Source organism: Polynucleobacter sp. AP-Kaivos-20-H2 (genome assembly GCF_018882215.1).
Classification (GTDB): Bacteria; Pseudomonadota; Gammaproteobacteria; order Burkholderiales; family Burkholderiaceae; genus Polynucleobacter.
On sequence record NZ_JACVOX010000001.1, the window covers coordinates 600,642 to 831,327 of the forward strand.

223 protein-coding genes, 4 tRNA genes, 1 other RNA gene, 2 pseudogenes and 1 riboswitch (2 of these 231 only partly in view) are annotated in these 230,686 nt (G+C 45.6%); of the genes and pseudogenes, 93 read left to right on the plus strand and 137 right to left on the minus strand.

Annotated features, from left to right (window positions below):
- The 5 genes from nadB to ICE89_RS03085 form a co-directional block, all read right to left on the minus strand.
- A protein-coding gene (gene nadB / locus ICE89_RS03065) for an L-aspartate oxidase (protein WP_216264809.1) crosses the window boundary here: on the minus strand, window positions 1-337 show its 5' end (the start). It extends 1,322 nt beyond the left edge of the window; the window shows 337 of its 1,659 coding nt (coding positions 1-337); its start codon is at window positions 335-337; its stop codon lies beyond the left edge, outside the window.
- A gap of 92 nt (window positions 338-429) precedes the next feature.
- Window positions 430-3,324, minus strand: a complete 2,895-nt coding sequence (gene fdhF, locus ICE89_RS03070) for a formate dehydrogenase subunit alpha (protein ID WP_216264810.1) — start codon at window positions 3,322-3,324, stop codon at window positions 430-432.
- A 52-nt stretch (window positions 3,325-3,376) separates the two neighbouring features.
- Window positions 3,377-5,179 (minus strand): NADH-ubiquinone oxidoreductase-F iron-sulfur binding region domain-containing protein, encoded by a 1,803-nt coding sequence (locus ICE89_RS03075; RefSeq protein ID WP_216264811.1) that lies wholly within the window; start codon window positions 5,177-5,179, stop codon window positions 3,377-3,379.
- Window positions 5,180-5,382: 203 nt separating this feature from the next.
- Complete coding sequence (locus tag ICE89_RS03080) at window positions 5,383-5,607, minus strand: hypothetical protein (RefSeq protein ID WP_216264812.1); 225 nt, start codon at window positions 5,605-5,607, stop codon at window positions 5,383-5,385.
- 10 nt (window positions 5,608-5,617) lie between these two features.
- Window positions 5,618-8,038 (minus strand): DUF748 domain-containing protein, encoded by a 2,421-nt coding sequence (locus ICE89_RS03085; protein ID WP_216264813.1) that lies wholly within the window; start codon window positions 8,036-8,038, stop codon window positions 5,618-5,620.
- A gap of 77 nt (window positions 8,039-8,115) precedes the next feature.
- On the opposite strand from ICE89_RS03085, the gene ICE89_RS03090 reads away from it, so the two are divergent.
- On the plus strand, window positions 8,116-8,709 hold the full coding sequence (locus ICE89_RS03090; RefSeq protein ID WP_216264814.1) for a DUF1080 domain-containing protein: 594 nt from the start codon (window positions 8,116-8,118) through the stop codon (window positions 8,707-8,709).
- A gap of 1 nt (window position 8,710) precedes the next feature.
- Here ICE89_RS03090 and ICE89_RS03095 read toward each other — a convergent pair whose 3' ends face one another.
- The 5 genes from ICE89_RS03095 to acs form a co-directional block, all read right to left on the minus strand.
- Window positions 8,711-9,061: a winged helix DNA-binding protein gene (locus ICE89_RS03095; protein ID WP_216261985.1), complete on the minus strand. Its 351-nt coding sequence runs from the start codon at window positions 9,059-9,061 to the stop codon at window positions 8,711-8,713.
- Window positions 9,058-9,414 (minus strand): DUF6516 family protein, encoded by a 357-nt coding sequence (locus tag ICE89_RS03100; protein ID WP_216261986.1) that lies wholly within the window; start codon window positions 9,412-9,414, stop codon window positions 9,058-9,060. Before ICE89_RS03100 ends, ICE89_RS03095 begins: the two co-directional genes overlap by 4 nt.
- Before the next feature lie 60 nt (window positions 9,415-9,474).
- Complete coding sequence (locus ICE89_RS03105) at window positions 9,475-9,780, minus strand: YciI family protein (protein ID WP_216264815.1); 306 nt, start codon at window positions 9,778-9,780, stop codon at window positions 9,475-9,477.
- 103 nt (window positions 9,781-9,883) lie between these two features.
- Window positions 9,884-9,974: transfer RNA gene (locus tag ICE89_RS03110), tRNA-Ser, on the minus strand.
- Between the two features lie 57 nt (window positions 9,975-10,031).
- Window positions 10,032-12,005, minus strand: a complete 1,974-nt coding sequence (gene acs, locus ICE89_RS03115) for an acetate--CoA ligase (RefSeq protein WP_215361189.1) — start codon at window positions 12,003-12,005, stop codon at window positions 10,032-10,034.
- A 187-nt stretch (window positions 12,006-12,192) separates the two neighbouring features.
- Between acs and ICE89_RS03120 the strand changes: the two genes are divergently transcribed.
- Genes ICE89_RS03120 through ICE89_RS03140 form a run of 5 tightly spaced genes read left to right on the plus strand, consistent with a single transcriptional unit; the run spans window position 12,193 to window position 16,359 of the window.
- The gene (locus tag ICE89_RS03120; RefSeq protein WP_216264816.1) at window positions 12,193-13,716 is read left to right on the plus strand and encodes a fumarate hydratase; all 1,524 of its coding nucleotides are present in this window, start codon (window positions 12,193-12,195) and stop codon (window positions 13,714-13,716) included.
- Window positions 13,717-13,755: 39 nt separating this feature from the next.
- Window positions 13,756-14,562: a glutamate racemase gene (gene murI / locus ICE89_RS03125; RefSeq protein ID WP_216264817.1), complete on the plus strand. Its 807-nt coding sequence runs from the start codon at window positions 13,756-13,758 to the stop codon at window positions 14,560-14,562.
- Complete coding sequence (locus ICE89_RS03130) at window positions 14,559-15,245, plus strand: energy transducer TonB (protein WP_216261996.1); 687 nt, start codon at window positions 14,559-14,561, stop codon at window positions 15,243-15,245. Before murI ends, ICE89_RS03130 begins: the two co-directional genes overlap by 4 nt.
- Window positions 15,246-15,250: 5 nt before the next feature.
- Window positions 15,251-15,943, plus strand: a complete 693-nt coding sequence (locus ICE89_RS03135; protein WP_216261998.1) for a MotA/TolQ/ExbB proton channel family protein — start codon at window positions 15,251-15,253, stop codon at window positions 15,941-15,943.
- A 2-nt stretch (window positions 15,944-15,945) separates the two neighbouring features.
- Complete coding sequence (locus tag ICE89_RS03140) at window positions 15,946-16,359, plus strand: biopolymer transporter ExbD (protein WP_215361198.1); 414 nt, start codon at window positions 15,946-15,948, stop codon at window positions 16,357-16,359.
- Window position 16,360: 1 nt separating this feature from the next.
- Here the strand turns inward: ICE89_RS03140 and ICE89_RS03145 are convergent, their stop codons facing one another.
- Complete coding sequence (locus ICE89_RS03145; protein WP_255558640.1) at window positions 16,361-16,825, minus strand: hypothetical protein; 465 nt, start codon at window positions 16,823-16,825, stop codon at window positions 16,361-16,363.
- Window positions 16,826-17,163: 338 nt separating this feature from the next.
- On the opposite strand from ICE89_RS03145, the gene ICE89_RS03150 reads away from it, so the two are divergent.
- The 3 genes from ICE89_RS03150 to ICE89_RS03160 are packed head-to-tail and all read left to right on the plus strand — an operon-like array spanning window position 17,164 to window position 19,072.
- Window positions 17,164-17,541, plus strand: a complete 378-nt coding sequence (locus tag ICE89_RS03150) for a hypothetical protein (RefSeq protein WP_216264818.1) — start codon at window positions 17,164-17,166, stop codon at window positions 17,539-17,541.
- A gap of 5 nt (window positions 17,542-17,546) precedes the next feature.
- Window positions 17,547-18,299 (plus strand): hypothetical protein, encoded by a 753-nt coding sequence (locus ICE89_RS03155; RefSeq protein WP_216264819.1) that lies wholly within the window; start codon window positions 17,547-17,549, stop codon window positions 18,297-18,299.
- A gap of 23 nt (window positions 18,300-18,322) precedes the next feature.
- Window positions 18,323-19,072, plus strand: a complete 750-nt coding sequence (locus ICE89_RS03160) for a hypothetical protein (RefSeq protein WP_216264820.1) — start codon at window positions 18,323-18,325, stop codon at window positions 19,070-19,072.
- 64 nt (window positions 19,073-19,136) lie between these two features.
- Here the strand turns inward: ICE89_RS03160 and ICE89_RS03165 are convergent, their stop codons facing one another.
- Entirely contained in the window at window positions 19,137-19,712 is a 576-nt protein-coding gene (locus tag ICE89_RS03165) for a site-specific integrase (RefSeq protein ID WP_216264821.1), read from the minus strand.
- 386 nt (window positions 19,713-20,098) lie between these two features.
- A complete protein-coding gene (locus tag ICE89_RS03170) occupies window positions 20,099-20,620 on the minus strand; it encodes a hypothetical protein (protein ID WP_216264822.1) in 522 nt (173 codons plus the stop codon).
- A 153-nt stretch (window positions 20,621-20,773) separates the two neighbouring features.
- On the opposite strand from ICE89_RS03170, the gene ICE89_RS03175 reads away from it, so the two are divergent.
- Both ICE89_RS03175 and ICE89_RS03180 read left to right on the plus strand, forming a co-directional pair.
- The gene (locus tag ICE89_RS03175) at window positions 20,774-21,220 is read left to right on the plus strand and encodes a DUF6641 family protein (RefSeq protein ID WP_216264823.1); all 447 of its coding nucleotides are present in this window, start codon (window positions 20,774-20,776) and stop codon (window positions 21,218-21,220) included.
- 4 nt (window positions 21,221-21,224) lie between these two features.
- Entirely contained in the window at window positions 21,225-21,563 is a 339-nt protein-coding gene (locus ICE89_RS03180) for a hypothetical protein (protein WP_216265025.1), read from the plus strand.
- 168 nt (window positions 21,564-21,731) lie between these two features.
- Here the strand turns inward: ICE89_RS03180 and ICE89_RS03185 are convergent, their stop codons facing one another.
- Both ICE89_RS03185 and ICE89_RS03190 read right to left on the minus strand, forming a co-directional pair.
- Window positions 21,732-23,015: a tyrosine-type recombinase/integrase gene (locus ICE89_RS03185; RefSeq protein WP_216264824.1), complete on the minus strand. Its 1,284-nt coding sequence runs from the start codon at window positions 23,013-23,015 to the stop codon at window positions 21,732-21,734.
- Between the two features lie 141 nt (window positions 23,016-23,156).
- Window positions 23,157-23,245: transfer RNA gene (locus ICE89_RS03190), tRNA-Leu, on the minus strand.
- 135 nt (window positions 23,246-23,380) lie between these two features.
- On the opposite strand from ICE89_RS03190, the gene ICE89_RS03195 reads away from it, so the two are divergent.
- The 4 genes from ICE89_RS03195 (at window position 23,381) to purU (ending at window position 27,620) form a co-directional block, all read left to right on the plus strand.
- Window positions 23,381-25,840 carry a penicillin acylase family protein gene (locus ICE89_RS03195; protein ID WP_216264825.1) on the plus strand — a complete coding sequence of 820 codons (2,460 nt, stop codon included), beginning with the start codon at window positions 23,381-23,383 and terminating at the stop codon, window positions 25,838-25,840.
- An 84-nt stretch (window positions 25,841-25,924) separates the two neighbouring features.
- The gene (locus ICE89_RS03200; protein ID WP_216264826.1) at window positions 25,925-26,329 is read left to right on the plus strand and encodes a surface-adhesin E family protein; all 405 of its coding nucleotides are present in this window, start codon (window positions 25,925-25,927) and stop codon (window positions 26,327-26,329) included.
- A 61-nt stretch (window positions 26,330-26,390) separates the two neighbouring features.
- Window positions 26,391-26,690 (plus strand): hypothetical protein, encoded by a 300-nt coding sequence (locus ICE89_RS03205; protein ID WP_216264827.1) that lies wholly within the window; start codon window positions 26,391-26,393, stop codon window positions 26,688-26,690.
- A gap of 75 nt (window positions 26,691-26,765) precedes the next feature.
- Window positions 26,766-27,620, plus strand: coding sequence for a formyltetrahydrofolate deformylase (gene purU, locus ICE89_RS03210; protein WP_216264828.1), 855 nt, complete (start codon window positions 26,766-26,768; stop codon window positions 27,618-27,620).
- Between the two features lie 17 nt (window positions 27,621-27,637).
- Here the strand turns inward: purU and soxA are convergent, their stop codons facing one another.
- The 6 genes from soxA to ICE89_RS03240 are packed head-to-tail and all read right to left on the minus strand — an operon-like array spanning window position 27,638 to window position 32,372.
- On the minus strand, window positions 27,638-28,420 hold the full coding sequence (gene soxA, locus ICE89_RS03215) for a sulfur oxidation c-type cytochrome SoxA (protein ID WP_370624845.1): 783 nt from the start codon (window positions 28,418-28,420) through the stop codon (window positions 27,638-27,640).
- Window positions 28,417-28,746, minus strand: coding sequence for a thiosulfate oxidation carrier complex protein SoxZ (locus ICE89_RS03220; RefSeq protein WP_216262008.1), 330 nt, complete (start codon window positions 28,744-28,746; stop codon window positions 28,417-28,419). The genes soxA and ICE89_RS03220 overlap by 4 nt, the downstream gene beginning before the upstream one ends.
- Window positions 28,743-29,216: a SoxY-related AACIE arm protein gene (locus tag ICE89_RS03225; RefSeq protein ID WP_216262009.1), complete on the minus strand. Its 474-nt coding sequence runs from the start codon at window positions 29,214-29,216 to the stop codon at window positions 28,743-28,745. Before ICE89_RS03225 ends, ICE89_RS03220 begins: the two co-directional genes overlap by 4 nt.
- An 11-nt stretch (window positions 29,217-29,227) precedes the next feature.
- Window positions 29,228-29,668: a sulfur oxidation c-type cytochrome SoxX gene (soxX, locus tag ICE89_RS03230; RefSeq protein WP_216262011.1), complete on the minus strand. Its 441-nt coding sequence runs from the start codon at window positions 29,666-29,668 to the stop codon at window positions 29,228-29,230.
- Window positions 29,669-29,695: 27 nt separating this feature from the next.
- Window positions 29,696-31,912 (minus strand): molybdopterin cofactor-binding domain-containing protein, encoded by a 2,217-nt coding sequence (locus ICE89_RS03235; RefSeq protein WP_216264829.1) that lies wholly within the window; start codon window positions 31,910-31,912, stop codon window positions 29,696-29,698.
- 10 nt (window positions 31,913-31,922) lie between these two features.
- Window positions 31,923-32,372, minus strand: a complete 450-nt coding sequence (locus tag ICE89_RS03240) for a (2Fe-2S)-binding protein (protein ID WP_216264830.1) — start codon at window positions 32,370-32,372, stop codon at window positions 31,923-31,925.
- A 139-nt stretch (window positions 32,373-32,511) separates the two neighbouring features.
- On the opposite strand from ICE89_RS03240, the gene ICE89_RS03245 reads away from it, so the two are divergent.
- From ICE89_RS03245 to ICE89_RS03275, 7 genes are read left to right on the plus strand one after another with little or no spacing between them, the layout of a single operon-like run.
- Entirely contained in the window at window positions 32,512-32,859 is a 348-nt protein-coding gene (locus ICE89_RS03245; RefSeq protein ID WP_216264831.1) for a CidA/LrgA family protein, read from the plus strand.
- Window positions 32,852-33,580: an LrgB family protein gene (locus ICE89_RS03250; protein ID WP_216264832.1), complete on the plus strand. Its 729-nt coding sequence runs from the start codon at window positions 32,852-32,854 to the stop codon at window positions 33,578-33,580. The genes ICE89_RS03245 and ICE89_RS03250 overlap by 8 nt, the downstream gene beginning before the upstream one ends.
- A gap of 36 nt (window positions 33,581-33,616) precedes the next feature.
- The gene (locus ICE89_RS03255; protein WP_216264833.1) at window positions 33,617-34,780 is read left to right on the plus strand and encodes a M20 family metallopeptidase; all 1,164 of its coding nucleotides are present in this window, start codon (window positions 33,617-33,619) and stop codon (window positions 34,778-34,780) included.
- Complete coding sequence (locus tag ICE89_RS03260; protein ID WP_223146585.1) at window positions 34,777-36,138, plus strand: aspartate aminotransferase family protein; 1,362 nt, start codon at window positions 34,777-34,779, stop codon at window positions 36,136-36,138. Before ICE89_RS03255 ends, ICE89_RS03260 begins: the two co-directional genes overlap by 4 nt.
- A 2-nt stretch (window positions 36,139-36,140) precedes the next feature.
- Window positions 36,141-37,421 (plus strand): allantoate amidohydrolase, encoded by a 1,281-nt coding sequence (locus tag ICE89_RS03265; RefSeq protein WP_216264834.1) that lies wholly within the window; start codon window positions 36,141-36,143, stop codon window positions 37,419-37,421.
- A 16-nt stretch (window positions 37,422-37,437) separates the two neighbouring features.
- Window positions 37,438-38,958, plus strand: a complete 1,521-nt coding sequence (locus tag ICE89_RS03270; protein WP_216264835.1) for a M81 family metallopeptidase — start codon at window positions 37,438-37,440, stop codon at window positions 38,956-38,958.
- Window positions 38,959-38,975: 17 nt separating this feature from the next.
- Window positions 38,976-39,602: a LysE family translocator gene (locus tag ICE89_RS03275; protein ID WP_216264836.1), complete on the plus strand. Its 627-nt coding sequence runs from the start codon at window positions 38,976-38,978 to the stop codon at window positions 39,600-39,602.
- Between the two features lie 2 nt (window positions 39,603-39,604).
- Here the strand turns inward: ICE89_RS03275 and ICE89_RS03280 are convergent, their stop codons facing one another.
- The 6 genes from ICE89_RS03280 to ICE89_RS03305 all read right to left on the minus strand — a co-directional run bounded on the left by ICE89_RS03280 (window position 39,605) and on the right by ICE89_RS03305 (window position 46,554).
- Window positions 39,605-40,588 (minus strand): ABC transporter ATP-binding protein, encoded by a 984-nt coding sequence (locus ICE89_RS03280; protein ID WP_216264837.1) that lies wholly within the window; start codon window positions 40,586-40,588, stop codon window positions 39,605-39,607.
- The gene (locus tag ICE89_RS03285) at window positions 40,581-41,588 is read right to left on the minus strand and encodes an ABC transporter ATP-binding protein (RefSeq protein WP_216264838.1); all 1,008 of its coding nucleotides are present in this window, start codon (window positions 41,586-41,588) and stop codon (window positions 40,581-40,583) included. Before ICE89_RS03285 ends, ICE89_RS03280 begins: the two co-directional genes overlap by 8 nt.
- A gap of 3 nt (window positions 41,589-41,591) precedes the next feature.
- The gene (locus ICE89_RS03290; RefSeq protein WP_255558641.1) at window positions 41,592-42,494 is read right to left on the minus strand and encodes an ABC transporter permease; all 903 of its coding nucleotides are present in this window, start codon (window positions 42,492-42,494) and stop codon (window positions 41,592-41,594) included.
- 5 nt (window positions 42,495-42,499) lie between these two features.
- Window positions 42,500-43,441: an ABC transporter permease gene (locus ICE89_RS03295; protein WP_216264839.1), complete on the minus strand. Its 942-nt coding sequence runs from the start codon at window positions 43,439-43,441 to the stop codon at window positions 42,500-42,502.
- Window positions 43,442-43,475: 34 nt separating this feature from the next.
- A complete protein-coding gene (locus ICE89_RS03300) occupies window positions 43,476-45,077 on the minus strand; it encodes an ABC transporter substrate-binding protein (protein ID WP_216264840.1) in 1,602 nt (533 codons plus the stop codon).
- 115 nt (window positions 45,078-45,192) lie between these two features.
- Window positions 45,193-46,554, minus strand: coding sequence for an amidase (locus ICE89_RS03305; protein WP_216264841.1), 1,362 nt, complete (start codon window positions 46,552-46,554; stop codon window positions 45,193-45,195).
- A gap of 183 nt (window positions 46,555-46,737) precedes the next feature.
- On the opposite strand from ICE89_RS03305, the gene ICE89_RS03310 reads away from it, so the two are divergent.
- The 4 genes from ICE89_RS03310 to ICE89_RS03325 are packed head-to-tail and all read left to right on the plus strand — an operon-like array spanning window position 46,738 to window position 51,235.
- Window positions 46,738-47,136, plus strand: a complete 399-nt coding sequence (locus ICE89_RS03310; protein WP_216264842.1) for a nuclear transport factor 2 family protein — start codon at window positions 46,738-46,740, stop codon at window positions 47,134-47,136.
- 26 nt (window positions 47,137-47,162) lie between these two features.
- Window positions 47,163-48,560, plus strand: a complete 1,398-nt coding sequence (locus ICE89_RS03315) for an FAD-binding oxidoreductase (RefSeq protein ID WP_216264843.1) — start codon at window positions 47,163-47,165, stop codon at window positions 48,558-48,560.
- 60 nt (window positions 48,561-48,620) lie between these two features.
- Window positions 48,621-49,613 (plus strand): tripartite tricarboxylate transporter substrate binding protein, encoded by a 993-nt coding sequence (locus ICE89_RS03320; protein WP_216264844.1) that lies wholly within the window; start codon window positions 48,621-48,623, stop codon window positions 49,611-49,613.
- Between the two features lie 35 nt (window positions 49,614-49,648).
- Entirely contained in the window at window positions 49,649-51,235 is a 1,587-nt protein-coding gene (locus ICE89_RS03325; RefSeq protein WP_216264845.1) for a gamma-glutamyltransferase family protein, read from the plus strand.
- A 5-nt stretch (window positions 51,236-51,240) separates the two neighbouring features.
- Here the strand turns inward: ICE89_RS03325 and ICE89_RS03330 are convergent, their stop codons facing one another.
- The 8 genes from ICE89_RS03330 to ICE89_RS03365 all read right to left on the minus strand — a co-directional run bounded on the left by ICE89_RS03330 (window position 51,241) and on the right by ICE89_RS03365 (window position 56,169).
- Window positions 51,241-51,561: a type II toxin-antitoxin system PemK/MazF family toxin gene (locus ICE89_RS03330; RefSeq protein ID WP_216265015.1), complete on the minus strand. Its 321-nt coding sequence runs from the start codon at window positions 51,559-51,561 to the stop codon at window positions 51,241-51,243.
- A gap of 5 nt (window positions 51,562-51,566) precedes the next feature.
- Window positions 51,567-51,857, minus strand: a complete 291-nt coding sequence (locus ICE89_RS03335) for an AbrB/MazE/SpoVT family DNA-binding domain-containing protein (RefSeq protein WP_216264846.1) — start codon at window positions 51,855-51,857, stop codon at window positions 51,567-51,569.
- A 55-nt stretch (window positions 51,858-51,912) separates the two neighbouring features.
- Entirely contained in the window at window positions 51,913-53,241 is a 1,329-nt protein-coding gene (locus ICE89_RS11750; protein WP_216264847.1) for an ATP-dependent RecD-like DNA helicase, read from the minus strand.
- A gap of 3 nt (window positions 53,242-53,244) precedes the next feature.
- Window positions 53,245-54,054, minus strand: coding sequence for an SUMF1/EgtB/PvdO family nonheme iron enzyme (locus tag ICE89_RS03345; protein WP_216264848.1), 810 nt, complete (start codon window positions 54,052-54,054; stop codon window positions 53,245-53,247).
- A 139-nt stretch (window positions 54,055-54,193) separates the two neighbouring features.
- Window positions 54,194-54,269 (minus strand) — tRNA-His (locus ICE89_RS03350).
- A 66-nt stretch (window positions 54,270-54,335) separates the two neighbouring features.
- The gene (gene dusA / locus ICE89_RS03355) at window positions 54,336-55,418 is read right to left on the minus strand and encodes a tRNA dihydrouridine(20/20a) synthase DusA (protein ID WP_216264849.1); all 1,083 of its coding nucleotides are present in this window, start codon (window positions 55,416-55,418) and stop codon (window positions 54,336-54,338) included.
- Window positions 55,419-55,507: 89 nt separating this feature from the next.
- Window positions 55,508-55,762: a hypothetical protein gene (locus ICE89_RS03360; RefSeq protein ID WP_215320082.1), complete on the minus strand. Its 255-nt coding sequence runs from the start codon at window positions 55,760-55,762 to the stop codon at window positions 55,508-55,510.
- 23 nt (window positions 55,763-55,785) lie between these two features.
- Window positions 55,786-56,169 (minus strand): translational machinery protein, encoded by a 384-nt coding sequence (locus ICE89_RS03365; RefSeq protein ID WP_216264850.1) that lies wholly within the window; start codon window positions 56,167-56,169, stop codon window positions 55,786-55,788.
- A gap of 139 nt (window positions 56,170-56,308) precedes the next feature.
- On the opposite strand from ICE89_RS03365, the gene ICE89_RS03370 reads away from it, so the two are divergent.
- Complete coding sequence (locus tag ICE89_RS03370) at window positions 56,309-57,949, plus strand: FMN-binding glutamate synthase family protein (protein WP_216264851.1); 1,641 nt, start codon at window positions 56,309-56,311, stop codon at window positions 57,947-57,949.
- On the opposite strand, the gene ICE89_RS03375 is transcribed toward ICE89_RS03370, so the two are convergent.
- From ICE89_RS03375 to ICE89_RS03385, 3 genes are read right to left on the minus strand one after another with little or no spacing between them, the layout of a single operon-like run.
- The gene (locus ICE89_RS03375) at window positions 57,938-58,834 is read right to left on the minus strand and encodes a pseudouridine synthase (protein ID WP_216264852.1); all 897 of its coding nucleotides are present in this window, start codon (window positions 58,832-58,834) and stop codon (window positions 57,938-57,940) included. The genes ICE89_RS03370 and ICE89_RS03375 overlap by 12 nt on opposite strands.
- A gap of 40 nt (window positions 58,835-58,874) precedes the next feature.
- Window positions 58,875-59,663 carry a methylmalonyl-CoA decarboxylase gene (gene scpB, locus ICE89_RS03380; RefSeq protein ID WP_216264853.1) on the minus strand — a complete coding sequence of 263 codons (789 nt, stop codon included), beginning with the start codon at window positions 59,661-59,663 and terminating at the stop codon, window positions 58,875-58,877.
- A 32-nt stretch (window positions 59,664-59,695) separates the two neighbouring features.
- Complete coding sequence (locus ICE89_RS03385; protein ID WP_216264854.1) at window positions 59,696-59,911, minus strand: hypothetical protein; 216 nt, start codon at window positions 59,909-59,911, stop codon at window positions 59,696-59,698.
- Window positions 59,912-60,105: 194 nt separating this feature from the next.
- On the opposite strand from ICE89_RS03385, the gene ICE89_RS03390 reads away from it, so the two are divergent.
- Genes ICE89_RS03390 through ICE89_RS03400 form a run of 3 tightly spaced genes read left to right on the plus strand, consistent with a single transcriptional unit; the run spans window position 60,106 to window position 67,056 of the window.
- Window positions 60,106-63,501: a DUF2126 domain-containing protein gene (locus ICE89_RS03390; RefSeq protein WP_216264855.1), complete on the plus strand. Its 3,396-nt coding sequence runs from the start codon at window positions 60,106-60,108 to the stop codon at window positions 63,499-63,501.
- Window positions 63,502-63,536: 35 nt separating this feature from the next.
- Window positions 63,537-66,125 carry a circularly permuted type 2 ATP-grasp protein gene (locus ICE89_RS03395; protein ID WP_216861939.1) on the plus strand — a complete coding sequence of 863 codons (2,589 nt, stop codon included), beginning with the start codon at window positions 63,537-63,539 and terminating at the stop codon, window positions 66,123-66,125.
- Window positions 66,103-67,056 carry a transglutaminase family protein gene (locus tag ICE89_RS03400; RefSeq protein ID WP_255558645.1) on the plus strand — a complete coding sequence of 318 codons (954 nt, stop codon included), beginning with the start codon at window positions 66,103-66,105 and terminating at the stop codon, window positions 67,054-67,056. The genes ICE89_RS03395 and ICE89_RS03400 overlap by 23 nt, the downstream gene beginning before the upstream one ends.
- A 49-nt stretch (window positions 67,057-67,105) precedes the next feature.
- On the opposite strand, the gene ICE89_RS03405 is transcribed toward ICE89_RS03400, so the two are convergent.
- The 9 genes from ICE89_RS03405 to scpB (ICE89_RS03445) all read right to left on the minus strand — a co-directional run bounded on the left by ICE89_RS03405 (window position 67,106) and on the right by scpB (ICE89_RS03445) (window position 80,189).
- On the minus strand, window positions 67,106-69,469 hold the full coding sequence (locus ICE89_RS03405) for a Tex family protein (protein ID WP_216264857.1): 2,364 nt from the start codon (window positions 69,467-69,469) through the stop codon (window positions 67,106-67,108).
- Between the two features lie 111 nt (window positions 69,470-69,580).
- Entirely contained in the window at window positions 69,581-71,398 is a 1,818-nt protein-coding gene (gene typA / locus ICE89_RS03410) for a translational GTPase TypA (RefSeq protein WP_072583488.1), read from the minus strand.
- A gap of 51 nt (window positions 71,399-71,449) precedes the next feature.
- The gene (gene truB, locus ICE89_RS03415; protein ID WP_216262074.1) at window positions 71,450-72,361 is read right to left on the minus strand and encodes a tRNA pseudouridine(55) synthase TruB; all 912 of its coding nucleotides are present in this window, start codon (window positions 72,359-72,361) and stop codon (window positions 71,450-71,452) included.
- A 3-nt stretch (window positions 72,362-72,364) separates the two neighbouring features.
- Window positions 72,365-72,745 carry a 30S ribosome-binding factor RbfA gene (gene rbfA / locus ICE89_RS03420; RefSeq protein ID WP_216262076.1) on the minus strand — a complete coding sequence of 127 codons (381 nt, stop codon included), beginning with the start codon at window positions 72,743-72,745 and terminating at the stop codon, window positions 72,365-72,367.
- Between the two features lie 5 nt (window positions 72,746-72,750).
- Window positions 72,751-75,510 (minus strand): translation initiation factor IF-2, encoded by a 2,760-nt coding sequence (gene infB, locus ICE89_RS03425; RefSeq protein ID WP_216264858.1) that lies wholly within the window; start codon window positions 75,508-75,510, stop codon window positions 72,751-72,753.
- Window positions 75,511-75,523: 13 nt separating this feature from the next.
- Complete coding sequence (nusA, locus tag ICE89_RS03430; protein ID WP_215320118.1) at window positions 75,524-77,005, minus strand: transcription termination factor NusA; 1,482 nt, start codon at window positions 77,003-77,005, stop codon at window positions 75,524-75,526.
- Complete coding sequence (gene rimP / locus ICE89_RS03435; protein ID WP_072583483.1) at window positions 77,002-77,493, minus strand: ribosome maturation factor RimP; 492 nt, start codon at window positions 77,491-77,493, stop codon at window positions 77,002-77,004. The genes nusA and rimP overlap by 4 nt, the downstream gene beginning before the upstream one ends.
- Window positions 77,494-77,666: 173 nt before the next feature.
- Entirely contained in the window at window positions 77,667-79,454 is a 1,788-nt protein-coding gene (locus ICE89_RS03440) for a pseudouridine synthase (RefSeq protein WP_216264859.1), read from the minus strand.
- 6 nt (window positions 79,455-79,460) lie between these two features.
- On the minus strand, window positions 79,461-80,189 hold the full coding sequence (gene scpB, locus ICE89_RS03445; RefSeq protein WP_216264860.1) for an SMC-Scp complex subunit ScpB: 729 nt from the start codon (window positions 80,187-80,189) through the stop codon (window positions 79,461-79,463).
- A 224-nt stretch (window positions 80,190-80,413) separates the two neighbouring features.
- Here scpB (ICE89_RS03445) and ICE89_RS03450 point away from each other — a divergent pair, with 224 nt between their 5' ends.
- Window positions 80,414-81,298, plus strand: a complete 885-nt coding sequence (locus ICE89_RS03450; RefSeq protein WP_370625319.1) for a patatin-like phospholipase family protein — start codon at window positions 80,414-80,416, stop codon at window positions 81,296-81,298.
- Window positions 81,299-81,341: 43 nt separating this feature from the next.
- Window positions 81,342-81,503 carry a hypothetical protein gene (locus tag ICE89_RS03455; protein ID WP_216264861.1) on the plus strand — a complete coding sequence of 54 codons (162 nt, stop codon included), beginning with the start codon at window positions 81,342-81,344 and terminating at the stop codon, window positions 81,501-81,503.
- Here the strand turns inward: ICE89_RS03455 and ICE89_RS03460 are convergent, their stop codons facing one another.
- The 5 genes from ICE89_RS03460 to ICE89_RS03480 form a co-directional block, all read right to left on the minus strand.
- Complete coding sequence (locus tag ICE89_RS03460; protein ID WP_216264862.1) at window positions 81,504-82,151, minus strand: C40 family peptidase; 648 nt, start codon at window positions 82,149-82,151, stop codon at window positions 81,504-81,506. It lies immediately after the preceding gene.
- Window positions 82,152-82,288: 137 nt separating this feature from the next.
- Window positions 82,289-83,926, minus strand: a complete 1,638-nt coding sequence (locus ICE89_RS03465) for an ABC transporter ATP-binding protein (RefSeq protein WP_216262086.1) — start codon at window positions 83,924-83,926, stop codon at window positions 82,289-82,291.
- A complete protein-coding gene (locus ICE89_RS03470; protein WP_072583477.1) occupies window positions 83,923-84,948 on the minus strand; it encodes an ABC transporter permease in 1,026 nt (341 codons plus the stop codon). Before ICE89_RS03470 ends, ICE89_RS03465 begins: the two co-directional genes overlap by 4 nt.
- Window positions 84,945-86,009, minus strand: a complete 1,065-nt coding sequence (locus tag ICE89_RS03475; protein ID WP_216262638.1) for a microcin C ABC transporter permease YejB — start codon at window positions 86,007-86,009, stop codon at window positions 84,945-84,947. The genes ICE89_RS03470 and ICE89_RS03475 overlap by 4 nt, the downstream gene beginning before the upstream one ends.
- An 11-nt stretch (window positions 86,010-86,020) precedes the next feature.
- Window positions 86,021-87,889 (minus strand): extracellular solute-binding protein, encoded by a 1,869-nt coding sequence (locus tag ICE89_RS03480; RefSeq protein ID WP_216264863.1) that lies wholly within the window; start codon window positions 87,887-87,889, stop codon window positions 86,021-86,023.
- Window positions 87,890-87,939: 50 nt separating this feature from the next.
- Between ICE89_RS03480 and fabI the strand changes: the two genes are divergently transcribed.
- The 6 genes from fabI (at window position 87,940) to ICE89_RS03510 (ending at window position 94,320) form a co-directional block, all read left to right on the plus strand.
- Window positions 87,940-88,725, plus strand: coding sequence for an enoyl-ACP reductase FabI (fabI, locus tag ICE89_RS03485; RefSeq protein ID WP_216264864.1), 786 nt, complete (start codon window positions 87,940-87,942; stop codon window positions 88,723-88,725).
- Window positions 88,722-90,050 carry a chromate efflux transporter gene (gene chrA, locus ICE89_RS03490; RefSeq protein ID WP_216264865.1) on the plus strand — a complete coding sequence of 443 codons (1,329 nt, stop codon included), beginning with the start codon at window positions 88,722-88,724 and terminating at the stop codon, window positions 90,048-90,050. Before fabI ends, chrA begins: the two co-directional genes overlap by 4 nt.
- A 22-nt stretch (window positions 90,051-90,072) precedes the next feature.
- Complete coding sequence (locus ICE89_RS03495; protein ID WP_216264866.1) at window positions 90,073-90,957, plus strand: MaoC family dehydratase N-terminal domain-containing protein; 885 nt, start codon at window positions 90,073-90,075, stop codon at window positions 90,955-90,957.
- Between the two features lie 18 nt (window positions 90,958-90,975).
- On the plus strand, window positions 90,976-92,352 hold the full coding sequence (locus ICE89_RS03500; protein ID WP_216264867.1) for an MmgE/PrpD family protein: 1,377 nt from the start codon (window positions 90,976-90,978) through the stop codon (window positions 92,350-92,352).
- Between the two features lie 38 nt (window positions 92,353-92,390).
- Window positions 92,391-93,236 (plus strand): CoA ester lyase, encoded by an 846-nt coding sequence (locus ICE89_RS03505; RefSeq protein WP_216264868.1) that lies wholly within the window; start codon window positions 92,391-92,393, stop codon window positions 93,234-93,236.
- A 94-nt stretch (window positions 93,237-93,330) separates the two neighbouring features.
- Entirely contained in the window at window positions 93,331-94,320 is a 990-nt protein-coding gene (locus ICE89_RS03510) for a tripartite tricarboxylate transporter substrate binding protein BugD (protein ID WP_216264869.1), read from the plus strand.
- Window positions 94,321-94,406: 86 nt separating this feature from the next.
- Here the strand turns inward: ICE89_RS03510 and ICE89_RS03515 are convergent, their stop codons facing one another.
- Genes ICE89_RS03515 through ICE89_RS03525 form a run of 3 tightly spaced genes read right to left on the minus strand, consistent with a single transcriptional unit; the run spans window position 94,407 to window position 97,974 of the window.
- Window positions 94,407-95,021 carry a hypothetical protein gene (locus ICE89_RS03515; protein ID WP_216264870.1) on the minus strand — a complete coding sequence of 205 codons (615 nt, stop codon included), beginning with the start codon at window positions 95,019-95,021 and terminating at the stop codon, window positions 94,407-94,409.
- Window positions 95,018-96,256, minus strand: a complete 1,239-nt coding sequence (locus tag ICE89_RS03520) for an exo-alpha-sialidase (RefSeq protein ID WP_216262108.1) — start codon at window positions 96,254-96,256, stop codon at window positions 95,018-95,020. The genes ICE89_RS03515 and ICE89_RS03520 overlap by 4 nt, the downstream gene beginning before the upstream one ends.
- The gene (locus ICE89_RS03525; protein WP_216264871.1) at window positions 96,253-97,974 is read right to left on the minus strand and encodes a glycosyltransferase family 39 protein; all 1,722 of its coding nucleotides are present in this window, start codon (window positions 97,972-97,974) and stop codon (window positions 96,253-96,255) included. The genes ICE89_RS03520 and ICE89_RS03525 overlap by 4 nt, the downstream gene beginning before the upstream one ends.
- A gap of 182 nt (window positions 97,975-98,156) precedes the next feature.
- Here ICE89_RS03525 and ICE89_RS03530 point away from each other — a divergent pair, with 182 nt between their 5' ends.
- From ICE89_RS03530 to ICE89_RS03540, 3 genes are all read left to right on the plus strand, one after another.
- The gene (locus ICE89_RS03530) at window positions 98,157-98,492 is read left to right on the plus strand and encodes a c-type cytochrome (RefSeq protein ID WP_216262112.1); all 336 of its coding nucleotides are present in this window, start codon (window positions 98,157-98,159) and stop codon (window positions 98,490-98,492) included.
- A gap of 11 nt (window positions 98,493-98,503) precedes the next feature.
- On the plus strand, window positions 98,504-99,778 hold the full coding sequence (locus tag ICE89_RS03535; RefSeq protein WP_216264872.1) for an NAD(P)/FAD-dependent oxidoreductase: 1,275 nt from the start codon (window positions 98,504-98,506) through the stop codon (window positions 99,776-99,778).
- Between the two features lie 105 nt (window positions 99,779-99,883).
- Entirely contained in the window at window positions 99,884-100,342 is a 459-nt protein-coding gene (locus ICE89_RS03540) for a phosphate-starvation-inducible protein PsiE (RefSeq protein ID WP_216262116.1), read from the plus strand.
- Between the two features lie 4 nt (window positions 100,343-100,346).
- Here ICE89_RS03540 and ICE89_RS03545 read toward each other — a convergent pair whose 3' ends face one another.
- Window positions 100,347-101,768, minus strand: coding sequence for a TAXI family TRAP transporter solute-binding subunit (locus ICE89_RS03545; RefSeq protein ID WP_216264873.1), 1,422 nt, complete (start codon window positions 101,766-101,768; stop codon window positions 100,347-100,349).
- An 86-nt stretch (window positions 101,769-101,854) separates the two neighbouring features.
- On the opposite strand from ICE89_RS03545, the gene ICE89_RS03550 reads away from it, so the two are divergent.
- Window positions 101,855-102,556 carry a pirin family protein gene (locus tag ICE89_RS03550; protein WP_216264874.1) on the plus strand — a complete coding sequence of 234 codons (702 nt, stop codon included), beginning with the start codon at window positions 101,855-101,857 and terminating at the stop codon, window positions 102,554-102,556.
- Window positions 102,557-102,577: 21 nt separating this feature from the next.
- On the opposite strand, the gene ICE89_RS03555 is transcribed toward ICE89_RS03550, so the two are convergent.
- The 4 genes from ICE89_RS03555 to ICE89_RS03570 are packed head-to-tail and all read right to left on the minus strand — an operon-like array spanning window position 102,578 to window position 106,314.
- Complete coding sequence (locus ICE89_RS03555; protein ID WP_216264875.1) at window positions 102,578-103,561, minus strand: tripartite tricarboxylate transporter substrate binding protein; 984 nt, start codon at window positions 103,559-103,561, stop codon at window positions 102,578-102,580.
- Window positions 103,562-103,589: 28 nt separating this feature from the next.
- On the minus strand, window positions 103,590-104,639 hold the full coding sequence (locus tag ICE89_RS03560) for an Ldh family oxidoreductase (protein WP_216264876.1): 1,050 nt from the start codon (window positions 104,637-104,639) through the stop codon (window positions 103,590-103,592).
- 6 nt (window positions 104,640-104,645) lie between these two features.
- A complete protein-coding gene (locus tag ICE89_RS03565) occupies window positions 104,646-105,380 on the minus strand; it encodes a GntR family transcriptional regulator (RefSeq protein WP_216264877.1) in 735 nt (244 codons plus the stop codon).
- A 1-nt stretch (window position 105,381) separates the two neighbouring features.
- Entirely contained in the window at window positions 105,382-106,314 is a 933-nt protein-coding gene (locus ICE89_RS03570; RefSeq protein WP_255558648.1) for an SMP-30/gluconolactonase/LRE family protein, read from the minus strand.
- 141 nt (window positions 106,315-106,455) lie between these two features.
- On the opposite strand from ICE89_RS03570, the gene ICE89_RS03575 reads away from it, so the two are divergent.
- Entirely contained in the window at window positions 106,456-107,391 is a 936-nt protein-coding gene (locus ICE89_RS03575) for a 3-hydroxyacyl-CoA dehydrogenase family protein (protein WP_216262125.1), read from the plus strand.
- Here ICE89_RS03575 and ICE89_RS03580 read toward each other — a convergent pair.
- Entirely contained in the window at window positions 107,378-108,523 is a 1,146-nt protein-coding gene (locus ICE89_RS03580; protein ID WP_216262126.1) for a mandelate racemase/muconate lactonizing enzyme family protein, read from the minus strand. The two genes, ICE89_RS03575 and ICE89_RS03580, sit on opposite strands and share 14 nt — an antisense overlap.
- Before the next feature lie 54 nt (window positions 108,524-108,577).
- Between ICE89_RS03580 and ICE89_RS03585 the strand changes: the two genes are divergently transcribed.
- The 4 genes from ICE89_RS03585 to ICE89_RS03600 all read left to right on the plus strand — a co-directional run bounded on the left by ICE89_RS03585 (window position 108,578) and on the right by ICE89_RS03600 (window position 112,470).
- Window positions 108,578-109,540, plus strand: coding sequence for a tripartite tricarboxylate transporter substrate binding protein (locus ICE89_RS03585; protein ID WP_216264878.1), 963 nt, complete (start codon window positions 108,578-108,580; stop codon window positions 109,538-109,540).
- A 26-nt stretch (window positions 109,541-109,566) separates the two neighbouring features.
- Window positions 109,567-111,114, plus strand: a complete 1,548-nt coding sequence (locus ICE89_RS03590) for a UxaA family hydrolase (protein ID WP_216265019.1) — start codon at window positions 109,567-109,569, stop codon at window positions 111,112-111,114.
- A 61-nt stretch (window positions 111,115-111,175) separates the two neighbouring features.
- Window positions 111,176-112,156, plus strand: a complete 981-nt coding sequence (locus ICE89_RS03595) for a DnaJ C-terminal domain-containing protein (RefSeq protein ID WP_216264879.1) — start codon at window positions 111,176-111,178, stop codon at window positions 112,154-112,156.
- 5 nt (window positions 112,157-112,161) lie between these two features.
- Window positions 112,162-112,470, plus strand: a complete 309-nt coding sequence (locus ICE89_RS03600) for a chaperone modulator CbpM (protein WP_216262641.1) — start codon at window positions 112,162-112,164, stop codon at window positions 112,468-112,470.
- Between the two features lie 9 nt (window positions 112,471-112,479).
- Here the strand turns inward: ICE89_RS03600 and ICE89_RS03605 are convergent, their stop codons facing one another.
- The 4 genes from ICE89_RS03605 to ICE89_RS03620 all read right to left on the minus strand — a co-directional run bounded on the left by ICE89_RS03605 (window position 112,480) and on the right by ICE89_RS03620 (window position 118,435).
- Window positions 112,480-114,426 carry an ATP-binding cassette domain-containing protein gene (locus ICE89_RS03605; RefSeq protein ID WP_216264880.1) on the minus strand — a complete coding sequence of 649 codons (1,947 nt, stop codon included), beginning with the start codon at window positions 114,424-114,426 and terminating at the stop codon, window positions 112,480-112,482.
- A gap of 156 nt (window positions 114,427-114,582) precedes the next feature.
- On the minus strand, window positions 114,583-115,218 hold the full coding sequence (locus ICE89_RS03610) for an OmpW family protein (RefSeq protein WP_216264881.1): 636 nt from the start codon (window positions 115,216-115,218) through the stop codon (window positions 114,583-114,585).
- Between the two features lie 169 nt (window positions 115,219-115,387).
- Window positions 115,388-116,803, minus strand: coding sequence for an oxygen-independent coproporphyrinogen III oxidase (hemN, locus tag ICE89_RS03615; RefSeq protein WP_216264882.1), 1,416 nt, complete (start codon window positions 116,801-116,803; stop codon window positions 115,388-115,390).
- 18 nt (window positions 116,804-116,821) lie between these two features.
- The gene (locus ICE89_RS03620; RefSeq protein WP_216264883.1) at window positions 116,822-118,435 is read right to left on the minus strand and encodes an NAD(P)/FAD-dependent oxidoreductase; all 1,614 of its coding nucleotides are present in this window, start codon (window positions 118,433-118,435) and stop codon (window positions 116,822-116,824) included.
- A gap of 120 nt (window positions 118,436-118,555) precedes the next feature.
- Between ICE89_RS03620 and ICE89_RS03625 the strand changes: the two genes are divergently transcribed.
- Window positions 118,556-119,101, plus strand: coding sequence for a YaeQ family protein (locus ICE89_RS03625; protein ID WP_216262139.1), 546 nt, complete (start codon window positions 118,556-118,558; stop codon window positions 119,099-119,101).
- 9 nt (window positions 119,102-119,110) lie between these two features.
- Entirely contained in the window at window positions 119,111-119,527 is a 417-nt protein-coding gene (locus ICE89_RS03630) for a putative toxin-antitoxin system toxin component, PIN family (RefSeq protein ID WP_216262141.1), read from the plus strand.
- On the opposite strand, the gene ICE89_RS03635 is transcribed toward ICE89_RS03630, so the two are convergent.
- Window positions 119,522-120,520, minus strand: coding sequence for an LLM class flavin-dependent oxidoreductase (locus ICE89_RS03635; protein ID WP_216262143.1), 999 nt, complete (start codon window positions 120,518-120,520; stop codon window positions 119,522-119,524). The genes ICE89_RS03630 and ICE89_RS03635 overlap by 6 nt on opposite strands.
- A gap of 33 nt (window positions 120,521-120,553) precedes the next feature.
- On the opposite strand from ICE89_RS03635, the gene ICE89_RS03640 reads away from it, so the two are divergent.
- Genes ICE89_RS03640 through ICE89_RS03650 form a run of 3 tightly spaced genes read left to right on the plus strand, consistent with a single transcriptional unit; the run spans window position 120,554 to window position 121,390 of the window.
- Window positions 120,554-120,775 (plus strand): hypothetical protein, encoded by a 222-nt coding sequence (locus ICE89_RS03640; protein ID WP_216262145.1) that lies wholly within the window; start codon window positions 120,554-120,556, stop codon window positions 120,773-120,775.
- A gap of 10 nt (window positions 120,776-120,785) precedes the next feature.
- Window positions 120,786-120,983: a SlyX family protein gene (locus tag ICE89_RS03645; RefSeq protein ID WP_216262147.1), complete on the plus strand. Its 198-nt coding sequence runs from the start codon at window positions 120,786-120,788 to the stop codon at window positions 120,981-120,983.
- Window positions 120,984-121,042: 59 nt separating this feature from the next.
- Window positions 121,043-121,390, plus strand: coding sequence for a phage holin family protein (locus ICE89_RS03650; RefSeq protein ID WP_216262149.1), 348 nt, complete (start codon window positions 121,043-121,045; stop codon window positions 121,388-121,390).
- A gap of 27 nt (window positions 121,391-121,417) precedes the next feature.
- On the opposite strand, the gene ICE89_RS03655 is transcribed toward ICE89_RS03650, so the two are convergent.
- Entirely contained in the window at window positions 121,418-123,217 is a 1,800-nt protein-coding gene (locus ICE89_RS03655; protein WP_216262151.1) for an AsmA family protein, read from the minus strand.
- Between the two features lie 66 nt (window positions 123,218-123,283).
- On the opposite strand from ICE89_RS03655, the gene ICE89_RS03660 reads away from it, so the two are divergent.
- Complete coding sequence (locus ICE89_RS03660; RefSeq protein WP_216262152.1) at window positions 123,284-123,628, plus strand: zinc ribbon domain-containing protein YjdM; 345 nt, start codon at window positions 123,284-123,286, stop codon at window positions 123,626-123,628.
- Between the two features lie 63 nt (window positions 123,629-123,691).
- Here the strand turns inward: ICE89_RS03660 and ICE89_RS03665 are convergent, their stop codons facing one another.
- Entirely contained in the window at window positions 123,692-123,907 is a 216-nt protein-coding gene (locus ICE89_RS03665) for a YdcH family protein (protein WP_215320203.1), read from the minus strand.
- 217 nt (window positions 123,908-124,124) lie between these two features.
- On the opposite strand from ICE89_RS03665, the gene ICE89_RS03670 reads away from it, so the two are divergent.
- Entirely contained in the window at window positions 124,125-125,003 is an 879-nt protein-coding gene (locus tag ICE89_RS03670; RefSeq protein WP_216262154.1) for a hypothetical protein, read from the plus strand.
- 32 nt (window positions 125,004-125,035) lie between these two features.
- Here the strand turns inward: ICE89_RS03670 and ICE89_RS03675 are convergent, their stop codons facing one another.
- The 5 genes from ICE89_RS03675 to ICE89_RS03695 are packed head-to-tail and all read right to left on the minus strand — an operon-like array spanning window position 125,036 to window position 127,596.
- On the minus strand, window positions 125,036-125,293 hold the full coding sequence (locus tag ICE89_RS03675; RefSeq protein WP_255537315.1) for a hypothetical protein: 258 nt from the start codon (window positions 125,291-125,293) through the stop codon (window positions 125,036-125,038).
- A gap of 56 nt (window positions 125,294-125,349) precedes the next feature.
- Window positions 125,350-125,742, minus strand: a complete 393-nt coding sequence (locus ICE89_RS03680; RefSeq protein ID WP_216264884.1) for a hypothetical protein — start codon at window positions 125,740-125,742, stop codon at window positions 125,350-125,352.
- Window positions 125,743-125,750: 8 nt separating this feature from the next.
- Window positions 125,751-126,794 (minus strand): ACR3 family arsenite efflux transporter, encoded by a 1,044-nt coding sequence (gene arsB, locus ICE89_RS03685; RefSeq protein ID WP_216264885.1) that lies wholly within the window; start codon window positions 126,792-126,794, stop codon window positions 125,751-125,753.
- Window positions 126,791-127,270 (minus strand): arsenate reductase ArsC, encoded by a 480-nt coding sequence (locus ICE89_RS03690; RefSeq protein ID WP_216264886.1) that lies wholly within the window; start codon window positions 127,268-127,270, stop codon window positions 126,791-126,793. Before ICE89_RS03690 ends, arsB begins: the two co-directional genes overlap by 4 nt.
- A complete protein-coding gene (locus ICE89_RS03695; protein WP_216264887.1) occupies window positions 127,267-127,596 on the minus strand; it encodes a helix-turn-helix transcriptional regulator in 330 nt (109 codons plus the stop codon). Before ICE89_RS03695 ends, ICE89_RS03690 begins: the two co-directional genes overlap by 4 nt.
- A 158-nt stretch (window positions 127,597-127,754) precedes the next feature.
- Here ICE89_RS03695 and ICE89_RS03700 point away from each other — a divergent pair, with 158 nt between their 5' ends.
- On the plus strand, window positions 127,755-128,045 hold the full coding sequence (locus ICE89_RS03700) for a serine/threonine protein kinase (protein ID WP_216264888.1): 291 nt from the start codon (window positions 127,755-127,757) through the stop codon (window positions 128,043-128,045).
- Complete coding sequence (ppk2, locus tag ICE89_RS03705) at window positions 128,045-128,818, plus strand: polyphosphate kinase 2 (RefSeq protein WP_216264889.1); 774 nt, start codon at window positions 128,045-128,047, stop codon at window positions 128,816-128,818. The genes ICE89_RS03700 and ppk2 (ICE89_RS03705) overlap by 1 nt, the downstream gene beginning before the upstream one ends.
- Before the next feature lie 4 nt (window positions 128,819-128,822).
- On the opposite strand, the gene ppk2 (ICE89_RS03710) is transcribed toward ppk2 (ICE89_RS03705), so the two are convergent.
- Both ppk2 (ICE89_RS03710) and ICE89_RS03715 read right to left on the minus strand, forming a co-directional pair.
- Complete coding sequence (gene ppk2, locus ICE89_RS03710; protein WP_216264890.1) at window positions 128,823-129,728, minus strand: polyphosphate kinase 2; 906 nt, start codon at window positions 129,726-129,728, stop codon at window positions 128,823-128,825.
- Between the two features lie 50 nt (window positions 129,729-129,778).
- Window positions 129,779-130,573, minus strand: a complete 795-nt coding sequence (locus tag ICE89_RS03715) for a 1-acyl-sn-glycerol-3-phosphate acyltransferase (protein ID WP_216264891.1) — start codon at window positions 130,571-130,573, stop codon at window positions 129,779-129,781.
- Between the two features lie 103 nt (window positions 130,574-130,676).
- Between ICE89_RS03715 and ICE89_RS03720 the strand changes: the two genes are divergently transcribed.
- The 4 genes from ICE89_RS03720 (at window position 130,677) to ICE89_RS03735 (ending at window position 133,871) form a co-directional block, all read left to right on the plus strand.
- A complete protein-coding gene (locus tag ICE89_RS03720; RefSeq protein ID WP_370624847.1) occupies window positions 130,677-131,486 on the plus strand; it encodes a UDP-2,3-diacylglucosamine diphosphatase in 810 nt (269 codons plus the stop codon).
- Window positions 131,483-132,511 carry a glycosyltransferase family 1 protein gene (locus tag ICE89_RS03725; protein ID WP_216262175.1) on the plus strand — a complete coding sequence of 343 codons (1,029 nt, stop codon included), beginning with the start codon at window positions 131,483-131,485 and terminating at the stop codon, window positions 132,509-132,511. The genes ICE89_RS03720 and ICE89_RS03725 overlap by 4 nt, the downstream gene beginning before the upstream one ends.
- Window positions 132,512-132,523: 12 nt before the next feature.
- Window positions 132,524-132,928, plus strand: coding sequence for a diacylglycerol kinase (locus ICE89_RS03730; RefSeq protein ID WP_216262176.1), 405 nt, complete (start codon window positions 132,524-132,526; stop codon window positions 132,926-132,928).
- A gap of 187 nt (window positions 132,929-133,115) precedes the next feature.
- Window positions 133,116-133,871 (plus strand): GNAT family N-acetyltransferase, encoded by a 756-nt coding sequence (locus tag ICE89_RS03735; RefSeq protein ID WP_255537358.1) that lies wholly within the window; start codon window positions 133,116-133,118, stop codon window positions 133,869-133,871.
- A 71-nt stretch (window positions 133,872-133,942) separates the two neighbouring features.
- On the opposite strand, the gene ppx is transcribed toward ICE89_RS03735, so the two are convergent.
- From ppx to ICE89_RS03770, 9 genes are all read right to left on the minus strand, one after another.
- Window positions 133,943-135,505, minus strand: coding sequence for an exopolyphosphatase (gene ppx, locus ICE89_RS03740; RefSeq protein ID WP_255537316.1), 1,563 nt, complete (start codon window positions 135,503-135,505; stop codon window positions 133,943-133,945).
- A 111-nt stretch (window positions 135,506-135,616) separates the two neighbouring features.
- On the minus strand, window positions 135,617-135,829 hold the full coding sequence (locus ICE89_RS11765) for a GDCCVxC domain-containing (seleno)protein (protein ID WP_370625320.1): 213 nt from the start codon (window positions 135,827-135,829) through the stop codon (window positions 135,617-135,619).
- A gap of 52 nt (window positions 135,830-135,881) precedes the next feature.
- A complete protein-coding gene (locus tag ICE89_RS03745; RefSeq protein ID WP_216264892.1) occupies window positions 135,882-136,598 on the minus strand; it encodes an MgtC/SapB family protein in 717 nt (238 codons plus the stop codon).
- Window positions 136,599-136,609: 11 nt separating this feature from the next.
- Window positions 136,610-138,355: an alkaline phosphatase gene (locus tag ICE89_RS03750; RefSeq protein WP_216264893.1), complete on the minus strand. Its 1,746-nt coding sequence runs from the start codon at window positions 138,353-138,355 to the stop codon at window positions 136,610-136,612.
- A gap of 93 nt (window positions 138,356-138,448) precedes the next feature.
- Window positions 138,449-139,795 carry a DUF2252 domain-containing protein gene (locus ICE89_RS03755; protein ID WP_216264894.1) on the minus strand — a complete coding sequence of 449 codons (1,347 nt, stop codon included), beginning with the start codon at window positions 139,793-139,795 and terminating at the stop codon, window positions 138,449-138,451.
- A gap of 279 nt (window positions 139,796-140,074) precedes the next feature.
- Window positions 140,075-140,380: a tautomerase family protein gene (locus ICE89_RS03760; RefSeq protein ID WP_216264895.1), complete on the minus strand. Its 306-nt coding sequence runs from the start codon at window positions 140,378-140,380 to the stop codon at window positions 140,075-140,077.
- A gap of 23 nt (window positions 140,381-140,403) precedes the next feature.
- Window positions 140,404-140,733, minus strand: coding sequence for a hypothetical protein (locus ICE89_RS03765; protein WP_370625321.1), 330 nt, complete (start codon window positions 140,731-140,733; stop codon window positions 140,404-140,406).
- Between the two features lie 48 nt (window positions 140,734-140,781).
- Complete coding sequence (locus ICE89_RS11770; RefSeq protein WP_370625322.1) at window positions 140,782-140,901, minus strand: hypothetical protein; 120 nt, start codon at window positions 140,899-140,901, stop codon at window positions 140,782-140,784.
- Between the two features lie 38 nt (window positions 140,902-140,939).
- Window positions 140,940-141,116 (minus strand): hypothetical protein, encoded by a 177-nt coding sequence (locus ICE89_RS03770; RefSeq protein ID WP_216262185.1) that lies wholly within the window; start codon window positions 141,114-141,116, stop codon window positions 140,940-140,942.
- Between the two features lie 473 nt (window positions 141,117-141,589).
- On the opposite strand from ICE89_RS03770, the gene ICE89_RS03775 reads away from it, so the two are divergent.
- The gene (locus ICE89_RS03775; RefSeq protein ID WP_216262188.1) at window positions 141,590-142,066 is read left to right on the plus strand and encodes an MgtC/SapB family protein; all 477 of its coding nucleotides are present in this window, start codon (window positions 141,590-141,592) and stop codon (window positions 142,064-142,066) included.
- Between the two features lie 83 nt (window positions 142,067-142,149).
- Window positions 142,150-142,350, plus strand: coding sequence for a hypothetical protein (locus tag ICE89_RS03780; RefSeq protein ID WP_216262190.1), 201 nt, complete (start codon window positions 142,150-142,152; stop codon window positions 142,348-142,350).
- A 2-nt stretch (window positions 142,351-142,352) separates the two neighbouring features.
- On the opposite strand, the gene phoR is transcribed toward ICE89_RS03780, so the two are convergent.
- The 8 genes from phoR to ICE89_RS03820 form a co-directional block, all read right to left on the minus strand.
- Complete coding sequence (phoR, locus tag ICE89_RS03785; protein ID WP_216264896.1) at window positions 142,353-143,651, minus strand: phosphate regulon sensor histidine kinase PhoR; 1,299 nt, start codon at window positions 143,649-143,651, stop codon at window positions 142,353-142,355.
- Window positions 143,652-143,715: 64 nt separating this feature from the next.
- Window positions 143,716-144,429, minus strand: a complete 714-nt coding sequence (gene phoB / locus ICE89_RS03790) for a phosphate regulon transcriptional regulator PhoB (protein ID WP_216262194.1) — start codon at window positions 144,427-144,429, stop codon at window positions 143,716-143,718.
- A gap of 14 nt (window positions 144,430-144,443) precedes the next feature.
- Window positions 144,444-145,151 (minus strand): phosphate signaling complex protein PhoU, encoded by a 708-nt coding sequence (gene phoU, locus ICE89_RS03795; RefSeq protein ID WP_216262196.1) that lies wholly within the window; start codon window positions 145,149-145,151, stop codon window positions 144,444-144,446.
- A 13-nt stretch (window positions 145,152-145,164) separates the two neighbouring features.
- Window positions 145,165-146,001: a phosphate ABC transporter ATP-binding protein PstB gene (gene pstB, locus ICE89_RS03800; RefSeq protein WP_223146586.1), complete on the minus strand. Its 837-nt coding sequence runs from the start codon at window positions 145,999-146,001 to the stop codon at window positions 145,165-145,167.
- Window positions 146,002-146,009: 8 nt separating this feature from the next.
- Window positions 146,010-146,876 (minus strand): phosphate ABC transporter permease PstA, encoded by an 867-nt coding sequence (gene pstA / locus ICE89_RS03805; protein WP_216264897.1) that lies wholly within the window; start codon window positions 146,874-146,876, stop codon window positions 146,010-146,012.
- Window positions 146,873-147,859, minus strand: a complete 987-nt coding sequence (pstC, locus tag ICE89_RS03810; RefSeq protein ID WP_216264898.1) for a phosphate ABC transporter permease subunit PstC — start codon at window positions 147,857-147,859, stop codon at window positions 146,873-146,875. The genes pstA and pstC overlap by 4 nt, the downstream gene beginning before the upstream one ends.
- Before the next feature lie 87 nt (window positions 147,860-147,946).
- On the minus strand, window positions 147,947-148,969 hold the full coding sequence (gene pstS / locus ICE89_RS03815; protein ID WP_216264899.1) for a phosphate ABC transporter substrate-binding protein PstS: 1,023 nt from the start codon (window positions 148,967-148,969) through the stop codon (window positions 147,947-147,949).
- A gap of 183 nt (window positions 148,970-149,152) precedes the next feature.
- The gene (locus tag ICE89_RS03820; protein ID WP_216264900.1) at window positions 149,153-150,166 is read right to left on the minus strand and encodes a CorA family divalent cation transporter; all 1,014 of its coding nucleotides are present in this window, start codon (window positions 150,164-150,166) and stop codon (window positions 149,153-149,155) included.
- A gap of 112 nt (window positions 150,167-150,278) precedes the next feature.
- Here ICE89_RS03820 and ICE89_RS03825 point away from each other — a divergent pair, with 112 nt between their 5' ends.
- The 4 genes from ICE89_RS03825 (at window position 150,279) to ICE89_RS03840 (ending at window position 152,957) form a co-directional block, all read left to right on the plus strand.
- Window positions 150,279-151,109, plus strand: a complete 831-nt coding sequence (locus ICE89_RS03825) for a hypothetical protein (protein ID WP_216264901.1) — start codon at window positions 150,279-150,281, stop codon at window positions 151,107-151,109.
- A gap of 85 nt (window positions 151,110-151,194) precedes the next feature.
- Window positions 151,195-151,614 (plus strand): hypothetical protein, encoded by a 420-nt coding sequence (locus ICE89_RS03830; protein WP_216264902.1) that lies wholly within the window; start codon window positions 151,195-151,197, stop codon window positions 151,612-151,614.
- Between the two features lie 104 nt (window positions 151,615-151,718).
- Complete coding sequence (locus tag ICE89_RS03835) at window positions 151,719-152,591, plus strand: hypothetical protein (RefSeq protein ID WP_216264903.1); 873 nt, start codon at window positions 151,719-151,721, stop codon at window positions 152,589-152,591.
- A gap of 198 nt (window positions 152,592-152,789) precedes the next feature.
- Window positions 152,790-152,957 carry a hypothetical protein gene (locus ICE89_RS03840; RefSeq protein ID WP_216264904.1) on the plus strand — a complete coding sequence of 56 codons (168 nt, stop codon included), beginning with the start codon at window positions 152,790-152,792 and terminating at the stop codon, window positions 152,955-152,957.
- 41 nt (window positions 152,958-152,998) lie between these two features.
- On the opposite strand, the gene recQ is transcribed toward ICE89_RS03840, so the two are convergent.
- Window positions 152,999-154,837, minus strand: coding sequence for a DNA helicase RecQ (recQ, locus tag ICE89_RS03845; protein ID WP_216264905.1), 1,839 nt, complete (start codon window positions 154,835-154,837; stop codon window positions 152,999-153,001).
- A gap of 120 nt (window positions 154,838-154,957) precedes the next feature.
- Window positions 154,958-155,047 (minus strand) — tRNA-Ser (locus tag ICE89_RS03850).
- Between the two features lie 135 nt (window positions 155,048-155,182).
- Between ICE89_RS03850 and ICE89_RS03855 the strand changes: the two genes are divergently transcribed.
- Window positions 155,183-155,428: an AbrB/MazE/SpoVT family DNA-binding domain-containing protein gene (locus tag ICE89_RS03855; protein ID WP_072583827.1), complete on the plus strand. Its 246-nt coding sequence runs from the start codon at window positions 155,183-155,185 to the stop codon at window positions 155,426-155,428.
- On the plus strand, window positions 155,428-155,850 hold the full coding sequence (locus ICE89_RS03860; RefSeq protein WP_216264906.1) for a type II toxin-antitoxin system VapC family toxin: 423 nt from the start codon (window positions 155,428-155,430) through the stop codon (window positions 155,848-155,850). The genes ICE89_RS03855 and ICE89_RS03860 overlap by 1 nt, the downstream gene beginning before the upstream one ends.
- On the opposite strand, the gene serS is transcribed toward ICE89_RS03860, so the two are convergent.
- Genes serS through ICE89_RS03875 form a run of 3 tightly spaced genes read right to left on the minus strand, consistent with a single transcriptional unit; the run spans window position 155,847 to window position 160,215 of the window.
- A complete protein-coding gene (gene serS / locus ICE89_RS03865) occupies window positions 155,847-157,157 on the minus strand; it encodes a serine--tRNA ligase (protein ID WP_216264907.1) in 1,311 nt (436 codons plus the stop codon). The two genes, ICE89_RS03860 and serS, sit on opposite strands and share 4 nt — an antisense overlap.
- Window positions 157,158-157,212: 55 nt before the next feature.
- Window positions 157,213-157,893: an outer membrane lipoprotein carrier protein LolA gene (locus ICE89_RS03870; protein WP_216264908.1), complete on the minus strand. Its 681-nt coding sequence runs from the start codon at window positions 157,891-157,893 to the stop codon at window positions 157,213-157,215.
- 9 nt (window positions 157,894-157,902) lie between these two features.
- The gene (locus ICE89_RS03875) at window positions 157,903-160,215 is read right to left on the minus strand and encodes a DNA translocase FtsK (RefSeq protein WP_216264909.1); all 2,313 of its coding nucleotides are present in this window, start codon (window positions 160,213-160,215) and stop codon (window positions 157,903-157,905) included.
- Window positions 160,216-160,254: 39 nt separating this feature from the next.
- Between ICE89_RS03875 and trxB the strand changes: the two genes are divergently transcribed.
- Window positions 160,255-161,211 carry a thioredoxin-disulfide reductase gene (trxB, locus tag ICE89_RS03880; protein ID WP_216264910.1) on the plus strand — a complete coding sequence of 319 codons (957 nt, stop codon included), beginning with the start codon at window positions 160,255-160,257 and terminating at the stop codon, window positions 161,209-161,211.
- Window positions 161,212-161,251: 40 nt separating this feature from the next.
- Here trxB and ICE89_RS03885 read toward each other — a convergent pair whose 3' ends face one another.
- Together ICE89_RS03885 and ICE89_RS03890 are read right to left on the minus strand one after the other, a co-directional pair.
- Complete coding sequence (locus tag ICE89_RS03885; protein WP_216264911.1) at window positions 161,252-161,509, minus strand: hypothetical protein; 258 nt, start codon at window positions 161,507-161,509, stop codon at window positions 161,252-161,254.
- A 140-nt stretch (window positions 161,510-161,649) separates the two neighbouring features.
- Window positions 161,650-163,710 (minus strand): sodium-translocating pyrophosphatase, encoded by a 2,061-nt coding sequence (locus ICE89_RS03890; protein ID WP_216264912.1) that lies wholly within the window; start codon window positions 163,708-163,710, stop codon window positions 161,650-161,652.
- Window positions 163,711-163,892: 182 nt separating this feature from the next.
- Here ICE89_RS03890 and ppa point away from each other — a divergent pair, with 182 nt between their 5' ends.
- The 3 genes from ppa (at window position 163,893) to ICE89_RS03905 (ending at window position 166,489) form a co-directional block, all read left to right on the plus strand.
- The gene (ppa, locus tag ICE89_RS03895) at window positions 163,893-164,429 is read left to right on the plus strand and encodes an inorganic diphosphatase (protein WP_216264913.1); all 537 of its coding nucleotides are present in this window, start codon (window positions 163,893-163,895) and stop codon (window positions 164,427-164,429) included.
- Window positions 164,430-164,460: 31 nt separating this feature from the next.
- On the plus strand, window positions 164,461-166,080 hold the full coding sequence (locus ICE89_RS03900; protein ID WP_216264914.1) for an NAD+ synthase: 1,620 nt from the start codon (window positions 164,461-164,463) through the stop codon (window positions 166,078-166,080).
- 70 nt (window positions 166,081-166,150) lie between these two features.
- Complete coding sequence (locus tag ICE89_RS03905; protein WP_072583818.1) at window positions 166,151-166,489, plus strand: P-II family nitrogen regulator; 339 nt, start codon at window positions 166,151-166,153, stop codon at window positions 166,487-166,489.
- Window positions 166,490-166,523: 34 nt separating this feature from the next.
- Here the strand turns inward: ICE89_RS03905 and ICE89_RS03910 are convergent, their stop codons facing one another.
- Window positions 166,524-167,546: a helix-turn-helix domain-containing protein gene (locus ICE89_RS03910; protein ID WP_216264915.1), complete on the minus strand. Its 1,023-nt coding sequence runs from the start codon at window positions 167,544-167,546 to the stop codon at window positions 166,524-166,526.
- Window positions 167,547-167,623: 77 nt separating this feature from the next.
- Window positions 167,624-168,253, minus strand: a complete 630-nt coding sequence (locus ICE89_RS03915) for a response regulator transcription factor (RefSeq protein WP_216264916.1) — start codon at window positions 168,251-168,253, stop codon at window positions 167,624-167,626.
- A gap of 229 nt (window positions 168,254-168,482) precedes the next feature.
- Between ICE89_RS03915 and ilvD the strand changes: the two genes are divergently transcribed.
- Complete coding sequence (ilvD, locus tag ICE89_RS03920; RefSeq protein WP_215320294.1) at window positions 168,483-170,174, plus strand: dihydroxy-acid dehydratase; 1,692 nt, start codon at window positions 168,483-168,485, stop codon at window positions 170,172-170,174.
- A gap of 86 nt (window positions 170,175-170,260) precedes the next feature.
- On the opposite strand, the gene ICE89_RS03925 is transcribed toward ilvD, so the two are convergent.
- From ICE89_RS03925 to ICE89_RS03960, 8 genes are all read right to left on the minus strand, one after another.
- Window positions 170,261-170,737 carry a copper chaperone PCu(A)C gene (locus ICE89_RS03925; protein WP_216264917.1) on the minus strand — a complete coding sequence of 159 codons (477 nt, stop codon included), beginning with the start codon at window positions 170,735-170,737 and terminating at the stop codon, window positions 170,261-170,263.
- 39 nt (window positions 170,738-170,776) lie between these two features.
- Window positions 170,777-171,253: a thioredoxin-like domain-containing protein gene (locus ICE89_RS03930; RefSeq protein WP_216264918.1), complete on the minus strand. Its 477-nt coding sequence runs from the start codon at window positions 171,251-171,253 to the stop codon at window positions 170,777-170,779.
- The gene (locus tag ICE89_RS03935) at window positions 171,250-172,497 is read right to left on the minus strand and encodes a sialidase family protein (RefSeq protein WP_216264919.1); all 1,248 of its coding nucleotides are present in this window, start codon (window positions 172,495-172,497) and stop codon (window positions 171,250-171,252) included. Before ICE89_RS03935 ends, ICE89_RS03930 begins: the two co-directional genes overlap by 4 nt.
- Window positions 172,498-172,499: 2 nt before the next feature.
- A complete protein-coding gene (locus tag ICE89_RS03940) occupies window positions 172,500-174,692 on the minus strand; it encodes a TonB-dependent receptor (RefSeq protein ID WP_216264920.1) in 2,193 nt (730 codons plus the stop codon).
- A gap of 79 nt (window positions 174,693-174,771) precedes the next feature.
- Complete coding sequence (locus ICE89_RS03945) at window positions 174,772-175,143, minus strand: DUF2946 domain-containing protein (protein ID WP_216264921.1); 372 nt, start codon at window positions 175,141-175,143, stop codon at window positions 174,772-174,774.
- A 115-nt stretch (window positions 175,144-175,258) separates the two neighbouring features.
- Window positions 175,259-176,458 (minus strand): oxalate/formate MFS antiporter, encoded by a 1,200-nt coding sequence (gene oxlT, locus ICE89_RS03950; protein ID WP_237767790.1) that lies wholly within the window; start codon window positions 176,456-176,458, stop codon window positions 175,259-175,261.
- 589 nt (window positions 176,459-177,047) lie between these two features.
- Window positions 177,048-177,515, minus strand: a complete 468-nt coding sequence (locus ICE89_RS03955; protein ID WP_216264922.1) for a DUF1854 domain-containing protein — start codon at window positions 177,513-177,515, stop codon at window positions 177,048-177,050.
- Entirely contained in the window at window positions 177,512-179,845 is a 2,334-nt protein-coding gene (locus tag ICE89_RS03960; protein WP_216264923.1) for an ABC transporter ATP-binding protein, read from the minus strand. Before ICE89_RS03960 ends, ICE89_RS03955 begins: the two co-directional genes overlap by 4 nt.
- Window positions 179,846-180,049: 204 nt before the next feature.
- Between ICE89_RS03960 and cphA (ICE89_RS03965) the strand changes: the two are divergent.
- A pseudogene (gene cphA / locus ICE89_RS03965) lies at window positions 180,050-182,230 on the plus strand (cyanophycin synthetase); the annotation flags it as partial.
- 12 nt (window positions 182,231-182,242) lie between these two features.
- On the plus strand, window positions 182,243-184,813 hold the full coding sequence (gene cphA / locus ICE89_RS03970) for a cyanophycin synthetase (protein ID WP_216264925.1): 2,571 nt from the start codon (window positions 182,243-182,245) through the stop codon (window positions 184,811-184,813).
- Between the two features lie 70 nt (window positions 184,814-184,883).
- Here the strand turns inward: cphA (ICE89_RS03970) and ICE89_RS03975 are convergent, their stop codons facing one another.
- Window positions 184,884-185,882 (minus strand): class 1 fructose-bisphosphatase, encoded by a 999-nt coding sequence (locus tag ICE89_RS03975; protein ID WP_255558660.1) that lies wholly within the window; start codon window positions 185,880-185,882, stop codon window positions 184,884-184,886.
- A 69-nt stretch (window positions 185,883-185,951) separates the two neighbouring features.
- Here ICE89_RS03975 and ICE89_RS03980 point away from each other — a divergent pair, with 69 nt between their 5' ends.
- Window positions 185,952-186,176 (plus strand): type II toxin-antitoxin system VapB family antitoxin, encoded by a 225-nt coding sequence (locus ICE89_RS03980; protein ID WP_216264926.1) that lies wholly within the window; start codon window positions 185,952-185,954, stop codon window positions 186,174-186,176.
- 2 nt (window positions 186,177-186,178) lie between these two features.
- On the opposite strand, the gene pepN is transcribed toward ICE89_RS03980, so the two are convergent.
- The 5 genes from pepN to ICE89_RS04005 all read right to left on the minus strand — a co-directional run bounded on the left by pepN (window position 186,179) and on the right by ICE89_RS04005 (window position 193,005).
- Window positions 186,179-188,788, minus strand: a complete 2,610-nt coding sequence (gene pepN, locus ICE89_RS03985; RefSeq protein ID WP_216264927.1) for an aminopeptidase N — start codon at window positions 188,786-188,788, stop codon at window positions 186,179-186,181.
- A 45-nt stretch (window positions 188,789-188,833) separates the two neighbouring features.
- A complete protein-coding gene (locus ICE89_RS03990) occupies window positions 188,834-189,409 on the minus strand; it encodes a TMEM165/GDT1 family protein (protein WP_215361463.1) in 576 nt (191 codons plus the stop codon).
- An 87-nt stretch (window positions 189,410-189,496) separates the two neighbouring features.
- The gene (gene ald, locus ICE89_RS03995; RefSeq protein ID WP_216264928.1) at window positions 189,497-190,615 is read right to left on the minus strand and encodes an alanine dehydrogenase; all 1,119 of its coding nucleotides are present in this window, start codon (window positions 190,613-190,615) and stop codon (window positions 189,497-189,499) included.
- Between the two features lie 12 nt (window positions 190,616-190,627).
- A complete protein-coding gene (locus ICE89_RS04000; protein WP_216264929.1) occupies window positions 190,628-192,010 on the minus strand; it encodes an amino acid permease in 1,383 nt (460 codons plus the stop codon).
- 245 nt (window positions 192,011-192,255) lie between these two features.
- The gene (locus ICE89_RS04005; protein WP_216264930.1) at window positions 192,256-193,005 is read right to left on the minus strand and encodes a ThiF family adenylyltransferase; all 750 of its coding nucleotides are present in this window, start codon (window positions 193,003-193,005) and stop codon (window positions 192,256-192,258) included.
- A gap of 22 nt (window positions 193,006-193,027) precedes the next feature.
- On the opposite strand from ICE89_RS04005, the gene pdxH reads away from it, so the two are divergent.
- Window positions 193,028-193,663: a pyridoxamine 5'-phosphate oxidase gene (pdxH, locus tag ICE89_RS04010; RefSeq protein ID WP_216264931.1), complete on the plus strand. Its 636-nt coding sequence runs from the start codon at window positions 193,028-193,030 to the stop codon at window positions 193,661-193,663.
- 13 nt (window positions 193,664-193,676) lie between these two features.
- Here the strand turns inward: pdxH and msrA are convergent, their stop codons facing one another.
- Window positions 193,677-194,249 (minus strand): peptide-methionine (S)-S-oxide reductase MsrA, encoded by a 573-nt coding sequence (gene msrA, locus ICE89_RS04015; RefSeq protein WP_216262283.1) that lies wholly within the window; start codon window positions 194,247-194,249, stop codon window positions 193,677-193,679.
- Window positions 194,250-194,298: 49 nt separating this feature from the next.
- Here msrA and ICE89_RS04020 point away from each other — a divergent pair, with 49 nt between their 5' ends.
- From ICE89_RS04020 to ICE89_RS04030, 3 genes are all read left to right on the plus strand, one after another.
- Window positions 194,299-195,696 carry a coniferyl aldehyde dehydrogenase gene (locus ICE89_RS04020; RefSeq protein ID WP_216262284.1) on the plus strand — a complete coding sequence of 466 codons (1,398 nt, stop codon included), beginning with the start codon at window positions 194,299-194,301 and terminating at the stop codon, window positions 195,694-195,696.
- 305 nt (window positions 195,697-196,001) lie between these two features.
- Complete coding sequence (locus ICE89_RS04025) at window positions 196,002-197,540, plus strand: DEAD/DEAH box helicase (RefSeq protein WP_216264932.1); 1,539 nt, start codon at window positions 196,002-196,004, stop codon at window positions 197,538-197,540.
- A gap of 2 nt (window positions 197,541-197,542) precedes the next feature.
- Window positions 197,543-198,115, plus strand: coding sequence for a chorismate lyase (locus tag ICE89_RS04030; protein ID WP_216264933.1), 573 nt, complete (start codon window positions 197,543-197,545; stop codon window positions 198,113-198,115).
- 16 nt (window positions 198,116-198,131) lie between these two features.
- Here ICE89_RS04030 and ICE89_RS04035 read toward each other — a convergent pair whose 3' ends face one another.
- Both ICE89_RS04035 and hemC read right to left on the minus strand, forming a co-directional pair.
- Window positions 198,132-198,956: a uroporphyrinogen-III synthase gene (locus ICE89_RS04035; RefSeq protein ID WP_216264934.1), complete on the minus strand. Its 825-nt coding sequence runs from the start codon at window positions 198,954-198,956 to the stop codon at window positions 198,132-198,134.
- A gap of 33 nt (window positions 198,957-198,989) precedes the next feature.
- Entirely contained in the window at window positions 198,990-199,967 is a 978-nt protein-coding gene (gene hemC, locus ICE89_RS04040; RefSeq protein WP_216264935.1) for a hydroxymethylbilane synthase, read from the minus strand.
- 43 nt (window positions 199,968-200,010) lie between these two features.
- Here hemC and argH point away from each other — a divergent pair, with 43 nt between their 5' ends.
- The 4 genes from argH to ICE89_RS04060 all read left to right on the plus strand — a co-directional run bounded on the left by argH (window position 200,011) and on the right by ICE89_RS04060 (window position 204,876).
- Window positions 200,011-201,429, plus strand: a complete 1,419-nt coding sequence (argH, locus tag ICE89_RS04045; protein WP_216264936.1) for an argininosuccinate lyase — start codon at window positions 200,011-200,013, stop codon at window positions 201,427-201,429.
- A gap of 5 nt (window positions 201,430-201,434) precedes the next feature.
- A complete protein-coding gene (locus tag ICE89_RS04050; RefSeq protein ID WP_216262291.1) occupies window positions 201,435-201,986 on the plus strand; it encodes a TRAP transporter small permease subunit in 552 nt (183 codons plus the stop codon).
- Window positions 201,983-203,515: a TRAP transporter large permease subunit gene (locus ICE89_RS04055; protein WP_216262293.1), complete on the plus strand. Its 1,533-nt coding sequence runs from the start codon at window positions 201,983-201,985 to the stop codon at window positions 203,513-203,515. The genes ICE89_RS04050 and ICE89_RS04055 overlap by 4 nt, the downstream gene beginning before the upstream one ends.
- Window positions 203,516-203,619: 104 nt before the next feature.
- Entirely contained in the window at window positions 203,620-204,876 is a 1,257-nt protein-coding gene (locus tag ICE89_RS04060; protein WP_216264937.1) for a hypothetical protein, read from the plus strand.
- Between the two features lie 61 nt (window positions 204,877-204,937).
- Here ICE89_RS04060 and ICE89_RS04065 read toward each other — a convergent pair whose 3' ends face one another.
- From ICE89_RS04065 to ICE89_RS04090, 6 genes are all read right to left on the minus strand, one after another.
- The gene (locus ICE89_RS04065) at window positions 204,938-205,201 is read right to left on the minus strand and encodes a Txe/YoeB family addiction module toxin (RefSeq protein ID WP_216262297.1); all 264 of its coding nucleotides are present in this window, start codon (window positions 205,199-205,201) and stop codon (window positions 204,938-204,940) included.
- The gene (locus tag ICE89_RS04070; RefSeq protein WP_216262299.1) at window positions 205,191-205,448 is read right to left on the minus strand and encodes a type II toxin-antitoxin system Phd/YefM family antitoxin; all 258 of its coding nucleotides are present in this window, start codon (window positions 205,446-205,448) and stop codon (window positions 205,191-205,193) included. The genes ICE89_RS04065 and ICE89_RS04070 overlap by 11 nt, the downstream gene beginning before the upstream one ends.
- 111 nt (window positions 205,449-205,559) lie before the next feature.
- Window positions 205,560-207,827, minus strand: a complete 2,268-nt coding sequence (locus tag ICE89_RS04075; protein ID WP_216262302.1) for an arginine/lysine/ornithine decarboxylase — start codon at window positions 207,825-207,827, stop codon at window positions 205,560-205,562.
- Window positions 207,824-208,738, minus strand: coding sequence for an ion channel (locus ICE89_RS04080; protein WP_216264938.1), 915 nt, complete (start codon window positions 208,736-208,738; stop codon window positions 207,824-207,826). Before ICE89_RS04080 ends, ICE89_RS04075 begins: the two co-directional genes overlap by 4 nt.
- 12 nt (window positions 208,739-208,750) lie before the next feature.
- Window positions 208,751-209,317, minus strand: a complete 567-nt coding sequence (dcd, locus tag ICE89_RS04085) for a dCTP deaminase (protein WP_071464932.1) — start codon at window positions 209,315-209,317, stop codon at window positions 208,751-208,753.
- A gap of 40 nt (window positions 209,318-209,357) precedes the next feature.
- Window positions 209,358-210,200, minus strand: coding sequence for a formate dehydrogenase accessory sulfurtransferase FdhD (locus tag ICE89_RS04090; RefSeq protein WP_216264939.1), 843 nt, complete (start codon window positions 210,198-210,200; stop codon window positions 209,358-209,360).
- A 161-nt stretch (window positions 210,201-210,361) separates the two neighbouring features.
- Here ICE89_RS04090 and metG point away from each other — a divergent pair, with 161 nt between their 5' ends.
- From metG to panC, 4 genes are all read left to right on the plus strand, one after another.
- Entirely contained in the window at window positions 210,362-212,032 is a 1,671-nt protein-coding gene (metG, locus tag ICE89_RS04095; RefSeq protein ID WP_216264940.1) for a methionine--tRNA ligase, read from the plus strand.
- 103 nt (window positions 212,033-212,135) lie between these two features.
- Window positions 212,136-212,324, plus strand: coding sequence for a DUF3460 family protein (locus tag ICE89_RS04100; protein ID WP_215357447.1), 189 nt, complete (start codon window positions 212,136-212,138; stop codon window positions 212,322-212,324).
- Window positions 212,317-213,204: a ScpA family protein gene (locus ICE89_RS04105; RefSeq protein WP_216262310.1), complete on the plus strand. Its 888-nt coding sequence runs from the start codon at window positions 212,317-212,319 to the stop codon at window positions 213,202-213,204. The genes ICE89_RS04100 and ICE89_RS04105 overlap by 8 nt, the downstream gene beginning before the upstream one ends.
- Window positions 213,201-214,052 carry a pantoate--beta-alanine ligase gene (panC, locus tag ICE89_RS04110; protein WP_216264941.1) on the plus strand — a complete coding sequence of 284 codons (852 nt, stop codon included), beginning with the start codon at window positions 213,201-213,203 and terminating at the stop codon, window positions 214,050-214,052. The genes ICE89_RS04105 and panC overlap by 4 nt, the downstream gene beginning before the upstream one ends.
- A gap of 13 nt (window positions 214,053-214,065) precedes the next feature.
- Here the strand turns inward: panC and ICE89_RS04115 are convergent, their stop codons facing one another.
- The 12 genes from ICE89_RS04115 to ICE89_RS04170 all read right to left on the minus strand — a co-directional run bounded on the left by ICE89_RS04115 (window position 214,066) and on the right by ICE89_RS04170 (window position 225,749).
- Window positions 214,066-214,554, minus strand: coding sequence for a cupin domain-containing protein (locus ICE89_RS04115; protein ID WP_216264942.1), 489 nt, complete (start codon window positions 214,552-214,554; stop codon window positions 214,066-214,068).
- A gap of 6 nt (window positions 214,555-214,560) precedes the next feature.
- Window positions 214,561-216,000 (minus strand): amino acid permease, encoded by a 1,440-nt coding sequence (locus ICE89_RS04120; RefSeq protein WP_216264943.1) that lies wholly within the window; start codon window positions 215,998-216,000, stop codon window positions 214,561-214,563.
- 37 nt (window positions 216,001-216,037) lie between these two features.
- Window positions 216,038-216,709 carry an amino acid ABC transporter permease gene (locus ICE89_RS04125; protein ID WP_216264944.1) on the minus strand — a complete coding sequence of 224 codons (672 nt, stop codon included), beginning with the start codon at window positions 216,707-216,709 and terminating at the stop codon, window positions 216,038-216,040.
- 2 nt (window positions 216,710-216,711) lie between these two features.
- Entirely contained in the window at window positions 216,712-217,440 is a 729-nt protein-coding gene (locus ICE89_RS04130; RefSeq protein WP_216264945.1) for an amino acid ABC transporter ATP-binding protein, read from the minus strand.
- Window positions 217,437-218,096: an amino acid ABC transporter permease gene (locus ICE89_RS04135; protein ID WP_216264946.1), complete on the minus strand. Its 660-nt coding sequence runs from the start codon at window positions 218,094-218,096 to the stop codon at window positions 217,437-217,439. Before ICE89_RS04135 ends, ICE89_RS04130 begins: the two co-directional genes overlap by 4 nt.
- 20 nt (window positions 218,097-218,116) lie before the next feature.
- Window positions 218,117-218,869 (minus strand): transporter substrate-binding domain-containing protein, encoded by a 753-nt coding sequence (locus tag ICE89_RS04140; protein ID WP_216264947.1) that lies wholly within the window; start codon window positions 218,867-218,869, stop codon window positions 218,117-218,119.
- Between the two features lie 186 nt (window positions 218,870-219,055).
- Window positions 219,056-219,988, minus strand: coding sequence for a methionyl-tRNA formyltransferase (locus tag ICE89_RS04145; RefSeq protein ID WP_216264948.1), 933 nt, complete (start codon window positions 219,986-219,988; stop codon window positions 219,056-219,058).
- A 1-nt stretch (window position 219,989) separates the two neighbouring features.
- Window positions 219,990-221,237 (minus strand): formyl-CoA transferase, encoded by a 1,248-nt coding sequence (gene frc / locus ICE89_RS04150; RefSeq protein WP_216264949.1) that lies wholly within the window; start codon window positions 221,235-221,237, stop codon window positions 219,990-219,992.
- 117 nt (window positions 221,238-221,354) lie between these two features.
- Window positions 221,355-221,783 carry a PAS domain S-box protein gene (locus tag ICE89_RS04155; RefSeq protein WP_216262327.1) on the minus strand — a complete coding sequence of 143 codons (429 nt, stop codon included), beginning with the start codon at window positions 221,781-221,783 and terminating at the stop codon, window positions 221,355-221,357.
- A gap of 105 nt (window positions 221,784-221,888) precedes the next feature.
- Window positions 221,889-223,139 carry a formyl-CoA transferase gene (gene frc / locus ICE89_RS04160; RefSeq protein WP_216264950.1) on the minus strand — a complete coding sequence of 417 codons (1,251 nt, stop codon included), beginning with the start codon at window positions 223,137-223,139 and terminating at the stop codon, window positions 221,889-221,891.
- 78 nt (window positions 223,140-223,217) lie between these two features.
- Window positions 223,218-224,927, minus strand: coding sequence for an oxalyl-CoA decarboxylase (gene oxc, locus ICE89_RS04165; RefSeq protein ID WP_216262330.1), 1,710 nt, complete (start codon window positions 224,925-224,927; stop codon window positions 223,218-223,220).
- Between the two features lie 204 nt (window positions 224,928-225,131).
- Window positions 225,132-225,749, minus strand: a complete 618-nt coding sequence (locus ICE89_RS04170) for a Crp/Fnr family transcriptional regulator (protein WP_216264951.1) — start codon at window positions 225,747-225,749, stop codon at window positions 225,132-225,134.
- A gap of 82 nt (window positions 225,750-225,831) precedes the next feature.
- Window positions 225,832-226,048: riboswitch (cobalamin riboswitch) on the plus strand.
- Window positions 226,049-226,190: 142 nt separating this feature from the next.
- On the opposite strand from ICE89_RS04170, the gene ICE89_RS04175 reads away from it, so the two are divergent.
- The 5 genes and pseudogenes from ICE89_RS04175 to ICE89_RS04195 all read left to right on the plus strand — a co-directional run bounded on the left by ICE89_RS04175 (window position 226,191) and on the right by ICE89_RS04195 (window position 229,842).
- Window positions 226,191-228,194 carry a TonB-dependent receptor domain-containing protein gene (locus tag ICE89_RS04175; protein WP_216264952.1) on the plus strand — a complete coding sequence of 668 codons (2,004 nt, stop codon included), beginning with the start codon at window positions 226,191-226,193 and terminating at the stop codon, window positions 228,192-228,194.
- 27 nt (window positions 228,195-228,221) lie between these two features.
- Entirely contained in the window at window positions 228,222-228,509 is a 288-nt protein-coding gene (locus ICE89_RS04180) for a hypothetical protein (RefSeq protein WP_216264953.1), read from the plus strand.
- Window positions 228,490-228,708, plus strand: a pseudogene (locus ICE89_RS11775) (cell division protein ZapA); the annotation flags it as partial. The gene ICE89_RS04180 and the pseudogene ICE89_RS11775, both read left to right, overlap by 20 nt.
- Window positions 228,709-228,804: 96 nt before the next feature.
- A non-coding RNA gene (gene ssrS / locus ICE89_RS04190) (6S RNA) lies at window positions 228,805-229,023 on the plus strand.
- Window positions 229,024-229,842, plus strand: coding sequence for a sulfite exporter TauE/SafE family protein (locus ICE89_RS04195; protein ID WP_216264954.1), 819 nt, complete (start codon window positions 229,024-229,026; stop codon window positions 229,840-229,842).
- Here the strand turns inward: ICE89_RS04195 and ICE89_RS04200 are convergent, their stop codons facing one another.
- On the minus strand, window positions 229,843-230,686 hold the 3' portion of the coding sequence (locus ICE89_RS04200; protein ID WP_216265022.1) for an AMP-binding protein. It continues 686 nt past the right edge of the window; only the last 844 of its 1,530 coding nucleotides appear in the window; its start codon lies off the right edge, out of view — the gene reads right to left on this strand; it ends in the stop codon at window positions 229,843-229,845.

A 230,686-nucleotide genomic window follows, 5' to 3' on the forward strand; every position in this document is an offset into this window, starting at 1 on the left:
TAAAGGGCACGCCCTGCTCTACCAACCAACGGATCGCATCAGCGCTTTCTTCGGCGATATAGCGTGCTGTGGATTCCACTACAAGTCCTGCACCTGCATCTAAGGTATCAGCCACATGAGAATCAATACTGTCATGCTCTTTATCCACAACCCCAACAATACCGCCTTGGGCCCAAGCTGTAGCAGCCTCTCCTAAACCACGCTTAGCCATCAGAATCACTGGCTGAGATTCAGCCATATGGAGGGCAACAGTTAATCCAGCTAATCCGGCCCCAATAATGAGGACGGGAAGCTCAGCGTTTGCAGTGGTGTTTTGGGAGGGTTTAGAACTTGCCATAGAGGGTTCATTCTAAAGGGCAATTAACTTCCTTGTTCTAAATACAAAAAGGCTCCTTGTGGGAGCCTTTTTGTGATTTGCTAGAACGTTAATTAGACGTTAGACCTTACCTTGGATCCACCTGGGGCATTTGTACCGTATCCCATGATCTTGGCTGCTTCTCCACCTTTGGCTATTTTCACAGCGCAGTACTTAAACTCCGGAATCTTGCCAAATGGATCTAGCGCTGAATTGGTGATCAAGTTCGCTGCAGCTTCATAGTAAGCAAATGGAATAAAGATCACCCCTCTTGGTGTACCGTCATCCTGTCTCACATGGATGCCGACCTCACCCCGACGCGATTGAACCGTAATGACATCGCCTGCTGTAACCCCTAATTGGGTCATGTCCTCACCATGCATAGATACAGTAGCCATAGGTTCAATGGCATCGAGAATAGTGGCACGACGCGTCATACTGCCAGTGTGCCAATGCTCTAACTGACGCCCTGTGATTAATACGAATGGATACTCAGTGTCAGGACGCTCGTTTGCCGGAATAATGTCAGCAGGAACGAGTTTTACCTTGCCATCTTTAGTATCAAACTTGTCATCAAACACGATCGGACGACCTGGATCTTCAGCAGACAAACATGGATAGGTCACACTGGATTCTTGTTCCAGGCGCTCCCAAGTAATGCCATTAATAGCGCCATGCATCGCTTGACGCATCTCGTCATAAACCTGCGCAACGCCCGCATCAGGACCTTGGTAATTCCAGTTCAAGCCCATGCCTTTGGCAATTTCTTGAATAATCCACAAGTCAGGCTTTGCATCGCCAGGAGGATCAATCGCTTTCTTGCCCATTTGGACCATGCGGTCAGTATTGCTAGCTGTACCAACCTTCTCAGGCCAAGCGCTTGCTGGCAACACTACATCCGCTAAGAGCGCTGTTTCGGTCATGAAGATGTCTTGCACGACCAAATGCTCTAAAGATGCCAAAGCGTGACGTGCATGATTTAAATCAGGGTCACTCATCGCTGGATTTTCACCTTCGACATACATACCGCGAATCTTGTCTGGATCACTATCAGGGGCGGTGATCTTATGCATGATCTCCACCACGGTATAACCAGGTTTTTTATCTAATGGCGTACCCCAGAACTTCTCAAACCAAGCATGTGCTTCTGGGTTATCAACGCGCTGATAGTTCGGGAACATCATTGGGATCAAACCAGCATCACTAGCACCTTGCACATTGTTTTGACCGCGCAACGGATGTAAACCTGATCCAGGCTTACCAATTTGACCAGTGATACTCACCAATGCGATTAAGCAACGTGCATTATCTGTGCCGTGTACGTGTTGGCTAACACCCATGCCCCATAAAATCATAGCCGACTTGGTGGTGGCAAACTCTCTGGCTACTTCACGCAGCGTTTCTGCAGGAATGCCACAGATCGGTGCCATTACTTCAGGGCTGTAGCCTTTGATATTTTCTTTTAAGGCTTCAAAATTATTGGAGCGATTTTGTACAAAGTCTTGATCAACCAAGCCTTCTTCAATAATCGTATAGATCATGGCATTAAGCATTGCCACATCAGTATCTGGCTTAAATTGCATCGTACGCCATGCATGCTTGCTGATTTCGGTTGCACGTGGGTCACACAAGACAATTTTGGCGCCACGTTTAGCGGCATTCTTAAACCAAGTTGCTGCAACTGGATGATTGGCAGTTGGATTAGAGCCAATCAGGAAGATCATGCTGGAATGTTCAACGTCGTTCACTTGGTTACTTACGGCACCAGAACCAACGCCTTCGAGAAGCGCTGCTACTGATGAGGCATGACAAAGACGCGTGCAGTGGTCTACGTTGTTACTACCAAAACCAGTACGGACTAGCTTCTGGAATAGATAGGCCTCTTCATTACTGCCTTTAGCAGAACCAAAACCAGCCAACACTTTTAAGCCGTGTTGATCTTTTAATTTCTTGAGTCCCCCAGCGGCAACTTCCAGCGCCTCTTCCCATGTAGCTTCACGGAAGATATCTGACCAATCTTGCTTGCCCTCAAGGATAGATTCATCCTTAGAAACACCCGCTTTACGAATGAGTGGTTTAGTGAGGCGCTGTGGGTTATGGATGTAGTCCATACCAAAGCGACCTTTGACGCAAAGGCGATTGTGATTGGCCGGGCCATCGCGACCTTCAACGCTGACGATCTTTTCGTCTTTAACGTTGTAAGTAATTTGACAACCGACACCACAGAATGGACAAACTGAATCGACTTTGCGATCCACTGTTTGCGAACCAATCAAGCCTTTTGGCATCAATGCACCGGTTGGGCATGCTTGCACGCATTCACCACAGGCAACGCAAGTACTGTCGCCCATTGGATCATTTAAGTCGAATACGATTTCACTATGGCCGCCACGCATAGCGTAACCAATCACATCGTTTACCTGCTCTTCACGACAAGCACGTACACAGCGATTACATTGGATACACGCATCCAAATTGACAGCCATCGCTGGATGAGAAATATCACTGCTAACTTTCTCACGACGCAGCGCTTTGAGTTCTGGGCGAACAGTGACGTCCATACGAGCAGCCCAAGTACTTAATTCACCATGCTGGTTCTTTTGCTCTTCTTCTTTGCTATCACCAACCCACTTAAAACCTTCGTCCGGCATATCAGAAAGCAACATCTCCAACACCAATTTCTGGCTCTTGATTGCACGCTCGCTATTGGCCTTCACTTCCATTCCTGGAGTCGCGCTTCTACAGCAACTTGGCGCTAATGTACGTTCGCCATTAATCTCTACCACACATGCGCGGCAGTTGCCGTCGGGACGGTAGCCATCTTTAAAGCACAGATGGGGAATATCAATACCGTGGCGCTTAGCAGCTTTGAGAATCGTTTCGCCTTCGTATGAAACGATCGTCTTGCCATCGAGCTTGAACTCAACGGTTTGTAATTCGAGTTCTTTTGGATTTGTGGGTGCGTTCATGTTTGTCTCGTTATTCCCTGATTGTTCTGTCTAATTAGGTTAAGCAACTTCCTTATTGAACTTCTTCAGGGAAATATTTATGAATACAACGAATAGGGTTTGGTGCGGCTTGGCCTAGACCACAAATAGAAGCATCCACCATTACTGTCGCCAAGTCTTCTAAAGTTTCTTGATCCCATGATTTTGCTTGCATCAATTTGGCAGCTTTACCTGTACCAACTCGGCAAGGTGTACATTGACCACAGCTCTCATGCTCAAAGAAATGCATCACGTTCAAAGCCATGTCGCGGGCTTTATCTTTGTCACTGAACACCATGACAGCCGCAGAACCAATAAAGCATCCGTATGGTTGCAATGTGTCAAAGTCTAGCGGGATGTCATTCATGGTCGCTGGCAAAATACCACCTGATGCGCCACCAGGCAAATAACCGTAGAACTTGTGGCCGTCTTGCATGCCACCACAATACTCATCAATCAATTCTTGAATAGTGATGCCTGCAGGAGCCAACTTCACGCCGGGTTTCTTAACACGCCCACTAACGCTAAAGCTACGTAATCCTTTGCGATCGTGACGTCCGAATGAACTAAACCACTCAGGTCCGCGCTGAACAATATCGCGCACCCAGTATAGAGTCTCAAAGTTGTGCTCGAGTGTTGGTCTGCCAAACAACCCTACTTGCGCAATATACGGAGGACGCATGCGTGGTTCACCGCGCTTGCCTTCAATACTCTCGATCATTGCAGACTCTTCACCACAAATGTAGGCACCAGCACCACGACGTAATTCAATATTCGGCAATGCAAATGGCGGATTAGCTTTGAGTTTTGCTAATTCAGCCTCAAGCAATTCACGGCAGCCGTGATACTCATCACGTAAATAGATATAACAAGCATCAATACCTACCACGCTTGCTGCAATGAGAAGCCCTTCTAAGAAACGATGTGGATCACGCTCTAAGTACGTACGATCCTTAAATGTTCCTGGCTCACCTTCATCGATATTGACGGCCATCAATTTAGGAGCAATCTGATCTTTAACAATGCGCCACTTACGACCCGCTGGGAAACCTGCGCCACCTAAACCACGTAAGCCAGAGCTTTCCATTGCTTTGATGATACTTTCCGCATCCTTCTTGCCTTCGAAAATTTCTTTGGCCAAAGCGTAACCGCCTTGAGCGCGATAGGACTCGTAACCAACATAGTCAGGAGAAACGGCTTGCATCTCACCCTGGGGAGATACACCTTGCTCTGCTAAAGCCGCAGGATCAAAGACGGCATCGTCTTTAGCCATTGGCTGGGTGGTTAACTTATTTTTTACAGCAGCCGCTACCTTGTCTAACGTGGCAAACAAGACTGGGTACTGATAAACGACTGCAACAGGAGCTTGCTCGCAACGTCCTACACAAGGAGCTGCAGCAACTTTGATATTCGGATTACCTAAAATACTTGGCAACTTAGCCAATAGATTTTTTGCGCCAGCCAATTCACAGGCGATACCATCACAAACACGAATCAGAATATCTGCTACCGGATCATTGCCACGCACAACTTCAAAGTGGTGATAGAAAGTCGCGACTTCATATACCTCTGCCATTGGCAGATTCATTTCTTTAGCTAATGCCACTAAATGACGGTCATGCAAAGCACGATACTCATCATTAAGTTTGTGAAGATTTTCAATTAATAGGTCACGACGATGTGGCGCATTACCAATGAGCTGACGAACTTCGGCAACTGAAACATCGTCTGCTTGCCGCCCCTTCAATTTGCTCTTACGGCGAATGGTTTCCCTCAAATCATCTGCGGTTGCAACAGCAACTGCTTTGACTTCTCCAGAAGGCTTTGGATGATTCATAGTTCGTAGTCTCTAATTTTCTATTTCTTGCTATTTTGTACTCAGCACCAATGCAGAGCCTTATCACACTTTGCGCATCAAAAAACCCTGCTAAGCCAAATACTTAGCCGGTCATCAATAGGCAAAATAACGCTTTATTTTGGGTTATTTAAGGCCCTATGTCCTTGACGGCGCTCAAGGACTTTAAATAAGGGTTTACCCTATTACATTAGGGATGGGGAAGGCTTGTCGCCCGGAGGAAGAGAGTAATCCAACTTGCGCTCATAAAGTCTAGCCTTGTAGCAATCCTGGTAGCCCTTGCTGCCAATTTGCCAACCAATCGATGTGCAGTCGTCTTGGGCAGCCGATTCAATAGAGCCACAGCCTACTAGGCCCATAGTGGCCATGAATGTAATTACAGGAAGAATGCGCAATTTTGTTGAATTCATGCCCTCAAGTCTACTTGATTCTGATCTCTACATCGAGAGGAATGCCCTCTTTTCCAGCCTCTACAGACTTCACATCACCCAGCTGAATCCGATCCTTAAGGCTGGGGTCAGTCTTAACCATGAAGCCGAAGGCCGTCTTTGCCCTACTTTTTGCCAATTCCTTAAGCTCGGCATCAGTGATCTCTATTCCAGCGATCAATTCCTCATGCAGTTGCTCATTGCGCTTCTCGCCATCTGGAAGCGTCAATAGACGTTGTCCAAGCTTGATGCGCCCTATGTATTGGGCATATGCCGCCAACAGGCCTGACTGCACTTTCGGATCCGTAAATGATGGGGTGGGCACTGGTTCTCCAGGGGCCAACTTAAAACCAGCGTCTAGCAAAATAGCGCCATCTGCCTTAGCCCTTGCAAGCTCCTTCTTATCTTGCACAGGATCATAAGTACCGATGATCTCCAAGCTCGAATTCGGGCGCTTTACTAGATACTCGCCAAATTTTTCTAGGCGGTCTTGATCTGCAACCAGAAAGACTGCTTCTCCAGGCACTGCATTAACACCCTCTTCGCCACCCATTCCCAAAATAGATGCAAGGGCTCTAAACGGTGCTGTTGCTACGTTTGTTAGAACATTACTAATGGCCTGCCAAACCAAACCACTGGCACTAAATTCTGGGGAGTCAACATTGCCTGCAATCCGAACCGTGACATCAATCGTGTCATCAGAGTCTTCTAACAAAGCAATTGCTAAGCCTAGCGGTAATTTTTTGCCAGTAAAGTCCGGTACCTCATCACCCAGCACCACCTTCTTAATAATGATCTGATTACTTCCATTGAGTTCGCCATCTTTGGCTTTGTAATTGAGATTGAGGTTTAGTCGTCCACTAGTAATTTGATAGCCCGCGAATGTCATGACTGCAGGATTGAAGGTTGTCAACGGGAGGTTTCTAAAGGCCATCAAGATGTCGTGATTGCGCCGCGGGTCATCAAATGATGCTTGTCCTTTTGCTCGCATACTTCCTGAGCCAGCAACAACGCCGTCCATCGCCACAGTGGCAAATCGACCAGGGGTATTGCTGACCCCCAAAAGAGTGGCATTGAACTTCTTCACATCCACCTTAAAATTAGGACGCATCGCCATATCCGAAAAGTACACTTCCCCACTCTTTAAGTTCATAGATCGAATATCCAAACTGAATGCAGAAGGAGCATCCGTTTTAGGGGTGGTCACAGGCTCAGCTTTTGTTTCTGTTGTTGGCTTAGAAAATAACCTTCTGAAGTTTGAGAACCCTTCTTCATTAATTTCAAATTGAAGGGTTGGTGCATTAATGATCAATTCATCAATTGCTAGAGAATTACTTGAAGACTGTTTTGATTTAACTGATTTGTATTCAAGCTGGCGAATATCAGCCACCTTCCAAACAATCAGAGGATACTTTTGACCTTTTTCTAGGATCGCCAAATCTGAAACATGGATATCACCAGAAACTGAATCAACCCCACCGCCAAACTTCACGACAAGATCTGCATTAACTGCACCACTCTTACCAATCAGCTCTTTATTCGCCGGTACTAGAGCAATGATGGGTGCTATTGCCAAACCCTCAATCTTGACCTTACCCTCGACTGACTTTGAATCGGTATTGAAATCCCAATGCGAACGTAAGTCACCATCGTCCAACATCAAATTGAGCTGCACACCTAACTTACCAGGCTGAGGATTATCCAGTCCGCCAGCAATAGCGACATGCTGATAAGCGATTATTTTATTGATGCCTGGTATTAAAACTTGCAAAGCGCCAAGATTAAAGTCGTATTGACCACGGACACCCGTCACCACTCCTTGCCTATCGTAGTTGGCAACATCAAGCAACTTCACAGTAAAAGGCTTGAGTTCTTCTTTGAGCTTAGTAGAGTCATCCACTAAATGTAATGACGCGGTACTGACCAATAATTCATCAATAGAGATTTTGAGAGGCTTCTTGCTCTCTTTTGGGTCTGAAGGCGGTATTGATTTTTCAATGGAAGCAATTAATTCTTGCCAATTCCAGACCCCTAAGTGCGCTCCCTTAGGCAACTTCTTCTCGACCAATACCTTAGGCTCCTCAAGCAAGATCTTCTGAAAGCCTAGCTCGCCCAGAACCAGCTTTGTCCACTTAAGGGTAATAGCCAGTTTTTGAAATTCCAGTAATTTAGAACCACCCTCTTTTGCCAAGTGAAGGCCATCAAGCTCCACCCTCAGCCGCAACGGAGAAAGACTAAGATCTTGATAGGAGATCTCGTAACCGATCTTTTCACCATATTCGGCCAGGGACTTTTTAATCAAGCCAGGCAGCAACAAATGGCTTGCACACCAAAATATAACTACAAGAGCAAGCAATGCCCATGCAGTACGTCGGCACCAAAGCTGTATTCGGGGGGGTTTAAGGGAAAGCATCTACTTGTCTTTATAGGTCAACATCAGTAACAATGAAATTTACACAGAATAATAAATATACCCCCCTCAGGAGACACATGAAAACCTTCCTCAAAAAACTGACCCTCTCTATTGCTTGCCTTGCCGCCCTAGCTATAGGTGGTGTTGCTAACGCCCAAAACGCAGACGGGTTTACTGATCTGATTGATGGAGTTAGCTTAAGTGGCTGGAACATTATTGGAAGCGCCAACTGGGTGATTGGCAATGGCATTGTTGAAGGCAACAAACCTTCAGGTTTTTTAGTGAGCACCAAGTCTTACAAGAACTTTGTCATCAAGGCTGAGTTTTATGCCGAGTCTAATACGAATAGCGGTATCTTTATTCGTTGCCAGGACCCAAACAAGGTAAGTCAATACACTTGTTATGAAGTCAATATTTGGGATACCCGCCCTGAACAAGCGTACGCAACCGGTGCTATTGTGGATGTTGCCAAAGTTGACCCAGTACCTAAGGCCGGTGGACGCTGGAACACGATGGAAATTATTGCAAATGGCCCCAACTTTAAGGTCATGATGAATGGCGTTGTGACAGTAGCTAATGGTCAGGATAGTAAATATTCTGAAGGCCCTATTGCCCTGCAATCTGCCGGTGGCGTCATTATATTTAGAAAGCTACAGATTAAGCCGCTTTAAATTATTGAATACTGATTTCGTAGCGATCGCCACATGCCACGGGCCTCAGGGCCTTGGCCTCTTGGAGCATTTTGACTAAGCCGTAATGCGACATTGTTTTTAGCGTGCGGGATAAGTTCCCCTGCTTTCTTCCGGTAAGTTCAGCTAGCTCAGAAATCGATACAGGCTTAGATGCTCTGATGACATGCAGTAAGGCCCTGTTCTCATCACTCAATACCTGCGCCAGTGAACGCATCGAGGTAAACCATATCTTCGGATCAGATGCCTTTGGTTTTAGATCGCCTTTAGCAATGGCCAAGACGCGTGCCCGAATATCTTTTTGTGATGCAATCCCTATTTTGATGACTTTCATATATCTTTATCTACCTTTAAGACTTTATCAACATCGACAAAAAAATCACTTAGGAGTTGGTGCGCATCCCTAAACTCATAGGCAACGCCTGGGTCACTTGAACTACGATGCCTGTGATCGAATGCCAATTTTCTACCTGAATAGACTGCTCTAAGCCTAACCGCATGAGCATTGTCATAACCCAAAATTCTCAAGCCTTTGGGGTTGTGCAAGGTTAATGAATAGCGCACCCCGTGCGGTACTGCCTCGCTAACAGCTACCTCCCAAGCCTCAATCTTTACCCAGTAACCATCGCCTTGATCAATGATCTCTTGGTGCAGATCTAAAAGAGTGATAACTCCACGATTTCCCATCACTCATGATATATCACCAGATGATATATCAAAAGTAACAGACCCGCTTAAATTATGGGTTTATTTTGCTGGCGGAAAGCCTGCTTTTTGCTCCCACATATTATTAAATACATGGATGATGGGCTTATCATAAACACCTGCCTTGGTATAGGGCTCATCCTTTAACCAAGCATCCGCATCTGCCCTGCTAGGAAAGTCGATTGCGAGCAAGCTGCCAACTGTAGTCTTACCATCTTCAGATGTGAGGGGCCCAGCAAAAGCCATGCGGTCAGAAAGTTGCGCTAAATAAGCACGGTGCTCTGGTCGGATTTGTACACGCAAGTCAGCAGTACCAGGCTTATCCATCAACAAAATTGCAAAGATCATGTTTTCTCCATCTTTTAATTGGTTTTATTTTTAAATCTTAATTAGCAAGATACTACGGTAAGTTCCAAAGAAAAAACCACCCGTAGGTGGTTTTCTTGATGCTTGGCGGAAGAGGCGGGATTCGAACCCGCGGTAGGCTATTAACCTACGCACGCTTTCCAGGCGTGTGACTTAAACCGCTCATCCACCCTTCCGGAACCGATGATTATACGATTCCCGAAGAGATTTGGTCTAAATCTTGATTTAGCTTATTACAGAGACTCTTTGAGCTGGTCCAAGATGTGTGGATTTTCCAGGGTTGAGGTGTCTTGAGTCACTTCTTCGCCTTTAGCAATCACACGTAAGAGACGGCGCATGATCTTGCCGGAACGGGTCTTAGGCAAGTTATCACCGAAACGAACATCCTTAGGCTTAGCGATCGGGCCGATCTCCTTACCTACCCAGTTACGTAGCTCAGTAGCAAGCTTCTTGGCTTCATCACCAGTTGGGCGTCCACCCTTCAGAACGACGAATACGCAAATGGCTTCACCAGTCAGCTCGTCAGGACGACCCACAACTGCTGCCTCAGCAACCAATGGGTTAGCCACTAAGCAAGATTCAATTTCCATGGTTCCCATGCGGTGACCAGAAACGTTCAATACGTCATCGATACGACCAGTAATGGTGAAGTAGCCAGTATCTTTATTACGGATTGCGCCGTCACCAGCAAGATACAAGGTGCCACCCAACTCTTCTGGGAAATAAGACTTCACGAAACGATCTGCATCATTCCAAATCGTACGAATCATGGAAGGCCATGGACGCTTCACAACCAAGATACCGCCTTGACCATTAGGAACGTCTACACCAGCCTCATCCACAATCGCCGCCTGAATACCTGGCAATGGTAATGTGCATGAACCAGGAATCATTGGGGTTGCGCCTGGCAATGGTGAAATCATGTGACCACCAGTTTCTGTTTGCCAGAACGTATCTGCGATTGGGCACTTTGAATTACCAACATGCTCGTAGTACCACATCCATGCTTCAGGATTGATTGGCTCACCAACAGAACCCAAGAGACGCAGTGATGATAAATCGTAGCTCTTTGGATGCACTGCTTCATCATTGCTTGATGCTTTGATTAATGAACGAATCGCTGTTGGTGCTGTATAGAAAATAGATGCTTTGTGTTTTTGGATCATATCCCAGAAACGGCCAGCATTTGGATAGGTTGGCACGCCTTCAAATACGATCTCAGTAGCGCCGACTGCGAGTGGGCCATAAGTAATATAGGAGTGGCCTGTTACCCAACCAATGTCGGCGGTACACCAGAACACGTCATTAGGCTTGATATCAAAGGTCCACTTCATTGTGAGAATGGCCCACAAAAGGTAGCCGCCTGTAGAGTGTTGAACACCCTTTGGCTTACCGGTTGAACCGGATGTGTACAGAATAAATAATGGATGCTCAGCGCTTACCCACTCTGGCTCACAAGTCGTTGCTTCATTAGCTACGATCTCTTGCATCCAAACATCGCGACCTGCTTGCATAGTGACATCAGTGCCAGTACGCTTGCTCACGATGACATGCTTAACCTTAGGGCATTCGCCTGTGGAAAGCGCTTCGTCACAAATTGCTTTGAGTGGCAATGCTTTGCCTCCGCGGAACTGGCCATCAGCAGTAATCACTGCAACTGCACCCACGTCCATAATGCGGTCACGCAATGCTTGGGCTGAAAAACCGCCAAACACTACAGAGTGAATTGCGCCAATACGCGCACAGGCTTGCATGGCAACAATGCCTTCGATGGTCATTGCCATGTAAATAATGACGCTGTCACCAGACTTGACGCCCATCTTGCGCAGTGCGTTTGCCATCTTGCAAACACGCTCAAGCATTTCTTTGTAAGTTACCTTAGTAACCGTACCGTCATCTGCTTCAAAAATAATGGCTGTCTTATCACCTAAGCCGGCTTCAACTTGGCGATCTAAACAGTTGTATGACGCGTTCGTTGTGCCATCTTCAAACCATTTGTAGAAAGGCGCCTTGGATTCATCTAAAACCTTGGTAAATGGCTTTTTCCAATAGAGGTTCTCTTTAGCAAGACGACCCCAAAAACCGTCGTAATCTGAATTGGCTTCAGCACAGAGCTTGTTATAAGCCTCCATACCTGGAATTGCCGCACCCTTTACAAAGTCTGCAGGCGGGTTAAAAACGCGGTTTTCTTGCTTTAATGGTTCCATGCTTCACAGCCCTCTATCTAATAATCAATAATCTAATATCAACAACAAATGCGAGAAAATGTCGCAAAATGACAGTTTTAGACTCTCAAGACCTTAGAAGATAAGTGAAAACACTTGGGATTTGCTCTATGGCAAACCCTTAAAATAGGGCAAACCTTACTAATAATGTGGAAATAAGCAGATAACCATGACCAATATCAAACAAAACGACCTGATTCAAAGCGTTGCGGACGCATTTCAATTCATTTCCTACTACCATCCCAAGGACTTCATTACTGCCATGGGCAAGGCTTATGAATTGGAACAAGGTCATGGTGCCAAAGACGCGATTGCCCAAATTTTGACCAATAGCCGCATGTGCGCCGAAGGTCACAGGCCAATGTGCCAAGACACTGGTATTGCCGTAGTCTTCCTCAAAATCGGCATGAATGTTCAATGGCCTGATGCGACCATGAGCGTCACCGATATGGTCAATGAAGGCGTGCGTCGCGCTTACCTTAATCCTGACAATATGTTGCGCGCTTCAGTGCTGACAGATCCAGCAGGCAAACGCAAAAATACTGGGGATAACACTCCCGCTGTCATCCACTATGAAATTGTCCCGGGGGATGATGTTGAAGTGATTTGTGCGGCTAAAGGCGGCGGCTCAGAAAATAAAGCCAAGATGGTTATGCTCAACCCTTCCGATTCCATTGTGGATTGGGTTCTCAAAACCGTTCCCACTATGGGCGCAGGTTGGTGCCCTCCAGGCATCCTCGGCATTGGTATTGGCGGCACACCAGAAAAAGCCATGCTCATGGCTAAAGAAGCCTTAATGGGTCCCGTTGATATTCAAGAACTGATTGAGCGTGGCCCTAAAAATCGCGTTGATGAACTACGTCTCGAGCTCTATGAAAAAGTAAACAAACTCGGCATCGGCGCTCAAGGCCTAGGTGGTTTAGCCACTGTGCTCGATATCAAGATCCTGGATTACCCAACGCATGCTGCTTCATTACCAGTTGCCATGATTCCGAATTGCGCAGCGACTCGTCATATTCATTTCCATTTACATGGCGATGGTCCTGCAAAACTCGAAGCCCCTTCACTTTCAGATTGGCCAGATGTAACTTGGACACCCGATGTTCAAAAATCTAAGCGCGTCAATTTAGATACCCTCACCGCAGCTGAAGTAGCCAGCTGGAAACCAGGTGAAACTTTATTGCTCAACGGTAAAATTTTGACTGGTCGTGATGCTGCTCATAAGCGTATTCAGGATATGCTCGCCAAAGGCGAAGAGTTGCCAGTAAGCTTTAAAGACCGTGTGATCTATTACGTTGGTCCGGTTGACCCTGTGCGTGATGAGGCAGTTGGCCCAGCAGGCCCTACTACTGCAACTCGTATGGATAAATTTACTGAGATGATGCTGGCCAAAACTGGCTTGATTTCAATGATTGGTAAAGCTGAGCGCGGACCAGAGGCGATTGAAGCTATCAAGAAACATAAGTCAGCTTACTTAATGGCTGTTGGCGGCGCTGCGTACTTGGTATCTAAAGCTATTCAGACTTCTAAAGTAGTTGGCTTTGCTGATTTAGGCATGGAAGCCATTTACGAGTTCGATGTCAAAGACATGCCAGTAACTGTTGCAGTGAACTCAGAAGGCATCTCAATGCACAATGAAGGTCCACGTGAATGGCAAGCGAAGATTGCTGGCATTCCAGTCAAGATTGCTTAACACCCTAACAACTTCATTACAGAGCAAGCATAGTCCACATTGGCACTCATCGGGGTTTTTGATTCTGGCGTTGGAGGCTTATCCGTATTGGATGAGGCTCTGCGTCAGCTGCCCCAGCATGACTATATTTATCTTGCCGACTCAGCCAACGCGCCTTACGGCGAAAAATCGAGCGACTGGATTGCAAAGCGTAGCCTCGCCCTTTGCAGCTATCTAGCTAGCAAAGGATGTGACGCCATCGTAGTTGCCTGCAACACTGCAACTGCTGAAGCGATTAAACAAATTCGGGAGTCAATTTCTGTTCCGATCATTGGGGTTGAGCCAGGCATTAAGCCAGCAGCCATGCAATCGCAAAACAATATAGTCGGCGTCCTCGCCACTGAGGCGACTCTCAAGAGCGATAAGTTCAATGCTTTATTAAATACCCTGCCAAATGATTGTCAGTTCATCAAACAAGCTGGCGCAGGATTGGTGCCGTTGATAGAGTCCGGTAAAGCAGATAACGAAGAAACCTTAGAGTTGCTAGCAAAACATCTTGAGCCCATTCAAGACGCAGGTGCAGATACCCTAGTGCTGGGCTGCACGCATTACCCCTTCTTGAGAAAAGCTATTCGTAAACTGCTAGGCGAATCTATTACGCTGATTGACACCAGTGACGCTGTAGTTAGGCAGCTCAAAAGACAACTTGAGAATCTTAAAAGCACAAGCTCTAGCAATGAACATGGGACGGTACTATTCCTGAGTAGCAAAAATGAAGAGTCCCTATTATTCATGGCGCAAGATTTAATGTCTGCCGATTTAACTTCGCATGTAATTGAAGCACGCATCTTGGGTGAAATAAGATGAGCGCCTTTCTGAAAAAGTTAGACGATTTTCTACCATTCAATAAATCTGAACGCATCATTATTGGCATTGTGGTGCTACTACATGCACTTCCTGCGCTAGAGTTTTTGCACTTTAGTCAGCGACCGCCGCAAATGGATGATGAGCGCGTTATGGCCAATTTAGTTAGTCCAGAAGCTTCTAAAACTCAGCAACCTCCCGCTGCTACGCCGCCAAAACCAAAAGAAGAAAAGAAAGCAGTTCAGGAGAAACCTAAAGAAAAGCCCGTAGAAAAGCCCAGCCCTACGCAGGCACCACAACAAACGCAGCAAAACCAGGCCCAAAGCAAATCTGATGCTCCACAACAAAATGCATCCGTAGCCCCTGCAACCAGTGGGGGTGCTAGCGGCACCCCTATTCAGACTGACATTGGTAAACTAGTTGTGGCTTACCAGCCAGATGCAGATGCTTACTATCCATCTTTTTCTAAACGCTCTGGCGAACAAGGTGCAGTGGTAGTGCGATTAATTATTGACGAGAGCGGAAACGTGGAAGATGTAGCATTGCTTCAATCGAGCACCTTCCCCAGACTTGATCGTGCTGCAACTGATATTGGCAAACGTTATCGCTTTAAACCTTTTTTAGTAAACGGTTCACCCCAAAGAATTTCAACCAATCTTTTAATCAAATTTAATCTCAAGAATTAATCAATATGAATACACCATTTGGCATAGCAAATCTCTGGCTTGAAGGCGATGTGATTACTCGATTTGTAGCAATTGCCCTGCTGACCTGCTCTATCGTAACTTGGGTCATTTTGCTCACTCGACTTTGGGATTTACGCAACCTTCGCAAGCTCAGACCTGAGCTTGAGCAATTCTGGCGCGCCACTTCGTTTGAACAAGGCCTAGAAGCTTTTAGCAATCATGCTATCAATCCGTATTATCAAATTGCTAAGTCAGCAACCAAAGCATCTGCGCACCACCAAAGTCAATCCACCAATCACCGTGAATTACTGCAAACACTGAACTATTCTGAGTGGATGGCCAGAAGCCTTAAAAATAGCGTTGACAGCATTGCAGCGGGATTGCAGAAGGGCTTAACCTTCTTGGGATCTACTGGTGCTATCGCTCCATTTATTGGTTTGTTTGGCACCGTGTGGGGCATCTATCATGCCCTGATTGCCATCAGCAGCTCAGGAAGCGCACAACTGGATCAAGTGGCCGGACCTATTGGCGAAGCACTCATCATGACCGCCCTTGGTCTTGCGGTTGCTATCCCTGCCGTATTGAGTTTTAACGCCATCAATCGCGCCAATAAATTATTTGTGGCTGACCTCAATCGCTTTGGCAATGATTTATTAGCCTTCTTCGTTACTGGTGCCCGCGTTAACTCCGGAGAATAGTCATGTCTTTTCATATACAAGACGACCAAAACGACGACAACATCATGTCGGAAATCAATATGACGCCGATGGTGGACGTCATGTTGGTGCTATTGATTATTTTCATCATCACCCTGCCTGTGATTCAGCAAGCAGTGAAGGTAGAACTTCCAAAGGCCAATAGCGTTCGCAATGAAGTAAAGCCTGAGTCAGTTCAGCTGTCAATTGATGCCAATGGTCAAATCTTCTGGAACAGCACCCCCATTGATTTAAAGACCTTTGATGGCTATGCAGAAAAAGCCGCCCAAAAAGATCCTCAACCAGAGATCAATCTGCGAGCTGATAAATCTGTGAAGTATGAATATGTTGCGCAGGTCTTGGCTGCATCGCGCCGCGCTGGCCTCACTAAGCTCGGGTTTGTAACCGAGCCAAACTAAGCTACTTAGTCCTGTAGGGGGCTTTAGAGGGAAAGCAAGTCTCTTCACTGATGTGGATGCCGTTTCCAATAGTTGCACCCAAGATGCCGCCCTGTATTTTCTCTACCTTCTTGAACTTGCCGGTCACTGGGTCAAGCGTAATGTTGGTGATGACATTACCCGCAGGATAAGAAACGTCCATAATTTCTTCAGGCTGAAAATTCGCCTCAATCAAAATCAAGATATTGGGACGTGCCAGAGTGATGCTCTTAACAACTTGTGTCCCATACATATCTGACCGATCTAGGTCACGATCATCCAAGAAAATCTTGGCCTTTTGGGCACCCGAAGCAAGGGTCATTCTCATCTCATACTCTTCGGTGTAGCCCTTTTCCGAACGTTTGCAATTAAACTCTAGAACGTCAACACCCCATGCAAGTGGTGAAAAGATCAAGCTTGAGCAAATGAGAAGTTTGGGTATATTCATAAATGATGAATGAGTGTCTTTGGTGCCCGAGGCCGGAATCGAACCGGCACGACTTTTTTGAGTCGGCAGATTTTAAATAAACCTGACCCACTATAACCCTTTTAAATATTGACTTTAAAGCTGATTAATATAAATGTGCTATGTTTTGTGCTACATTTCAAGCTCTAAAAAAGTACTTTTTTAGAGCTTGAAATACATTCCTCTTATTTTAACCAATATGTCAGCTTAAAAAGCCTACAACACCCCTGCTAGGCACTTAGCACAGGTCTAGGTTATTAACAAAATCTTATTAATAATATGTTTAAATACCATAAATATTTTGTAGATTGGAATGGATAATGAAACTTGTCATAGCAATCAGCATGCTCAGTTTATTAATGGTGGGATGTGTACAAAGAAATCCCGCCCCCTTAGCAGTTATTCCTGCAAGACAAATAGAAACCCAAAAAGTCACATTGGGTAACGTACAGAGAATAGTTAAAAAAGGCGCCAGTAGTTCTGAAGTTATTGACGCTTTAAGCAGCCCTAACATTGTTACTTCAAATCCTGACAATACTGAAACTTGGGTATATGACAAGATATTGATGGAAAAAGAAAATGCTTTTGGTGATAACGGCTCGGTAGAAGTGAAATCTACCAGAACCATGATAGTCGTCATCAAGTTCGATAAAAATCGTAAAGTCGACACAGTCCAATATCGTCAAACCTCTTACTAAGAGCTATGAAAAATAAAATCCTCTTACTCTTTCTGCTATCAACATCGCTTTTACTTGTAGGTTGTGCTGTGCCCGTAACTAACTTCCAAGGCAACAATCTTACAATGTCTCATAAAGATGGAAGTTGCGCAGATGTTGGTTTATTAACGATTTTTGCAAAGGGATCATGCAACAGAAGTTTGAATATGCCCTATGCAGTTTTGAGAACTGTAAATGCTGGATCTTGTACAAACGGTAGAGTAATAAGTGCAACATTTGAATGCACAGGATTAAGCGGAAGTGGATCTGCTGGCTCTTCAGGCGAAGACATTAACCGCTTGGAGTTAAGAGCGATGCAAACACGTAAGTTTCTTAAAAGTCCAACAGTTGTTGTAAAGGCAATCACGGAGCTTAATAAAGATAAAGGCAGTAAGTGTGTTGGACTTTCTGTACCGAAATACTCTTGTCAGGGCACTATGCAGGATGTAACGGTGGGAGATAAGGTAGTTAAAAAATGTATGGCACCTGATGGGGTAAGTAGTGGGATTATAAAAATGCAAAGTTCATCTGGTGAATGTACTAGCTCAACTGGAATGAATGCCAGCTATGAAATAGATAGTAACTATCCTGCTAATACTCAGACTATTGTTCGCATAAGATTAAGCAGTTCTTCAAATCCACAGATTGCAGATCCAGCCGCTTACAGTCGAATATTTAAACAGATAGCTGATGGTTTGTTTATCGATGCTATACAGTTAACACCTGCTGAGATGCAGTAGCTTGCTTATTTCTATTGGATGATATGAAAAATAAAATCTCCTTAAGCTTATTGGTAGTCGCCACCTTGTTACTTGCGGGATGTTATCCGGTATCAACTTTCCAAGGCAACACCATTGTCATGACCGAAGCTGATGGTGGATGTGGCAGGATGCCCACCATGACTATTTTTGCCCATATGAGATGCCAAGAAGCTTTTGGTAGATCTTCAGCAGTTTTTTTAAAATCTCAAGAAGTTGGAACTTGCCCTGACAATAAAGCAATAAAAATGGTTTTTGAATGTCAGAATCTAAAGGGTGGGGGAACAGGTGCCTCTGCTTCAGATACTAGCCGTTTAGAGTTAAGAGCGATGCAAACACGTAAGTTCTTAAAAAGCCCAACTGTTGTTGTAAAGGCAATCACGGAGCTTAACAAAGATAAAGGCAGTAAATGTGTCGGTCTTTCTGTCCCCAAGTACACATGCCAAGGCACTATGCAGGATGTGGTAGTGGGTGACAAAACGGTAAAAAAATGTATGGCAGCTGACGGCGTTAGTTCAGGGCTGGTAAAAATGCAAAGCTCAGTTGCAGAATGCACAAACTCAACTGGTATGAATGCTAGTTACGAAATCGATAGCAACTTCCCTGCAAATAATCAAACTATTGTCCGTATAAGGTTAAGCAACTCTTCCAACCCCCAAATCGCAGACCCCACTGTCTACAGTCGTATCTTTAAGGAAATAGCGGATGGTTTGTTTATCGATGCTATACAGTTAACACCTGCTGAGATGCAATAGACTACGGCGCCTATTAGATGGTATATACGCAAGGTACCTAAACTATAAATGTTGTTTTAAACAACTAAGCTAACTCAACCGCCTTACGCTTCATATCGTCATTAACATCTATGTAAGCCTGCGTTGTACTAATGTTTCTGTGTCCTGCCAGACTCATTAGTACACGCACTCCAACACCCTTACTTGCTAAGTTAGTAATAAACGTACGTCTACCACTATGCGAGCTTGCTCCGAAGATACCAGCTCGTTTATATAAGTAGTGGAAAAACTGCGTTAATGTATTTGCGTTGTAACCATCACTTTTACGTTTTTGACTGTAGAAAAACTTTACTTGCAGATTGACTGGTTTATAGGCATTTGCGTATTGTTGAAGCTCTCGCTTTAACCTACTATTTACAAATACTATTCTTGCCTCTTTAGTTTTAGTGTTTTCAGCTTTAAGTCTTATTTCGTCCCTAACATTACCAGCATCATCCACTACGTCTTCATATGTCAAGCTACTAAGCTCCCCAACTCGGCAACCACTATAAAAACTGGTAACAACTAATGCCCTGTTACGAGCACTGTGTTTTCTTGTAGCTACGTGATCTAACACCCTGCGCAGCTCTTCTGCGGTTAATGTTTTCGCTTGCTTACTCATACTATCCACCTCATATCTAATGTTTTCTAAGTGTTTAGTATGTTTTCTTAGTTGTAGCTTTCCTACCTCTTTTTGCCTATATCCCATTTCAATAAAATCTTTCCATAAAACAAGTGGTTACATCTACTTAGTGCTTATATGTAAGCTTTTACTTATTTCCTTACATATACGTATTTAAGTAATCCGTAGTCAAACTGCCACAGTTTTATTCACCTGTTTATAAGTCCTATATGCTGTTATTTCTATTTCAGCTACTTTGATATTCGATGTTTGTTTTAACTGCTTGTAGTGTGGATTTGATGTTTTTTAAGCAAAGCTTCGCTATTGAAGCTGTGTACAACTTCATTCGTCTTCAGCAAAAGCTAACTTAAAGCAGTAATGCTGTACTACATCAAATCCCAAAGTACATTGTCCGTGTCTTTCATACCTAACTCTTTCGTTATGTATTCCATCCAGCCACTATCAACAATATCTACCTTGTGTTGCTCATCCAATCCATCGACGCTTAACTTAGCGTTTCTTACTAAACTATCAACTTCATTCCATTTCACATCATCAGGCAAACCACCAATAGCCATATGTATATGTAAGTTTTTATTACTTCTTTCGCCCTCTATTACTGCTAGGTACTTCAGTCCCCTGCCATAGCGTTTAGCACTGCTACCAAATACCTGTTTATTCAGCTTGTGTGTAAAGTGCCTTGCTATCTGCTTTATATCGTCCTTATCTAACCGCTTGTAATACTCACCTTTTACGTTTCTAACGCAGATTGACTGTTTTAGCGTCAGTGTTAGCGCAAGTGGATATTGCTTATGTAAGCTGTTTAACCACGTACGTGTAGCCTGTTTTTGCGTAGGTTTTGCACTAGCGTTATAGGCAGTTTTTTGTCGTATTTGTTGTATATCCATACTTTTATTTATCTAAACCAAATAAAACCAGAATATTTCCAGTAAATCCATATATTTCAATAACTTACGATGCCTAAATAGTAGGCAAAAGCATAGGAAAGTAGGCAACTAGAAACTACAGTTAAAGCTCGTTTACTTAAAAGGAGCTTGGAAATGAGTGTTTTAAATAGTCTGAAACTGGTGATTAATAAAAAACAGTTAACTGTTAGCCCAGTAATACATCGTCGCAATAAGCTAGTAGCAAAGTTACATCAGCAGTTGGAGTTATGTGAGGCTGAAAAAGCTGGTAAAACTTATGCTCCAAAACAGTTAAAAACTTATACCAATAAGCAAACTGGAGAAAAGATGACAGTTGAAACTGTTAAACGTGTCAAACAGTGGTATTGGATTAACGATGCTGGAAAAATCAACCTAGCTATTAAGTACGGCTCTAAAACTTTAACGCTTAATAAAAAAACAAAAGCCAACTGTATTGAGCTTACAAGTGGAGACGAGTTGATTAACGCATTAAAAATACTTAAGACAGAAGTATTGAATGGAGCTTTGGACGAAGCTATTACAGAAGTTAGCGAAGCTACAAGATTGGGTTTCGGTAAATAGTTTTATGAATAAGTATGTTTTAACTGTAAGAGTACATGGACAGATACTAAGGACTGCGGTTTATGCCAGTAGTACTTTTCACGCACAGTTAATCTGTCAATATCTATACGGAATAAACAATGTAATCGGTAGTGCTACACAGGTAGCAAAAGAAGATACAAGCGTAGCAATACTTGATGAAGTAGCTAAGTTCATAAAGCCTATCAAACCCTTAACACCACAACAAACAAGAATAGACGGACTTAAAAGACAGAAGGACACTATTGCTAAACAGTTAAAGGCTGAGCGGGCAAGGCAAAAGATGGTTAAAGCACAGCAACAGATTTTCAACTTAAGTAAGTAAAAAAATAGTGCGCAGTTTTCAAGCAACCTTAAAATCTCAATCCCACCATCTTTAATCTAAGTCAAATAAAGCAAAATGCGTCAAAAAGCATGGGAGTTAGTTGATTTTAGGTAGATTTATTTTGAAACAATACACAGACGACAGGCATAGCTAAGACACTCTAGTGCTTTAGTCATCATCTTCTTCGTCATCTTCAAGCAATGCAATCGCTTCAGGCTTTTTGTCACTCTTTCCATACTTCAGCTCTTGTTGTATTTCACCTTCACCCACAAACTTCTGGGCAACATCACGCAGTCGCAAATGTCCGTAGTGTTTCTCTATCATGCCAACGCTAGTACCCATATACTGCGCAAGCTGATAATGCGATACGTGACCTTTAGTTAGCATCCTTGTAGCGTAGTAGTGACGAAGGCTATACAGGGTGCGCTCATTAGCTGTGATCGGGTCAACTAATAACGCAGTACTTTCCAGCAATCGCTTAAACATCCTGCCATACTGCGTTGTCATATCCTTATCGTTAATCCTAAACACATATCTATCAATCTGTTTAGCAATAACTTCATCAAACGTCATACCTTTTAATAGTTCATCGCTTTGCTGTATGCGCTGTAAGTAACGTGCCACCATCGTTTTCACTTGTATGCGACGCTCTTTATTAGTCTTGCCTTTTACAGCAAATGTCAGCGTTTGTTTGTCGTTAATCGTGTCATAAAAAATGTGTTTCCACTTTAAGTTCATCGCCTCAGTTCCAGCACGAATACCCGTATTTGCCAAAATCAATATATAGCTACGCAAAATATTGCGTGCTTCGGTTTCATATCCTTTGCGCGCCTCTTTAGCCCAAGTACGCATTGCCAATACCAGCGCATCATATTCAGTCTCTGTAAATGTTGGGCGCCTATCACTGCTTGCGCCTTTATTTTCTAAATGGGGTATTTGTAACTGTGTAATGTACCCACGTAGCAGTGCTTCATCGAAAACACGATTGAGTGCTGAGTTATGAGTGTTAATAGCACTTTGACTAGGCTGTTTTTCCATTTCCTCAATGCGCCACATAGCAAATCGGGTTATTAGTGGAAAATCTATTTTGTCGATGTTGTATTTGCCAAAATACTTAATCAGGTATTTGTTGATAGCGTAGATATACTGCTTAAATGTAGCTTTTCCTTGCCCAGCCTCATTTAACTCATTCATCCGTTTAATCGCTAAGTTAGCAACAGACTTAAAACGCTTATTGATAACAGGCAAATCATTCTTTTCTCTAAACTTAGCATTGAGTATTAAATCTACTGCTGCCTTCTTAGCATCTGCCAGTTTTTCTTGCTTAGTCGTTGCTCTTAACCACTTACTTGCTATCTTGTAACGCACCTGCCAATGTGGTGTGCCACTGCGTTTATATAAAATCGCTTCGCCTTCTAAAATGTGGTGCGTATGAGGGGCTTTTTGGGGCATTTTTTTAGATAAAAGCTACGTTTTTATATAGCTTTACTATACAGTCGTTAATCATTTTGTGCTACGACTGTGCTACGTATTTTTAGATTTTTTTGTCCGCTAAGCCTTGCGCACAGGCGTGGAAGGCTTATGGAATATAGGTGGTGCCCGAGACCAGAATCGAACTGGTACGCCCTTTTATGAGCGGCAGATTTTAAATCTGCTGTGTCTACCGATTTCACCACTCGGGCTCGCATCAACAATAAAGCCGTGCTAAATAAATCAAGACAAGTGAAATTTTAGCACGCAAGCCCCTTATAAGCCCCTGGAGCCCTTTTTACCCCGCTCCCCAAGGGTGCACTGAACAAAACATATAAAATATCCTCATGAATTTACCGGCAAAATCATCGGAACTTGGCAAGCTTTTACGGGCTGGGCTCTGGCTAATAGGGTTATGTCTCATTACTGGCTTAGTAGTCACTCTAGCCTATTTATATTCCGCCCAATCCAACATCTCCGGCAAGCGCACAATTAAAAGTCTAGGTGATTCTGTTGCCATTACCTTTGATGCGTCTGATATTCCGCATATCAATGCAAAAAGCCAGGCAGATGCCTACTTTGCCTTGGGCTACCTCCATGCTAGTGAACGATCCTGGCAAATGGAAATGAATCGACGTATTGCGAGCGGTCGACTTTCAGAAATCTTGGGTAATGACACCGTAAAAATTGATCGCTTTGTGCGCACCCTAGGTGTCAAGCGTGCAGCTGAACACCAATTTGATCGTTACCCCGTTTCTGCCAAGCGTCTACTACAAGCCTATGCCGATGGCGTCAATGCTGGTAATGCGCAATTAGGTTGGGCTCTCCCAGTTGAGTATTTCTTAACAGGTTCAAAACCAGGCCATTGGTCACCAACAGATAGCGTCGCCTGGATGCTCATGATGGCCTATGACCTAGGTGGAAATTGGCAGAAAGAATTGCAAAGGCTTGAGCTATCCCAATACCTCACAACCAAACAAGTTTGGGAGGTAGTGCCGCCATATGAGGCCGATGAACCCGTTAGTAATATGGATTTTTCCAAGCTGTACAGAGAGTTGAAGGTATTTCATCCCTCTCCCGGTCAAGCAGAAAGTAAGCCTCAGAACTTACCCGCAACCGAGTTGAGTCAGTTGGACCAAATGGGAGCCAGGGATGGCATCGGCTCCAATAACTGGGCCTTGAGCGGCAAACTCAGCACCGCTGGCAAGCCGTTGTTAGCTAATGACCCCCATCTTGGACTATCTGCTCCGGCTATATGGTACTTCGCCCACCTAGAAGCTCCTGGCTTAAATGTGATCGGCGGGACCCTTCCCGGAATTCCTGCAATTGTTTTGGGTAGAACAGATAAGTTTGCATGGAGCTTTACCAATACCGGACCCGATGTTCAAGATTTATACATTGAGCAAATTGACTCCAAGAATCCGGGTATGTATCGAGGTCCTGATGGGCCACTGCCATTTAAAGTGCATCAAGAGATCATTGATATCAAAGGATCCCCTTCATTAACTTTCTTGGTAAAAGAAACTCGACATGGTCCTGTCATTTCGGATTCTCATGCTAAAGCCAAGCGTACGATTGATGCAGATCGTTTTGCTCTTGCCTTACGCTGGACAGCACTCGATGTAGAAAACCAATCTGTTGCCGGTTTATTGGATATGAATCGTGCAACTGATCTTGATCAATTTAAACAAGCCTTACGAAAAAATTATGCTCCGATGCAAAACGTGGTGATGGCAGACACAGAGGGCAATATTGCTTATCAGGCAGCGGGAGTAGCCCCCAAAAGAATTCTGCATCAGGGGCTTTATGGAGTAGCGCCAGCACTGGGCTGGGATCGTCAGTATGACTGGAATGGCTATGTCCCCTTTGAGCAGCTCCCTGCAAGCAACAACCCAGAGCAAGGTTGGATAGCAACCGCCAATCAAAAGATTATCGCAGCCAATGATCCCAATCCTTTAACGGGAGACTGGGACTTACCAACACGCTATGACCGCATAGTTGATCTCATTAAATCCAAGAGCCTCCATTCGGCTGATGATATGAAAACCATGCAAGGTGATACCCTATCGCTCGGGGCAACACCATTATTAGATCTATTTAAGTCCAGCCAAAGCTCTCACCCACTGAGCGCGCAAGCGATGGAGATTGGCAAAAGTTTTGACGGCAATATGAAAGTGGATAGCGCAGGCGCCCTCTTGTTTAATGCCTGGGCAGACCAGTTATCCCGCAATCTCTTCTCAAGATTAAGTTACCTATTTACCGAAAATTATGGAACACGCAACTACCGCGCTCCACTAATACAGCAAATCAAAAATCCCAACAGCCCCTGGTGCGATGATCCCAAGACTGAGCAGATTGAATCCTGCCAAGAGTCCTCCAACAAGGCGCTTGATAAAGCCTTGGATTACCTCAGCAAAGAGTATGGCAACGATCCCAAGACTTGGGCCTGGGGTAAGGCACATATTGCCATCTCTGAACATCGTCCACTGAGCAAGGTACCGCTGGTCGGAAGTTTGTTTAACATCAAAACGCCTTTTCCGGGAGATAGCTTTTCTGTCAACATAGGACGTCTCGAGCTGATGCAATCCAAAAATCCCTTTGAAACACTGCAAGCGCCAAGCTTACGGACAGTCTATGATTTATCCGATCTGGAGAAATCACTCTTTGTGTATCAGACAGGCCAGTCTGGATGGGTACAAAGCAAGCTGTATCGCAATATGAACTCATTGTGGGCGAACAATGAGTACCTTCCCCTGCAGATGAAGCCTAAAAAGACCAATCGCCAGCTAGAATTAGTCAATAAGTAAACCGCCCCTATTTTGGTACTTCGCGCCATAGGCGTTTAAAATGAAATAGTTACGTCAATAGCAATTACCAAGGACTGAATTCTCATGAAATCTATCGTTACTCTGCTCGCAATTTCAGCCTCATTACTCGTCAGCGGCAATGCTATGGCTGCTTGGCAAGATATTGGCAAAAATGATCAATCCACTGTGTATGTGGATACTGCTACTCTGCAAACTCAGGGAAATTTAGCGCAGATCATGTCGATGCTGGACTTTAAAAAGCCTGGTCAAGACCCACAAACTAAAGAGAATGTGAATTCGATTATTGGTTTAAATGAATACGATTGCAGTACTGGTAAGTATCGCCCGATTGAATTCAAAGTATTCACTGGCAATCGCGGTAAAGGCAAAGTTGTTGTAGATCAAAAAACTCCTGATAGCATTTTTGAAGCCATTCCTAACGGCTCATGGGCTGCAGGCGTATTTAATGTTGCGTGTCGTAGCAAATAATTTTCCGTAATTGCGCTTAATCCATATCCGCTGGATTGGTTTAATCTGCGCACTAGGATTTTTGAGTGCCTGCGCTGCGCCATTGGTAGCGCTTAGTAGCTCTGGCACGGCAGCTGCCAGCACTATTGGAACTGCTGCTGTAGCCAATCCTGGAACAGCAGTTAGTCTTGCCTCAACTGCAGCCACAGGCAAATCCCCCTTAGAGCACGCCGCCTCTGCTGCCACCAAAAAAGAATGCAGCTTCTTTAATGTAATTGACTCAAAGCCCATCTGCATTGAGGTTGTATTACCAACCATTACAGATAAAAGTGAGCCCTTATTGGGGCCTGCGGATAAGACCAAGCAATCTGCCCAGCAATAACTAGGCCGACCGCCCCCAACCAGTGGGATAACAGACTAAAATTACTTTTTACAAGTAATTCACTAACGATTTGATATGGCTACCGAAAACTATTACCTAACCCTTACCTGCCCAAATAAACCCGGTATTGTTGCTGCGGTCTCCACTTATATATTTGAACTAGGCGGCGACATTGAAGAAGCTCAACAGTTTGATGACAAAGCCTCGAAGCGCTTTTTTATGCGCGTTAGCTTTAGCTGCCCTGCGAATGTAGAGTCACTTAGAGCGGGCTTTGTGGAAATTGCAAAGCGTTTTGAGCTTACTTGGGATTTGCGTGCAGTAAAGGATCTTAAACGCATATTAATCATGGCTTCCAAGCTAGACCATTGCCTGGTTGACCTTCTCTATCGCTGGCGTATTGGTGAGTTGCCGATGATTATCTGCGGCATTGTCTCCAACCATCCTCGTGACGTCTATGCCAGCATTGATTTTGCGGATATCCCCTTCTACCACTTACCAGTCACTCCCGACACCAAGCCAGCTCAAGAAGCGAGACTTCTCGAAATCGTTGCAGAATCTAATGTGGACATGGTGATCCTAGCGCGCTACATGCAAATCTTGTCAGATGATTTATCGACTAAGTTATCTGGTCGCTGCATTAACGTACATCACTCATTCTTACCTAGTTTTAAGGGTGCTAAGCCTTATCACCAAGCGCATGCGCGCGGGATCAAACTCATTGGCGCTACTGCCCATTTTGTGACTAGCGATTTGGATGAAGGTCCGATCATCGAGCAAGATGTGACTCGCGTTACGCATGGCGATACACCAGATGATTTAGTTCGCAAGGGTCGGGATTTAGAGCGCACCGTGCTATCAAGAGCTTTACGTTACTACCTACATGACCGCGTGCTTATAAATGGAGCAACTTCAGTAGTCTTTTCGGACTAAGTCCAAAAAAGATTTTGCTAAGGCCTCACCCCCGGAGATTCTAGGGGTAGGCCTCTAGCTCGCCACATCAGAAATAACTCTAACTGCGCCATCTCTGGCGAACCATATTCAAATTGTTGTGCCCTTACACCACTCATGCAGTTACGAAGGCGCCTTTGCAATGAACCTAAGGTTTGCCATTCCAAACGATATATTGGGTAGGCATTGGGGTGTCCTTGAGGTATTGGGCTACCACCAAGCTTAAGGCCCGCCCTATCCTCATGGCATTGCGCACAAGATAAATTGAGCTGTCCCATACGCTCGTTAAAGGTCTGCCTACCCTTTTTCATGAAAGCTGCGTTAGCAGAATTTTCACTAACTGTAATTGGCATCCCTTTAGACTGAAACGCAATGAAGGCTGTTAAAGCTAGCAGGTCTTTGCTCTCATAAGCTAAAGCGGGGGCTGATTGAGCGCCAACTCGACACTGATTAATTTGCCCCTCTAGGGTCTGGAGTTTGCCTTTGATTAATTTAGGGTATTGGGTGGCTACACCGCGCATGGATTTCTTTGCATCACCATGACAGGCGCTACAAGATTTGCTCTGTAGTCCTACCTTCTGCTGCCACAAACTTTCACCATCACCAACCCAAAACATCGCTGGGTTTAGTGAAGGGTCATCCTGCATCGCCTTGTTCTCAGTAGACATTAATTCATAACTCGATTGCTGGGAAGGCTGCACTGCTTTAGCTACCCCCATAGGCATGAGGTTGGCAAGTATTAAATAAATACTGCCTAGGAATAAAGGTGTCTGCTGATTCACGAAACAGTAATGCGAGCCTGGTTCACTGCTTCATATCCATCATCCCCCACCCACCTGAATTCAAGAGTTCCGGATTCAACAGCGATCGTGGTGAAGATGATTAAGGGATTGGCACCAATTCCTGAATAGTAATCCGCTTTAAACACTTCCACAGTGTTGTAGGTGCAGGTAAAGGTGCGAATAATGTCGCGGGGAATGAGCTTGCCGCCCTCGGTATAGCGAAAGCCTGACTCCATATCATGTTGCGCAATTGCGCGAATCTCAATAATGGAATCTTTTTTAGCCGTCGCCGGCATTGTGATGGATGTACGGGAAGTTTTACTCATACCATTTCCGTACATGCTGAAAGGGTTACCAAAGTTTCAGCAGAGCCTTGCCAAAAACTACCATTACTCATTTGCGCAATAGCCCATACCTTCTGACTATCCGCTAAACGAACGCGCGTCGTAATATTGGCAGTGCCCGAACGTGGAGTGAGGTAAACGGTAAAGATATTAGGCAAAGGATTTCCTTCGGCTATGACATGTATGGTCTTGACGTAATCATTGGCAGTCATGGGGCTATCAACACTGACCTTCAAAACCACAAGATTGCCGTTCTCTACTAGAGGAGGAATGGTTAAAGTTACCTTACCTTCCCGAATAGCAGCTCCACTAACAATCTTTTTAATAGCCTCATCAGCCTCTTCTTTTTTAGCAAAGACTGTTAAAGGATTTGCTAACAAGCCTAGGGCTATCAGTCCAAGACCTTGAGCTTGCTTAAGCCATTGCCGGCGATGCTGAATAATATTTTTCATCTAGAGTTCAGTTAGTTTTGATTATTCAAAGTCATTAAGAAAGCGACCACGTCTTCGATCTCTTGGCCACTCAATATGGTTTGACCAACAAATTTAGAGGCTACACGATTGAGATGGCTTGTTTGATAGTAGGCTGGCATGATGGTTGCTGGATTGAAATGTGCTGCATTCACAATGCGTGCTCTTAATTGAGGTGCATTTAACCTCGCTACGCTCGCCTTCAATTCAGGAGCTAAATTTCCTTGAAAGCGCTCTTCTGGAAAGGGGCCGCTATGACACAACAAACATAAACCTGTTTGACGACTTGCTACGATTGCTCTGCCACGTACTGGGTTGCCTGCCTCAGAAGAAAGGGATTCGAAAATCGAATCCCCCGTAATTACTTGAGCATGCACAGCATTCAGATTGAGGATGACTAGCAATGAAAACGCTAGTGCAATCCTCTTTCTCATCGACACAATTTCACTGTGAACTAACTCTTAGACCAACTTAATGCCGCTGTTTTTCAAAGGCACTGTGCGCAAGCGTTTGCCTGTTGCACGATAAATGGCATTGAGAACAGCTGGAGCAGCTACAGCAATCGTCGGTTCACCTACTCCACCCCATTCCTTACCGCCACCTTGAATGATGATGGTTTCCACTTTTGGCATTTGATAGAGGCGAATCGAGTTAAAGGTGTCAAAGTTCTTCTGAACAACAGCACCTTTTTCGATCGTGATCTCTTCTTCGAATAAAGCGGATAAGCCGTAAACAAAAGAACCAGAAACTTGACGTGCAATTTGCGCAGGGTTCACCGCATAACCTGGATCGGTAGCAGCAACAATGCGATGAATCTTCACTTCATTACCATTAGTAACAGACAGTTCGCAGGCTGCAGCAACATAACTACCGAATGAGCGCATTTGCGCAACACCACGATAGACGCCTGGGGCAGCTGGCTTAGTCCAGCCAATACCATCAGCTACCGCATTCAATACTGCAACTGCACGTGGGTACTTTTCCATATGCTTGCGACGGAACTCTACCGCATCCATGCCGGTTGCTTCAGCCAACTCATCCATAAACGTTTCAATAAAGATGGCGTTTTGGTTGACGTTCACACCACGCCAGAATCCTGGAGGCACGTGTGTATTACGCATAGCGTGGTCAATAGTGAGATTAGGGAAGCTGTAAGTAATGCCATGCTCACCGCTATCCTCAAGACCCTGGAAGGTCAAAGGATCTTTACCTTTGTTTGCAGCAACTACTGCTGGACGCACTGCAGCCAAGATGGATTGACCTGACAAGCGCATATTGAGACCAGTGACGTTTTTCTTGTCATCAATTGCTGCAGTCATCTTACACATCATGACTGGATGGTAGCGACCTTGGGTCATATCCTCTTCACGAGTCCAAATCAGTTTGATGGGAGTGCCCGGCATTTGTTTAGCAATGTTCACCGCTTGCGTTGTGTAGTCCTGGAACGCTCCACGACGACCAAATCCACCGCCAAGGTTTACCTTGTAGACATTGCATTTTTCCGCAGGAAGTCCAGATGCAGCAATCACAGCCGCTAATGAAGCTTCGCCGTCTTGCGTTGGAACCCAAGCCTCGCAAGAGTCAGCGGTCCACTTTGCAGTCGCTGTTTGTGGCTCTAGAGTGGCATGATTTAAGAATGGGTAGAAATAAGTAGCCTCTAATTTCTTAGACGCACCTGACATTGCGGCTTTAACATCACCATTGGTGTTATGTACAAAAGCATCGTCAGCGTTCAGCCCTTCTTCCAACATCTTCTTAATAGAAGCGCTGGAGACATTGACGTTATCACCGCTATCCCAAACGATATTCACTTGATCTAATGCAGTTTTAGCTTGCCAGAAAGTCTCGGCGACAACGGCTACTGCTGAGTCACCTACCTGAACTACTTTCTTAACACCTTTCATGTTCTGTGCTTTAGCTGCATCGTAGCTTTTCACTTTGCCGCCAAATACTGGAGACTCTTTAATGTTCGCCACCAACATACCTGGCATCTTCAAGTCAATTGCATAGACCTGTCGACCAGTTACCTTGTCAGAAACACCGTCGATACGATTAACTGGCTTACCAATCAAGGTCCACTCTTTTGGATCCTTCAATGGCACTTCTTTAGGCACTTCTAGCTGTGATGCCGCTAGGGATACTTTACCGAAAGTCGTTTTTTTGCCAGACGGTGTATGGGTAATAACGCTATCTTTTGCTACGCATTCAGAGGCAGGAACGTTCCATTGGTTGGCTGCAGCCTGAATCAACATGATGCGCGCAGCAGCTCCGCCTTTGCGAACATATTGCTCAGAAGTACGAATACCACGGCTACCGCCAGTGGAATAGCTACCCCAGACTTTGTTACGTTTTAAATTCTCGCCTGGTGATGGATAGTCATAAGACACTTTTTTCCAGTCACACTGCAACTCTTCTGCAACCATCTGAGCTAAACCTGTGATCGTGCCCTGACCCATTTCGGAACGCACAATACGTACGACAACATCATCATTTGGCTTTACTACTACCCACACACCAATTTCTGGAGTGGCTAATGGGGCCATGGCGGATGCGCCTGAACCGACCGCTGCATTTGCAGCAGACATGAATGAGAGATCAAAGCCAATCGCTAAGCCAGTGGCAATGGCACTAGAGCCAATAACAAAATGGCGACGGGAAGTATTTGTATTTGTAGTCATGTCTTTCCCCTTAAGCCTTGCTAGCCGCATGAATCGCTGCACGTACTTGCTGGAATGTGCCACAGCGGCAGATATTAGTAATAGATTCATCGATCTGCGCATCGGTAGGCTTTGGATTGTTTCTTAACAAAGCAGTGGTTGCCATCACCATGCCAGATTGACAGTAACCACACTGAGGCACTTGATTATCTACCCACGCTTTTTGAACTTTAGAAAGCTGACCACTCTTCTCTAAACTTTCAATCGTCTCGATTCTTTTGCCTTCAGCTGAAGCCACCGGAATAGAGCAGCTACGAATAGCCTGGCCTTCAAATAACACTGTGCAAGCGCCGCATTGACCCACTCCACATCCATACTTAGTGCCGGTTAATCCCACCTGTTCGCGGATCACCCAAAGCAATGGGGTTTCTGGATCTACGTCCACCTTGTATTTTTTGCCATTGACATTCAATTCAGCCATGAGTGCTCTCCTGTTTTTTATTAATTACTGCATTATTGTTTTAGGGGAACATATATACCCCTTCTTTAGGTGTGAATATCTTAACCAAGAATTGATTTATTGCTTTGCAACATAAATTAATGCCCTGTAAGATCGATACATGATTTTTGGCCTCGTTCAAATCCTTCTCTTTCAAAGCCTTGGAGAGCTTGCCTCTAAATTTCTGCTCCCAACCTTGCCAGGCCCGGTCATTGGGCTAGTTCTCTTAGTGTTGTGGCTGGTTTTGCGTAAAGGGATTAATTCAGAGCTAGCAATGGTGGCTGACGGCTTTAGCCAGTACCTTGGCCTACTCTTCGTGCCAGCTGCCGTTGGCGTGGTGCTTTTTCTGCCGCAGCTACAAGCCAATGCCTTGGCGATCATTAGCGCACTAATAGGTAGCGTCATACTCACCATTGCCTCTAGCGCTCTTGTTGCACGCTTTTTAAGTAAAAAAGAATCTCATGAGTGAAAAGCACTCCATAGTCGAAATTTGGGTCTATCTATCCGGAAGTCCACTGTTTGCTTTGTTCATTACGCTTGCAGCCTATCAAATTGGTCTGAGCATTTATAAAGCCAGCCATCAGAATCCACTTGCTAACCCGGTAGCCATATCCATTTTAATTGTGGCAAGTACGATTCAATTTATAGAAATGCCTTATGCAACTTACTTTGAAGGCGCCCAATTCATTCACTTTTTACTGGGCTCTGCAACAGTATCTTTAGCCATCCCAATCTATCGCGGGCTGAGTAGCATTAAAGGCCGATCCATCCCTTTAGCTGCCTCGCTCTGTACCGGCGGCTTGGTGTCGATTATTAGTGCCGTAGGAATTGCCACCATGCTTGGAGCAGATTCCAGTATTACTGGCGCAATGTACCCCAAATCAGTTACAGCACCAATTGCTATGGGTATTGCGGAACGTATCGGGGTCTCACCCACCCTTACCGCGATCTTTGCAGTTAGCACCGGAATACTCGGGGCAATATTGGCGCCTTTTGTTCTAAATGCGTTGAGAATGAAGGCTTGGTGGCAAAGAGGCTTTGCGATTGGTATTGGGGCACATGGCATAGGCACTTCACGCGCCTTTAGCATTCACCCAGAAGCTGGAACATATGCCAGTCTAGCGATGGGAATGAATGGTGTGATAAGCGCCGTAGCCGTACCAGTCATCTACCATTTACTCAATAAGTAAATTAATATTAAAAGAGAGCCAACGCGAAACAACTCGATGAATATTCCAGACCCAGTCAAGCTAACGCAAGATTTAATCCGCTTCAATACGATTAATCCACCAGGCAATGAAGACGAACTTTGTAATTATTTAACTGAGTTACTAGAGTCTGCCAATTTTGAGTGTATGAATGTAGACTTTGCTCCCCGCCGCAGAAGTGTTGTTGCGCGCATTCCGGGGTCAGCCAATAAGTCCAATATTTGCTTCACTGGGCACGTGGATGTAGTGCCCTTAGGCGATCGCCAATGGGATCATGAGCCCTTTGGAGGTGCAATTGTTGATGGCAAGCTTTTTGGGCGTGGTTCCAGCGATATGAAAAGTGGCATTGGCGCCTTTGTAGTAGCGGCAATGCGTACTGCTGAAATGGCAAGAAACCAAGGCGGCATTAGTTTGATTATTACTGCTGGTGAAGAAACCGGTTGCGAAGGCGCCTTCTATATTGCTGCCCAAAAACAAGTGATCGACTTTATTGGCAATGTAGGATGCTTTGTGGTTGCTGAGCCAACTGCAAATGAACCGATCATTGGCCACAAGGGTGCCTATTGGTTAAGGGCAAAAGCAGAGGGAATTACCGCTCATGGCTCTATGCCCGAACGAGGCGATAACGCCTTTTACAAAATAGCAAGGGGCGCCCTCTTGCTTGAAAAATATGAATTCGATACCCCGGCCCATAAGTTAATGGGGCAAGGTACTCTCAACGTTGGCACAGCTAAAGCTGGATTGAATATTAATTCGGTACCTGATGCAGCAGAAATGACCTTAGACATTCGCTCTGTTCCAGGGCAAAGTCACCGTCATATTTACGGCTGTCTCTGCAAAACACTGGGGCCTAATATCAAACTGGAAACGATCATGGATGTAGAGGGAATTTATACCCCACCAGATCATCCATGGATACAAACCGTCTACGCCCATTGTGAAACAATTAATGGCATCCAACCTTCTCCCAAATCGATCTCTTACTTTACCGATGCTTCTGCATTAAAAGGCCAGATTGGAGACCCTCCTACCGTTGTCCTAGGTCCTGGTCAGCCAGAGATGGCACACCAGACCAATGAATTTTGCTACACCGAGAAAATCACCCAAGCTACGACCCTATTTGAAAGGCTTATCATAGATTGGCAGAATAACGAATCACATGAAGAGGCACAGGCCAAATGAAAATTGAAAGCTCCCCTTTTAAAGAAGTAGATACCAATACTGGTGTGGCAAATATGGATGCCTATTGGCTTCCTTACACACCTAATCGCTACTTCAAGAACAAGCCAAAAATCATGGTGGCGGCAAAAGGTGTTTACTACACCGACGATCATGGACGAAAATTATTTGATGGCGCATCCGGTCTATGGACTTCACCACTAGGTCATGGCGATCCTCGCATTATTGAAGCCATTCAAAAGCAATATCAAAAAATGGACTATGTCCCTGCCTTTCAAATGGCAGGACCTGAGACCTTTCGTTTGGCTGAAAGAATTGTTAGTTATGCACCAGCAGGTTTAAACAAAGTATTTTTTGTGAACTCTGGATCAGAAGCAGTAGATACTTCCCTGAAGATTGCCCTTGCCTATCACCGTGCAAAAAGTGAAGCTAGTCGCACGCGTTTTATTGGTAGGGAGCGAGCCTATCACGGTGGATGTATCGGTGGAATCTCGGTTGGCGGAATACCCACCAATCGCAAATCATTTGGTTCGGTCATGATGCCTGGAGTAGATCATCTTCCACACACACTGAATTTATCGCAGATGGCTTTCTCCAAAGGAATGCCAACTTGGGGTGCCCATTTAGCCGATGAGTTAGAGCGAATTGTTCTGCTGCACGACGCAAGTAATATTGCGGCAGTGATTCTGGAACCTGTTCAAGGCTCTACTGGTGTTATTGTTCCGCCAGTTGGATATTTACAAAAAATACGAGAAATTTGCGACAAGCACGGCATCTTACTGATTTTTGATGAGGTAATTACCGGTTTCGGACGCTTAGCCTCCAATTTTGGTGCTGATCGCTTTGGCGTTAAACCTGACATGATTACCTTTGCCAAGGCCATCACTAATGGCGTAATCCCCATGGGCGGCGTCATTGTGCGCGAAGACATCTACAACACCATTATGGGTGCTGGTGGCCAAGAACAAGTCATTGAGTTTTTCCATGGCTTCACCTACTCAGGCCACCCTATCGCGACTGCAGCAGCCCATGCATCCTTAGATATTTTTGAATCCGATGGCATTATGGAAAAGACCAAGGTATTAGAGAAAATACTTGAAGACGGTGTTCATTCTTATAAGGGTATGAATGGAATTCTGGATATCCGTAACTGTGGGGTTTCGGCAGGTCTCGATTTGGAGCCCATCGCTGGTAAGCCAGGATTACGAGGCATGCAAGTCTTAGAGAGTTGCATAGAGAACGGAGTATTAGTTCGCATCACTGGAGATACGATTGCCTTAGGTCCGCCGTTTGTAGCTACTCCATCTGAACTTGAATCCTTTATTGAGACTTTTGGCAAAGTACTCAAGAAGGCGTTCTAATTGTGGGAGCTGCTAAAGCCCCTCAGAATGCAGAGCACGTACTTCGTGTTCGTGGAGATCGGCTTTACCGCTCCCTCCTAGACTTAGCGAAGATTGGCGCCACCCAAAAGGGTGGCGTTTGTCGTCTTGCCCTCACTGATTTGGATAAGCAAGGTCGTCAATGGGTGATTGATAAGGCTTTGAGCTTAGGCTTATCCATCGTGACTGATCAAATTGGCAATACTTTTATGCGCCGCGCTGGGAGCAACCCCGACCTAGCTCCCATCATGACTGGTAGTCATATTGATACGCAGCCAACTGGTGGCAAATATGATGGCAACTATGGGGTATTGGCAGGACTTGAAGTAATCGAAACCCTAAATGATCATGGCATTGAAACTGAAGCCCCTATTGAGGTGGTTTTTTGGACCAATGAAGAAGGCTCGCGCTTCACACCGGTCATGATGGGCTCAGGGGTTTTTGCTGGGGCTATTAGCCAAGAGCTTGCTTATGCAGCTCAAGATAATCAAGGAAAGAATGTTAAAGATGAGCTAACTCGCATTGGCTTCTTGGGCACTCAAAAACCTGGTGACCACCCTTGCGCAGCTTACTTTGAAGCTCACATTGAACAAGGCCCCGTTCTGGAACATCAAGACAAGATGGTTGGTGTAGTTCCAGCCGTAATGGGTCTACGTTGGTTTGATTGCACTGTTCAAGGCTTTGAAGCGCACGCTGGTCCAACGCCAATGGATATTCGAAGTGATGCTCTGCAGAATTCTCTGGGCATCATGCAAAAAGTCGTTGAACTTGCCCATCAATACGCTCCGCATGGCAGAGGTACCGTTGGTATGGTGCAAGTGTTTCCCAATAGTAGAAACGTCATTCCAGGGCGAGTGCAATTTTCTATTGATATACGTCATCCTAATAACGAGACATTGGATCAGATGACGCTTGAACTGAGAGCATTTATTGAAAAAGTGGCTGCCGAAAAATCCATCGCTATCGAACTAAAAGAAGTATCTTATTTTCCACCCTGTAATTTTGATGCAGGCTGCATTGACGCTATTCGTCAAGCCACACAAGCACTCGGTTATTCCCACATGGATGTGGTCTCGGGGGCGGGTCATGATGCTATTTATATGAATCGTCTTGCACCTACAGGGATGATCTTCATTCCTTGTAAAGACGGTGTCAGTCACAATGAAATCGAGGATGCCAAAGCAGAGCATTTGGAGGCTGGTGCTAATGTACTGCTGCAATCAATCTTAGCCTACGCCAAGTCCAAATCCATAGCACCCAAATAATCTCATTACAAAGACAATGACAGAGAAAAAATTAGCTGGCAAATGGGTTATTGCACGCTTTCAACATGAAACCAATACCTTTTCGCCGATTCCCACACCGCTCGAGGCATTCAATCCAAGGTGGGGTGAAGATGCTTATCACGATCAGAAGAACGCCAGAACAGCCATGGGTGCGTTTATACAAATCGCCCAAGAAGAAAATGTTGAGATCATTACCCCTGTTAGTGCTTATGCCAATCCAAGCGGCACGGTATGCGCTCAAGCGTACGATAAAATTTGTGACAGTATCGTAGCTGCAGTTCAGGAAGGATGTGATGCGATTCTCTTAGATCTGCATGGCGCGATGGTTTCTGAAGAAGCAGTTGATGGAGAAGGCACTCTATTGCAAAGAATTAGAGCAATAGCGCCTAACATCCCTCTTGCAGTGGCGCTTGATTTACACGGTAATGTGACGCCTGCCATGGTTCAACATAGCGATGTCATGGTCAGCTTCAAAACGTATCCTCATATTGATATGTATGAAACTGGCGTACACGCCGGAAAATTGCTCAAAAAAATGCTGCAGGGAGATGTAAGTCCAAGCATTGCTTTCCGACAAGTCCCTGTTCTATCTCATACCCTACGTAGCAACACCAATGAAGGTGCCATGAAAGCGGTAGTCGATGCAGCTATTGAGATGGAGTCTAGGCCTGGCGTTTTAGGAATCTCCATCATGGCAGGTTTTAGTCTCGCTGATTTTGAGGGTGCTGGCATGTCCGTCATTGTGGTTGCCGATCAACACATAGACCCATCAAACGCAATCGCTTATGCAGTAGCGGATGAATTGCAGAATATGATTCTTGCCCAGGCAGATGGCTTTGTTTATGAGAGCACGCCGATTGAATTGGCTTTGATGAGAGCCGCCACTATTGCGCAAACCGCAGATAAGGGTCCGGTTCTATTGCTTGATCATAGTGACAATGTCATGTCAGGTGGGACTTGCGATACTACGGATATCCTCGAGGCCGCGCTTCAGTATGGGTTAAGCAATATTGCTGCAGGACCGATAGCAGATCCTGAAACAGTCAAAAAATTAATCAAAGTAGGCCTCAACCAGGAAGTCACCATCGAATTGGGCAATAAGTCTGGCTGGATGAGTAAAGGCAAAGCAAGACCGCCATTAAAGCTCACAGGGATTGTTAAGGCCATTAGTGATGGCAAGATCACCGTAACAGGTCCTATCTTCAATGGATCTATCTTAAACATGGGTCCCAGTGTTTTATTTCAAACTAAGGATGTGGATATCGTCATTAGCTCTGCACGGGTTGAACCTTATGACATTGCTGTGATGACCAGTCTAGGCATTCAGCTGGAAAGTAAATCATTCGTTTTACTGAAATCACGCATGTACTGTAGACCGGTTTTCTTCCCAATCAGCAAAGGCTTTGTAGAGTGCGACTCAGATCAAGGTGGCCCTACTAGCTCAAATTATGATTGGTTTGATATAAAGCACATTAGACGCCCGATCTATCCACTTGATGCCAAAACTACCTCGTAGCAAGTCGTATTTGTAACATGCTCTCTATTTTTAATGCCAATGAGTTCATTGCACTGGTACTTTTTAGTGCGGCAATGACTTTTTCACCCGGCCCAAATACGATGTTAACTACGGCAATTGCGACTAACGAAGGATTTCGTCGCACCATTCCATTTACCCTATCGGTTCCTATAGGATGGCTGTTCATCATGCTGGCTAGCGGCCTGGGCTTAGGTGCTTTAATCACCGAGGTTCCCAGCCTGAGGCTATCTATCAAATTGCTAGGTTGCTTCTATTTACTATGGCTAGCATTCAAGCTATGTCAGCGCAAGCAATTAGATGATGTAAGCACTGCAAACCTCAATATGAACTTCTTTAAAGGCGTAGTCATTCAGTTTTTAAATATTAAAGTCTGGCTTCTCGCAATTACCGTCAACGGTTCTTGGGTTATTTACACAGAAGGACAGACCACTAATAACCCAACTGAACGACTAGCCATGGCATGTGCAGTATTAATGTTCTTTGCCTTTACAAGCAATATGACTTATGCCATCACTGGAGCGCTCTTTAAAGAATGGCTTGGAACTGGTAGACGCTTGATGTTCTTTAACTACCTATTAGCCATCATGTTGATCGCTACTGCCCTATGGACCCTAAGCATTTAGAGCTAGGTATTTAATTTAAAGTGGCAAGCCACAAAGTGCCCAGGAGAAACCTCCTCCAACTTTGGCTCATCTCGCTTACAACGCTCTTGTGCGTAAATACAGCGTGTATGGAAATGACAACCACTCGGACGGTTAATAGGGCTTGGCACATCTCCACCTAAAACAATCTGCTTGCGCTGTCTCGTTGGGTCTGGAATGGGAACGGCCGATAACAAGGCTTCTGTATAGGGGTGTAATGGCCTGGAGAACAACTCTGCCGTTTCTGCCAACTCAACAACACGTCCTAGGTACATCACAGCGATTCGGTGGCTAATGTGCTTAACCACGGCTAGGTCATGCGCAATAAACAAATAGGAAACACCAAACTCTTTTTGGAGATCACCCAATAAGTTAATTACCTGTGCCTGAACTGAAACATCCAATGCAGATACAGGTTCATCACACATAATGAGTTTTGGCTTCACGGATAGGGCGCGTGCAATACCTAAACGTTGGCGCTGGCCGCCAGAAAACTCATGGGGATAGCGCAACATTTGGTCCGGTCTTAATCCCACCAAGGCAAATAACTCTTTTACTCGTTCACGACCTTCAGCCTGTGTGAGCTTCTCAAAATTACGCAAAGGCTCTGACACAATGTCAGCAGCTCGCATTCGCGGATTTAAAGAAGAATAAGGATCCTGAAAAACTGCCTGAATCTCTTTTCTGAAGGGCCGCATCTCTGAGCGCGAGAGTTCATCGATACGCTCTCCGCGCCAAAGAATTTCTCCCGCAGTAGGATCTAGTAGGCGCAGGATGGTTCTACCGACAGTCGATTTACCGCAACCGCTCTCCCCTACCAGCCCCAAAGTTTCGCCTTCATAGATGCTAAAGCTGACGCCATCAACCGCATAAACATAAGCAGCAACCTTACTAAATAAACCTTTACGAATCGGATAATGTTTACATAAATTATTAAGCTCCAAGAGCACTTTTTTACTCTTACTCATGCGCAACTCCAGCCGCAGATATTGGATTCCAGCACGAGACCCAATGACCATTGCCATGATCTTGCAAGATAGGTGATTCCTGAGTGCAACGCTCAGTAGCTACAGAGCAACGAGGCGCAAAGGCACACCCAACAATTTCCGTCTTCATCGAAGGAACCATACCTGGAATTTCCACCAGCCTCTTAGAGCTGGCATCATCTAAACGCGGCATTGAATTTAAAAGGCCTAAGGTGTATGGATGCAAAGGCTTGGCAAAGAGATCAAACACACTGGCCTCTTCTACTTTTCTGCCCGCATACATCACCACAACCCGCTGCGCCATTTCCGCAACAACTCCCAGATCGTGGGTAATTAAGATGATGGCTGCACGAGTCCGATCTCGTAGCTCACGCATGAGATTCAGAATTTGTGCCTGTATGGTCACATCTAAAGCAGTAGTAGGTTCATCTGCAATCAAAATCTCAGGATCGCAAGCTAAGGCCATAGCAATCATGATACGTTGACGCATGCCCCCTGAAAGCTGATGCGGATATTCATCAATGCGTCTGTCAGGCTCAGAAATATTTACAAGTTTTAATAATTCTAGGATTCGAGTACGTGCCTCATCTTTGGTGCAGTGCCGATGAAGCTCTAATACCTCGCTGATTTGCCTACCAATAGTCAGCACAGGATTTAATGAGGTCATCGGTTCCTGGAAGATCATAGAGATCTTATCGCCTCGAATACCCCTCATCTCATCCTCTGAGAGCTCCAAGAGATCTTTGCCATGGTAAAGAATAGAACCTGAAACAATCTTTCCAGGTGGCGATGGAATTAGGCGCAGCAAAGATAAAGAAGTGACGCTTTTGCCGCAACCTGACTCTCCAACAATCGCCAGCGTTTCGCCTTCAGAAATTGAAAAAGATACGCCATCTACAGAGCGCACTACACCATCACGCGTATAAAAATATGTGCGTAGATCTTTGACCTCTAAGATTGATTTGCCAGTGCTTTGACTCATCGCTTACATTCTCCTCGAAAGACGAGGATCCAGAGCATCACGCAGGCCGTCACCCAAATAATTGATAGCCAATACAGTGGCAGACAGAAAAATCGATGGGAACAAAATAAGGTAGCCGGCAATCTGAAATAAGCTTCTCGATTCGGCCATGATATTTCCCCAACTCGGAATATTTGGCGGTGTCCCTGCGCCGATAAACGACAGAATAGCTTCTGTGATCATTGCCGAAGCGCAGATATACGTTGCCTGAACTAGCAGTGGAGCAGCAATATTAGGCAATATATGACGTACTAAGGTTTTGATTAAAGGTGTGCCTGAAGCTGCTGCAGCTTCTACATAAGGCTGTTCACGTAAACCTAACACCAAACTACGAACTAAGCGCACTACCCGTGGCACTTCTGCCAGCGTGATCGCAATAATCACGTTTTCAATACTGGCTTTAGTTAAAGCCATCAAGGCAATCGCTAGCAAAATGGAAGGGATAGACATGAGTCCATCCATAATGCGCATCACAATGGCATCTAACCAACGTATAAAGCCCGTTACTAGTCCGATAGATAAACCAATAATCGTACTTAAAAATGCGACTGCAATACCTACAATGAGTGATACACGCGCACCATACATCACGCGACTGTAGACATCTCGGCCTAAAGCATCTGTTCCAAACCAATTATCCCAGCTAGGCGGCTTGAGACGATTCAAAGGCGCAACTGACTGTGGATCGATAGTTCCCAAGAACGGCGCAAAAATAGCGATAAAAGTCATGAGCAACAATGTTGCCGCGCCAATGACTGCAAAAGGATAGCGCTTGTATACAGAGGGCAACTGCACATTCAAAAATAAACGCACTTTTGAAATCTGCACTGACTCAGTTACCGTGTCCATAGCATTGTTATTAATCATAGGGCCTAGTAACGAATGCGAGGATCAAAAAAGACATACGACAAATCAATCATCAAGTTAATGAGGACGTAGGTCGCGGAGAAAATCAAAATTACTCCTTGAATAATGGGATAGTCACGCCGCAAAATGGCATCGACAGTTAGGCGCCCTATTCCTGGAATAGCAAAAACAGTTTCGGTCACCACTGCCCCGGAGATCAGTAGGCCGATACCAATACCGATAATCGTAATGATGGGAACGGCCGCATTTTTAAGTGCATGGTGAATCATGATGTTGCGCTCTGTTAAGCCCTTGGCCTGCGCAGTCCGAATGTAGTCTTGGGATAAGACATCTAAAACACTGGCGCGCGTAATACGGGCAATTAAGGCTGCGTATACCGTGCCCAATGCAATGCTCGGTAGAATCAAATGCTTAAACCAAGGCCAAATACCCTCGCTAATGGGGCGATAGCCCTGCACTGGCAACCAGTTTAGTTGCAAGGAAAAGAGCAGTATCAATAAGTACGCCAAAACAAAGACGGGGATAGAAAAACCCAGAACAGAAAATCCCATAATGGCGTGATCTAACTTGCTTTCAGCGCGGGCTGCTGCGATTGCACCAAGAGGCACGGAAGTCAAAATGGCTACAATTAAAGTACAAATCGTCAGAGATAAAGTGGGCTCCACTCTTTGACCAATGAGTTTGGAAACAGGCAGGCTATTAAAGATGGATGTTCCCAAATCACCATGCAGCAAAGCCCAGACCCAGGTTCCAAAGCGTACTAAGAATGGTTGATCTAGACCTAAAGATTGACGAATTCTGGCGATGTCCTCAGACGTAGCCACGTCTCCTGCAATAACGGCAGCAGGATCGCCAGGCGTGAGATACAAAAGAGAGAAAACAACAAACGCAACGACGGCCATCACGACCACCGTTGCGCCCAAGCGCCTTAAGATATATGAAAGCAAAACTGAACTCCTAAGGCTTTAATGAAAAACAAAATTACTTCTTCTCCACATTCCAGAGGAATGCCATTGGCGCCACAATAATCCCAGAGAGATTAGTACGGTATGCGGTTGGCAAAATAAACTGGGCTGTCGGAATGTAAGGCAGGAACTCAAATGCGCGAGCCTGAACTGCTTCTGCTGCTTTCTTAGCGCCTGCTGCATTAGGTGCCTCAAAATACGCTTCACGCAAAGACTCTAACTTTGGATCTGTAGGCCAGCCAAACCAAGCCTTCTCACCATTACCACGCAGGGCAAAGTTCACACCTGGATTGAGCAAGTCAGGACCAACCAGCCAAGTATGGAAGATAGACCAACCACCCTTATCAACTGGCTCTTTAGAAGTACGACGAGTAATTAAGCTGCCCCAATCGCCCGCTTGCAATTCCACATTCAAGCCCAATTTACGTAAAAGCTCTGTAGTTAAAAGGGATTGTGATTGAACGATCGGCTGATCCGCTGCAGAAATAATGACAATCTTCTCGCCCTTATAGCCAGATTCCTTAATCAAGGCTTTAGCAGCCTCAAAATCACGTTTGCCAGTTAATAAGCTAGAGCCAACATTGCTAGCCAAAGGTGTGCCGCAAGTGAAATAGGAGGCGCAAGGCTTACCATTATCTGCACTGCCAGCAATACCTAAAACGTAATCTTGTTGATTCACAACCATGGCAACTGCACGGCGGAGCTTCTCATTGTTAAATGGAGGATTTAAGAAGTTAAAACGAATCAGACCCATTGAACCCAAAGGATCGATGTTTTGTACCTTCACGCTGCTATTTTTAGCAAGCACTGGGATCAGGTCTGGAGGCATTTGCTCCCACCAGTCAGCCTCGCCATTACCCAAGGCATTTGCTGCAGTAGCTGCATCAGGAATGTACAGCCACTCTACACGATCAACCTTAACCACCTTACCGCCTGAGGCCCAAGATGGCGCTTCCTTGCGAGGAATGTAATCTGTGTTTTTGACATAAATCACTTTGCTACCAGGAACCCATTCGTCTTTCACCATCTTGAAGGGGCCTGAACCAGTAGGGTCGGTGATGTTTGTGAATGCATCCGTCTTCGCAATACGCTCTGGCATGATGAATGGCACGTTGGAAGAAGGCTTACCCAAAGCATCTAAAACGAAAGCAAATGGCTTCTTGAGTTTTAAAACAAACGTTTTATCGTTTGTTGCGCTCCAGGAATCTGTAGACTCTGCCAGTTTTTGGCCAAGACCGTCACGCTTTGACCAGCGCTCAAGTGAAGCAATCACGTCTGCAGAGCGAACCGGTGTGCCATCGTGGAACTTGAGGCCATCACGCAAAGTAAAGGTATAAGTTTTTTTGTCGGGACTTACGGTGAACTTGTCCACCATCTGTGGCTTGATTTCAAACTTACTATCCATCGCAAACAGGGTGTCATACACCATATAACCATGGTTACGAGTGATGTAAGCCGTGGTGGTGATTGGATCTAAGATCTTGAGATCAGCCTGAGCAATAAATCTCAGGGTTTTTTGCTGCTGTGCTTGTGCTGGCATTGAGATTCCGACAGTTCCAAAAGCAACTGCAAGAGGAATCACTGCCAACATTACCGAACGTCTTAATGTATTAATCATATTGTCTCCGTAATTAAACGCATTGCAAAACCAACTTTATTTTTATGAATGCCGTGCTTACAAACTTATATAACTAGACTACTGAATGGGACTACTCAAAGAAATCTTTTGCGCCTCAATTTGGTGCACCTAAGTAAGTTTTTACCATATATACAAGTTTGTGTTCTTGATATTGCTTGCCCACCAATTGAACGCCAGCCAAGCTGGATGCAGATAAGTCAAAACCTTCCTTTGTATATAAAAGGGGCATCCCTAGAATAGGCAAACCAGCAGCCCCCATGGGAAGGCTTAATTCCCTCAGTGGCTTGGAAGCCTCTGGTAAGCCACTCTCTAACACTGGCCCACACGGGGTTAAGGGCAAAGCCAGCATATCCACAGAAGCCATTATTTTGGCCATAGACTGCCGAAAGGTCTCTAGCTCGGCATAGGCGATACGAAGTACGTCGGAGTCCAGTGAGGCAGAATGCCGCAGTTCATTTATTACCGGTTTACCTAATTGGTCGGCATAGATCTCGACTTCACCGCACATCTCCCGAAAATCCTGCAAAAACTCCATCTGCAATACAGTTAATGCGCAATTAGTGGCGGCTGGAAAGCTTGGCCAGGACTGCTCAATGAATGTCACGCCAGGATTTTTTTCTGCCTCAGACATGAACTGTTGAAAGGCAGTTGCCACACCCTGCTCAACACCAGCTAGCAAACTAGGATCCCAGCCAATCTTGATGGAGAGAAGATCTGCACCAGACTTCAATACAGTAGATTTAGGCAAAAAAGAGTTGCCCAAGAAGTAATGACAATCGCCCACTGTTCGGACAATAGGGCCCACTACATCTAATGTACGAGAACGCGGAACCACCCCATCTAATGCAAATGACTCACTTGAGGGTCGCAGACCAACAATGCCACACCATGCTGCAGGCATCCGAATCGAACCCCCAGTGTCAGAGCCCAGCGCCATCGGAACAATACCCATGGCTACTGCTCTGGCGCTACCGCTGGATGACCCGCCTGATAGGCAGCCCGGTAAGTGTGGGTTTGGTACATTGCCAAAGTGGGCATTTTCACCAGTTAAACCCACCGCCCACTCATTCATATTGGTTTTACCAATCGGGATCGCCCCCCGATCGATCAGACCCTGCAATACCGAGGCTGTTTTCTCAGGCTCATGACAGTAAGCCTTAGGGCTACCAGCACTGGTATGAAATCCTGCCCAATCAATATTGTTTTTTACTGCAAATGGGATACCGCAGAGATCACCGCACTCCTCGCCCCTGCTAAGTTTGGCATCGAGCATATCCGCCATCGCCAATGCGAACTCTGGTTGGAGGCTAATGAAAGTAGGAGAAGTTGCGGAATCTAAGGTTTCTTTGCTCGCCAAACTCAGGGCAAGCTCGACCTGTGAGCAAGCTGAGCTTCTACCCGCCTTTACATCGGCCACGATATCTTGCAATGCGGGCCACAAGTGATAAGGCTTCATTGCAATGACCCGTTTTTTAGGATGTCAAATAACTCCAAATGGCTTTTTGAATAGCTGCGCATTTTGTGTCTCAGTTTTTTATAGGAATCATTCGATACTATAGTACTTATCTCAAACCCACTTCAGATCACTTTCAACCCAATCCCTACTCAAATTCAGCTCAAATTAGCCCTTAGTATTTTTATGCAAAATAAAGAAAACCTCATGACCCCCACTACGCTTGCCGCATTTTCTGCTGCCTGGAATCGCCACGATATTGATGCTCTCATGAGCTATATGAGTGATGACTGTGTTTTTCAGACTGCAGCCGGTCCTGATGCCTGCGGCTCACGGCATGTTGGTATGACGGCAGTGAGAGCTGCGTTTGAGAGTGCTTGGATCAATTTTCCGGATGCTCAATGGATCAATGATCGACACTTTGTGGATGGGAACTTTGGTGTATCAGAGTGGACTTTTACTGGAACGGCTGCCGATGGCACTCGAGTAGAGGCTGACGGTGTGGATATCTTTACCTTCAAGGACGGCAGGATTCAATTGAAAAATGCTTTTCGCAAGAATCGCCCCAACCTACCTGCAAAATAAGCCAGAATGCCCTAGACTCAATCCCCATGAAATCTGATTTACTGTATGACCCACTATATGATCCGCTGACCTCCTCAAATCCAGGGGCAGGTCGAGACTATGCTCCCAGCTACTGGGTTGCCAGCGCTGGTACCCCGCCAAAAACAGATGGTCCAATCATCCAAGACATGGATGTCGATGTTGTTGTGATTGGATCAGGATCAACCGGCGTATCGACTGCACTCTACCTAGCCCAAGAGCATGGCATTCAAGCGGTGATTTTAGAAGCCAACCAAACCGCTTGGGGCTGCTCCAGCAGAAGTGGCGGGCAAGGTCAAAATGCCAGCGGTCGTCTGTCTCGCTCTCAATGGATTGAGCGCTGGGGTTTAGATACTGCTAAAAAGCTTGATCGAGAAATCTACACTGGCTTTGAAAATTTCCAGGAACTAGTCAGTCAAATTGATTGCGATGCTACTGATGGTGGTCACCTCTATGTTGCTCATCGTCCAGAAAAAATGGCTTATTTGCAAAATGAAGCAAGGGTGCGTAAAGAGATCTTTGGGTACGATCCCTTGCTCATGAGTGCGCAAGAATTAAGAGCGCAATACTGTGATGATCATGATGCAAGTGGAGCACTTTTAGAGCGCGAGGGAATTGGTGTCCATCCACTCAAATTGACATTTGGATTACTCAAAAAAGCACAAAGCCTAGGAATAAAGATTCATACCGCTAGTCCAGCGGAGTCCTGGGAAACGATTGATGGTGTGCATCATATTCAAACGCCGGGCGGCGTAGTGCGTGCAAAACGGATTGCGATCTGTACCGGTGGCTATGGCATACAAGGATTAAAACCCATTAAGAATCGCATCCTCCCTATTCTGTCCAATTCCGTAGTCACTAGACCGCTCAGTGATGCAGAGATCGCAGCCTGCAACTTTCTTTCGCATACTTTTTTAACTGACACACGCACATTGCGCTTTTACTACCGCCTCTTAAAAGACAATCGACTTCAATTAGGCAGCCGAAGTTCTATTAGCGGTGCCGATGCCGATGCCCCTGTGCACTTAAAATTATTGACTGACGCCATTGCTAGAAAATTTCCGCCTCTTGCAGGCATTCAGATTGATTACTCCTGGTGGGGATGGGTAGATGTCAGTCACGATATGATGCCTCGCATTACTCAGCCAGACCCGACGCAAAAGGTTTGGCATGCCCTAGGTTATGGTGGCAATGGAGTTTCATTCTCTACCTGGGCTGGTAAGCGCTTGGCTGAGCTCGTTGCTGGTAGCAAGGTCAATTCAGAAGTATTTAAGCTCCCAATTTACAACTCCCCTTTAGAGTTTCCCAACCTGTTTGGGAAAGTACGATCTGAAGCCTTTGCACCATTTAGGAGATTAGGTCAGAGCTTTCTATATAAGTGGTATTGGTATAAAGATGAAAAGTAAGCTCATCATTTCAGACTTCAATTGATTTCTCTATTTCTCTATTTCTACATTAAGACTCTTATGAATCCCACTCATCGCATCCTAAGTAAGATTATTTTTAGCATCGCCCTTACCCTTGGATTGATCAATACCGGCATAGCTGCACCAGATGCGGATTGGCCTAAGAAGCCGATTCAAATGATATTGTCATTTCCTGCTGGAGGCTCAACGGATATTTTTGCTCGCAGTATTGCCGCGCCACTCGGAGAAGCTTTAGGTCAAGCCGTTGTGATTGAAAATAAACCAGGCGCTGGTGGAATGATTGGCATGACCGCTGCTGCTAAGGCCAATCCTGATGGCTACACGATTCACTTTAGCGCATTAACAAACCAGGCCATTGCACAAGCCCTCTTTAATAATCCACCGGTTGATTTGGAAAAAGATTTCATCTCAGTAGCCCAAGTTGGTTCGGTACCTCACATACTGGAAGTAAATCCCAGCGTTCCTGCAAAAAATATGCCAGAACTCATTGCCTTCATTAAGTCTAAAAACGGCAACTTTAATTACGCATCCCAAGGCAACGGCACCCTATCTCATCTAGAGGCCCAATTATTTATGCAGAGGATTGGCGCGACTGGTGTCCACATCCCTTACAAAGGGAGTAGCTTTGCTTTACCTGATTTGATAGCAGGCAATACCATGCTGATGTTTGATAGCCTTACCGCATCGTTACCGCATCTTCAAAGCGGTAAGCTACGGCCTATCGCCATTGCCTCCTCTGAGCGCTCCCCTTTACTACCCAATGTTCCAACGTTTGAGCAAGATGGCATGAAGAAATTTGATGTTGAAAACCTATTTGCTATTTATGCACCTAAAGGCACCTCACCCTCTATAGTCTCCCGCTTAGAAAAAGAAATCCGCAAAATTTTGACTAATCCTGATTTTAAAAATAGGTTGGCCAATCAAGGGATTCATCCGCAATTTGCAAACTCAGAAAGACTCACCGAGATTACGATTGCCGAACAAGCTAAATGGGCCAAGATTGTCAAAGCTGCCAATATCAAGATTGATTGATAAGCGCCTCTAATCAATAAATAGAAAAAATAATCATGTTGATATCCCCTCCTTTTGGTAGTCGCGCCCCTGTTTTAGCTAAAAACACGGTTGCGAGCTCTCAACCGCTAGCCACTCAGGCTGGTATTGAAGCTCTACAGAGTGGCGGCAACGCAGTGGATGCGGCACTTGCAACCGCAATCACACTCACCGTTGTTGAGCCCACGATGAACGGCATAGGTGGAGATGGTTTTGCAATCCTTTGGGATGGCAAGAAGATACATGGCCTAAATGCTTCTGGTCGTGCCCCTGCATCTTGGAAGCCAGAGTATTTTGCTGGCAAAGAGGGTATGGATTTAATTGGTTGGAATACAGTCACTGTCCCCGGCGTGGTTGCTGGTTGGATCGAACTCTCCAGAAAATTTGGCAAGCTGCCCTTTGCGCAATTGTTTAAACGTGCGATCGACTATGCTGAAAATGGTTTTCCGGTTTCACCTGTTATCGCTCGTCAATGGCGTGAGGCTATCCCAATCCTTAAAAACCAACCTGGTTTTGTAGAGTCATTTTTAATTGGTGGCAAAGCACCTCAAGCGGGGCAAATCTGGAAATATCCTGCGCAAGCTAAGACTCTAAGAGAAATTGCTGCCACGGAAGGCGATTCTTTTTATAAAGGTCCACTTGCACAAAGTATGGTGGACTTTGCAGGGGCTACTGGCGGTTGCTTCACTATGCAAGACTTCGCTGATAACCAGCCGGAGTGGGTTGAGCCTCTGGCCTTTGATTATGGTGATTACACTCTCCATGAAATTCCGCCAAACGGATCTGGTATTGCCGCTCAAATTGCCTTAGGTATTTTGCAAGCAGCCAATGTGAAACAGTACCCGGCTAATTCAGCGCAACGTATTCATTTGCAAATTGAAGCTATGCGGATGGCGTTTGCTGATGTTTATGCCTACGTTTCCGATGCACGCTCTATGCAAATGCCAGTGAGCTCTCTTTTAAATAGAGATTACTTGGCCAGTCGCGCAGCCATGATTGATAACAACAAGGCTGGTAGCTATGGGCCTGGAGATCCTCATTCAGGCGGCACTGTTTACTTATGCGCCGCCGATGAATCCGGCATCATGATTTCTTATATTCAATCCAACTTCAAAGGCTTTGGTTCTGGAGTAGTTGCCCCAGGTGGCATTGCTTTCCATAATCGCGGCATGAGCTTCCGATTAGAGGATGGGCACCCCAATCAAGTTGCACCAGGCAAGCGACCTTTTCACACCATTCTTCCCGCCTTCCTCACTAAGGATGGCAAACCCACTATGGCATTTGGTGTGATGGGCGGCAATATGCAACCACAAGGTCATATTCAATTTGTGATGCGCTTTGTAGATGAATACCTGAATCCACAAGCCTGTTCTGATGCGCCACGTTGGCGTATTGATGATGTAGGCAAGCTCACTGTGGAAGCGGCAATGCCCCAGAGCGTGGTTGATGGATTGAAAGCGCTAGGACATGAGGTTGCTGTACAACCAGCGAACAGCTTGGACTTTGGCAGTGCGCAAGCAATTGCCAGGCTCTCAGAAGATGCCGACTCTGCTTATATTGCTGGCAGCGATCACCGTAGAGATGGATTGGCAGCTGGCTTCTAAAGAAGTTAAATAGCAAAAGCCTCTTGTAGCACGCCAAGACTGGCAGATAGGGTTTTTGGATTGCTCTTGCCCACTTTCTTGACCAAGCGCGCTTTATCAACAGCTCTAATTTGATCTAAAAGAATTAGCCCCTTCTTGCCATCGTGCGTAATAGGCACTCGAAAGCCCGCAGGTCTACCCTTGCTAGTCATAGGCGCAACAATGATGGTGCACAAATGGTCATTTAACTCTTGAGGTGATACCACAATACAAGGACGTGTTTTTTTAATTTCACTTCCGATCATAGGATCTAAATTAATAAGCCAAATTTCTCCACGAGAAACGATGCTCCTTACCAAACCCAATCCCCATCTTCTTCGTTTGCAAACTCTCCAAGCACCAACTTATCCTCGACAACCTTTGCAAGGCTTTGGGCATCTTGAGCCCAATGCTCTCTCACAGTATTTTTAGGCTTACTTAAAACAATTTTTTCTCCGTCGACCGACATCTCAACAATCTCCTTTATCCCGGATTGTTCAAGAATAATCTTTGGGATAACCACGCCTTTAGAGTTGCCAATAGCTCGAATGGCTACCTGTAGTGGCACTCTAGTTTCAGCATTGGATTTATGGCTCTTATTCATAGTAACAACAATGTTATTACATAAGCCGGCAGACGTCAAATAAGAAAAAATAGCCTTATTTAGAAGGCAAGCAATTCAGATAGAAACGCTTGATCTCTTGATCGCAGCTCACATCTCTGGGCTCAATCGGCCTCTGTAGAGAAATGCCCTCAATCGTTTTACAACGGCTTAGGGCAACATAGACTTGTCCCGAGGCAAACGCTCCTGATGAAAGATCTACTTTCACTTTATCAAGTGTTTTGCCCTGGCTCTTATGAATCGTTACAGCCCAAGCCAACATGAGCGGTATCTGAACATAAGTGCCGATAATGCTCGGGGAGATCTTCCCTGACATCATGTCGTGATCATAGCGATAAGATTCCCACTGATGGCCTGTGACTTCAACAGTATTTGAATACGGCCCGTTTTGCACCATCACCTTCACTTTATCTGGCAATAACTCACGCACTACGCCAATAGTGCCATTGACCCAGCGCTTAGGAAATCCAGGATCCGTTGCAGTGAACATCACTTTGGCGCCAACCTTGAGTACCAAATTATTGGGTGATGGCAAGTTACGCTCATCAATATTAAATTTACCGGTCGACTGACCTGCGTAGACCTTACCGTCAACGGTAATTGCGCGCAAGCCAGCACCATTGATTTGATCTGCTCGTGCATTCGTAGTGGTCAGAGTAATGGTCTGCTCATCTATCTCAGCATCTTTGCGATAGCACTGTGTATTTAGAGTATCAAGAGCCTCATCAATGTCATGATTAATTCGAATGCGATTTAATAAGCCTGCGAAGTGCTCATCCTTTTGACGGAAGATCCTAGAGAGCTCTACCATCGTGACATCTTTTCGATGCAAGGCCATAGCGCAAAAGAAATAGGGTCCTTCGTAACCACGCTCTGACAAGACTTGCATATCTGCACTAGAAACTACTGGTGGCAGCTGAAATAAATCCCCCACAAACATCACCTGAATACCACCGAAGGGTTTGCCCTTTTGCGGACCGTTCTCGCGCAGAAATAAATCCATTGCATCTACGACATCAGCACGTACCATCGAGATCTCATCAATGATGAGTAAGCGGATATCTTTATAAAGGCGTTTATCACGCAGCGGCTTGATATCTTCCTCAGGGAAAATAAGTCGCGGTGGTAATCTAAAGAAGGAATGGATTGTCACCCCTTTAACCTGAAGAGCGGCAACCCCTGTTGGTGCAACTACCACGACGTTGCCAGGAATGGTCTCTCGTAGGTAGCCGATGAGGGTTGTTTTACCGGTGCCCGCTTTTCCGCTAACGAATATATAAGGATCGTGACGCTCAATAGCCTCAATTACCGCTTGGTAATCGGGGGTAATTTCAATTTCAGAAGAATCTACTGCGGAATTAGTCATTCCCTATTGTTTCACGGCATCGGCTACACAACGAAATCCGATATAAACCACAGCAATATCGCCAGGCTTGGATTCAACATCGCTCTCTTGCTGTCTATCAGGGCCATACCACCACGATGCTCCACGAGTGATGTAGCCGCCATTGCGCTCTGTAGCAGTCCATTCCCATACATTACCGCCCATATCAAACAAGCCATTGACGCTAGGCTTGGTTGAGCCAGTAATCACGTGTCCAGCGCCTCGGTTCAGAGCGCCGGCCGGTGCAAGGCCTTTGTAGTCACCACAACCACTTAGACAATGAGATGCCTCAGGAGTGCTGCCACCTGGGTATAGGTAACGCTGACCCTTGATATATCCAGTCGGCGGATTGCTTCTTTGCTCCAAGAATGCGGCACTCGTCCATTCGGCATCTGTTGGCAAACGTTTACCAAAATAGCGACAAATAGATTCAGCCTCTTTCTGGTTTAGATGAACTGCAGGCTCAGCATCTTTTGCAATCACACCGTATGGCGTCTTCCAAGTCCACCCTGGCTTTTGAACAAAGCCGGACTCATAAGACAATCCGCCACCCTTCTTTTCAGCAGCACTGACAAACTCCGTAGATGACGCATACATCTTTACATCAGCAATATTCATCTCGGTTTGATCCCACATCAAATTTCCAATCTGTATTGAAGTAATAGTTGAACTAGGAGCGCCTTGACTTAGGGTAGATCTGAGCATGAAATACGAGGCCACAATACTGAGCAAGACACCAAAGATAATTGGAAAGACATCAAATTTTTTCATATACAGTAGAAATTTTGTAAGCATATTAGAACTCGAAAACTACGCTTAGTATTGAAATGTTTTGCTGTCAGGGGCAAACGTATGGCGCATAAAAGTCTAAATTGGTAATTCAGGGTTGAAAAGTAAAAAGCCCCTGATTCAGGGGCTTTTTACTCGAAGACTATGGGGCGAACGACGGGGCTCGAACCCGCGACAACCAGAATCACAATCTGGGACTCTACCAACTGAGCTACGTCCGCCACTGAAGATCACAAATTATAGCTTTTCAGCTAAAAAACTGTCAAAAACACAGTATTTCCAGGTTCTTAGGCTGTTTCGAACTCAAAAGCGGCCCAATCTCCAAGGCACAGACTCGCATCGATAAAGAAATCCAATATGGCTGACTTGCTCTGAACTTTGGCCAAAGCATGGTGATCTGAGAGACGCTGGCGCCAATATCGTGACCCTGCCCTGCCATGAGCTAAGCCCAAAATATGCCTTGTGAATGCGCCAATATAAAAAAGTTTTCCTTTGGCTTGGCATTCATCAAACCAAGCCTGAACTTGCATCACTAGGGCAATCTGAATGCGATGCCACTCAGTTTCACTAAAGAGATAGCCGGCAGCATCACCATCGGTATTGATCATGTCATCCCAACCTAAGAGCAGCGCAGGAAAATGATATGCCATCCTTCCCACCATGAAGCCATCAAAATCATTCCAATGGCCAGCGATTTGCTCATTAGTTTCCAGGCCGCCATTGAGCAGTACTTTGAGATTCGGAAATTGCTTTTGCGCATCCAATCTTAGCTTTGCAGCTACTTCATAACGCAATGGCGGTTTGCTACGATTCTCTTTTGGCGATAAACCTTTGAGCACAGCATTGCGTGCATGAATCGTTACCTGACTCGCACCAGCATCAGCTACTGCAAGAATAAAGTTCAGTGCAAATTGGTAGTCGGCTTCTGAATTTGCAGCATCCATTGAGTCTAAGCCTAAGCGATGCTTTACAGAAATTGGTATATTTACCGCTTTCTTCATTGCCTTTACACAGTCTGCAACTAAATTAGGCTCAGCCATTAAACAAGCGCCAAAAGCTCCGCGTTGAACGCGCTCTGAGGGACAGCCACAATTGAGGTCAATTTCATCGTAGCCCCACTGCTTCGCTAATTCGGCAGACCTTGCCAAATCCGTTGGCTCTGATCCCCCAAGCTGAAGAACAACAGGGTGTTGATCTTGTGAGTAATCTAAATGGCGCGGGACATCACCATGCATCAATGCGCCAGAAGTAACCATCTCCGTGTAAAGCACAGCCTCTTTAGTAAGCGTGCGGTGAAAAGAGCGGCAATGGCGATCCGTCCACTCCATCATGGGGGCGACTGCTAAACGTTTCTTTGGAGTATTGATCATGAACTTCGATTAAATGGCAATTGATAGTCATTTTAAATGCATAAAGGCAACCGAAGCTGCCCTTACTCTAGATGCTCTTGATAGCTAGTTTATTTAGAAAGCTTCGCCTCTAACTCAACCGCAAGATCTAAAGCGCCCATATAACCGGACTTCAGATGATTCGGTAGATCTGGATCACCCACCATTGCGCCTAAGGTTTCAACCAAGCTAAATACTAAGCCTTTAGCTGCGCCAGCGGCAATCGTATTGTTCGCCACAGCTTCATCAATATGATTTACTGCATCTAGAAAATAATCATGTCCAGGGAGTCCATCTGGACCTAAGGGCTCTTGAGTTTCTTTCATTTTCAATTTCCTTGATTCGTTTTTTAAATCATTTGATCTGCTTTGTAGAAAAACTTGCGTGCATAAGCAAGAATTTCTTTATCAGTAGGATGATCAACCGTTTCTACGCCAACAATTTTTTCTGCGATATTGGCATCATGCTTGTGCGCGTGCTTGATGAGCTCTAATTTTGCTGAACCTGGACCAAGAATCAAAATTTCTTTGGATTCATTCACGGCATTGATGACTGAATGCAAATACTTGGAATCTAAAGCGACTTTGCCACTACCGACTTCATTGGCTTTGTGATGCAGATGAGTGTGGGTGCTTTTGCTGCGAATCACTTCGGCTTCGCTAGCCTCCTCACTTAAGAATATGACGTGAGCTTCTTTATGGTCAATCCAAATTACTGCATGGTTTAGTGACATATGGTTCCTATTGTTGATAGTGGCTACCACTTCAGAATACTCCAGCAGAGAGCTAGTTTCATGTCAAAATTTGATTTAAAGCACAATAAAACCTACTTAATTACTATCTATACTGAAATCCCCTTGAATTGAGCCCCTTATGAGCAAACAATCACACCCCCTACTACCTATCCGACTAAGTACTTTTGCTATCTGTATATGCGGAACAGCTTTGAGCGGAATTGCTCTATTGATGGGTATTTTTGATTGGCCAGTCTTATTGGTTTTTGGATTGCTAACAATTGTAGGCATATACGACTGTACACAAACCAAGCATGCTATTTTGCGAAACTATCCCATTCTGGGGCATATGCGTTTTTTATTAGAATTTATTCGCCCAGAGATTAGGCAGTACTTTATTGAGGGTGATAACGATAAAACCCCCTTCTCCAGAGAGCAAAGAACTTTAGTCTATTCACGCTCGAAGGCAGTAGCCGATGAAATTCCCTTTGGCACTACTTTAGATGTAATGGCACCAGGCTACCAATGGATCAATCAATCATTAGCGCCCACCCACTTACCTAGCCATGATTTTCGAATAGAGATTGGCGGCAAGGATTGCAAACAAAAGTATTCAGCCAGTATTTTCAATATCTCCGCTATGAGCTTTGGGTCCTTGAGCGCTAATGCCATTCTTGCCTTAAACCTAGGCGCTAGAAAAGGTGGGTTTGCTCATGACACTGGTGAGGGCTCCATCTCCCATTACCATCGCGTTCATGGTGGAGACCTCATTTGGGAAATTGGCTCAGGTTATTTTGGCTGCCGCAATCCTGATGGCGGCTTTAACGCAGACAAGTTCAAAGAAAATGCCTTAGACCCTCAGGTCAAGATGATTGAAATCAAACTCAGCCAAGGAGCCAAGCCTGGACATGGCGGGATATTACCTGGACCCAAAGTCACTGCCGAGATTGCTGCCGCTCGCGGAGTTAAAGAAGGCGAAAGCTGTATTTCCCCATCCTCACATAGTGCATTTTCAACACCATTAGAGATGATGCACTTCATTCAAAAACTTCGTGATCTCTCGGGTGGAAAACCGGTTGGTTTTAAACTTTGCATAGGCCACCCCTGGGAATGGTTTGGCTTGGTAAAAGCTATGTTAGAAACTAATATTCATCCAGACTTTATCGTGGTTGATGGCTCTGAGGGTGGCACTGGAGCATCGCCAGTAGAGTTTACTAATCACGTTGGCACACCGCTACAAGATGGCTTGCGCCTGGTACACAATACCTTAATGGGGGTTAATTTACGCGACAAGATCAAGATTGGCTGCTCGGGCAAAGTCATTAGTGCTTTTGATATGGCCGTTACATTTGCACTGGGGGCAGACTGGTGCAATAGCGCTCGCGGCTTTATGTTCTCCATTGGCTGTATTCAAGCTCAAGTCTGCAACACCGGCTTTTGTCCAACTGGTGTTACCACCCAAGATCCGATCAGGCAGAAGGCCTTAGTTGTAACGGACAAATCTGAGCGTGTATTTAATTTTCATAATGAAACTCTGAAAACTTTAAAAGAACTTGTTGAGGCAGCAGGACTAAATCACCCAACTGAAATAGATGCCCATCATATTATTCGTCGCATAAGCAAAAATGAGGTGAGACTTTTATCTTTCTTACTCCCCGAGATGCCTGCAGGATTGCTGCTAAAAGCAGAGCATATTGATCCAGGACTGAACCTACCGAGAGTATTTGAGCTCTATTGGCATCGCTCTCAAACCCAAAGTTTTGCTGAGTTAAAAATTTAAGTGCTGAAGACTCTTAAATGATCTCAACTCCTCAATTATTGGGTCTTGGAATTCAATACCATATGCCAGTAACTGTAATGGCCTTGAAAAATCTAAATCATATTCTTGGTAAGGCGTGAGGATAGGGTAAATCTGGTCATTCTTAATAGCGATATTGAGGGCATTGAGATGGGAACGCAGTTGATGCTTTTTACCGCTACCTGGTGTTAATCGGTATTTAGCCCATGACTTGTTTTTTTCTATGAGTTCAATAAGTGTATCCGAGTTTGGCTCACCCTCAACTTCTTGCATCTGCAGAAAATGTTCCGATTCTTGAATGCGGCTTTGATAAGTCATGGGAAGTTGTTTTTCTAATTCTTCAGAGTATGGCGCTATTGCCTCATAAACCTTGTTGACCACCCTATCCCTGAACAAATTTTGGTATTGAGCTCGTTCACTTTGGTTAACTGAAAAGATAACCAGCCCTGCTGTATCACGATCAATGCGATGTATTGGGCTGAGTGTTTGGATGCCTGTTTTTTTCTTGAGTCGATTTAATAAGGTTTGATGTAGGTAAAGTCCGCTTGGTGTTACCGGCAAAAAATGGGGTTTATCTGCAACCAGAATATGTTCGTCCTGAAAAAGAATCTGCTCTTCAAAAGGAATGTCAGGCTCACGAGTCAGACGTCGGAAGTACAGCAGATGAATATTTGGCAGGTAAGGACTATTTGCGGCAAGGGCTTGGCCATCTTGATCTAGGATGAGGCCTTCATCGAAACGTTGCTCCCACTCATCTCCTGGAATGTGGGGAAATTGCTCTATAAAGAATTGCAGTAAATTCAGGTGAGATTGATCAGCAGGCAAATATACCCGCGATGCTGACACTCCTTCTGAGTTGATTTGCATATGAATAGAACTCCATTATTTGAAACCCTATTTTATGCTTTTACTTGGCCTGACCAAATACGGGATCGCGCTTTTCCAGGAATGCAGTAATACCCTCTCGATAGTCACTTCCCATATACACATTCTTGCGCAAGGATTGTAGGTGCTCAAATACGGCGGGGTTCATGACTGCGGCATCAGAAAGCATTTGCGCTTGGGCTTTGAGCACAGAGTTAGCCTGGGGTGAACGCGAAGCAATAGTTCGAGCCATTTGGTAAGTTTTTAGCTCTAGTTCGCCTGAAACATACAGATGATTCAAGATGCCGATCTGTAAAGCGCGATCTGCACCAATGGGGTCAGCAGTCAGGAACATTTCTTTAACAACATTCAAGGGCATACGTGACATGAAGTGCAAAATGCCGCTTGCGGTATAAGGTAGACCCAACTTGGCTGGTGTAATTGCAAAGGTGGAGTCATGATCACCAATAGCAATATCGCAACTCATGATTAAATCAGTCGAAGCACCCCATACCGAACCATCTACCATGGCTATCACCGGCGCTCTAAAGGCTCTGATGGATTGCAGCAAAACCATGACAGGGTCATCAGCGGGTAAGGGATCCCGCTCTGATCTAGGCAATTCCATCACATCATGACCTGCAGACCAAACTTTATTCTTTTGATCCGATCTCAAAACCAAGACCCGCACATCTTGCTTGCTAAACTCTTCTAGCGCGTGGTGCATCTCTTCTATTAAGCACTCACTTAATGCATTACGCTTTTCGTAGTGATTAAACCGAATTGTTGCGATTAAATCAGCCTGCTCTGTTTTGATATATTGATAGTTCAAAGTATTGTCTCTAATTTTATGTTTACGTCTTTTTAGGCTGCAATCAAAATATCGCCTAACTCCATCTTCTCCCACCAGATAAAGGGTAAAAGATAGACTGGCTCGCCAGCATCCTGAAGAATTTCCAGCGCCCCATCATTGGTCTTGTTAGCCTCATACTTTCCAGGATTGAGAGGTCTGCAGCCATTATCCGTACCGTCATTACGACGCATTCTGGCAATAATACTGCGAGTGATGTAGACGACCATATTTCCTCCTGGCTATTGACCAACCAAATAGGCTGACTCATAACTACAACTTATTCCCACCTGAAATGGGGATTGGCATCTAAATGCCCTGTTTTTGACGTGTTCTGCCCAAATCTGGGCATACCTCACCTTTACGCACCCATCTTGTGCGTCGTAATAATGCACCCTTGTGGTGAACTTATAGACTTTGAGTCATGTCTATACACGCCGCCCTACACCACGTTACCGAATATATATATGACCGCCCAGTCAAACTGGGACCGCAGGTAATTCGTCTACGACCGGCACCTCATTGCCGTAGCCATATTCTTTCTTACTCTCTCAAGATTGAGCCTGAAGGTCATTTCATTAACTGGCAACAGGATCCATTTTCAAACTATCAAGCGCGCTTGGTTTTTCCTGAACCAACGACGCACTTTAAAGTAACAGTCGATCTCGTTACAGAAATGGCCGTATACAACCCATTTGATTTCTTTTTAGAGCCAGATGCTGAAGACTACCCCTTTACCTACAGCCAAGATCTGAAGAAAGAGTTGCGCCCTTACCTCGGTAAAAAGAGAAATGACGGCGTCAACAAATACTTTAAAACGGTTGATCGCAGCAAGATGCGCACGATCGATTTTTTAGTTGCACTCAATCAAAAAGTTCACAAGGATATTAGCTACACCATTCGAATGGAGCCTGGAGTACAGACCCCAGAAGAGACATTAAAACTTCGCAGTGGTTCTTGTCGTGATTCTGCTTGGTTAATGGTGAATCTCTTGCGTCTTTGCGGACTCGCGTCGCGCTTTGTTTCAGGCTATCTCATACAGCTCAAGCCAGATGTGAAAGCGCTGGATGGACCGAGTGGAACAGAGGTAGATTTCACCGACTTGCACGCCTGGTGTGAGGTGTATTTGCCAGGTGCAGGATGGATTGGTTTGGACCCGACTTCCGGCCTATTTGCTGGCGAAGGCCATATTCCTGTTGCCTGCACCCCTGAACCTTCAGGTGCAGCCCCGATTGAAGGTGGTGTTGACGAATGTGAAGTGCAATTTGCTCACTCCATGGAGGTTACTCGCATTTATGAGGCACCCCGAGTAACCAAACCATATACCGAAGAACAGTGGCAAGCTATTGTCGACCTGGGTCATCAAGTTGATAAGCAATTGGTTGCAGGCGACGTTCGCTTGACCATGGGTGGTGAGCCTACTTTTGTATCCGTTAATGGTCGCGATGAACGTGAATGGAATGTAGATGCATTAGGACCAACGAAGCGGGGTTACGCAACCGATTTAGTAGAAAAGCTTCGTAAGGAATATGGCGATGGTGGCTTCCTTCATTTTGGTCAAGGCAAATGGTATCCAGGAGAGCAGCTCCCTCGTTGGGCTTTGTCAATCTATTGGAGGGCTGATGGACAGCCTATTTGGAAAAATCCCAAACTCTTCGCCGATGAACGCCATCCTACTAACTACACCAGTAAAGATGCTGAAAAATTTGTCTACACACTTTCCAAAAAATTAGGTTTAGCGGATAAATTTATCGAACCCGCTTATGAAGATGTTTTTTATTACCTCTGGCGGGAATCTAAGCTACCTGTCAACGTTGATCCTTTCAAATCAAACCTAGATGATGAGATGGAGCGTACTCGCTTAAAGCGGGTCTTCACGCAGAAATTAGATTCCGTGGTGGGATACGTCCTCCCTATCGAAGCGAATGAAGGAAAGAATTACCTGGATACCGCTTGGAAGACGGGTCCTTGGGAATATCGTGATGATCGCCTCTATCTGTTACCAGGTGATTCGCCGATGGGCTATCGACTTCCCCTCGAGTCCCTACCCTGGGTTAGTAAAGCAGACTACCCCTATCTCATTGAGCAAGATCCCTTTGCTCCTAGACCGCCATTAAATAGTCAAGCGTCAATTGTTCACCAACAACAACCAGCCCGTAAAGAATTTACAGCGTCTGGCAAAACGATTTGGAGTCAGTCGCAAGAAGTAAGGCATCCTAAACGACAAGAATCAGCCGCATGGGTTACTAGAACAGCGATGTGCGTAGAAGCGCGTGACCCAATGCGCTCCAATGGACCTAAGGCTGAGAATGAGCATGGCGGTAAGTCAGGCGTGCTATATGTCTTCATGCCCCCACTCGCTCGTCTTGAAGACTATCTCAATTTACTGGAGGCGGTAGAAGCAACTGCTGAAGAACTTCAGTTTCAAATTGTGCTGGAGGGATATACCCCACCACGCGACCCACGCTTGAAGTTATTACAGGTGACACCAGATCCAGGCGTTATTGAAGTCAATATTCATCCAGCCCATAACTGGGGCGAATTGGTTGAGCATACGGAATTCTTATATCAAGCTGCTTTTGAATCTCGCCTTTCTGCTGAGAAATTTATGGCGGATGGCCGTCATACCGGTACAGGTGGTGGCAATCACTTTGTGATGGGTGGTGCAACGCCGATTGATAGTCCGTTCTTACGCAAACCTGAGCTCTTGGCCAGCCTGATTTTGTATTGGCACAACCACCCGAGCTTGAGCTATCTCTTTAGCGGCATGTTTATTGGACCAACCAGTCAAGCACCTCGCGTGGATGAAGCACGCAATGACCAAATCTACGAATTAGAAATCGCGCTGAAAGAAATTCGTGAGAATCGCAAGAAGTTTGGCCAAAGCATGCCGCCATGGCTGGTCGATAGAACCCTACGCAATATCCTGATTGATGTCACTGGCAACACCCATCGCAGTGAGTTCTGTATTGATAAGATGTATTCACCAGATAGTCAAACGGGTCGCTTAGGCCTACTAGAATTACGTGCTTTTGAAATGCCTCCACATGCGCATATGAGCATTGTTCAGCAATTACTCATTCGCGCCTTGATAGCTCGCTTCTGGGATAAGCCTTATGAGGCACCAATGACGCGCTGGGGAACTGAACTCCATGACCGCTGCCTCTTGCCAACATTTATCAAAATGGACTTTGATGATGTCATTCAAGAGATGCAAATGCACGGCTACGACTTTAAGCCGGAGTGGTTTGCACCTCACCTTGAATTCCGCTTCCCGCTCATTGGACAATTGCAAACTATGGGTACAGAAATCACCTTACGCAATGCACTTGAACCATGGCACGTTATGGGCGAGGAAAATGCTGCAGGTGGTACAGCACGCTATGTTGACTCCTCATTAGAGAGAATTGAATTACGCGTTACCGGCTTAAATCAAAGCCGCTACACCATCACCTGCAATAGCGAGCCTTTGCCACTCCAGCCAACAGGTGTTGCGGGAGAGTATGTAGCAGGCGTTCGTTATAAGGCTTGGAATCCTCCATCTAGCCTGCACCCTAGTATTGGCATTCATGTTCCATTGATTTTTGATGTGATCGATACCTGGAATAAACGCTCCGTGGGGGGCTGCCAGTATCACGTTGCCCATCCTGGCGGCCGAAACTACGATAACTTCCCTATCAATGCCTATGAGGCAGAGAGTCGCCGTCTTTCTCGCTTCTTTAGGATGGGCCATACCCCAGGAACTGTTGAAGGGGTTCAGGCGAATATTGACCTCCCGGCTAGCAAGGAATTTCCATTTACGCTGGATATGCGGCGGTGAGACAATAGTTTGTGGACAACCCTCAGGCTTATACTTTGAAAGACTCCAGCAACCCTTCGCTGGTGGAGGACATCAACCGTCTATCACCCACACCTAAAAAGGGACACTTTGATGAGTTGCGAGGGGAATCAGAGTCGCTACTGCCCCAATGGCAAACTTTTTTTGAATCTCTTGGCCCCTCTGGGTTAAGCGATCTTGATCAACGTACTCAAGAACTCAACAGGCAGATTCGGGATAACGGCATTACGTATAACGTCTATGCCGACGAGTTTGGTCCGCAGCGCCCTTGGTCAGTAGATTTATTCCCGCTCCTCATTAGCCCCGATTCTTGGCAAAAAATTCAGTCTGGAGTTTTGCAGCGAGCGCGTTTACTCGAAGCCATTATGGCGGATGTGTATGGGCAGCAAAATTTGTTGAAGGAAGGATGGATTCCTCCAGCATTAATTCATGGACATCCTGGTTACTTGCGCTCCATGCATGGTGTCGAGCTGAAGAATAGAAAATATCTTCACATCATGGCTTTTGATTTAGCCAGAGCACCCGATGGATCATGGTCAGTACTGTCGCAACGCACCCAAGCACCTTCTGGTCTGGGGTATCTTTTGGAAAATCGCAATCTGATTGCAAGGCAATTTCCCAAAGCATATGAGCTCATGCAGATTGCCCCACTAGCAAATGCCTATAGAGACTTAATCGATGCATTGAAGCTTGAAAGTCCGGCAGGTGCTAATGCCCATATTGCCCTCCTTACCCCGGGACCTTATAACGAGACCTACTTTGAGCACGCCTATCTCGCTCGTTATCTTGGCCTAACTTTGGTTGAGGGTGGTGACTTAACCGTACGCGACCAACATTTGTTTTTGAAAACGGTACGCGGTTTAGAGCCTGTACATATTTTGCTCAAGCGTTTGGATGATGAGTTTTTAGATCCATTAGAACTGCGCTCTGATTCGACTCTAGGCGTCCCCGGTCTATTGCAAGCGATACGCGCTGGTAATGTTGTACTGGCAAATGCTCCTGGCTCAGCTTTCCTAGAATCCCCCGCTCTACTGGGATTCTTGCCGTCGATTAGCGAGAGACTTTTAAATGAAAAAGTGCAGCTTCCAGCAATGGATACCTGGTGGTGTGGTGAACGCGCTGCACTTGAGGCTGCCATTCCGAATTTAGGGCATAGCGCCATTAAGCCGACGTTTCCGAATGGCACAGGTCATCAAAGTTACGAATCCGCTTTAGGCTGCGATCTAAATCAGGCTCAGTTAGATGAATGGGTGGGCCGCATTACTAGGCAACCCGATGAGCACACTGTACAAACCTACATTCCATTGGCACAAATGCCAACCTGGTTAAATGCCTTTAACCTCAATGATGCGTCTTTGATTGAGCCCCACTCATATATGTTACGAGTCTTTGCCCTGAGTGATGGTTCTAATAGCTGGCAAGTATTACCAGGTGGACTTGCCCGTATCGCCAGCACTGATTCAGGTATTGCTTCTATGCAACGGGGCGGTAGTAGTGCAGATGTATGGGTTCAAAGCCCACAGCCCTCCCAAGAGCAAGAACAACAACCACAGCACCCGATTCAAACCACTGAAAAAGTAATGCGTAAGCGCTTGGTTACCAGCCGCGCTGCCGAGAATCTCTATTGGTTTGGGCGCTATACCGAGCGCAGTGAAAATATTCTGCGCTTAGCCAAGCTTTATCTTGAAAATATTAATAGCGAATACACCCCTTCCCGTTCATTGTGGTCTTGGCTAGAAAACCTATGTCACTACTACGGACTTGTGCCTGAAGGGGTACCAAGTAACTTTGATCAGAGTGATATGCGTCACCGAATTTTTGAGCGCACTTTAATTAACTCTCTCAATGCCAGCGACAGCGTCACCAGCGTGGGCTATAACCTGAATGCCATGAAGCGCACAGCCTCTAATGTAAGGGAACGACTCTCCCCGGAACAGTGGAGCACTATCAATCATTGCATTGAGCAATTTCAAGCTGATTGCCATAAAGCCAATACCTTTAATGATTTTTCTGCCTCGCTCGCTATCGACGCTTTAAATGGTGCGAGTAGCTGCTTAGCGGCGATCACTGGCGCTCAAACTGACCGTATGACACGTGATGATGGCTGGCAGCTACTTTCAATTGGCAGATATATCGAGAGACTTGCCTTTCTGACAAACGCATTAGATTCAGCCAGCGTTTCTGGCTTACTTAATAATCCAAATGCAGACAGCTCAGGTTATACAGCTCTACTCAATTTATTTGATAGCACTATCACCTTTCATGCACAGCACCAACAAAGTCGCGAGATGGCCCCTTTAATTAGCTTACTAGTGATGGATGATGAAAATCCACGTTCCCTGGCCTGGGTTAGCAAAGCGCTCCGCGCCAGACTCTCTAAACTTGCGGGCACCGAGCGAAATAACCCGGATGAGTTAACTCGTAGTGTCATTAATCTACTAGATTACGACCTATATACCTTATCGACTGCCGATGGGTTTGGCAATCTCTCTAACCTGAGAAATTGTTTGAGCAATTGCTCGCAATCTGCCTGGAATGTTTCAGATGCAATTAGCGCACGCTATTTCAACCTGATTCACTCTAATGAATACAGCATCCAAATGTAATGCGCTAATTATGTTGCTAGAAATTACCCACGATACCCGCTACGCTTATGATCCTGATGTTGAGATTGCACAGCATTTTGCTCACCTCAAACCAGCAGATCTAGAAACACAACGGGTATTAAAGTCCGAAGTTCAGGTGAGCCCGAGGCCTTCTTGGAGTGAAGAGAATATAGATAGCCATGGAAATGTTTGCACCTTCTTTTCTTTGCAGAATAGGCACAGCGAATTACTCATCACAGCCAAGTCGCTGATCGAGACTACAGCTACTGAATATGGCCCTAAGCCCCAGGAGACTGCACCCTGGGAGCTGGTACGCGAATACTTCCGCTATCACTCCAATACCCAATGGGATGCTGCCTCAGAATTTCTATTTACATCTCCATTCATTACTTTGAGACCAGAGTTCGCAGAATTTGCGAGGGCTAATTTCACAGCTGGTAGGCCCATATTAGATGCGGCAATTGATTTGATGAAACGTATCTATAGTGAATTCCATTACGTTAGTAAAAGCACCGACATCAACACCCCTACACTAGAGGCGCTAAATAAGCGTGAGGGTGTATGCCAGGACTTTGCACATATTTTGGTTGCATCGCTTCGCAGTATCGGCATTCCAGCAAAATATATGAGCGGCTACATTCTGACCAATCCTGCGCCTGGTCAAGCAAGACTCATTGGCGGAGATGCTTCGCATGCCTGGGTGTCGGTTTATGTTCCCAGCATGGATGAAAACGGTATTTTAGGTAAGGGCATTTGGTGTGATCTAGACCCAACTAATAATCGCTGGGGCTACGGAACTCCTGGGGAAGATTATGTTCACTTGGCCCAGGGAAGAGATTACTCCGATGTCTCCCCTATCCGCGGCGTCATTCATGGCGGAGCAGACCATACGCTTGATGTAGCTGTAACGGTAATGCCTATCAATCCCTAAGGATCGATAGAACCCCCAAGCTACTGCACTCTTCCAAAAAAATAAGCTGCTACTTTTTTAACTTAGCTAATGCCATAGCCATGGCGTTGTTAATAGGTGCGGCCGACCTTCTATCTTCCTGTGGTTTTCTGTTTTCTGTTGACCTAGGGCGATTGGTGGCTCTTTGCTCAGTTTTGGCTCCTGCCTTAGCACTCTCCTTTGGGGCTTCATCACTCAAGCGCATCGTTAATGCAATACGCTTACGCTTTTCGTCCACCTCTAGCACTTTGACTTTCACAACCTGCCCCGCTTTAACAACACTATGCGGATCTTTTACGAAGGTATTAGATAAAGCAGAGATATGCACCAAACCATCTTGATGTACACCAATATCCACAAAGGCACCAAAGGCGGCAACGTTAGTCACTACGCCTTCTAAAATCATATCCGTTTTGAGATCGCTAATTTTTTCGACACCATCTTTAAAAGTTGCAGTAGTAAATTCCGGACGTGGATCTCGACCAGGCTTTTCTAATTCTTTAAGAATGTCAGTCACGGTGGGTACACCAAACTGACCATCAGCATACTTTTCTGGTGAAAGTGACTTCAGCAAGCTAGCATCACCAATCACTTCTTTCACACTTTTCTTAATATCCTTCAGAATTTTTTCTACCAAAGGATAAGACTCAGGATGAACTGCAGAAGCATCTAATGGATCATCGCCATTCATGATGCGCAAGAATCCAGCAGCTTGCTCATACGTTTTATCGCCGAGTCGCGGAACACTCTTTAGATCAACTCTCGATTTAAATGCACCCTTGCTATCGCGATAGGCCACTATTCCCTCAGCCACTGTTGAGCTTAAACCGGAAACCCTTGCTAGCAATGGGGCTGAAGCAGTGTTCACATCAACACCGACAGCATTCACGCAATCCTCAACTACTGCGACTAATGATTTAGCCAACTGAGTTTGCATGACGTCGTGCTGGTACTGACCTACGCCAATTGATTTAGGATCAATCTTCACTAACTCAGCCAAGGGATCTTGCAGTCGACGTGCAATCGATACCGCACCACGGAGCGATACATCCATACCTGGTAATTCTTTTGAGGCGTATTCAGATGCAGAGTAAACAGAGGCACCCGCTTCAGAAACAACAATCTTGGTGAGTTTGAGTTCTGGCTTAGCCTTAATCAGTTCTTGGGCTAATTTATCAGTCTCGCGAGATGCAGTACCGTTACCAATCGAGATTAAGGTGGCATTGTGCTTCTCAGCTAATTTAGCCAAGACATCCAATGAACCAGCCCAATCATTTTTTGGTTGATGCGGGTAAATTACTTCGGTGTCCACTACTTTTCCAGTAGCATCCACTACGGCCACTTTCACACCAGTGCGCATGCCGGGGTCAAGGCCGATAGTGACTCTTGGGCCAGCAGGCGCTGCCAGCAAGAGGGCTTTAAGGTTGCGAGCAAATACATTAATCGCTTCAGTTTCTGAGCGCTCACGTAGTGCTGTCATTAGCTCTGACTCTAAATGCAGTGAGCACTTAATGCGCCAAGTCCAGCGAACCGTATCGGCTAACCAAGCATCGGCGGGTCGCCCCTCGTTTTTGATCTTGAAATGATTGGCGATCCGGTTTTCACAAGGATTGTGAGGAGAATCCCATTTTGGCTTTTCTTCTTCAGAATCTAGGCGCAGGTTGACCATTAACATCTGTTCCCGACGACCTCTAAATAAAGCTAGGGCACGATGCGATGGAATGGCTTTAATCGGCTCAGAGTAATCAAAGTAATCAGCGAACTTCTCTCCCTCTTGCTCTTTACCAGAAATCACTTTGGCTTCGACTACACCATGATCTTGCAAGTACTCTCTAAGAGATTGCACCAATGCTGCATCTTCTGCAAAGCGCTCCATCAAAATTTGACGTGCGCCTTCAAGCGCAGTCTTGGTATCCGCAACGCCAGGATTATCTGTTCCATCGACCTGAAACGCATCCTTCAGATACTTTGCAGCCTCTGTTTCAGGATCGAGCTTGGGGTTATTGAGCAGATCATTTGCCAAGGGCTCTAAGCCAGCCTCTAAAGCAATTTGCGCCTTAGTCCTTCTCTTAGGTTTATACGGCAGGTAAAGATCCTCTAAGCGAGTCTTATCCTCTGCCAACATAATGGCTTTCAGCAACTCTGGCGTCATCTTGCCCTGCTCCTCAATGGAAGCAACGATTGTTTTGCGGCGATCCTCTAGTTCACGAAGATAGCTAAGACGTTCTTCCAATAAACGTAACTGCGTATCATCCAAGCCACCGGTAGCTTCTTTACGATAACGAGCGATAAATGGTACGGTAGCGCCCTCATCCATCAGAGCTATAGCAGCAGCTACTTGAGCCGGTTTAGCAGCAAGTTCTTGGGCAAGGCGTTGTTCAATTGATGGCAGCATGTATATCTAGTTTTATTTATTTAACTTATAAATGATTAATTTATAGTTTTGATTTCAATGAAGAACAAAAGCCACCCGGAGGTGACTTTTGTTGTGAAGCTGGAAAAGAGCTTACTCGCGGGATGCTTTCTTACGATCATGCTCTTTCAAGTGGCGCTTACGGATACGAACGCTTTTCGGCGTTACTTCAACCAACTCATCATCACTAATGAATTCAACCGCATATTCCAAGGTCAAATCAATTGGTGTTACCAAGCGAACTGCTTCGTCAGTTCCAGAAGAGCGAACGTTGGTTAATTGCTTACCCTTAATTGGGTTAACAACCAAGTCATTGTCTCGACTATGGATACCAATAACCATTCCCTCGTATACAGGATCACCATGACTAACAAACATACGACCACGATCTTGTAACTTCCAAATAGCGTAGGCAACTGCTTCACCATCATCTTGACTGATCAATACGCCATTATGGCGTTCACCCAAGATGCCATCTTTCGCTGGAGCATAAGAATCAAATGTGTGACTCATCAAACCATTGCCGCGAGTCATGGTCATGAAGTCACCTTGGAAGCCGATCAGACCACGTGCAGGAATGCGGTACTCAAGACGGGTGCGGCCTTTGCCATCACTCACCATATCTTGCAACTCACCCTTACGCTTACCCAAATCTTCCATCACAGAACCTTGAGTGGCATCTTCAACGTCCACCGTTAAGTTCTCATACGGCTCCATTTTGACGCCATTCTCTTCATGAAAGACAACGCGTGGACGGGAAACTGCCATTTCATAGCCTTCACGACGCATGGTCTCTACCAAGATAGTGAGATGCAACTCGCCGCGACCTGATACTTCAAATACGGTGTCATCATCAGTCTCTTTTACACGCAGAGCCATATTAGCCTTTAATTCGCGGTCTAAACGCTCACGAATTTGACGGCTAGTTACAAACTTACCTTCACGACCAGCTAATGGACTAGTGTTCACCATAAAGTTCATGGTCAAGGTCGGCTCATCAATCTTGAGCATTGGCAATGGATCTGGCTTATCAACCGCACATACTGTTGTGCCAATGGCCAAATCTTCAATACCATTGATGAGGGCGATATCACCAGCAACTGCCTCGTCAACGATTTCTCGCTCGAGACCTTTAAATTTCAATACTTGGTTGATACGGCCTTTGAATGGCGTGCCATCAGGACCGTTCATGCAGACCACTTCCATGCCTGACTTCACGCGGCCGCGACTAATACGACCAACACCGATCTTGCCAACATAGCTGTTGTAGTCAATTGAAGAAATCTGGAATTGCAATGGGCCTTCTGCGTCGTCGTCACGCACAGGAACGTGCTTCAGAACAGCATCAAACAAGGGGCGCATAGTACCTTCACGCACATCTTCTGACTCTCCCGCATAACCATTCAAGCCTGATGCATAGATCACTGGGAAATCTAACTGCTCTTCAGTTGCACCAAGTTTGTCAAACAATTCAAAAGTTGCATTGATCACGTAGTCGCAACGTGCGCCTGGACGGTCAACCTTATTAATCACAACGATTGGCTTCAAACCTAATGCCAAGGCTTTCTTGGTAACGAAGCGGGTCTGCGGCATTGGACCTTCAACCGCATCAACCAAGAGCAATACACCATCAACCATCGAGAGAACGCGCTCAACTTCACCACCGAAGTCCGCGTGCCCTGGGGTATCAACGATATTAATATGTGTACCGTCATATTCCACTGCACAGTTCTTGGACAAAATAGTAATGCCACGCTCTTTTTCCAAGTCGTTTGAGTCCATGACGCGTTCGGTCATTTTTTCATTTGAACGGAATGTGCCAGATTGGCGCAAGAGTTGGTCAACCAAGGTAGTTTTTCCGTGGTCAACGTGGGCGATGATGGCGATGTTACGAAGTGCGCGTTTAGTCATGTGAAGCTTCTTGAGTTAAAGATAAGTAAAAGGGTTATAAATAAAAATTAATTAATGAGCCTGAGAAATTAAGCGCTTTGGATGCAACACACCAGAACGCCAATCAGCAGTACCAATAAAGTTATGAGGAGCAGCAGTCGCGCGATAAATGCGAACCAATGCTTCAATGGAAGGTAAGTTCAGAGGTACACGCTGCCCCATCTCAAGACGTTTAGCTTGTTGCTCATCCACGGTTAAGTGCGGCAATGTTTGCAGCAAGGCATCCACAGGCAATATGTAGTTAGCGCTATTTTGCAAGCCGCTTTGAATTGATTCAAGCGTAAACGACTGCTCAAGATTCAGATGTCCTACTTCGGTGCGACGCAAACCCACTAAATGGGCGCCACAACCTAAAGCATTTCCAATGTCTTCAGCCAATACGCGAATATAGGTTCCTTTGCTGCAGCTGACTTCTAACGTAGCTTCTGGCCAAGCAATTTCAGTCCAACGAATGGAGTGAATTGTAATATCTCGTGGAGTGCGCTCTAACTCGACACCTGCACGCGCATATTCATATAAAGGTTTGCCATCACGCTTGAGTGCGGAATACATTGGCGGCACTTGAGATATCGGCCCCGTAAATTTTGGAAGTAAAGCATCTAATGCAGCTTTGATTTCAACTACGCTTGAAAATGCAGGTAAAGGTAATTCTTCAATGGTCAGACCTTCTGCATCACCAGTATCGGTACGCGAGCCAAACTTCACTCTTGCGATGTAGGTCTTATCAGCCTCAAGCAGGTCTTGTGAATATTTAGTTGCCTCACCTAAGCAGATAGGCAATAGGCCAGTCGCCATTGGATCCAATGTACCGGTATGGCCGGCCTTGTCAGCATTAAAGGCGCGCTTGACTGCAGTAACGGCACCCTGTGAACTCATTCCAGCAGGTTTATCTAGCAGCACTACGCCGTCGATCCGTATTGACATGAATTATTTAGTCTCATCTCTATGGTCGCTGCTGCGATCACTATCAACGGCCTGATCGATCAATCGAGACATTTCTATGCCATGCTCTACTGAGCTGTCATAGTGAAAATGTAAGGTAGGAACCGTGTGAATATGCAAACGCTTAAACAAGAGTGAGTGCAAATACCCGGCTTTTTCTTGAAGCGCTTTTAAAGCATGCTCAGGCTCAGCACCCAAAACCGTAAAGAACACTTTGGCATGGGCCAGATCCGGTGTGAGCTCAATACTTTGTAAAGTAATCAAGCCTAAACTCGGACTGCGCAATTCACGCGGAATAAGTTCGGCCAGGTCTCGCTGAATTTGATCGGCGAGACGCTGGTTACGATGCGGGCTAGTTTTATGCATATTGCTTAGAGTGAACGTGCAACTTCAGTAACTTCAAATACCTCAAGCTGGTCACCTTCTTTAATGTCGTTATAGCCTTTTAATGACAGGCCGCACTCGACACCAGCTCGAACTTCTTTAGCATCATCTTTGAAGCGCTTGAGAGAGTCCAGTTCGCCAGTCCAAACAACAACGTTGTCACGCAAGAGACGAACACTAGATGTGCGCTTGATAATTCCATCAACCACCAAGCAACCCGCAATCGCACCCACCTTAGATACCAGGAAGACTTGACGAATCTCAACGAGACCAGTAATTTCTTCTTTCTTATCTGGAGTCAACATGCCGCTCAATGCCAATTTCACTTCATCCACTGCGTCATAAATAATGTTGTGATAACGAATATCCACACCATTGTTTTCAGCTAACTTACGAGCAGCGGCATCCGCACGGGAATTAAATCCAAAAATAACCGCTTTAGAAGCAACTGCCAAGTTGACGTCGGTTTCAGTAATGCCGCCAACGCCTGCGTGAACAATTTGTACCTTCACCTCTGGTGTAGAAAGCTTCATCAAAGACTGTGCCAAAGCTTCTTGAGAACCTTGTACGTCAGCCTTAATAATCAACGGTAACAACTTAGCTTCAACAGCGCCTTCTTCCATGTTTTCCATCATGGTTTCAAGCTTGAATGCCTGCTGTTTCGCTAACTTCACATCACGGAACTTGCCTTGACGGAACAATGCGATTTCGCGAGCTTTACGCTCATCAGGAACTACCTGTACTGACTCGCCAGCTGCAGGAACATCTGCTAAACCTTGAATTTCTACTGGGATAGATGGGCCGGCTTCGTTACATGGCTTGCCGTTTTCATCCAACATAGCGCGTACGCGTCCGTAAGTTGAGCCCGCCAACAACATATCTCCACGTTTGAGTGTGCCTGATTGAACCAATACAGTTGCTACAGGACCCTTACCCTTATCCAAACGCGCTTCAATGACTAAACCTTGAGCTGGCGCGTCTTTAGGTGCCTTCAATTCCAAGATTTCAGCTTGCAAGAGTACGTTCTCTAGCAAGGCATCAATGCCCTCACCAGTTTTTGCGGATACGGGAATAAATGGCACATCGCCACCATATTCCTCAGGAACCACTTGCTCTGCAACCAACTCAGTTTTGACGCGCTCAGAATTGGCTTCTGGCTTATCAATCTTGTTAATTGCCACAACAATTGGAACGCCACCTGCAAGCGCATGGTGAATCGCTTCTTTTGTTTGCGGCATTACGCCGTCATCTGCCGCAACAACCAAGATCACAATGTCCGTTGCCTTAGCACCGCGAGCACGCATTGCCGTAAAGGCTTCGTGACCCGGAGTATCTAAGAAGGTAATCATGCCGCGTGGAGTTTCCACATGGTATGCACCAATGTGCTGAGTAATGCCGCCAGCCTCGCCGGTAGCTACTTTAGCTGCACGAATCTTATCGAGCAAAGAAGTTTTACCGTGGTCAACGTGGCCCATTACTGTAACGACCGGAGGACGTGGCAATAACTCTGCATCATGACCAGCAGTACCAAGGTCCAAATCTGGATCATCTAATTTTGCAGCATGAGCTGTATGGCCCATTTCTTCTACGAGAATCATTGCGGTATCTTGATCAAGCACTTGATTGATGGTGACCATCTGGCCCATACCCATCAGCAACTTAATCACTTCAGCACTCTTCACTGCCATTGCATGAGCTAACTCAGCAACAGTTATAGTTTCTGGTACGTGAACATCACGCACTATAGCTTCTGTAGGCACTTGGAAGTTGGTATCTACGTTCGCTTCAGCAATTTGACGCTGCTTCTTACGTCCACCGCCTGAGCGCCAACCGCCAACACCACCAGAAGAATCTCCGCGTGTCTTTAGGCCACCAGGTTTCTTAGCGCCTTCTTCTTGCCAAGTGGATGATGTCTCAGAAGATTTAATAGTCTTGCCACCAACTTTGGCAACAGCCTTCTTCTTATCGTCAGCACCTTCAACTTTTGCAGGTTTGTGCAAAGTACCTTTTTTCGCCTCTTCAGAAGCAATTTCACTTGGTGCTTTGAGAACACGCGCAGGATTGCTCATCATGTCGCGAATCGCTAAAGCTTCAGCTTCAGCCGCAGCACGACGAACACGAATATCTGCTAACTCTTTTTCTTTACTAGCTGCTAAATCTTTAGCTGCTTTATCTGCTGCTGCCTTTTTCTCTGCAGCAGCTGCGGCGGCAGCAGGCGCTGCATCTGCAGGCACTTCTTCTTTAGCAATTACCGGGGCTGCAACTTCTTTTTGACGCGCTTCTTCAGCGGCCTTCATTTCTGCTTCTTGACGAGCCAATAACTCAGCCTGGCGTGTTGCTTCAGCTGCGCGTTTCTCTAATTCCTCTTCAGAAATTATGGGTTTAGATGGTGCCACTGGAGCAACTGGTTTAACTACTGGAGCCGGAGCCTCTTCAGGCGCCTTATCACCGGCCTTTACAAGTACACGCTTTTTACGAACTTCAACCTGTACGGTGCGAGTACGTCCAGCAGAATCCGCTTGACGAATTTCTGAGCTCTCACGTTTGATTAAAGTAATCTTTTTGCGAGCGCCCGCATCAGCACTGCCATGAGCTTTTTGTAAATGCTCAAGCAGGACAGTTTTGTCCTTTTCGGTAATGCTATCGTCCTCAGAACCTTTTTCGATACCGGCCGCCTTCAACTGCTCCAAGAGGTCTGGCGCGGTACGTTTTAATTCTTTAGCGAGTACTTTTACTGTTGTTGCCATGCACTACTTCCTCTCATGAAGTAAACCAATGTTCGCGCGCTTTCATGATGAGCGTTTTCGCAGTTTCTTCGTCAATTTGTGTCGCCTCAACTAGCTCATCAACAGCTAATTCAGCAAGGTCGTCACGGGTATGTACTTGATTGTCAGCAAGTTTAGCAATCAGCTCTGTAGTCATTCCTTCTAGGGAACGCAAGTCTTGTGACACTTCGCCGATACGCTCTTCTTTTGCCAACTCCATAGTTAACAAAGAATCACGAGCGCGGGTACGCAACTCATTCACAGTATCTTCATCAAATGAATCAATCTCTAACATTTCAGAGAGTGGTACGTAGGCCACTTCTTCTAATGTGTTGAAACCTTCTTCAATCAAAATATCAGCCACTTCTTGGTCTACGTCTAACTTGTCCATAAACAATTGACGTACAGAAGAAGCTTCTTTTTCTGTTTTCTCAGCAGACTCTTCAGGAGTCATGATGTTGATCTGCCAACCAGTCAAATCACTCGCCAAACGAACGTTCTGTCCACTACGGCCAATCGCGATTGCTAAATTTTCTTCATCAACCACCACATCCATTGCATGACGCTCTTCATCAACCACGATTGATGAAACCTGAGCTGGAGCCAAAGCACCAATCACAAATTGGGCTGGATCTTCAGACCACAATACGATATCTACTGCTTCACCAGCAACTTCATTGCGAACCGCGGTAACACGGGTGCCACGTACGCCAACGCAAGTGCCAATTGGATCGATGCGCTTGTCATAAGTAATGACTGCAATTTTTGCGCGGATACCAGGATCACGGGCAGCGCCTTTAATCTCCAATAAACCCTGCTCCATCTCAGGAACTTCATTCTCAAATAACTTAATCAAGAAATCTGGGCAAGTACGAGAAAGCTCAATCTGAGGGCCACGTGCTTCACGATCCACCTTAAGGATGTATGCGCGAACACGATCGCCAGAACGTAAGTTCTCTTTCGGAATCATTTGATCGCGGCGGAGCAATGCTTCAACACGACCAGACTCAATAATCAGGCCATTCTTGTCTGCCCGTTTGACGGTACCGGTCATGACTTTTTCGCCACGCTCAAGGTAGTCGTTCAAAATCTGTTCGCGTTCAGCGTCACGAATGCGTTGCAAGATCACTTGCTTAGCAGCTTGTGCACCGATACGACCAAACGCTAAAGATTCGATTTGCTCTTCGATGTAGTCACCAACTTCCATGTCGGCGAGTTGCTCTTGGGCTTCAAATTGCAGAATCTCTTTGTCCGGCTCTTGCAAACCAGCTTCATTGGGCACAACCAACCAGCGACGGAAGGTTTCGTATTCACCAGTTTCACGATCAATCGCAACGCGGATATCCACATCTTCTGTAGCGTAACGCTTCTTAGTCGCAGAGGCCAAAGCCATCTCCAACGCTTCGAATACGATAGCTTGATCAACGTTCTTTTCACGCGCTAACGCGTCTGCCAACATGAGAACTTCTCGGCTCATGACTTTCTTCCTTTGAAATCAATAACAGGGACCAACCGAGTCTTATCGACCTCGGCTAAAGAGAACTCCAATTGAGAGGGCTGACCATCAGCACCCTCAAATACCAAACCAAACTTTGCATCTGGTGAATTCAATTCACCACTCAGCAAACCTTGCAACTCACCACGAAAATTCTTGCGACCGCCAACTGCCACGCGCAATTTCAAATCCACTTGCATTCCAGCAAAGCGCTCATAATCAGCGGCACTTTTCACTGGACGATCCAATCCTGGAGATGAAATCTCTAAACGCTCATATGGAATGTTTTCAACTGGCAAGGTGTAACTCAACTGATGACTCACCTTCTCGCAATCCAAAACAGATATCAAGCGTTCGTAATCTGGGTTTTCAATCGTGACGCGCAGCAATCCTCCGGCTTCACGCTCTATCTCCACTAGCGTGTAACCCAAGTTTTCCAGCTCTGCAGAAATAACCTGCTGATCCTTCACGACACCCCTTCATACCAAAATGGCAAAAAAAAATGGGCTTCAAAGCCCATATTCTCGAAATTCAGAACAGGCCGACTTACGTTGATCGCAACATCAGTCGGTAACTACTAAAAACAGCAGAATCCTGCTGTAAGACCAAAATTATAGCCTATTTGGCAGAAAACTGATACAAATCAGAAGCTTTCGCCCGGATTACGGGGTTTTCTAGGTCCTTTATTGAAGGGTTTGCGCCCTTTTGGTGCGCTTCGTTTAGGCCCATTTCCAGGACTCTGGGAGTTGCCCGTCACAAAAGCAGACTGCCCGTGGTGAACTTTGCTGCCTTTAGTGCGGTTTTGACCCTGACCACCCTGTCCGCCTTGCCCACTGCGACCGCCTTGGCCACCCTGTCCAGGTCTGCCGCCTTGAGTGCGACCCCGAAAAGGTCCACGCCCTTCGCCAGAACCACTGCCGCCACCAGGTTTTCCACCTCTACCCTGATGCGTTAGGCCGTTATGGCCACTAGCAAGGGTTAAAGCATCACGGGACCCCCAGTAAGAAACGGAGGTTTGCATTGGATCCGGCTGGAAATCTTCTCCAACTGGACGACGATCTCGATTATTAGGATTAGGGCCACGGCCCTTATCTTGCGGCTGTGGCATTTTTATACCAGCAGACTTCATCAAGTTATAGATGCCACCAGCTTCAATCTCTTCCCATTTGCCACGACGTAAGCGTGGAGGTAGCAAGAAAATGCCGTAACGAGTTCGGATTAAGCGAGATACCGTATGACCAACTGCTTCGAACATACGACGCACTTCGCGATTGCGACCCTCACTTAATGCAACGTGATACCAACGGTTAGCGCCTTCGCCGCCGCCCATCGCTAGGCGCAAGAATTTAGCTTGACCATCATCGAGCGTAATGCCACTCTTTAAGAGCGAAGTATTTTCTTGACTCAAGTCACCTAATATACGCACGGCGTATTCACGCTCGACACCGTAACGGGGATGCATTAAGCGATTTGCTAACTCACCAGAAGTGGTGAACAACAAAAGACCTTCGGTATTAAAGTCCAATCGACCTACCGCGATCCAGCGTCCTTGACGCGGTTTAGGTAAACGATCGAATACGGTTGGACGACCTTCTGGGTCTGACTGGCTAACGATCTCACCTGCCGGCTTGTGGTACATGATCACGCGCGGCGGCTTAGTCTGAATCTTGCGATGTACAGGCTTGCCATTGATACGCACTTGGTCTGTTGGCCCAATACGCTGACCAATATGCGCTGGTAATCCGTTAACTGATACGCGCCCTTGAATAATCAAGTCCTCCATATCGCGACGGGATCCCATACCAACATCAGCTAATACCTTGTGCAACTTAACGGTATCTTCATCATCTGCATCATCATCTAAACCATCGAGGTCAGACCACACTTCATCACGCAAACTGAGTGGGAGATCATCAACGTTCGCAAACTGCAGACTACTCATTTCCTCATCGGTTGGCGCATCTGAATCTTCATCTTCTCGTGAGCGTTGTGCACGTTGCGCGCGACGCTCTGCACCAGTTTGATGAGATACCTCGTTCTCATTCACACCATCAGGATTTTTTAATTCCTCAACTTCAGGAGCATCTAAAGCCGCGTCAAACTCACCAGAGACAACTGAAGCAAACAAAGCCTCACTCTCAGCTGGATTGGGAGCTAATTTAGAAGATTGGTTATTGCCTTGATTGTTACCGCCTTCGCGCGGACCATTAGCATCACCACCTTCACGACGTGGCCGATCTTTATTGAATGGGCGCTTCTTATTAAATGGGTGTTTACTGCCTCCGGCACCTTGGCGGCGCGGGCGACGTTCACCACGCTCTCCACCTTCAGACTTTTGGCCATCGGAGTTCGATGGTGCAGCGTCTGCATTTGAAGGGGTTGCCGATGGATTTACTACCGGGGATGAATCGTTTTCGTTAGAGCTTGTCATTAATTATTATTTTGTTTCGTCTGGGTTGTCTTCAGACTCAGGGGTAACTTCTTTAGCCTCTTCTTCAGAAACCTCAATACTGGTTTCTTCTAAAGTTGCTTCGGTTGTCTCTTCGTCAATCTCGCTGACCTCTTGAGCATCTGCATCAATCACTACTGTCTCAACAGTGGCAGATGGGTCAAACTCCATTACTGCTTGACCTAATTGCGCCGCAGCAGCCATTGGCGCCGCATCTTCCAAAATCGGCAAGCTTTGCAAATTAGTCAGACTGAGATCATCTAAAAATTGTTTGGTGGTGGCATACAAGCCTGGGCGACCAATGGTTTCTTTATGACCAATTACCTCAACCCAACCACGATCTTCTAATTGCTTCATTACATTACTACTCACAGCAACACCACGAATTTCCTCGATCTCACCACGGGTTACAGGTTGGCGGTAAGCGATGATGGCTAAAGTTTCCATAACAGCACGTGAATACTTCGGCGGCTTTTCTGGAGTAAGGCGATCTAGGTACTCACGCATCGAAAGACGGCTTTGAAAACGCCAGCCAGTCGCGATATGCACTAATTCCATACCCTTGTCATCCCAAGCTCGTTGCAGCTCGACTAATGCTTCATCGATATCTGCCGTAGTGATGTCTTCTAAAAATAAGCGAGACAAATCAGCAACGGTGAGTGGTTCCTGTGCGCACAGGAGGGCTGTTTCAATGACGCGCTTATTGTGATCGTCCATAAAATTCGGGCTACCAGGAGTAATCCTGACTAGGCTTTAAAAGGTATTTAGTAATGGGTTTTGGTGTTCTCAAGCTACTACGGACAATCCATCTCATCAGTTCTTCTTGGGATATGCCCGCGCTGAAACGAAGTACTTTTCGTTCACCTTGCGCCCATTATAAGGTAGGCTCAATACAATAGCCACATGCACAAGAATTCCACCAACCCCCTTTATCCACACCTATGGCCATCTATTCCTTAGAGCGCCGTCGACTCCTCGGCCTTGGAATTGGCATGGGCGCCCTCCTTGGAGGCGTAGGTTTGAGCTCTTGCAGCCTTGTTGGGAGTAAAAAGCCTGTAGTTGGCCTAGTTCTAGGCGCTGGAGCAGCTCGAGGTTTTGCTCACGTGGGCGTCATCAAGGCATTAGAAGCCCAAGGCATCAGACCCGATATTGTTGTTGGCAGTAGCGCTGGCAGCGTGATTGCCACCCTACTCGCATCAGGTGCTACTGGGAATGATCTCAATCGCTTAGCCCTCAATCTAGATGAGGCCACGATTGCCGACTGGGGCCTCCCTTTTACCGGCCGATTTGGTGGGCTCATCAAGGGTGATGCTCTGCAAAATATGGTGAACCGAGAAGTGCAAAACAAATCGATTGAACAAATGCGCATCCCCTTAGGAATTGTTGCTACTGAATTGCAATCTGGTCAAGGGGTTCTATTTAGAACAGGCAATACCGGTTTAGCCGTTCGCGCATCTTGCAGCGTACCCGGAGTATTTCAGCCGGCAGTGATCAGCGGTAAAGAATATGTCGATGGTGGTTTAGTAGCGCCAGTACCAGTCAGCTATGCGAGACAGATGGGGGCAACCTTAGTCATTGCAGTAAATATTTCTTCCGAGCCGGTTCATCAAGATGCCAGCGGAACCTTAGGTGTTTTGCAGCAAACTATTTCTATCATGCAGAGAAGTATCAATCAATATGAACTCAAGAGTGCTGATATCGTGATTCAGCCGCAGTTAAAGCAAATGGGTAGCGGTGATTTCAAATCCAGAAATGCCGCCATACTAGCTGGAGAAGCTGCGGCACAAGAGCAAATGGGCTTGATTAAAGAGAAGCTCAAGGGCTAGGCTCTTAATCCCAATTTCACAAAGGATCTGGTAAAGGAGAAAGATGCCAATGAATCAAAAAGTTAAAAAGAGTCAAGATGATTTTATCTGGACTCCGCCTGAGTTAAAGGCGTCCAAGGGGATTGATTCGCTTCCGAAGTCGCTACAGGAAAAACTTTCTGCCCGAAATATCAAGTTGCGGCATGAGAAGTTGAAACAGCCCTAATTAAAGGCTGCGTGATTTACGCTTGAGATTTTTGACTTCGTTAAGCAGCTCTTGACGCTCAGAGTCATCGAGATTGTCGCTACCGTCTAAACGACGTGCTCCGTCAAAACGTTTATCCCAGTAGAGACTGCCTAGATCATCCACTCGAACATTGGTGCCTTTAGAAGGCGAGTGAATAAATTTGTTATCGCCCACATAAATTCCGACGTGAGAAAAAGTAAGGCGCATCGTATTAAAAAATACAAGATCTCCTGGCTGCAATTCTTCACGGGTAATCGGTTTACCAACACGGCTCATTTGCGTTGATTTGCGTGGCAATAAGAATCCCAGCTTATCTTTAAAGACATAGCCAACAAAGCTACTGCCATCTAATCCAGACTGCGGTAATTCTGTATCCCAGCGATAGCGCACGCCAATGACTTCCATAGCGCGGTTAATTAATTCCTCTGATTTGCCAGTCACGGTATCGGCCAAGCGGTCTGATACTCGGGCAATGTAGGAGCGCCCTGCTTGGAACATGCTTTCTTTGGGAACTACGGCATCTGCAGATGCCTCTACCGCCGCATCAACCGCATAGGCAGATACAGAGATGATGGCGCCTAAACCTAGGCCCAGCAGTTTTAAAAGGAGTGCTTTTTTCAGTGACATCTAATCAGTTTAACAAAGAACCCTTAATTAACCAAGTTTTGAGTCTAAGCTTAAGTCTTTGTTTATAAACATAAATTTGCTTTAAATCAGGGCAAATGCACCAAATTAGCCCATTCAAGGGGGTTTTGATCCGCCATCTAAGTCAGCTCTGCAGCCGCAAATAGCTCCCTGGTATAGGTCTGACGGGGATGCTTAATGAGGGTTTCGGTATCGCCAAATTCCACTACCTTACCCCCCTTGAGAACCATCACTTCGTGAGACATTGCTCGAATCACCGCCAGATCGTGACTAATCATGAGATAGGCCAAGTTGTACTTTTTCTGCAGCTCGGTCAATAAGGCAAGCACCTGCTTTTGAATAGAGACATCCAATGCTGAGGTGGGCTCATCTAATACCAAAATTTGTGGGCGCAAAATTAAGGCACGCGCAATCGCAATTCTTTGGCGCTGCCCTCCAGAAAATTCATGGGGGTAGCGCAATAGCGCAGAACGATCTAAACCCACTTCTTTGAGCATATCCACTACACGTGTCTCACGTTCTGCAGTAGACAGTTTCGGAAAATGCACATCCAAGCCCTCAGAAATAATCTGCAATACGTTCATGCGCGGTGACAGCGAGCCAAAGGGATCCTGAAAGATCACCTGCAAGCTAGAACGCATCGCACGTCGCTCAATAGGCTTGAGTGTTTGCCAATCGCTGCCAAGCACATCAACATTGCCAGTCACTTCTGCCATTGAATCACCCAGCAAACCGAGCACAGCCATACCTAGAGTGGTTTTGCCAGAGCCTGATTCGCCAATGACACCGATAGTCTGACCTTGCTTTAATGCAAAGCTGACTTTTTTCAACACTTTATGTGATGGCGCTTTTTTAAACCAAGAGACTGACTCTGCGCTCGGGTAAGCAACCGATAGATCCTCTGTTTTCAACAACACTGGAGCTAATGGCATCAAAGGTGCCAGGTCACGTACCGGTTCACTATTAACCAAGGCGCGCGTATAAGGATCCTCTGGGTGTTCAAACACTTGTTTGGTTGGCCCAGCCTCCATCAAGTTACCTTGATTGAGCACAGCTACACGTTGTGCAAAATGCTTCACCAAATTGAGATCATGGGTGATCAACAGAATGCCCATACCACCATGATCTTTGGATTCCTCTTGGAGCTCTTTGAGTAAATCCAAGATTTGCAAACGCAAACTCACATCTAAAGCTGTCGTAGGCTCATCGGCAATCAGTAGTCGTGGCTTACACGCCAAAGCCATCGCAATCATGGCGCGCTGTCTTTGGCCGCCCGAGAGTTGATGTGGATAAGAATGAAAGCGGCGCTCAGGCTCAGGTATTCCCGTCTTACGAAGCAAATCAATTGCGGCATCAATCGAATCCGCTTTAGATATCAAAGGTTGATAGATCTGCACTGCTTCAATAATTTGATTGCCCACAGTAAAGAGCGGGTTCAAGGCCGTCATCGGCTCCTGAAACACCATCGCAATTTCGCGACCACGAATCTCCCGAATATCTTGGATAGACATCGAGAGCAAGTCTACTGTGCCCTTCCCATCTTTTTTATTCCACAGAATCTTTCCAGAGACTTTGGCGCCCTCGGGCTCTAAACGTAATGGCGCCAATGCAGTCAGCGTCTTACCTGAGCCGGATTCCCCAACCAATGCCACACGCTCACCAATGCCGATTTCTAAATCAAGATGATTGACCGCAAACTTTTCACGGCGACCCGTTCCAAATGAAATGCACAGATCCTCATAACGAAGCAAACTCATGAGCGACCTCCGCTCATTACGCCAGCCTTACGAGAATCAAAAGCATTACGCAATGCTTCACCCATAAAAGTTAATAGCAACAGAGTTGCCACCAAGACAACAAAGGTTGAGAGAGAGATCCACCAGGCATCAAGATTGCTTTTACCTTGAGAGAGTAGTTCGCCTAAGCTTGGAGTGCCCGGGGGTACACCCAAGCCTAAAAAGTCCAAACTGGTTAAGGACAAAATGGCGGCACTCATGCGAAATGGCAAAAAGGTAATCACTGGCGTCAAACTATTAGGAAGGATGTGACGCCACATGATTTGTAAATTGGTTAAACCCAATGCTCTTGCTGCACGCACATATTCCAGAGCGCGATTACGAAAAAACTCAGCCCGGACGTAATCCGAGAGGCCCATCCAACCAAAAGCGGCCAACAAAATAATCAGTAGGGAAACGCTAGGATTAAAGATCGAGGCAAAAATAATGAGCAAGTATAACTCTGGCATAGCTGACCAGATTTCTATGAGGCGCTGCGAGACTAAGTCAAACTTACCTCCAAAGAAGCCCATTAAAGATCCAGTGATGATGCCCACACTCACGCCAACAATCGTTAGTGCAAGACCAAAAAGAATAGATAAGCGGAAACCATAGATCAGGCGAGCCAAAACATCGCGCCCACGATCATCGGTCCCTAACCAGTTCTCCCATGAAGGTGGCGCTGGATTAGGTACTTGTGAAAAATAATTGAGCGTCTCATAGCTATAGTGAATCGGCGGGTAGATTGCCCAGTTTCCATTACTGGTAATGTTCTGACGAATATCGGGATCTAAGAAATCAGTTGGAGTCGCAAAGTCACCACCAAAGACAGTTTCTGGCTGACTCTTCACAATCGGAAAATAGAAATGGCCTTCATAGCGCACCACCAAAGGCTTGTCATTCGCAATCAATTCAGCACACATCGATAAACCAAACAGGACCATGAAGATCCACAGGCTTGCATACCCCATGCGACTATTCTTGAAGCGCTGCCAACGACTCATGAGCCGCCTCCTGCACCAAATTGAATACGTGGGTCCACATAAACATAGCAAAGATCCGAGATTAACTTGGTGAATAAGCCAATGAGAGTGAATAAGTACAGAGTGCCAAAGACCACCGGATAGTCACGTCGCATCACGGATTCATATGAAAGTAAGCCAAGCCCGTCTAATGAGAACAGCGTTTCAATTAAAAGCGAGCCAGTAAAAAATGCACCGATAAATGCAGCCGGGAATCCTGTCACTAAAGGCAAGAGTGCGTTACGGAATACATGCTTCCATAGCACTTGCTTTTCAGTAAGCCCCTTTGCGCGCGCAGTCAAAACATACTGCTTACGAATTTCTTCCAAAAAGGAATTTTTAGTCAACATGGTTACTACGGCAAAGCTACCTAAAACAGAGGCGGTAATCGGCAACACTAAATGCCACAAGTAATCCATGATCTTGCCAAGCAAACTCAGATCACTCCAATTATCCGAAGTAAGGCCTCGTAGCGGAAAAAGTTGCAAGAAACTACCTCCGCCAAAAAGCACCAGCAATAAGACACCCAATACAAAACCAGGAATCGCATAACCCACTAAGATCATGCTGCTGGTGACGGCATCAAAACGTGAACCATCGCGTACTGCTTTGGCTATTCCTAAGGGTATGGAAACTAAATACGTAATGAAGAAGGTCCACAGTCCGATGCTGATCGAGACTGGCAACTTAGAGACCACTAAAGTCCAAACGCTTTCGTGTTGGTAATAGCTTTCACCTAAGTCAAATCTGGCAAAGCGGCCTAACATCATGAAATAGCGTTCAAGAGGTGGCTTATCGAAACCATATAATGCTTTCACTTCCTCTAAACGCTGTGCATCGACACCTTGACGGCCGCGATAGGTTGATCCGGATCCGGAGGACTCGGAGCCGCCTGTTGCAGCACCACCCTTCCCTTTTAACTCCAATACCATTTGCTCTACTGGACCACCTGGAACAAATTGCACTACTGCAAAGGTAAGAGTTAGCACCCCCAAGATTGTCGGAATCATCAAGAGCAAACGTTTAAAAATGTAAGCGCGCATTTGACCTTGCATTATTTAGCCTCTTCTTTCCACCAGTTTTGCATGATCCATGCCTCGGCTGAGTAATACAAAGGAGGTTCTGGATAACGCATCTCGTGGCGGAAGGCAACGCGATGGGTTGGGTTGTACCACTGCGGCACAACGTAATAACTATTCCACAGAACTCTATCTAGGGCTCTCGTTGCAGTTCTTAACTGTTCCCGATTTTGTGCTTTGGTAATTTCATCAATCAAAGCATCCACCACGGGAGATTGCACACCAATCACATTATCAGAGCCTTTTTCTTTGGCAGCCTGACTGCCAAAGCGGTCCCAGAGTTCATTGCCTGGATTTTGAGAGTCCTGAAATCTGACGGTGGTCATATCAAAATCGTATTCATTCATGCGCTTTTGATGCAAAGCAAAATCGCTGGTCCGAATATCTACTTGTACTCCCAGCTTTTCTAAGTTGCGTACATAAGCAGAAATCACTCTCAAGAAGAACCCGCCATCCTCCACAATCTCAAAACGAAATGGCTCACCCTTTTCATTGCGCAATGCACCGTCACGATATTGCCAGCCCGCATGAAGAAGGAGCTCACGGGCTTTCTTTAAATTCTGGCGTAGGCTGCCAGGAGGCTGGGTTGATGGCGCCGCAGGCATTGGGCCAAAGACGGCATCTGGAACCCACTGTGGGTATTTTGCTTTTAAGGGCTTGAGTAGCTTTAACTCTGACTCTGTAGGTTTGCGAGGACCATCAAAGTTGGCACTCAAATCACTGTTGGTGAAATAACTATTGATACGGCTGTACTGATCAAAAAATATTTGGCGATTGAGCCATTCAAAATCAAGCGCATAGCCTAAGGCTTCACGCACACGCGCATCTTTAAAAATAGGACGTCGCACATTCATTGCGAAACCTTGCATGCCAGCGCCATTGTGATTTAGGAATGCTTTCTTTAAGAGAACACCTTGATCAAACTTAGAGCCCACATACCCTTTAGCCCAAATCTTGGCGCGATACTCAACCAGAGCATCAAACTCCCCCGCTTTAAAGGCTTCCAGCCTAACAGCATCATCGCTGTAAAGCTTATAAAGGACTCGATCAAAGTTATAAAAGCCAACGCGGATATTTAAGGGTTTTCCGAGTTGATCAGCCCAATAGTTTGGGTTCTTTTTAAAAACAATCGATTTACCTGCTTTGAAAGATTCAATCAAATAAGGCCCGCTACCAATTGGAGTTTCAAAAGCGAGCTTCTCAAATGGAATCACCGTTCCATCTGCTTGCTTACCCCAGTTCCGTGAGAACACTGGAAATGTTCCTGCCAGGATGGGTAGTTCAGTGTTGTCATTCTTAAAGTCGAAGCGAATAGACCGATCAGATAAAACAACTGCCTCTTTAATATCGGCAAATGTAGTTTTATAACGCGGGTGCGCTTTACCGCTCATCAAGGTATCAAAACTATATTTAACGTCAGCAGCCAAGACTGGGCTACCATCTGAAAATTTTGCCTCAGATCGAAGATGGAAGGTGGCCGACTTGTGATCTTTGGCTACCTGAATATCGTCTGCCAATAAACCGTAAATACTAGAGACCTCATCAGCACTTCCTTCGGCCAATGACTCAAACATCAATTCAATACCAGGAGCGGTGATACCTCTCAGGGTAAATGGATTGAATTTATCAAAGCTCGTTCTTTGCCCTGGGTTTGGCAAGACCAGGGTTCCACCCCGGGGGGCATTGGGATTAACGTAATCAAAATGGGTAAATCCATCAGGATATTTAGGCTTGCCGTATTGTGCAATCCCTTGTTCCGCAAGAGCTATATTGGCCCCTAGCCCCGCCAGCAGGGCTAGCAGCAAGAAATAGGCAATTTGTCGAATGGGCTTTAAGGTGGGCATATATGCAACAATTGTAGATAGCTAATCATATTTGAAGTAAAGGACACAACATGGGCTTTCTCACCGGCAAAAAAATCCTCATTACCGGCCTCCTCTCTAACCGTTCCATTGCCTATGGCATAGCCAAGGCCTGCCACCGTGAAGGTGCCGAACTAGCCCTTACTTATGTGGGCGAGCGCTTCAAGGACCGTATTGTTGATTTTGCAAAAGAATTCAATACCGAACTCATTTTTGACTGCGATGTGGGTAGCGACGAGCAAATCAGCGCCCTTTTTAAGGATTTAGCTAAATCCTGGCCCCAGTTTGATGGTTTTGTACATGCCATCGGCTTTGCGCCACGCGAGGCAATTGCTGGCGATTTCTTGGAAGGTCTTTCTCGTGAAGGCTTCAAGATTGCTCACGATATTTCTGCTTACAGCTTCCCAGCAATGGCAAAAGAAGCGCTCCCGATGTTGCGTGACAAATCTTCATTGCTCACATTGACTTATTTAGGATCCATGAAGAATGTTCCTAACTACAACACTATGGGTTTAGCAAAAGCATCGCTTGAAGCATCTGTTCGCTACCTCGCTGGCTCAGTTGGTCCTAAAGGCATTCGCGCTAACGGCATCTCTGCTGGCCCAATTAAAACTTTGGCTGCATCTGGCATTAAAGGCTTTGGCAAGATTTTGCAAGCGGTTGAGGAAACAGCTCCACTGCGTCGTAATGTGACGATTGATGATGTGGGCAATACTGCTGCATTCTTATTATCTGACTTAGCCAATGGCATCACTGCTGAAATCATTTACGTTGATAACGGCTTTAGCCAAGTGGTTGGCGGAATGGATGAAGTTTGAGCATTCCACTGCACGAGGCCCTGAAGTTCTGGACTAAGCTAGGCTTCATCAGTTTTGGTGGGCCCGCAGGACAGATTGCCGTTCTGCACCAAGAGTTAGTTGAAAAGCGTCGCTGGATTTCTGAGCGGCGCTTTTTACATGCACTGAACTACTGTATGTTATTGCCAGGGCCTGAGGCTCAACAACTAGTGACCTATATTGGCTGGCTCATGCACCGCAGCTGGGGCGGCATCCTGGCAGGCACACTCTTTATATTACCTTCCTTGCTTATTTTGATTGGCTTATCGTGGGTTTACCTCACTTTCGGACAGGTCCCATGGATTGCCGCCATCTTTTTTGGCATCAAACCTGCAGTAACTGCAATCGTGTTGCACGCTGCCGTGCGAATTGGTAAACGAACAATTCATAACCAAGCACTCCAATGGATCGCTCTTGGATCTTTTCTAGCCATCTTTATTTTGAATCTCGCCTTTCCAATCATCGTGCTGATTGCGGCAGCAATCGGATACTGGGGTGGTAAACGCTATCCAGAATATTTCCAACAAGCTGGTGGGCATAGCACGAAAGAAGCAAAACAATTTGGTAGCGCCATCATTGATGATGACACCCCTACCCCCGAACACGCCAAATTTACTTATTCAAAAGCGGTCCGTCATAGCCTTGTAGCATTGACTTGTTGGCTCCTTCCTATTGGTGCATTAATAGCCATCTTTGACTGGAAGACCTTGTATCCAAACATCGCGTGGTTCTTTACCAAAGCCGCATTGATGACTTTTGGTGGTGCTTACGCAGTTCTACCCTACGTATACCAAGGAGCAGTCGAACACTTTCATTGGCTCAGCGCCAACCAAATGATTGATGGTTTAGCACTAGGCGAGACTACACCAGGCCCACTCATCATGGTAGTGGCTTTTGTTGGCTACCTTGCTGGACATATCCAACACCTCATTGGCAATACCAATCCATTTTGGTTTGGGGTGCTTGGTGCTTGTGTTGCTACTTGGTTTACTTTTTTACCCTCCTTCTTTTTTATATTAGTAGGCGGTCCATTAATTGAATCAACGCACGGCAAGCTAGGCTTTACAGCACCGCTAACAGCAATCACAGCAGCAGTGGTTGGCGTCATTGCTAATCTAGGCCTCTTCTTTGCTTATCACGTCTTTTTACCAAGAGGCTTTGGCGGCTCAATCTCTTGGATCTCGATTCTGATCTGCGTTCTAGCTGGTTTAGCTTTATTTAAGTATCAAAAGGGTGTTATTTCGATATTGGGCGGTTCAGCCTTGGCTGGATTGCTCTTCTATTACATCTCTATTTTGATAGGATGAGTTTTTTCACAAGATTGGCATAATGGAACTTATGCGAATCGAACCTCAAACTATCACCCACCTGCAAGAATGGCTTGGTAAAACCGAGTCTCTGCAAGACACCGTCACAGCAGCCCCCGTACGCGCATTATCCGCAACCTTGGATCGCGATGATGCTGCACCAAGTAAGGGAACTTTTTTACCTGAGCTGTGGCACTGGCTGTATTTTCTGCCCCATGCCCGCGAATCCGAAATCGGGCCTGATGGTCATCCAAAACGTGGTGGCTTTCTTCCGCCGGTTCCATTACCTCGTCGCATGTGGGCAGGGAGTCGCATTGAATGGTTAAAACCACTTAGCGTTGGTGACGAGATTGAACGCGTTTCCACGATTGAGTCCGTAACCCATAAAGCAGGTCGCACCGGTGATTTAATTTTCGTATTGGTCAATCACAAAATCTCTAACCAGAACGGTCTGGCGATTATTGAAGAGCATGACATTGTGTATCGCGATGCTCCAGGACCAGACGATAAACCTGTTGACCCTACTGCGGCGCCTACCGATGCTAAGTGGAGTAAAACAATTACACCTGATGACGTACTTCTCTTTCGTTATTCAGCATTAACTTTTAATGGCCATCGCATTCACTATGATCGTAAATATGTCACTGAAGTTGAAGGCTATCCAGGCCTCATTGTTCACGGTCCTTTGATTGCGACACTATTGGTAGATCTAGTGCGCCAAAGCATTCCAGAATGCAAGCTTAAGAGTTTTGAGTTCCGCGCTGTACGCCCTACTTTTGATATCAATATCTTTAAAGTAAATGCCAAGCCGTATCTAGAAAAAGATCCGAGTGGAAAAACTATTTCCATTTGGGCCCAAGATCATGAGGGCTGGCTCACTATGCAAGCCACTGCTGTTCTAGCCTAAACACAAGAAGGTTTACTGATGACCACTCAACACCTTTCTCGCGAGCTAGCTAGCTTTGCGGCCAATTTACAGGCATCAGATATTCCAAGCGACGTCATGAGCCGCGCCGAAGACCTATTAGTCGATTGGTTTGGTTCAGCTATTGCTGGCAAAGGCTCGCACCCAGTGGAACTCATTACTCAGTTTGCCCAAAATATGGGTGGGTTTGATGCAACACACGCTGGCCCCTCTGAAGTTTTAGTTTCTCGTAAAACCTCTAGCCCCTTTTTAGCAGCAATGGCTAATGCCGCAGCATCACATGTTGCCGAACAGGATGATGTTCACAATGGCTCAGTTTTTCATCCTGCCACAGTAGTATTTCCACCTGCGCTTGCTTGCGCACAAGCCATTGGTGCATCTGGTGAAGATTTATTGGTTGCGGCAGTCGCAGGCTACGAGGTAGGTATTCGGGTTGGTGAGTTTTTAGGACGCTCTCATTACAAAGTGTTTCATACCACCGGTACAGCTGGCACATTAGCTGCAGCTGCGGCAGTTGGACGCCTACTCAAACTCAATCCAGATCAAATGCTCCACGCCTTTGGCTCTGCAGGCACGCAATCAGCCGGCCTTTGGGAGTTTCTGCGTGATGCTGCAGACTCCAAGCAACTACACACCGCCCATGCAGCCTCCACCGGCTTAATGTCTGCCTATATTGCGCAAGCTGGCTTTACAGGCGCTGAACATATTCTGGAGGGCAAGCAGGGATTAGCGGCAGGCATGTCAAGCGATAGCGACCCCAGTAAATTGGTTGATCGTTTAGGTACTCGCTGGGCTTTGGCAGAAACAAGCTTTAAGTATTACGCTTCATGTCGTCATACTCACCCCGCTGCAGATGCCCTACTTCAAGTCATGCTGGCAAACAAACTGTCGCCCAGCGATATTGCGAAAGTAGAAACCTTGGTTCACCAAGGCGCTATTGATGTATTAGGCCCGGTAACTGACCCTACTACCGTGCATCAGTCTAAATTTTCTATGGGAACGGTGCTCGCTTTGGTTGCATATTACCAATTTGCTGGCTTGCAAGAATTTGATCAGCACTTTCATGATGATGCCATCTGCGCTTTCCGTGAGCGTGTCTCTATGACGCTAGATCCAGAGGTAGATAGCGCTTATCCGCAACGTTGGATTGGCAAAGTCAAAGTTCACTTGAACAATGGGCAAATTCTGGAGGGTCGCGTAGACGAACCTAAAGGCGACCCTAGCAATACCCTATCTCGCGCAGAAATTACCGATAAAGCAATGCGCCTAGCCGCTTTTAGCGGGGGCGCTAACCCAAAAGAGATGAGCAAAGCAATTGATCCCTTGTGGAATATCCGCAAACAAGCCAAGATAGGCTTTCTACTGCCATCCACATAAGTAAACCCACCACTCGCTCCCTTATTCTCTAGATTGATATGAATCCACTCGAAACGCCACTAGGCTTTAGCACTAACTTTCTATTTGTACCAGGCACACGTCCTGAACGTTTTATGAAAGCCCTCGATAGTGGTGCTAGCGGCGTTGTCTTGGATTTAGAAGATGCCGTTGCGGAGGAAGACAAAGAGAGTGCACGTGACTCCATTCGCACCGCATGGCCTAGCTTTAGTCCTGAGCAAAAGAAGCGTCTAGTTATTCGTATAAACTCACCTGGTAGTAAATTTTATTCAGCTGACCTGATCCTTGCTCAACAACTTGAAGTTGCCTGCCTATTAATTCCTAAGAGCGAATCGCTCGACCAAATTAATGGAGCCGCCCTCATACTCCCCAATACTGCAATTATTCCCATGATTGAAACGGCAATTGGACTAGACAAACTGAAAGAAATAGCAAACTCCAATCAAGTCATTCGCCTTGCTTTGGGTAATTTAGATTTACAAGCGGATCTGGGCATGGTCTGCGACCGCCAAGAGACCGAATTGCAAACAGCGCGTTTTCAGATCGTTTTAGCATCACGACTTGCACAGATTGCCCCTCCTATTGATGGGGTTACACCCTCCACTGACGACATTGAGCGCATTACCGACGACGCAGAACGCGCAAAGCGTATGGGTTTTGGCGGAAAACTCTGTATTCACCCAAAACAAGTGGCTATCGTCATCAAGGCATTTACGCCAACTGAAGAAGAGCTAGCCTGGTCCCAACGGGTCGTTGAGGCAGACATGGCCTCCAAGGGTAGCGCTGTAAAGCTAGATGGCCGTATGATTGATCGACCTGTGGTGCTACTAGCCAAAAGAACTCTGGCAATTGCTGGTAAACACTAAGAGTTTCCTATGTCTAAAGAGTTACAAAACTGGCAAAATAATCCTGAGTTGCTTTGCACTCATATAATTTTTATTACTACCATTAGAGACTAAAATGAAATTACGTAAACCACTATTTGCCGGTTTCTATGCAATCGCTACCCTAGGATTTATTGCAGGTAATGCGTTAGCTGCAGATCCCTATCCAAATAAGCCCGTCACATTAGTTGTGCCGTTTGCTGCTGGCGGACCTACAGACGCTGTTGCTCGTCTGATTGCTGTGCCGATGGGTAAAGATTTGGGCCAAACCGTTATTGTTGAAAATACTGTTGGTGCTGGTGGCACCATTGCTGCAACCCGTGTTGCGCGCTCCGCTCCAGATGGCTACATGATTTTTATTCATCACATGGGCATGGCTACTGCACCGGCTTTGTATAAAAAATTGAACTTTGACCCGATGAAGGACTTTGAATACATAGGCCAAGTCGTGGATGTACCAATGGTGCTTTTGGGTCGCAAGAATTTCCCACCAAACAACTTTAAAGAATTAGAGACCTACATCAAGGCCAATAAGGATAAAGTAACGCTAGCAAACGCTGGTCCTGGTGCGGTGTCTCAGTTATGCGGCCTTTTGTTTATGTCGCGCGAAGGCGTGGAATTAACAACCGTTCCCTACAAAGGAACCGGCCCTGCATTAACCGATTTGCTTGGTGGCCAAGTTGACCTACTCTGCGATCAGACCACACAGACCGTTCCTTATATTAAAGATGGTTTAGTAAAAGCTTATGGCGTCACAACACCTAAGCGCCTGCCAGCCCTTCCTAACATACCTACCTTGGATGAACAAGGCTTGAAAGGTTTTGAAGTAAAAGTTTGGCACGGTATGTATGTCTCTAAAGGCACACCTCCAGCAGTTGTCAATAAAATCAATAAGGCGCTTAACGTTGCTTTAAATGATCCTGAAGTAAAGACTCGTTTAGCAGAGTCCAATATTGAAATTGTTTCACCAGCTAAGAGAACTCCAAAAGGCTTGCAAGAACATCTTGAAGCTGAGATTAATAAATGGGGTCCTGTAATTCGTAAGGCTGGAGCCTACGCTGATTAAGGGCTTACCTTAACAATAAAAAAGCCAGCATCTCGCTGGCTTTTTTATTTCTGCACATGCTTAACTTTTCGTAGATAGCTTGGTTTTTAACCCGGTCTAAACAAATATCCAGAGCGGGCTTTGTCCCTTTTCCTTCTATGGATCATTCCAATACAGGCACATATTGCCCATATGGCCAAGAAAGGATCTAGCAAGTAATCCCAAAGATTGGCAGACTCATGCCAATGGGCTGCCCAAGCCAGAATGGCGATAGCAATAATCCATACGCCCTTCGTCCAATTCGCCAAGCCACACACTAAGGCAAAAAATAGGACCGCAACTAAAAATGCAATAGATCCGTAACCCCATGCATAAGGATCGACCATTCCCAAGCCCAAGGCAAATGGATAAAAACATAATGCGATGATTGCCACGGCAAATTTGAAAACAATCGGTGCGGGCTTATTGGCTGGTAGCAATGAGATCCACAACAATAAAGTCAACACGATGCTCAGATCACCAGTCAAGCCACGCACATAGGCAACCAAGGGTAAGTTCATACCTAACGGCCAAAATAGAATATTTCCCATCAGAAGGGTTAAAAATACTTTGATAGCAAATGGAAAAGTATTTGGAGAAAACTTTTGCAAGATCCAAACACCCACTACCGCACAAGAAATAGACAATTCAATCAAAGCTATGATTTGCATAAACTGATTCATTGCTGCACCTCCTGATGAGCCGGATCTGCTTCAGTCCTGCTTACTTGCTGATAGGCATGCTTTAACCAAGCACCAGAAAAATATCGATGCCGAATCTTCTTGCGATCCCAGGTGTATACCAAATGCGCATCATCGCCAACTACAGTGATTAAGTAAGGGTATGAGAATTCTTTACGTTGAGCTTCAAGTATAGCTTCATCATCCTCTAATACCTCAATGGTTTGCCACTGCCCAGATTTGACATCGCTCATCAATAAGACCAAACGATAACGCCCATTTTCAGTATTGTTTAAAACCAAAATACGAGCGCCGCTTTTGAGAACAAGCCCAGCAACTGCAGAATTGGGATTGGCAATGGCCAAATCTTCTGACTGATGCCATGTTTGACCCGCATTTTCTGTATGACTAACCGGGATTTGCTTTGGCAACCCAGAGCTTCGTGTTTGCCGAAAATAAGCACTGGCATCTTGCGCATCATTTACAAATACGAGTGGCTGAATCGCACTGCGTCCAGAGCTCATACGACGTTTATCGATTACTTGACCCGCCTCTATTCTTAGAAACTCGCCAAAACGCCCTATCCATTCATGATAGGCTGGCAAGCCCAGTAGACCATCGGCGAACATCACATTAGGGGATTTCACGAGGGTACTTAAATTCAGTAAGGGGGAGCTAATGAGGCGTTGCGGCTTACTCCATGTCAAACCTTCATCATCCGATGTTATGGCAGAAATTGAACTACCTGCCCAACCGCCAATAGAGACGGTGACGAAGAACAATTGCAGACGACCATCGGCCAATCTGGCTGGTACAGGATTGCCTAACTTAGCGATATAACGTGAAAGCCCCTTCTCCGCACTAATGCGATCCATCACAACAATAGGCGCACTCCAGCTAGAAGACTTCAGGTCATATACGGAGCTGTAGATCGATACATCAGCAGCACCCTCGCGACTACCGGCAAACCAAAATGCTCTCACTGCACCATCTTTGAGAGCAATCATTGAAGCTGCATGGACTGAGGCAGCACCAGTATCAGGAAGCCAATGTGATTGCGGTATAGGAATGTTGATTTTGATGGGGCCTTTTGTCTTCGTTACTGCTGGCTCATCCAGAACTTCATCTACCTGGAAAGAAGGAGTAGCAAATGGCGCCCACACTGGGTGACTATCAATATGCAGAAAGCCAATCACTGCAGCAAGCAACAAAAAACAAAGGGCAATGACACGACTCATCTACAAACATCCTTTAAGTTCGATAAATCTGGGTTCGCTACCGGTGTAGAGATCAGGTACTCATTGACAAATAAATGTTTGCCAATCTGCCCCATCAACATTTCCTGAATTTCTTCATTAGAGTGACGGGCTCTCATCTCCATTCTTTGTCCAACAATCTGACAAGAATCACAGAGTGCAGGCTGAGCACCCAAAGAAGTATGCACCGCAACTAAAGAGTAGGCGGATGTCAGAGTTGCGACATCACTAGCATCTTTCGCTAAATAACCATGCAGTTTTGCACCTGGCAGCAACAATCGATACTCCTCATCCTTGGCTCGATAGTCACAAGGAATCCAAACATCCCTGCCTTGCAACTGAGCAATCGTTTCTGCCGAGTAGCGCCCTAAGCGCCCTTCTAATGGAGCAAGACTACTAGTCAACCCGCAATAAACCAAAAAGCAGGCCGCCAAAGAAATGGTTTTAGTAAAGCGTAGATTCAGTAAGCCAAGCAAGACCAGCAATATTCCTGCCGCCATGAGAATCCAATGCCAATAGGAGTAAGTCCATCCGCCAGCATCGCCCATAAATTGTGAGAACTGAAGATTGATACCAATCCATAGCAAGAGCGATAACACCAGTAATTGCAAAAGCAAGGCAATGCGGAAGCTCCATAAAGGCAACTTATCCCAATATAAGGCAATCAGCGCCGCAAAGGCTGGCATCACTGGTAAAAGGTAGCGACCTGAACGCTGACTAGGTAAGCTGAACACAATGAAAAACGCTGCTATCAAGAGCAGTAATAGAATCTCTTCTAAATTCAGAAAGCGACGTGCACGCCAGCATTGCATCAAAGTCGATATCAACACAAAGCTAAATAAGCCTGCATTAGCAATCGTCGTCAAAATTAAAAGCCAAATACTGTCGCCACCGCGCAGCAAATCCATGAAATAACTAGACTGGCGAGCAGCAAACTTACCGGCATTCTCGCCCAGCACAAATTCCTTCCAAACAGCTTCTGGATAGGGGTCCATGGCAAACCACAAGGCAAATACGCCTAGGGCAAGTACAGCAATCAGGATCAACTTATATAGGTCGCGGATAAGTGCCTGAGGAATACTCCACTGCCGCCAGCGCCAGTAATACAGTCCCAAAGCAAAAGTAGCAGGAACGATGTAGGCAAAAGATTTTGCAAATAGTGCAAGACCAAAACAAATCCCCGCCATCAATGGGAAAAAGAATTTAGATTCAAACGCACTCTTACCCCAATACAAAATCGCCATAAATGGTAGCGATACCCAAAATACTTCTGGGGGATCCGCTAAGAATGGTCGACCGTAGCGATAGGTTGCAAAAAAGGAAAGCCAAACTAATGCTGCCAATATTCCAGTTTGCGTTTTGCCACTGAAACGTCGGACTGCTAAAAATAAGAGAAATGCCGTAAGTGCGGTATATAAAACACTAGGCCAACGCAAATTTGCCAAACTCCATTCGCTTGCCCAATGCGTGCTAGCAATACCCTGCCAAAATATCAATGGCGGCTTAGTGTTTTTAATGCCATCCATTTCAGACTGCAGAGGCAGCCAATGGCTCGACTCCGCCGTCATGCGCACAATATGCATATAGGGGTACTCATCACCGTTTTTTGGCGCAAATCGGCTATCCAAACCATAAAGGTAGGTAAATACACCTAAAAGGAGTATCAATAAGGCGGAACGGTAAGAGAATGAAGCTCGCATGGCTATAGTTTATAGGGCTTATGGGAAACTCAATTAAAACCAAAGTTGGCCATATTTTCGAATGGGCTTATGAAAAATGAATCTGAAATGAATAACCCATTGCAACGCCTTCTTGATTAAGATGCTAAAAAAGCAATGTACAACTTATTACCCAGAAAATATTCCGAACGGAGATAGTCTTGATGCAAGCAAAGCATTTAAAACCCGCAATCCTTTTGTCCATTTATATTGCCATAAGTCATTGGAGCGGCTCCGCTCTTGCTCAAAACACTGATGCCAGTAATTTATACAAAAGTGGGCTAGCTGCTACTTGTGCAAACTGTCATGGAACAGATGGTAAGGGTGTGGTTGATGGTGGGATGCCGTTGATAAACAACCTTACTAGCGAACAAATACTGACTCAACTGAAAGCGTTTAAATCTGGTGCGCGTGAAGGCACCATCATGCCTCAACTAGCTAAAGGCTACTCAGACGAGCAACTCGAAACCATTGCCAATCAACTTGGCAAGAAACAATAAGGAAGCACATCATGGATCGTCGACACTTTATTGGGAATAGCGCAGCTGCCATCGGCTTACTTGCAGGCTTCTCTGGCCAAGCGAAGGCCAATTTACAAAAAGCAGAAATCCTTGTGATTGGCGGAGGGTATGGCGGTGCTACTGCTGCTAAATATTTACGCTTGTTCTCTAACAACACTGCTAAGGTGACATTGATTGAACCAAACCCTACGTTCATTTCCTGCCCGCTTTCAAACTTAGTTGTAGGTGGTTCACGCACCCTCTCTGATATCACCAGCTCTTATGACAACCTCAGCAAACGTCATGGGATCAAGATCATTCAGGATAGCGTCACCAGCATGGATCCTGATAAGAAAACAGTCAAACTCGCCTCTGGAAAAACCTTGCGCTACGATAAGGCCGTAGTTTCACCTGGCGTTACCTTGATGATGAATAGCATTGAGGGGCTTGCACAAGCCAATAAAGCTGGCGTCACACTCCAGGCCTGGAAAGCGGGTCCTGAAACTACCGCCTTACATAAACAACTCGCCTCTATGCGCGATGGTGGCACTTTTGCCATCTGCATTCCGGAAGCACCGTATCGCTGCCCTCCTGGTCCTTATGAGCGCGCTTGCCAAGTCGCAAACTATCTCAAGCACAATAAGCCAAAGTCTAAGGTGCTAATTCTGGATGCCAATCAAGATGTCACCTCAAAGGGCGCTCTATTCAAAAAAGTGTGGGCTGAGCAATATTCAGGATTGATTGAGTACTTACCAAAACACAATGTGGTGGCAGTAGATGCAAAAACCAAAATGGTTAAGCTTGAAGTTCAAGATGATATTAAGGCGGATGTTTTAAATCTATTGCCTGCAATGAGTGCTGGTGAGATTGCTGTTAAAACCGGCTTAGCCAACTCTAATGGTCGCTGGGTCAATGTCAATTTCCTAAACTTTGAATCCACCGCGCAAAAAGATATTCATGTTTTAGGAGATTCGATTCAAGTTGCCTATGCAATGCCCAAATCAGGTCATATGGCTAACCAACACGCCAAGGTAGCTGCTGCTGCCATTGTGGCAGAGCTGAGTAATTGGGAAGTAAACCCCGCACCAGTTCTCACCAATACCTGCTATAGCTTTGTAAATGACCGAGAAGTGGTTCACGTCGCTAGCGTCCACCAGTACATTGCTGCCGAAAAAACCTTCAAGCCAGTTCCAGGATCAGGAGGCCTCTCTCCAGCACCCTCCACTCTTGAAGGGATATATGCCTGGGGCTGGGCTCACAATATTTGGGCAGACAGCCTGGGTTGATCTAAGTTAATACTTAAAAAAATGAGGCTGAGCGCTTCTTTTTTGTTTACATGGCCCTATAGATACCTATGCTAAGTAAAACATATTAAATAAATCGGAGACTTTATGAGCATGACCCCTACTTCACCAAAGGATGCATCCAAACTAGAGAATGCCATTGAAAGATGGACTGTCCCCATTGGAAATTTATTTGTCTCTTTATTCCATCGGATTGCGCTATTCGGAATCGGTGCTGCAACCGTTTGGTCTGCGGCTGTTGCATTCTTGGGAATGGTCAACAAGGGCTCAGCTTCGATTGAAGATCTCCTCTTGCTTTTTATCTATCTCGAAATTGGCGCCATGGTTGGAATTTATTTCAAGACCAACCATATGCCAGTCCGCTTTTTGATCTATGTAGCGATCACTGCCGTTACTCGTCTCATCATTGACTTGGTTAATACCAAGCATGAGGCTGATATGCCCATCCTATTTATGGGGCTGACTATCCTCATTTTGGCCCTGGCTAATGCCGTCGTTCGTTACGCATCATTTAAATTTCCCAGCAGATCGGGCGAGAGTGAATAATGCTTTATAAGAGGGACTCTACTCTTCCCCCTTCACCCTCATCAAATTGATAGGGGTGAACGCCCCTATTTAAGCAGTTTCGAACGTAATCAATGCTCGCACGCAATGCATAGTAGTCATCAGACATACGTTGTGAAATATTGATATTTAAGGCCTGGTACTCGAGCAAATTGAGTCTTTTTAAATAATCATCGCGCTGTTCGTCGTTAAATCCATTGAGCAACTCTTGCTCTAAGTATTTTAAAGAGCCGTATAAACGATTAATCTTATTTTGCATTCTTCTGGCGCGATACCCAGGCAGCGCTTGCAAAATGGGATACCCTAAAACACAGAATGGCAACATTATAAAAATGAGGCGACTAATGAGCTCGGCTAGCCAAAAAGGAAAATAATTCACCAACAAAGGGTAATTATTTTTCTCGTAATGAATTGCAACAGGACTTTCAGGCAACATGGAATCCTTAAATGAGGGAAACTCTCCGCGCTCAGAAAAGAAAGATTCTTTGCCATTAATCTCTCTAGCAGCCTCCAAAAATAGAAATTGAATAGCCGGATGCATGCGGTCATCAATCAATAAATTCGTTGTTGTTGCCAACAGCTTCATATCAGTTGGTGGAAAGTTACGTGGCAAATTAAAAGCCCCCTGAGGGACATTCAAAATATTGAGATAGGGCATTAATTTGGCATAGGCTGCTGCACGTTTAAAGCTGACTAAATGCAAGGACTTATCGTTTAACAAGGCCTGTACATTGGGAGCATCATAGGAATCCACAATAAAGGTTCCATCTATCTCGCCTGCCTGCAGTGCTTTCACTGCATCATGCCCAGCAAGATTGAGAACTTGCACTCCTTTTTCATAGCCAGCGGCCTTCAGTATTTTGGTTGACTGAGCATAGGTACCGCTGCCCTCAATTCCTACAGAAATCTTTTTATTAGCAAAATGTTGAAGTACGACGCCCACCGTATCGGACTCGGTAGACTTTAGCTCAGGACCTCGATAAAACAACCAAATAGGATCGTAGGCGATTGCACCTAGGGACTGAATACCAGTCACTTCCTTGGAGTGGCCTACTCCGGCCTGGACAAAAGCAACTTGTACGGGGTCGTCACGATCTGATAAGCGATCAATATTTTCTTGCGCTCCCGTAGTAGTGACCAACTCCAGAGTAATACCCTTTGCCTTGAAAAACTCCACATACTTTTTTCCGAGATCTTCATATGAGCTACCTGGGGATCCATTAGCCATGAGGACATGTCTTGGAGGCGGTGGGTCTGCATACCACCAAATACCCATCAAGATTGTCAGCAGAAGAATCAGAAGTGGCCAAGTCTCATGCAAAAACTGAATGAAATCACTCCAGCCCTGCTGAGCGCTCTCAGTTAAGCCTAAATATGTTTCTTGAAGGTCTTGTTTAAAGCTTCCCATAAGCTACCGATCGGCAAATATTATTAATGGTAATGATAATAGGCTTATTCTGATTCTTTCAATTAGACTTTTAACACCCTGAAAACATGATAAATCTTAGAAAATCCCAAGATCGCGGCTATGCTGACCATGGCTGGCTGAAAAGCTTCCACTCTTTCTCATTTGCTGGCTACCACGACCCCCGTTTTATGGGCTGGGGAAATCTGCGCGTCATTAATGAGGATCGCGTGGCTGCAGGAATGGGTTTTGGCAAGCACAGCCATCGCAATATGGAAATTATTAGTTATGTACTATCTGGAGAGCTGGCGCACGAAGATAGCATGGCCAATATCAAAGGAATCCCGCCGGGGGATGTCCAGCGCATGAGCGCCGGTAGTGGGGTCACTCATAGCGAGTTCAATCACGCCAAAGATCAAACCACTCATTTTTTACAAATCTGGATTGAGCCCAATGTTTTAGAAATTGAGCCAAGCTATGAACAACAATCCATCCCAAAAATAGAAAAAGATGGCAAGCTGCGCATCATTGCCTCCCCTACCGGAACTGATGGTGCTGTGAAAATTAATGCAGATGCCAAGGTCTATGCTGGACTTTTTGATCAGGGTCAATCATTCGAACTAGCATTAGATCCCAATAGAAAATCCTACGTTCACCTTATTCGTGGTTCACTTGATGTGAATGGCCACATTTTAAATAGCGGTGATGCCCTCTTAATACAAGATGAAAACCAATTAGCACTCTCTCATGGAAAAAGCGCCGAAGTCTTGGTATTCGACCTCAGCGCTTAGTGTATTTCTGAAGAGCCAGGGTTAATCTAACTTAATTTTGGCCTTTTCAATCACTGTTTTCCATCGAGCAATGTCTGAAAAATACAGGTCCGAGAATTGCTGAGTATTCATCGGGGCAATTTGTACTCCAGCCTTTTGAAAACGGTCCTTCATCTCAGGGGTTTCTAGGATCTTCAAAATAGAGTTATTTAACTCCTTGATGATTCCTTGAGGCGTTTTGGCAGGCACAAATACTCCCTGCCACAAAGCCATCTCGTAACCCTTAACACCCGTCTCTTGAATTGTTACTAATTCTGGGGCACCACTAAAACGATTTTTACTGGTGACAGCCAATGCCCTTAACTTGTCGCCTTTATATAAAGGGAGGCCTACTGGCATGCCTGCGAAATAAAAGTCGATCTGTCCACCCATTAAGTCTGTAGCAGCAGGTGACCCACCTTTATACGGAATATGAATGGCTTGCAATCCAGTAGTCGCTAAAAATAATTCACCAGCCATATGATCGGAGTTACCAATTCCTGAAGAGCCAAAACTCAATTTACCTGGCTCGGCTTTAAGCATTGCCATTAAATCCGCAACGCTCTTGGCTGATGAGTTGTTATTGACAATCAGAATATGAGGAGTTGCCGCGACCCCAACGACCGGCAATAAATCTTTTTGGCCATTGAACGGCAGTTTTGGATTGGCTGCCACATTAATAGCCAGGCCATTTTGTGCGAACAAGATGGTGTAGCCATCAGGGGCGCTTTTTGCCACCGCATCTGCTGCTAGGCTTCCTGCTGCGCCGCCACGATTCTCAACAATAATGGGCTGCTTTAGAGCAATACTGAGATCATTGGCAATTATCCTGCCGACAATATCAGTAGAGCTTCCTGGCGCATAACCAATCATCATCTTGATAGGTTTATCTGGGTAGGCAGCCCAGGCTGCCCCTGCAAATACTGTAACAACAGCCGGAACAACTACTGCACCTATTACTATGTTTTTTATTAGTTTTTTAAACATATGTCTCCTCCAGTAATTTAGTATTTTTTTAAAACGTTAAAGCGGGGATGCCGCATTCCTGAGCGCAAGCATTCAATGCCTCTAGTAGCTCGGGCGAGACAGGGATACCCCTTTCACTTCTCTCTGCCATTGTTTTTGCTGCGCCTTCACCTGGCACACGAATTTCTTTAACGCCAGGCAATGTTGATGAATTTTTCAAATCATTCACTAAAGCAATTACTCTGTTTATAAACTCTTCCGTGTTTCCAAACGCACTTGGATCGACTGCAATAATCGTTTGCCCTGTGTTTGTAACCAAGTCGTGGTGAGCATTGAAATCAATTGTGCCTTTGCCAACTGCTGCATTGTTAAGCGCCCCTGCAAGCAAGCCAATCATGACTGCTAAGCCATAACCCTTATACCCACCAATGGGCAATAAAGATCCTTCGGCAGATTTTTTAGGGTCTGTAATTGGCTTACCCTGGCGATCAATCATCCAGTCATTTGGAATGGACTCTCCCTTTTGTGCAGCTACTTTTACTTTGCCATAGGCCGCTACAGTAGTTGCAATATCCAAAAGCACTGTTGGCCCATCGCCTGCTGGCACTGCAATTGCAATTGGATTGGTTGACAACAATAAGTCAATGCCGCCCCATGGCGCCATATGATTTGCGTTACCAACGGCCATATAAATACCAATGTAGCCCTGCTCCGCTAACATACGTACATATACCGATGCTGCGCCAGAATGATTGCCGTAGTGACTACCAATCCAACATACGCTGTGCTGCTTCACTTTTTCGATAGCGAGGTCGACGGCTCTATTCATCACCAAATGCCCTAAGGCATTGTCACCATTAATCAACGCAGTTGCACCCTGCTCGCGCTCAATATGAATATTAGGATTCAAATTCACGCCACCTGCCCGAATTCTTTTTAAATAAGATGGCAAACGGAAAATTCCATGACCATCCGCGCCAACGAGATCAGACTGCACCATCAGATTGGCAATGATGTCTGCATCACTTGCAGGAACTTTTTCCGCTTGAAGTGCGCTCGAGATAAAACGCTCTGCACCACTTATAGATAAATAGTTCATTGTGATTTAAGCCTCTGAGCTCGCTTTAAATTCCATGCTGTAAACATATTTATTCTCCGGATGATGCGTTACCGTAACTTCAAATAATTTATCCTGATCATCAAAATAGCGACGAATAATGACTAGACATGCAGTGTCAGGCTTGATGTGGAGTTTTTCCGCAATTTCTGGCGACACTTGAGAGGCATATACATCTACCTCCGCCCTCTCGATCCGAGCGCCATATTTTTCCTCAATCTGCTCGTACACCATTACTTGGGTATGTTCTGGATCTTTTGTCAACGAAGCAAACTGGGGCAATATATAAATATCCGTCCAGGCTATGACCTCCTCCGCCTGCTGACGCTTTCGAATTCCGCCAATGTGATACCAAGATGCTCCAATTGGCGCACCAACAATCTGACTTAGAGACTTATTTAGCTCAATAAATTCTTCGACTATGTTCTGTCGATAGGTATCCCGTGAATAACTCAGGATATCAATTGGAGAGTTATAGCTTTGGGTGAAACGACGTAAGCGCTGTCTAGACACCACTTTTGTAGGCGCGCCTTGATGGCGATAAATAAGGCCATTAGCCTCCAGAATTTGTAGTGCATGCCGTAATGTATGCCGGCTAGACTGAAAATCTCGACAAAGATCCGCCTCGGCAGGCAAGACGGATCCCACTGGCCAATCACCGTTATAAATACGCTGCTCTAGCGTTTTGGCTAGAGACTTATATAACGGTGATCGTTCACTCAATTTAAGAAAGTCCAAACATTTTTTTACCAGCAACTGGCAGATGTGCTTTCAGAATATCGCCAGATAAAGACTCGGTAATGTAGAGATCTTTTCCGTCCGCCCCACCAAAACACATATTAGCCAAATGATGGTGATGTGGGTTCTCAGAGTAGATCAAGTGGGTTGGTAACATATTGTTATCAAATCTCCAGATTCCAATACCAAGATGACATACCAACAAACCATTTTCTGAATCCATTTCAATACCATCTGGACCTGCAACACCACCTGTTAACTGTATTGCTACACCCGTCTTGGAAACAGAGCCATCAGCCATCAAAGGCAATCTCCAGATTTGCTGAGATCTAGTGGCTGCGACGAATACATGCTTTTCTTGAGTGTTCAAAGTAATGCCGTTTGGGCTTGGCACATTAAGCGCCAAACGATCCAGTTGCCCATTGGCACGCAATCTAAACACGCGACCAGTTGGGTCAGCAATACCGGTCTGACCTTGATCTGTGAAATACAAATCGCCATTCGAGGCAAAGTGTAGATCGTTCAAACCTTTAAAGTTTTCGCTATACATTGATCCTAAGATAGTTTCAATTTTTCCAGTTTTTGGATCTAGCGCCAGCAAACCTGCTTTGTAGTCGCAAATAAAAGCACGACCATCTTTATGAAACTTCATGCCGTTTGGCCAACCATCATATTGAGTAATTAGCTCCCACTCGCCCTTGGTGTCAATGCGGAAAATGCGACCAAAGGGAATGTCAACAAACCATAAATTACCTTCACGATCGAATGAAGGTCCCTCTAAAAAGCACTCAACCTCTGCACCTTGACGATTAGGATCGGACCATCCGGTACGGGATTTTTTGCGAAACTTCTCTGGCATAGTTGAAAACACTTCCGTTTTAATTTTCTCAACGGGCTGGAAAGGGTTGTGCATCGTCATGGGGGGATCTCCTAGGGTAAGTTATACGGATAAGTATGTTTTATTATTAAACAATTAAACCATAAATAATGATAACCTTAAGTCCTTGTTGATCAAAATTAATTTAAGCTGTTTATAACTTAACCGAATAGGTTGAAAAATATGAAATCTGTAGCTGTTATTGGAACTGGAATCATGGGTGCTGGCATTGCAGCCGGCTTTATTGCCCAAAACATACCCGTAGTGATTCTGGGGAGATCAAAAGACAAGGCTGACGCCTGCTTGGATAAAGCCATCAGCCTTGCAAAAAAAATAGGTATGGTTGGAGACAATGCCGCTAAAGATGATGCTGACATAAAGAAGCAGCAATTCATTGGGGTCCTAGAGGATTGGCAGGACTGGAATCAATTCTCCTGGGTGATTGAGACTGTTGCCGAGAACTTAGAACTAAAACAAAAAGTTTTCCAACACCTTGATCAAGTGGTGCCACTAGATATTCCTATTGGCAGCAATAGCTCAGGCTTCCCCATCAGCAAAATTGCAGAAGGCCTCAAAACTGCAAACCGTATGATGGGTGCGCACTATTTCATGCCCGCAGAAGTTGTTCCTCTGGTTGAGATTGTTATGGGACAAAAAACAGAGCTCAAATATGCGGAGCAAGCTTGCGAACTGTATCGGGCTATCGAAAAGAAGCCCGTCCTGGTAAAGAAGGATATTCCTGGATTTTTAGCGAACCGTATTCAACATGCTTTGATGAGAGAAGCGCTCTCGCTCGTACAAGAGGGAATTGCTACGCCAGCCGATATTGATGATGCGGTGAGATATAGCTTTGGCTTCCGTTACGCCGCTGTAGGCCCGATGACACAAAAAGAAATTTCAGGCTGGGATGGAATGGCGAATGCCGCTAAGGAAATTTATCCTTCGCTTTCTAATATCACTGCCTTACCTCCAAAAGTAGTGCAACTCATGGCCGATGGGAAAACAGGTATGAAAGCTGGGGAAGGATTTAGGAAGTGGACCCCGGAAGAAATCAAAACTGTTTCCGACTCCTACTCTCGTAGGTTGAAGGCTGCTTTTGACGTTCTCAATATTGAATGATTGAGTAATCTTGAGCTACAGCATCTTTCACAAGATCGAGGTTGGGAGTAATCCCGATGCCAATAGAGCTCAATTGAGCGATATCAAGATGGCCATGCGTTGCCGTTAATGGACGATCGCAGATATCAAAGCGTAGATATTGATTTGACATGCTAAATCCCCAAGGCACATCTCCTATCGCAAAACCGATGGATGCTGTTGCAGCCCCCGCTAGAGATGTTTCTGCTACTTTGCAAGCTAAGTTGAGTTTTAGATTATTTGCTCGCAAGGTTTGTGCGCTTTTGCAGGCCGCCAGTACACCGCCAGTTTTAATAAGTTTTAGACTAGCGCCATCAAGGGCCTTAGCTTTCACAAATTCCTCTATCTCATCTGTGCCATGGATAGATTCATCCAAGCCAATTGGAATTGGGGATTGCTGCTTGAGCAAGACGAAATCAGCCATTGCAGAATCTGCGTTAATCAGCTGTTCAGCAAATGACAGTTTGCACGCCTGCTTTGAGGTGCAAAACTGTATAGCCCCTTCTAATGACATGGCACCGTTAGCATCCACTGAAATGACGTCGCCCTCTAGCAGATCTGAGAGCGCCTTGACTCGACGTAAATCCTCTTCAACTGATAAAGAACCAATCTTTATTTTCCAATGCTTAAATCCTGCTTCACGAAATAATTTAGCGTCAGCGATTTCTTTTTCCAATGAACCGCCAAGCATGCGCAGCAAGGGAATCTGGGCCACTTCCGGTGAAGCAACGCCTACAGCAAATGAGCGCAAATATTTCCATAGCGCGATCGAATTTTTCTGTGTATACAGATCAAGTAATGCCATCTCCAAACAAGACTTAGCTGATGGATTGCCATACAAAATTGCATCAAATAGTTTAGAAAAATCCTTAGGATCACCCCACTCAATTGCACGTGCTTTTTCCACCAAATACTTTACGCTCGCTAATAGGCTCTCGAGAGTCTCGCCAGTCATGAGGGGTGCAACAGATGCCTCACCCCAACCTTGGCGACCCTCTTCATCGGTGAGGCAAAGCAATACAGTTTTGGCATCCACAATCACTTCTTTAGCCATCTTGATTGGCTCAATGAGTGGAATTGAAAGCGGGAAGATGGTTGCCTGAGTGATTTTCATTTTTTTACACAACATTTAAATAAGAATAAACAATAAGAATACGGAGAACATTACATGAGAAAAATCTTTATTGCATTATCGCTAGTTAGCATAGGCTTTACCAACAGCATACAGGCGCAGAGCTATCCCACTCAACCCATCAAGCTAATCGTTCCATTTGCTGCGGGTGGGCCTTCTGATGTTTTGGCGAGAGGTTTTACTCCCAAACTTGGCGAAAACCTTAGTCAACCTATCATTATTGAAAACAAGCCGGGCGCAGGCGCTAATCTTGCCGCTGAGTATGTAGCCAATTCCAAACCCGATGGCTACACCCTTTTTCTGATGATGGTGGGCACCCAAGCTATTAACGAAACGCTTTATAAAAAACTGAATTACAACCTCGTTAAAGATTTTGCTCCTGTCAGCTTGGTCGCATCTTCATCGCTATTATTTGTCGCTAACCCATCGGCACCTTTCAAAACAATTCCAGAACTCATTGCCTATGCGAAAGCTAATCCCAATAAAGTAAGCTTTGCCTCATCAGGTGCTGGGACACCACTTCACCTAGGTGGCGAACTATTTAATACGCAAGCGGGAACCGATATTCTGCATGTGCCTTATAAGGGCGCCGCACCAGCATTAACTGATGTACTTGGTGGTCAAATTGAAACTGCGCTTGTTGGTACGCCTGCAGCTTTACCCTATGTGCGTTCTGGAAAATTGATCCCACTAGGTATTACCAGTCTTAAACGCTCTCCAAGCGCCCCAGAAATTCCAGCGATTTCAGAGTACCTACCTAAATTTGAAGTTGAGCTTGTATACGCAATCGTTGCACCAGCACGGACACCAAAAGTGATTGTCGACAAACTGAATGCACAACTCATCAGTGTGCTTAACAATCCAGAAATCAAAGCGCAAATTAATGGAAAGGGCTTTGAAGTGGTCACCAGTACCCCAAACTATTTGGGTGACTACATTAAGTCCGAAGTGGCTAAGTGGGCCCCTATTGTTAAGAAATCTGGCGCAACTGCTGAATAATTAAACTATTGAATCGAAAGAAACCGATGATTGAGATCTCTGAAAAAAAACTGGCTGGCCCTGTTATTCGTCTGCATCCTAATGACAATATTGTGGTCGCACGGGTTGATGTTGGAATTGGTGCTGAAGTTCCTAGCGAGAACTTTACAAGTCGCAGCCAAGTGCCTGCTGGCTACAAAATTGCTACCAAAAAGATCCTCAAGGGCGAGCCAATTCTGAAATACAACGTCACGGTAGGTTTTGCGAATACCGACATTGAACCCGGCACGATGGTACATAGCCACAATACCGAGTTTCGCGAGTTTGATCGTGACTATGCTTATGCAAGCGAATATAAGCCGACCCAATTATTACCTGAAGATCAGCGCGCTACATTTCAGGGTTATGTCAGACCCAATGGAAAAGTAGGAACACGTAATTTCATCGGCATCCTATCGACAGTAAATTGTTCGGCAACTGTTGTGAACAAAATTGCAGATTGGTTTACCCCTGAAAGATTGAAAGATTTTCCTAATGTAGATGGAGTCGTAGCGTTTAGTCATGACATCGGCTGTGGCATGGAGATGAGTGGTGAGCCGATGCAATTACTTCGCCGCACTATGGCTGGATATGCTCGTCACCCCAACCTAGCGGCTGCTCTAATTGTGGGTCTTGGTTGCGAGCGCAATCAATTAAAAGGTTTGATGGAGCAGGAGGACCTGGCCGAAGGCAATACTCTGCATACCTTCATCATGCAAGAATCGGGTGGTACGCGCAAAACTATTGAGGCTGGCATCGAAGCTGTCAAAGCACTTCTGCCTGCGGCTAATCAAGTAAAACGGGAAACGGTATCAGCAAGTCACCTGACTGTTGGCTTGCAGTGTGGTGGTTCCGATGGCTTTTCATCAATTACAGCCAATCCTGCACTAGGTGCTGCGATTGATATTTTGTCCCGTCATGGTGGCACTGGCATTCTTTCGGAAACCCCAGAGATTTATGGTGTAGAGCACACCCTTACCCGCCGCGCTGTTAGCAAAGAAGTGGGTGAAAAGCTCATTAAGCGAATTCGCTGGTGGAAGGATGAATACTCTGTTGGTAGAGATGTGCAAATTAACGGGCAAGTAAGTCCCGGCAATCAAATTGGTGGTTTAGCGAATATTTTTGAGAAGTCCCTAGGCTCCTCCATGAAGGGTGGCACTGGTCCTCTAATGGAAGTCTATAAGTACGCAGAGCCAGTGAGCACTAAAGGCTTTGTATTTATGGATACCCCGGGATTTGACCCCGTATCCGCCACTGGCCAGATCGCTGGCGGCGCTAATCTGATTGCCTTTACCACCGGTCGTGGATCCATGTTCGGCTCTAAGCCTGCGCCCTGCATCAAATTAGCCACCAATACGCCAATGTACCAGCGCCTTACTGAAGATATGGACATTAATTGCGGTGAGATTTTGGATGGCACCGTCTCCGTTCAGGAGATGGGTCAGCGGATATTTGAGTTATTCCTGCGTACTGCCTCCGGGGAGGCCTCCAAAAGCGAACTTCTTGGCCTAGGAGATTATGAATTTGTTCCATGGCAAATTGGGGTAATGAGCTAAGAGAACTGTAGAATCAATCTTATTAGCTCAACCCAGACAGAAATCAAACTGAAACAGGCTTATGAAATTTAGGGATTACTACGAAACTCTTGGCGTAGCTCGTGGCGCCACTGAAGCTGAGATTAAATCAGCCTATCGCAAGATGGCGCGCAAGTTCCATCCGGATGTTAATAAAGAGCCTGGTGCTGAAGAGCAGTTCAAGCAAATCGGCGAAGCTTATGCCGTTTTAAAGGACACTGAGAAACGCGCAGCCTACGATCGCTTTGGCGAGAACTGGAAAAACGGTCAAGACTTTACCCCTCCGCCAAATTGGAATGAAGGCTTTGAATATTCTGATGACGGCTTTGGCGGTGGTCATCCAGGTTACGGTGGCGGTTTTGAAGGTGATCAAAGCGAATTCTTTGAATCTCTGTTTGGTCGCGGCAAACATCGCCAAGGTGGTCGTGGTGGCAATCCTCGCCAGGGTATGAATTTCAAAGGCCAAGATCATCACGCCAAAATTTTGATTGATCTCGCAGATGCCTATAACGGAGCTAAGCGCACTATTGCATTACATATGCCCGTGCAAGATGCAAGCGGCCACGTCAGTACCCAAGAACGCAAGTTAGATGTCAGCATCCCTAAAGGCATTAAGGCTGGCCAAAATCTGCGACTCTCTGGACAAGGTGGCCCTGGTGTTGGCGAGGGCCCTGCTGGTGACCTCTATCTCGAAATAGAATTTCATCCTAACGCTATTTATCGCGTAGAAGGCAAGGATGTCTTCATCGATATTCCTTTGGCGCCGTGGGAAGCGGCACTGGGTACTACCGTCAACGTCCCCACTCCTGCAGGCAGTACTTTAGAATTGAAGATCCCCGCCGGAACTGTTGCTGGTCGGAAGATGCGCCTTAAAGGTAAAGGCATACCAAGTTCAGAGCCAGGTGATTTATATGCGGTACCTTCTATCGCCTTGCCTCCTGCTGATACTGAATCACAAAAAGAAGCTTATCAAGCCTTTGAGAAGGCTTTTGATTTCAACCCTAGAACACACTTGAAGAGATGATTGATATGACACAAACCAATATCACTTGGATTGAAGGTGCTGTTGTAGAGAATGAGGTGCACATGACCATTGTTGAACTCTCTCATGCCTCACGCACACCTGAAGATCTCATCATGACCTGGGTATCCGAAGGTGTTTTAAGTCCAGCCGGCTCTTCACCTCAGAATTGGCGCTTTAGTGGCGACTCTTTGCGAAGAGCAAAAACCGCGGCACACCTCACCCATGATCTCGAGTTGAATGTGCCTGGGGTTGCCTTAGCACTAGACTTGCTTGATGAAATCGCCCAGTTGCGCGCTCGTTTACCTCGCGACTAGGCTATAGCACTAAGACTCTGAACGACTCAATAACTGCTCCCAGCGTTGTAGCTTTTGATCTAAGTCAGCAGTGATTTCACTCAAGCGCGCTTGCATGCTCGCTGCCAACTCAGGTTCATTTTTATAGAGATCGGGATTGCTCATGGCAATACCAATGTCGGCCTGCTCAGTTTCCAATGTCTCGATCTGTAATGGCAAAACTTCCAGTTCTTGGCGCTCTTTGCCATTGAGCTTCTGAACTCCACTCTTAGCTACAGGCTTAACTTCTGTCTTAGCTTCTGTCTTAGCTTCTACCTTTGCCTCTGCTTTGACCTCAAGCTTATCTACAGATTTTGTGTTGGCATTGGCAGTGGCAGCACGAATTTTGTCTGAGCGCGCTTTCTGGATTTTCCAATCCTCATAACCCCCTTCGTACTCACGCCAGAAGCCATCACCCTCGTTGGCAATAATGCTAGTGACGACGTTATCTAGGAAGTAACGATCATGACTGACCAAGAAAACCGTGCCCTTATAGTCTTGCAAGAGTTGCTCAAGCAAATCTAAAGTATCAATATCTAAATCGTTAGTAGGTTCATCCAAGACCAAGACGTTTGCAGGCCGCGCAAATAGGCGTGCTAGTAATAAACGATTACGCTCACCACCCGATAAAGTACTTACTGGGGAATTGGTTCTCTCAGGAGCAAATAAGAAATCGCTCAGGTAACTCTTAACGTGCTTTTTATTGCCATTGATTTCAATCCACTCACTACCTGGGCTAATGTAATCTTCCAGCGAAGCATTCAGATCCAAACCTTCGCGCATTTGATCAAAGTAAGCGACCTCAATACGTGTACCCATAGTTGCGGTACCAGAGTCTGGCGCAATAGTTCCCAAAATCAATTTCAGCAAAGTTGTTTTGCCTGCGCCATTAGGACCCAGTAAACCAACCTTATCACCGCGCAAAATCGTTGCCGTGAAATCTTGCACAATCGGACGATCATAGGTTTTGCTAACGTTTTGAAGATCAGCCACAATCTTGCCGCTTCGATCTCCAGCAGAAACAGCCAACTTCACCTGCCCCATCGCATCTCTGCGTTCGGCACGGCTACTCCGTAATTTTTCTAAACGGGCAATTCGGGCAACGCTTCGAGTGCGGCGTGCCTCAACCCCTTTACGAATCCAGACCTCTTCTTGCGCCAATAATTTATCGGCACGAGCATTAGCCAAAGATTCAGAATTCAGTTCTTGTTCTTTTAAAACTTCATATTGTGTAAAGTTACCAGGGTAGCTACGGAGGATGCCGCGATCGAGCTCAACAATCTGGGTGCAGACGTTATCCAAGAAGGCGCGATCATGGGTAATCAAAATGACTGAGCCTTGATACTCTTTGAGCAATTCCTCTAACCATGCAATCGAATCCAAATCCAAATGGTTGGTTGGCTCATCAAGTAGCAGCACGTCAGGCATCTCAACTAAAGCACGCGCTAAGGCAACCCGTTTCTTAGTGCCGCCAGAAAGTGTATTGATTTTGAGATCAGTCTCTAAGTGCAAACGATCTAATGTTTCATAAACACGTTGCTCCCAATTCCAACCGCTCAAAGCCTCTAATTGCGACTGCACTTCGTCAAGACGATCATGGGAAGCATCATCCCATTCACCAACGCTAAGAGCCTCGTATTCCTCGCGCAAGGCCTTAGCTTGAGCAACGCCTTTCGATACCGCCTCGAAGACAGTCTCTTCAGCCTCAAATATAGGCTCTTGAGGAACATAAGCAGTTCTGAGGCCTTGCTGATATTGCAACAGGCCATCATCCATTTTTTCTATACCGGCCAATATCTTCAACAAAGAAGATTTACCAGTGCCATTGCGGCCAATTAAGCCAACACGTTCACCAGATTCCAGTGAGAAAGCGGTGTTTGCGAGGAGGTCAACGTGGCCAAAAGCCAGTTTTGCATCAGTGAGTACGATTAAAGCCATGCTGACATTATCGTCATTTCCTCAAAAGAGGAGATATTTCTGCTCATTTCGGGAAGACTTCTCCTTCCTTGCAGGCCATGCGGGACTTGGTAGGTTGGACTAGTCAAAAAATAGAGCCCCTAAGGGGCTCTATCTTAAGACCTAAGAACTAAATTCTTAGAACTTGTAAGTCACACCAACAGCTGGCATCCATGGATTCAATGTCAACTTGCCAGATGCGCCGGCAAGCGCTCCGCTACCAGTTACATTGGTATTCATAGTTGCATATTTCACATCAACGTTTAAACCCCAATTTTTATCCAGCATGTAATCCATGCCAACTTGACCAACAAAACCAACGCTTGACTGATCAACTTGAACCTGATTTCCGAGCGCAGGGAAATTTTGACGATTTCCAAAGATGGTGTAATTGATACCAGCGCCAACATAAGGTTTAAAAGCACCTAAATCAGTAAAGTGGTACTGAGCTAAAAGTGATGGCGGCAAAGCTGTAATCTTACCGGCGTTGGCACTACCTGGGCCATAAGTAATATTCACCTGCTGCGGCCATGTCAACACCAATTCAGCAGCAATATTTTTTGTGAAAAAGTAAGAAACATCAAACTCAGGAATAACTTGATTTTTAGCTTTTACGTTTGCGGCTTGAACCAAGCCAGACTGTCCATTTTGCCAAAGCAGATCCACCGCACGGACACGCAACATCCATGGATTTTCTTCTGCTTGAGCTTGAGCCGCGATTGGGGCTAAGGATGTTACAGCAGCCATTGCTGCTATGAGTGTCTTAATACGCATGATGGTTTCCCTTTTTCTTATCAATTTCGATGAAATCATTTTCGAATTGATGAAGGGAGTGCAATTTGATGTAAATCAAATTGACTGAGGCTGGAGATTTTTTATTGGTTAAAAAGCAACAGAGTTTTTGGGCTTATTTGATCTAGATCAAATTACCTCAGACTTACCCTTACAGAACCTTGGAATAGGTCCCTTTGGCTCGAGATTCTCTGAGGTGCCGATCAAAAGTCATGGCTACCCGTCTAGCAAGTAGACGACCTTTGGTGGGAACCAAAATACTTTCACCCTCCCAGTTGAGGAGACCAACCTCCTCTAGACTCTTGAGCTCTTCTATTTCCGTCTTAAAGTAATTTGAGAATTCAATTTGATGTGATGTTGCAAAAGCTTTGGTGTCTAAGGCAAATTGGCACATCAACTCACCAATTAACTCACGGCGCATCAAATCGTCTTCATCAAGACGCAAACCTCGGAGCACCGGTAAGTAACCAGCATCTAATGCCTCGTAATATTCATCCAAAGTGCGCACATTCTGAGAGTAGCAATCATCCACTTTACCAATTGAAGAAATTCCAAATGCTAGAAGATCGCATTCTGCCTGAGTGGAGTAGCCTTGGAAATTGCGATGCAACTTACCTTTTCGTTGGGCAATAGCTAATTCATCATCTGGTTTAGCGAAATGGTCCATGCCAATAAAAACATATCCTGCCTCACCTAAGCGTGCAATAGTATTGGAGAGAATATCCAGCTTATCTGCTGCCGCAGGCAAGTCAGCTTCAGCAATACGGCGTTGCGGCTTAAAGATATGTGGCAAGTGTGCGTAGTTATAGACAGAAAGACGATCGGGATTCATAGCCAATACCGCATCAACCGTTTCCTTGAAAGTCTCTGGCGTTTGCTTTGGTAGGCCATAGATCAAGTCAACGCTTCTGGATTTAAACCCATGCTTTCTAGACCAATCCATAACTGCCTGTGTCTCTTCAATCGTTTGTACGCGATGAACAGCCTCTTGAACTGCCAAGTTGAAATCCTGCACACCCAAGCTAATGCGGTTAAAGCCCAGATGAGCCAAGAGTGCAATATCTTGCTCAGTAACGCGGCGCGGATCAATCTCAATCGAATACTCACCGCCAGGTAGTAACTCAAAATGCTCGCGAGTGTACTGCATTAACTCTGTCATTTCTTCATGCGATAGAAAAGTGGGGGTACCACCACCCCAGTGCAATTGTGTAACGGGAATCTTTTTCTGAGCACCCATGGCCTTAGTCACTATGGCCATTTCTTTAGCGAGATATTTGATGTATTTGGCGCTACGCCCATGATCCTTGGTGATGATCTTGTTGCAGCCACAGTAATAACAAATATTGGGGCAAAACGGTAAATGGAAATATAAGGACAGTGGCTCATTAGCTTTGGCCACCCGCTCCAGCGCTCCTAAATAGTCAGCCTCAGAAAAATCCCCATGAAATCGATCAGCACTGGGATAGGACGTATAGCGCGGCCCATTGATATCAAACCTTTTCAACAGCTCTGGATGAAAAAGTACTTCTTTTTCTTCGACTGATGAATGAGTTGCTACGGGGTTCATAGGATTCTTATGTGGTGTTTACTTTGACAGATAGTCTAACGCCACTGCTTCTGCTACTTTAATCCCATCAACTCCTGCAGACAAGATTCCACCCGCGTAACCGGCGCCCTCACCTGCTGGGTAAAGGCCTTTGATATTTAGGCTTTGATAGTTTGCGCCTCGAGTAATTCGCAAAGGGGAGGAAGTGCGCGTCTCTACGCCGGTTAAGACAGCATCTTTCATAGAGAAGCCTTTAATTTGCTTCTCAAAAGCAGGAATCGCTTCACGAATCGCCTCAATGGCATAAGCAGGCAAGCTTTCTGCCAGATCCGTTAAATGAACACCCGGCTTATACGACGGCATCACACTACCAAACTGAGTGGAAGCCTTCCCTTCTAAAAAATCGCCAATCAGCTGACCCGGCGCTTCATAAGTTCTACCACCTAATTCAAAAGCCTTTGATTCAATAGCACGCTGAAACTCAATGCCTGCTAATGGGCCGCCTGGGTAATCTTCTGGCGTAATGCCAACAACGATGCCCGCATTGGCATTTCGTTCGTTACGAGAATATTGGCTCATGCCATTGGTTACAACTCGATTCGGCTCGGAGGTAGCAGCGACTACTGTGCCACCAGGGCACATGCAAAAACTATAGACAGAACGACCATTTTTGGCGTGATGGACTAATTTGTAATCTGCCGCACCAATTAACTCATTGCCCGCATGAGGACCAAGGCGTGCTTTATCGATCAGTGACTGTGGGTGCTCAATCCGAAAGCCAACAGAAAAGGGTTTAGCTTCCATGAAGACGCCAGCATGATGCAAGGCTTCAAAGGTATCCCGTGCACTATGCCCTAAAGCCAAGATGACATGGTTGGCAGGTAGATCTGCCTGCCCCTCAATCTTGACCCCGGTAATTTGCTCATTCTCAATATCAAAGCCAATCACCTTTTGCGAGAACCGAATCTCACCGCCTAAGTCAATAATTTCTTGACGCATCTTCTCTACCACGCCAACTAGCCGGAAGGTGCCGATGTGGGGCTTAGCTACATAGGTAATCTCTGCGGGAGCGCCGGCTTTCACAAACTCATAAATGACCTTGCGTCCATAAAACTTAGGATCTTTGATTTGACTATATAACTTACCATCTGAAAACGTACCAGCCCCACCCTCGCCAAATTGCACATTGGATTCTGGATTTAAAACATTCTTACGCCACAAGCCCCAGGTATCTTGAGTGCGTTCACGAACTTTTTTTCCACGCTCAAGAACAATTGGCTTAAAGCCCATTTGCGCTAACACTAGAGCAGCAAAAATACCGCATGGGCCAAATCCAACGACTACTGGGCGCAGTGCTTTTCCAGAGTCTATAGTTTCAGGGGCTTTTGCTACAAAGTGGTAGCTCGTATCCGGGGATGGTCTTACATGAATATCTCCAGAAAATTGCTTCAGAAGAACATCTTCATGTTTTGCAGATAAGTCAACCGTATAGATAAAAGAGAGAGCGACGTTCTTTCGAGCATCGTAACTACGCTTAAAGACTTCAAATCGTATTAAGTCTTTGGCATCTAGATTGAGACGCTTCAATATCGCCTTCTCCAAAGCTTCTGGAGCATGGTCAATTGGTAGACGTAATTCAGTAATACGGATCATGGGTTTTACGGCACACAGTAATTTGAGGCATTTCCAGGCTCATCAGGAGCCCTAAGCCAAATAATACTGGTTATAAGCTCACTCAGGCCAGGAGTTAGTTCATAAAGGCGATAATAGGTCATGGCTCTACGCGCAACTATCCACAAAGCCGACCTTCATGTCGCAGATTCTGACCGCCACTACTATGGCAGCCATTCATTAACTATTGCTAAGCACCCTTCTGAGACTGAGCAGCGGATGATGATCCGCATCATTGCCTTTGCATTGCAGGCAAATGAGGATCTAGTGTTTACAAAGGGTTTGAGTGATACCGACGAACCCGATCTGTGGATTAAAGATCTTACCGATGCAATCAAGTTATGGATTGAAATCGGCCAACCAGACGAGCGTCGTATTCTGAAAGCCTGTGGTCGTGCTGATCAAGTGATTGTCTATTGCTATGGCGGACATACCAGCAAAATCTGGTGGGATGGTATTGCCAACAAACTCAATCGTGCTCGCAATTTACAAATAGTCTCTATTCCAGCAGAACAAGCGGAAGAGCTGAACAAGTTGGTTGAGCGCAGCATGGTGATCCATGTCAATGTGCAAGATGGCGAAGCATATGTTTCCTCCGATAAAGGTCAGGTCACCATTACCCCAGAGATTTGGCGCAACAATCAATAGGCGTTATAAATGAAGGTAGTAGTTTTTGATACCAACGCATTGCTAGATCTTTTTGTCTTCAATGACTTTAGAGCACTTCATTTAAAACAAGCATTGATTGAAGGCAAAATAGATGCCCTAGCAACTCCAATCACTTTAGAAGAATTTACTGATGTGATTGCTCGCCCCCTGTTTTCGCTTGATGAAGTGCAACAAGAGCAAATTCGCGAGCAATGGCATGGTTTAACAAGAATCATGGATGATAAAAACTTGGTCAAAGCGCCCTGGATATGCCAAGACCCAGATGATCAAGTCTTTTTAGATCTTGCTTACACCGCAAAGCCCTGCATCTTAATCAGCAAAGACAATGCAGTGCTGCGATTTGCGAATCAGGCTGCAAAAGAACAAGTATTGATTACCGCAGATTACAACGCAGCGATCTTATAGGCTTTGCGCGGCCTGTGCGGCAATCTCAAAAGATCTGAGACGAGCCTGATGATCGAAAATTTGCCCAGTCAAGATGATTTCGTTTGCGCCAGTAAGATCCAACCAACGACGCATCCCCTTCTTTACTGTCTCTAGCGAACCCACTACTGAAACCTGCAAGGTATGATCTGCAGCTGCTCGTTCATGAGGCTCACAAAATTCATTTATGTCAGCAATTGGGGGCGGTAATTGTCCGCGAGTATTGCGCCGCATTCTGACAACATTTTGTTGCAGAGTAGTAAATAGATGTTGAGCTTCTTCATCGGTATCCGCAGCAACTACATTCATCACAAATGCTGCATACGGTTTAGCTTGCTGAGCTGATGGCTTAAAGAGCTCAAGATAAATCTTCATTGCCTCTAAAAGCTGCTCTGGCGCAAAGTGAGAAGCGAAGGCATAAGGTAAGCCAAAGTGAGCGGCTAATTGAGCTCCATACAAACTAGAACCTAAAATCCAGATCGGAACATTGCTATCGATTCCTGGTATCGCCTTTACAGATTGCCCTTCTTGTAACGGGCCAAAATAATGCTGTAACTCACGGACATCCTGCGGAAAGCGATCATCACTGCCCAATAAGTCCCTACGCAATGCCCTAGCAGTCATTTGATCGGTACCGGGTGCACGGCCCAAGCCAAGCTCAATTCTTCCTGGGTATAAAGCTTCTAGGGTGCCAAATTGCTCAGCAATCACTAAGGGAGCATGATTTGGCAACATGACGCCACCAGAGCCCACTCGGATATGGGAGGTGCCAGCAGCAATATAGCCAATCAAGACTGCAGTTGCAGAGCTCGCATTGCCCGTCATATTGTGATGCTCTGCTACCCAATAGCGGGTATAGCCCCATTTTTCGGCATGCCTTGCCACATCCAAAGAGTTACGAAGTGCATCGGCAGCAGTAAAACCCTGAGGAATCGGAGATATATCTAGAATGGAGTATGGGATGGAATTTGCCATCGCTAGATCATACCGAGAAAGTGCATTGTTGACATGATTAAACCCAAAATGGCCGATCCTGACGATGGCCTCTTTAAGCCAGGCAGTAAATTGCGACACATTAAGACTGGTGGATTTTATAAGGTTGTCTTCTTGGCTAATGTAGAAGCAAATCTGGAGCCAGCTTATGTTTACGAATCCATGCAATCGCATGATTTTTGGATTAGACCTAAAGCAGAAATGGAAGATGGGCGCTTTGAGCTTATCTCAGAATAGAAAGTAAGTTATGTCAGAAGAACGCATCACTAATCTAGAAATCAAATTGAGCTTCACGGAAGACTTAATTGAGAAACTCAATGAGACAATCTACAAACAGCAACAGCAAATCGAATTTCTGTATCGCGAGTTAAAGGCAATCAAAGAGCAAGCCGGCAGTGGCGGCGGAGGCGGGAGTTCTAAAGATGAAATCCCCCCACACTATTAATCAGCTGCTAATATAGTCATTAGGCATAAACCCCTTACAACATAAGCAAAGGAATATCCATGAGCAACTTAACTTTATTTCTAGTCCAGTGGGGCCTGACTTCTTTATCTCTTTGGGTTGCCAGCTATATCTTTAGTGGCTTGCGCTTTGCAGATGGTGGCTCACTATTAATCGCTGCCCTACTCTTGGGATTTGCCAATGCCATCGTCAAGCCTTTGCTCATTCTTTTCACGCTGCCATTAACAGTAGTAACCATGGGCCTCTTCTTGCTCGTGATTAATGCCTTGGTATTGATGCTGGTTTCTACAGTGGTGAGTGGCTTTACGATCTCCAGCTTCTGGACAGCGTTCTTTGCCAGCATCTTTATTTCTTTATTTAGCCTCTTTGTCAGCGGCTTAGTTTTTTAAGAAGCTGATTTACGAGCTTAGCTAGGCTTACTTGCTAGCAGGATAGATGTCCGACCAAGAGTGCAGTGCTGTTTTACATGGCTGCGACTTGGTCGCCAATGATTTAGCATTCTCCGCCGCGATACTTATGCCGCCGGTTAAGAAGCCTAACCCAATAGAGACGGCGCTATTCACCACTCCTGCCTTATTCACTCCAGTTTGCGGGTTTTGTAATGTTCCCTCAATCTTTACAAGTCCGGCCAGATCCAAGCCCGTTGTAAGGCCTGATTTTTCTCTTGGATTAATACTGATATTGAGAGCCTCGTTGGCAAGATTGATTGTGCCCGCTAAGGTGATATCAAGACGGTCCGTCTCAATGCCAACTGAATTCTGAATATTTACCATCCCGCTATTGATGGGTAAGTAGGCAACAGCACAATTCAAAGTAGTTTGATTGGATTTCTTATACATCGGATTGATTGCATCTATTACAGTGATGACAAAGTCCCCGCCTTTATTGATGAACTTCGAATCTAATTTACTTTGACCCACTGAAACCTGAATAGCCCCATTAGCTCGACTAACCATTTGATGTGGGCTCACACCACTTCCCTGTAAGTTCCAGGCCACTTTTGTATCACCACCAGAAACTCTAGCGCTTGAATCGGTGACGGCAATAATCTGCTCTAAGGCAAAGTCTTTAGCAATACCCTTCACAGAAATCTTAGGCGCAGGGCTCGTGAACTGATTAATGGACAGCTGTGCTTGGGCACTTCCCTTACCTACATTAAAGCTGATATCACTCGCATCAATCCTATCTTTCTGAAATTGAAGTGTCGTTTTAAAGTTCGTAAATGGCGCCTGATGCGGAATCCCAAGCTCAGCAATATTGATATTAATAAGGCCATCAGCCAAAGGCAAAAGATCAAACGGCAATGCGTCATCGGTGAATAAATACTTTCCTTGGGCCTTATGTGTAGATGCTTGGGAAGTTTTTCCAGCTGATCCAGCAATAACAACAGAACCCGCTAAGGGTGCTAAATCAAAGGACTTTGAGTTGAGATTGATATTGAATTTTGGCAATAGATCTGGCTTTTTATCGATCTCGCCCGAAATTGCAAGCGACTTACCGTTTAAAGTCAAAACTAAATCGAGATCTAGGTTTACTGGAGATTGATTCCAAGCGAAGTAAGCATTACGCAGTGAAGTTGTTTTGCCTTTTAGGTTCAATGTGTAATTAGTGCGCTGCACATCTACCAGAATCGTAGACTTCCCATCGCTAGCATCTAAAGAAAGTTTAGGAATACTAATCGGGCTGGCTGCTTTTTGTCCGTCTTGATAATTGATACGGGCATCTACGACATCAAGAGTTTTAATGGAGACAAGGGCATTACTAGAAGAATCGCTAGTTGCAGACTGTGTTGGCAAACCACTGGCAACTATCGTAGGCGGAGTGAGATTCCAATTACCCTCCCCAGCCTTATTGGTTTGTAAGTTTGCTTCTAGTCCCCTGATACCGATTCTGCTGATTTCAACGCTACCTTTCAGAAGCGGAAGTATCCTAATATCTAACTCAATGTTCTTGAATATGAACATGTCAGGAATGCTTGCCCATGAGGCATTGCTCAGAGACACCTGTTCTGCTTTTACGCTAATTGATGGGAAAAGGCTCAGACTGACTGGACCGGTGATTTTCAACTCACGCCCAGTAGCCTCTTTTACCGAAGAACTCAGGAGCTTGGTTACCTGGGCAGGATTTACAAAAGAGGACGCGTACCATGCGCCCAAACCCATTATGGCAAGACAGCCTAACAAAGCAATAAGAGAAATCTTCAGGGTTTTATTCACTTACCCATTCTAAATCGAGTACTAGATGAGGGCCAAGACTCATTACCCCTAGACTAAAATGAAGTGATGAGCACAGATAATCTACCGAAGTGTCCTGCCTGCCAGGAAGATATGACCTACCCCGATGGGGAAAATTATGTTTGCGCCCAGTGTGGCCATGAATGGCCTATGGCTGCTGCTGCAGAAGAGTCTGAGGCTGGGCTCATTGTGAAAGATGCCAATAGCAATCTTCTAGCAGATGGCGACACAGTCACCCTCATCAAAGACCTCAAGGTCAAAGGCTCTTCCACTACCCTGAAGGTGGGCACCAAGATTAAAGGGATTCGCCTGGTATCAGGTGATCATGAAGTCGACTGCAAAACAGAAGCGGGCAATATGCTACTCAAGGCCTGCTTCCTGAAAAAAGCCTAGGAGCATTTTGCCTCTAGGCTTTTCCAAATCAATGCTTGCTTATTTGCTTAGCTAGTTGCTTAGCTAGTTACTTGCCTTCTTTAAGACGGCATAAATCTGGTCTTTTAAAAGGAGCTTTTCCTTTTTCAAGGTCTCGATTTCTTCTGGAGTACTCGGCTCTGAATGGGACTCCATTCTTTGGATCTTTTGATCTAAATTGTTGTGCTTATCAAATAAATGCGAGAAATGACGATCTGTCGTTTTCAGCTTGGTAATGAGTTCGCGATATTCAGGAAACATAAGCCCTCTTGATATTTAGGTTGCACAAAACTTCACGCTTTTAGTGTAGCAACCCTCCATTCCAAGAACAATGCCTTCTGCCATCTATTTATTTCATCCCCTCCCTTGTATTCCGTGGGACAAACCCCATATAGGAAAGGGCAATTCCCGAGGGAATTTGCAGTAATATCAGAAAGTGCATCAAGCACGATAACTACCGAAAGAAGGGTAATAAACCATGGCTACAAAGAAGTCTCCAGCAAAAAAGAAAGTAGCTACCAAGGTGGTAAAAAAAGCCCCTGTTAAAAAAGCTGTCAAGAAAGTTACTGCCAAGAAAGTAGCAAGCAAAAAGACGGTCAAAAAGGTAGTGAAAAAACCAGCAGCCAAGAAAGTGGCCGCAAAGAAGCCTGCTGCCAAAAAAGTGGCACTTAAAAAATTAGTGGCAAAGAAACCTGCGGCCAAAAAGCCAGCAGCGAAGAAAGTTGCCAAGAAGACTGCAAAACCTGCTTCATCTAAATCACCTAAAGTAGACCAATATGGTCTTGAGCAAGATGATGAGTTTTACGGCCTGTATTTTGCAAAGTCTACTAACAAGGGATTGGTTGAAGTAAAGCCCTGCACCTTCTCGTTGATGTATTGGTGGAAAGGTTTGCTTGGCTACCCTGACATGATCGAGATCTCCAAAGGAAGCAATACTGCAATGTTGCAGTTTGAATCCACATTTGGTGGTGGCGATTCTGGTGAGACAGAGTTAACCGAAAAAGATGTGCTGGACATTGATCACATCATTGAAGTAGACGAAGAGGAAATGATGATCTCCCTCTACTCCTATGTGCCTATCCCAGTGCCCGAGAAATTGGTTGGGGCTTTGAGCCTAGCTGTTCTCAACATTAACCCAGAAACTCGCTATGGCAGCCTTGAAATCTGCCCAACCGAGAATGAAAATGGTGAAACTGAGCACTTCTTGCGTTACCGTGCTGCAACCTATTTGCGTGGCATCAAGTCTGGCAAAGTGGAAGCAATCGAAAGCATGGTTACCAACGGTTCTGAGTTCTTTGGTCTTGCTTTAGATGCGATGTGCGTCAACAAGTCGATTAAGAAGTGGTTGCTTAGCTAAGCACCAATGAATGGCGAATTAACTACTCGCCACTATCTGCAAAGATAGATATAAGTTAAGGGAAAACGGTCATTGACCGTTTTTCTGCTTTCTACAATCGTCGCAGTTCTCTTCCCCAGTTTTTTACACTCCTCGAGCGCCATTTCTTGCGCTTCATTTTCTTTTGCATCTTTGGGCGCATGAACCCCAACTGTGCCATCTGATTGCTTGTACACACCAAACTGACTAACTGGTGTTGAGCAGGCCGCTAACATCAGGCCTAGAAAAACCACTAAGTAATGACGTACCATTTTCAATACCGCCTAAAAGATGAGGGATAGATTGATTCTATCTTAGGGCACCCGAATTACTGAGCCGCCCTGCCCCCAGGCCTGTATTGATCCATCACCGCATCTAGGCTGTTATTGGTAATACTCGGATTTGCACGCTGGAGACAGCTTAAGAGAACTTGCTTATTGGCATGCTTCTGATTGGAACCCGGCAAAGAACCTTGGGGTGCGGGATTGACATCATTAAAGCAAGCTCTAAATTGGTCTGGCGTCACCCCAAGACCACGACTAATTTGGTCAACGGGTCGATGAGGATCGTCTCGTATGATGCTTCCTTGACTCCCTTGAGGCGGTCTTGACATGCCCTGCTGCATTCCTTGACTAGGCATCATTGGGGGCGGCATTTGTGCAAAAGACAAGTTAGCAAATAACACGGCTGTTAACGCAGAAAATAATGACTGTGTCTTCATAAGTCTCCTTAAGACTTAAAAAATCTATCCCTAAGCCATAAAGCAACCGAAACCAGCCCAATCATGATCGGCACCTCTACTAAGGGCCCAATCACTGCCGCAAAGGCTGCTCCAGAGTTAATTCCAAAGACGGCAATGGCTACTGCAATGGCTAACTCGAAGTTGTTGCTAGATGCTGTAAACGATAAAGTGCAGCAGCGCTTGTACTCAATACCCATTTTGATAGTGATCAAGAATGTCAGCAAGAACATCACCACAAAGAAGACTAGCAATGGAATTGCGATGGTAACCACATCCATTGGCAACTGAAGAATTAGCTTACCCTTCAAACTAAACATCACTACGATAGTAAAGAGCAAAGCAATTAAGGTGAGTTTGCCTATTCTGGGAACAAAAGTATTTTGATATGACTCTCTCGACACAAATTTGAGGGCAATGTATCTCGTCAAGAATCCTGCAACACAAGGAACGCCTAGATAGATAGCAACCGTCTTAGCGATCTCACCAATGGTGATATTGACGACGGATCCTGCAAAGCCAAAATATGGTGGCAAGACAGTTAAGAAAAAATAGGCGTATAGGCTAAAGAACAGCACTTGAAACACTGCGTTAAAAGCCACTAAGCCAGCTGCATATTCCGTAGAGCCTTTGGCAATATCGTTCCAGACAATCACCATGGCAATACAAGGCGCTATCCCAATCAAAATAAGACCTGCCATGTATTCAGGCTGATTGGGAACAAAGAGGATGGCCAAGAAGAACATCAAGATAGGCGCAACAATCCAATTGAGTAAGAATGCCAATCCAAAGATCTGCTTATCTCTAAAGACGTCAGGCAAGTCTTCGTACTTCACCTTCGCAAACGGTGGATACATCATCAGTATCAATCCAATGGCTATTGGGATATTGGTAGTGCCCGATTGAAAGGAATTAATGAACCCCTCTACTCCAGGAACAAAATATCCCAAGCCAATACCTGCTGCCATGGCAGCAAAGATCCAAACAGTGAGATATCGATCTAAAAAGGAAAGCTTGCTGGTAACTGTGCTCATGATTTAGCGTGAATTTCTTGAAGGCTAAGTGAATTGAGTCGATCTAAAGGCATATCTGCCAGAAGATCAATGCGTTTTTTTAAGCCAATCATGACCTCTTTAAATGCACGGCGTTTATCGTCATCCGATCCAGTCACTTGCGATGGATCTGGGAATCCCCAATGGGCGGTAGCCGGTTTACCCGGCCAAAATGGGCACACTTCGCCTGCCGCGTTATCACAAACCGTAATAATGAAATCCATCTTCGGGGCATCTTGCAAACCAAACTCATCCCATGACTTGGAGCGTAATTTAGATTCGTCGTAACCCATCTGCAAAGCCAACTCACGTGCAAATGGATTTACTGAAGTGCCTGGAGTGGATCCTGCTGAGTAGCCCACAAATTTGCCGCTGACATGAGTTGAAGCAAGTGCCTCCCCCAAAACAGACCGAGCAGAATTATGGGTACACAAGAAGAGAATATTGAATTGTTTCATTTAGCCTTCGCCTTTTTAAAGATCGATGCTGGAGCACAGGATTTGCCACCGCAGCAGTTTTCAAGTAAGAACCCGCTTAACTCTTGCACCAAGTCTGCATTGGGTCGATAGATGAGATTGCGACTTTGACGCTCTACTGACAATAAATCAGCGCTTACTAGTTCTTTCAGGTGAAAACTCAGTGTGGCGTTGGCAACCCCTAGTTTTTCAATAATCTCGCTAGGCGTTAATCCAGTATCACCACGTTGAACTATCAAGCGAAAAATATTCAAGCGGGTCTCTTGGCCTAGCGCCAGGAAAGCTTTGATGGCATCAGTATTTTTCATATTTCCAATTATATCGAAATATATTTCTGAATTGTGACAAGCCAAGTTATTTAAATGACAGATTTGTGTCATATTTGCTTGAAAATAGAGAAAATTAAACGTAGGATTGATTCAAGATACGCCAATACAACGAAATGCCAATCAACCCAGGAATCATCATGAGCCAAAAGAAATTAGTTAAGCAACTATTAAAAAAGCTTGATAAATTAGAATCAGACAGAGAAAAGCTCATCGATAAGCTTGGAAAAGCATTGGATAAGTTAGATAAAAAAGTAGCTAGCAAAAAAACTCCGGCTAAGAAAGCTCCTGCTAAAAAAGTCCCAGTCAAGAAAGCTCCTGCTAAAAAGGCCCCCGCTAAGAAAGTCCCAGTCAAGAAAGCTCCTGCTAAAAAGGCGGCTGCAAAGAAAACTGCTCCTGCTAGCCCTGCTAATACAAACGAAGCAAGCTAATGGGCCAAAAAGGCAAGGATAAGCTAGAGCAATCTAGCTATGATGACCAACTTCGCTTGTTGCAAATTGAGTTAGTCAAGCTACAAAATAGCTTGATAAGCAAAGGTGATCAGATACTAGTCATTCTTGAAGGCCGCGATACGGCTGGCAAGGATGGCACTATTAAAGTCATTACGCAGCACTTAAGCCCCAGGGAAACTCGCGTGGTTGCACTCGGAAAACCATCCGATAGCGAGTCTGCCGAATGGTACTTTCAAAGGTATGTTGCTGAACTACCTAAAAAAGGTGAAATTGTTCTCTTCAATCGCAGCTGGTACAACCGTGCCGGCGTTGAGATGGTGATGAATTTCTGCACGAAGGCGCAATATACCAACTTCATGGGGACCGTAAATGAGTTTGAGTCCATTCTGGCTAGCTCAGGTATGACTATTCTCAAATACTATTTAGATATCTCCAAAAAGGAACAGGCTGCTCGTCTTGCAGATAGAGCTAAAGATCCACTCAAGCAATGGAAGATTAGTCCGATTGATCAGCAAGCGCAGAAAAACTGGAACGCCTATAGCAAATGTAGAAATGACATGCTAGAAAAAACCAGCTCTAAAGATGCGCCCTGGATCATTGTGAAAGCGAACGATAAAAAAGTTGCTCATCTCAATATGATTGAGGATCTTCTTGCTAGAGTTTCATATCCAGGAAAAGATAAAGGCTTACTGAAGGCTGATAAGAATATCGTCTTCCAATGGGACGGCAAGCTATCTAAGCTCGAAGAATAAGTCCTTAGAAAACCTCGGGAACATACATCTCAGGTGGTACTGGGCCTCGTAGGTAATCCTGGTTATGAACGCGTTTTGGTAAAGTAATCTCTGGGTGATCAATCTCTTGATAGGGGATTTGACTCAGCAAATGCGAAATGCAGTTTAGGCGAGCCTTTTTCTTATCATTGGCAGCGACAACCCACCATGGCGCTTCAGGGATATGTGTTCGCTCAAGCATAGTTTCTTTGGCCTTGGTATAGGCCTCCCAAAGCCTTCTAGCCTCTAGGTCCATTGGGCTTAACTTCCACTGCTTTAACGGGTCATGGATACGCATCATGAAACGGTTGTATTGCTCTTCGTCAGAAATTGAAAACCAATATTTAATCAAGATGACGCCTGAATTAATCATCATGCGTTCAAGATCAGGAACTGTTCTTAAAAACTCCTCATACTCATCATCAGAACAAAACCCCATTACCCGCTCGACACCTGCGCGGTTGTACCAGCTTCTATCAAATAGAACGATCTCGCCGCCAGCAGGTAACTGAGAAATATACCGTTGAAAGTACCACTGTGTTTTCTCGCGCTCATTGGGAGCAGGTAAGGCGACTACTTTACATACACGTGGATTGAGTCGCTGTGTAATACGCTTAATCGCTCCGCCTTTACCTGCAGAATCACGGCCTTCAAATAGGACTGCCACTTTCAGCTTGTTGGCTACAACCCAATCCTGCAGCTTGACCAACTCGCCTTGGAGTCTAAAAAGCTCACGAAAGTAAACATTGCGTGGAATTTCGGAGCTTTCACTGCCATCAGCAGATAAACGATCGTCGTCGAGCTCCATCTCAAGCTCTTCGTCCATGCTATCAAGAATCTCCTCCTGAGCACGGCGATACCAGTCGGCCATTTCATTATGCTTCGATGTCATTGGTTTACGCTCCTAGACTAGATTTATAGCTAGAAATGATGACATATTTATTACATCAGGCGAGGATTGCCTTTTATATAAGCAGAGATAGTCTCCTGGCTATGTAATGCCAGCCACTTTCGGTCGCTCGATGCATCTGGACTGGCTCCTGAGGGCGACAAAAAGATTAACTCCACAATCAGGCTCCGATCCTTCAAGATCTGAGCCATGGACTCTAGCAGCCCCATATCCCCAATAAAGGCTGCCACATTACTTCTCTCGCCTGAAAGGGATGATCTATAGCTAATCGCCAAGGAATAGACTGGCACTTGAGCAATAACAGCCGATTCAAATAAATTAGGTTTGAATGGTAGGACGCCCTCGCCTATTGTGGAGGTGCCCTCTGGAAAAATGCAGACTGACTGGGTTTGAAGAACCTTAGCCACCTCGCTCGTAACCTGCTTTCCATGACGAGAGTTATCGCGCTTGATAAATACCGTGCCCAATTGTTTGGCCATCCATCCAAAAACGGGCCACCCCTCCACATCAGACTTTGCTACAAATCGAATTGGCTTAAAAGCATTAATCGCATGGATGTCCATCCAAGAGATATGGTTTGATGCGAGTAGATAAGGGGTGGTAGGAAGAATTTCTGGATTTCTGAGTCTTAAGTCAATACCAAAAATAGCTAGCAGTCTTTTTGACCACATCTGAATATGCGTATTTTTAGCCTCCTGAGTGGCAAATGGGAACTGAAAAGACAGGATCGCCAATCCAGCAATCACATGACACCACACCAAAACCCACGACCATACATAAGCCCAATATTGAAACGGGGGCTGTTTGGAGTGTGTATTCAGACTCATATGTTGTAGGAATATAAAACAAATTCAGAAATTGCTGCGTCGTCATAAAACTGTCTTGGAACTGTCATTCTAGTTTCATACTCAGTAGGCTTAATACTATTTCATGATGCATTACAAAGCCATCTGGATTTCAGACGTACACCTAGGAACATCAGGGTGTCAGGCAGACTACCTTCTGGATTTCCTAAAGCACAACGAAGCGGATAAATTCTACCTAGTTGGCGACATTATTGATGGCTGGAGACTGAAGAAGTCTTTCTACTGGCCTCAATCACATAATGATGTAGTACAAAAACTCTTGCGTAAGGCACGTAAGGGGACCGAAGTCATCTATGTTCCCGGAAATCATGATGAAAGCGCCAGACAATTCTTTGGAATGTCTTTTGGTGATGTCAAAGTAGTTGAGGAAGTGATTCACACGACAGTTGATGGTAGAAAGCTATGGGTAACCCATGGCGATCAGTTTGATGGCGTAATGCAATACGCTAAGTGGCTTGCATACGTTGGTGACAACCTCTATTCACTCATTCTTTACATAAACCGTTATTTCAATATGGTCCGCGCCAAGATGGGCCTGCAATATTGGTCGCTATCGCAATACCTTAAACACCAAGTAAAGAACGCCGTCAGCTATATCGCAGACTTTGAACACATCATGGCCAGAGAAGCCCGCTTACGTGGTTGCGATGGCGTAGTTTGCGGCCATATTCATAAAGCAGAAATACGTGAGATTGATGGCTTGTTGTATTGCAACGATGGTGATTGGGTTGAAAGCCTTTCTGCCCTAGTTGAAACACAAACAGGCGAACTCAAAATTATTTACTGGACGCACATTAAGGGTGAACCAGTTGAAACTCCTCAGATTACTCTTCAACCTGCTATCGAATCACTCATAAAAGAGGCTGTGCTATGAAAATTATGATTATTACGGATGCATGGGATCCACAAGTAAACGGCGTTGTCCGCACCTTGAAACAAACTCGTGCCGAATTAATCGCAATGGGACATCAAGTAGAGATGATTACCCCCAATGGCTTTAAATCCATTCCTTGCCCAACCTATCCTGATATCGCCCTCTCACTCTTCCCAGGCAAAGAAGTAGCTCGTCGCATTAAAGAATTTGCGCCTGATGCAATGCATATTGCAACAGAAGGCCCACTAGGTTTATCTGCTCGCGCCTATGCAGTCAAAAATAGCCTGCCTTTTTCAACTGCTTATCACACCCGCTTCCCGGAATATGTTAAAGCGCGTACCGGCATTCCTTTAGCAATCACCTATGCCTTTATTCGCTGGTTTCATAAGCCGTCAATGGCTGTCATGGCTCCAACGATTATCGTTAAAAATGATCTAGAAGCTTATGGTCTTGATAACGTCGTGTTGTGGTCAAGAGGTGTTGATCTAGACATTTTCAAGATGCAGGAGTCCAAGGCCCTAAATACTGCACATCCCATCTTTTTATACGTTGGTAGAGTTGCTGTTGAGAAAAATATCAATGCCTTTTTAGAAATCGATTTGCCAGGTTCAAAGTGGGTAGTAGGGGACGGTCCAGCGATGGCTGGAATCAAAGAAAAATACCCAGAGGTGAATTATCTAGGCGTACTGCAGCAGCACGAATTAGCAAAAGTATATGCGGCAGCAGATGTATTTGTATTTCCTAGCAAGACGGATACATTTGGCTTGGTGTTGCTTGAAGCCATGGCATGCGGCACTCCAGTGGCAGCCTATCCAGTGACCGGTCCGATTGACGTACTGGGAAATTCTAATTCAGGTGCCATGAACGAAGATTTGCGTGAAGCTTGCCTGCAGGCTCTCAAAATTCCCCGCGAAGTAGCACGCGCACATGCAGAAAAATTCTCCTGGAGAGCTGCTTCTGAGCAATTTGCCAATCACCTAAAGCCAGTACCAACTACAGAAGTTCACGTAACAGCACTAGCCTAAAGAAAACCCAGCGTGAACTCTCCATATCACATAGATCAGAATCCCCATAAAGGCAATCGTGGCCTTGCCAGAGCATGGCATGCAGCCAAGAACTCTTGGTGTGGTTTGGTTTATGCGTTTATGGAAGAGAGCGCCTTTAGACAAGAGCTGACTTTATTTGCTTTGCTAACACCAGCCGCCCTCTTGTTACCAATAACACTGCTAGAGAAATCATTACTAGTTTCTTCCTTGATGATGGTGCTTGTTATTGAACTATTGAATTCCAGCGTGGAAGCAGCAATCGATCGAATCTCATTCGAACACCATGACCTCTCCAAAAGGGCAAAAGATTTTGGTAGTGCTGCTGTCATGCTTGCTCTACTTGTAGCGGCTCTACTCTGGGCTGCAGTTTGCATCCCCTTGCTCCCATCATTTTAATTACCCACTAAGGCCAGCCATGTCTGACATCCCCAATCCAATAGGTTCATTTGAGATCTTTACCCCCAAGAAGGTCAAAGCCTTAAAAAGAATCAAGCCAAATCCCCTTAAAAAACTCACCAAAAAGTTAGCTAAGAAGCTGTTTGGCAAGAAATTTGTAAATACAACAAGGGCCGAGTTCAGAGAAATGGCTCCTGTTCCTGCGGTTCAGATTGATAAGCCTAAAAAACCGGCATTTCAAATTGTTTGGGCAAGCACACCTGGTGAAATTAAAGAAGCGCAAAGATTGCGCTATAAAGTATTCGCCGAGGAGATGGGTGCTAGCCTACCTAAGAACGCTGAAGGCTTAGATGTCGATGAATTCGATTCCTATTGCGATCATTTGTTGATTCGTGATCAAGACAGTCTGAAAGTAGTTGGCACCTACCGCGTACTTCCACCTCATAAGGCTCAAGAGATCGGTCGCCTCTATTCTGATTCTGAGTTTGATCTATCCCGTATTGACCACCTGCGCCCTAAATTGGTTGAGCTCGGTAGATCTTGTGTTCACCAAGACTATCGCTCAGGCGCTGTCATTATGGCCCTATGGAGTGGCTTAGCTCAATACATGCAAAAGAATGGTTATGAAATCATGCTTGGTTGTGCCAGTATTCCAATGGCTGACGGTGGTCACTTTGCAGCGAGTCTTTATAACTCCCTAGGCAACGACCAAATGGCGCCAACAGAGTTTCATGCATTCCCGCGCCTGCCTCTGCCTCTTGATAAGCTAAATGGTGGTTTAGATGTGCAGCCTCCACCATTGATCAAAGGTTACCTGAAGCTAGGTGCAAAAATTTGTAGCGCTCCAGCCTGGGATCCCGACTTTAATACAGCTGACTTATTGACGATGCTCCGCCTTTCAGAAATCAACCCTCGTTACGCAAAGCATTTTTTTGGTTTGTAATATTTAAGCATCAGCTCTTAAAGAAAAAGCCACTTCGCATTGAAGTGGCTTTTTTATTCTGAGATATACCCCTACTTAAAGCTAACTTGGTAAGAACGCCCTACCCTTTCCCATTCTGCCGCCTCTTTTAATAGACTAAATTCAGTCAAGGGGTGTTTGGCTACCCATTCCTTAGAAAGACTAACCAAATATGAGCCGTCATGCTCAGAAACTTTTACATTCGGAAAATTGGTGTCATTTCGGCCGCGACAAAGTACCTGTGCCAGTCTCAAACAAAAAAGCATACGCCAGTCTTCAAAGCTATGGTTATTGGCAAGCTTTCCTAATTTGCCGGTATGTCCAATCAGCAAAGCCGCTAGTCTAGCCTGATCATTTTTAGAGAAGCCCGGCATATCTGCGTTACCTGCTATGTACGCAGAATGCTTGTGATAGCCATTGTGGGAGATTGATAATCCGATTTCATGCAGATTGGCCGCCCATTGCAATAACGCCACATTATCTGCCCTACTCTCTGATTCAGGTTTTGGTAATTGCTGTAAAAAATCAGCAGCCAATTTACCAACCCGATCAGCCTGCTCACGATCGACGGTATAGCGTTGCATAAATTGCTCTACGGTCACATAGCGCATATCGTGATGTTGTGATCGGCCAAGCAAGTCGTACAAAACACCGCTACGCAATGCAGCATCGGTTACTTCCATTTCTTCAATGCCTAATTCATCGAATGCTGCCAACATAATCGCTAAACCGCCTGGCCACACGGATCTTCTGTCATCCTTCAGACCCTCTAGCTCCACTTGATTTACATGTTCATACTTGAGAAGGTGTTTTTTGAGATTCTTAAGGCCTTCACGGGTAATTATTCCACTTGAGCTATTGACGCGGCCCATCATTAAGCCGTCGCCACTTCCATTGAAATGATTATTTCCAATGAGATCGGCTAGAGCTCTAGCGGTACCAGAGGAACCAATAACCTGCTTCCAGCCGCTTCTTAAATAAGCGCCAGAAATTACCTGTATTTCACGGCGAGCTGCCAACTCAGCCTCTTTAAAAGCATGGGCATCAATATTTCCCTTGGGGAAAAAACGCATGCTATGAGAGACGCAACCAATATAGAGACTTTCCATCAACTTTGGCTCATAACCTTTGCCAATAATGAATTCAGTAGAACCGCCGCCAATATCAATGACCAGCCTATTGCCCTGAACTGCTTGAACTTCATGTGCTGCGCCAATATAGATGAGTCGAGCTTCCTCAACTCCAGCAATGACTTCAATCGGGAACCCTAGAGCTACTTGCGCATCTTCAATAAATTGTTGAGAATTTTTGGCAACGCGCAAAGTATTGGTTGCCACCGCTCGAACATTGGCAGGATCAAAGCCGCGAATGCGCTCACCAAAGCGTCGAATAGCTATTAATCCCCGCTGATAGGCGTCATTGCCAAGCAATTTATTTTCAGTCAGACCGGCGGCCAAGCGAACTGTCTCACGCAAGGTATCAATAGGGCGTAACTGTGTGCCAGAGGGGGTATTTACTGCTTGGGCTACCAACATGCGAAAGCTATTCGATCCCAAATCGACCGCAGCAACAAGGTCTTCTGAATGAACTAAAGGATCTACGGGATTGCTGGCCAAAATATTCCCCAAAAATGGAATGCTGTATCAATTGTGTCTATTTTATGTAAAAAAAGTGACACATTGATGAAAATGCCAGCAAGCCTTTATGTCTGGGATTAAGGGCTCTAATTAGGCCGCTAAGTTTTGCTCAGAGCTAGAACAATCACGATTACCAAAGCTACATAAGATGCAGCAATCCCCCGACTTTGGCTTCAAGATTGCGCTACATGAGCGGCAACGATATAAATGCTGAGAAGAGCCTTGCTCAATTTTAATAGCCTCTGAAGCTTGGCAATAAGGACAGGTAACGATAGATTCTAAAAATGCAGTGTTTGTATTCACAAAGATATATTGAACCAAAATTATTTCAGTATTGTGTCAAGACCAATAAGGGTTAATCCGTTGTGCTGGGACTCCAAAAGGCCTGCGAAACAAATTCTTGATCGGCAATTTTAGCGATCAATTTATCCATCTTATCCCCATCAACAGCCGACGCTGTTAATACGGCCTGAATTTCAATATCATCGTTGCCAAATTGATGCACTTCAATGTCTTGGGTTTGATAGCCCGCCTCTTCTAGCGTCTTAATAAATTGCTTCAAGGCGTGCTTTTGGGCATGCTTAGGAGTGATGATATAAACAGAATTCGTCACCTCAACCGAGATGGTGTCCAGTGGTTGACGGTTGATAAAAGTCACCACAGGTCGCAAAAGAGTATTAGCAGCTAAGATAAATAAAGTTGCCAATCCAGACTCTAATATCAAATCTGCACCTGCACAGGCGCCCACCGCCCCTGAGGCCCATAAGGTAGCTGCCGTATTGATCCCGCGAACATTACCCTCTTCGCGCATGATGACGCCGGCACCTAAAAAGCCAATGCCAGAGACAACATAAGCCATTACATGCACAGCCCCATCATGCCCCGTCAGACGATTTCCAGCATCAACAAAAATTGCTGCGCCAATAGCAACCAGAATATTGGTTCTTAAGCCTGCAGTTCGTTGACGATATTGACGCTCAAGTCCAATTAAACCGCCAAAGAAAAAGGCTGCAGTCAGACTAATTGCGGTGTCAGTTAACGACGCATAATTAATGTTACTAACAAATTCCATGGGACTAGTAATTATTTTGAGCCAAGACCTAAAGACTCTACCATTACTTTGAATACCTCAGTGTTATCCATGAAACCCTTAAATTTATCTGCCCCAGGACCCACAGCATTGAGAACAGCATCATCTGCTGTGTGCACGCCAGAATCTTGATGTGAGGGTAAATTGCCGCCCACATGAATTGCATCCTCCTGAAGTTGGAGATATTTTGGATTGGCTACATATTTACCGGAATCATCTTTAACGGCAGGAACAAAAGTGCCATCCAGTTTTGGGTGCAAGGTTTCATAGTGATCAGGATAGTTGCCATAGAAGAATGCGATGCGCTTAGACACGTCAATCTTATTTGGATAACCCTGAATATCCGCTTTTGGATAGTTTGGATAGCCAGCCTCAGCATAAATGCCCACTTTTTCACGCAAGGGTCCCGGCTTATCGTCGTGCACTACCCCGCTAATGGATCCGCTATGGGTGTGGTCAGGTGTAACGATAATCAAAGTATCAGGATGTGTTTTAGCAAAATCTTTAGCAATCTGTACAGCATTACTCAACATGATGGTGTCAAATGCTGCCCGCTCCCAATCGAGAGGATGATTGAACTTATCAATCAATGCCGCCTCAACCATCAAGAAAAATCCATTGGGATTTCTAGATAAAACATCAATTGCGGATTGGGTCATCTCTGTTAGATCTGGCTGATTGGGATATTGCTCAACCGTATTCTTTTTCAGATACAAACGATCCAGCGATCCATCCATATTGTCTGGATGAAAGACACCAAATAGTTTTTTTGTACCCTTACTCTCTGATGCTGAAAGTAATTCTTGTTTTGTAAAAGCTAACTGATAACCATTCGACTTGAAGCTTTCAACCAAATTCTTCTCATCCTTGCGCCTTGAGCCCTTAGAGGATTGCGGATAAAAATAGGCAGAGCCACCGCCAAGAATGACTTCAGCACCACTTAATAGCAATTGATCGGCAATATATTGCTTATCGGCTCTGCGTCTTGTATGGGAAACCATGGCGCCTGGTGTTGCATCTTCCAACTCGGCATCAGAAACAATACCTACCGCCATCTTGGTATTGCGCTTAATTAGCTCTGCAATAGTTTCCACCTTGGGATGTGCGAGATTATCACTGGCTCGGGATACATAAACCCCCATGGCATTTACTGCTGTTTTATGACCGGTTGTATAAGCACTCATTGAATTCGCAGAATCAGTAATCAGAGAATCAGACCCTGATGTCCCAATCATTGCGGTATTAGGCATATCGTCAAAGGCTAATCGACCTTGATACTTACCCTCCTGAATACCTTTAGACAGAACTCTAGCGGTTGTACGATTGGCAATCGTCATGCCATCACCAATAAATAGAATCACATTCTTGACACGGCGAGGGCCTGTTGCATATACATCCCAACTTACCTGTAAGCGTTCTTGGGGTGCTCGAGCGATGATTTGATATTTACCAGCTTTGGATAGCTGAACATCCCTAAATAGAAACGAGCTACCCTTACCATTTTCATTTGAAATGAACTCTGGTTTAGCGCTAATGGCTTTATTGATTGGTACTCCGTTAAGTTCGATTACAACTTCCTCAGGAGTGGTAACGGTATTGAATTCAACCTTGATGTCGAACTTAGAACCCGCCAATATATTGGCCTGATCGATTGGATAAACTGCCGCAGCTTGTGCTAAACCGACAAAGCTACCTAGGAAGATGAGAAATGCAGCTCTCAGAAATGGTGATGTATTCATGGGATAAATAGTGCATGAGATGGGTCAAACTAGACTATCTCCCAATCAAATGACAATTTGATGACTGCCTCACAGCACACTACTTCAGCGCATTCATGCCTTGGCAGCCTTAAGCCTTCCACTCTTAATCGCCTTACGGAATAATTCAAAGTCGCGCTCATTCTGCTTTGCATAAGATCTGGCAAATGAATACATGACCTCACCAAACTCTTTTTCCTCACCACAATATCCAGCAATCTCGGCTGCATCCCCAGAACGGGCATGACCAAGGGCTAGTGCCCAGCCATACAACTTGGAGTAATCTGCAAAATTCTTTATGGAAACACCGCCTGGACCAATCGGTATTCCGCCTTTCATATCACGTAATTGGCGGAGATAGAACCCCTGACTTTTATCGATATCGAATTGCATAGAGCCGTAATTCAAAAAGATATCTGGGGCACCTTGGAGCAATCTCTGACCAGCCACCACGCGCTGACCCATATCACGATAGATTGATTCACCCAAATATGGACTTAAGACAGATTTTTGAGCTTCCTTGTATTGCAAGAATAAGGGATCGTTTTCACTATCACCCTCAAAATAAAGAACCATACAATTTGTACCTACGCTTCCAACACCAACTACTTTACGTGCAAAGTCCTTCAAAACATAACGCTCAAACAAAATCTTACGATCGGCCAGTAAGGTACTTGAATAATTCAGCAAAGCCTTATCAATGAGTGTGCTCAAGGGGTGACCAAAAGCATTCTTTTTGAAGTGCTCGATTAATGGCGGCTTATTGATAATCTTTCTATCTTTGCCAACCAGGGTAGTGAGTTTTTGTAAAACCTGTACATTCCCCTGCCCTTTGGTCTGCTTTAAGTAGGCATCCACTTGCTTTTGATGGTCCTTACTGAAATGTTTGCGAATATCTGTATCACTAATGAATTCTTGAGCTAAATCTAAATAGGTCATCTTGGCATATTGCATCATTCGCTTTTGGTATTCAGCACAAATACGCAATACAATTTTTTTACTCAATACTTTATCGCCACCGTTGCTTTCACAAGCAATCACTGCGCTCGTAACAAGACGCTTGAGATCCCATTCCCAACTACCTGGCAGAGTTTCGTCAAAGTCATTGATGCCAAATACCAGCCGATGCTCTGCAGTTCCAAACAAACCAAAATTAGAGACGTGCATATCTCCACAAAGCTGAACAGTAATCCTTGTATATGGCTGGTTGGCTAAGTCTTGAGCCATGATCGCAGCACCCCCACGATAAAAAGCAAAGGGTGACTGCAACATGCGCTCATGACGAATCGGAATCAAGGACTCGATTCGAGTCTTGGCTTGATTTTCCAAAATAGTGATGGGATCGATCCGATGTGGAGGTGGCGTATAAATACCTTGCTGAGCGAAGCTCACCAGCTTTCGCAAGGCTTTGCCGTCTGCCATGCGCTTTTTGATACTAGGCCTTGGATTACTGAAGGACTCTACCGACCTAAGAACAGCAAATTTGGGCTTCTTCTGTGAGTGCATGGGCTACCTGGGCAATGAATTTACCCACCCATATTAAAGCTATTCCCCAAAAGAGGCTAACTATGAATTGAGGTAGTTCAGCTTCTTCTGAATGCCCGCCGGAAGAGTCGAGAACCAAACACTATCATCCCCCACCGCGGGTAGTATTTGGCCATATTCGATCATTTGGCCAGGAATAATTTCATCAATATAAGCCTAAATTTGATGGCCCGCCAATCCAGTGGCACTCTGAATGGCAACCTCCAACTCAACGAGAAGTTGTTTTTTCATTTGCTCACTTCTACCGCTGCGGATTTGCCCACTTAAAAAGAGATGGGGCTCGTCAAGAAGCACGCCACCAATAAAACAATCATGTAGGTCCAATTGTTTAAAAATGACTTGAGCAAAATAGGCCTCAGCACCAGTGACATCAGCATGAATTTTAGTAATTGCTTTAGCAATAGTAAATTTTTGATGCGTTGTGAGCGAGATGCCAGCGTAATTGACGGTATAGGTAGCCATAGTGTGGTGTACTTATAAATGCTTTAATTGCATTGTTGATGAATAGAATGGAGTTCATCTTTTATTTGCAAGTGATCTAACTTATCTATTGGAAGATCAAGCAATAACTCGATACGATTGCGTAAACCCATCTCGACTTTTCTAAAGGCATCCCACATTTCCTGTTCACTGCCAGTAACGGCGGCTGGATCGATAAAGCCCCAATGAGCAGTTGTAGGATGTCCGGGCCAATAAGGGCACTCCTCACCTGCAGCTGAATCACAAACAGTAATGATGAAATCCATATGCGGCGCATCATGCCTACCAAACTCATCCCAAGTCTTGCTTCTCAGTAATTCGAGTGGATATCCCATTTCCCTGACGAGCTTCAAAGCGATCGGATGAACGAATTTCTTTGGATTTTAGCCGGCTGAGTAGCCTATAAAACGTCCATGTCTAAGAGTAGTTGCAAGCGCTTCAGCAAGGATGGAGCGAGCAGAATTACCGGTACACAGAAATAAAATATTGTAAGAATGAGTCATCAATGAGTCATCAATAAATGGCTACTAAAAAATACTAATTAAATGATTTCATCCAAGCGCAATGAGAACCTTTTATCAAGCACAAATTGATCGAACTTTGGGTCTACCAAATCTCTACTGGCTTGCATTTCAGTATTGATGGATTTGAGGCTAGCACTTCCCTGAACTTCATTACGAAAAACATCAGACAGGTATTTTGTTAAATCTGTATTCATAGGATTTTCGCTTTCCGGTAAATCATCATTCTCATCATCGTATGTTGTATTTATTTCAGTTTTATTAATGCTAGATAAAAGAACACCCAGCATAAGCTGGGTGCAAAGGAAGAACGATACAGATTTGTCTTGGTCAGAAGCTTTCTGACAAGTTAACGATAGCGGCGCTTTGTTACAAAGAAATGACTAAACAATAAAAATAAAGTTAACTACCAAGGCGGTGGGAAGTGTAACGATTTGCATAAGCTAGGCGTGCTTCGTACCAGGCCTGCCAAATTGCTAATAAAGTTTTTTTCATATAAATCCTTGTGGTGAAAGATTAATTAAGACATTTTTATTTTGTAGAAATGTCGCGAAACTAGCATTCAATTATTTACTGTCGAAATGACAGGGTGAAGGCGCTTTTGTGACTGATTGACATAGCTGAGATACACTCCGGCTTATATAAACACTTATCTAACAAGGAAATTCAGATGTTTGATTGGGATCTCTACAGCACTATTGCCCTCAGATTAGCCCTGGCCCTTTTTGTTGGATCTGTGCTTGGCCTAAACCGCTGGCTGCACCATAAATCTGCCGGGATTCGTACCCACTCTTTGGTGGCGATTGGCTCAGCAACCGCCGTAATGCTTATCAGCGACTTCGTAAAAGATGATGCCCAGTCTGTTAGCCGAGTTCTTCAGGGCCTTATAACTGGCCTTGGCTTCCTGGGTGCTGGCGTCATTATTCGAGAACAACGTTCACAACGAGTTCATGGACTAACTACAGCAGCAAGCCTTTGGGCTTGCGCCCTCATTGGGGCTGCATTTGGGGCTGGACAATTTGCCCTTGGGGGATTCTCCTTGGGCGCAATCTTGCTCACTTTAATGATTGGCGGCCCTATGGAGCGGTTATTTGCCAGGATAAATGGGGTTAGGCGCAGCTCTGAGATTTCGAACGATCCTGACTAAAACCCATCAAAACAGTCGAAAAATGGATTTTTGTCATATTACTTTGCTACTATCCCCTATCCAAACAATGACAAATATATGCCATGAGTGATTATCGATATGAAGATGCAGTGAAACAACTGCAAGAGACTGGTGCCATTGGGCTGGTTGACCTAAAAAGTCTTCCACACGATGATCTAGTGGAGCTGTTTGAAGAAATCAAGGTATGGTGCCTATACGCCAGCGGAAAAACCGAAAAGCTGACCAAAGAATCTAAAAAGAAGAAGAAAAAGAAAAAGGATTAGCCTTAAAGAGTTAAGCGCTCTTTAGGAAATCGAAGTGTGAAAGTACTGCCTTTGCCTGGCATGCTTTCAATTAATAACTGAGCTTGATGGCGACTTGCAATATGCTTGACGATTGCCAAACCTAAGCCGGTGCCACCCGTATCGCGAGAACGACTTCTGTCCACTCGATAAAAGCGTTCTGTCAGCCTTGCAAGATGCTCTGAGGCAATGCCAGGTCCAGTATCTGTGACTGAAAATTCACCTTGCCCTTGTGCATTGACGCCCCACCTTACATGGATTGAACCTGCATCTGGTGTGTAGCGAATTGCATTTGAAACTAAATTACTAAATGCAGAGAGAATTTCTCTTTCCTCACCCAACAAGCATTGCTTATCAGCAACTTCAAAACTAAAGCCATGCTTTCCTTGGGATAAAGCCTCAGCATCATTTCTCAGTAATGCCATCAAAGTTTCAGTATTGATTTTGTTCATTGCAGCTGGCAATGAATTTGCCTCCAAATTCGCTAGCGTTAAAAGGTCCTCAACTAGACTTTTCATACGGTGCGCTTGGGACATCATCATGTCAAAATATTGATCGCGTTGACTCTTCTCGAGATCTAAGGTTTGAACAGTCTCCAGAAATCCCATTAAGACGGTAATAGGCGTTCTCATCTCATGAGATACGTTAGCAACGAAATCACGCCTCATGGAATCTGCTTTTTGCAGATCAGTCACGTTTTGTACCAACAATAAATTACGTTGATTTCCAAATGGAAATGCTTGCACCATCAAACTAAGGCTGCTATCAGGCCCCATTCGCTCTAGAAGTAAAGGTTCTTCAAAATAACGTCTACTTAAATATTGAATAAATTCTGGGCGGCGGATAAGAAAATTAATCCGCTGCATGACATCACGCTTATAGTTCAGACCAAAGAAACTTTCTGCAATTGAGTTGCACCACTCAATATGATCGCTCTCATCAAGCATCACAATACCATTAGGGGATGCTTGGAAGGCCTCTATAAAATGCTCATGTTGCTGCTCAATAATGCGCATTCTTTGCTTTAAGTTTTTTACCAAACGCTGCAGCTTAAAAAAAATCTCTTCCCAAAAACCGCTAGGCAAAGGCATGCTCTCAACGGTGTCTGATTGAATATTCTTTAATAGGCGCGCTAGATTGACGTAAGAGTAAATCAAAGGAATAGACATTAAGGCAATGCTTGTGAAAATAGCCCATTGAGCACCCCAAGTATAGAAGGCAATAAATGAAACTATTAAAACAAAGCATGCAAAGATAATGTAGCGCGAGATGGCGGAAATCATGGTGCAATCTTAGACTATCTCAGGGAGAGTCCTGAAATAGCCTTAAAAGCCTTGAAAATAGGCTCTAGGATTCGGTTGGTATCTTGGTGATACGGTAACCGCTGCCCCTAACTGTCTCAATAAATCGATCGCAGTCAACAGGACTTAATGCGGCCCTTAAGCGTTTGATGTGTACGTCCACAGTGCGCTCTTCGATATAGACTTCATTGCCCCATACTTTATCGAGCAAATTTGCACGTGAATGCACTCGTTCTGGATTGGCCATGAAATATTGAAGAAGTCTATATTCAGTAGGTCCAAGGGATACTGGCTTTGTCTCAGAATTTGGCCACACTGCTAAGACTCTGTGGGAGCTGGGGTCTAACTTGAGTGGTCCAACCGTGAGAGGGCCAGTATCATCAACGGCGGTCTGTCTTCGCAGCAGCGCTCGAACTCTAGCAATCAGCTCCTTAGGCGAGAACGGTTTAGTCACATAATCATCAGCCCCGGAATCTAAGCCCAAGACTTTATCCGCCTCTTCGCTTTTAGCAGTCAACATCAGAATAGGCAAACCCCTTGTACGGTCATTTGCTCTTAATTCTTTAGCAAACTGAACGCCAGACTTTCCAGGAAGCATCCAGTCCAAAATCACCAGATTGGGCAACTGTTCCTTCATCATGCCATGAGCTATGTCGGCTTGCATCGCCTTCTCCACTTCATAACCAGCATGAGTCAAGTTAATTGCAATTAACTCTGCAATTGATGGCTCATCTTCAACTATTAGTATGCGGTGAGTCATATTCAGAAGTTGAGTTATTGCTTATTAGCTTCGCGCACCAAATCTTCGTGCGGAATGTGACGAACATCAGACCCTTTTGCGATGTAAATCACGAATTCAGCAATATTTTTTGCATGATCACCAATACGTTCGATCGCCTTGGCAATCGTCAGCATATCTAATCCAGTGCTGATGATGTGGGGGTCTTCAGACATATAAGTGATTAACTTACGAACGAAGCCTCTGAACTCCTCATCAATTTGACGGTCTTCAGCAACCACTTCTGCAGCAGCTACAGTATCTAGTCTTGCAAACGCATCTAAGCTACGACGCAATAGAGTAATGGCCATCTGTCCCGAAAGGCGAATCTCGGCAACGTTAATATTGTGTGGACTACCAGACTCAATTAAACGCTTAGTACGTTTAGCAACACGCTCCGCTTCGTCACCCGCTCGCTCCAAATTCGTAATCGCTTTAGATACAGCCATTACCAAACGAAGATCGCGCGCAGTTGGTTGACGACGTGCAATCACTTCAGTACAAGCTAAATCAATTTGAATTTCTAGATCGTTTACAAGCTTTTCGTTTTCAATCACGATATTGCAAGTATCAAGATCCATTTGCGTAAATGCACGCATAGCTGTGGCAATTTGAGACTCAACTAATCCGCCCATTTCAAGCAAACGGCTTGAAAGCGAATTAAGATCGGCATCAAATTGTGAGGATAGGTGTTTATCTGGCATTTAGTGTCTCCAATTAACCGAAGCGACCGGTAATGTAGTCTTCTGTTTCTTTACGCTTAGGCTTGATAAAGATTTCATCTGTTTTACCATACTCCACCAAACTACCAAGGTACATATAAGCAGTGTAGTCGGATACGCGGGCTGCCTGTTGCATATTGTGAGTAACGATAGCAATGGTGTACTCATGCTTGAGCTCATTGATCAACTCTTCAATTTTTCCAGTCGAAATTGGATCTAAAGCAGAAGTTGGCTCATCAAGCAATATCACTGATGGTTTTACTGCAACACCACGAGCAATACACAGACGTTGCTGCTGACCACCAGAGAGGGACAAGCCACTTTGGTTTAACTTGTCCTTTGCTTCAGTCCACAAAGCAGCTTTGTTCAACGCCCATTCAACACGCTCATCCATCTCAGAGCGAGAAAGTTTTTCATAAAGACGGACACCAAAGGCAATGTTTTCATAGATCGACATTGGAAATGGAGTTGGTTTCTGGAAAACCATGCCAATACGTGAACGCAGCAAGTTCAAGTCTTGCCCTGGCTCTAGAATATTCTGGCCATAGAAATTGATTTCACCCTCAGCACGTTGGCCAGGATAGAGGTCATACATGCGATTTAAGGTACGCAGTAATGTGGACTTGCCACAGCCTGAAGGACCAATGAAGGCAGTTACTTTGCCTTGCTCAATATCCAGATTGATATTCTTGAGGCCTTGGAAAGCGCCGTAATAGAAGTTCAGATTTCTGACTTCAAGCGCATTTATAGCTGCCTGCTCTGAATGTTGATTTGTTGTTTCCACCTTACCCCCTTGACTATCAATCTTATTTAAGTCAAACATAGTTTTCATATTGCTCATCATCCTTGGACCTTCTCACGGAATACCACTCGTGCCAAAATATTTAAGCCGAGAACGGCAAATGTAATTAGTAATGCGCCGCCCCATGCTAGTTCAACCCAGTTGTCATATGGGCTCATGGCAAATTGGAAAATCACCACTGGCAAATTTGCCATTGGCGCATTCATATTGGTCGAGAAAAATTGATTATTTAGCGCTGTAAACAGCAATGGTGCCGTTTCACCGCTGACGCGAGCCAAGGCAAGCAAGATACCGGTCATTACACCACTTTGTGCAGCACGCAAAGTGATCATAAAAGCAACTTTCCACTTCGGAGTACCGAGAGCATAAGCAGCTTCACGCAAACTACCTGGCACCAAGCGCAGCATATTCTCAGTAGTACGAACTACCACCGGTATAGCAATTAAAGCGAGCGCAATGGTTCCCGCCCATCCAGAAAAGTGTCTGGCTTGCGCAACTACAAAGGCATATACAAACAAGCCAATCACAATTGAAGGGGCAGATAACATGATGTCTGTTACAAAGCGAGTCACTGCAGCAACACGGCTACGATCGCCATACTCAGATAAATAAAGACCCGCTAAGACACCAATAGGGGTACTGATTAAAGTACAGGTGCCCACTAGCAAAAGACTTCCCACAATAGCATTTGCAAGACCACCGCCATCAGAGCCTGGAGCTGGTGTGCTGTGTGTAAAGAGATTTAAGTCAATTGCTGACAATCCCTTAAAGACCAAAACGCTCAGGATCCACAATAAAAAGACCATACCGAGGGCCATTGCACCCATGGATAGCGTCAAGCCAATCTTATTTGCACGCTTGCGTTTAGCAAAAACTGCTTGATCGATATTAGAGGTATTGTTCATGTTTTCAATCCCTGCTTTTTCTCCATATTGTTTAGCATCCATTTGGCGCATGCCAAAACAACAAAGGTAATAATGAACAGCGCCAAACCTAAGGCAAACAAGGAAGATAAATGGTTGCCAGCTTCAGCTTCACCGAATTCATTTGCAAGTGTTGAGGCAATTGAGGTACCCGGAGCAAATAATGATGCAGATAAACGGTGCGCATTACCAATCACAAACGTGACCGCCATCGTTTCACCAAGCGCTCTTCCCAAGCCCAACATGACGCCACCGATTACACCAGCCTTGGTATAAGGAAGAACAACATTCTTCACTACTTCCCAAGTAGTGCAACCAATTCCATAAGCGGATTCCTTTAGCACTGGAGGAACAATTTCAAACACATCACGCATAACAGATGCAATAAAAGGCAAAATCATCATCGCCAAAATTAAGCCGGCGCACAGAATACCGATGCCATTAAAGGCGCCAGAAAATAAGATGCCAAAACCTGGAATTTGACCCAAGGTAGCAGCCAATGCTGGCTGAATATATTCAGCAAATAAAGGCGCAAAAATGAACAGGCCAAACATACCGTAAATGATGGATGGAACAGCAGCCAGTAGTTCAACGGCAGTACCTAAGGGTCTACGTAGGGGACCTGGGCAGAGCTCAGTCAAGAAAACAGCAATACCAAAGCTCAGCGGAACCGCTATCAATAAAGCAATGATTGAAGTAACAACCGTGCCATAAATAGCAATCAAGCCGCCGAACTCACCATTCACTACATCCCACTCTTGGGAGAAGAAAAAGCCAGGACCAAAAGTATGCAAAGCTGGCCAAGCGTTAATCACTAAGGAGATCAGAATACCCATCAAGGCAATGAGAACCGACAATGCAAAGAATTGCGTAATTCCGTGGAACAAAAAGTCCTGAACTCGCTGTAATTTTGCGATTTTTAGAGCCTGCGCTGTAGGCGCTGAATGAGACTGGGTGATATCCATTTAGATAGGCTTATTTAATATTAAAACAGCCCCACAACACTGTGGAGCCGTCTATTAATGAATGCTTGAGGAGAAATCCATCAAACCTTACTTGGTAACAACTTTTGTGAATACATTCTTGCGAATGAAGTCAGTTGTAGCGTCAGGCATTGGAACGTAATCTAACTCTTCTGCCATCTTCTTGCCGTCTTTAAAGGCAAACTCAAAGAACTTGATTACTTCAGCAGCGTTAGCTTTGTTTTCAGGGTTCTTGTAAAGCAAGATGAAAGATGCGCCAGTGATAGGCCATGATTTAGCACCAGAAGCGTTGGTAATGAATGTGCCCATACCAGGAATCTTGGACCAGTCTGTACCAGCAGCAGCAGCAGAGAATGTCAGGTCATCAGGAGCCACAAAATTACCGTCTTTATTTTTCAAAGAGATGAAGGTCATTTTGTTTTTCTTGGCATATGCATACTCAACATAACCAATAGAGTTCTTAACACGTGTTACGTTAGCAGCAACACCTTCGTTACCTTTGCCACCAACAGTAGAGGCAGCAGGCCACTTTACGTTAGCACCAGAACCAACAGCATCTTTAAACAACGTGCTTGTTTTTGCTAAGTAGTCAGTAAAAATGGCAGTTGTTCCAGAGCCGTCTGCACGTGTTACTACGGTAATTGGGCCAGAAGGAATCTTCACGCCTGGGTTCATAATCGCAATGCGCTTATCGCCCCAATCAGAAATCACACCCTGGAAAATATCAGCCAATGTTGGGCCATCTAATTTGATCTCGCCTGGCTTTACACCGTCCACGTTGATAACAGGAACTACACCACCAATGATGGCTGGGAATTGAACCATGCCATCTTTTTCTAATTCATCAAATTTAACTGGATTGTCTGTAGCACCAAAATCAACAGTTTTTGCCTTGATTTGCTTAATACCGCCAGAAGAACCAATTGACTGATAGTTCAAGTTAGAACCAGTCTTGGCTTTAAAGGCTTCAGCCCATTTAGCGTAAATTGGGTATGGAAATGTTGCGCCTGCGCCTGTCATATCCACAGCAAATGCTGTTGGTGCAAGTGAAATAGCGCCAATAACTAGTGCCTTTTTCAAAAAAGATTTCATGTGATTAGTCCTGGTATTGAAATAACGCAACATTGCGATACTAGGACGATACGTTTTCACTATGACGCTTTAATGACAAAGTGTCATTAAAGAAAATTTACTATATAAAACAATAAGTTATAAAAGATATTTTGAGCCCGGTGTGGAGTATTTTGGCAAGCTAGAAAAGACTTAATCAGTAGCTTAAATGATCCTTTTTAGCTTTAAAGAGGCAAAAACCGCTGCCCCAGTGATAGACATCAGAATCATAACCTCATAAAAAGACCCCCTCAATCCAGGCAGGTCCTCCATATTCATACCCATTACCCCGGTAATTAAAGTCATTGGCAAAAAGATCACCGTCATTACGGACAAGACTTGCAAGTTTTTGGCATTAAATTCAGCTACGTGGGCCGCCTGCTCATCTTGCAATACCTTTGCGCGATCATAAAGACTGGAAATCTCCTGTACTAAATAGGAAAGCAGGTCCAAGTCATCATTTAAGCGATGCTTATCCTCCTCGCTAAACCAATATGGGAGGCGCTTCAACAAGCGGTGTAGCGCTATTAATTCTGGTGAAAAATGCCTTCGCAGGCGACTACATTGAATACGTATCCTGCCGAGATTTTCATGCTCTGGAAATTCCCTTCCTTTTAGAAGTTTTTCCTCCAAATCATCCATATTCTCTGAGAGATGCGCCAAAAGTGTTCTCAATTGCTCAGCACGCAAATCCAATAGCTCATGAAATAATTCAATAATAGAAGCTGGATTGAGTTGACCATTCCTTAAGTCATACCGTAATTTATCAGTAGTTCTCAGGGGGTTGTTGCGCAGAGAAACCATCAGCTTTGGCCGGACAATTGCCCAAAGAGTTCCCAAGCTTGAGTCACCGCCCTCATCCCCAAACTCTTGCTGAAAGTCGTTCATGACCATCAAAAGACAATCATCTAACTTTTCAATACGCTCTAAACGACTGAGGTTAACCCCCTCCTGAATCATTTCTACTACGCGCTCAGGAATCAACGGCGTGTTTTCAAGCCATCGCTGTATTTGAGAATTGGATAGGTTTAAATGTAGCCAGATAGAGATATCTGGATTTTCAAGTGCATCAGCAATTTCAAATAATGGAATTTCATGCCCATTACCCGATATAGGCATGGCCCAAGCAAATACAACGCCTGCAACCGGAAAAGGCTTTGCAATAATCTCTGTAGTCATCGTTAAATTGTATGGCACACGCTAAGCAATCGCGTGCCCACCTGTCATCAAAATGACATGAAAGTGCTCTACACAGGTTGTTTAAACAATAGGTAGGTCCTCGTAGATTCCAATGAAAGCATTATTCCTTGCGTTTCTGCTTGTGCCAGCATTTGCCTATGCCTTTGAGCCGCTGAATACGGATGATGCGGGCACTGTAAAAGCTGGCGGGAATCAAATCGAGCAATATTTTTTCTCCATTAACCGAAATGGTGGATCCCAGCAAGCCGATGTCATCACCCCGGGCGAGGAGTACACCGGCAGAACGGATGCAAAAGCTTTTCCGTTTACCTATACACGTGGACTAAGCGATCAAGTAGAGGCATCACTCTCAGCAACTTACTACAACGAGCCAAGCGGTACTTTCTCTAAGTTCTCAAATTATGTATTGGCAAGTAAGTGGCGCTTTCATGAGGATAGCGATCTAGGCTATGCACTCGCCGTTAAGCCTACGGTTGTATTGCCTGCCGGTAAACAGCAGCAAGTTGCAGGCCTAGGCTTAGCTGCATTGAATTATGGCGTGAACTTCATCGCCTCTAAATACTGGGAAGACATCGAGTTACACGTGAATGCTGTTTATATGCGCTCGCCATACAACACGAATTACAGCGTCGGGACCACTACCGACCTTAATCGGACAAACATCTTTTTAGTGTCTATTGCTCCTGTTTGGTCTATCTCCAAGAATTTAAAAATCGCTTTAGACCTTGGGGCAGCAACCAACCCACCATCATCCGAACAATACTTAAGCCATTACGCCTTGATTGCGGGGATTTATTCCCTAACCAACAATGTAGATCTTGGCGTCTCCTATATGCGGACAGGCGCAAACTACGGCGAAACTTTTGCAGCGCAAGCAGCCGGCGCCACACGGAGCGAAGTTGGGGTTACTTGGAGATTTTAAATTCCTATTGGATATGGAATATCAAGTTGTCACAATTTTCCATCAAACTAAAGGAATCCCATTACATTTAAACTGGAGCAACTAAATGTACTATCAAATTATTCCTTTAGAAATGGGCTCCCTAGTAGAGCGCAACATATTTCAGCAATTCAATAAAGAGATTAAGTGCGGCATGGTCTGGAAATTAGGCTCCGTTTTAACCAAGATTAAACCCGCATTTATTAAGGCATACAATCCCAACATTGGCATCTGCATTGAAGATATCCCCGGTGGGGTCATTAGCAAGACTTATGGCGGGGAAAAAGTCATTTATTTTTCCGATACAGTACAGGAAGATGAGCAGGATGAATTAACAGACATCTTTTACCAGAGCAATAAAAAATATTCCAAGAGTTACGAAGATGTTTTCCATGATCTTGGCTGGAAGCAAGTGAGCTCAGAATCGTATATCTTTGGCGAGCTTGAAGTGAAGGAACTAGATGATGCGCCCACCTCTTATAAATAAGCATGAAATTACTTAAATCAATACTTGTTGGGCTACTTTTCACGTGTTCCTTAGGAGCATCTGCGCAGTCATTGGAGTCGTTTAAATTTGTAGCCTTAGGAGATATGCCTTACTCCATCCCTGAAGACTACCCCCGCTACGAAAGATTAATTGCAGCAATCAATCAGACTAATCCGAGTTTTAGCATCTTTATTGGCGACACTAAATCAGGCTCAACACCTTGTAGCGATGAATATAATCAAAAGGTTAAGAGCTATTTCAATCAGTTTACATCCCCCTTAATTTATAGCATTGGGGACAATGAGTGGACAGACTGCCATCGACCGCTAGCCGGATCTTATGACCCTATTGAACGATTAGACAATCTCAGAAGCACTTTCTTTAATACTCGCAAGAGTTTTGGCAAGCAACAATTGGAGCTCACCAGACAAGCCGATGTTGATCCTAGGTATCAAAAGTTTGTTGAAAATGCTTACTGGGTAAAGAATCAATTTCTATTTGTCAGCGTACACATTCCTGGATCTAACAATAACTTTGAGCGGGATGAACAAGCGAAAGCTGAATACTATGAACGTAATCAGGCCAATATAGATTGGATCCAAAACAGCTTTGCGCTGGCTCAAAAGATGAATTATTTAGGAATCATCTTTTGCTACCAAGCCGATATGTTCTACACACCCACGCAGGCTGTGAACCCAGATAGCGGCTATCGAGATACTTTGCAGGTATTAAGTAAGAATGCTCAAGCATTCAAGAAGCCTGTACTGTTAATTCATGGTGACAGCCATCGACTCATCCTTGATCAACCGCTGAAAACGGTAGATCAAAAACATACTCTGGAAAACGTATTACGACTAGAGGTGATGGGTGCAGAACAGGTCCAAGCGATAACGATTGGGGTAAATCCGAAGTCTGAGCAACCATTTACCTTTACGCCAATTCTGCTAAGACAAAATATGACTACTCCAGGACCCTGAAGGCCTAATAGAAAATTCCATATCACTTTGATGTTTGGGTGATGAAATGTCATCAAAATCACATCAATCTGTCATATTTAATTTGTAGAGTTGAGCCCTACTTATGGGAGATGAAGTGCAATTCTCTTTTTACTGGTTGTCAATAGTTTGTACTAACAGCCCATAGGTAACCAAATTCTTTAGTCTCACGAGGTCATCATGAGCGGCAAACGTCATCAAAGTGAAGATACCAGCCCAGAAAAAAAGCCTGACATCAGCAAAGAACCTGATTCTTTTCTAAAGAAAAGATTAATTTGGCAACACTTGACTCAAAAAAAGATTAAAAAGGCTCTTAAAGCCCGATTCAAAATAGACACTAAAGAATAATTGACGATGATTGTGATCCCGGTTGTGATCCCGATTGTGATTTAACCAATGCGCTCTAGATTTTCCTGGATAACCTCAATAAAGTGTTCGCCATACCGCTCTAACTTGGCCTGCCCCACTCCACCAATACGACTAAATTGATCCAAGGTCGTTGGTGTAGACCTCACCATCTCCTGCAAAGTGCTGTCATGAAAAATCACATAGGGTGGGACCCCCTGCTCACGTGCCAGCTCAGTGCGCTTAGCTTTGAGCGCCTCCCACAATTTTTCATCTGCAACATTACTAAAGGGATGCGTAGAACTTTTCTTTGCTCCCGATTTCGTAGCCTTAGTCTTGGAGTAGCCCGTTTCTTTGCGCAACCAAACCTCTTGCGCGCCACGTAACACAGGTAATGCGATTTCATCCACCAGCTTTAAGCCGCCATGCAGGGCAATGTCTGCATCTAGATAACCGCCTGCTACCAGTTGACGATAAATACTATTCCATTGCGCCTGATTGAGTTCTGCGCCGATCCCAAAGGTGCTGACCTGTTCATGAAAGTACTGCTTCACTCTGGGAGTAACCTTACCAAGGAGGACATCAATTAAATGGGTCACACCAAAACGCTGGCCTGTCCGATAAACACATGACAACGCCTTTTGTACTTCCTGTGTGGCATTCCAAGTCGCCACGGGCTCTAGACAGTTATCACAGTTCCCGCAGCCGCCAGGATGCGTCTCCCCAAAGTAGCGCAAGATTGTTTGATGGCGGCATGTTGTGGATTCGCAATAGCCTAGTAGTGCGTTGAGTTTTTGGCGCTCTACCCGCTTACGATCCTCAGAAGCTTCGCCAGAATCTACCATTTGCCGCAAGCTCACTACATCCCCAAATCCATAGGCCATCCAAGCATTTGCAGGCAAGCCATCGCGTCCAGCACGTCCTGTTTCCTGGTAGTACCCTTCCATGCTTTTTGGAAGATCTAGGTGAGCTACAAAGCGTACGTTAGGTTTATCAATACCCATCCCGAACGCTACTGTTGCGACCATGATGACGCCCTCTTCACGTAAGAAGCGTTTTTGATTGGCGCTGCGTGTTTCTACGCTTAAGCCTGCGTGATACGGCATAGCATCCCAGCCGCGGTCTACCAACCATTGAGCAGTCTCTTCTACACTACGACGCGATAGGCAATAAATAATTCCTGAGTCATCGGCATGCTCAGCATCTAAAAAGTGCTCTAACTGTTGTTTAGCACTCTGCTTTTGCAGAACACGATATTTAATATTGGGACGATCAAAGCTGGAGACAAATTGCTCGGCAGATTCGAGCGAAAGACGCTCCACGATTTCTGCTCTAGTTGGCGCATCTGCAGTAGCCGTTAAGGCAATACGGGGTACTTTAGGAAATCGCTCATGCAATACAGTGAGCTGACGATATTCTGGGCGAAAATCATGGCCCCATTGAGAAACACAGTGTGCCTCATCAATCGCGAACAAGGCAATTCCGGGGCCCGCATTAAGTCTATCGAGTATCGATAGAAAACCAGGGTTCATGAGACGCTCGGGCGCCACATAGATTAAGTCAAGATCTCCGGCCAGCAACTGACTGGTAACCTTTTGAGAAGTAGCTGTATCCAAGCTAGAGTTTAAAAATGAGGCCTTAACGCCTAACTGGGTTAATGCATCAACTTGATCCTGCATTAGTGCAATTAAGGGCGATACCACTACCCCTACACCACGTCGAACAAGCGAGGGAATTTGATAGCACAGCGACTTACCGGCACCAGTAGGCATGAGAACCAAAGCATCGCCGCCTGCCACTACATGCCTAACAATAGACTCTTGAGCACCACGGAATTGATCAAAGCCGAAAATATCATGAAGAACTTGGTGGCTCGACTGCAAAAGAAATACTCCCCTGTCTTATTCAATATCTGCGGATTGCAAACTATATACAAATAAAAAGCCCCACGTCATGCGGGGCTCTTTCGATATTTTCTCTTTAAAACAAATATAGAGTCTGAATGGCGGAGAGGGTGGGATTCGAACCCACGGTAGGTTTGACCCTACGCTTGATTTCGAGTCAAGTACATTCGACCACTCTGCCACCTCTCCGAACCGAGAAATCATTATAGCCAGCGATACATAAAGCCATATAGGCAACGTTGACTTAAAAATGGCTAGCCAAAAGAGATCATCCTCTTTAAAATAGATATACATATACGTATATCTATTTTAAAGAGGTGAAACATGAATATTCAAATTTCAAAGTGGGGTAACAGCCTAGCGCTTAGGATTCCCGCTGCTTTCATCAAAGAAATCCAACTAAAGGATGGGGATAAGGTTGAAGCAACCCTATCTAAGGATGGCTCACTAATTATTAGACCGCAAAAATTAGATCGCAAAGCAATTGCAGCAGATCTTAGAGCATTTAGAGCTACTTTGAAGATGGGTAAATCAGTTATGGATGAAGTTCGCTCAGGGGCGCGCTACTAATGATTTATGTTGATACTAGTATTTTAGTGGCCTTATGCACAATAGAAGAAAAGAGTGGCGCTGTTGATATGTGGCATGAAACCAGTTCCGCAAAAATGATTTCATCTACTTGGGCGTTTACAGAATTTTCTAGTGCACTTAGCCTAAAGGTCAGAACCAATCAATTAAGTGAAAAACAGAGTCGCGAAGCTTGGAAAAAATTTGATAATCTCTGCCAAAACGATATTGAATTAATGCCCATTGAGAGCAAAACGTATTACTCCGCTGGAATTTTAGTTGTTGATAGCAAATCAAATCTCAGGGCTGGTGACGCACTTCATCTTGCCGCCGCAAAGCAATTCAAATCTAAATCTTTGGCAACTCTTGATAAAGTATTAGCAAAAAATGTTGATAGAGTAAAAATTAAAGCCGTTTTAATTTAATTCGGCTTTAATATCTCTAAGCCACCCAAGTAAGATTGTATTGCCTTTGGAATAGCAATACTGCCATCTACTTGCTGCTTATTCTCAAGCAATGCGACCAATGCTCTGCCTACTGCAAGACCTGAACCATTTAAGGTATGCACCAATTCTGGTTTGCCTTGACCTGATTTAAATCTGGCTTGCATCCGTCTTGCCTGGAAATCGCCCATACTGGAGCAGGAGCTAATTTCTCTATAGGCTTTTTGTGAAGGCACCCAAACCTCCAGGTCATAAGTCTTGGTACTACCAAAACCCATATCACCCGTGCAGAGTAATACTTTTCTATATGGCAACTCGAGCAATTCCAGAATACGCTCAGCGTGGCCAGTGAGCTCTTCCAAGGCTTGCATGGAATCTTCTGGCTTAGTGATTTGTACTAACTCAACTTTGTCAAACTGATGCTGACGAATCATCCCTCGGACATCGCGACCATAACTACCGGCTTCTGAACGGAAACATGGTGTGTGAGCCACAAACTTAATTGGTAAGTTATCAGCATTAACGATTTCATCGCGAACTAAATTCGTTACAGGCACTTCTGCAGTTGGGATAAGGTAAAAGTTTTCAGTCTTCGCCTCACCGCCCTCGTCTTCACCATACATTTGACGGGGAACCTTAAAAAGATCTTCTTCAAACTTTGGCAATTGACCAGTACCGCGCATCGAAGCAGCATTCACCATGTAAGGTGCGTAGACCTCTTGATAATGGTGATCTGTAGCATGAGTATCAATCATGAACTGCGCTAAGGCGCGGTGCAATCTGGCAATTGGCCCCTTGAGAACTACAAAGCGTGAACCGCTAATCTTAGCTGCCACCTCAAAGTCCAAACCGAGTGGACCGCCGAGATCAACGTGATCTTTAATCTCAAAATCAAAAATAGGCTCTTCACCCCAACGCTTTACTTCTTTGTTTTCAGTTTCATCTTTACCAGCAGGCACCGATTCATCTGGCAGATTTGGAATGCCCATCAAGAAATCAGAAATCTCTGCCTGCAGCGTACCCAGTCTTGCGGCACCGGACTCCATATCAGCATTAACGCCTGCAACTTCAGCCATTTCGGCAGCAGCATCCTCGCCCTTACCTTTTTTCATGCCAATGGCTTTAGATAATTGATTGCGCTTGGCTTGCAATTCTTCAGTACGGGTTTGCAAAGATTTACGCTCGGATTCTAAGGCATTGAATTTCTCAACGTCGAGTTGGAATTTGCGAGTTGCTAAACGTGCAGCAACTGCGGCGATATCTTTACGGAGTAATTGCGGATCAATCATGTGATGCTCTGTAGATTAAGGGTTCTAGGTTTTAGTTTTTAGTTTTTTACAGGCTCTAGTTTAAGCGCAAGACTTCGGCTCCGGCTGGCGGAGTGAAAGTAAAGCGATTGGCGGGCAAATTAACATTGAGTTGGATCTTATCCAAAGTCACCAGGACCACGCTTCCAAGACCATCGGTTAACTCCAAAGCTTTCGGTAAGCCGTTAGCCATGCCAATCGAGATCTTTGTATAAGGCAGGTCATTTTTAGTCTTGGCATTGGGATCTTTTTTAGGCGTCAAAGCTACCCACTTCATTCCTAAGCGCTCTTCGCCTTCAACCAAGTCAAAATGCTGCTCTAGCGAAGTCTCACCAAACAGAATAGCTGCCGGTGTAGAAGCTAAGGCCTGCCCTGCCGGGCGAAATGTCGCTTGGTTTAAATCTTTATCCCACAAAATCAGCTGTTTGCCATCCGCAATTAACTTTTGCTCGTAAGGCTTTTGGGTGTCCCAGATAAATCTTCCTGGACGCTGAAACACAAAATGACCTTGGGTTTGACGAACAACTTTTAAACCTTTGTCTTGTGATTCATTGACTTTAGGTGTACGTAATTGTTGCTGCACAAAATCCCCTTCAGCAGTTTTAGAGTTCCGTACAAATTGACGCAACTGCTCTGAGCCGCTTTCACTTTGCGAATGAGTAACTCCTGAAAACAGAATGGCTGCTCCAAGCAATACTGCAGATAAGAATCTTTGCAAAATGGCTGCCTACTCTGAAGGGCGATGAAGAATCTCGCGATTACCGCCATTACCCATCTTAGATACAAGTCCTGCTTTTTCCATATCTTCGAGTAGGCGTGCGGCACGGTTGTAACCGATACGCAGGTGACGCTGTACTAGTGAGATCGATGGGCGTTTATTTTCTAGAACTATAGCAACGGCTTGGTCATAAAGAGGATCTGCTTCACCACCTCCCTCGCCAGTCAACGCATCCACATTGGATTCGTCAGCACCTTCAAGAACGCCATCAATGTAGTTGGCTTCGCCCTTCTCTTTGAGCCATTCCACAACGCGATGGACTTCATCATCCGATACGAATGCGCCGTGAACGCGAACCGGTAGGCCGGTACCCGGAGCCATATAGAGCATGTCACCCATACCCAACAATGCTTCCGCGCCCTGCTGATCCAAAATCGTACGACTGTCGATCTTAGAACTGACTTGGAATGAGATGCGGGTTGGTACGTTGGCTTTAATCAAGCCAGTAATAACGTCAACGCTTGGGCGTTGTGTTGCCAAGACTAAATGAATACCTGCAGCACGAGCCTTTTGAGCAATACGGGCAATCAACTCTTCAATCTTCTTACCGGAGACCATCATCAAGTCAGCCAACTCATCAATCACGATGACGATGACTGGTGCTTTATAGATTGGCTCTGGATCATCTGGAGTTAAGCTAAATGGATTGGTGAGCTTCTCGCCTTTCTCTTCAGCTTCCAGAATCTTTTTATTAAAGCCAGCTAGGTTCCGCACACCAAACTTACTCATCAGTTTGTAGCGGCGCTCCATCTCATTTACCGCCCAGTTAAGTGCGTTGTATGCCTGCTTCATGTCGGTTACAACTGGGCACAACAAATGCGGGATCTTGTCGTAGATGGCCATCTCGAGCATCTTCGGATCAATCATGATCAAACGCACTTCATCAGGCTTAGCCTTAAAGAGCAGCGACAGAATCATGGCATTGATACCCACCGATTTACCAGCGCCCGTAGTACCCGCAACCAAGCAGTGAGGCATCTTCGCTAAGTCAGCCACCATTGGGCTTCCAGAGATATCTTTACCTAAGGCTAGAGTCAGTAAGGAATGATTGTCGTTATAAACCTGCGAAGTCAGAATCTCTGACAAGTAAACCGACTGGCGTGTGGGATTTGGTAGCTCCAAAGCCATACAAGTTTTGCCGGGAATGGTTTCTACAACACGCATACTGACAACGCCTAGTGAGCGCGCTAAGTCACGTGAGAGGTTCACAATTTGACTGCCCTTCACACCAATCGCTGGATCAATCTCATAGCGAGTCACTACTGGGCCAGGATAGGCGGCAATCACTTTCACCTGAACATTAAACTCAGCTAACTTGCGTTCGACTAAGCGTGAAGTAAATTCAAGCACGTCAGCAGAGATCGTTTCTTTTGCCTTTGGAACTGGATCAAGCAATGCAAGTGGCGGTAATTCTGAATCAGGAATGTCCACAAACAATGGCTGCTGTTTTTCGCGCTCTACACGAGCACTCTTTGGAATCTCAATGGGAGCACGTACGATTTGCACTGGCGCTGCAACCTCAACGCGTCCGCGGAACTCTTCCACAAACTCTTCACGCTCTTCAGCAGCTGCTTCACCTAACTTACGATCTTCTTCGCTATCGCGACGTTCACGAATGCGTTGATAAGTCACCTCCAAGAAACGCCCTACTTTTTCTGCAACGTCCAGCCAGGAGAAATGCAAGAACAAAGACAGGCCAGCACAAAGACCAAATAGGAGAACCAGAGTGGAGCCGGTAAAACCAAGAGCCATTTGCAATGGGTCACCAATCAGCTCACCCAAAATACCTCCAGGGGGTCTAGGGAGCTCCCAGGACAGTGAATGCATGCGGATGGACTCCAAACCCATACTGCAAAATAGAGTCAGTCCAAAGCCCAACCAACGCATTAGTAAAGAGTCTGGCTTAGCATCCGGATCAGGCGGCAAAGGTATGCTCCAAAGCTCACGCCAGCCATTTAAGACACGGCGCCCAAAGAGAGCAACCCACCAAAAGGCAGAAATACCAAAGATATACAGCATTAAATCCGCTAAATAGGCCCCAAAACGACCCCCCAGATTCTTGGGAGCCTCAAAACTAGCATGGGACCAAGCTGGATCAGCCTTGGAATAGGTCAGCAAAATGGCCAATAAGCCCAGGCACAAGCCCAGAGAGATGAACCAACGAGCCTCCAATAAGAGACGGGGCATCCTGCCCTGCGGGCCATTCTCTGGGGATTGGGAGCTCATTGGAGCCTTGGACTTCGGGTATGCGGTTCTTGCCATGTTCTATCGATTGTAATCAAGCAAATCTATAATTTGAATATGACTACAAATACCCCAAAACACTCCAAAGTTCTGATCCTCGGATCTGGCCCTGCTGGCTATACAGCAGCCGTCTACGCAGCCCGAGCCAATTTAAACCCCACCCTCATCACCGGCCTAGCTCAGGGTGGTCAATTAATGACCACGACTGACGTCGAAAACTGGCCTGCGGACGCCGATGGCGTTCAAGGCCCAGAACTCATGGAGCGTTTTTTAAAGCATGCTGAACGCTTTAATACTGAAATCGTTTTTGACCATATTCATACAGCAGCCCTGAAAGAAAAGCCGATTCGCCTAGTTGGGGATTCCGGAACCTATACCTGCGATGCTTTGATTATTTCCACTGGTGCTTCTGCTCAATACATTGGCTTACCCAGTGAAGAAGCATTCATGGGTCGCGGGGTTTCTGGTTGCGCAACTTGCGATGGCTTCTTCTACCGTAATCAAGATGTTTGTGTAGTCGGTGGTGGCAACACTGCTGTTGAAGAAGCGCTATACCTGACTGGTATTGCTAAAAAAGTAACCGTCATTCATCGTCGCGATAAGTTCCGCGCTGAACCAATTTTGAATGATCGCCTCATGGCAAAAGTTGCTGAAGGCAAAGTGGAACTGAAACTAAACTCCACTCTCGACGAAGTTCTAGGCGATGAAAAAGGCGTTACTGGTGTGCGCATCAAGAAACAAGATGGCAACACTGAGGATTTGGCTGTGACTGGCGCCTTTATTGCCATTGGCCATAAACCGAATACTGAACTCTTTGTTGGTCAGCTCGACATGAACAATGGCTACATCAAGACCCATTCAGGCCTTGAAGGCAATGCCACTGCTACTAATATCCCTGGCGTGTTTGCTGCTGGCGATGTGCAAGACCATATTTACCGTCAAGCGATTACCAGTGCTGGAACAGGCTGTATGGCTGCACTGGATGCGCAGCGTTATTTAGAGACTTTGGAATAAGCTCTCAGTTTTAAATTATTGAAAAAAATGCCTAGCAATGCTAGGCATTTTTGTTAAGAGGGTCCGATCTTGCCTGATCCTCATCTTCTTTTTTATGCAGCTCTATTTCAATATCAGTAGTTGCATCAAGAGCGTTTTTATTTACAAAGCCTTTGGGAAATGTCTCCGGATTATTGGGATCCACAGATATCTTAATCGTAATTTCTCCTTCTGGACATACACTTTGATCGCCAAAAAAATCTTCAGATACATTCGAGTCATTGAGAAAAAATGAGGTCCACAAATTCCTCTTAGTCATAGAGCCCCTTTATAAATAAAATAGTAGTATTGCATTTAATAATTACCCAAATAATTTGTGGACAAACAAAACGCCTAGCAATGCTAGGCGTTTTGTTTGCTGCAGTCTGATTGCTACTGCATTTAATAACTACTCATTACTTAACGAGAGACCATTGGCAAGAGTGGCACGATGAGTAATGCCACGATGTTAATAATCTTAATGAGTGGGTTAACGGCAGGGCCCGCAGTATCTTTGTAGGGGTCGCCAACGGTATCACCCGTCACTGCAGCTTTGTGAGCTTCAGAACCTTTACCGCCGAAGTGACCTTCTTCGATATATTTCTTCGCATTATCCCAAGCACCACCACCCGTACACATCGAGATCGCTACAAATAAGCCAGTCACGATAGTTCCCATGAGTAAGCCACCCAATGCTGCAGGTCCTAATAAGAGACCAACAACAACTGGGGCAACTACTGGCAAGAGGGAAGGAACGATCATTTCCTTAATAGCAGCAGAAGTCAGCATATCTACAGCTTTGCCGTACTCTGGCTTGGCAGTGCCTTCCATAATTCCAGGGATATCGCGGAACTGACGGCGCACCTCTTCTACCACCGCACCAGCGCAACGACCTACCGCTTCCATCGCCATCGCACCAAACAAGTAAGGAATCATGCCGCCAATAAAGAGGCCAATGATGACCATGTGATTGGACAAGTCAAAAGACACTTGTTGACCCATACCCTCTAAAGCATGGGTGTAGTCAGCAAAGAGTACGAGCGATGCCAAACCAGCTGAACCAATTGCATAGCCTTTAGTAACTGCCTTAGTAGTGTTGCCAACTGCATCCAATGGATCAGTAATATCGCGAACAGATTGTGGCAAGCCTGCCATCTCAGCAATACCACCGGCGTTATCGGTAATTGGACCATATGCATCAAGTGCCACCACAATGCCTGCCATGGACAACATGGCTGTTGCAGCAATCGCAATGCCATACAAACCAGCCAACCAATACGCCGCAAAAATCGCTGCACAAACAAAGAGCACTGGGTAAGCAGTTGACTTCATCGAAATACCTAAGCCAGCAATGATGTTGGTGCCGTGACCTTTGGTTGAGGCTTCAGCAATATGTTGCACTGGCTTGAACTGGGTACCGGTGTAGTACTCGGTAATCCATACCAAACCTGCTGTCAGTAATAAGCCCACGACGGTTGATCCAAACAAGCGCCATTGGCTACCAAGAATACCTAGCGCATCGTCCGGCATGATGAAGTTGGTTACGAAGTAGAAAGCAATCAGTGACAAACCACCAGCAATGATCAGGCCCTTATACAAAGCAGGCATCACATTTTTCATACCAGGTGTTGCCTTGACAAATGAGCAACCAATGATGGAGGCGATGATAGAAACGCCGCCCAGCACTAATGGATAAATAATCGCAGCCACTGGTGCGCTAGAAACCATTAATGATCCCAGCACCATGGTTGCAATCAGCGTAACCGCGTAAGTTTCAAATAAATCTGCTGCCATACCTGCGCAGTCGCCAACGTTGTCGCCAACGTTATCAGCAATCACCGCAGGATTGCGTGGATCATCTTCTGGAATCCCAGCCTCAACCTTACCCACCAAGTCAGCGCCAACGTCTGCACCCTTAGTAAAGATGCCGCCACCTAAACGAGCAAAGATCGAAATCAAGGAAGAACCAAATGCCAAACCAATTAGGGGATGTAATACGGAAGAAAGATCTTGTCCAGCGCCAATCGATACAAGGAACATAAAGAAGAGACCAACACCCAAGAGACCCAATCCAACTACCAACATGCCGGTAATGGCACCACCTTTGAATGCCACATTAAGCGCTTCGTTCATACCCTTGGTAGCCGCTTCCGCTGTCCGCACGTTTGCGCGTACTGAGACATTCATACCAATAAAGCCGCAAGCACCAGAAAGCACAGCACCAATGACAAAGCCAATCGCGGTCGCAAAATCAAGGAAGAGCGCCATGAGAATGGCCAGAACCACCCCAACAACGGCAATCGTTTTATATTGGCGTGACAAATACGCTGCCGCCCCCTGCTGAATCGCCTCAGCAATTTCTTGCATTTTGGCATTGCCCGTACTTTGCTTCAAAATCCAGCCGCGCATCACAAAACCGTAAATCACGGCCAGGACACCGCATGCCAAGGCAAAATACAAGCCTAAAGTGACATTACTCATGCTTGAACTCCCTAAAGTTAATCATTTGTTAATCTTTATTTTTTTGTATAACCGCACTTAGGTAGACCTGGTTTCCGAAAGCTTTAAACTATGGTCTTTAAGCTGTATCAGTATGTAACAGAATCACCCCTGCTCACCCTTGAAAGGATCAGGGTATTTACTAATCATTATTCGGAGTATTTATGAGTCTCGACAAAGTTAAGCCAGGTAAAAAGATCCCTGAAAGCTTCAACGTCATTATTGAAATCCCAATGAACGCTGATCCAGTGAAGTATGAAGTGGATAAAGAGTCTGGCGCAATTTTCGTTGACCGTTTTATGGGTACTGCAATGCACTACCCATGTAACTACGGATACATCAATAAAACGATTGCCGGTGATGGCGACCCTGTTGATGTTCTCGTAATTACTCCATTCCCACTCATTCCAGGTGTTGTTGTTAGCTGCCGCGCAATTGGCGTATTGCAAATGGAAGATGAAGGCGGTGAAGATGCTAAGTTACTGGCCGTTCCAGAAGACAAAATTTTGCCTATCTATACACACTGGCAAAAACCAGAAGATATGAACCCATTGCGCTTGAATCAAATTCAACACTTCTTCGAGCACTACAAAGATCTCGAACAAGGTAAATGGGTAAAAGTGAGAGGTTGGGGTGGTGTTGCTGATGCTCATAAAGAAATTCTTGAAGGCATCGAGCGCTACAACAAAGAGAGCAAGTAATTTTTTTATTGAAAAGGCTTTGTGATTCGGAGTGAGCACGCAGAAAATTGCCTTAGCCCAAATCAACCCATTACTGGGTGATTTGGCTGGCAACGCGCAACTCATTCACAAAGCCGCTCTAGATGCCTACTCGCAAGGCGCCAAACTCGTAGTCACCCCTGAGCTTTCGCTCACCGGCTATCCCCCAGAAGACTTACTCCTCCGCCCTGCTTTTATTGAAGCGGCGAAATTAGAGCTCGAGCTCTTAATGAAAGAGTTAGCTCAGTACTCCGATCTGATAGTCATCGTCGGCCACCCCAAACTATCATCCGTAGGTTTGCAAAACTACGCATCTGTTTTACAAAACGGCAAAGTCATTGCGGGCTACGCAAAACAAGAATTACCTAACCATGAAGTATTTGACGAAGTTCGTTACTTCGTACCTGGTAATCAAGCTTGTGTTTTTGAATGCGAAGGTGTTCGCTATGGATTGATCTTGTGTGAAGACGCTTGGCACGCAGGTCCCGCCAAACAATCTCATGCTGCTGGCGCACAAGTATTGTTGGTCCCCAACGCCTCTCCTTACCACCTGCAAAAAGAAGCCTTGCGCATTGAAGTGCTCCGTGGGCATATTGCACAAACCAAAATACCACTAGCTTACGTCAACGCTGTTGGCGGTCAGGATGAATTGGTTTTTGATGGCGGCTCATTTGCATTAAATAGTGATGGCAAAGTCGTGATGGCCATGCCTCAGTTTGAAACCGGCCTAGGTCTTGTTACCGTGACAGCAACTGGCGAGCTAGAAAAAGGTCTGATCACCCCACCCCAATCTGTTGAGGCTCAGGCTTATCAAGCGCTGGTTTTGGGTGTACGTGACTATGTCACTAAAAATCGCTTCCCTGGCGTGATTATTGGCCTATCTGGCGGCGTAGATTCAGCCTTGGTATTGGCAATTGCTGTGGATGCCTTAGGTGCTGCTAAGGTACGCACCGTCATGATGGCCTCTCGCTATACCGCCGATATCTCTTGGATTGATGCACGGGAGATGGCCCAGAACTTAGGCGTGCAATACGACGAGATTCCGATTAGCGGACCAGTAGATGCTTTAGAGGCTTCTCTAGCCGAGCAATTTGCCGGTTTAAAAGTAGATGCTACCGAAGAGAATATTCAGGCACGCGTGCGTGGCACTCTGCTGATGGCTCTATCTAATAAAACAGGTCGACTTGTTTTGACTACCGGCAACAAGAGCGAAATGGCAGTAGGCTACTGCACACTCTATGGCGATATGGCGGGTGGCTTTGCAGTCATTAAAGATATCGCTAAGACTTTGGTGTATCGCTTATGCGCCTATCGTAATAGTATTGCGCCAGTCATTCCGGAGCGAATTCTGACCCGCGCACCTTCGGCAGAGTTACGTCCAGACCAAAAAGATCAGGATAACCTGCCCTCTTATGAAGTGCTGGATGGCATTGTTGAGCTCTATATGGAGCAAAACCAATCAATTGCCCAAATCATTGCTGCAGGCTTTGATGCTGAGAGCGTAGAAAAAGTGACTCGCTTGATCAAGCTTAATGAATATAAGCGTCGCCAAGCCCCGCCGGGGGTTCGCGTAACCACTCGCGCCTTTGGCCGCGATTGGCGCTACCCCATTACCTCCCAATTTAGAGCCTAGAACGCTCAGCGGGTCGGTTTTTGGTATTTCAGAACAGATCTAGGTATGATTAGTGCATTAGGGGGAACACATGAAATTAATTACATCCATCATTAAGCCGTTCAAACTCGATGAAGTTCGTGAGTCATTGGCGGAAGTCGGCGTTACAGGTCTGACCGTTACCGAAGTTAAGGGCTTTGGCCGTCAAAAAGGCCATACTGAACTCTATCGTGGCGCTGAATATGTAGTCGACTTTTTGCCTAAAGTAAAAGTGGAAGCCGTGGTTTCTGATGACCGTGTTGAAGCAGCTATTGAGGCAATCACTAAAGCTGCACGTACCGGCAAGATTGGTGACGGCAAAATTTTCGTGACTGCAGTAGAGCAAGTGATTCGTATTCGTACTGGTGAAACCGATAACGCTGCAGTTTAATTCAACGAATTAAACCTGCGAACCTCTCAGGCCATCAACGTAGCTGAGAGTCAGTAGAGGTTGGAGGAGCTGGAGGCTGAATAATTTCAGCCGGCTCCAAAATGATTGTCTTGCTACTAGTGTTACTAATGCGAACCTTCGCGCCCTGGTAATACAAATCCACTTGTTTTAAACCGCCAGTAAGCACCTTCAATGGCGGCTTGCCATTAACACTCGCACCAACTCCTGGCTCTAGAGTTTTATTTTGGGTCTTTCCGTTAGCATCCACTACACACACTGTTTGGGCGGTCCTTGATTGCAGATAAACCATATTACCCGCTTTTTTAGGGGCTTCAGGCCTGAAATTGAGCGCGGATGCATCTTCAGGCGGGCATTCCGCCGTAACCGCTACTGGAGTTGGCTCTGGTGCTGATGCTGGAGCTGGCTTAGTTTCTGTCACAGGCTCTACTGGCGCATTTGCTGGCGTAGGCTCTTGTGCTACTTCTTGAATAACCACCACTTTCTCTTTAACCGGTTCAGGAAAAAATAGGGGGCGCAAGTTCACTACAGAGAAAATCACGGCCGCGCCAATTGCCAACAGTAAGAATAATTTCTTTTTAGGATTTGCAGAAGCCGCTGACTTCACTCGATAGTCAACAACACTGTCTGGAATTTTATTAACGTTACTCTTCTGAGGTTTTTGTTTTGCAGTCGCTGCTGGTGCAGTTTCTTTTTCTTCTTTGGCGCTCTCAGTCTTTGCCTTATTTTCTTCCGCAGAAGCTTTTGTCTCCCCCTGCAATTTCTCCTCAACATCACTCGCTTTAACAGGTTGCGCGACACCAGAAAAAACAAATGCCTCTTCAGGTGCGAGCTTAAGTAAGCCAGCTACTTTTTTTGCTGCTGTGAATTTCACTTGATCACCGTAGAAAGAGCTGGTCTCACCATTTTCAATCTGCTCAATTTGGCGAACAGAAAGGCAAGCCATTCCCGAAAGATCTTTCGTGCTGAGGTCAAGGCTTTCTCTGGCCTTAGTAAATGCCTCTTTGCGAATCTCGGGAAGTTTGACCGGTTTATTCACTGCGCAGCAACGATCTCATGTGGAATTAATAAGGTGATAATAATACCAAACTGGAGTAATGGTGATTAGCCACAAAGCTAGTGATTTAATGGGTGATTATCAAGGTTAGATTCAAGGTACTTCCTCACCAACTCCTGAAGAGAATCAGCATGCATTTTGTCCATCACCCGAGCCTTGTGCACCTTAATGGTGGCATCAGTGGTTCCTAGTTTTACGGCAATATCCTTGTTTAGGAGACCCTTAATAAGCCATCCACATACCTCACGCTCTCTAGGAGTGAGGCTTTCGTAGTCCTTCTTAGCTTCAACATCCAGAGAAACGCGCTTCAACTGACGGCTATCAAAGTCAATTGCGTCTGCCACGGCCTTTAGTAGCTCCTCTAAATTAAATGGCTTGAATAAGAAATCTAGTGCGCCCCGCTTAAGGCCTTGAACGATTTGATGGGGATGACTTTGACCGCTCACAAATACGATAGGAGTCTTGCGACCTAACTTCTGGAGTTTTTCTTGTAAATCAAGGCCGGTCATATCCGGCATCTGCATATCTAACAAGATGACAGCTGGAGATACCGGAACTGATTTCTCCAAGAAAACGGTGGCAGATGCATAGTCATCGACGAGATAACCTAATTCACGCAACATTCTCGAGAGGGAAACGCGCATGGATTCATCGTCGTCAATTAGGTATATATGGCCGACTTTAGTCATTGAATTCAAAGGAAAAAGTGATTGATGACTTAATGTACTGCAGCCTCTTTTACTAAGCTATTAGCTCCTTAGCTAATATTTAGATCTAAATCAATGATTTCATTGGCATTTTCATACTGCAGTGCAACATTTGTAGCAATTAATATGAGCTCATCGATCTAGAGCACCCTTAACCCATCTCACGGCACAATAGAGCCTTTCGACACAAACCTTTTCTGGAGTAATAAGCATGAAACGCCTTAATGAACGCTCGCGCATGGTCACCGAAGGGGTCGCTCGCGCACCTAATCGTTCGATGTATTACGCAATGGGTTACGAAGAAAAGGATTTCGTAAAGCCGATGGTTGGCGTTGCGAACGGCCACTCCACTATTACCCCCTGTAATAGTGGTTTACAAAAATTAGCCGATGCTGCTGTTGAAGCTCTAGAAGCAGCCGGTGCAAAAGCACAAGTATTCGGTACACCAACTGTTTCCGATGGCATCGGCATGGGCACTGAGGGCATGAAGTACTCCCTCGTCTCACGTGAAGTGATTGCTGATAGCATTGAAGTGTGTGTAAATGGTCTTTGGCAAGATGGTGTTGTCGTCATTGGTGGTTGCGATAAAAACATGCCAGGCGGCATGATGGCCTTAGCCCGCACTAATGTGCCCGGCATCTATGTCTATGGCGGCACGATTAAACCAGGCCATTACAAGGGCAAGGAACTCAATATTGTTTCTGCATTTGAGGCAGTTGGTGAATTTACTTCCGGTCGATTGAGTGAAGAAGATTTAAAGGGTGTTGAACAGCATGCCTGTCCAGGTAGCGGCTCTTGTGGCGGCATGTACACCGCAAACACCATGAGCTCCTCATTTGAGGCTTTGGGCATGAGCTTGCCCTACTCCTCTACGATGGCGAACGTTGATGCTGAAAAAGTAGCGAGTGCTGCCGAATCAGCGCGCGTACTGGTTGAAGCAGTCAAAAATAACTTGCGTCCCCGTGACATCATCACCAAGAAGTCCATTGAGAACGCTGTCAGTGTGATCATGGCAGTTGGTGGATCCACAAATGCAGTATTGCATTTCTTGGCCATCACCAGCGCAGCTGAAATCGACTGGACGATTGATGACTTTGAGCGTATTCGTAAACGCGTTCCTGTGATCGTGGATATGAAACCATCTGGTACTTATCTTGCAACTGACTTGCATCAAGCCGGCGGCATTCCACAAGTAATGAAGATTTTGCTTGATGGCGGATTGCTCCACGGTGACTGCATGACCATTACCGGCAAGACAATCGCTGAAGTACTAAAAGATGTTCCGTCAGTACCGCGCGCTGATCAAAAAGTGATTCGCACCTTAGATAATCCTTTGTACAAACAAGGTCACTTGGCAATCTTGAAGGGCAATATTTCTCCAGAGGGTTGTGTCGCCAAGATTACTGGCCTTAAGAATCCTTCGATCACTGGTCCAGCTCGTGTGTTTGATTCTGAAGACGACGCCATGGCAGCCATCATGGCGCAGAAGATCAAGGATGGTGACATTGTTGTGATTCGTTATGAAGGTCCTAAAGGCGGCCCAGGGATGCGTGAGATGCTTGCACCAACCTCTGCTCTTGTTGGACAAGGTCTAGGTGAGTCTGTAGGCCTCATCACTGATGGCCGCTTCTCTGGTGGCACCTGGGGTATGGTTGTGGGTCACGTAGCTCCTGAAGCCTACGTAGGTGGCACGATTGCCCTCATTCATGAAGGCGACTCGGTAACGATTGACGCCCATCAACTACTGATTCAATTGAACGTTGATGAAGCAGAAATTGCGAAGCGTCGCGCAGCTTGGGTGCAACCTAAGCCACGCTATACGCGCGGCCTACTGGCTAAATATGCTCGCCTTGCAAGCACTGCAAGTAAAGGCGCGGTAACTGACTTGAACTTGGGGGACTAAGTTAATAAAGTAAGAGCCTTAAAAGAAAAAGCCCCTAGGTAAAACTAGGGGCTTTTTTTATTACATCTACCAATCAATCTAATGACTTAGTGCTTCATGGCTCCAGCACCCATTGCATTGACTGGCATCTTCACTTCGACATCACCTGCTTTAGCAAACTTTAGCTTTACAGGGACTGTTTCACCTGCAGCTAATGGAGCTTTAATGTTGATAAACATTAAGTGCAAGCCGCCAGGCTTTAATTCAACAGCACCACCCGCTGGCACAGCAATATCTTTTACCTGACGCATCTTCATGACATTGCCCTCCATTGCCATCTCGTGGAGCTGCACTTCACCTGCAACAGGTGAGCTAGCCGAGATCAATTGATCGGCAGCGCCCTTATTTTCAATCTTCATAAAGCCGCCGGCTACCTGCTGGCCAGGAACTGTAGCACGGGTATAGGCATCTTCAATCTTGATAGCGTTAGTAGTGACAGTTTTGGAAACGTTTTGTGCCCATGCCGATCCTACTAAAGCCATTCCTGCAGCAGTACATATTGTTAATAATAATTTTGTCTTCATATCTCTATTCTCCCGGTAATTGAAAAGCGATTCATTTAATTATGGTTTAACTATCAAAGCTTTTTGTAATTGCTGAAAGTCTACTAAGCCTGTTTTTCTGGTAGCTTTGCCATTTTTATCGATCACTATGGTTGTCGGTGTTTCACCATGCCATTTAGGATCGATTTCATAGCGCAGGCGCTCATCAAAAGGCGCTGCGACATAATAATTATTGGCCTTATCTAGATTTGCTTTGCTCAACATTTTTTTCATCGACTCAATTGAGACATCATCAACCTGAATAAAAACTACTTTAGCACTTGGATTGTTTTTAATAAAAAGACCCCACTGCGGCATCTCTTTAACGCAGGATGGACAAGTCACGCCCCAAAAATTAATAGCCAGAGGTCCACTATTTGCAGCTTTGATGATGGATTTCCAATCTCCCGCCTGATAAGGCTTCAGAGAAACCGGGTCGGCAAAGGCAAGTCCAGTCATTGATAAGGCGAAAATAAAAATAAGCCAATATCTTCTCATTGCTTTTGTCCAATATTGATAAGTTGGTATCCATCATTACGCGTAAGCCAGGATAAAAATACTTGATTCCCTTGAGCTAGCAACAAAGGATGGTCACTATACCCTGCTGTACTAGATAGTATTTTCGGGGCTGCCCAAGTTCTTCCATCATCGCTAGATTCTTTTAAATATACGGAAGATTGCACACCATCAAATTCCTTCCATACCAACCAAACTTGCTGGCCCAATGCCAATAGATATGGCCTGGATACATTGGCACTTTCAGAGCCTACGCGACTAGGCTTGGTATAGCTAGCCCCTTGGTTGCTAGAGTTTGCATAAAACACTCCAGAGCGCTTACTGCCTTGGGTATACCAAGCCACATGGAATGTGCCGTCATTTGATACCGCTATGGATGGCCCATGATGCGGGCAAGCATCCGTTTTCCAGTTGTCATCAGCCACCTTACGGATTGGTCCAGCACCTGAAGCTGAAATCACTTGACTTGCTTGATCCCGAATGCCTCCAGGAAATATTGCCCTGTACGCTAGCACCGGATTACCTTTTGGATCAAGGCTGCCACCAATGCGACAGCACTCACAACTACTCTCATTAGCAAAGCGCTCTGCCTGGAAGTTTTTGCCGCCATCCTGAGAAAAAGAATAGGCAATTGAGCCGCCAAGACGATTTTGTCCACCCTGCTTCGCTGCAGAAACTAAACGCTTATCGATCCAAGCGATAAAAATATCGCCATCTGACTTGATCAGAACCGATGGAAAACGCTGACTGGAGCTGTCATTGACCAAGGACTCTGGTTTGGTGAATGTCTTAGCCCCATCGGTCGATCTAGCAGTATTAATTTGCGCATTCCAGTTAGCATCTTTGAAAAATGCATATGCCAAAAAGACATTCCCTTGTTTATCAGCAACAATTTGTGGACGTGCATCAGCGCCAGCATCTAATGATTTGCCGTGCTCAGCAATTTTGACTGCTGGTGAGAATGTTTTTCCTAAATCAGAAGATTGCGCAACAGCAACTACGCCATTTGCCGTCCATGCCAATAATAGCTTTCCATCCTGCGTAAAAAATGGGGTTGCAGCATTGGCGCACTCCAAACCAGCGCCCTGACAGGTATTGCCAGGCTTTGTGCTAACCATAGACGAATGATCCATTTGCATTTGCGCCTGCGCAGGAAAGCTCAGCGCCCCCAATAGAAGCGCTCCGAGCAATAAGAATCGATTAAAAGAGTATGGGATCAGATTCATGATTAGAAGATGATACGTGCACCTACAGTAATGCTCTGTGGTTGCCCAGCGATATAACTTCCTTGACTAGTTCCCGTACCGTAAGTGATATAGCTTCGATTGAACATATTGATCACACTGGCAAATACCGAGGCTTCTGGCGTTAATTGATGGTTCACCTTTAAACCAACAACCGCATAGGAAGGAACTGGTAAGGTATGCGCGCCATCCAACCAAGAATTACCAATATAACGAACATTGGCTGTCAGACTAGTCTTTGGAAGCGGCATATAGGTCACTCCTGCATAACCCATGTTTTGTGGCACACCACCAACCTGAGATCCGATTGGATTTAAGGATGCATTAACCCCCGAACCAATCCAAGTAAGGATGGTGTTCGTATGGGTGTATGTACCATCAACAGCCCACTGAGCATTGAGATCATGATGTGCCTGTACCTCAAGTCCACGACTTTGAAGATTCTGATTATTGCCATACAAACTAAATGTTTGGCCATTAGCTCCGGTACAAACTGAGATTGGACAACCTGCAGCAGCAGCTTGCGCCTGAGAAACATTGGGTGCATAAACTGCGTTTTTTACATTCGCATTAAAGCCCGTGATCTGCACAAAGCCTGCATTCCAACGATAGTCAGTCCCTAGTTCATAACCAGTCATGTTCTCGGGGCTCAGCAATGGATTGGCCAGGCTAACGCTCGTTGAATTTCCATAAGTACGAAGCGTGTTGTTCAAACCAGGCGCATGGAAACCCTGATAGGCCGCACCCCTAAAGTCCCACTCCTTAGTGGCCTGTAATAACAAGCCCAGATTAGGGCTGAACTTATATGCATTTTGATTAGGGACATTGGTGTAATTTTGAACACCATTTGCACCTGCGATCCAATAGGTTGGAGTCTGACTTTGCCATTGATCCTCTCGAAGCGAGAGAGTGGCTTGCAATGGGATGGTATCTGTTTTGGCCTTCATTTGCGCCATCACACCATAAAACTGTTGCTGACCTTTTGCGTAATCAGAAGAGGTAACCACTCCATTTACATATCCAGCAGCAGAGCTAAAGGAATTCGTTAAATTCTGTGCAGCTACCTGTCTTCCATCAACACTTACTACTACCTGATTAATGGTTTGATCCTTTAAGTCATGGGTATATTGCGCAGATGCCCCCAGCGTTGAATAAGGATCGTTATAGTTGGCACTAATATAGGCTGGTGTTGCACCGCTATTACTGACATTTTGCTGCCAGAGAGTGGTGTTTTCGTAAAAAGCATTCACCTGAACCTTTTGCGCTGCGCTCAAACGCGTAGTTGCTCCTCCAGAAAAAGTAGTTTCTTGAGTTGTCTTGGTAGCAAAGTTATATCCACCAGTTGGTAGATTTTGCATATTGTGGGAACCAAGATTAAAAAATGCATCCGTATCAGGACTTAATTTCAAGGCTCCTTGAAGTCGGTAATTTGCACTGTTAGCGCTTTCAGGACCCATCCCAGGCAATAGTGGTGCAGACTGTCCCGCTTTATTCTTCGCTGGATAGACTGTTGCCGGAGAAATAGTGGGCTGGTTAATATAACCATCCGTATTAAAGTAGTCCGCAGACACTCGCAGCTTTAATATGTCATTTACTGCCACTTCTTTTGAAGCAGCCACATTACTTGTATTGTATGAACCATAACTGGCAGACACTTCGCCTTTGTTATCGTTAATGGGCTTGGTAGTGATGTTGATTAAACCACCCATGCCATAGTTGCCATAAAGATTGGAGACGCCACCGCGAACCAGTTCTACATCCTGCACCGCTGAGAGCGGGACCAGATTCCATTGAATGGTTCCATACATAGCGTCATTTGCAGGCAGCCCATCAATCAATGCCAGAGTCCGCGCAGCCCCAAGACCGCGGACATTCAAACTCTGACCGGTGGGGTCTTTTTCATAATACGGTTGATCATTTAAAAATACACTTGCTTGATTCTTTAAGACCTGGTCAACCGTCATTTCCGGGGCGTTTTGAATATCTTCATTCGTCAAAATAGAAGTATTTTGAGTCATGTCCTTTAACTCGGTACCAGAGCGAGTAGCACTAACAACCACATCACCTATTTTTTGACCGTAGTCGGGTGGCGGGGCAATTTGGGCTTGCGCACTGATTAGCGCTAACCCAAATAGCACGCCTACGCATGCGCTGATTTTCTTTTGCTTAAATAACACTTATTGCTCCACTGACTAATACGACAACGTAATATTTTTTCGTTGTCCACTACATAGCTAGGCTATGCCCTAATTTTGATTAGGTTTGTGCTGGTGGAGCTGCGGAAGGTGGAGTTACCCAAACAGCAAGCGGCTTGGGGGATTGATAGAAAAGCTGAGGCAGCAGAGCTAAAGTCTGCGGAGCTTCAAACCTGAGATTAGTGTTGAATGCCGGAGTGATAACGCTCTGCGCTACACAATACGGGCAAGGCTTCATTTGATTGGCAACGTCTTGCCCGTCATCTTGAACATCGATTTGCATCTTGCTGCCATCGACAGAACAAATCTCCATTGCAAAACCTTCGCCATGCTTGGCCATGGAAACTGCTTGAGATGCAGCTGGCGCAAGCGCGCTCATTGCAATTGCCAAGGCAGCAATCCAGTGAACGAAGCGGTTTTTGGAGGAATTCATGATGGGGGGGATTATATCTGACTTTCCCCTACCTCATCTTGGGTTTGCCCTCGTATTGGTGCAGGCAATAAAAAAGGAGTCCGAAGACCCCTTTTGACAAACTTAGACTGCTACTTTAATGACCAGCATTCTTGTTGGCATCATCAATAAAGCGCTTACGAGCCGGCGCCAAAATGAACTTTGCCGCAAAGGCCGCAGTAATTGTCACGATTGCGCCCGCAATGAAAACCGTATTCCAATCCCCGGTTGAGGAAAGAATGGATGCCAAAGGCACCAACAAAGAAGCAGTTCCTTTTGCTGTGTATAAAGTGCCGGCATTACCAGCCGCATTTTTCACACCAAATGTATCCGCACAGATCGCTGGAAAGATCGAGAAAATTTCACCCCAAAACAAGAAGATCAATGCAGCAAAAGTCATAAATGCATATGGGTCTTTACCAAAATGCATCAAACCGAGCATTGATAAACCTTCACCAAGGAAAACGAAGAACATTGTGTTCTCCCGCCCAAAACGATCCGAAATAAATCCACACAGAGGGCGAGTAAAGCCATTGCACAGGTTATCAATTGATAAAGTCATTGTGAGTAGTGGCAAAGTAGTGCCGAATAACACCATTGGCAATTTCGCGAGACCCCAATCTTTAGCAATCGGGCCAATTTGCGCAGTTACCATTAATCCACCAGCAGCTACAACCACGAAGATGACATAGATTAGCCAGAACAAAGGTTTTCTGATCATTTGTCCGGAGGTGTAATCAACTTTAGTTGTAACAATGCGAGGCGCAGCCTGCACCCCCTTTGGTGGGGTTGGCTTAGTCATGAGCAATGCTAAACAAAAAATCAATGCGCCTTGTGCAAGGCCAAAGAACAAGAAAGCATGTTCATATCCATCAGAAAGAATCATGTTGCCGATTGGAATTACGGTAATTGCTGCACCAGCACCGAAGCCAGCAGCAGTTAAGCCCGCGGCAAGACCGCGCTTATCCGGAAACCATTTGAGCGCATTTCCAACGCAAGTTCCATACACGCAGCCAGCACCAATACCCGCTACGACAGCTGCCGCATACAGCATTTCGATTGAGTTGGCATAGCTATCCATCACCCATCCGGCAGCAGCAAAGATTGAACCAATCAGAATAACAATTCTTGGACCAAATTTATCCACCATCCAACCTTCAACAGGGACTAACCATGTTTCAACTACGATGAAGATAGAAAAAGACAATTGAATTGCAGATAAGGCCCAACCGGTTTTGATTTGAATGGGGTTAACAAACAAAGTCCATGCATATTGAAGATTGGCAACCAATCCCATGCAAATAATCCCAAATACCAACTGCGCCCAACGGTTATGCCATGGCTTATTCACTGTCCGTGCTCCTTTTAATTATTTCTCTTATAAATTTCACGCCCTCTTTAGGGGCTCAATCATTCTCAAACATCATCCTCTTTATTATCTTGATTGGAATCAAGATAATTTTATTTGCGCACTAGTGATTACCCCTAAGCCAAGTAATTGAATTGCAAGGCACTTCCACTTAGTTGCCAGCATTCCCAATTCCCCTTGGTCATAAAAAAAGCCACCCAAAGGTGGCTTTTGAACTACTGTAATTTTTTAATTACATGCCGCGATATGCGCCGTCGAAATCATAGTGACGAGCAGGCTTGTCTTGGCTTGGTTTGCTTTCAGAAAAAAGCTGGTTGATCATATTCAATAAAACAGTCATTTGAATCTCCTTAAGGGTTAGTACCTAGAGTATAACCCTAATACTATTGCAGTGCAACAGGCCTAAAAAACGGGCAAAAGTGTCGTAAGCCTATGTTTTTACACGGAATTAACTCAATTTAGGGGAAAATGCCTGGGATACGCCTGCCGAATGGGGATTTGCGCGGTAAATCCCTTTTTAGCGGAACCTGTCTAGCAGTTTTTTACTGACTTTATCCAATTGGGTAGAGTCTTTGATGAGAAATTGCAGCCCGTTGGAATCGGCAATCAGCAATGTATTACCAGCAATTCGACGAATATCTTCCTCGCCCTTGAGGCGAATTCGTGTTGGACCTCGGTCCGTTTCGATATCCCAAATACTAGGAGTAGCGAACGTAGAAACCTTAGTGATCTTTTCAATGACTGGCATGAACTCGCGCTCAGCCAGTTCTTCCTCGATCAATCCAAGCTCTGCTTCAGAAATAGCGGTGATATCCGAAAACCAGTAAAGCTCTTTTCCAGATTGATTCATGATGCTAATACCAGCAGCAGGTGCAGTAATTGGAAAAGCTCTGACAGGATGAACGCCAATGTGTCGCTCACCTTTGTTGTCGATAAAGACTAGACGGCCTAGCGCATCACGCTCTAACTGATGAGTCTGACTCATACTCCACCCCCAATGTGCTTAGCTACTTCTTCCAGTTTTTCTTCTTGCTCTTCTTCCAGACTTTCACCAATAGCACCGCCTTCAACGAGCTCTGCAGCATGACGCAGCTGGGCTTGATACAGGGTGTAATACGCGCCCCGGGCTTCCATCAGCTGATCGTGAGAGCCTATTTCCACAATCTCACCTTTATCTAGAACCACTAAGCGATCTGCTTTTCTTAAGGTGGAGAGGCGATGGGCGATTGCAATCGTAGTGCGGCCCTTAACCAGGTTATCCAAAGCACGCTGAATTTCTTTTTCAGTAGTGGTATCAACCGATGATGTTGCTTCATCCAGGATCAAAATGCTTGGATTAATAAGCAGTGCACGTGCAATTGATATGCGTTGACGTTCACCGCCAGAGAGTGATTGACCACGCTCTCCTACTAAGGAGTCATAACCTAGAGGGAGGCGCAGAATAAATTCATGGGCATGGGCGGCGCGTGCTGCCTCAATAATTTCTTCGCGTGTTGCATCTGGTTTGCCGTAAGCAATATTCTCTGCAATCGTGCCAAAAAATAAAAACGGCTCTTGCAATACCAAGCCAATACGCTTGCGGTAGTCGGCAATCCCGATACTCCGAATATCGCGCCCGTCCAAGGAAATGGATCCAGAGCTCACATCATAAAAGCGGCAGATTAAGTTCACCAAAGTGCTCTTACCCGAACCACTATGGCCCACTAAGCCAATCATTTCGCCTGGCGCGATATCCAAGTCAATACCTTTAGAAACAGCACGATTACCGTAACGGAAGCCGACGCCACGCAGGGAGATGCGGCCTTTGACTTCACCCAAAGGCGCTGGATTGATAGGCTCAGGGACGCTAGAGACGTGATCCAAAATATCGAAAATACGTTTAGCGCCAGCGGCTGCTTTCTGAGTATGGGAAACAATCCGACTCATGGAATCTAAGCGAATATAAAAACGTCCGATATAGGCCAAGAAAGCAATCAAGACGCCAACAGAAATTTTCTGGTGTGCAACTTGCCAGATACCAAAACCCCACACCACTAGCAAACCCGTTTCAGTAAGCAAAGTTACTGTAGGAGAAAACAATCCCCACACGCGATTCACGCGATCATTGATTTGTAGATTATGTTTATTAGAATCCACGAAGCGCTTGAGTTCGCGGTCTTCTTGTGCAAATGCTTTGACTACCCGAATGCCTGGAATAGTGTCCGCCAAAATATTAGTTACTTCAGACCAGATGCGATCAATCTTTTCAAAACCAAAACGCAAACGATCGCGCACTACATGAATCATCCAAACAATGAATGGCAATGGCGCCAAGGTAACCAAGGCCAGCAAAGGATCAATGGATACCAGGATGGCCGCGGTCATGGTGATCATCAACACATCGGTAGCAAAGTCCAGTGCGTATAAGGAGAGGAAAACGCAAATACGATCGGTCTCAGCACCAATGCGGGCAATCAAGTCACCTGTTCTCTTGCCGCCAAAGTATTCCAGCGAAAGTTTGAGTAGATGTTCGAAAGTAGTATTGCGTAAATCAGCACCAATGCGCTCACTCACCAATGCAAGTAAATAGGTCTTCCACCAACCCAGACCCCACGCAACAATTGCAGCGCCAAATAATGCCAACAGATACATGCTGGCCAAATGAAAATCGATAGGATTGCCGCGCTCATATGGAATCAACACATGATCCATTAAAGGCATCGTGAGATACGGCGGAATTAAAGTCGCGCCTGTAGATAACAGAGTCAACACAAAACCCAACAACAATTGTTTCTTGTAAGGGCGTGCAAAACGCCAAAGCTTGAAGAGCGTCCATGTAGATGGCGGTGCATCATCCTCAGGATCACAAGTCGGACAAGAATCCGAATTCGCGGGCTTAGGGCTTAAGCAAACTGGGCAAACTTGCTTGTCATACTCGCTGACCTCACCATTGCTCATTTCCTCGCCACGAGTTAATTGCTTAAAACTAGATTGCAGGCGAAGTACTTGAGGATTTACCGCCAGGGTGAAATTCCAGGATCTCAACAATTTATCGGGAGTTTCCAGGCGCAAATGCCCTACTCCAGCATGATCACCGTGAATTAAATGAGTATTTTTCTCTAGTTTCCAAGACTCAAATGTATTGCCGTCTGTCCAAAACAAGCCTTGTTCACTGAGTAAAAGCAGGCTTTTTTCAAAGCGTAAATCGAGGCCTAAATCGAGCTCAACCCAAGCTAGTAGGGCTTCAGGGCTCTTTACTGGGGAAGTTTTGGCCCCCAAAACAGACAACCAATAGCTCGGTAGCACGGGGGCAAAAGGTAGGATTTGTGGCTTCATTGACCTTAAAAGTATAGTGGAGCTGAATTTTTTAGATTTATTGCTCCTGTCAACTTTAGAGGGTCAAAAGCCGTTAAATTGTCTAAGTAGGCCCTTTTATGTATTTTTGCTGAATTTGTGAGTTTTTCAAATAACTATTAGAAACAGAGAGACTGTCTGACGCGTCAACGCCAAAACCTGGCGCCGACCATCGCAACACTGCATATGCCCCAATTACTAGATAAATCCATCGAGATTCTGAGTGTTAAGCATCTCCGTGGTCCCAATATGTGGACTTACCATCCCGTGATTGAGGTTTGGCTCGATATTGGCGATTTAGAGGACTACCCCTCTAACCTGATTCCTGGCTTTTATGAACGCATAGTGAAAGCTCTCCCAAGCCTCGTTGAACATCGCTGTAGCTATGGAGAAACTGGCGGATTTTTAAAGCGCGTTGAAGAAGGTACCTGGCCCGCTCACATTCTCGAACACTTAACTCTTGAGTTACAAAACTTAGCTGGCATCCCTGGCGGCTTTGGTAAGGCGCGTGACGGCGATAGGCGCGGTGTTTACAAAGTGATGGTTAGTGCAATCAATGAAGAAGTCACACTGACAGCTCTCAAATATGCGCGTGATCTTTATTTAGCTCTAGCGCAAGACAATGCTGACTGCGTTGCTCTAGTGCAAACCATCATCGAAAATTTACGTGATCTTGGCGATGATCTTTTACTGGGTCCAAGTACAGCGTGCATTGTGAATGCAGCTGAAGAGCGTGGCATTCCATCGATTCGTTTATCTGAAGGCAACCTGGTTCAACTAGGTTACGGCGCTAAACAACGCCGCATCTGGACAGCAGAGACCGATCAAACAAGCGCAATTGCGGAAACCATTTCTCGCGATAAAGATTTAACTAAGAGCTTGCTACGGAGCGCAGGGGTTCCAACACCTGAGGGTAGGACCGTTACCAGCGCTGATGATGCCTGGGATGCGGCGCAAGATATTGGCTTACCAGTAGTAGTGAAGCCAATTGACGGGAATCACGGTCGTGGCGTATTCATCAACCTTTATACCCAACAAGAAATTGAAGCAGCTTATGCCGTTGCCATTGATGAAGGTAGCGAGGTTTTAGTTGAGCGTCACATTGTTGGTGATGAGCATCGCTTGCTAGTTGTTGGCAACAAAGTAGTTGCTGCGGCAAAAGGTGAAACCGTATGGGTCACTGGTGATGGTAAACATACTGTTCATGAACTGATTCAAATACAGATTAATTCTGATCCCCGTCGCGGCACCGCAGAAGAGCACCCTCTTAATCCTGTTCGCATTGATTCTGCAGTAGAACTTGAACTGGCACGACAGCAATTAAAAGGTGATAGTGTTCCTGCAATAGATCACAAAGTACTGATTCAAAGCAACGGCAATGTGGCATTTGATGTCACTGATTTAATTCATCCCGATGTTGCTAGCCAAGTAGCCTTAGCAGCTCGTGTTGTTGGTCTTGAAATTGCCGGTGTTGATTTAGTAGCTCAGGACATTAGCAAACCATTGGCAGATCAAAATGCTGCCATTGTTGAAGTCAATGCAGGCCCAGGCCTTCTGATGCATCTCAAACCCGCAAGCGGCAAACCTCAACCTGTTGGCAAAGAAATTGCGAATCACCTCTTTCCACCTGGGGTAGATTTCCGTATTCCGGTAGTTGGTGTTTGCGGTGAACACGGCAAAACCCCTGTCGCCGAAATGATTGCCCATTTCTTACGCCTAATGAATGTCTATGTTGGCCTGTCTTGCAGTAAAGGCCTGTTCTTTGGTAATCGAGCCATTCCAAACTCCAATGCATCAAATTGGGAGAATGCCCGACGCACCCTTCTCAATCGTGCGGTAGAAGCTGTTGTGATTGAGAATAATCATCTATCGATGTTGATTGAAGGCTTAGCCTACGATCGCTGCCAAGTGGGTGTAGTTCTCAATGTGGATCCTACAGCCAACTTCCCGCAATACGCTATTTACGACGAAGATCAAGTCTTTAGTGTCGTGCGTACCCAGATTGATGTCGTTCTTCCAACCGGTGTTGCCGTACTCAATGCTGATGATCCAATGTGCGTACAAATGGCCGAGCTTTGTGATGGTCAGGTGATTTTCTTTAGCGAGAATTCGGACTCTGAGATTGTCAAATCCCACTTAGCAAACGGTGGTCGCGCAGTTGTCATTGGCAAACAGCAAATTACCCTGAAGTCTGGAAAGCTAGATCAGAAATCCATTCCTGTACCACGTCACTCTGAAGCCAACCACTCTACTCCTTGGAAGACCATGAATTTAGGTGCGGCTATATCAGCAGCCTGGGCTCTTGAAATTCCATTCAACGTTATCGAAGCAGGTGCAGAAACATTCGTGCCTGACGCCACTACTGCTACAGGGGCTTAATTGGAAATTACCCGTATTCGCATGTTGCGCGGCCCAAATTTATGGAGCCGCCACACCGCTTTAGAAGCGATTGTTTCTTGTGATGAGTCTGAACGCTCAATCGATTCTATCCCTCAATTTGAAACCAAGATTCGCGAGCGCTTTCCTCAACTGGGTAGCATGCGTCGCGGCGGGCACAATGAAGTACTTTCTTTAGCTCATGCTCTTGAGCATGCAGCGCTTGGCCTTCAAGCGCAAGCAGGTTGCCCCGTTACCTTTAGTCGCACAGTACAAACAGTCGATGCTGGCGTTTATCAAGTCGTCGTGGAATACACCGAAGAAGTAGTTGGTCGCATGGCTTTTGACTTTGGTTTTGCTTTGATTCAAGCAACACTCAACGATGCGCCGTTTGATCTTGCTGCCGCCCTCTCAGAATTAGAGGCCCTGTACGAGGACGTTCGCCTTGGACCAAGTACTGGATCCATTGTTGATGCCGCAGTCCAACGTAACATCCCATACCGCCGCATGACTGAAGGCAGCATGGTGCAATTTGGTTGGGGTAGCAAACAGAAACGCATTCAAGCTGCAGAAACCAGTGATACCAGCGCGATTGCTGAAGCGATTGCCCAAGACAAAGAACTTACCAAGAACTTACTTGCCGCTGCTGGCGTATCAGTTCCCATAGGCGAAGTAGTTACCACTGCTGATGATGCTTGGCGTGCTGCTCAAAAAATTGGTGGTCCGATTGTTTTAAAGCCGAAAGATGGTAACCAAGGCAAAGGCGTTGTTGCCAATATTCAAACCGAAGAAGAGGTCCGCGCTGGCTTTATTGTGACCCAAGCCTTTGGTCGGGAAACCATTGTTGAGCGCTATCTCCCTGGTGCAGACTATCGCTTGCTCGTCGTGGGCAACCGCCTCTCGGCCGCTGCTCGGCGTGAGCCAGCACAAGTAGTTGGCGATGGCAGTCACTCTGTTGCAGAGCTAGTTGAAATCGAGAATAAAAATCCATTGCGTGGCGATGGCCATGCAACAGCTTTAACCAAGATTCGCTTTGATGACATTGCCATGGCGCATCTGGCAAGCTCTGGTCTTACCCCACAATACGTCCCCAAGACTGGCGAACGCGTTCTACTTCGCAATAACGCCAATCTCAGCACCGGCGGAACCGCTACTGATGTTACTGACGATGTTCATCCAGATGTTGCGGCAAGTGCAGTCGCTGCCGCCCAGATGATTGGACTTGATATTGCTGGTGTAGACATTCTTTGTGAAAATATTTACAAGCCACTGGAACAACAAGGTGGCGGTATAGTTGAAGTCAATGCTGCGCCTGGTTTACGTATGCATCTCAAGCCTTCGTATGGCAAAGGACGCCCCGTTGGCGAAGACATCATCAATATGATGTTCCCACTAGGTGAAGATGGCCGCATTCCAGTGGTAGCGGTTACCGGTACGAACGGTAAAACTACTACAGTGCGCCTCATTGCTCACTTGTTAAATGAAACTGGCCTACGCGTTGGTATGACAGGAACTGATGGTGTTTACATCAATCATCGCCTCATCGATACCGGCGATTGCAGCGGTCCTAAAAGTGCTCGCAATGTATTAATGCATCCCGATGTAGATGCTGCCGTACTCGAAACAGCCCGAGGTGGTTTGCTTCGTGAAGGTTTAGGCTTTGATCGCTGCGAAGTTGCAGTTGTAACCAATATTGGCGAAGGTGACCATTTAGGCCTTAATTACATTACTAGCGTTGAAGATTTAGCCATCCTCAAACGCGTGATTGTACAGAACGTTGCGCCCACTGGTGCCGCCGTCCTCAATGCGGCAGACCCAATGGTTGTGAAGATGGGTGACAAGTGCTCTGGTCGAGTGATTTTCTTTGCCCAAAATCAACACGACCCAGTCATTGCCGCTCATCGTGCCAAGAATAAAAAAGTCATTTATTTTGATGGCACCTACATAGTTGCCTCCAAGGGATCGCGTGTGATGTATCGCTTCCCCATAAGCGAAATTCCCCTAACCCAAAATGGCGTACTAGGCTTCCAAATTGAAAATGCCATGGCTGCGATTGGCGCAGCCTGGGCCCTTGGTCTTGATGCCGAAAAGATTGCTCGCGGTTTACATAGCTTTGAAAGCGATCCGAATTCCGTACCGGGACGCTTTAATCAATTCCAACATAATGGCGCCACCGTCATTGCTGACTATGGCCATAACCCCGATGCTATGCGCGCTCTTACTAGCGCAGTTGAGGCCATGAAACCCAAGAGGAGCCACGTGGTTATTAGTGGTGCAGGTGATCGTCGAGACGAAGATATCCGTGATCTAACCCGTATCTTGGGCAACTCATTTGATAACGTCATTCTTTATCAAGATGCCTGCCAGCGTGGTCGTGAAGATGGTGAAGTATTAAAGCTATTGCGAGAAGGCTTAGTTGACGCCACTAAGGCAAAGCAAGTTCAAGAAATACATGGTGAATTTAAGGCTATTGATACAGCCCTAAATGATCTTTCTGCAGGCGATATTTGCTTGATTCTGATTGACCAAGTGGAAGAGTCTCTTGCTTACCTTAAACAACAGGTGAGACCTTAATCACAACTGCATGGTCATTAAAAAACCCAATCACTTGCTTGGGTTTTTTATTGGTGAAGCACTAATGCGCTTATGAGTGATAGCTTCGAATGCGATCAATCTCTTCTTTAGAGCCTAGCATCACGGAAACTCGCTCATGCAAGTCTGTTGGCTGCAAATCCATAATGAGATCTGTTCCATTGATAGATGCGCCACCCGCCTGCTCCACTAGGAAACTCATTGGATTTGCCTCATACATCAGGCGCAACTTACCTGGCTTGTGTGGTTCACGCTGATCCCATGGGTACATAAACACCCCGCCACGAGATAAAACACGATGTACATCCGCAACCATGGAAGCGATCCAGCGCATATTGAAATCCTTGTCACGCGTGCCACTGACGCCGGCTAAGCACTCCTCAACATAACGACGTACTGGGTCAGCCCAGTGGCGCATATTGGACATATTGATTGCAAACTCTTTGGTTGAATGAGAAATCTTTACCGCATCCTTAATGAGCAAAAACTCACCAGTCACTTTATTCAAAGTAAACATCACCACACCATCACCCAGGGTCAAGGCCATCGTAGTTTGAGGGCCATACACTACATAACCCGCAGCAACTTGATGACGGCCTGACAACAAAAAGTCAGAGGTCTGTAATGGTGCATTCGGGTCCTGTTTCTTGAGCACTGAAAAAATAGTTCCAATCGACACGTTCACATCAATATTAGATGAGCCATCCAGTGGATCAAACAGTAGCAAGTAGTCACCTGTGCCCTGGACTGGAACTGGGAGCTCCATTTCTTCCGAAGCTAAACCTGCGAGTGATTTACAACCCTTTACGCCGTCGATCAGCAAATCGTTTGCAATGATGTCGAGCTTTTGCTGAACTTCACCCTGTACGTTGCCAGTACCAGCAGAACCCAATAAGCCAATCAAGGCGCCCTGCGCTACTTCATGACTGAGAGTTGAGCAGGTATTAACAACCGCGGTCAACAAATCTTGCAATCCAGCCGGGATAGCAGCACCAGCCGGATTTGTGGAGGTCAAATATTGCTTGAAATTGATATGGGTACTTGAGGACAAAGGTATTACTCCAAAGCTCTATTGAAATTAAGGTCTATTTTGCCTTGTTATTGGGTGCCATCATAATTTATGGCTTATCGATACAAAATTACGCACTTTAAAACAGGGGTTTTAGCAATGATAGTCAATGTTGATGACGAATTGATCCGGGATGCAATGAAGTATTTCGATCCACAGCTTAGCCCTAGCGACCTGATTAACGAGGCAATTACAACCCTTGTTCGATTGCAGGCCACTAAAAAACTGGTGGCCCTAGGGGGGATGACTCCTGAAATGAAAGATATCCCACGTTAAATTTAATTACCCAGCGCCTTTCCAATCACTTCCCTCACATCGGGAGAGAGTGTTGGGCATGCAGAAACACGCTCTAGAGCTGCTTTCATATGATCTTGATAGGGTTGGGTAAATAAACGCCAGCGGTCCAGCGCTCTTGCAAGACGAGCCGCTACCTGGGGATTGATGGGATCAAGAGCTAATACGCTATCGGCCCAGAACTCATAACCACTGCCATCCGCCTGATGAAAGCTAGCTGGATTGTTAGCGCAGAACGAATGAATCACGCTACGAACTCGGTTTGGATTGTTTAACTTAAATGCAGGATGTTCGCGGAGCTTCTTCACCTCAGCGAGAGTGGGATCAAGACCATCAACAGGGGGACGACTGGATTGCAAGCCAAACCACTTATCGATTACCAAAGCATCATTCGCAAATCGATTATAAAAATCAATTAAGCAATCTTTAGCTTGTTTTGCGCCGTGCACCACTAATGCGACTAAGGCTGCATAACGGTCAGTCATATTGTCAGCAATTTGATATTGATTGGCTGCCATTGGTGCCCACACTGCTGGTGCCGCCTCCAGCAACATGCTCAATGCTAGATTTTTCAGGGCACGCTTACCAGCATCTACTCCATCAGACTTAAATGGTCCAGGGGTTTGCATCTGCTGATACAAGGCAGCCCACTCGAGTTGCAACTGTTTCGCAATCTCTTTACGGAAAGCACGTCGCGCAGCAAATATCTTCTGAGGATCAACGCTCGTGCATTGCTCATACAAATAAGACTCTGCAGGCAGCGTTAAAGCCAGATCCTTAAAGGCTGGATCCAAATTAGGGTCTAGCAAGATATTGCGGTACGCTTCAATCAGTTTTTCATCAGGCAAACGATTATTTAAAATCATTTGCATCGCTAACTTCTGACCAGCCTCCCAACGATTAAATGCATCATCATCGCTTGAGAATAAAGTCAGAAGATCTGCCTCGGATTGCTCGAAATCTAAATTAATCGGCGCCGAGAAATTGCGATTAATTGAAAGCACTGGTCGCTCTTCAATTTGGTCAAAAGTCCAAGTTTGAGTTTCTTGTGTTAATTCCAATAACTGCTCTGCTTGGTCATTCGCCTTTGTGATTAAGCGCATCTTCAATGGAATATGAAAGGGCTTCTTCTCCGGCTGACCCGGACTAGGCGCACAACTTTGTGTCAGCGTCAGTTGGTACTGTTTTTTGGCGGCGTCATAGTGCTCTTGCACCTTAACCCTTGGGGTGCCTGCCTGGCTATACCAATTCTTAAACTGAGTCAGGTCCTTGCCATTAGCGTCTGCCATCGCAGCCAAGAAATCATCGCAGGTAACCGCCTGACCATCATGACGCTTAAAGTAGAGATCCATTCCTTTGCGGAAGCCGTCTTTACCCAAAAGAGTTTGATACATCCTAACAACTTCTGAACCCTTCTCATAGATAGTAACGGTATAGAAGTTATTGATTTCTTGATACTCATCCGGGCGAATCGGATGCGCCATCGGACCCGCATCTTCAGGAAATTGCAATTGGCGAAGCAAGCGAACATCTTCAATTCGCTTTACCGCCCTACCGGATTCACTACCCATTTGATCAGCAGAAAACTCTTGATCTCTAAATACAGTCAAACCTTCTTTCAGGGATAACTGAAACCAATCCTGGCAAGTAACGCGGTTACCCGTCCAATTATGGAAGTATTCATGGGCAACGACACTTTCAATATTGGCGAAGTCTGCATCTGTCGCAGTTTCTGGCTGAGCAAGAACAAACTTGGTATTGAAAATATTCAAACCCTTGTTTTCCATTGCACCCATATTGAAGTCACTTACGGCCACAATCATGAAGCGCTCTAAATCCAACTCCAGTCCAAAACGCTTTTCGTCCCAATGAATAGAGGCAATTAGGGAGTCCATAGCATGTCGAGTCTTCTTGAGGTCATGCGGCTCAACCCAGATCTGCAGTAACTTCTTAGCACCGCTACTAGTGGTGATAGTCTCTTCAATGCATTCCAACTTACCAGCAACTAAGGCAAACAAATAGGATGGCTTAGGAAACGGATCTTCCCAAGTAGCGCTATGCCATTCATTAGGTAGTTTTTCTGTAGTCAGTAGGTTGCCGTTGGATAACAGCACAGGACACTCTGCTTCGCGTGCACGCAATGTCACGCGATACCGCGCCATCACATCCGGGCGATCCAAGAAGTAAGCAATCTTTCTAAAACCCTCTGCTTCACATTGAGTGAAAAAGTTCCCGTTGGAAACATACAAGCCCATCAAAGTAGTATTTTTTTCTGGGACGCAAACGCAAATAATTTCTACGACAAACTTTTCTTTGCCTTCATTTGGCAGCGTATGAATCGTCAGTGTTTCTGGTGTTAATTCAAAATGACGATGGGCTTCACCATTGATGCGCAAACTAACAAACTCGAGCTCTTGCCCAACCAAAACCAAGGGAGCTCCTGCCTTAAAGCTTTTGCCTGGCAAAACCTCAATACGACTTTTCACAATGGTTCGCGCTGGATCCAGAGCGATATCGAGTTCGACTTGATCGAAGGTGTATACAGGTGGTAGGTATTCGAGCCTACGAAAGCTCTGGTGGAGATCAGTTTTCATGAGCCTATTTTAAGTCTTGGCTGGCAGACGGGTTGATTCGCTATCTCAGGCCCATATCAGGGTAGCTAAGCCAATTGCAATAAAGGTGACGGCTGCCACTGCATGCACCCACTTAATGGGCATACGTTTCGTGAATTTCTGACCAATCCAGACGGCAGGGGCATTTGCCAGCATCATCCCCAATGTGGTGCCAACCGTTACGGAGAATACGTCCTCGTAACGGGCGCCTAAGGCAATGGTCGCTATTTGCGTCTTATCGCCCATCTCGGCCAAAAAGAACAAGCCTACCGTGAGCAAAAATACTTGGAGAGCCCTATCAGTTACCTTAGAGCCAGCTGCATCATCGATATGATCTGGCACAAGTAACCATAAGCCGATTCCTAAAAAACTCAAACCCAAAATCCAACGCATCACATCTGGCGACACTAAAGTCGTAAGCCAATGACCTAATAATGCAGCACAGGCATGATTAGCAATAGTGGCAATAAAGATGCCTGCAATGATCGCTAATGCTTGCTTGGGATAGCGAGCCGCAAGCATTAATGAAAGCAATTGGGTTTTATCCCCCATCTCTGCTAGGGCAACTACCCCGGCAGAGAGGGTTAAGGCTGAAAAATCCATAAATGAAGTAGGTCCAGTAAGTTTTGCGTGTCAGGGATAGTTTAAATCCTAGCACTCACTGGACCCACTCATTTTGGATATATATTGCTACGCCACTAAAAGCTCCTCGGCCATTGCATAGTCTAGGCCCTGAGCCATTGCGACTGGCTTTGATGTCAACATCCCTTTATGCACACTCAAACCATTGCGCAAGTGATGATCAATTGAGAGTGCTTTCAGCACTCCGCGGTTTGCCAAAGCTTCAACAAAAGGATAAGTCGCATTGGTTAAAGCAAAGGTAGATGTTCTCGCAACCGCTCCGGGCATATTGGCTACGCAATAATGCAGTACACCATCTACTAAAAAGGTTGGATCAGCATGCGTAGTAGGTTTAGATGTTTCAAAACAACCGCCTTGATCAATGGCAACATCCACCACAACCGATCCAGGCTTCATTGTTTTAATCATTTCACGCGTCACCAACTTGGGAGCCGCTGCCCCAGGTAGCAAAACCGCTCCAATCACGACATCCGCTTCACACACTTCTTGCTCAATCAACAAGCTGTCAGAATAAAAAGTTCTGACGCGATTGCCATAGAACATATCGATCTGACGCAAGCGATCAATATCACGATCAAAGATGCAAACATCAGCCCCCATACCGACTGCCATTTGCAAAGCGTTACGGCCAACAACGCCACCGCCCAAAATGATAATCTTGGCAGGCGATACACCAGGCACACCTGCCATCAACACACCCAAGCCACCATTGGTTTTTTCTAAATGTGATGCGGCTGCCTGAATGGACATGCGGCCCGCTACTTCACTCATAGGCGCCAATAGAGGAAGAGCGCCATTCATAGCAGTCACTGTTTCATAGGCAATACAGGTGGCGCCCGATTGCAGTAAAGCTTTTGTCTGCCTTGGATCTGGCGCTAAGTGTAAATAGGTAAATAAAATTTGATCCTCGCGCAACATGGCGCATTCTTGCGCCTGAGGCTCTTTGACTTTGACAATCATCTCCGCCTTTTGAAACACTTCAGCCGCACTATTGACTAGGCTAGCACCAGCAAGTCGATAAGACTCATCCGTTAAGCCGATTTGCTCACCAGCTCCTCGCTGAATCAGGACAGAATGCCCCTGCTTACAAAGTCCGCTGACATTACCCGGGGTTAATCCCACCCGAAACTCATTATTTTTTACCTCTTGAGGTACGCCAATAATCATTACCTTCTCCTATTATTTAAAGTCACGCTGGTTTGCTGTTTTGCGATGTAAGCCCACGACATAAAACATTACGAGATACACGCCCAATAAACACGGCCCCACTATGAGTGCGATCCGTGCATCCTCATGAAAGCCCATCAACACCACCACTAATCCGATGAATGCCAAAGCAAACCATGAGGAATATGGCCACCAAGGAGCGCGGTACCCTAACTCTGCTACTTGGGATTTGGATAGCGAGTGACGGAATTTGATCTGTGTAATCAAGATCGCGATCCAAACCATTAAGCCAATAAAGGTCACTGCAGCCATCATGTATTGAAAGGCTTTGTCTGGTACAAAATAGTTCAGGACTACACCCGACATACAGACTCCGACTGTAGCCATTACCGCTCGATGAGGAACGCCGTACCGTGAGAGCCTTGAAAAAGATCTAGGAGCATAGCCGTTAGACGATAAGGAGTACAACAAGCGTCCACCACTAAAGATCCCGGCATTACAAGAAGAGAGCGCTGCAGTGATCACAACAAAGTTAATTAAGCCCGCTGCTTCTCGCAAACCCAACCTCTCAAACATCACTACGAATGGACTACCCTGCTGCCCAACTTGATTCCACGGAAAGATTGCCAAAATAACCAGGATAGCGCCCATGTAGAAAATGAGAATGCGCCAAGCCAATGAATCAATGGCCATCGGAATAGTTTTTTGTGGATTCTCAGCCTCGCCTGCAGAAAGACCAATCATTTCTATACCAACATAAGCAAACAAGACCATTTGCAATGACAACAACATTCCGCTAATGCCATTTGGAAAGAAGCCGCCGTGTTGCCATAAATTACTCAGGCCAATGGGCTGCCAATCATTGGTAAAGCCAAACAAGATGACTGAACCTCCAAGCGCAATCATGGCGACAATCGCTACCACTTTGATCAGAGCAAACCAAAACTCAAATTCTCCAAATACCTTTACTGCAATTAGGTTGATTAAGCCCATCATCACGATAGAAGAAAGTGCCCAAATCCACTGCGGGGTCTCGGGAAACCAAATGCCCATATAGATGCCAACCGCTGTAACTTCAGCAATTCCAACCACAATCCAATAAGTCCAGTATCCCCAGCCCACCATATACCCCGCCAGTGGACCCACATAGGTATTGGCGTAGGCCGCGAAAGAACCGGCTACAGGTTCATGCACCGCCATCTCACCAAGTGTCCGCAGAACAATGAAAGCAACAATGCCTGCCAGCAAATAACCTAGAAGAATGGATGGGCCTGCTATTTGAATTGCGCTTGCTGACCCCAGAAATAATCCAACGCCGATCGTTGAGCCTAAGGCCATCAAACGAATATGCCGTACTTTGAGGTGACGTTTTAAGCCAGAGTGTTCAGTCTGCAAGGGAGACCTCCTTTCGATTTGTCATTGGCAACTTACCAACGGAGCAAAGTCTAGGGAGGACTAGTGATCAGCACTAGGGGAGAAAAATTACTAAAGTGACTAATTAAATAAATCTATTTAGGAAAATATTGAAATGTCTTTGAAATCAACGCAGGGATTGAAATAAATTATTTCTGATTGCAAAAGAATCAGTAATTTCCTACAGGGAATCCCCTTAAGGATTTACAGTAATTTTTGAGAAAAACTTACTGTGCAGAGATGAGATTCAGAATTTCTGCGGCAGCTGCAAGCCCACAAGCAGCTGTTACCATCACGGTGGAGCCATAGCCTGAACAGGCCAGACCTCCGCTGGAAGCTCCCGTTCGTGGTTCGTGCGAGTAGATTGCACGAATGCCAATTTTTTTCTTCAGATTTCTGGAGAACCCATGATCTTGTCTGAGTCCTTGGCGAACCTTAGCCAATAAAGCATCTTGTTCGGTACGAGAAAGATCTTCGCAGCGCACTGATGTGGGATCTGACTTACCACCAGCGGCGCCACACATGACTAATGCACGATTATTTTTCACGGCCCACACTGATAAGGCAATTTTGGTTTGTACTGAATCGGTCGCGTCTAATACCAATGCATTTGCTGGAATAAGTCGATCTAAGTTTTCCGGCTCTAAGAATTCATCACAAGCAGTCAAATTGATCTCTGGATTAATTTGCAGAATGCGCTCCTTCATCGCCTCAACTTTTGCTTTGCCGAACTGCCCTTCTATGGCGTGCAGCTGTCGATTGGTATTGCTTTCGGAGATATGATCAAAATCAATAATGACAAGGTGCCCAATACCCGTGCGAGCTAAGGCCTCTGCCGCCCAGGACCCAACACCCCCCAGACCAGCCACCACTACCGTTGCATTCAGAAAGCGCTCGCGCAGTTCTGGCCCATAGAGTCGTGAGACCCCACCAAAACGACGATTTTCTAAGCTACCTTCTGCCTTGTCTTCTGCCATAGCTTCTCTTTATACTGAATAAATGGACTCCATTGCACAACTTCGTAAAAACTATACCTTTGGTCAGCTCTCAGAGACCGAGGTTCCCCAAGACCCACTCCAGCTTTTCAAGCTTTGGTTTGATCAAGCGGTGAAAGCAGAATGTCCTGAACCCAACTCCATGACCTTGGCAACAGCTAACCAAGCTGGCAATCCATCAGCCCGTATTGTCTTACTAAAAGGCGCAGACCAGAATGGCTTCACTTTTTTTACTAACTACGAGAGTCAAAAAGGCAAAGACTTAGCTATCCGTCCTCAAGCAGCCCTCCTCTTCCATTGGCATGAATTAGAGCGCCAGGTACGCATTCAGGGTGTTGTTGAACGAGTTAGCGCAGCTGAAAGCGATGAGTACTTCCATTCTCGCCCAGCCGCCTCCAGAATTGGTGCCTGGGCCTCGCCTCAGAGCACTGCCATCCCAAACCGTGAATTCTTAGAAGAAGCGGAAAAACGTTTTAAGACAGAGTTTGGTGATACACCTCCACGCCCAGAGCATTGGGGTGGTTACCGCTTGCGCCCCACTGAAATTGAATTCTGGCAAGGTCGCCCTTCTAGATTGCATGACCGCATGCACTACAAACTAGAAGGTGCCAACTGGCGAGTGAATCGCCTAGCACCCTAGAGACTGTTAATCCTTAGGAATATTGTGGCGCTATGAGCGATTTAAATTTCGCTCTAAATTTAGCCAGCTTAGGTGCGACTACCGCCATGCAATATCCTTGATTAGGATGCTGCTGAAAGTAATTCTGGTGATAGTCTTCTGCGGGATAAATGGTTGGCGCAGCATCGATCTTCGTCACCACTGGGTTGGCATAGATTTTTGATTCCTCAAGTTCTTGCACAACCTCGTGAGCAATCTTGGACTGCTCTTCACTATGCGTAAAAATCACCGAGCGATATTGCGTGCCATGATCATTGCCTTGATAGTTCAAGGTAGTCGGATCATGAATCACGAAAAGGATTTCTAATAAATCCCTAAATGAAACAATTTGCGAATCAAACAAGATGTCGACAATTTCAGCATGGCCAGATACACCCGTGCAAACAGCCTCATACGTCGGATTAGGTCTAGCGCCACCGGCGTAGCCAGAAACCACTGATCGCACTCCAGAAATTTGCTGGTAAACCGCCTCCAAACACCAAAAACAGCCCCCACCCAAGGTGGCACGCTCTAAAAGTGGTTCTTTTTTATCTAAATTTGTTTCCATGGCTTTATCCTAATGCCTTATTCCAATACCTGCCAACTATTAATAGACTATGAATCGCCTCACTATCCAGCTCGATGAAATGAAAGCAGCCTACGCTGCAGAACCAAACGCCACTCTCGAAGTGAGACTGGATCGAATTGCTCGCATTGAAAAAATGATTGAAGCAAATGAAGAGAAGATCTGCAAAGCCCTTGAGGCTGACTTCGGGGTGCGCCACCCAGTAGAAACGAGACTAGCTGAATGCCAGATGATTTATCAGGCCTGCAAGTACACCCGCAAGCATCTCAAAGAATGGATGAAGCCTGAGCAAAGAGAAGTTCCAACACACATGGGCGCCTCGCAGGCTTGGGTTCAAAGTCAGTCACTAGGCGTAGTTGGCATTCTGAGTCCATGGAACTATCCGGTTCAATTAGCACTCATTCCAGCAATCGCAGCTCTTGCTGCTGGTAATCGCGTTTGGCTAAAGCCTTCTGAACGAAGCTCACGCACCTCTGGATTTATTGCCAGCTTAATTCAAGAGTATTTCCACCCTAGCGAGTTCTGTGTCACTACTGGCGGCCCAGAAGTAGCCGAGCAGTTTTCAGCACTACCTTTTAACCATCTTTTCTTCACTGGCTCAGGAGCCATTGGTAAAAAAGTGATGCGTGCTGCCGCAGAAAATCTGACACCAGTCACTCTGGAGCTTGGCGGTACAACACCCGTCATTATTGATAAGAGCGCCAATCTCAAAGATGCTGCTGCATCCATTGCTTACGGCAAATTACTGAACGGTGGTCAAACCTGTATTGCCCCTGACTATGTTTTGCTAGAACAAGGCATTCAAGAAGAATTTATTCAAGAATTACAAACTGCAGCTCAAACACAATTTAGCAACCCAGAAGAGCTGACAGGCCCGATTGATGAGCGACAGCTAGAATACTGGCAACATCTAGTCAGCGATGCTCAAGACCGTGGTGCAAAAGTGATTCCTTTGCTCAATAACCCTGGTGCTGGCGCAAGACCATTCGAGCCCATTGCATTGATCAATGTTCCGCCGGAAGCCCGCATTCTTCATGAAGAAATCTTTGGACCCATTCTGCCGATCGTGACTGTTGCAGATACCTCGGCAGCAATTGCTTATGTCAACAACAAACCCAATCCCTTGGCTCTATATTGGTTTGGCAAAGACAAAAAGAATATGAAGCGGGTTTTAAATGAAACGTGTTCTGGTGGCGTCACCATAAATGACACGCTTCTACATATCACCATTGAAGATCTTCCTTTTGGTGGAGTGGGTGCAAGTGGCATGGGAAGCTATCACGGCAAAGCAGGCTTTAATACCTTCAGTCATCAAAAGTCGATTCTGGAAGTGCGCGGCTTCTTTGGCTTAAATCTTTTCAAGGGAACCAAAACAGCGCGCCCTCCATATGGAAAAATGACTGAGTGGCTTTTGCGTTATCTCAAATAAAGAGTCAAACATGCAATGCTTGTATGACTAAGCTGAGAAGATGAAGATTTAAGCGTCTATTTCTGAATTAAGTCGGGAAAACCCTTGTAATAGAGTGCTGAAAATGCCATAATAGGAGGCTTTTTAAAGCAATTTTATTCATCGCCCCCCAGCTCTATTTCAGCGTACCGTTTAGAAGTCATAAACACAGAAGTCACAAAACGCGCTGCCGCTTGTCTGATGGTCGATGCCTTTGACCATCGCACCCTATAAAAAACAATGGGTGCAACATACGGAGACATCCCTTAAAGGGGATATGTAATAGCATGACTTTTTCTAAAGAAACTAATCACGAGTCGAAAGACTCAAAGAGCACTGGAACTGAGTTCCAGAATTTTGCCCTAGCGGCATCACTCCTTAAAAACGTTGCTGAACTGGGTTATACCCAAGCCACTTCCGTGCAAGCTCAGGTTATTCCTGCGGCTTTAGCTGGTGGCGACTTATTGGTCAGCAGCCAAACCGGTAGCGGTAAAACCGCAGCCTTTTTATTACCTTTGATTAATCAACTCATCGAAGACAACCCGAACAACTCACCTGTACCAGGTCGCGCACAACCTAAAGTGTTAGTGCTCTGCCCTACTCGTGAATTGGCTCAGCAGGTTTCTGCTGATGCAGTGAACTTAGTTCGCGGCATGAAAGGTATTCGTATCGCAACTGTGATGGGCGGCATGCCTTACGGCAAGCAGATCCAGGCATTGAAAGGTGCGTTGTTAGTTGTTGCAACTCCAGGTCGTTTACTCGACTTGTGCGATAGCAAAGCAATTCGCTTAGATGATGTTAAACAACTCGTTATCGATGAAGCAGACCGCATGCTCGACATGGGATTTGCTGACGATCTCGAGGCAATTGATAAGCGTTGCGCAGGCCGTAACCAAACTTTGATGTTCTCTGCAACTTTCGCGCCAAAGATTATGTCTTTAGCAAACGAATTGACTACAGATGCCAAGCGTATTGAACTTGCTCACGCAGGTGAGAAGCACGCCAACATCGAACAGAAGTTACATTGGGCTGACAGCATGTCACACAAGCACAAGCTTCTTGAGCATATTTTGGCGGACGCCTCTTTAGATCAAGCAGTTGTGTTTGCAAGCACTCAAGTTGAGAGCGAAAAAATTGCTGACACATTGCGTGCCAATGGCTATGAAGCAACTGCCCTACATGGTGCAATGCCTCAAGCTGTGCGTATGCGCCGTCTCGAGTCCTTACGTAAAGGTCACACCAAGATTTTGGTTGCAACTGACGTAGCGGCTCGTGGTATCGATGTGCCACGTATTAGTCACGTGATTAACTTTGGCTTGCCAATGAAACCAGAAGACTATACGCACCGCATCGGTCGTACAGGTCGTGCAGGTCGTAATGGTGTTGCTATCACTTTGGTTGAACATCGTGATCGCGCGAAGATCCGCAATATCGAACGCTTCACACAGCAAGATATTGTTGCTTCAGTCATTGCTGGTCTTGAGCCGCAAGCCAAGCCAAGCTTTGGTGGTGGCGGTGGCGGCAATCGCTCTGGTGGCGGTCGCTCTGGCGGTGGCTTCGGCGGTGGCAATCGCTCTGGCGGTGGCGGCGGTGGTCGTTATGGCTCGGGCGCTCGCTCAGAGTCTCGCTCTGGCGGCGGCTTCGGTGGTGGTAATGCTGGTGGTGGTCGTTCAGGCGATTCACGTCCAGCGCGCTCTGCTGACTTACGTCCTGCGCGTTCTGCTGACTCACGTCCGGCACGCTCTGGTGACTCACGTCCAGCAGGCGGACCACGTTTTGCTAAACCAAAGGCCGGCGGTCAACGTCGCAGCTTTAGCGGTAGCTAAAAATGATTCACCGTAATCGTCTCCGTTCTGCATGGAATCGAGTCGGTTCCGGTGAAATCCATCGGGCGCCACGCGAGTGGCAACCTTGGCTAAGCGATACCGGGTCTCTCACCCAAAAAATTGAGAATGCAATTGGGCAAAAGCTAGAAGTTCAGGTTTTGCGCGACTGTCCTCAATCACTTAATAGCGACGAAAGTCGCTATTTTCATTTCAAGCTCAGACGCTGCAGAGTACGTGAAGTATTGCTCTGCTCAAATGGCATTCCTTTAGTGATGGCACACAGCGTCATTCCAACACTCAGTTCTAGTGGCAGCAATCATCAAGTCTTGCGCTTAGGTACTAAGCCTTTGGGCGCAGTCTTGTTTAGTAAAACTCGAAAACGCTCCAAGGCAAAGCCGCCGCGCGATATTGCACGTCTAGATAAAAGCAGTGAATTGTGGAAAAAATACTCTAAGCACTTTGCTGACTTGAGTTCACCCTTATGGGCAAGACGCACCCTCTATCGCTTAAAGGGTCATCCCATCTTGGTTAATGAGATTTTCTTGCCTGCCTTACTACAGACCGCAAAGCGTTAGTCATTCGCTTTTACTTTTAGATTGTCAGCCAAGCTAAGGTTGACTTGATCAAAGCTTCATCACCTGGCTCACTCGTAAAGACTTCACCAAACCCAATTATTTCGGCCGCATCCGCAATATTGTGGTGTGGGCATAGTGCACTGGCGACATTAAGGTTTTGCGTAGACTGGTCTTTCATGACTTCGCCGAGGTAACGTACCGCCTCAGAGGAAGTGAGCAACCAAAGTGATTTACTCAAATCCATTTCTCGTACAAGTTGCCAAGCAGGATTATCAATATCCAAAGGCACGCGTGTGTAGGTTGAAATAGCTTCCACAGTTGCCCCTGCCTTTTTCAAAGTATCAGCCAGCCAATCACGGCCACCCTCACCTTTAAAGATCACTACTTTTTTGCCCTGCCAATTCCATTTCAAGGATTGAAGCTCTTTCCACAAACCTTCAGAGTCCCAGTGTTCGTTATTTCCCGGAATGATGATGGGAGTGGGATTGTCTTCCGATCCAACACCATGATTTTTTAGGGCAAGATGACTGCTGCCACCCATCACACCAATTGGAATAATCTTCTTAGAAAAATCTTGCCAATCTCGCTCCAATAAACGCATCACACTCTCGATGGCATTAGGACTTACAAAGATGGCAAGATCTGCGTCACTCAGGGTGGTAGCGATGTGGTCAGCTAAATGCCCATCCGACTTTGGAACAATCGTTAGCAAAGGTAAAGAGAGTATTTCTGGAAGACTGCGCTTTCCGACGCCGCTCGCCTCGATTGCTTTGGTGAGCACTTCAATCAATTGACGAGCCTGACCACTAGGTCTCGTGACAATAATGGTTTTAGTGCTCATGCTGAATGGCTACTTTTTCTCTATTTCTATATGTTACTTGGAAAGTTTAGGAATCAAATCAGCCGCGCCCTGTGACAGCAAATCCTTAGCTACCGCAAGTCCTAGCGCCTCCGCGTCTTCAACTGATGTCACCTGAGCACTGCCATTAGCTAAGCAAATAGCCTTGCCATCAACACTTGCTACAAAGGAACGAATCTGCAGGTGGTTCTGATCCCATATGGCATGCGCGGCTAGCGGTACTTCACAAGAACCCCCTAGCTGACGAGAGACCATACGTTCAGCAGATACCGCTAGTAGTGTTGGTAAATCATTGAGTGGAGCAAGCCACTGTTTGATATGGGGGTGCACACTTAAGGTCTCAATCCCCAGTGCCCCTTGACCTGCAGCCGGTGTGTAAGGATCGTATGGCAAAAATGCACGAATGCGGGACTCCAAACCTAAACGCTTCAGACCAGCAGCGGCCAAAATAATAGCCTGATACTCACCACGGTCTAATTTGCCCATGCGGGTGTCTAAGTTGCCGCGCAGGGGTTCAATTTGGAGATGGGGAAACTTGGCCCGTAGGACCGACTCACGGCGCAAGCTTGAAGTACCCACAATTGCCCCGTGAGGAAGATCTTCTAGGCTGGCGTAATCATTAGAAACAAAGGCATCTCTGGCATCTTCCCTGGCCATAACGCAAGAAAGGTCAAAGCCCTCGGGCATCACCATGGGGACATCTTTTAAGGAATGAACCGCTAGATCAGCGCGGCCATCCTCTAATGCGGTTTCGAGCTCTTTGACAAAAAGGCCTTTGCCACCCACTTTAGAGAGGGCTTTATCCAAAATCTGGTCCCCCCGGGTGGTCATCCCCAGGATCTGAACATCACAGTCTGGATAGAGCTTTTTAAGGCAATCCCTAAGGTACTCTGCCTGCCACATGGCTAGGCGACTTTCGCGGGAGGCGATTACTAGGCGCTTGGGGGCTGCTAGGGAAGCCGATTCAGGAGTGGAATTTAAGGTTTGGGACATAACATTTAAAATAATCAAAGACCTACAACAATATACTGTGTTTATGAGCTCATCAAATAATTCCTTAGCCAACAAAGCCCAAGCTTGGTCGGCCCGTTTTGCAGAACCTGTCGACGAACTCGTTCAGCGTTATACCGCCTCTATTGGTTTTGATCAACGCTTTGCCATGGTCGATATTGCCGGCTCCCTAGCCCATGCCGAGATGCTAGCTACCCAAAAGATCATTAGCAGCCAGGATTTGGCCGATATTCAAAAGGGTATGACTCAAATTAAGAGTGAAATCGAGTCCGGACAATTTAATTGGCAATTAGCACTAGAAGATGTGCACCTGAACATTGAGGCACGCTTAACTGCATTGGTAGGCGATGCTGGCAAGCGTTTACATACTGGCCGCTCACGTAATGACCAAGTAGCAACAGATTTGCGCCTATGGTTGCGTAGCAGCGTTGATGACATTGCAGTCACCCTCAAATCTTTGCGCGTAGCGCTTTTGGATTTGGCTGAAAAGCATGCTGCCACCATCATGCCTGGTCACACGCATTTGCAAGTTGCGCAACCGATTACATTTGGTCACCACTTGATGGCCTACTTTGAAATGTTTAGTCGTGATGCTAGTCGCTTGGTAGATTTACGTGCCCGTTTAAATCGCCTACCTTTAGGCGCTGCAGCATTAGCCGGAACCACCTACCCAATCGATCGCGAGCAAGTTGCTAAGGCATTAGGGTTTGATGGCATCTGCAATAACTCATTAGACGCTGTATCGGATCGTGATTTTGCGATTGAGTTTTGCGCCTTTTCATCCATATTGATGATGCACGTGTCGCGCCTGTCTGAAGAATTGATCTTATGGCTGAGCCCCCGCTTTGGCTTTATTGATCTGCCAGACCGCTTCTGCACTGGTAGCTCAATCATGCCGCAAAAGAAAAATCCGGACGTTCCAGAATTGGCCCGCGGCAAAACTGGTCGCGTTTATGGTGATCTAATTTCTTTGTTGACTCTCATGAAGGGTCAGCCATTGGCTTACAACAAAGATAATCAAGAAGATAAAGAGCCTCTTTTTGATGCAGTAGATACCGTTCAAGATACCTTGCGTATTTTTGCTGACATGGTTCCGCATATTGAAGTTAAAGCTGAAGTGATGAAGAAGGCAGCTGAAGAAGGTTTTGCGACAGCAACCGACTTGGCTGACTACTTGGTAAAAAAAGGCTTGGCATTCCGCGATGCCCATGAAGCAGTCGCCCACGCTGTTAAGGCTTGCGTAGGTAGAAACTGTATGCTCACTGATCTCAGTCTTTCTGAGTTGCGCTTTGCATGCGGTTTGGATAACCGCCCCGAACTGATTAGCGATGATGTGTTTGCATTACTCACTGTTGATGGCTCAGTGCAATCACGCCAACATGCCGGTGGTACCGCCCCAGACCAGGTTCTTGCCGCTATTAAACGAGGTCGCGCAGACCTCTAAAGTGCATGGGGTTTTGGTCCAAACTCTCTGCAGGGATTGACTACGTAAACCAGCTTCTGGGCAAGGCAGCCAGCATCATGATTTTGTTGTCTTGTATCGTGTCAGCACTCAATGCCCTGCTGCGCTATGGATTCGATGTCAGCAATAACTGGCCATTAGAACTTCAATGGTATCTCTTCGCTGCTGCAGTTATGCTCGGCACGTCTTACACACTCAAACGTAATGAACATGTTCGCGTTGATTTAATTTACTCACAGCTTTCTGATCGCGGGCGCTTGTGGGTTGATCTCTTTGGTTTAATTTTCTTTTTAATGCCAGCCTGCCTCTTATTTGCTTGGCTCTCTTGGAAAACGCTCTTTTACCCATCATGGTTGGTGATGGAGCATTCTTCAAACTCTGGTGGCTTAGCGCGTTACCCCATTAAGTTTGTAGTGCCCTTTGGATTTTTTATGCTGAGCCTGCAAGGTGTTTCAGAAATCATTAAGCGTATCGGTGCTTTGCAGGGTAAAACAGCCCTCCCCGCTGAAGACCTTCATTACGAAAAGCCGATGCAATGATTCCATTGGAGTGGATGCCCCCGTTAATGTTTGGTGGACTGATCGTCTTTATGTTGATCGGCTTTCCAGTTGCATTCTCTTTAATGGCTGCGGGATTATTTTTCTCAGCTATCGCTATTAGCGAGGGTTTCTTTGGCATCCCATTTTTGCAAGCCATTCCGCAGCGCATCTTTGGTAGCGTGCTCGCCAATGATCTACTGCTAGCCATTCCCTTCTTTACCTTCATGGGCGCCATCTTAGAGCGTTGTGGTCTTGCAGAAGAAATGCTCGACTCGATGGGCCAATTGTTTGGGCGCGTCCGTGGCGGCCTTGGTTACTCCGTAATCATCGTTGGATTTATCTTGGGCGCTATCACTGGCACTGTAGCTGCTCAGGTGATTGCCATGGCGATGATTTCTTTACCGGTGATGATGCGTTACGGCTACAACATGCGCTACGCTACGGGCGTTTTAGCAGCTTCTGGGACTATTACGCAGTTAGTACCCCCATCGCTGGTATTGATTGTGTTGGCAGACCAACTCAAAACACAAAGCGGCAGTGCAGATGTGGGCAGTATGTATCTCGGCGCATGGGGTCCATCGCTTTTGCAGATCGCCCTCTTTGCCCTGTATACCTTCTTCCTGAGTCGTGTTCGCCCCGACTATCTACCGCCAGTACCAGAGAGCGCCCTCACACTTAAAGGCTGGGCGCTTTGGAAAAAATGTCTCCTGGGGATCATCCCATCAGCGGTCCTGATTTTCCTGGTTCTAGGCACCATCATGACTGGTATTGCCACCCCTACTGAATCGGGTGCTATGGGCGCAATGGGAGCCCTACTCTTAGCGTGGCTTCGAAGAGCAAGCATTCTGAATCTCAAAGGACTTATAAAAGAGGCTTATCAAAACACGATGCGCATTACTGCCATGGTGGTGTTCATCCTCATTGGATCAACTTGCTTCTCTGTCGTCTTTCAGGGGGTGGATGGTGGCTTCTGGGTTGAGGAACTATTCTCTAATCTTCCTGGTGGTTGGATTGGATTCTTAATCGTTGTGAATTTGTTTGTTTTCTTCTTGGCTTTCTTCTTAGACTTCTTTGAAATCGCCTTCATCGTTGTGCCGATGTTGGCACCAGTAGCAGTGAAATTACTTTCACCGGTATTGCTCGACTCTATGAATGGCAATCCTCAAGCAGCAGCTAGCGCAGCTCTAGTGTGGTTTGGAGTCATGCTCTGTGTAAACATGCAAACCTCTTTTATGCATCCGCCTTTTGGCTTTGCCCTCTTCTACCTTAGAGGGGTTGCGCCCAAAGAGGTGAAGAGTAGTGATATCTACTGGGGCGCACTCCCCTGGGTAGGTCTGCAGTTAGTGATGGTCGTGCTGGTGATGGTATTCCCGGCCTTAGTAACTACCCTCCTAGATAAGCCTGCTGCCGTGGCTCAAAGCCAAGACTTTAATTTCACCGGTAATGAAGATGGCAAACCAGAAGCGCCCACCAATAAAGCAGACGAGGATGCTCCAGTTACGTTTCAGCTGGATAAACCCATTAAGTAAGAGCTTCCTCCGATTGGAGGAAAAGGTTTTCCCCAAATTTGTGCCAAGAATGGGTCTTTTTCATAAAAATCCATTACGCTAGGGAAAATTTAATGGGTTTAAAAATGAACTTTCTCTTTTTGGTGCGCAGAGCACTTCCTGCTATTACCCTATCCGCAGCTCTTAGCGGCTGCGGTTCAACTACAGCACCTGACTTTAGCCAGATGTCAGCAAAGTACGCCAATATTCTGGAGCAATACCAGATCAATATGATCTTCCAGAATATCCTACGTTCTTCCGAAAATCGTCCCGTTAGCTTTTTAGATATGCCAAATATCAATGGCTCGGGATCCATTACAACCACACCATATGCGAGCGCATTCTTTACGGGCGGCATCCTTCCATACAATGCATCCTACCTTCCAATTAATGGTGGCTTAAATAGTATTACACCCGGAGTTTCGCTGTCCGTTGGCAATAGTTTTAACTTCACCCAATCCTCTCTCGATAACGCAGTGTTTTGGAAGGGTTATCTCAATGAGCTTCCGATAGAAAATGTGAAGTACTTTGAACACAATCACATTCCAAAAGAGGTTCTCTTGAGCTTGGTGGTTGATGAAATTGAAATCACTAAGCCCAATGGTGAGTCACTCACGCTGATAAATAATCCCTTGAGACCTGACCATGAAGAATTCCAGAAACACCTTTACAAGCTTATTGCATATGGTCTTGGAGCTTATTTAATAGATACCTCGCAAAAAATTGGGCCACCCCTGAGCGTTTCTCATTTGAAGTCTACTTTTGGCGACAACGCTTTCGAAGCGATGAAAGAATCGGGGATCGTATTGAAAAAAGTGGGCAGTTCATCCGAACTCAAATTTCAGCCAATACAGGTATCTAAAAAATATAAACTTTGTATCAATACAAATAAATATGAAAATTTTGTTCGTCAAGAGTATGGTGATAGCATCTTTTGTCAAGAAACCCTTGCACAAGAGATCGGCAAGCCAAGCGTAGAGAAAAAATCGCAGCCTAAGCTCAATATTCGTATTCGCTCAACGAATAATATTTTTGAATATTTAGGGCAAGTAGTAAAAGCTCAACTGGCCGAAAAGCCTTACATGGTGACCTTGCCACCAACCGCGACAACATTCAATAGCAATACAAGCAAATTCAATCAATATGCTCTTTTTGTAGTGAATAAAAATCAATCGACTCCAAGGCCTTTTTCAAATATCGAAGGCTTGGATGGTAATCTCTACAGCATCCCAAGTGAAAATAACGGCTACTCACCCCTAGCCATTAAATTGCTCTCGCAATTTATGTCACTACAGAAGATTCCAGGAAGTATTCCGGCATCACCATCAGTCTTACTGAAATAAAAAACCATGCAGCAGCAATCAATCTGGCCCCTAGGGGCCAGATTGATTGAAGAGTCATGCATTACTCGTAGTGGTAACGGCAGGCAATAATAACCAGCTGATCTTTTTCGATGGCATACACCAGACGATGAACATCATCAATTCTTCTGGACCAAAATCCTGACAGACTCTCTCTAAGCTCTTCCGGCTTTCCGATCCCCTCTTTGGGATTTCTCAAGGATTCTTTGATTAAAGAGTTAATACGCTTCAAGGTTTTCTTATCCTGCCCCTGCCAATAAACGTAGTCAACCCATGCTGCATTTGTCCACACCAGCCTACTGAGCATCCACCAGAGCCTTTGCTTTGGTCTGTCCTTTGCGATATTGCGCCAACGATTTCTCCAAATGCTTTACGTTAGCCGGAGATTTTAATAAATGGAATGTTTCCATCATGCTGTTATAGGTATTCAAAGACATGACTACAGCATCCTCCGCATCTCTGCGTGAGATCACAGCAACATCACAATCAGCCACTACCTGATCAATGACTTGTTTAAATTGATTTCTAGCATCGGAAAAATTAATAACTCTCATGGCAGCCTTTGACTTGTTCAATTTATTGTACAAGTATAAAGACTAACCAAATATAGCGCAAGTAAAAAACCCCGCTTTAGCGGGGCTTTAGGGTACAAAAAGTGAGGTGGATCAAAGCGTTATGTCGCGCTCTTGCCTGACACAGTCAACGTAATACTCGCTCTTGCCATCGATGCTGGCTTTAACGAGTCCATGGATATCCGTCTCAAATCCAGGGAACCTCTCATTAAAGTCTCGAGCAAAGTAGAGGTAGTCAATAATGCGTTTGTTAAAGCGCTCGCCCGGAATTAGCAATGGAATACCTGGAGGATAGGGAGTAACTAACATGGCTGTTACGCGACCCTCTAATTGATCCAGTGGTACACGATCTACTTCTTTATGAGCCATCTTAGCCCAAGCTTCTGAAGGCATCATGGCCGGAACCATATCTGAGGTGTACATCTCAGTGGTCATACGAGCGACATCACGACCCTTATAGAACTCATGAATTTGCTGGCAAATATCTTTCAAGCCAACACGCTCGTAGCGTGGGTGCTTAGCCACAAACTCGGGCAATACTTTCCACAAAGGTGCATTTTTATCAAAGTGATCCTTGAACTGCTGTAACTCTGTTACGAGCGTGTTCCAACGCCCCTTGGTAATACCGATCGTGAACATGATGAAGAATGAGTAGAGACCGCACTTCTCCACGATCACGCCATGCTCAGCAAGATACTTGGTCACGATGCTCGCCGGAATACCCATAGAGCCAAAGTTGCCCTCAATATCTAAACCAGGCGTAACTACTGTCGCCTTAATAGGGTCGAGCATATTGAAGTCTTTAGCCAATTTACCAAAGTCATGCCAAGCAGCAGAGGGTTCTAGAATCCAATCTGAGCGCTCGCCAATACCCTCTTCCGCTAAATGATCTGGGCCCCAGACCTTGAACCACCAGTCAGCCCCAAACTTATCATCCACCTCACGCATGGCGCGGCGGAAGTCCATTGCTTCAGCAATCGATTCTTCAACCAAAGTTGTGCCGCCAGGAGACTCCATCATGGCCGCAGAAACGTCGCATGAAGCAATGATGGCGTACTGCGGGCTAGTAGAGGTATGCATCAAATAGGCTTCATTGAAGCAATCACGATCCAGCTTAGTATCTTCAGCATCCTGCACTAATACCTGTGATGCTTGAGATAAGCCAGCTAGCAACTTGTGAGTTGATTGAGTTGCAAACATCAAACTCTTCTTGGTGCGCTTACGATCTGAACCAATGGCATGCATGTCTTTATAGAAGGGATGGAATGCTGCGTGTGGCAACCAAGCTTCATCAAAATGCAATGAATCTACTTTGCCATCTAGCATCTCTTTAATCATTTCAACGTTGTAGACAATACCGTCATAAGTACTTTGGGTCAGCGTCATGACGCGAGGCACTACATTCTTATCCTTGATGAACGGATTGGCATCAATTTTCTTCTGGATGTTTTTCCATTCGAACTCTTCCTTCGGAATTGGGCCAATAATGCCCAAGTGATTACGAGTAGGCATCAAGAAGATGGGAATCGCGCCCATCATGGTGATCGAATGAATCACGGACTTATGGCAATTGCGGTCAACCAAGACAACGTCACCAGGCGCAACCGTAGAGTGCCAAACAATCTTGTTGGAAGTCGATGTGCCATTGGTAACGAAGAACAAATGGTCGGCATTGAAGATGCGTGCGGCATTACGCTCGCTCTGCAGCACTGGGCCTGTATGGTCCAGAAGCTGACCCAATTCTTCCACGGCGTTACAGACGTCAGCACGGAGCATATTCTCACCAAAGAATTGGTGGAACATTCTACCTACTGGGCTCTTTAAGAAAGCAACGCCGCCAGAGTGGCCTGGGCAATGCCAAGAATAGGAACCTTCAGAAGCGTAGTTAGTTAACGCACGGAAGAATGGGGGCGCTAATGAATCTAAATACACCTTGGCTTCTCGAATGATATGACGTGCCACGAATTCTGGGGTGTCTTCATTCATATGAATGAAACCGTGCAACTCGCGCAAGATGTCATTGGGCATATGACGAGAGGTGCGTGTCTCACCGTACAAGAAGATGGGAATATCTTCGTTACGTTTACGCACTTCAGTGATGAAAGCACGCAAGTTATTTAAGGCTGGAAGATCATTATCTTCTGAGTCAGAGTCAAACTCCTCATCATCAATCGAGACGATGAATGAGGATGCACGAGAAGCTTGCTGAGCAAACGAAGTCAGGTCACCATAGCTAGTTAAACCAATAACTTCCATGCCCTCATTCTCGATCGCCTCGGCGAGGTCACGAATTCCCGAACCCGAAATATTTTCGGAGCGGAAGTCTTCATCAATAATGATGATTGGAAAACGAAATTTCATAAAAACTCCCCTACTAATTTATCCGAGACATTCGGAACCCACTTCTCAAAGTTGGCTAGATCTATTATCCGACTGCCATCTGACGAAACCGTGACTATATCGACAAAAGTCGCATTTTGCTGCACATCTCTTGGTAAGTAAACATGGCGAGCATAGACTTGATTGGCCAAGCTCTCGTGATACCCCGTAAAGGTAATTAAAAGGTGCCAATGGCCATTCAGTTCGGCTTTACCCAAAAAATCTTTTAGTGGGCTTGAATCATCCACACTATGCATCGCCGTCCAGGTCAAGGAAAAGACCGGGCTCTCGGAGCGATGAAGCTGCAACTCAACGGATCGACGATAGCGCTCACCCTCGCTTGTCATGCTTTCTGCAATGAGCCATAACCGTAACTGCGCCTCCACAATATGGGAGCTGCGATCATTGGCTACGCGGAACTTCAATGTCTTGATACCGTCATGATTGCCAACTACAGCTACTTTAGAGAAACGTATGCCTGCGGTAGGCCTAGTAAAACGCGCAAAGGCCAGACCCGTAGTTAATGCGGAGTACACAATTCCAAAGAACGCCTCAAAAGTCACAATCGCATTAGGCCAACTACCGGTAGGCGTCATTCGACCATAACCAATGGTTGCCATCGTTTGCACACTAAAGAAAAAGACATCCAACAATGAGCCTGGTCGGGCATTAGTTATGGCGCCGTCTCCACATGCGATATACGCAAAAGCAAATAAAAGGTTTGTGCCAAGATATACAAAGACAACTAGCAACATAAAGCTAGTCCAGGTGGTACCTAGCAGCCAATGGTAGAAATTATTCTCTGGGCGCGCCATTTCTGAGCGCGAGAGTGTGGCGCGATATTCTTCTAGATTAATCCGCGATGGACGGCGATTAAATAGAAATTTACGCACTGCCGTAATGGCTTAGGTCTTAGGCAGGGTAACGCCCCGCTGACCCTGATACTTACCACCGCGATCTTTATATGATGTTCCACACACTTCATCACTCTCAAAGAAGAGTACTTGCGCACAACCTTCACCCGCATAAATCTTTGCAGGCAATGGTGTGGTGTTTGAAAACTCTAAAGTGACATAACCTTCCCACTCAGGCTCAAATGGCGTGACGTTCACAATAATGCCGCAGCGAGCATACGTACTCTTACCTACGCAGACGGTTAATACGCTGCGTGGAATCTTGAAATACTCCACTGTTCTTGCCAATGCAAAAGAGTTTGGTGGAATGATGCAAACATCACCCTTGAAGTCGACGAATGATTGTTCATCGAAATTCTTCGGATCAACGATGGTGCTATTGATATTCGTAAAGATTTTGAATTCGTCTGCGCAACGAATGTCATAGCCATAGCTTGAAGTGCCATAACTTACGATTTTGTTACCGGCGGCGTCTTGGCGAACTTGCCCAGGTTCGAATGGGCTGATCATGCCTTGCTCGCCCATGCGGCGGATCCAGTGGTCTGATTTAATAGTCATGACCGAATTGTAAAACCTTCGCCCTCACCTGCCGACGAATTTATTGGGGATTTTGGCTAAAAACGACCCTCTCCGGGGCGTTATAGATCTCAAAGTGTTTGCCAGAGCAGCGAGAGAGGATGGTCAGATTCGTCTTGCGCGCCAATTCTAGACCCATCAAGGTCACGCCCGAGCGGGTCAGAAGAAAAGGAATCCCCATCTGAGCCCCCTTGATCACCATCTCTGAGGTCAGGCGCCCAGTAGTAAAGAAAATCAAATCCTTGCCCGGCTTATTGACTAGCCACATCAAGCCAGAAATGGAATCTACCGCATTATGGCGGCCAACATCTTCAATAAAGTGCAACAGTCGCACACCATCCTGACCGTCTCGCTCAAAGACCGCACAGGCATGGACCGAGCCAGACTTCTTGTAGATGGTGTCGTGGATTCGAATGGAGTCAATCAAGGCAACTATTGCCTCTTGAGAGAGTAGCGGCCCCTCGGGCAACTGAATTGCATCCATCTCCTCAATCAAGCCACCAAACATCGTTCCCTGACCGCAACCAGTCGTTACTACCCGCTTGCTGGTTAAGGCATCAATATCGACTGTGCTGCGGCGGGTCTTAACTGCAGCTGAGTCGGTCTCCCAGTCTACTTGGATGCTTTCAATGTCATCAGGCGACTCTACAAGGCGCTGATTACGCAAATAGCCCAAGACCAGCGCTTCTGGGGCGCTCCCCAAGGTCATGAGCGTTACGACTTCACGCTTATCCAAATAAATGGTTAAAGGGCGCTCCCCAGGAATATGAGTCTTTTTTAAGCGGCCCAGCTCATCCATGACCTCGACCTCATGCACCAAGGGCACTGAGGCAGAAGACATCTGAATGGTTGGTTTTGCTGCCATAAAATACTCTCTAAGGTCGGGCTGAACTCAATTTTATCGGGGTTTAGGAACACTCCGCGGAGCTTTACTTTAACCGCAGACTAAAATCACTGCATTAGCCAGCATAATTGAGTGCTGCACCCTATTTAACCTTCTTACTTTCTTATTTAAGTCCGTATTACATGAGCAGTTCTCAACGCCGCCTTCTTGTTACCTCCGCACTGCCGTATGCCAATGGTCAGATTCATATTGGCCATTTGGTGGAATACGTACAGACCGATATTTGGGCTCGCTTTCAAAGAATGCGTGGTCACGAGGTGCATTACGTTGGCGCTGATGACACACATGGCACCCCTATCATGTTGCGCGCTGAAAAAGAAGGCATCACCCCTAAAGAACTCATTGCTAATGTTTGGAAAGAACATAAGCGCGACTTTGATAACTTCCTCATCTCATTTGATAACTACTACACCACAGATAGTCCCGAGAATGAGAAGTTAGCGCAAAGTATTTATCTCAAGCTGCGTGATGCTGGCTTGATTGAAAAGCGTGCGATTGAGCAAGCTTACGATCCTGTTAAAGAAATGTTCTTACCGGATCGCTTCATCAAAGGTGAGTGCCCTAAGTGCGGCGCTAAAGATCAGTATGGTGACAACTGCGAAAAGTGTGGCGCAACGTATTCACCTACTGATTTAAAGAATCCTTTCTCAGTAGTGAGTGGTGCAACACCCATTAAAAAGATTTCGGATCACTACTTCTTTAAGTTGTCTGATCCACGTTGCGAAGAGTTTTTACGCGACTGGACCCAAGTTAAAACACCGTTGCAACCAGAAGCTCGCAATAAGATGAAGGAATGGGTTGGCCAGCCTGGCGAAAGCAAGCTGGGCGACTGGGATATCTCCCGCGACGCCCCGTATTTCGGGTTTGAGATCCCTGACGCGCCAGGCAAGTATTTCTATGTGTGGCTTGATGCCCCAATCGGCTACTATGCCAGCTTCCTCAATTACTGCCAGACTAAAGGCCTTAATTTTGATGAATGGGTAAAGCCAGATACCACTACCGAGCAATACCACTTCATCGGCAAAGATATTCTGTATTTCCATACCCTCTTCTGGCCAGCTACTTTGAAGTTTGCCGGCTATCGCACGCCAACCAACGTATTTGCTCATGGCTTCTTAACCGTAGATGGCGAGAAGATGAGTAAGTCACGCGGCACTTTAATTTCTGCAAACAGCGTGATTGAGTGCGGCTTTAATCCTGAGTGGTTCCGCTATTACTTTGCGACTAAGCTAAATGACAGCATGGAAGATTTAGATTTAAATCTTCAAGACTTTGTTGCACGCGTGAATAGCGATCTACTCGGTAAGTACATCAATATTGCCAGCCGTAGCGCAGGCTTCTTAGTAAAGCGATTTGGTGGTGTAGTTTCTGATGAAGCAATGAGTAATCCATTGCTCAAAGAGATTACTGCTGCTAGCGAAAAAATAGCTGAACTCTATGAGGGGCGCGAATATGCAAAAGCACTGCGTACCGTGATGGAGTTGGCTGACAAAGTTAACGGCTTTGTAGATGAGAACAAGCCATGGGAAATCGCTAAAGATCTAGAACGTGAAGCGGATTTGCAGCGGATTTGCAGCATTACGCTGGAAGCATTCCGGATGATGAGTCTGTACCTCAAGCCAGTGATTCCTCAAGTTGCAGCTGGAGTTGAAGAATTCTTCTCCTTGCCACCCCTTTCCTGGTCAGACATTAATACTCCGCTCTCCAGCAAGAACCCTATCAAGCCCTATAAGCACCTCATGACCCGAGTAGAAGCCCCTCAAATTGAGGCTTTGCTGGCTGCAAACTTGTAAAAATAGCCCTAAAAAGCACCTATAATGGCGGTTGTAGTCCCTAGATAACTTTACGAATTAATTTCATAAGTTATTGAATTTATTTAGTATTTTAGGAAATGCCATGGCAAGATATCAATCTGAAATCACCCAGTTCTTAACTGAACTCAAAACCGAGCATCCAAACCTCGAGGCTGAACAACAAGCCGGTCGCGCCCTCCTGTGGGATAAAGAACCATTGAGCGTTGAGGATCAGCGCCGCGCCAAAGAGGCAAAACTCAAGCAACGCGCCTACGTGTACTCGAATGACTAACTCAGGTAGTTCGTCAGACAATGAGCCTAGCGCTCAGCCAATATCGGATTTACTCGATAGCACTCCATCGGTTACCGATGGTATGTCGTCTGCTTTCGCCAAACTATATGGCGAACCACTTTTTAAGCTCCCTACTGATCTTTACATTCCACCAGATGCTCTAGAAGTTTTTCTAGAGGCATTCGAAGGACCATTAGATCTGTTGCTGTATCTGATTCGCAAACAGAACTTCAATGTTCTCGATATTCCAATGGCGCAGGTTACTCAACAGTACCTGAGCTATGTTGATCAAATTCGTCATCACAACCTTGAACTGGCTGCCGAGTATCTCCTCATGGCTGCTATGTTGATTGAAATTAAATCTCGCATGCTACTGCCAATGAAGAAGGCAGATAGCGAAGAAGAAGTAGAAGATCCACGCGCAGAATTAGTACGTCGTCTCTTAGAGTACGAGCGTATGAAGTTAGCAGCTCAAGAGCTCGATCAGATTCCACAGCAAGGGCGTGATTTTCAGGTAGCACATGGCTACGTGGATACCACCGTCGCCATTGCGTGGCCAGATGTCAATGTAGAAGACCTACAAATGGCTTGGCGTGACGTTTTACATCGCGCCAAACTCACTCAGCATCACACGATTACCCGTGAAGAATTATCAGTGCGTGACTTTATGACTCGCATATTGCGCCGCTTGCAAAGCACTAAATTTGTAGAGTTCAGTGAGCTATTTGAAGAAGCCATTAACTCTGGCAAAGGCATACCGGTTGTTATCGTGAATTTCATTGCGATGCTTGAGTTGTCACGCGAAGCTTTAATAGAAATTACCCAAGCTGAGCCGTATGCACCAATTTACGTGCGCCTCGCCTATACACCCGTTGCATGAAAATCATTAGCGACATTCAAGAATTACGTGACCATTTAAGAGGTCAAAACCGCGCTTCATTTGTACCTACCATGGGCAACCTTCACGAAGGTCACTTATCCCTGATGCGCTTGGCAAGACAGCATGGTGATCCAGTTGTGGCCAGTATCTTTGTGAACCGCCTGCAGTTTGGTCCTAACGAAGATTTCGATAGCTACCCGCGCACCATGCAGGCGGATATTGATAAGCTGGAAAAAGAAGGTGTGTACATCCTGTTTGCACCTACTGAGCGCGATCTTTATCCACAGCCACAAGAATATCGAGTTGATCCACCGCAGCAGTTAGGCGACATCCTCGAAGGTGAGTTCCGCCCTGGATTCTTTAAAGGGGTTTGTACCGTTGTATTGAAGCTTTTCTCTTGCGTACAGCCTAAGGTGGCCGTGTTTGGCAAAAAGGATTACCAACAGCTGATGATTATTCGTCAGATGGCTAAGCAGTTTGCGCTACCAGTCGACATCATTCCCGGTGAAACCATTCGTGCGGAAGATGGGCTTGCCCTCTCCTCTCGCAACGGCTACCTGTCAATTGAAGAGCGTGCTGAAGCGCCAGAATTAATGAAGGCACTCAAAGAAGTTCGGGAACGCGTCATCCAACTGAAGGATCGCAACAGCCATTCTATTTCCGAGATTGAAAAAGCTGCAGTTGCCAGTTTGGCTAAACGTGGCTGGCAACCGGATTACATCGCCATTCGTCAACAAAGTGATTTAGCCCCTGCAAGCAATGAGCAATTACAAGCTGGTGAGCCACTCGTCATTCTGACAGCAGCTAAGCTTGGCAAAACACGTTTGATTGATAACCTCGAAATCTAAGTCAAAATATTGATCAAGCCCTTGTAAGGGTCTCAATAGCCTTGATGTTGTCTGCAGAGTGGCCAAATTCTCTTAACAAGATCTCCCGCTGACCAATTTCAAAATCTGCAAACTCGAAACCGGGTGCTACAGCACAGCTCACTAAGCAAAACGAGTCTTGATGCATGGGTTTAGCAGCAAACCAAGTATTGGCAGGAATAGTAGCCTGCAAGCATTTCGAATCCAGCCCCAATTGAATGGTTTGAATCTCTTTGTTTTCATCAAAAAAGTAGATGATGACATCGCAGCCGCCATGAAAGTACCAAGTCTCATCTGATTTAATGCGATGCCATGATGAAAAGTCTTCACCCGCTAAAAGATAGTAAATACTGGTGTAGGCACTCTTTTGTCCTGCGCCTTCAGCACTAACAATAGTTTGCGATCGATACATTTCTCGATAAAAGCCACCCTCAGGATGTGGGAGAAGCTTGAGATCATCAACGAGAGAATTTACTGTTTGCATATATGCCTATCGAGCTCTATATATTTCTGCAGCAGCATTTTGCTCGATGACTTTTTTCTTAAAGGCTGCGATCAATGCTTTCTGATTCAGGCTTCTACGAGTCTTAAACCAGTAGAAGAATCCAAGCACCACAAACCATAATGGCAAGAAGTACAGCGCAATGCGTGTGTTCTCATTTAGGCCTAGAGCGTAGATGACAATAGCAAAAAATATAAATGCAACATAAATCATCGTTTTACCCAGAGGGGTCTTAAACTTCGACTCATCATGAACCTGGGGTAAACGCTTGCGATATGCGAGATAGGCCAACAAAATCATTGACCAAATATAAATAAAGAGAATGGCTGTTACGCTGCCAACCAATTCAAATGCACTCATCATGGACTGTGTAGTTGTCAGTATGAGGGATGCCGATAGCACAAGCCCTGTTCCAAAAAAGATGCCGCCAGTCGGAATCTTATGGGAAGACAACTTTCCAAAGATAGATGGCGCATGATGATTCTTTGCTAGACCATACACCATGCGTGATGTAGCGTAGATGCCGCTATTGCTCGAAGACGTTGCTGAACTAATCACCACGCCGTTAATCAAGGATGTAGCACTCACCATACCCACCAGCGAAAACATGCCAACAAAAGGACTTTCGTCAGGAGAGATATCCACCCAAGGAGTCACCATCATTAAAACCATGACAGTGCCAATATAGAAAATCATGATGCGGAATGGAATTTTATGAATCGCATCAGGCAGCATCCGCTCTGGATCCTTTGTTTCTGCCATCATGGTGCCAATGATTTCCATCCCAGCAAATGCGAAGATGGCGGTCTGTAGACCCCCCAGCAAGCCCGAGACCCCATTAGGAAACAGTCCCCCGTAGGACCATAGGTTGCTAATATGAGCAGTAACCCCACTCGGAGAAACAAAGCCAGTAATGCATAAGTAAATCCCGAGAGCAATCAGACTAATAATGGCAATCACTTTGATGATGGCTAACCAAAACTCTAGCTCCCCAAATGCTTTAACGCTAAGAATATTTAATGCGAGCAATAAAAGCACAATAGAAAGAGCGGATATCCAAGGGGGTAAGTTAGGCCACCAGAAAGCAATATAGCCAGTAATCGCAATAATCTCAGCAATCGCAGCCACGATCCATGCAAACCAATACGTCCAGCCCATAAAAAATCCTGCTGAGGGCCCCAACAAGTCCTCACAAAAATCAACAAAGGATTTGTAATTGAGATTCGATAGGAGCAACTCTCCCATAGCCCGCATCACAAAATATAAGATGCAGCCAATGACGGCATAAATCAAAATGATGCTGGGGCCAGCAATGGATATGGTCTTTCCAGAGCCCATGAATAAGCCGGTGCCAATACAACCGCCGATAGCGATCATTTCGATTTGTCGCTGACCTAAACCGCGCTCTAATTTATGATTACTTTCCATACAAATCCAATTTCTGGTGAAACAAATTTAGCTGAATTTAGCTAATCGGTATTAGCACCCGCCGCTCAATCCTTCTAGCAACTAAGACAATCACGGAAACCAAGAGTAAATATACTAAAGCGGTGAGTAAGTAGGCTTTGAAAAACTGAAAATTAGTGGAGGCCAACTCTTGCATGCGGGCAAAGAACTCGGTGTACTGAATCAAAAACGTAATCGAGCTGTCTTTAAGGTTGCCTATTACTTGGTTGGTTAGTGCTGGCACTGAAGTACGCAATACTTGCGGCAGAGTAATTAAACGAAATACCTGTGACGGCTTAAAGCCTTGTGCTCTAGCAGCCTCTAACTGAGTCTTATCCAGGCCATTAAATGCCGTCTTTAGATATGCAGCATTGTAAGCAGCCACATTTAAGGTAAATCCGATGACCGCCACTGTAAATGGATTGAGTCGGACCCCCCATTGAGGGAGTCCGTAATACATTAAGAACAAAAGCACGATCAAAGGCATGCCAATAAAAAAGGAAATATAGCCATTAATGGCATTGCGGATCAAGACATTCTTACTGAGCGTCAGATAGAAGACAAAAACACCTAATAAAAATCCTGTAATGCTAATTACAACTGCTAATTGGAGAGTATTGGAAAGTCCAGCCAATATGAGCGGCATCTGCTCAAGAAGGTCACGCTCAAAACCGCTCCAAGATCCTGCCATGACTACTCTCTCTTACCAAAAAAAGCTTGCAGCTCTGGATCAGAATGATTGTTGGCAAGAACATCAATGCGCTCGTCTGCACGAATGACACCCTTATCCAAAAATAGCACCCGATCTGAAATGGCACTTGCTAAACCCAAGTCATGAGTTACACAAATCATGGTGATTCCATTGTGGTGCAGGCGATTTATGAGATCTCCCACATCACGAGACATGATGGGATCCAGTGCTGAGGTTGGCTCGTCCAGCAGTAGTACTGCTGGATCCATGGCTAGAGCCCGCGCAATAGCAACACGCTGCTTCTGTCCGCCGGATAACTGAGAAGGATATTTACTTTGATGAGGCGTCATCTCAAATCGAGACAGCTCATGTAAGGCCTTTTCATTGGCCTCTTTAAGTCCCATACCCTCTAATTTACGTAATGCTAATGTGACGTTTTTTAAGACAGTGAGATGGCTATACAAAGCAAATTGCTGAAATACAAAGCCAATCTGCTTGCGCAATTGCTGCACATCTACATTGGGGCCCAGGATCTCATTGCCCTTAAAACGAATTGATCCGGAGGTAGGCTCTACTAAGCGATTCAAGCATCTTAAGAGAGTAGATTTACCACTCCCCGAAGAACCCATCAGGACTTTCACTTCGCCCTGCTGTAAATCCAGATTAATCCCGGAGAGTACTAACTGACCCTCAAATTCCTTAGTGAGGTCTCGGATGGTGATGACGGTCATACTGCTGCTTCTTTCATACCTGGAATCTCATAATGTTTTTGAATCAACTGAACACCCAATAACAAGATCCGATAAATAACAAAATAAAGGACTCCAACCATCAGATAAACATCAATTCCCTTTAGGGTATTGGCTGTCAATGTCATGGCCTCCTTGGTGATCTCTGGAATACCAACGGTGTAGGCAAAAGGAGAATATTTCAGAACGGAGGTAAATTCATTTACCATGCCAGGAATGGAAAAGCGGAGCATCTGCGGAATCTCAATATAACGAAGCACCTGGATGCGACTCATGCCCATTGCCTGTGCGGCAACTATCTCGGCTGGGTCGACAGAATTAAATGCTCCACGAAAGACCTCTGTAAGATAAGCACCAGCCACTAAACCTAGGCTAAGCGCCATTGCCATTAAAGGCGGTGGTTTAAGGCCAATTCCGGGAAGGCCAAAGTACACCATAAACAGGAGAACAAGTACCGGCACTCCCCTAAAGACGTAGGTGTAGATATCAATCAGAAATGAAACACTTCTGATGGAGAGTCGATGAAGACTAGAAAGCAGTAGACCGACAACAAGGCCGGTCACACTGCAAACCAGTGTCACGATAACTGTGTAGACAACACCCTTACAGAGCTCCAGCAGAATATCTAAAAGACTCATGACGAACTTTTGCTAGAGGATTACTTCATCCACTTATCTAAGATCGCTTGAATTTTTTCTGGTCCTAGCTCTGTTAAATACTTATCAAAGTCATCACGCAACTTGGATCCCTTGGCAAAGGCAAATCCCAATTTGTCGTAACCCTTAAATACATAAGCACTTTCCAATGGAAGCTTCAGCTTGTTTTGGTAATTCAAGAAGACAGGCTCTTCGATGAATGCCAAATCAATATTGCCATTTTGGAGATCTGTCACTACTTCAGCATAGGATGGATAAAGCTTTACCTTGCTTAAAGAGTAGTAGCCTTTTGGCTCCAGCTCATTTCTGATCAAGTCATCGTAAGCCATGCCACGTGGGTAGCCAATGGAATACTTCTTGAGTTGATTTAAATCTGTGATCTTGATATTTTTACTTTTAAGACTTACCAAATGCCAAGAATTATCGTAATAAGGCTGAGAAAAATCCATCGCCTCTTTGCGCTTATCCGTGATTGAGATACCAGAGAAGGCAACATCAGCTTGACCACTTGAAACGGCGCCCAGCATTCCTTGCCAATCATAAGGAGTCACTTTTAAGGTGCAACCACGAGACTTGCAATAGCCTTGAAAAATGTCCATATCAACGCCAACAATCTGACCGTTTTGATCAAATAGCATCGGTGGTGATGCAGGCGATACGGCAACCTTAATTTCGCTTGAATTGGTTCCCTTGGAACAGGCAACCATTCCTAGACTTAGGGCACAAATCAGTAATAGCAAAAAACGAAGTTTCATAGACAAAGTCCTTGTAGTAAAAATCAGGTGGCATCTTCTAAATTAAACAAGCTAATTCATGTCAATTAGCCTTAAAAGCATTCCATCAAAAGATAGCAGCGGAATGGCTATTTGTAAATGATGATTCTAAGGCAAGGGCTGGTGAGCATCACGATTGATAACCTATTTGGTTATTTGCCAAACGATCTAAAGAGCGAAGAACTGCCCTATTTCTAGATTCAATTCTTTGGCCAGCTCAGCACCAGTTACCTTGCCCGCAGCGCCTTTAGCCTTCAGGACCTCAATCTGTCCACCATGGCAGGTGATGAAGAATGAATCAAGCGTAATCTGCGTTACTTCCCCAGGCTTGCCTTTGACGGCGCCAAAGGTTGCAGCAACGTGCTTATGGCAATCGTAGATCTGTACTTTTTGTTCGCCAAACTTAGTCCATGCACCAGGCGCAGGATTGCTTGCGCGAATCAGGTTATAGATTTGACTGATGTGTGTTGCCCAATGAATCTGTGCTGCATCAACACCAAACCAACCTTCATAGTTCGCTTGTGATTCATCTTGAACAATTTCTTGATGCTTACCAGCAACTACCAGATCAGCAGTCTCTAGGAGAGCTTGCACACCGATCGGGAATAAATGATCAAAGTAGATCTTGCCTAATGTGTCATTAGGCCCTATAGCTACTTCTTTTTGCACAATCACTTCGCCTTCATCCAAACCATCGGATGGGCGGAAGATAGTTAAGCCTGTTTTCTCTTCACCTAATGCAATTGCCCAATTGATAGCGCTCGGACCGCGATACTTGGGCAGCAAGGATGGATGATATTGAATCGTGCCGTGCTTTGGAATCTTACAAAGCTCTTGCGGTACAAACTGAAGCACATAAGCCATTACACAGATGTCTGCATTGGCGTCAATCATGGCTTGGGCAGCCTCTGGGCCCTTCAGTGAAGCGAACTGCAAGGGGGTTAAACCCCTTGCTAACGCCGCTTCTTTTAAGACTTCGGGTTTGCTTGATTTAGGATTGTCGGGTGGGCAGAAAACAGCAACGACTTCATCGCCGCGATCTAAAAAGGCTTCTAATGACGCTTTGCCAAAATCCGCACTCCCAATTAAAGCAACCCGCATCTTAGATCACCTTATCATGACGAAGAGAAATCAATTCATCGGTTGAGTAACCTAACTCACTGAGAATCTCATCAGTATGCTCACCGAGTAATGGTGAACGAGTCACATCAGTTGGGCTATCAGACATCTTGATTGGGTTACCAACAGTGAGGTACTTGCCACGAATTGGATGATCTACTTCAACTACAGTACCAGTGGCACGTAATGCAGGCTCCTCAGCAATTTCTTTCATAGACAGAATTGGGCCACATGGAACATCATACTTATTCAATATATCCATCACCTCAAATTTACTCAGGGTCATAGTCCATTTTTCGATCTCACCAAAAATTTCCATGAGATGTGGCAAGCGCGCCATTGGGGATGCAAAACGTACATCCGTAATCCAGCTTTCATGGCCGATTACTTTGCAAATCGCTTCCCATACCGGGGCTTGTACCACTACATATATGTACGCATTTGGATCTGTTTCCCAACCTTTGCACTTCACAATCCAGCCCGGCTGACCACCGCCAGAAGCATTGCCAGCACGAGGTACAGCATCACCAAACTCGCCATTTGGGTACTGTGGATACTCTTGCATCGTACCGTTACGCTCTAGACGCTGTTGATCACGCAATTTGACGCGGCACAAGTTCAATACTGCATCTTGCATAGCTGCCAATACTTTCTGACCACGGCCAGAGTGAGTACGTTGGTATAGAGCTGTAACAATACCAAGCGCTAAATGCAAACCGGTTCCGCTATCGCCAATTTGTGCGCCTGTGACCATTGGAGGGCCATCATCAAAACCTGTAGTTGATGCAGAACCGCCTGCGCATTGCGCTACGTTCTCATACACTTTGCAATCTTCGTAGGGACCAGGGCCAAAACCTTTTACTGAAGCCATGATCATCATTGGGTTGAGCTCTTGAATACGCTCCCAAGAAAATCCCATGCGATCGAGTGCGCCTGGTGCAAAGTTCTCCACCAATACGTCGCACTCCTTAATCAGGCGCTCCAGAATTTCTTTACCCTTTTGGGTTTTAGTATTCACAGTAATGGAACGCTTGTTATGGTTCAACATCGTGAAATACAAACTGTCTGCATCAGGAATGTCGCGCAATTGACCGCGCGTTGCATCACCTTCGCCTGATTTTTCTACCTTGATCACATCCGCACCAAACCAAGCCAGTAACTGAGTACAGGTTGGGCCTGATTGAACGTGCGTAAAGTCGAGGACTTTGATCCCCTCTAGTGCTTTTGCCATGATTTAAGTCCTAATAAGAATGAAAATTTTGAATTAAGGAATTTTACCAGTGGGATAAAGAGAAAGATTGGGTGTGCCCTATTTTTGGGCACAGACGCCGTCTAAGACTGTATATAGCTAGATTTGGGCATCTTCAAGATCGGCAATCCTTTTTTTAAGCGTCCTTTCTTGAGCAAAACGCTCGGTTTCATCCCGAATGGTTGCCACAATCCCATTGACCTTCTGATGTTCATCAAAAAGCATGCCAACTGTAAAAGCGATTGAGAGCATGCCACCGCTCTTGTGGAGAGCTGGCACTTTTAACAACGATGAGCCATAACGCGTGATACCAGTTTCCATGGACTTACGGCAGCCCTCGTTATGGCGATGGCGTTGACGCTCCGGAACAATTAAATCCAAAGTATTACCTAAAGCCTCCGACTCGGAGTAACCAAAGATACGAGTAGCTGCGGGATTCCACAGCACAATTTTTTCATGTGCATCGACAACGATGATCGCATCTCCAACACACTCTACTAATTGAACTAAATCAATATTGGTATTCATAGGATCAGTCTACAGACTTTTTCATTAAGTGATTTACTATTTATTCTGACAATAAAAAAGGCGCCCACCAGGAGCGCCTTCAATTCATAGCGATAATTATCGTTATTAGACTGCTTTAGCTGTATGTAACTTAGCGATGTCATCAGCGCTATAGCCAAGGTCAGCCAATACTTCGTCAGTGTGCTCACCCAATACTGGTGATGGACCAACTTCGATTTCCAAATCAGAGAACTTGATTGGGCTACCGATAGTCAAATACTTACCACGTACTTTGTGGTCCACTTCAACAATAGAACCGCTCTTACGCAAGTCAGGTGAATTAGCCAACTCTTTCATAGAGAGAACTGGAGCACATGGAATATCGAACTTGCGGAGAATGTCCACAGCTTCGTATTTAGTCTTGTCTTTGAGCCAGTCTTCAATCGTTGCGAAGATGTCAAAAATCTTGTCTTGACGAGCTTCAGCAGTCATGTACGCTGGATCAGTTGCCCACTCTGGCTTACCAATCGCACGAGTAATTGGCTCCCAAGCATGACCTTGAATTGTGAAGTAGATGTATGCGTTTGGATCTGTTTCCCAGCCCTTACACTTCAACACCCAACCTGGCTGACCGCCACCACCAGCGTTACCGCCACGTGGAACTACGTCAGTGAATGAACCGTGTGGGTATTGTGGGTACTCTTCCAAGTAACCAATCTTGTCCAAACGTTGTTGGTCGCGCAACTTCACGCGGCACAAGTTCAATACAGCGTCTTGCATTGAGCAAGAAACTTTTTGACCTTTGCCAGTTTTTTGACGTTGCATCAAAGCTGTCAAGATACCGATTGCCAAGTGCATACCAGTATTTGAGTCACCTAAAGCAGCAGCAGAAACAGTAGGAGGACCATCCCAGAAACCAGTTGTGGAAGCAGCACCACCAGCGCACTGAGCAACGTTCTCATACACTTTTAAGTCTTCGTATGAGTGGCCATCGCTAAAGCCTTTAACAGAAGCCATGATCATTTTTGGGTTCAATTCTTGGATACGCTTCCAAGAGAATCCCATACGATCCAAAGCGCCTGGGCCAAAGTTCTCAACCATGACGTCAGAAGTTTTGATCATCTTCTCTAAAACTTCTTTACCTTCTTGAGTCTTAGTATCCAAAGTCAAAGAGCGCTTGTTACCGTTCAACATTGTGAAGTACAAAGCATCTGCACCCGGAATATCGCGCAATTGGCTACGAGTTACGTCGCCAGAACCTGGACGCTCTACTTTGATAACGTCAGCGCCGTACCAAGCCAACAACTGAGTACATGCAGGGCCTGCTTGTACGTGTGTGAAGTCAATAATGCGAATACCTTCTAATGGTTTAGTCATGTGTGTTTCTCCTTAAGTCTTTCTTGTTTACTTCTGAATGTAGTCTAAAAATATTAACGTTTTATTACTCAGTATTTCTTACTTTTTGGCAGCTGCTGTGGATGGGTTTAAGTTTGTTAAACGTCCACTCTCAGTACCTGCAGTTTCATCAATAACAGCATTGATGAGGGCTGGTTTACCGGCAGCAATCGCTTCTGTTAACGCTGCTTCTAATTCTGCTGGGGTTGTTACGTAGTAACCAACACCACCAAATGCTTCAATCATCTTGTCGTAACGAGCATCTTTAACGAACACAGTTGGCGCAACATCAGCACCACCAGTTGGGTTAACGTCAGTGCCGCGGTATACGCCGTTGTTATTAAATACAACCGTCGTAATTGGTAGGTTGTAACGGCAAACTGTTTCCAATTCCATACCGCTAAAGCCAAATGCACTGTCGCCTTCAACTGCAACTGTTGGCAAGCCGCTAGTAACGGCGGCGCCAATTGCATAACCCATACCGATACCCATAATGCCCCAAGTACCAGAGTCAAAACGCTTACGTGGCTTGTACATATCAACGATGGCACGGCAATAGTCGAGTGTATTTGCGCCTTCGTTTACCAAGTTCACATCTGGGTTCTTCTTAATCACATCACGAATCACGCGTAACGCGCCATGGAAGTTCATTGGGTTTGCTTCTTTAGCCAATGTCTCGGCCATCTTGGCTAGATTCTTATCTTTCTTCTCAGTGATCGCGGCAATCCACTCAGCGCTTGGCTTAGGAACAGCGGAGATACCCTTCAAGAGTTCGCCAACGCATGAACCGATGTCACCAATCAATGGAGCAGCGATTTGTACGTTGCTATCCACTTCGTTTGCTTGAATATCGATTTGGATAAATTTCTTAGGCTCTTTGCCCCAAGTCTTACCTTTACCGTGTGCCAGCAACCAGTTTAAACGTGCACCAACCAATAACACTGCATCAGCTTCAGCCAATACAAATGAACGCGCTGCAGAAGCAGATTGTGGGTGATTGTCTGGCAATAAACCTTTAGCCATAGACATCGGCAAGTAAGGAATACCTGATTTTTCAACCAGATCACGAATCTCTTTATCAGCTTGAGCATAAGCAGCGCCCTTACCCAAGAGGATCAATGGACGCTTAGCGCCCTTCAACACATCTAATGCACGAGCAACTGCATCAGCCGCTGGGATTTGACGAGGAACTGGATCGATTACCTTGAAAATGGATTTCTTAGCTTCATCAGCAGGCATTGTTTGAGCAAGCAACTGGGCTGGCAAATCTAAATACACGCCACCTGGACGACCAGAAACGGCAGCGCGGATTGCACGAGCAAAACCAATGCCGATATCTTCAATGTGGTTAATACGATAGGCAGCTTTGCAATATGGCTTCGCTGCGTTGAGCTGATCCATCTCTTCGTAGTCACCCTGTTGCAAGTCAACGATTTCACGTTCGCTTGAACCAGAGATCAAAATCATTGGGAAGCAGTTCACAGTTGCATTAGCAAGTGCTGTCAAACCGTTCAAGAAACCAGGAGCAGAAACAGTCATACAGATACCTGGCTTTTGCGTCATGTAACCAGAAATAGCGGCAGCATTACCTGCGTGTTGTTCGTGACGGAAGCCGATAAAACGCAGACCTTCTGCTTGCGCTAAACGGCATAAGTCAGTAATTGGAATACCAACGAGGCCGAAAATAGTATCGAGATCGTTTGCTTTCAGGGCGTCAATGACGAGGTGAAAGCCATCGGTTAATTGTGTGTTTTGATTATCAGTTGTCATAGAAATTTATATAGAAATTGCGGGCTTGCTCTTGTAGAGCCAATGCAATTTAGCTTTCGCTAACGTCTCCAATGTAGTTATAAATCGCATAACGGGTTTTGTGTCCCGCTTAGGCTGAGATGAATATTAGGCTTGGAGGAGAGGTTCATCATTGACTTCGGTCAATTTCCCCCTAAATCCTGTAATTACGGGCGGTTTTACCCCTTAAACAAAGAGCTCTTTATGCTTCGTTTTAAGGCGACTTAGGGTCTCAGGAGAGAGATTGAGGTAGGCCGCCAGCTCCTTCTTTGGGAGAAGCTCGAACAAATCCTCATATTTACGCAAGAAACGCTCTACCCGGCCTGGAGCATCGAGCATATGCAAGGTAATGGTGTGGGCCATGATTTCACTCATCAGGCGCATGACTTCGAACTCAAAGCTCTCTTTGAGGGGTTTGTGCTCCTCAAGGAATTCAGCCCACTTCTTCATAGGCATCCTAGCAACACGGGCCTTAGTGACGCACGCAATACTGTAAGGGGCAGCCGTTTTTAAACGCCATGCGGCATAGCTTGTTTCAATATCTTTTTCGATGGCAAAACGCAAAATCATCTCTTTGGCATCCGCGCTCGAAACAATCCGCTTCAGAATGCCATCCAAAACGAAGTACTGCTCCATCTGGTGATCACCCTGGTGTAGCAAGATTTCTGATTTTTTGAGGTCCGAAATTTCTAAATGGCGCTCTAAATCAGCCATTGCTGAGGGATCCAAGCTTTTTAAGACCGAGTTTTGACTCAACTGCAGACGAATCAGGTTTTTTTCGGGATGCTTATCTAATACGGTCATGAATCCTTGCTCCAAGACCCTCTATTGTAGGCTTTTTTAACCCTCAAAGCCTTGGATTCCCGCTTAGCGAACTTCAAATCCGCTAGAATAATGAGGTCGTGGTGCTTTATTGCAGTGCAATAAAGTTAAACGGGAAACACTAAACGTGTGCTGCCCCCGCAACGGTAGGTAAATGCGCCCTTTTTGGTTTATTTGGGGCGTCAGGAATCTGACAAAGCCACTGTGCGCGTCAATCGCATGGGAAGGCCAGATTCTGATATTTACTAGCCCGGATACCGGCCAAGATAGGTGGAATTTTGCGGACGGGGATCTTCGCGCGCCAAGAAAGCGCTAAGTCTCTCGATACTGCGCCCAATTGACGCCTGAACTCCTGCACGGGAAATTCTGTTCGACCCAGCTAACGGGGAGGTTAGCTAGGCAATCGATAACAGAAAGTGAAACATGAAACAGCAGTTCAGCAGTAAATTAAGCGCCCTAATCTGTGGCGCCTCATTCTTTTTTAGCGCAACAGCAAACTCACAAAACTCTGCGAATGTTTCTGTGGTCAACACCATGGATCCAGTTTTGGTAACCGCAAATCGTGCACCAACCTTAGCAAACAATGTTTTGGCTGACTATGACTACATCGGGCCAGAAGAAATCGCTCAAGCAGGTCAAACTAGCTTGGTAGATTTACTGCAGAGACAACGCGGCATTGAAATTACTAATGGACTCGGTGCCGGGGGCGCAGGCGCAAGCATCTTTTTACGTGGCACCTCTAATGCGCAAAGTTTGGTGCTAGTGGATGGCGTTCGCTCTGATTCTGGTTTTAATGGGGGGCCTACCTGGGAAACTATCCCGCTCCCGCTAATTGACCATATTGAAGTCATTTTTGGACCTCAAAGCAGTCTGTATGGAGCAGATGCAATCGGCGGCGTTATTCAAATCTTTACCAAAGCAGGTGATGGACCCGCCAAAGTAAGCGTATCAACTGGTTACGGCACCTACGGAACCAGTGTGAGCGATGCAAGTATTTATGGATCCACTGACGGCGAACAAAAAATTCGTTACTCACTAGGCGTGAGCGAAACCCTCTCCACTGGCTTTAATACCGTGGCTTCCAACAATCCATTCGGTCTAGCAGCAATGAAAACAGGCTACGTACAAAATGGGGTTACAGGCAAACTCTCACAAGAGTGGGCCATAGGGCAGGTATTGGGCTTTCAAATGTTGCAGAGCCGTATGAATACACAGATGCCTGGTTTTAATACATTTGATTACTTTAACGGTCCTTATCCATTACCCGCTTCTGCTCAGCAAACTCAAAATGCAGTTTCACAAATGGGTATCTACACCGTATATTCAAAAAATCAAATTACTGAAATTTGGAAGAGTTCTTTACAAGCATCCATTTCAACTAACTATGGGCAGTCAATCCAGCCTGCAAGCGTATATAGCCCAACGTATAACCCCTACACTCAGACCAAGCAAAATATTTACACTTGGCAAAATGACATTACCCTTGGGTCAGACCTATTGCAATTAGTGGGAGAGCGCAGAGTACAAAAGGTGGATACCTATCAATACAACTATGGCACAGACTATAACTACAACCTCTTACCAAGCGCATTTAGCCAAACCCGCGATACCAATTCTGTAGCAGGCTCATATCAGCTAAAACGTGGTGACCACTTGGGTAATGTGTCGCTACGCAATGACAACATCAGTGGCTATAGCCCACAAACCACAGGCGCAATTTCCTACGGTTATTTCTTAACAAAAGAATGGCGAGCCAATCTTAACTACGGAACTGGATTTAGGGCGCCCACTTTTAATGATCTGTACTACCCTGGCTATGGAAATCCAAATCTTTTGCCAGAAAAAAGTAAAAACACTGAAGCTGGGTTGCACTATGATGCGCGTACTTATGAGGCTCACGTAGTTGCCTATACCAATACCGTTTCAAACTTAATTCAATTTGGCTCCAACGGCTGTAACTCCAGTCAAATCAGTCAAAGCGGTGGATGTGCTTCGAATGTAGGTGTAGCCAGAATTACCGGCATATCGTTTGGTGGTGCGTCTCAAATTGGTCGCTTTATGCTCAAAGGCTCGTTAGATCAGCAAAACCCAGAGAATGTGACCGAAGATAAGCAACTAACCAAAAGGGCGCGTACTTTTGGAAACGCCTCCGTGGAATACAACTACAACAAGTTAGTTGCAGGACTTGGCGGCACTTTTTCCGGGCAAAGGCAGGACATATCTGGAACTGACACCTCCGGAAGTGCTTATAACGGCTCAATGGGCGGGTACTCAATCTTCAATCTTTATTCTAGCTACGAGCTTGAAAAGAATTGGACGCTTTTTGCACGCTGGAATAACATCACCAATAAGCAATATCAGCTCACTTATGGCTATAACACCATGGGATCTAACGTATTTGTAGGCCTACGTTACGCTATGAAATAAGCCCTTTTTTCAGACTACAATGCCAGTATGAGCGAGACTCCCCCTCTTTCCACTGGCAACCAAGCTTCAGACATGGATGCGCTATGCGCATCCATCCATCGAATAGCTGGAAAAATCCAAGCCATTGCACAAGCCGTGCAAAACTCAAATCAAAATCGAGTACAGCTCGAAAATAAGATTGAAGATGCGCAAAAGCGTATTCAACATATCCTAAGTCGTCTGCCAGAACAAAGTGATGGTCGCCAGCTCAATCTACTAGGCGAAGCTATCCCACCAAATAACCCCGAGGATGATAATGAGCCAACAACGCATTGAGGTAAGTCTTGCCGGTCAGAAAATTACTCTGGCAACCAGTGCCGAGCATGAGCCATTACTCCGGGCAGCGTGTGTCTTGGTTGACGAACAAATTCAACTGGCTATTAATGGTGGTAACCGCAGCATCGAGAGAGCGAGCATGATGGCTGCACTCAAAATTGCTGGCGATCTTATTACCTTACAAAAAAATCCATCGCAGCAAAGCAGCTCTTCCAATGTCAGCACGGATGAAGTTACTCGCCTTCAGGATGAGATTCATGCACTTGAAGATCAAGTAGATGCTTTGATGCAAACCCTTTCCCTGCCTGGTTCGCCAAGGCCAATAGTTCCTTGAACCGATGCGCAAGCATCAGGAACGATCTTTACCTTGTGGGCGTGAGCGTTTTGCAAGTTCACAGTGCCAACTTAGACTTGGTTACTCCCTGAACCTCTTAATGCACCCGAAGCAGAGTAGCCGTTCCACCTTGAACCTTAGGGTTCAGGATGACGGCCTAGCGGCCAAGGCGGGGAATTCATGTCACTGAACGATATCTTGATGCTGATGTTGTGCGGCGCCATCTCCGGCTACTTGGCTGGACTGCTGGGTATTGGTGGCGGCATGATTCTGGTGCCCTTCATGATCCTGGTATTTAATCACCTAGGATTTAGTCAAGAAGCTATCGTGCATATGGCTATTGCAACAGGCATGGCGACCATTCTGTTTACTACCACTTCCGCAATTTGGGCACATCACAAACATGGCTCCATTGATTGGAGGCTAGTTGCCTCTTTAAGTCCTGGAATGATTTTTGGTGGATTGATTGGTGGCAGTGAATTATTTGAGGCACTCAAAACCTCGTGGCTCTCGCTCTTCTTTGCAGTCTTTATTGTTTACACCTCAATTCAGATGTTACTCAATAAGAAACCTAAGGCAGGTAGAGACTTGCCTGGCACGCTTGGATTATTTTCTTTTGGCACATTTGCTGGCGCACTTGCAAGTCTAGTGGGCGCTGGTGGAGCATTTATTACGGTGCCCTTCATGCTCTGGTGCAACGTCAAGCCGCATACAGCAATGGCCACTTCATCTGGCTTGGGTTTTCCAATTGCCGCCGCTGCAACCATTGGCTACATGTATGGAAGCTGGGGCAACCCCAATCTTCCAGCGGGCGCTCTGGGCTTTGTCTATTTACCAGCAGTAGCGTGCATTGTGACGGTCAGTATTTTTACTGCGCCTTTAGGTGCAAAGATGGCCAGAAAACTCGATATTGCTCAACTCAAACGCGTTTTTGGCATCATGCTTTTTTTCCTTGCAGCCTTCATGTTTAATGAAAGCCGCAAGGCATTCGGCTTCTAATTAAGCTGTGTACTGCTGACGCAAAATATTCTTCTGCACCTTGCCCATAGCGTTACGAGGTAAATCAGCAACAATCTCTACGCGCTTAGGTATCTTAAAGTTTGCAATTTGGGTTTTCAAAGTAGCAATCATTGCTTCTGCATTGAGCTTTGCTCCAGCCTTAGGCACCACTACTGCCATCACTGCCTCGCCAAAATCAGGGTGCGGAATACCAATCACAGCACTTTCATCAACGCCAACCATGTCATCGATAAAGCTTTCGATCTCTTTTGGGTAAACGTTGTAGCCACCAGAAATAATCAAATCTTTGCTACGGCCAACAATGCACAAGTAATCATTTGGAGCTTTGCCGCCATTGGCATCGCCACCCCAACGACCGACGTCGCCTGTTTTAAACCAGCCATCTTTGGTAAATTCTTCGGCAGTCTTCTCAGGCATACGCCAGTAGCCCTTAAATATATTCGGACCTTTAACCTGAATGCTGCCAATTTCGTTTACTTTGCAGGGCTTGTTATCTTCAGTCACTACGCGCACCTTAACGCCAGGCAATGGCAAACCAACTGAACCGCCTACGCGCTTGCCTTTGTAAGGATTAGAAACCAACATCACCGTCTCGCTCATGCCATAACGCTCAAGAATCGGCTGGCCAATCACCTCTTTGAAAGTATTAAATGTTTCTGTCAGCAAAGGGGCTGAGCCCGAAACAAACAGACGCATATTGCTTGCTACTTTTTTAGTAAATCCTTTGTCAGCCAATAGGCGTACATAGAATGTAGGTACACCCATCATCACGGTGGACTGTGTCATGTGCTTAATCAGTTGCGCCGTATCTAAACGTGGCAAC

Excerpts from the sequence above, each read along its gene's own strand:
- fdhF (WP_216264810.1), bottom strand. The coding sequence starts at position 3,324 with ATGAACGCACCCACAAATCCAAAAGAACTCGAATTACAAACCGTTGAG.
- ICE89_RS03075 (WP_216264811.1), bottom strand. The coding sequence starts at position 5,179 with ATGAATCATCCAAAGCCTTCTGGAGAAGTCAAAGCAGTTGCTGTTGCA.
- ICE89_RS03080 (WP_216264812.1), bottom strand. The coding sequence starts at position 5,607 with ATGAATTCAACAAAATTGCGCATTCTTCCTGTAATTACATTCATGGCC.
- ICE89_RS03085 (WP_216264813.1), bottom strand. The coding sequence starts at position 8,038 with ATGCTTTCCCTTAAACCCCCCCGAATACAGCTTTGGTGCCGACGTACT.
- ICE89_RS03090 (WP_216264814.1), top strand. The coding sequence starts at position 8,116 with ATGAAAACCTTCCTCAAAAAACTGACCCTCTCTATTGCTTGCCTTGCC.
- ICE89_RS03095 (WP_216261985.1), bottom strand. The coding sequence starts at position 9,061 with ATGAAAGTCATCAAAATAGGGATTGCATCACAAAAAGATATTCGGGCA.
- ICE89_RS03100 (WP_216261986.1), bottom strand. The coding sequence starts at position 9,414 with ATGGGAAATCGTGGAGTTATCACTCTTTTAGATCTGCACCAAGAGATC.
- ICE89_RS03105 (WP_216264815.1), bottom strand. The coding sequence starts at position 9,780 with ATGATCTTTGCAATTTTGTTGATGGATAAGCCTGGTACTGCTGACTTG.
- acs (WP_215361189.1), bottom strand. The coding sequence starts at position 12,005 with ATGGAACCATTAAAGCAAGAAAACCGCGTTTTTAACCCGCCTGCAGAC.
- ICE89_RS03120 (WP_216264816.1), top strand. The coding sequence starts at position 12,193 with ATGACCAATATCAAACAAAACGACCTGATTCAAAGCGTTGCGGACGCA.
- ICE89_RS03130 (WP_216261996.1), top strand. The coding sequence starts at position 14,559 with ATGAGCGCCTTTCTGAAAAAGTTAGACGATTTTCTACCATTCAATAAA.
- ICE89_RS03135 (WP_216261998.1), top strand. The coding sequence starts at position 15,251 with ATGAATACACCATTTGGCATAGCAAATCTCTGGCTTGAAGGCGATGTG.
- ICE89_RS03140 (WP_215361198.1), top strand. The coding sequence starts at position 15,946 with ATGTCTTTTCATATACAAGACGACCAAAACGACGACAACATCATGTCG.
- ICE89_RS03145 (WP_255558640.1), bottom strand. The coding sequence starts at position 16,825 with ATGAATATACCCAAACTTCTCATTTGCTCAAGCTTGATCTTTTCACCA.
- ICE89_RS03150 (WP_216264818.1), top strand. The coding sequence starts at position 17,164 with ATGAAACTTGTCATAGCAATCAGCATGCTCAGTTTATTAATGGTGGGA.
- ICE89_RS03155 (WP_216264819.1), top strand. The coding sequence starts at position 17,547 with ATGAAAAATAAAATCCTCTTACTCTTTCTGCTATCAACATCGCTTTTA.
- ICE89_RS03160 (WP_216264820.1), top strand. The coding sequence starts at position 18,323 with ATGAAAAATAAAATCTCCTTAAGCTTATTGGTAGTCGCCACCTTGTTA.
- ICE89_RS03165 (WP_216264821.1), bottom strand. The coding sequence starts at position 19,712 with ATGAGTAAGCAAGCGAAAACATTAACCGCAGAAGAGCTGCGCAGGGTG.
- ICE89_RS03170 (WP_216264822.1), bottom strand. The coding sequence starts at position 20,620 with ATGGATATACAACAAATACGACAAAAAACTGCCTATAACGCTAGTGCA.
- ICE89_RS03175 (WP_216264823.1), top strand. The coding sequence starts at position 20,774 with ATGAGTGTTTTAAATAGTCTGAAACTGGTGATTAATAAAAAACAGTTA.
- ICE89_RS03180 (WP_216265025.1), top strand. The coding sequence starts at position 21,225 with ATGAATAAGTATGTTTTAACTGTAAGAGTACATGGACAGATACTAAGG.
- ICE89_RS03185 (WP_216264824.1), bottom strand. The coding sequence starts at position 23,015 with ATGCCCCAAAAAGCCCCTCATACGCACCACATTTTAGAAGGCGAAGCG.
- ICE89_RS03195 (WP_216264825.1), top strand. The coding sequence starts at position 23,381 with ATGAATTTACCGGCAAAATCATCGGAACTTGGCAAGCTTTTACGGGCT.
- ICE89_RS03200 (WP_216264826.1), top strand. The coding sequence starts at position 25,925 with ATGAAATCTATCGTTACTCTGCTCGCAATTTCAGCCTCATTACTCGTC.
- purU (WP_216264828.1), top strand. The coding sequence starts at position 26,766 with ATGGCTACCGAAAACTATTACCTAACCCTTACCTGCCCAAATAAACCC.
- ICE89_RS03220 (WP_216262008.1), bottom strand. The coding sequence starts at position 28,746 with ATGAGTAAAACTTCCCGTACATCCATCACAATGCCGGCGACGGCTAAA.
- ICE89_RS03225 (WP_216262009.1), bottom strand. The coding sequence starts at position 29,216 with ATGAAAAATATTATTCAGCATCGCCGGCAATGGCTTAAGCAAGCTCAA.
- soxX (WP_216262011.1), bottom strand. The coding sequence starts at position 29,668 with ATGAGAAAGAGGATTGCACTAGCGTTTTCATTGCTAGTCATCCTCAAT.
- ICE89_RS03235 (WP_216264829.1), bottom strand. The coding sequence starts at position 31,912 with ATGACTACAAATACAAATACTTCCCGTCGCCATTTTGTTATTGGCTCT.
- ICE89_RS03240 (WP_216264830.1), bottom strand. The coding sequence starts at position 32,372 with ATGGCTGAATTGAATGTCAATGGCAAAAAATACAAGGTGGACGTAGAT.
- ICE89_RS03245 (WP_216264831.1), top strand. The coding sequence starts at position 32,512 with ATGATTTTTGGCCTCGTTCAAATCCTTCTCTTTCAAAGCCTTGGAGAG.
- ICE89_RS03250 (WP_216264832.1), top strand. The coding sequence starts at position 32,852 with ATGAGTGAAAAGCACTCCATAGTCGAAATTTGGGTCTATCTATCCGGA.
- ICE89_RS03255 (WP_216264833.1), top strand. The coding sequence starts at position 33,617 with ATGAATATTCCAGACCCAGTCAAGCTAACGCAAGATTTAATCCGCTTC.
- ICE89_RS03260 (WP_223146585.1), top strand. The coding sequence starts at position 34,777 with ATGAAAATTGAAAGCTCCCCTTTTAAAGAAGTAGATACCAATACTGGT.
- ICE89_RS03270 (WP_216264835.1), top strand. The coding sequence starts at position 37,438 with ATGACAGAGAAAAAATTAGCTGGCAAATGGGTTATTGCACGCTTTCAA.
- ICE89_RS03275 (WP_216264836.1), top strand. The coding sequence starts at position 38,976 with ATGCTCTCTATTTTTAATGCCAATGAGTTCATTGCACTGGTACTTTTT.
- ICE89_RS03280 (WP_216264837.1), bottom strand. The coding sequence starts at position 40,588 with ATGAGTAAGAGTAAAAAAGTGCTCTTGGAGCTTAATAATTTATGTAAA.
- ICE89_RS03285 (WP_216264838.1), bottom strand. The coding sequence starts at position 41,588 with ATGAGTCAAAGCACTGGCAAATCAATCTTAGAGGTCAAAGATCTACGC.
- ICE89_RS03290 (WP_255558641.1), bottom strand. The coding sequence starts at position 42,494 with ATGATTAATAACAATGCTATGGACACGGTAACTGAGTCAGTGCAGATT.
- ICE89_RS03300 (WP_216264840.1), bottom strand. The coding sequence starts at position 45,077 with ATGATTAATACATTAAGACGTTCGGTAATGTTGGCAGTGATTCCTCTT.
- ICE89_RS03305 (WP_216264841.1), bottom strand. The coding sequence starts at position 46,554 with ATGAAGCCTTATCACTTGTGGCCCGCATTGCAAGATATCGTGGCCGAT.
- ICE89_RS03310 (WP_216264842.1), top strand. The coding sequence starts at position 46,738 with ATGCAAAATAAAGAAAACCTCATGACCCCCACTACGCTTGCCGCATTT.
- ICE89_RS03315 (WP_216264843.1), top strand. The coding sequence starts at position 47,163 with ATGAAATCTGATTTACTGTATGACCCACTATATGATCCGCTGACCTCC.
- ICE89_RS03320 (WP_216264844.1), top strand. The coding sequence starts at position 48,621 with ATGAATCCCACTCATCGCATCCTAAGTAAGATTATTTTTAGCATCGCC.
- ICE89_RS03325 (WP_216264845.1), top strand. The coding sequence starts at position 49,649 with ATGTTGATATCCCCTCCTTTTGGTAGTCGCGCCCCTGTTTTAGCTAAA.
- ICE89_RS03335 (WP_216264846.1), bottom strand. The coding sequence starts at position 51,857 with ATGAATAAGAGCCATAAATCCAATGCTGAAACTAGAGTGCCACTACAG.
- ICE89_RS11750 (WP_216264847.1), bottom strand. The coding sequence starts at position 53,241 with ATGACTAATTCCGCAGTAGATTCTTCTGAAATTGAAATTACCCCCGAT.
- ICE89_RS03345 (WP_216264848.1), bottom strand. The coding sequence starts at position 54,054 with ATGCTTACAAAATTTCTACTGTATATGAAAAAATTTGATGTCTTTCCA.
- dusA (WP_216264849.1), bottom strand. The coding sequence starts at position 55,418 with ATGATCAATACTCCAAAGAAACGTTTAGCAGTCGCCCCCATGATGGAG.
- ICE89_RS03360 (WP_215320082.1), bottom strand. The coding sequence starts at position 55,762 with ATGAAAGAAACTCAAGAGCCCTTAGGTCCAGATGGACTCCCTGGACAT.
- ICE89_RS03365 (WP_216264850.1), bottom strand. The coding sequence starts at position 56,169 with ATGTCACTAAACCATGCAGTAATTTGGATTGACCATAAAGAAGCTCAC.
- ICE89_RS03370 (WP_216264851.1), top strand. The coding sequence starts at position 56,309 with ATGAGCAAACAATCACACCCCCTACTACCTATCCGACTAAGTACTTTT.
- ICE89_RS03375 (WP_216264852.1), bottom strand. The coding sequence starts at position 58,834 with ATGCAAATCAACTCAGAAGGAGTGTCAGCATCGCGGGTATATTTGCCT.
- ICE89_RS03385 (WP_216264854.1), bottom strand. The coding sequence starts at position 59,911 with ATGGTCGTCTACATCACTCGCAGTATTATTGCCAGAATGCGTCGTAAT.
- ICE89_RS03390 (WP_216264855.1), top strand. The coding sequence starts at position 60,106 with ATGTCTATACACGCCGCCCTACACCACGTTACCGAATATATATATGAC.
- ICE89_RS03400 (WP_255558645.1), top strand. The coding sequence starts at position 66,103 with ATGAATACAGCATCCAAATGTAATGCGCTAATTATGTTGCTAGAAATT.
- ICE89_RS03405 (WP_216264857.1), bottom strand. The coding sequence starts at position 69,469 with ATGCTGCCATCAATTGAACAACGCCTTGCCCAAGAACTTGCTGCTAAA.
- typA (WP_072583488.1), bottom strand. The coding sequence starts at position 71,398 with ATGACTAAACGCGCACTTCGTAACATCGCCATCATCGCCCACGTTGAC.
- truB (WP_216262074.1), bottom strand. The coding sequence starts at position 72,361 with ATGTCAATACGGATCGACGGCGTAGTGCTGCTAGATAAACCTGCTGGA.
- rbfA (WP_216262076.1), bottom strand. The coding sequence starts at position 72,745 with ATGCATAAAACTAGCCCGCATCGTAACCAGCGTCTCGCCGATCAAATT.
- infB (WP_216264858.1), bottom strand. The coding sequence starts at position 75,510 with ATGGCAACAACAGTAAAAGTACTCGCTAAAGAATTAAAACGTACCGCG.
- nusA (WP_215320118.1), bottom strand. The coding sequence starts at position 77,005 with ATGAGCCGAGAAGTTCTCATGTTGGCAGACGCGTTAGCGCGTGAAAAG.
- ICE89_RS03440 (WP_216264859.1), bottom strand. The coding sequence starts at position 79,454 with ATGACAAGCTCTAACGAAAACGATTCATCCCCGGTAGTAAATCCATCG.
- scpB (WP_216264860.1), bottom strand. The coding sequence starts at position 80,189 with ATGGACGATCACAATAAGCGCGTCATTGAAACAGCCCTCCTGTGCGCA.
- ICE89_RS03450 (WP_370625319.1), top strand. The coding sequence starts at position 80,414 with ATGGCCATCTATTCCTTAGAGCGCCGTCGACTCCTCGGCCTTGGAATT.
- ICE89_RS03455 (WP_216264861.1), top strand. The coding sequence starts at position 81,342 with ATGCCAATGAATCAAAAAGTTAAAAAGAGTCAAGATGATTTTATCTGG.
- ICE89_RS03460 (WP_216264862.1), bottom strand. The coding sequence starts at position 82,151 with ATGTCACTGAAAAAAGCACTCCTTTTAAAACTGCTGGGCCTAGGTTTA.
- ICE89_RS03465 (WP_216262086.1), bottom strand. The coding sequence starts at position 83,926 with ATGAGTTTGCTTCGTTATGAGGATCTGTGCATTTCATTTGGAACGGGT.
- ICE89_RS03470 (WP_072583477.1), bottom strand. The coding sequence starts at position 84,948 with ATGAGTCGTTGGCAGCGCTTCAAGAATAGTCGCATGGGGTATGCAAGC.
- ICE89_RS03475 (WP_216262638.1), bottom strand. The coding sequence starts at position 86,009 with ATGCGCGCTTACATTTTTAAACGTTTGCTCTTGATGATTCCGACAATC.
- ICE89_RS03480 (WP_216264863.1), bottom strand. The coding sequence starts at position 87,889 with ATGCCCACCTTAAAGCCCATTCGACAAATTGCCTATTTCTTGCTGCTA.
- fabI (WP_216264864.1), top strand. The coding sequence starts at position 87,940 with ATGGGCTTTCTCACCGGCAAAAAAATCCTCATTACCGGCCTCCTCTCT.
- ICE89_RS03495 (WP_216264866.1), top strand. The coding sequence starts at position 90,073 with ATGGAACTTATGCGAATCGAACCTCAAACTATCACCCACCTGCAAGAA.
- ICE89_RS03500 (WP_216264867.1), top strand. The coding sequence starts at position 90,976 with ATGACCACTCAACACCTTTCTCGCGAGCTAGCTAGCTTTGCGGCCAAT.
- ICE89_RS03505 (WP_216264868.1), top strand. The coding sequence starts at position 92,391 with ATGAATCCACTCGAAACGCCACTAGGCTTTAGCACTAACTTTCTATTT.
- ICE89_RS03510 (WP_216264869.1), top strand. The coding sequence starts at position 93,331 with ATGAAATTACGTAAACCACTATTTGCCGGTTTCTATGCAATCGCTACC.
- ICE89_RS03515 (WP_216264870.1), bottom strand. The coding sequence starts at position 95,021 with ATGAATCAGTTTATGCAAATCATAGCTTTGATTGAATTGTCTATTTCT.
- ICE89_RS03520 (WP_216262108.1), bottom strand. The coding sequence starts at position 96,256 with ATGAGTCGTGTCATTGCCCTTTGTTTTTTGTTGCTTGCTGCAGTGATT.
- ICE89_RS03525 (WP_216264871.1), bottom strand. The coding sequence starts at position 97,974 with ATGCGAGCTTCATTCTCTTACCGTTCCGCCTTATTGATACTCCTTTTA.
- ICE89_RS03530 (WP_216262112.1), top strand. The coding sequence starts at position 98,157 with ATGCAAGCAAAGCATTTAAAACCCGCAATCCTTTTGTCCATTTATATT.
- ICE89_RS03535 (WP_216264872.1), top strand. The coding sequence starts at position 98,504 with ATGGATCGTCGACACTTTATTGGGAATAGCGCAGCTGCCATCGGCTTA.
- ICE89_RS03540 (WP_216262116.1), top strand. The coding sequence starts at position 99,884 with ATGAGCATGACCCCTACTTCACCAAAGGATGCATCCAAACTAGAGAAT.
- ICE89_RS03545 (WP_216264873.1), bottom strand. The coding sequence starts at position 101,768 with ATGGGAAGCTTTAAACAAGACCTTCAAGAAACATATTTAGGCTTAACT.
- ICE89_RS03550 (WP_216264874.1), top strand. The coding sequence starts at position 101,855 with ATGATAAATCTTAGAAAATCCCAAGATCGCGGCTATGCTGACCATGGC.
- ICE89_RS03555 (WP_216264875.1), bottom strand. The coding sequence starts at position 103,561 with ATGTTTAAAAAACTAATAAAAAACATAGTAATAGGTGCAGTAGTTGTT.
- ICE89_RS03560 (WP_216264876.1), bottom strand. The coding sequence starts at position 104,639 with ATGAACTATTTATCTATAAGTGGTGCAGAGCGTTTTATCTCGAGCGCA.
- ICE89_RS03570 (WP_255558648.1), bottom strand. The coding sequence starts at position 106,314 with ATGACGATGCACAACCCTTTCCAGCCCGTTGAGAAAATTAAAACGGAA.
- ICE89_RS03575 (WP_216262125.1), top strand. The coding sequence starts at position 106,456 with ATGAAATCTGTAGCTGTTATTGGAACTGGAATCATGGGTGCTGGCATT.
- ICE89_RS03580 (WP_216262126.1), bottom strand. The coding sequence starts at position 108,523 with ATGAAAATCACTCAGGCAACCATCTTCCCGCTTTCAATTCCACTCATT.
- ICE89_RS03585 (WP_216264878.1), top strand. The coding sequence starts at position 108,578 with ATGAGAAAAATCTTTATTGCATTATCGCTAGTTAGCATAGGCTTTACC.
- ICE89_RS03590 (WP_216265019.1), top strand. The coding sequence starts at position 109,567 with ATGATTGAGATCTCTGAAAAAAAACTGGCTGGCCCTGTTATTCGTCTG.
- ICE89_RS03595 (WP_216264879.1), top strand. The coding sequence starts at position 111,176 with ATGAAATTTAGGGATTACTACGAAACTCTTGGCGTAGCTCGTGGCGCC.
- ICE89_RS03600 (WP_216262641.1), top strand. The coding sequence starts at position 112,162 with ATGACACAAACCAATATCACTTGGATTGAAGGTGCTGTTGTAGAGAAT.
- ICE89_RS03605 (WP_216264880.1), bottom strand. The coding sequence starts at position 114,426 with ATGGCTTTAATCGTACTCACTGATGCAAAACTGGCTTTTGGCCACGTT.
- ICE89_RS03610 (WP_216264881.1), bottom strand. The coding sequence starts at position 115,218 with ATGCGTATTAAGACACTCATAGCAGCAATGGCTGCTGTAACATCCTTA.
- hemN (WP_216264882.1), bottom strand. The coding sequence starts at position 116,803 with ATGAACCCCGTAGCAACTCATTCATCAGTCGAAGAAAAAGAAGTACTT.
- ICE89_RS03620 (WP_216264883.1), bottom strand. The coding sequence starts at position 118,435 with ATGATCCGTATTACTGAATTACGTCTACCAATTGACCATGCTCCAGAA.
- ICE89_RS03625 (WP_216262139.1), top strand. The coding sequence starts at position 118,556 with ATGGCTCTACGCGCAACTATCCACAAAGCCGACCTTCATGTCGCAGAT.
- ICE89_RS03630 (WP_216262141.1), top strand. The coding sequence starts at position 119,111 with ATGAAGGTAGTAGTTTTTGATACCAACGCATTGCTAGATCTTTTTGTC.
- ICE89_RS03635 (WP_216262143.1), bottom strand. The coding sequence starts at position 120,520 with ATGGCAAATTCCATCCCATACTCCATTCTAGATATATCTCCGATTCCT.
- ICE89_RS03640 (WP_216262145.1), top strand. The coding sequence starts at position 120,554 with ATGATTAAACCCAAAATGGCCGATCCTGACGATGGCCTCTTTAAGCCA.
- ICE89_RS03645 (WP_216262147.1), top strand. The coding sequence starts at position 120,786 with ATGTCAGAAGAACGCATCACTAATCTAGAAATCAAATTGAGCTTCACG.
- ICE89_RS03650 (WP_216262149.1), top strand. The coding sequence starts at position 121,043 with ATGAGCAACTTAACTTTATTTCTAGTCCAGTGGGGCCTGACTTCTTTA.
- ICE89_RS03660 (WP_216262152.1), top strand. The coding sequence starts at position 123,284 with ATGAGCACAGATAATCTACCGAAGTGTCCTGCCTGCCAGGAAGATATG.
- ICE89_RS03665 (WP_215320203.1), bottom strand. The coding sequence starts at position 123,907 with ATGTTTCCTGAATATCGCGAACTCATTACCAAGCTGAAAACGACAGAT.
- ICE89_RS03670 (WP_216262154.1), top strand. The coding sequence starts at position 124,125 with ATGGCTACAAAGAAGTCTCCAGCAAAAAAGAAAGTAGCTACCAAGGTG.
- ICE89_RS03675 (WP_255537315.1), bottom strand. The coding sequence starts at position 125,293 with ATGGTACGTCATTACTTAGTGGTTTTTCTAGGCCTGATGTTAGCGGCC.
- ICE89_RS03680 (WP_216264884.1), bottom strand. The coding sequence starts at position 125,742 with ATGAAGACACAGTCATTATTTTCTGCGTTAACAGCCGTGTTATTTGCT.
- arsB (WP_216264885.1), bottom strand. The coding sequence starts at position 126,794 with ATGAGCACAGTTACCAGCAAGCTTTCCTTTTTAGATCGATATCTCACT.
- ICE89_RS03690 (WP_216264886.1), bottom strand. The coding sequence starts at position 127,270 with ATGAAACAATTCAATATTCTCTTCTTGTGTACCCATAATTCTGCTCGG.
- ICE89_RS03695 (WP_216264887.1), bottom strand. The coding sequence starts at position 127,596 with ATGAAAAATACTGATGCCATCAAAGCTTTCCTGGCGCTAGGCCAAGAG.
- ICE89_RS03700 (WP_216264888.1), top strand. The coding sequence starts at position 127,755 with ATGAGCCAAAAGAAATTAGTTAAGCAACTATTAAAAAAGCTTGATAAA.
- ppk2 (WP_216264889.1), top strand. The coding sequence starts at position 128,045 with ATGGGCCAAAAAGGCAAGGATAAGCTAGAGCAATCTAGCTATGATGAC.
- ppk2 (WP_216264890.1), bottom strand. The coding sequence starts at position 129,728 with ATGACATCGAAGCATAATGAAATGGCCGACTGGTATCGCCGTGCTCAG.
- ICE89_RS03715 (WP_216264891.1), bottom strand. The coding sequence starts at position 130,573 with ATGAGTCTGAATACACACTCCAAACAGCCCCCGTTTCAATATTGGGCT.
- ICE89_RS03720 (WP_370624847.1), top strand. The coding sequence starts at position 130,677 with ATGATGCATTACAAAGCCATCTGGATTTCAGACGTACACCTAGGAACA.
- ICE89_RS03725 (WP_216262175.1), top strand. The coding sequence starts at position 131,483 with ATGAAAATTATGATTATTACGGATGCATGGGATCCACAAGTAAACGGC.
- ICE89_RS03735 (WP_255537358.1), top strand. The coding sequence starts at position 133,116 with ATGGCTCCTGTTCCTGCGGTTCAGATTGATAAGCCTAAAAAACCGGCA.
- ICE89_RS03745 (WP_216264892.1), bottom strand. The coding sequence starts at position 136,598 with ATGGAATTTGTTAGTAACATTAATTATGCGTCGTTAACTGACACCGCA.
- ICE89_RS03750 (WP_216264893.1), bottom strand. The coding sequence starts at position 138,355 with ATGAATACATCACCATTTCTGAGAGCTGCATTTCTCATCTTCCTAGGT.
- ICE89_RS03755 (WP_216264894.1), bottom strand. The coding sequence starts at position 139,795 with ATGGCAGACGGCAAAGCCTTGCGAAAGCTGGTGAGCTTCGCTCAGCAA.
- ICE89_RS03760 (WP_216264895.1), bottom strand. The coding sequence starts at position 140,380 with ATGGCTACCTATACCGTCAATTACGCTGGCATCTCGCTCACAACGCAT.
- ICE89_RS03765 (WP_370625321.1), bottom strand. The coding sequence starts at position 140,733 with ATGGGATATCCACTCGAATTACTGAGAAGCAAGACTTGGGATGAGTTT.
- ICE89_RS11770 (WP_370625322.1), bottom strand. The coding sequence starts at position 140,901 with ATGACTCATTCTTACAATATTTTATTTCTGTGTACCGGTAATTCTGCT.
- ICE89_RS03770 (WP_216262185.1), bottom strand. The coding sequence starts at position 141,116 with ATGAATACAGATTTAACAAAATACCTGTCTGATGTTTTTCGTAATGAA.
- ICE89_RS03775 (WP_216262188.1), top strand. The coding sequence starts at position 141,590 with ATGTTTGATTGGGATCTCTACAGCACTATTGCCCTCAGATTAGCCCTG.
- ICE89_RS03780 (WP_216262190.1), top strand. The coding sequence starts at position 142,150 with ATGAGTGATTATCGATATGAAGATGCAGTGAAACAACTGCAAGAGACT.
- phoR (WP_216264896.1), bottom strand. The coding sequence starts at position 143,651 with ATGATTTCCGCCATCTCGCGCTACATTATCTTTGCATGCTTTGTTTTA.
- phoB (WP_216262194.1), bottom strand. The coding sequence starts at position 144,429 with ATGACTCACCGCATACTAATAGTTGAAGATGAGCCATCAATTGCAGAG.
- phoU (WP_216262196.1), bottom strand. The coding sequence starts at position 145,151 with ATGCCAGATAAACACCTATCCTCACAATTTGATGCCGATCTTAATTCG.
- pstB (WP_223146586.1), bottom strand. The coding sequence starts at position 146,001 with ATGAAAACTATGTTTGACTTAAATAAGATTGATAGTCAAGGGGGTAAG.
- pstA (WP_216264897.1), bottom strand. The coding sequence starts at position 146,876 with ATGAACAATACCTCTAATATCGATCAAGCAGTTTTTGCTAAACGCAAG.
- pstC (WP_216264898.1), bottom strand. The coding sequence starts at position 147,859 with ATGGATATCACCCAGTCTCATTCAGCGCCTACAGCGCAGGCTCTAAAA.
- pstS (WP_216264899.1), bottom strand. The coding sequence starts at position 148,969 with ATGAAATCTTTTTTGAAAAAGGCACTAGTTATTGGCGCTATTTCACTT.
- ICE89_RS03820 (WP_216264900.1), bottom strand. The coding sequence starts at position 150,166 with ATGACTACAGAGATTATTGCAAAGCCTTTTCCGGTTGCAGGCGTTGTA.
- ICE89_RS03825 (WP_216264901.1), top strand. The coding sequence starts at position 150,279 with ATGAAAGCATTATTCCTTGCGTTTCTGCTTGTGCCAGCATTTGCCTAT.
- ICE89_RS03830 (WP_216264902.1), top strand. The coding sequence starts at position 151,195 with ATGTACTATCAAATTATTCCTTTAGAAATGGGCTCCCTAGTAGAGCGC.
- ICE89_RS03835 (WP_216264903.1), top strand. The coding sequence starts at position 151,719 with ATGCCTTACTCCATCCCTGAAGACTACCCCCGCTACGAAAGATTAATT.
- ICE89_RS03840 (WP_216264904.1), top strand. The coding sequence starts at position 152,790 with ATGAGCGGCAAACGTCATCAAAGTGAAGATACCAGCCCAGAAAAAAAG.
- ICE89_RS03855 (WP_072583827.1), top strand. The coding sequence starts at position 155,183 with ATGAATATTCAAATTTCAAAGTGGGGTAACAGCCTAGCGCTTAGGATT.
- ICE89_RS03860 (WP_216264906.1), top strand. The coding sequence starts at position 155,428 with ATGATTTATGTTGATACTAGTATTTTAGTGGCCTTATGCACAATAGAA.
- serS (WP_216264907.1), bottom strand. The coding sequence starts at position 157,157 with ATGATTGATCCGCAATTACTCCGTAAAGATATCGCCGCAGTTGCTGCA.
- ICE89_RS03875 (WP_216264909.1), bottom strand. The coding sequence starts at position 160,215 with ATGGCAAGAACCGCATACCCGAAGTCCAAGGCTCCAATGAGCTCCCAA.
- trxB (WP_216264910.1), top strand. The coding sequence starts at position 160,255 with ATGACTACAAATACCCCAAAACACTCCAAAGTTCTGATCCTCGGATCT.
- ICE89_RS03885 (WP_216264911.1), bottom strand. The coding sequence starts at position 161,509 with ATGACTAAGAGGAATTTGTGGACCTCATTTTTTCTCAATGACTCGAAT.
- ICE89_RS03890 (WP_216264912.1), bottom strand. The coding sequence starts at position 163,710 with ATGAGTAATGTCACTTTAGGCTTGTATTTTGCCTTGGCATGCGGTGTC.
- ppa (WP_216264913.1), top strand. The coding sequence starts at position 163,893 with ATGAGTCTCGACAAAGTTAAGCCAGGTAAAAAGATCCCTGAAAGCTTC.
- ICE89_RS03905 (WP_072583818.1), top strand. The coding sequence starts at position 166,151 with ATGAAATTAATTACATCCATCATTAAGCCGTTCAAACTCGATGAAGTT.
- ICE89_RS03915 (WP_216264916.1), bottom strand. The coding sequence starts at position 168,253 with ATGACTAAAGTCGGCCATATATACCTAATTGACGACGATGAATCCATG.
- ilvD (WP_215320294.1), top strand. The coding sequence starts at position 168,483 with ATGAAACGCCTTAATGAACGCTCGCGCATGGTCACCGAAGGGGTCGCT.
- ICE89_RS03925 (WP_216264917.1), bottom strand. The coding sequence starts at position 170,737 with ATGAAGACAAAATTATTATTAACAATATGTACTGCTGCAGGAATGGCT.
- ICE89_RS03930 (WP_216264918.1), bottom strand. The coding sequence starts at position 171,253 with ATGAGAAGATATTGGCTTATTTTTATTTTCGCCTTATCAATGACTGGA.
- ICE89_RS03935 (WP_216264919.1), bottom strand. The coding sequence starts at position 172,497 with ATGAATCTGATCCCATACTCTTTTAATCGATTCTTATTGCTCGGAGCG.
- ICE89_RS03945 (WP_216264921.1), bottom strand. The coding sequence starts at position 175,143 with ATGAATTCCTCCAAAAACCGCTTCGTTCACTGGATTGCTGCCTTGGCA.
- oxlT (WP_237767790.1), bottom strand. The coding sequence starts at position 176,458 with ATGGGATTGGTTGCCAATCTTCAATATGCATGGACTTTGTTTGTTAAC.
- ICE89_RS03955 (WP_216264922.1), bottom strand. The coding sequence starts at position 177,515 with ATGAGTCAGACTCATCAGTTAGAGCGTGATGCGCTAGGCCGTCTAGTC.
- ICE89_RS03960 (WP_216264923.1), bottom strand. The coding sequence starts at position 179,845 with ATGAAGCCACAAATCCTACCTTTTGCCCCCGTGCTACCGAGCTATTGG.
- ICE89_RS03980 (WP_216264926.1), top strand. The coding sequence starts at position 185,952 with ATGGCTTATCGATACAAAATTACGCACTTTAAAACAGGGGTTTTAGCA.
- pepN (WP_216264927.1), bottom strand. The coding sequence starts at position 188,788 with ATGAAAACTGATCTCCACCAGAGCTTTCGTAGGCTCGAATACCTACCA.
- ICE89_RS03990 (WP_215361463.1), bottom strand. The coding sequence starts at position 189,409 with ATGGATTTTTCAGCCTTAACCCTCTCTGCCGGGGTAGTTGCCCTAGCA.
- ald (WP_216264928.1), bottom strand. The coding sequence starts at position 190,615 with ATGATTATTGGCGTACCTCAAGAGGTAAAAAATAATGAGTTTCGGGTG.
- ICE89_RS04005 (WP_216264930.1), bottom strand. The coding sequence starts at position 193,005 with ATGGCAGAAGACAAGGCAGAAGGTAGCTTAGAAAATCGTCGTTTTGGT.
- pdxH (WP_216264931.1), top strand. The coding sequence starts at position 193,028 with ATGGACTCCATTGCACAACTTCGTAAAAACTATACCTTTGGTCAGCTC.
- msrA (WP_216262283.1), bottom strand. The coding sequence starts at position 194,249 with ATGGAAACAAATTTAGATAAAAAAGAACCACTTTTAGAGCGTGCCACC.
- ICE89_RS04020 (WP_216262284.1), top strand. The coding sequence starts at position 194,299 with ATGAATCGCCTCACTATCCAGCTCGATGAAATGAAAGCAGCCTACGCT.
- ICE89_RS04025 (WP_216264932.1), top strand. The coding sequence starts at position 196,002 with ATGACTTTTTCTAAAGAAACTAATCACGAGTCGAAAGACTCAAAGAGC.
- ICE89_RS04030 (WP_216264933.1), top strand. The coding sequence starts at position 197,543 with ATGATTCACCGTAATCGTCTCCGTTCTGCATGGAATCGAGTCGGTTCC.
- ICE89_RS04035 (WP_216264934.1), bottom strand. The coding sequence starts at position 198,956 with ATGAGCACTAAAACCATTATTGTCACGAGACCTAGTGGTCAGGCTCGT.
- hemC (WP_216264935.1), bottom strand. The coding sequence starts at position 199,967 with ATGTCCCAAACCTTAAATTCCACTCCTGAATCGGCTTCCCTAGCAGCC.
- argH (WP_216264936.1), top strand. The coding sequence starts at position 200,011 with ATGAGCTCATCAAATAATTCCTTAGCCAACAAAGCCCAAGCTTGGTCG.
- ICE89_RS04050 (WP_216262291.1), top strand. The coding sequence starts at position 201,435 with ATGGGGTTTTGGTCCAAACTCTCTGCAGGGATTGACTACGTAAACCAG.
- ICE89_RS04055 (WP_216262293.1), top strand. The coding sequence starts at position 201,983 with ATGATTCCATTGGAGTGGATGCCCCCGTTAATGTTTGGTGGACTGATC.
- ICE89_RS04060 (WP_216264937.1), top strand. The coding sequence starts at position 203,620 with ATGAACTTTCTCTTTTTGGTGCGCAGAGCACTTCCTGCTATTACCCTA.
- ICE89_RS04065 (WP_216262297.1), bottom strand. The coding sequence starts at position 205,201 with ATGCTCAGTAGGCTGGTGTGGACAAATGCAGCATGGGTTGACTACGTT.
- ICE89_RS04070 (WP_216262299.1), bottom strand. The coding sequence starts at position 205,448 with ATGAGAGTTATTAATTTTTCCGATGCTAGAAATCAATTTAAACAAGTC.
- ICE89_RS04075 (WP_216262302.1), bottom strand. The coding sequence starts at position 207,827 with ATGAAATTTCGTTTTCCAATCATCATTATTGATGAAGACTTCCGCTCC.
- dcd (WP_071464932.1), bottom strand. The coding sequence starts at position 209,317 with ATGACTATTAAATCAGACCACTGGATCCGCCGCATGGGCGAGCAAGGC.
- ICE89_RS04090 (WP_216264939.1), bottom strand. The coding sequence starts at position 210,200 with ATGGCAGCAAAACCAACCATTCAGATGTCTTCTGCCTCAGTGCCCTTG.
- metG (WP_216264940.1), top strand. The coding sequence starts at position 210,362 with ATGAGCAGTTCTCAACGCCGCCTTCTTGTTACCTCCGCACTGCCGTAT.
- ICE89_RS04100 (WP_215357447.1), top strand. The coding sequence starts at position 212,136 with ATGGCAAGATATCAATCTGAAATCACCCAGTTCTTAACTGAACTCAAA.
- ICE89_RS04105 (WP_216262310.1), top strand. The coding sequence starts at position 212,317 with ATGACTAACTCAGGTAGTTCGTCAGACAATGAGCCTAGCGCTCAGCCA.
- panC (WP_216264941.1), top strand. The coding sequence starts at position 213,201 with ATGAAAATCATTAGCGACATTCAAGAATTACGTGACCATTTAAGAGGT.
- ICE89_RS04115 (WP_216264942.1), bottom strand. The coding sequence starts at position 214,554 with ATGCAAACAGTAAATTCTCTCGTTGATGATCTCAAGCTTCTCCCACAT.
- ICE89_RS04120 (WP_216264943.1), bottom strand. The coding sequence starts at position 216,000 with ATGGAAAGTAATCATAAATTAGAGCGCGGTTTAGGTCAGCGACAAATC.
- ICE89_RS04125 (WP_216264944.1), bottom strand. The coding sequence starts at position 216,709 with ATGGCAGGATCTTGGAGCGGTTTTGAGCGTGACCTTCTTGAGCAGATG.
- ICE89_RS04130 (WP_216264945.1), bottom strand. The coding sequence starts at position 217,440 with ATGACCGTCATCACCATCCGAGACCTCACTAAGGAATTTGAGGGTCAG.
- ICE89_RS04135 (WP_216264946.1), bottom strand. The coding sequence starts at position 218,096 with ATGAGTCTTTTAGATATTCTGCTGGAGCTCTGTAAGGGTGTTGTCTAC.
- ICE89_RS04140 (WP_216264947.1), bottom strand. The coding sequence starts at position 218,869 with ATGAAACTTCGTTTTTTGCTATTACTGATTTGTGCCCTAAGTCTAGGA.
- ICE89_RS04145 (WP_216264948.1), bottom strand. The coding sequence starts at position 219,988 with ATGCGGGTTGCTTTAATTGGGAGTGCGGATTTTGGCAAAGCGTCATTA.
- frc (WP_216264949.1), bottom strand. The coding sequence starts at position 221,237 with ATGGCAAAAGCACTAGAGGGGATCAAAGTCCTCGACTTTACGCACGTT.
- ICE89_RS04155 (WP_216262327.1), bottom strand. The coding sequence starts at position 221,783 with ATGAATACCAATATTGATTTAGTTCAATTAGTAGAGTGTGTTGGAGAT.
- frc (WP_216264950.1), bottom strand. The coding sequence starts at position 223,139 with ATGACTAAACCATTAGAAGGTATTCGCATTATTGACTTCACACACGTA.
- oxc (WP_216262330.1), bottom strand. The coding sequence starts at position 224,927 with ATGACAACTGATAATCAAAACACACAATTAACCGATGGCTTTCACCTC.
- ICE89_RS04170 (WP_216264951.1), bottom strand. The coding sequence starts at position 225,749 with ATGACCGTATTAGATAAGCATCCCGAAAAAAACCTGATTCGTCTGCAG.
- ICE89_RS04175 (WP_216264952.1), top strand. The coding sequence starts at position 226,191 with ATGAAACAGCAGTTCAGCAGTAAATTAAGCGCCCTAATCTGTGGCGCC.
- ICE89_RS04180 (WP_216264953.1), top strand. The coding sequence starts at position 228,222 with ATGAGCGAGACTCCCCCTCTTTCCACTGGCAACCAAGCTTCAGACATG.
- ICE89_RS04195 (WP_216264954.1), top strand. The coding sequence starts at position 229,024 with ATGTCACTGAACGATATCTTGATGCTGATGTTGTGCGGCGCCATCTCC.